The 229,011-nt window shown below is 71.1% G+C and carries 188 protein-coding genes (1 of these 188 running past the window's edge); 108 read left to right on the plus strand and 80 right to left on the minus strand.

Going from position 1 to position 229,011, the window contains the following annotated elements; translation table 11 throughout:
- From VZL07_RS19360 to VZL07_RS19385, 6 genes are all read left to right on the plus strand, one after another.
- Window positions 1-3,007 carry the 3' portion of a DEAD/DEAH box helicase gene (locus VZL07_RS19360; RefSeq protein WP_426757074.1) on the plus strand. It extends 1,337 nt beyond the left edge of the window, so 3,007 of the gene's 4,344 nt are visible here — the last part of the coding sequence; the start codon falls outside the window, past its left edge; its stop codon occupies window positions 3,005-3,007.
- Window positions 3,008-3,072: 65 nt separating this feature from the next.
- Window positions 3,073-5,643, plus strand: a complete 2,571-nt coding sequence (locus VZL07_RS19365) for a S8 family peptidase (protein WP_426757075.1) — start codon at window positions 3,073-3,075, stop codon at window positions 5,641-5,643.
- 113 nt (window positions 5,644-5,756) lie between these two features.
- Complete coding sequence (locus VZL07_RS19370; RefSeq protein WP_426757076.1) at window positions 5,757-6,356, plus strand: biliverdin-producing heme oxygenase; 600 nt, start codon at window positions 5,757-5,759, stop codon at window positions 6,354-6,356.
- Window positions 6,337-8,586, plus strand: coding sequence for an ATP-binding protein (locus VZL07_RS19375; protein ID WP_426757077.1), 2,250 nt, complete (start codon window positions 6,337-6,339; stop codon window positions 8,584-8,586). Before VZL07_RS19370 ends, VZL07_RS19375 begins: the two co-directional genes overlap by 20 nt.
- Window positions 8,583-9,029, plus strand: a complete 447-nt coding sequence (locus VZL07_RS19380) for a response regulator (protein ID WP_426757078.1) — start codon at window positions 8,583-8,585, stop codon at window positions 9,027-9,029. The genes VZL07_RS19375 and VZL07_RS19380 overlap by 4 nt, the downstream gene beginning before the upstream one ends.
- Window positions 9,026-10,231 carry an ATP-binding protein gene (locus VZL07_RS19385; RefSeq protein WP_426757079.1) on the plus strand — a complete coding sequence of 402 codons (1,206 nt, stop codon included), beginning with the start codon at window positions 9,026-9,028 and terminating at the stop codon, window positions 10,229-10,231. The genes VZL07_RS19380 and VZL07_RS19385 overlap by 4 nt, the downstream gene beginning before the upstream one ends.
- Window positions 10,232-10,240: 9 nt before the next feature.
- Here VZL07_RS19385 and VZL07_RS19390 read toward each other — a convergent pair whose 3' ends face one another.
- Complete coding sequence (locus tag VZL07_RS19390; RefSeq protein WP_426757081.1) at window positions 10,241-10,804, minus strand: DUF420 domain-containing protein; 564 nt, start codon at window positions 10,802-10,804, stop codon at window positions 10,241-10,243.
- 174 nt (window positions 10,805-10,978) lie between these two features.
- Between VZL07_RS19390 and VZL07_RS19395 the strand changes: the two genes are divergently transcribed.
- The 12 genes from VZL07_RS19395 to argE all read left to right on the plus strand — a co-directional run bounded on the left by VZL07_RS19395 (window position 10,979) and on the right by argE (window position 27,800).
- The gene (locus VZL07_RS19395; protein WP_426757082.1) at window positions 10,979-13,000 is read left to right on the plus strand and encodes a DUF1585 domain-containing protein; all 2,022 of its coding nucleotides are present in this window, start codon (window positions 10,979-10,981) and stop codon (window positions 12,998-13,000) included.
- Entirely contained in the window at window positions 13,000-13,659 is a 660-nt protein-coding gene (locus VZL07_RS19400) for a hypothetical protein (protein WP_426757083.1), read from the plus strand. Before VZL07_RS19395 ends, VZL07_RS19400 begins: the two co-directional genes overlap by 1 nt.
- Before the next feature lie 17 nt (window positions 13,660-13,676).
- Window positions 13,677-15,107 carry a DUF1501 domain-containing protein gene (locus VZL07_RS19405; RefSeq protein ID WP_426757084.1) on the plus strand — a complete coding sequence of 477 codons (1,431 nt, stop codon included), beginning with the start codon at window positions 13,677-13,679 and terminating at the stop codon, window positions 15,105-15,107.
- Window positions 15,108-15,120: 13 nt separating this feature from the next.
- Entirely contained in the window at window positions 15,121-16,650 is a 1,530-nt protein-coding gene (locus VZL07_RS19410; RefSeq protein ID WP_426757085.1) for a hypothetical protein, read from the plus strand.
- Between the two features lie 33 nt (window positions 16,651-16,683).
- Window positions 16,684-20,421, plus strand: coding sequence for an FG-GAP-like repeat-containing protein (locus VZL07_RS19415; protein WP_426757086.1), 3,738 nt, complete (start codon window positions 16,684-16,686; stop codon window positions 20,419-20,421).
- A 78-nt stretch (window positions 20,422-20,499) separates the two neighbouring features.
- Window positions 20,500-20,907 (plus strand): hypothetical protein, encoded by a 408-nt coding sequence (locus VZL07_RS19420; protein WP_426757087.1) that lies wholly within the window; start codon window positions 20,500-20,502, stop codon window positions 20,905-20,907.
- Window positions 20,908-21,017: 110 nt separating this feature from the next.
- Entirely contained in the window at window positions 21,018-21,329 is a 312-nt protein-coding gene (locus VZL07_RS19425) for a hypothetical protein (RefSeq protein WP_426757088.1), read from the plus strand.
- 121 nt (window positions 21,330-21,450) lie between these two features.
- A complete protein-coding gene (locus tag VZL07_RS19430) occupies window positions 21,451-21,936 on the plus strand; it encodes a ferritin (protein ID WP_426757089.1) in 486 nt (161 codons plus the stop codon).
- 78 nt (window positions 21,937-22,014) lie between these two features.
- Complete coding sequence (locus VZL07_RS19435) at window positions 22,015-23,505, plus strand: hypothetical protein (protein WP_426757090.1); 1,491 nt, start codon at window positions 22,015-22,017, stop codon at window positions 23,503-23,505.
- 68 nt (window positions 23,506-23,573) lie between these two features.
- Entirely contained in the window at window positions 23,574-24,962 is a 1,389-nt protein-coding gene (gene hutF, locus VZL07_RS19440; RefSeq protein WP_426757091.1) for a formimidoylglutamate deiminase, read from the plus strand.
- A 73-nt stretch (window positions 24,963-25,035) separates the two neighbouring features.
- Window positions 25,036-26,583: a hypothetical protein gene (locus tag VZL07_RS19445; RefSeq protein ID WP_426757092.1), complete on the plus strand. Its 1,548-nt coding sequence runs from the start codon at window positions 25,036-25,038 to the stop codon at window positions 26,581-26,583.
- A gap of 74 nt (window positions 26,584-26,657) precedes the next feature.
- Window positions 26,658-27,800 (plus strand): acetylornithine deacetylase, encoded by a 1,143-nt coding sequence (gene argE / locus VZL07_RS19450; protein ID WP_426757093.1) that lies wholly within the window; start codon window positions 26,658-26,660, stop codon window positions 27,798-27,800.
- Window positions 27,801-27,954: 154 nt separating this feature from the next.
- On the opposite strand, the gene mfd is transcribed toward argE, so the two are convergent.
- Complete coding sequence (gene mfd, locus VZL07_RS19455; RefSeq protein ID WP_426757094.1) at window positions 27,955-31,521, minus strand: transcription-repair coupling factor; 3,567 nt, start codon at window positions 31,519-31,521, stop codon at window positions 27,955-27,957.
- Window positions 31,522-31,792: 271 nt separating this feature from the next.
- On the opposite strand from mfd, the gene VZL07_RS19460 reads away from it, so the two are divergent.
- Entirely contained in the window at window positions 31,793-33,232 is a 1,440-nt protein-coding gene (locus VZL07_RS19460; protein WP_426757096.1) for a PAS domain-containing sensor histidine kinase, read from the plus strand.
- 18 nt (window positions 33,233-33,250) lie between these two features.
- On the opposite strand, the gene VZL07_RS19465 is transcribed toward VZL07_RS19460, so the two are convergent.
- The 9 genes from VZL07_RS19465 to VZL07_RS19505 form a co-directional block, all read right to left on the minus strand.
- A complete protein-coding gene (locus VZL07_RS19465; protein ID WP_426757098.1) occupies window positions 33,251-33,568 on the minus strand; it encodes a hypothetical protein in 318 nt (105 codons plus the stop codon).
- A gap of 49 nt (window positions 33,569-33,617) precedes the next feature.
- Entirely contained in the window at window positions 33,618-33,947 is a 330-nt protein-coding gene (locus VZL07_RS19470) for a c-type cytochrome (protein ID WP_426757100.1), read from the minus strand.
- A gap of 104 nt (window positions 33,948-34,051) precedes the next feature.
- The gene (locus VZL07_RS19475) at window positions 34,052-34,699 is read right to left on the minus strand and encodes a pilus assembly FimT family protein (RefSeq protein ID WP_426757102.1); all 648 of its coding nucleotides are present in this window, start codon (window positions 34,697-34,699) and stop codon (window positions 34,052-34,054) included.
- A 1-nt stretch (window position 34,700) separates the two neighbouring features.
- Window positions 34,701-35,885, minus strand: coding sequence for a PilW family protein (locus VZL07_RS19480; RefSeq protein WP_426757103.1), 1,185 nt, complete (start codon window positions 35,883-35,885; stop codon window positions 34,701-34,703).
- Entirely contained in the window at window positions 35,882-36,415 is a 534-nt protein-coding gene (locus VZL07_RS19485; protein ID WP_426757104.1) for a type IV pilus modification PilV family protein, read from the minus strand. The genes VZL07_RS19480 and VZL07_RS19485 overlap by 4 nt, the downstream gene beginning before the upstream one ends.
- Window positions 36,412-40,785 carry a pilus assembly protein PilY gene (locus VZL07_RS19490; RefSeq protein WP_426757106.1) on the minus strand — a complete coding sequence of 1,458 codons (4,374 nt, stop codon included), beginning with the start codon at window positions 40,783-40,785 and terminating at the stop codon, window positions 36,412-36,414. Before VZL07_RS19490 ends, VZL07_RS19485 begins: the two co-directional genes overlap by 4 nt.
- A gap of 57 nt (window positions 40,786-40,842) precedes the next feature.
- Window positions 40,843-41,562, minus strand: a complete 720-nt coding sequence (locus VZL07_RS19495) for a hypothetical protein (RefSeq protein ID WP_426757107.1) — start codon at window positions 41,560-41,562, stop codon at window positions 40,843-40,845.
- Between the two features lie 262 nt (window positions 41,563-41,824).
- Window positions 41,825-43,531, minus strand: coding sequence for a hypothetical protein (locus tag VZL07_RS19500; protein WP_426757108.1), 1,707 nt, complete (start codon window positions 43,529-43,531; stop codon window positions 41,825-41,827).
- A 222-nt stretch (window positions 43,532-43,753) separates the two neighbouring features.
- On the minus strand, window positions 43,754-45,097 hold the full coding sequence (locus VZL07_RS19505) for a methyltransferase domain-containing protein (protein ID WP_426757109.1): 1,344 nt from the start codon (window positions 45,095-45,097) through the stop codon (window positions 43,754-43,756).
- A gap of 204 nt (window positions 45,098-45,301) precedes the next feature.
- Between VZL07_RS19505 and VZL07_RS19510 the strand changes: the two genes are divergently transcribed.
- From VZL07_RS19510 to VZL07_RS19530, 5 genes are read left to right on the plus strand one after another with little or no spacing between them, the layout of a single operon-like run.
- Window positions 45,302-47,488 (plus strand): GumC family protein, encoded by a 2,187-nt coding sequence (locus VZL07_RS19510; RefSeq protein WP_426757110.1) that lies wholly within the window; start codon window positions 45,302-45,304, stop codon window positions 47,486-47,488.
- The gene (locus VZL07_RS19515; protein ID WP_426757112.1) at window positions 47,485-48,735 is read left to right on the plus strand and encodes a glycosyltransferase; all 1,251 of its coding nucleotides are present in this window, start codon (window positions 47,485-47,487) and stop codon (window positions 48,733-48,735) included. Before VZL07_RS19510 ends, VZL07_RS19515 begins: the two co-directional genes overlap by 4 nt.
- A complete protein-coding gene (locus VZL07_RS19520; RefSeq protein ID WP_426757114.1) occupies window positions 48,732-49,871 on the plus strand; it encodes a glycosyltransferase in 1,140 nt (379 codons plus the stop codon). The genes VZL07_RS19515 and VZL07_RS19520 overlap by 4 nt, the downstream gene beginning before the upstream one ends.
- Window positions 49,868-51,343 carry an O-antigen ligase family protein gene (locus VZL07_RS19525; RefSeq protein WP_426757115.1) on the plus strand — a complete coding sequence of 492 codons (1,476 nt, stop codon included), beginning with the start codon at window positions 49,868-49,870 and terminating at the stop codon, window positions 51,341-51,343. The genes VZL07_RS19520 and VZL07_RS19525 overlap by 4 nt, the downstream gene beginning before the upstream one ends.
- Window positions 51,312-52,454 carry a glycosyltransferase family 4 protein gene (locus VZL07_RS19530; protein ID WP_426757116.1) on the plus strand — a complete coding sequence of 381 codons (1,143 nt, stop codon included), beginning with the start codon at window positions 51,312-51,314 and terminating at the stop codon, window positions 52,452-52,454. Before VZL07_RS19525 ends, VZL07_RS19530 begins: the two co-directional genes overlap by 32 nt.
- On the opposite strand, the gene VZL07_RS19535 is transcribed toward VZL07_RS19530, so the two are convergent.
- The 5 genes from VZL07_RS19535 to VZL07_RS19555 all read right to left on the minus strand — a co-directional run bounded on the left by VZL07_RS19535 (window position 52,435) and on the right by VZL07_RS19555 (window position 58,167).
- Window positions 52,435-53,616, minus strand: coding sequence for a glycosyltransferase family 4 protein (locus VZL07_RS19535; protein WP_426757117.1), 1,182 nt, complete (start codon window positions 53,614-53,616; stop codon window positions 52,435-52,437). The two genes, VZL07_RS19530 and VZL07_RS19535, sit on opposite strands and share 20 nt — an antisense overlap.
- Window positions 53,617-53,729: 113 nt before the next feature.
- A complete protein-coding gene (locus VZL07_RS19540) occupies window positions 53,730-54,956 on the minus strand; it encodes a glycosyltransferase family 4 protein (RefSeq protein ID WP_426757118.1) in 1,227 nt (408 codons plus the stop codon).
- A gap of 188 nt (window positions 54,957-55,144) precedes the next feature.
- Window positions 55,145-56,323, minus strand: a complete 1,179-nt coding sequence (locus VZL07_RS19545; RefSeq protein WP_426757120.1) for a glycosyltransferase family 4 protein — start codon at window positions 56,321-56,323, stop codon at window positions 55,145-55,147.
- Window positions 56,320-57,468, minus strand: coding sequence for a glycosyltransferase (locus VZL07_RS19550; RefSeq protein ID WP_426757121.1), 1,149 nt, complete (start codon window positions 57,466-57,468; stop codon window positions 56,320-56,322). Before VZL07_RS19550 ends, VZL07_RS19545 begins: the two co-directional genes overlap by 4 nt.
- A 30-nt stretch (window positions 57,469-57,498) precedes the next feature.
- On the minus strand, window positions 57,499-58,167 hold the full coding sequence (locus tag VZL07_RS19555) for a class I SAM-dependent methyltransferase (RefSeq protein ID WP_426757123.1): 669 nt from the start codon (window positions 58,165-58,167) through the stop codon (window positions 57,499-57,501).
- A 191-nt stretch (window positions 58,168-58,358) separates the two neighbouring features.
- On the opposite strand from VZL07_RS19555, the gene VZL07_RS19560 reads away from it, so the two are divergent.
- From VZL07_RS19560 to VZL07_RS19570, 3 genes are read left to right on the plus strand one after another with little or no spacing between them, the layout of a single operon-like run.
- Entirely contained in the window at window positions 58,359-59,879 is a 1,521-nt protein-coding gene (locus VZL07_RS19560) for an oligosaccharide flippase family protein (RefSeq protein ID WP_426757125.1), read from the plus strand.
- A gap of 19 nt (window positions 59,880-59,898) precedes the next feature.
- A complete protein-coding gene (locus VZL07_RS19565) occupies window positions 59,899-60,849 on the plus strand; it encodes a glycosyltransferase family 2 protein (RefSeq protein ID WP_426757126.1) in 951 nt (316 codons plus the stop codon).
- Between the two features lie 11 nt (window positions 60,850-60,860).
- Complete coding sequence (locus VZL07_RS19570) at window positions 60,861-61,775, plus strand: glycosyltransferase family 2 protein (RefSeq protein ID WP_426757128.1); 915 nt, start codon at window positions 60,861-60,863, stop codon at window positions 61,773-61,775.
- 10 nt (window positions 61,776-61,785) lie between these two features.
- Here VZL07_RS19570 and VZL07_RS19575 read toward each other — a convergent pair whose 3' ends face one another.
- Entirely contained in the window at window positions 61,786-62,319 is a 534-nt protein-coding gene (locus VZL07_RS19575; RefSeq protein ID WP_426757129.1) for a DUF2780 domain-containing protein, read from the minus strand.
- Between the two features lie 153 nt (window positions 62,320-62,472).
- On the opposite strand from VZL07_RS19575, the gene VZL07_RS19580 reads away from it, so the two are divergent.
- Both VZL07_RS19580 and VZL07_RS19585 read left to right on the plus strand, forming a co-directional pair.
- Entirely contained in the window at window positions 62,473-63,498 is a 1,026-nt protein-coding gene (locus VZL07_RS19580) for an ROK family protein (protein ID WP_426757130.1), read from the plus strand.
- Window positions 63,499-63,653: 155 nt separating this feature from the next.
- Window positions 63,654-65,555, plus strand: a complete 1,902-nt coding sequence (locus VZL07_RS19585) for an LTA synthase family protein (RefSeq protein ID WP_426757131.1) — start codon at window positions 63,654-63,656, stop codon at window positions 65,553-65,555.
- On the opposite strand, the gene VZL07_RS19590 is transcribed toward VZL07_RS19585, so the two are convergent.
- The gene (locus tag VZL07_RS19590; RefSeq protein ID WP_426757132.1) at window positions 65,509-66,618 is read right to left on the minus strand and encodes an acyltransferase family protein; all 1,110 of its coding nucleotides are present in this window, start codon (window positions 66,616-66,618) and stop codon (window positions 65,509-65,511) included. The two genes, VZL07_RS19585 and VZL07_RS19590, sit on opposite strands and share 47 nt — an antisense overlap.
- 346 nt (window positions 66,619-66,964) lie before the next feature.
- On the opposite strand from VZL07_RS19590, the gene VZL07_RS19595 reads away from it, so the two are divergent.
- The 4 genes from VZL07_RS19595 to VZL07_RS19610 all read left to right on the plus strand — a co-directional run bounded on the left by VZL07_RS19595 (window position 66,965) and on the right by VZL07_RS19610 (window position 70,477).
- Window positions 66,965-67,231 (plus strand): glycosyltransferase, encoded by a 267-nt coding sequence (locus tag VZL07_RS19595; RefSeq protein ID WP_426757133.1) that lies wholly within the window; start codon window positions 66,965-66,967, stop codon window positions 67,229-67,231.
- Window positions 67,232-67,364: 133 nt separating this feature from the next.
- Window positions 67,365-68,852, plus strand: coding sequence for an MraY family glycosyltransferase (locus VZL07_RS19600; protein ID WP_426757134.1), 1,488 nt, complete (start codon window positions 67,365-67,367; stop codon window positions 68,850-68,852).
- Window positions 68,852-69,916 carry a nucleotidyltransferase family protein gene (locus VZL07_RS19605; RefSeq protein ID WP_426757135.1) on the plus strand — a complete coding sequence of 355 codons (1,065 nt, stop codon included), beginning with the start codon at window positions 68,852-68,854 and terminating at the stop codon, window positions 69,914-69,916. The genes VZL07_RS19600 and VZL07_RS19605 overlap by 1 nt, the downstream gene beginning before the upstream one ends.
- Window positions 69,917-70,042: 126 nt before the next feature.
- Window positions 70,043-70,477 carry a YciI family protein gene (locus VZL07_RS19610; protein WP_426757136.1) on the plus strand — a complete coding sequence of 145 codons (435 nt, stop codon included), beginning with the start codon at window positions 70,043-70,045 and terminating at the stop codon, window positions 70,475-70,477.
- Window positions 70,478-70,553: 76 nt separating this feature from the next.
- Here the strand turns inward: VZL07_RS19610 and VZL07_RS19615 are convergent, their stop codons facing one another.
- Window positions 70,554-73,316, minus strand: coding sequence for an FG-GAP-like repeat-containing protein (locus VZL07_RS19615; protein ID WP_426757138.1), 2,763 nt, complete (start codon window positions 73,314-73,316; stop codon window positions 70,554-70,556).
- A 203-nt stretch (window positions 73,317-73,519) separates the two neighbouring features.
- Between VZL07_RS19615 and VZL07_RS19620 the strand changes: the two genes are divergently transcribed.
- The 3 genes from VZL07_RS19620 (at window position 73,520) to VZL07_RS19630 (ending at window position 77,086) form a co-directional block, all read left to right on the plus strand.
- On the plus strand, window positions 73,520-74,494 hold the full coding sequence (locus VZL07_RS19620) for a nucleotidyltransferase family protein (protein WP_426757139.1): 975 nt from the start codon (window positions 73,520-73,522) through the stop codon (window positions 74,492-74,494).
- Window positions 74,495-74,597: 103 nt separating this feature from the next.
- Window positions 74,598-75,896 carry a UDP-glucose dehydrogenase family protein gene (locus tag VZL07_RS19625; RefSeq protein ID WP_426757140.1) on the plus strand — a complete coding sequence of 433 codons (1,299 nt, stop codon included), beginning with the start codon at window positions 74,598-74,600 and terminating at the stop codon, window positions 75,894-75,896.
- Between the two features lie 2 nt (window positions 75,897-75,898).
- A complete protein-coding gene (locus VZL07_RS19630) occupies window positions 75,899-77,086 on the plus strand; it encodes an acyltransferase family protein (RefSeq protein WP_426757141.1) in 1,188 nt (395 codons plus the stop codon).
- Window positions 77,087-77,123: 37 nt separating this feature from the next.
- On the opposite strand, the gene VZL07_RS19635 is transcribed toward VZL07_RS19630, so the two are convergent.
- A complete protein-coding gene (locus VZL07_RS19635) occupies window positions 77,124-77,414 on the minus strand; it encodes a hypothetical protein (protein WP_426757142.1) in 291 nt (96 codons plus the stop codon).
- A gap of 99 nt (window positions 77,415-77,513) precedes the next feature.
- On the opposite strand from VZL07_RS19635, the gene VZL07_RS19640 reads away from it, so the two are divergent.
- Window positions 77,514-78,140, plus strand: a complete 627-nt coding sequence (locus VZL07_RS19640; RefSeq protein ID WP_426757143.1) for a hypothetical protein — start codon at window positions 77,514-77,516, stop codon at window positions 78,138-78,140.
- Between the two features lie 102 nt (window positions 78,141-78,242).
- Window positions 78,243-80,864 (plus strand): O-antigen ligase family protein, encoded by a 2,622-nt coding sequence (locus tag VZL07_RS19645; RefSeq protein WP_426757144.1) that lies wholly within the window; start codon window positions 78,243-78,245, stop codon window positions 80,862-80,864.
- Window positions 80,865-80,888: 24 nt separating this feature from the next.
- On the opposite strand, the gene VZL07_RS19650 is transcribed toward VZL07_RS19645, so the two are convergent.
- Window positions 80,889-81,425 carry an aminoacyl-tRNA deacylase gene (locus VZL07_RS19650; RefSeq protein ID WP_426757145.1) on the minus strand — a complete coding sequence of 179 codons (537 nt, stop codon included), beginning with the start codon at window positions 81,423-81,425 and terminating at the stop codon, window positions 80,889-80,891.
- A gap of 139 nt (window positions 81,426-81,564) precedes the next feature.
- Entirely contained in the window at window positions 81,565-82,887 is a 1,323-nt protein-coding gene (gene astB, locus VZL07_RS19655; RefSeq protein WP_426757146.1) for an N-succinylarginine dihydrolase, read from the minus strand.
- A 17-nt stretch (window positions 82,888-82,904) separates the two neighbouring features.
- On the opposite strand from astB, the gene VZL07_RS19660 reads away from it, so the two are divergent.
- The 11 genes from VZL07_RS19660 to VZL07_RS19710 all read left to right on the plus strand — a co-directional run bounded on the left by VZL07_RS19660 (window position 82,905) and on the right by VZL07_RS19710 (window position 93,038).
- The gene (locus VZL07_RS19660; RefSeq protein WP_426757147.1) at window positions 82,905-83,858 is read left to right on the plus strand and encodes a lysophospholipid acyltransferase family protein; all 954 of its coding nucleotides are present in this window, start codon (window positions 82,905-82,907) and stop codon (window positions 83,856-83,858) included.
- 12 nt (window positions 83,859-83,870) lie between these two features.
- Window positions 83,871-84,422 carry an LPS export ABC transporter periplasmic protein LptC gene (lptC, locus tag VZL07_RS19665; RefSeq protein WP_426757148.1) on the plus strand — a complete coding sequence of 184 codons (552 nt, stop codon included), beginning with the start codon at window positions 83,871-83,873 and terminating at the stop codon, window positions 84,420-84,422.
- Window positions 84,419-85,024 (plus strand): LptA/OstA family protein, encoded by a 606-nt coding sequence (locus VZL07_RS19670; protein ID WP_426757149.1) that lies wholly within the window; start codon window positions 84,419-84,421, stop codon window positions 85,022-85,024. Before lptC ends, VZL07_RS19670 begins: the two co-directional genes overlap by 4 nt.
- Window positions 85,021-85,761, plus strand: coding sequence for an LPS export ABC transporter ATP-binding protein (gene lptB / locus VZL07_RS19675; protein WP_426757150.1), 741 nt, complete (start codon window positions 85,021-85,023; stop codon window positions 85,759-85,761). The genes VZL07_RS19670 and lptB overlap by 4 nt, the downstream gene beginning before the upstream one ends.
- Before the next feature lie 246 nt (window positions 85,762-86,007).
- Window positions 86,008-87,525 (plus strand): RNA polymerase factor sigma-54, encoded by a 1,518-nt coding sequence (gene rpoN, locus VZL07_RS19680; RefSeq protein ID WP_426757151.1) that lies wholly within the window; start codon window positions 86,008-86,010, stop codon window positions 87,523-87,525.
- A gap of 144 nt (window positions 87,526-87,669) precedes the next feature.
- Window positions 87,670-88,320, plus strand: coding sequence for a GNAT family N-acetyltransferase (locus VZL07_RS19685; RefSeq protein ID WP_426757152.1), 651 nt, complete (start codon window positions 87,670-87,672; stop codon window positions 88,318-88,320).
- A gap of 13 nt (window positions 88,321-88,333) precedes the next feature.
- Window positions 88,334-89,119, plus strand: a complete 786-nt coding sequence (locus VZL07_RS19690; RefSeq protein WP_426757154.1) for a hypothetical protein — start codon at window positions 88,334-88,336, stop codon at window positions 89,117-89,119.
- Between the two features lie 111 nt (window positions 89,120-89,230).
- Complete coding sequence (locus VZL07_RS19695) at window positions 89,231-90,115, plus strand: SDR family oxidoreductase (protein ID WP_426757155.1); 885 nt, start codon at window positions 89,231-89,233, stop codon at window positions 90,113-90,115.
- Window positions 90,116-90,337: 222 nt separating this feature from the next.
- Window positions 90,338-91,006 (plus strand): ribosome hibernation-promoting factor, HPF/YfiA family, encoded by a 669-nt coding sequence (gene hpf, locus VZL07_RS19700; protein ID WP_426757156.1) that lies wholly within the window; start codon window positions 90,338-90,340, stop codon window positions 91,004-91,006.
- Window positions 91,007-91,696: 690 nt separating this feature from the next.
- Entirely contained in the window at window positions 91,697-92,158 is a 462-nt protein-coding gene (locus tag VZL07_RS19705; protein ID WP_426757157.1) for a PTS sugar transporter subunit IIA, read from the plus strand.
- Window positions 92,159-92,192: 34 nt separating this feature from the next.
- A complete protein-coding gene (locus tag VZL07_RS19710; RefSeq protein WP_426757158.1) occupies window positions 92,193-93,038 on the plus strand; it encodes a hypothetical protein in 846 nt (281 codons plus the stop codon).
- On the opposite strand, the gene dtd is transcribed toward VZL07_RS19710, so the two are convergent.
- On the minus strand, window positions 93,035-93,496 hold the full coding sequence (gene dtd / locus VZL07_RS19715) for a D-aminoacyl-tRNA deacylase (protein ID WP_426757159.1): 462 nt from the start codon (window positions 93,494-93,496) through the stop codon (window positions 93,035-93,037). The genes VZL07_RS19710 and dtd overlap by 4 nt on opposite strands.
- 184 nt (window positions 93,497-93,680) lie before the next feature.
- Here dtd and dacB point away from each other — a divergent pair, with 184 nt between their 5' ends.
- Together dacB and VZL07_RS19725 are read left to right on the plus strand one after the other, a co-directional pair.
- The gene (gene dacB, locus VZL07_RS19720; RefSeq protein ID WP_426757161.1) at window positions 93,681-95,927 is read left to right on the plus strand and encodes a D-alanyl-D-alanine carboxypeptidase/D-alanyl-D-alanine endopeptidase; all 2,247 of its coding nucleotides are present in this window, start codon (window positions 93,681-93,683) and stop codon (window positions 95,925-95,927) included.
- Window positions 95,928-96,141: 214 nt separating this feature from the next.
- The gene (locus VZL07_RS19725; RefSeq protein ID WP_426757162.1) at window positions 96,142-96,633 is read left to right on the plus strand and encodes a single-stranded DNA-binding protein; all 492 of its coding nucleotides are present in this window, start codon (window positions 96,142-96,144) and stop codon (window positions 96,631-96,633) included.
- Window positions 96,634-96,756: 123 nt separating this feature from the next.
- On the opposite strand, the gene VZL07_RS19730 is transcribed toward VZL07_RS19725, so the two are convergent.
- A complete protein-coding gene (locus VZL07_RS19730; RefSeq protein ID WP_426757164.1) occupies window positions 96,757-97,437 on the minus strand; it encodes a succinate dehydrogenase in 681 nt (226 codons plus the stop codon).
- A 262-nt stretch (window positions 97,438-97,699) separates the two neighbouring features.
- Here VZL07_RS19730 and VZL07_RS19735 point away from each other — a divergent pair, with 262 nt between their 5' ends.
- From VZL07_RS19735 to VZL07_RS19765, 7 genes are all read left to right on the plus strand, one after another.
- The gene (locus VZL07_RS19735; RefSeq protein ID WP_426757165.1) at window positions 97,700-98,584 is read left to right on the plus strand and encodes an Hsp33 family molecular chaperone HslO; all 885 of its coding nucleotides are present in this window, start codon (window positions 97,700-97,702) and stop codon (window positions 98,582-98,584) included.
- Between the two features lie 34 nt (window positions 98,585-98,618).
- Window positions 98,619-99,650 (plus strand): Leu/Phe/Val dehydrogenase, encoded by a 1,032-nt coding sequence (locus VZL07_RS19740; RefSeq protein ID WP_426757166.1) that lies wholly within the window; start codon window positions 98,619-98,621, stop codon window positions 99,648-99,650.
- 62 nt (window positions 99,651-99,712) lie between these two features.
- Window positions 99,713-100,498 (plus strand): phosphoribosyltransferase, encoded by a 786-nt coding sequence (locus VZL07_RS19745; protein ID WP_426757168.1) that lies wholly within the window; start codon window positions 99,713-99,715, stop codon window positions 100,496-100,498.
- A 27-nt stretch (window positions 100,499-100,525) separates the two neighbouring features.
- Window positions 100,526-102,442: a selenocysteine-specific translation elongation factor gene (gene selB, locus VZL07_RS19750; RefSeq protein ID WP_426757170.1), complete on the plus strand. Its 1,917-nt coding sequence runs from the start codon at window positions 100,526-100,528 to the stop codon at window positions 102,440-102,442.
- Entirely contained in the window at window positions 102,439-104,931 is a 2,493-nt protein-coding gene (locus VZL07_RS19755; RefSeq protein ID WP_426757171.1) for an ATP-binding protein, read from the plus strand. The genes selB and VZL07_RS19755 overlap by 4 nt, the downstream gene beginning before the upstream one ends.
- Complete coding sequence (locus VZL07_RS19760) at window positions 104,928-106,376, plus strand: sigma-54-dependent transcriptional regulator (protein WP_426757172.1); 1,449 nt, start codon at window positions 104,928-104,930, stop codon at window positions 106,374-106,376. The genes VZL07_RS19755 and VZL07_RS19760 overlap by 4 nt, the downstream gene beginning before the upstream one ends.
- A gap of 501 nt (window positions 106,377-106,877) precedes the next feature.
- Window positions 106,878-107,633 carry a GNAT family N-acetyltransferase gene (locus VZL07_RS19765; RefSeq protein ID WP_426757173.1) on the plus strand — a complete coding sequence of 252 codons (756 nt, stop codon included), beginning with the start codon at window positions 106,878-106,880 and terminating at the stop codon, window positions 107,631-107,633.
- Window positions 107,634-107,838: 205 nt separating this feature from the next.
- On the opposite strand, the gene VZL07_RS19770 is transcribed toward VZL07_RS19765, so the two are convergent.
- The 7 genes from VZL07_RS19770 to nuoE all read right to left on the minus strand — a co-directional run bounded on the left by VZL07_RS19770 (window position 107,839) and on the right by nuoE (window position 116,138).
- Window positions 107,839-109,398 (minus strand): NADH-quinone oxidoreductase subunit N, encoded by a 1,560-nt coding sequence (locus VZL07_RS19770; protein WP_426757174.1) that lies wholly within the window; start codon window positions 109,396-109,398, stop codon window positions 107,839-107,841.
- Between the two features lie 18 nt (window positions 109,399-109,416).
- Window positions 109,417-111,144 (minus strand): complex I subunit 4 family protein, encoded by a 1,728-nt coding sequence (locus tag VZL07_RS19775; protein ID WP_426757175.1) that lies wholly within the window; start codon window positions 111,142-111,144, stop codon window positions 109,417-109,419.
- Window positions 111,141-113,369: an NADH-quinone oxidoreductase subunit L gene (nuoL, locus tag VZL07_RS19780; RefSeq protein WP_426757176.1), complete on the minus strand. Its 2,229-nt coding sequence runs from the start codon at window positions 113,367-113,369 to the stop codon at window positions 111,141-111,143. Before nuoL ends, VZL07_RS19775 begins: the two co-directional genes overlap by 4 nt.
- Before the next feature lie 22 nt (window positions 113,370-113,391).
- On the minus strand, window positions 113,392-113,694 hold the full coding sequence (gene nuoK / locus VZL07_RS19785; protein ID WP_002638444.1) for an NADH-quinone oxidoreductase subunit NuoK: 303 nt from the start codon (window positions 113,692-113,694) through the stop codon (window positions 113,392-113,394).
- Window positions 113,695-113,768: 74 nt separating this feature from the next.
- Window positions 113,769-114,275: an NADH-quinone oxidoreductase subunit J family protein gene (locus VZL07_RS19790; RefSeq protein WP_426757177.1), complete on the minus strand. Its 507-nt coding sequence runs from the start codon at window positions 114,273-114,275 to the stop codon at window positions 113,769-113,771.
- Entirely contained in the window at window positions 114,272-115,612 is a 1,341-nt protein-coding gene (gene nuoF / locus VZL07_RS19795) for an NADH-quinone oxidoreductase subunit NuoF (protein WP_426757178.1), read from the minus strand. Before nuoF ends, VZL07_RS19790 begins: the two co-directional genes overlap by 4 nt.
- Window positions 115,613-115,649: 37 nt before the next feature.
- Complete coding sequence (gene nuoE / locus VZL07_RS19800) at window positions 115,650-116,138, minus strand: NADH-quinone oxidoreductase subunit NuoE (protein ID WP_426757179.1); 489 nt, start codon at window positions 116,136-116,138, stop codon at window positions 115,650-115,652.
- A 105-nt stretch (window positions 116,139-116,243) separates the two neighbouring features.
- Here nuoE and VZL07_RS19805 point away from each other — a divergent pair, with 105 nt between their 5' ends.
- From VZL07_RS19805 to serB, 3 genes are all read left to right on the plus strand, one after another.
- Window positions 116,244-116,993 (plus strand): TIGR02266 family protein, encoded by a 750-nt coding sequence (locus VZL07_RS19805; RefSeq protein WP_426757180.1) that lies wholly within the window; start codon window positions 116,244-116,246, stop codon window positions 116,991-116,993.
- Window positions 116,994-117,058: 65 nt separating this feature from the next.
- A complete protein-coding gene (locus VZL07_RS19810; RefSeq protein ID WP_426757181.1) occupies window positions 117,059-118,639 on the plus strand; it encodes a serine/threonine-protein kinase in 1,581 nt (526 codons plus the stop codon).
- 73 nt (window positions 118,640-118,712) lie between these two features.
- On the plus strand, window positions 118,713-119,900 hold the full coding sequence (gene serB, locus VZL07_RS19815) for a phosphoserine phosphatase SerB (RefSeq protein WP_426757182.1): 1,188 nt from the start codon (window positions 118,713-118,715) through the stop codon (window positions 119,898-119,900).
- A 9-nt stretch (window positions 119,901-119,909) separates the two neighbouring features.
- Here the strand turns inward: serB and VZL07_RS19820 are convergent, their stop codons facing one another.
- A complete protein-coding gene (locus VZL07_RS19820; protein WP_426757184.1) occupies window positions 119,910-120,755 on the minus strand; it encodes a hypothetical protein in 846 nt (281 codons plus the stop codon).
- Window positions 120,756-120,815: 60 nt separating this feature from the next.
- On the opposite strand from VZL07_RS19820, the gene VZL07_RS19825 reads away from it, so the two are divergent.
- Both VZL07_RS19825 and VZL07_RS19830 read left to right on the plus strand, forming a co-directional pair.
- The gene (locus VZL07_RS19825; protein ID WP_426757185.1) at window positions 120,816-121,010 is read left to right on the plus strand and encodes a CPXCG motif-containing cysteine-rich protein; all 195 of its coding nucleotides are present in this window, start codon (window positions 120,816-120,818) and stop codon (window positions 121,008-121,010) included.
- A gap of 210 nt (window positions 121,011-121,220) precedes the next feature.
- Window positions 121,221-121,664 carry an Hsp20/alpha crystallin family protein gene (locus VZL07_RS19830; RefSeq protein ID WP_426757186.1) on the plus strand — a complete coding sequence of 148 codons (444 nt, stop codon included), beginning with the start codon at window positions 121,221-121,223 and terminating at the stop codon, window positions 121,662-121,664.
- 96 nt (window positions 121,665-121,760) lie between these two features.
- Here VZL07_RS19830 and VZL07_RS19835 read toward each other — a convergent pair whose 3' ends face one another.
- The 6 genes from VZL07_RS19835 to VZL07_RS19860 form a co-directional block, all read right to left on the minus strand.
- Window positions 121,761-122,381, minus strand: coding sequence for a response regulator (locus tag VZL07_RS19835; protein WP_426757187.1), 621 nt, complete (start codon window positions 122,379-122,381; stop codon window positions 121,761-121,763).
- A 40-nt stretch (window positions 122,382-122,421) separates the two neighbouring features.
- Window positions 122,422-122,997, minus strand: coding sequence for a KdsC family phosphatase (locus VZL07_RS19840; RefSeq protein ID WP_426757188.1), 576 nt, complete (start codon window positions 122,995-122,997; stop codon window positions 122,422-122,424).
- Window positions 122,998-123,028: 31 nt separating this feature from the next.
- Window positions 123,029-123,865 (minus strand): 3-deoxy-8-phosphooctulonate synthase, encoded by an 837-nt coding sequence (gene kdsA / locus VZL07_RS19845; RefSeq protein WP_426757189.1) that lies wholly within the window; start codon window positions 123,863-123,865, stop codon window positions 123,029-123,031.
- Window positions 123,862-125,502 (minus strand): CTP synthase, encoded by a 1,641-nt coding sequence (locus VZL07_RS19850; RefSeq protein ID WP_426757190.1) that lies wholly within the window; start codon window positions 125,500-125,502, stop codon window positions 123,862-123,864. The genes kdsA and VZL07_RS19850 overlap by 4 nt, the downstream gene beginning before the upstream one ends.
- 85 nt (window positions 125,503-125,587) lie before the next feature.
- On the minus strand, window positions 125,588-125,821 hold the full coding sequence (locus VZL07_RS19855) for a hypothetical protein (RefSeq protein WP_426757192.1): 234 nt from the start codon (window positions 125,819-125,821) through the stop codon (window positions 125,588-125,590).
- A 306-nt stretch (window positions 125,822-126,127) separates the two neighbouring features.
- Window positions 126,128-127,894 (minus strand): ABC transporter ATP-binding protein, encoded by a 1,767-nt coding sequence (locus tag VZL07_RS19860; protein ID WP_426757193.1) that lies wholly within the window; start codon window positions 127,892-127,894, stop codon window positions 126,128-126,130.
- Window positions 127,895-128,003: 109 nt separating this feature from the next.
- Here VZL07_RS19860 and VZL07_RS19865 point away from each other — a divergent pair, with 109 nt between their 5' ends.
- A complete protein-coding gene (locus tag VZL07_RS19865) occupies window positions 128,004-128,852 on the plus strand; it encodes an aldo/keto reductase (protein WP_426757195.1) in 849 nt (282 codons plus the stop codon).
- On the opposite strand, the gene VZL07_RS19870 is transcribed toward VZL07_RS19865, so the two are convergent.
- Together VZL07_RS19870 and kdsB are read right to left on the minus strand one after the other, a co-directional pair.
- Entirely contained in the window at window positions 128,845-129,783 is a 939-nt protein-coding gene (locus VZL07_RS19870; protein WP_426757196.1) for a hypothetical protein, read from the minus strand. The two genes, VZL07_RS19865 and VZL07_RS19870, sit on opposite strands and share 8 nt — an antisense overlap.
- A gap of 2 nt (window positions 129,784-129,785) precedes the next feature.
- Window positions 129,786-130,526, minus strand: coding sequence for a 3-deoxy-manno-octulosonate cytidylyltransferase (gene kdsB / locus VZL07_RS19875; RefSeq protein WP_426757197.1), 741 nt, complete (start codon window positions 130,524-130,526; stop codon window positions 129,786-129,788).
- A 107-nt stretch (window positions 130,527-130,633) separates the two neighbouring features.
- Here kdsB and wecB point away from each other — a divergent pair, with 107 nt between their 5' ends.
- Complete coding sequence (gene wecB / locus VZL07_RS19880) at window positions 130,634-131,764, plus strand: non-hydrolyzing UDP-N-acetylglucosamine 2-epimerase (RefSeq protein ID WP_426757199.1); 1,131 nt, start codon at window positions 130,634-130,636, stop codon at window positions 131,762-131,764.
- A gap of 157 nt (window positions 131,765-131,921) precedes the next feature.
- A complete protein-coding gene (locus VZL07_RS19885; RefSeq protein ID WP_426757200.1) occupies window positions 131,922-132,899 on the plus strand; it encodes an RluA family pseudouridine synthase in 978 nt (325 codons plus the stop codon).
- Between the two features lie 62 nt (window positions 132,900-132,961).
- On the opposite strand, the gene purF is transcribed toward VZL07_RS19885, so the two are convergent.
- A complete protein-coding gene (gene purF, locus VZL07_RS19890; RefSeq protein WP_426757201.1) occupies window positions 132,962-134,350 on the minus strand; it encodes an amidophosphoribosyltransferase in 1,389 nt (462 codons plus the stop codon).
- Between the two features lie 144 nt (window positions 134,351-134,494).
- Here purF and VZL07_RS19895 point away from each other — a divergent pair, with 144 nt between their 5' ends.
- Window positions 134,495-135,805, plus strand: coding sequence for a neutral/alkaline non-lysosomal ceramidase N-terminal domain-containing protein (locus tag VZL07_RS19895; protein ID WP_426757202.1), 1,311 nt, complete (start codon window positions 134,495-134,497; stop codon window positions 135,803-135,805).
- Window positions 135,806-135,851: 46 nt separating this feature from the next.
- Here the strand turns inward: VZL07_RS19895 and yhbY are convergent, their stop codons facing one another.
- The 3 genes from yhbY to VZL07_RS19910 all read right to left on the minus strand — a co-directional run bounded on the left by yhbY (window position 135,852) and on the right by VZL07_RS19910 (window position 139,783).
- A complete protein-coding gene (yhbY, locus tag VZL07_RS19900; protein WP_426757203.1) occupies window positions 135,852-136,142 on the minus strand; it encodes a ribosome assembly RNA-binding protein YhbY in 291 nt (96 codons plus the stop codon).
- 62 nt (window positions 136,143-136,204) lie between these two features.
- Window positions 136,205-138,871, minus strand: a complete 2,667-nt coding sequence (locus VZL07_RS19905) for a tetratricopeptide repeat protein (RefSeq protein ID WP_426749113.1) — start codon at window positions 138,869-138,871, stop codon at window positions 136,205-136,207.
- A 99-nt stretch (window positions 138,872-138,970) separates the two neighbouring features.
- The gene (locus VZL07_RS19910; protein ID WP_426749114.1) at window positions 138,971-139,783 is read right to left on the minus strand and encodes a hypothetical protein; all 813 of its coding nucleotides are present in this window, start codon (window positions 139,781-139,783) and stop codon (window positions 138,971-138,973) included.
- A gap of 135 nt (window positions 139,784-139,918) precedes the next feature.
- Between VZL07_RS19910 and VZL07_RS19915 the strand changes: the two genes are divergently transcribed.
- Complete coding sequence (locus tag VZL07_RS19915) at window positions 139,919-140,695, plus strand: TSUP family transporter (RefSeq protein WP_426749115.1); 777 nt, start codon at window positions 139,919-139,921, stop codon at window positions 140,693-140,695.
- 24 nt (window positions 140,696-140,719) lie between these two features.
- Here VZL07_RS19915 and VZL07_RS19920 read toward each other — a convergent pair whose 3' ends face one another.
- From VZL07_RS19920 to VZL07_RS19955, 8 genes are all read right to left on the minus strand, one after another.
- Window positions 140,720-141,235 carry a YfbM family protein gene (locus VZL07_RS19920; protein ID WP_426749116.1) on the minus strand — a complete coding sequence of 172 codons (516 nt, stop codon included), beginning with the start codon at window positions 141,233-141,235 and terminating at the stop codon, window positions 140,720-140,722.
- Between the two features lie 137 nt (window positions 141,236-141,372).
- Window positions 141,373-141,825 (minus strand): hypothetical protein, encoded by a 453-nt coding sequence (locus VZL07_RS19925; RefSeq protein ID WP_426749117.1) that lies wholly within the window; start codon window positions 141,823-141,825, stop codon window positions 141,373-141,375.
- An 11-nt stretch (window positions 141,826-141,836) separates the two neighbouring features.
- On the minus strand, window positions 141,837-142,988 hold the full coding sequence (locus VZL07_RS19930; protein WP_426749119.1) for a zinc-dependent alcohol dehydrogenase: 1,152 nt from the start codon (window positions 142,986-142,988) through the stop codon (window positions 141,837-141,839).
- Window positions 142,989-143,105: 117 nt separating this feature from the next.
- Window positions 143,106-143,615, minus strand: a complete 510-nt coding sequence (locus tag VZL07_RS19935; RefSeq protein ID WP_426749120.1) for a biotin/lipoyl-containing protein — start codon at window positions 143,613-143,615, stop codon at window positions 143,106-143,108.
- 23 nt (window positions 143,616-143,638) lie between these two features.
- Window positions 143,639-145,156: an acetyl-CoA carboxylase biotin carboxylase subunit gene (gene accC, locus VZL07_RS19940; protein ID WP_426749121.1), complete on the minus strand. Its 1,518-nt coding sequence runs from the start codon at window positions 145,154-145,156 to the stop codon at window positions 143,639-143,641.
- A gap of 38 nt (window positions 145,157-145,194) precedes the next feature.
- Window positions 145,195-145,809, minus strand: a complete 615-nt coding sequence (locus tag VZL07_RS19945) for a hypothetical protein (protein WP_426749122.1) — start codon at window positions 145,807-145,809, stop codon at window positions 145,195-145,197.
- Window positions 145,810-145,927: 118 nt separating this feature from the next.
- Window positions 145,928-147,490: an acyl-CoA carboxylase subunit beta gene (locus VZL07_RS19950; RefSeq protein WP_426749123.1), complete on the minus strand. Its 1,563-nt coding sequence runs from the start codon at window positions 147,488-147,490 to the stop codon at window positions 145,928-145,930.
- Window positions 147,491-147,500: 10 nt separating this feature from the next.
- A complete protein-coding gene (locus tag VZL07_RS19955; protein WP_426749124.1) occupies window positions 147,501-148,226 on the minus strand; it encodes a Coq4 family protein in 726 nt (241 codons plus the stop codon).
- 211 nt (window positions 148,227-148,437) lie between these two features.
- Between VZL07_RS19955 and VZL07_RS19960 the strand changes: the two genes are divergently transcribed.
- The 3 genes from VZL07_RS19960 (at window position 148,438) to VZL07_RS19970 (ending at window position 150,752) form a co-directional block, all read left to right on the plus strand.
- Entirely contained in the window at window positions 148,438-149,595 is a 1,158-nt protein-coding gene (locus tag VZL07_RS19960) for a site-2 protease family protein (protein ID WP_426749125.1), read from the plus strand.
- Window positions 149,596-150,046: 451 nt separating this feature from the next.
- Entirely contained in the window at window positions 150,047-150,379 is a 333-nt protein-coding gene (locus tag VZL07_RS19965; protein WP_426749126.1) for a hypothetical protein, read from the plus strand.
- 4 nt (window positions 150,380-150,383) lie between these two features.
- A complete protein-coding gene (locus VZL07_RS19970; RefSeq protein ID WP_426749127.1) occupies window positions 150,384-150,752 on the plus strand; it encodes a DUSAM domain-containing protein in 369 nt (122 codons plus the stop codon).
- A gap of 83 nt (window positions 150,753-150,835) precedes the next feature.
- On the opposite strand, the gene VZL07_RS19975 is transcribed toward VZL07_RS19970, so the two are convergent.
- Window positions 150,836-152,806: a rhomboid family intramembrane serine protease gene (locus tag VZL07_RS19975; protein WP_426749128.1), complete on the minus strand. Its 1,971-nt coding sequence runs from the start codon at window positions 152,804-152,806 to the stop codon at window positions 150,836-150,838.
- 624 nt (window positions 152,807-153,430) lie between these two features.
- On the opposite strand from VZL07_RS19975, the gene VZL07_RS19980 reads away from it, so the two are divergent.
- Together VZL07_RS19980 and VZL07_RS19985 are read left to right on the plus strand one after the other, a co-directional pair.
- On the plus strand, window positions 153,431-154,195 hold the full coding sequence (locus tag VZL07_RS19980; protein WP_426749129.1) for an SGNH/GDSL hydrolase family protein: 765 nt from the start codon (window positions 153,431-153,433) through the stop codon (window positions 154,193-154,195).
- Window positions 154,196-154,398: 203 nt separating this feature from the next.
- A complete protein-coding gene (locus tag VZL07_RS19985) occupies window positions 154,399-154,938 on the plus strand; it encodes a hypothetical protein (protein WP_426749130.1) in 540 nt (179 codons plus the stop codon).
- A gap of 49 nt (window positions 154,939-154,987) precedes the next feature.
- Here VZL07_RS19985 and VZL07_RS19990 read toward each other — a convergent pair whose 3' ends face one another.
- Window positions 154,988-156,373 (minus strand): hypothetical protein, encoded by a 1,386-nt coding sequence (locus VZL07_RS19990; protein WP_426749131.1) that lies wholly within the window; start codon window positions 156,371-156,373, stop codon window positions 154,988-154,990.
- A 269-nt stretch (window positions 156,374-156,642) separates the two neighbouring features.
- Here VZL07_RS19990 and VZL07_RS19995 point away from each other — a divergent pair, with 269 nt between their 5' ends.
- The gene (locus VZL07_RS19995) at window positions 156,643-157,995 is read left to right on the plus strand and encodes a hypothetical protein (RefSeq protein WP_426749132.1); all 1,353 of its coding nucleotides are present in this window, start codon (window positions 156,643-156,645) and stop codon (window positions 157,993-157,995) included.
- Window positions 157,995-158,345 (plus strand): DUF2019 domain-containing protein, encoded by a 351-nt coding sequence (locus VZL07_RS20000; protein ID WP_426749133.1) that lies wholly within the window; start codon window positions 157,995-157,997, stop codon window positions 158,343-158,345. Before VZL07_RS19995 ends, VZL07_RS20000 begins: the two co-directional genes overlap by 1 nt.
- A gap of 103 nt (window positions 158,346-158,448) precedes the next feature.
- On the opposite strand, the gene VZL07_RS20005 is transcribed toward VZL07_RS20000, so the two are convergent.
- Window positions 158,449-158,862: a hypothetical protein gene (locus tag VZL07_RS20005; protein WP_426749134.1), complete on the minus strand. Its 414-nt coding sequence runs from the start codon at window positions 158,860-158,862 to the stop codon at window positions 158,449-158,451.
- Window positions 158,863-159,103: 241 nt separating this feature from the next.
- Between VZL07_RS20005 and VZL07_RS20010 the strand changes: the two genes are divergently transcribed.
- From VZL07_RS20010 to VZL07_RS20030, 5 genes are all read left to right on the plus strand, one after another.
- Window positions 159,104-162,196, plus strand: a complete 3,093-nt coding sequence (locus VZL07_RS20010) for an aminotransferase class I/II-fold pyridoxal phosphate-dependent enzyme (protein WP_426749135.1) — start codon at window positions 159,104-159,106, stop codon at window positions 162,194-162,196.
- A gap of 146 nt (window positions 162,197-162,342) precedes the next feature.
- The gene (locus VZL07_RS20015) at window positions 162,343-163,137 is read left to right on the plus strand and encodes an ABC transporter ATP-binding protein (protein WP_426749136.1); all 795 of its coding nucleotides are present in this window, start codon (window positions 162,343-162,345) and stop codon (window positions 163,135-163,137) included.
- A gap of 139 nt (window positions 163,138-163,276) precedes the next feature.
- Window positions 163,277-164,272 (plus strand): class I SAM-dependent methyltransferase, encoded by a 996-nt coding sequence (locus tag VZL07_RS20020; RefSeq protein ID WP_426749137.1) that lies wholly within the window; start codon window positions 163,277-163,279, stop codon window positions 164,270-164,272.
- 96 nt (window positions 164,273-164,368) lie between these two features.
- On the plus strand, window positions 164,369-165,181 hold the full coding sequence (locus tag VZL07_RS20025) for a hypothetical protein (protein ID WP_426749139.1): 813 nt from the start codon (window positions 164,369-164,371) through the stop codon (window positions 165,179-165,181).
- Between the two features lie 28 nt (window positions 165,182-165,209).
- Window positions 165,210-166,583 carry a WS/DGAT/MGAT family O-acyltransferase gene (locus VZL07_RS20030; protein WP_426749140.1) on the plus strand — a complete coding sequence of 458 codons (1,374 nt, stop codon included), beginning with the start codon at window positions 165,210-165,212 and terminating at the stop codon, window positions 166,581-166,583.
- A gap of 4 nt (window positions 166,584-166,587) precedes the next feature.
- Here VZL07_RS20030 and VZL07_RS20035 read toward each other — a convergent pair whose 3' ends face one another.
- The 7 genes from VZL07_RS20035 to VZL07_RS20065 form a co-directional block, all read right to left on the minus strand.
- Complete coding sequence (locus VZL07_RS20035) at window positions 166,588-168,000, minus strand: sigma-54-dependent transcriptional regulator (protein WP_426749141.1); 1,413 nt, start codon at window positions 167,998-168,000, stop codon at window positions 166,588-166,590.
- A complete protein-coding gene (locus tag VZL07_RS20040; protein WP_426749142.1) occupies window positions 167,997-169,529 on the minus strand; it encodes an ATP-binding protein in 1,533 nt (510 codons plus the stop codon). Before VZL07_RS20040 ends, VZL07_RS20035 begins: the two co-directional genes overlap by 4 nt.
- A 9-nt stretch (window positions 169,530-169,538) precedes the next feature.
- Entirely contained in the window at window positions 169,539-172,427 is a 2,889-nt protein-coding gene (locus VZL07_RS20045; RefSeq protein ID WP_426749143.1) for a FrgA protein, read from the minus strand.
- A gap of 52 nt (window positions 172,428-172,479) precedes the next feature.
- Window positions 172,480-173,988, minus strand: coding sequence for an RDD family protein (locus VZL07_RS20050; RefSeq protein ID WP_426749144.1), 1,509 nt, complete (start codon window positions 173,986-173,988; stop codon window positions 172,480-172,482).
- 190 nt (window positions 173,989-174,178) lie between these two features.
- Entirely contained in the window at window positions 174,179-174,445 is a 267-nt protein-coding gene (locus VZL07_RS20055; protein WP_090484944.1) for a GlsB/YeaQ/YmgE family stress response membrane protein, read from the minus strand.
- Between the two features lie 110 nt (window positions 174,446-174,555).
- Window positions 174,556-175,290, minus strand: a complete 735-nt coding sequence (locus VZL07_RS20060) for a 16S rRNA (uracil(1498)-N(3))-methyltransferase (protein ID WP_426749145.1) — start codon at window positions 175,288-175,290, stop codon at window positions 174,556-174,558.
- 121 nt (window positions 175,291-175,411) lie between these two features.
- A complete protein-coding gene (locus VZL07_RS20065) occupies window positions 175,412-175,660 on the minus strand; it encodes a hypothetical protein (protein ID WP_426749146.1) in 249 nt (82 codons plus the stop codon).
- A gap of 200 nt (window positions 175,661-175,860) precedes the next feature.
- On the opposite strand from VZL07_RS20065, the gene VZL07_RS20070 reads away from it, so the two are divergent.
- Window positions 175,861-177,150, plus strand: coding sequence for an adenylate/guanylate cyclase domain-containing protein (locus tag VZL07_RS20070; RefSeq protein WP_426749147.1), 1,290 nt, complete (start codon window positions 175,861-175,863; stop codon window positions 177,148-177,150).
- 63 nt (window positions 177,151-177,213) lie between these two features.
- Here VZL07_RS20070 and VZL07_RS20075 read toward each other — a convergent pair whose 3' ends face one another.
- The 3 genes from VZL07_RS20075 to VZL07_RS20085 all read right to left on the minus strand — a co-directional run bounded on the left by VZL07_RS20075 (window position 177,214) and on the right by VZL07_RS20085 (window position 179,394).
- The gene (locus VZL07_RS20075; RefSeq protein WP_426749148.1) at window positions 177,214-177,729 is read right to left on the minus strand and encodes an Mpo1-like protein; all 516 of its coding nucleotides are present in this window, start codon (window positions 177,727-177,729) and stop codon (window positions 177,214-177,216) included.
- A gap of 7 nt (window positions 177,730-177,736) precedes the next feature.
- The gene (locus VZL07_RS20080; RefSeq protein WP_426749150.1) at window positions 177,737-178,228 is read right to left on the minus strand and encodes a DUF962 domain-containing protein; all 492 of its coding nucleotides are present in this window, start codon (window positions 178,226-178,228) and stop codon (window positions 177,737-177,739) included.
- Between the two features lie 119 nt (window positions 178,229-178,347).
- The gene (locus VZL07_RS20085; protein ID WP_426749152.1) at window positions 178,348-179,394 is read right to left on the minus strand and encodes an AraC family transcriptional regulator; all 1,047 of its coding nucleotides are present in this window, start codon (window positions 179,392-179,394) and stop codon (window positions 178,348-178,350) included.
- Window positions 179,395-179,477: 83 nt separating this feature from the next.
- On the opposite strand from VZL07_RS20085, the gene VZL07_RS20090 reads away from it, so the two are divergent.
- Window positions 179,478-180,599, plus strand: a complete 1,122-nt coding sequence (locus tag VZL07_RS20090) for a metal-dependent hydrolase (RefSeq protein WP_426749153.1) — start codon at window positions 179,478-179,480, stop codon at window positions 180,597-180,599.
- Window positions 180,600-180,816: 217 nt separating this feature from the next.
- Here VZL07_RS20090 and VZL07_RS20095 read toward each other — a convergent pair whose 3' ends face one another.
- Window positions 180,817-181,683, minus strand: a complete 867-nt coding sequence (locus VZL07_RS20095; protein WP_426749154.1) for a 50S ribosomal protein L11 methyltransferase — start codon at window positions 181,681-181,683, stop codon at window positions 180,817-180,819.
- Between the two features lie 40 nt (window positions 181,684-181,723).
- On the opposite strand from VZL07_RS20095, the gene VZL07_RS20100 reads away from it, so the two are divergent.
- The 3 genes from VZL07_RS20100 to VZL07_RS20110 all read left to right on the plus strand — a co-directional run bounded on the left by VZL07_RS20100 (window position 181,724) and on the right by VZL07_RS20110 (window position 183,936).
- Window positions 181,724-182,089, plus strand: coding sequence for a hypothetical protein (locus VZL07_RS20100; RefSeq protein ID WP_426749156.1), 366 nt, complete (start codon window positions 181,724-181,726; stop codon window positions 182,087-182,089).
- Window positions 182,086-182,997: a hypothetical protein gene (locus VZL07_RS20105; protein ID WP_426749157.1), complete on the plus strand. Its 912-nt coding sequence runs from the start codon at window positions 182,086-182,088 to the stop codon at window positions 182,995-182,997. Before VZL07_RS20100 ends, VZL07_RS20105 begins: the two co-directional genes overlap by 4 nt.
- A 306-nt stretch (window positions 182,998-183,303) precedes the next feature.
- The gene (locus VZL07_RS20110; protein ID WP_426749158.1) at window positions 183,304-183,936 is read left to right on the plus strand and encodes a hypothetical protein; all 633 of its coding nucleotides are present in this window, start codon (window positions 183,304-183,306) and stop codon (window positions 183,934-183,936) included.
- 89 nt (window positions 183,937-184,025) lie between these two features.
- Here VZL07_RS20110 and VZL07_RS20115 read toward each other — a convergent pair whose 3' ends face one another.
- Window positions 184,026-186,629, minus strand: a complete 2,604-nt coding sequence (locus VZL07_RS20115) for a M16 family metallopeptidase (protein ID WP_426749159.1) — start codon at window positions 186,627-186,629, stop codon at window positions 184,026-184,028.
- 200 nt (window positions 186,630-186,829) lie between these two features.
- Here VZL07_RS20115 and VZL07_RS20120 point away from each other — a divergent pair, with 200 nt between their 5' ends.
- From VZL07_RS20120 to VZL07_RS20160, 9 genes are all read left to right on the plus strand, one after another.
- On the plus strand, window positions 186,830-189,031 hold the full coding sequence (locus VZL07_RS20120) for a plectin 1 isoform 8 (protein WP_426749160.1): 2,202 nt from the start codon (window positions 186,830-186,832) through the stop codon (window positions 189,029-189,031).
- Window positions 189,032-189,044: 13 nt separating this feature from the next.
- The gene (gene hemW / locus VZL07_RS20125) at window positions 189,045-190,250 is read left to right on the plus strand and encodes a radical SAM family heme chaperone HemW (protein WP_426749161.1); all 1,206 of its coding nucleotides are present in this window, start codon (window positions 189,045-189,047) and stop codon (window positions 190,248-190,250) included.
- A gap of 33 nt (window positions 190,251-190,283) precedes the next feature.
- Window positions 190,284-191,111, plus strand: a complete 828-nt coding sequence (locus VZL07_RS20130; protein WP_426749162.1) for a tetratricopeptide repeat protein — start codon at window positions 190,284-190,286, stop codon at window positions 191,109-191,111.
- Window positions 191,112-191,128: 17 nt separating this feature from the next.
- Window positions 191,129-192,685 (plus strand): DUF4388 domain-containing protein, encoded by a 1,557-nt coding sequence (locus tag VZL07_RS20135; protein WP_426749163.1) that lies wholly within the window; start codon window positions 191,129-191,131, stop codon window positions 192,683-192,685.
- A gap of 176 nt (window positions 192,686-192,861) precedes the next feature.
- Window positions 192,862-193,635 (plus strand): TadE/TadG family type IV pilus assembly protein, encoded by a 774-nt coding sequence (locus tag VZL07_RS20140; RefSeq protein WP_426749164.1) that lies wholly within the window; start codon window positions 192,862-192,864, stop codon window positions 193,633-193,635.
- On the plus strand, window positions 193,611-195,182 hold the full coding sequence (locus VZL07_RS20145; protein WP_426749166.1) for a TadE/TadG family type IV pilus assembly protein: 1,572 nt from the start codon (window positions 193,611-193,613) through the stop codon (window positions 195,180-195,182). Before VZL07_RS20140 ends, VZL07_RS20145 begins: the two co-directional genes overlap by 25 nt.
- Complete coding sequence (locus VZL07_RS20150; RefSeq protein ID WP_426749167.1) at window positions 195,182-196,285, plus strand: hypothetical protein; 1,104 nt, start codon at window positions 195,182-195,184, stop codon at window positions 196,283-196,285. The genes VZL07_RS20145 and VZL07_RS20150 overlap by 1 nt, the downstream gene beginning before the upstream one ends.
- Window positions 196,279-197,145: a hypothetical protein gene (locus tag VZL07_RS20155; RefSeq protein ID WP_426749168.1), complete on the plus strand. Its 867-nt coding sequence runs from the start codon at window positions 196,279-196,281 to the stop codon at window positions 197,143-197,145. The genes VZL07_RS20150 and VZL07_RS20155 overlap by 7 nt, the downstream gene beginning before the upstream one ends.
- Complete coding sequence (locus VZL07_RS20160; protein WP_426749169.1) at window positions 197,142-197,321, plus strand: hypothetical protein; 180 nt, start codon at window positions 197,142-197,144, stop codon at window positions 197,319-197,321. Before VZL07_RS20155 ends, VZL07_RS20160 begins: the two co-directional genes overlap by 4 nt.
- Before the next feature lie 24 nt (window positions 197,322-197,345).
- Here the strand turns inward: VZL07_RS20160 and VZL07_RS20165 are convergent, their stop codons facing one another.
- Window positions 197,346-198,536, minus strand: coding sequence for an ABC transporter substrate-binding protein (locus VZL07_RS20165; RefSeq protein ID WP_426749170.1), 1,191 nt, complete (start codon window positions 198,534-198,536; stop codon window positions 197,346-197,348).
- A gap of 185 nt (window positions 198,537-198,721) precedes the next feature.
- On the opposite strand from VZL07_RS20165, the gene VZL07_RS20170 reads away from it, so the two are divergent.
- Genes VZL07_RS20170 through sufT form a run of 7 tightly spaced genes read left to right on the plus strand, consistent with a single transcriptional unit; the run spans window position 198,722 to window position 205,027 of the window.
- The gene (locus VZL07_RS20170) at window positions 198,722-199,240 is read left to right on the plus strand and encodes an SUF system Fe-S cluster assembly regulator (protein ID WP_426749171.1); all 519 of its coding nucleotides are present in this window, start codon (window positions 198,722-198,724) and stop codon (window positions 199,238-199,240) included.
- A complete protein-coding gene (gene sufB, locus VZL07_RS20175) occupies window positions 199,237-200,673 on the plus strand; it encodes a Fe-S cluster assembly protein SufB (protein ID WP_426749172.1) in 1,437 nt (478 codons plus the stop codon). Before VZL07_RS20170 ends, sufB begins: the two co-directional genes overlap by 4 nt.
- 2 nt (window positions 200,674-200,675) lie before the next feature.
- Complete coding sequence (gene sufC, locus VZL07_RS20180; RefSeq protein ID WP_426749173.1) at window positions 200,676-201,461, plus strand: Fe-S cluster assembly ATPase SufC; 786 nt, start codon at window positions 200,676-200,678, stop codon at window positions 201,459-201,461.
- Window positions 201,458-202,798 (plus strand): Fe-S cluster assembly protein SufD, encoded by a 1,341-nt coding sequence (gene sufD, locus VZL07_RS20185; protein ID WP_426749174.1) that lies wholly within the window; start codon window positions 201,458-201,460, stop codon window positions 202,796-202,798. The genes sufC and sufD overlap by 4 nt, the downstream gene beginning before the upstream one ends.
- Window positions 202,795-204,018 (plus strand): SufS family cysteine desulfurase, encoded by a 1,224-nt coding sequence (locus VZL07_RS20190; RefSeq protein ID WP_426749175.1) that lies wholly within the window; start codon window positions 202,795-202,797, stop codon window positions 204,016-204,018. The genes sufD and VZL07_RS20190 overlap by 4 nt, the downstream gene beginning before the upstream one ends.
- Entirely contained in the window at window positions 204,015-204,470 is a 456-nt protein-coding gene (gene sufU / locus VZL07_RS20195; protein ID WP_426749176.1) for a Fe-S cluster assembly sulfur transfer protein SufU, read from the plus strand. Before VZL07_RS20190 ends, sufU begins: the two co-directional genes overlap by 4 nt.
- A gap of 14 nt (window positions 204,471-204,484) precedes the next feature.
- Window positions 204,485-205,027: a putative Fe-S cluster assembly protein SufT gene (gene sufT / locus VZL07_RS20200; RefSeq protein WP_426749177.1), complete on the plus strand. Its 543-nt coding sequence runs from the start codon at window positions 204,485-204,487 to the stop codon at window positions 205,025-205,027.
- A gap of 40 nt (window positions 205,028-205,067) precedes the next feature.
- Here sufT and VZL07_RS20205 read toward each other — a convergent pair whose 3' ends face one another.
- Window positions 205,068-205,745, minus strand: coding sequence for a type 1 glutamine amidotransferase domain-containing protein (locus tag VZL07_RS20205; RefSeq protein WP_426749178.1), 678 nt, complete (start codon window positions 205,743-205,745; stop codon window positions 205,068-205,070).
- Between the two features lie 192 nt (window positions 205,746-205,937).
- Between VZL07_RS20205 and VZL07_RS20210 the strand changes: the two genes are divergently transcribed.
- Complete coding sequence (locus VZL07_RS20210) at window positions 205,938-207,053, plus strand: isoaspartyl peptidase/L-asparaginase family protein (protein ID WP_426749179.1); 1,116 nt, start codon at window positions 205,938-205,940, stop codon at window positions 207,051-207,053.
- A gap of 15 nt (window positions 207,054-207,068) precedes the next feature.
- Here the strand turns inward: VZL07_RS20210 and VZL07_RS20215 are convergent, their stop codons facing one another.
- From VZL07_RS20215 to VZL07_RS20235, 5 genes are all read right to left on the minus strand, one after another.
- Complete coding sequence (locus tag VZL07_RS20215; protein WP_426749180.1) at window positions 207,069-207,971, minus strand: YXWGXW repeat-containing protein; 903 nt, start codon at window positions 207,969-207,971, stop codon at window positions 207,069-207,071.
- 143 nt (window positions 207,972-208,114) lie between these two features.
- Window positions 208,115-211,894, minus strand: a complete 3,780-nt coding sequence (locus VZL07_RS20220) for a tetratricopeptide repeat protein (protein ID WP_426749182.1) — start codon at window positions 211,892-211,894, stop codon at window positions 208,115-208,117.
- Window positions 211,895-211,978: 84 nt separating this feature from the next.
- Window positions 211,979-213,823 (minus strand): serine/threonine-protein kinase, encoded by a 1,845-nt coding sequence (locus VZL07_RS20225; RefSeq protein WP_426749183.1) that lies wholly within the window; start codon window positions 213,821-213,823, stop codon window positions 211,979-211,981.
- Between the two features lie 115 nt (window positions 213,824-213,938).
- Complete coding sequence (locus VZL07_RS20230) at window positions 213,939-214,529, minus strand: GAF domain-containing protein (protein ID WP_426749184.1); 591 nt, start codon at window positions 214,527-214,529, stop codon at window positions 213,939-213,941.
- A gap of 287 nt (window positions 214,530-214,816) precedes the next feature.
- A complete protein-coding gene (locus tag VZL07_RS20235; RefSeq protein ID WP_426749185.1) occupies window positions 214,817-215,065 on the minus strand; it encodes a hypothetical protein in 249 nt (82 codons plus the stop codon).
- Between the two features lie 298 nt (window positions 215,066-215,363).
- Here VZL07_RS20235 and VZL07_RS20240 point away from each other — a divergent pair, with 298 nt between their 5' ends.
- The 3 genes from VZL07_RS20240 to VZL07_RS20250 are packed head-to-tail and all read left to right on the plus strand — an operon-like array spanning window position 215,364 to window position 218,646.
- A complete protein-coding gene (locus VZL07_RS20240; protein WP_426749186.1) occupies window positions 215,364-215,831 on the plus strand; it encodes a hypothetical protein in 468 nt (155 codons plus the stop codon).
- A 47-nt stretch (window positions 215,832-215,878) separates the two neighbouring features.
- On the plus strand, window positions 215,879-217,306 hold the full coding sequence (locus VZL07_RS20245) for a sensor histidine kinase (RefSeq protein ID WP_426749187.1): 1,428 nt from the start codon (window positions 215,879-215,881) through the stop codon (window positions 217,304-217,306).
- On the plus strand, window positions 217,303-218,646 hold the full coding sequence (locus tag VZL07_RS20250; RefSeq protein WP_426749188.1) for a sigma-54-dependent transcriptional regulator: 1,344 nt from the start codon (window positions 217,303-217,305) through the stop codon (window positions 218,644-218,646). The genes VZL07_RS20245 and VZL07_RS20250 overlap by 4 nt, the downstream gene beginning before the upstream one ends.
- A gap of 9 nt (window positions 218,647-218,655) precedes the next feature.
- On the opposite strand, the gene VZL07_RS20255 is transcribed toward VZL07_RS20250, so the two are convergent.
- Together VZL07_RS20255 and VZL07_RS20260 are read right to left on the minus strand one after the other, a co-directional pair.
- The gene (locus VZL07_RS20255; RefSeq protein WP_426749189.1) at window positions 218,656-218,985 is read right to left on the minus strand and encodes a TerB family tellurite resistance protein; all 330 of its coding nucleotides are present in this window, start codon (window positions 218,983-218,985) and stop codon (window positions 218,656-218,658) included.
- A 3-nt stretch (window positions 218,986-218,988) separates the two neighbouring features.
- On the minus strand, window positions 218,989-220,569 hold the full coding sequence (locus tag VZL07_RS20260) for an SDR family NAD(P)-dependent oxidoreductase (RefSeq protein WP_426749191.1): 1,581 nt from the start codon (window positions 220,567-220,569) through the stop codon (window positions 218,989-218,991).
- A gap of 1,389 nt (window positions 220,570-221,958) precedes the next feature.
- Here VZL07_RS20260 and VZL07_RS20265 point away from each other — a divergent pair.
- Window positions 221,959-223,653, plus strand: a complete 1,695-nt coding sequence (locus VZL07_RS20265) for a L,D-transpeptidase family protein (protein ID WP_426749192.1) — start codon at window positions 221,959-221,961, stop codon at window positions 223,651-223,653.
- On the opposite strand, the gene VZL07_RS20270 is transcribed toward VZL07_RS20265, so the two are convergent.
- Genes VZL07_RS20270 through VZL07_RS20280 form a run of 3 tightly spaced genes read right to left on the minus strand, consistent with a single transcriptional unit; the run spans window position 223,631 to window position 225,531 of the window.
- Window positions 223,631-224,044 (minus strand): secondary thiamine-phosphate synthase enzyme YjbQ, encoded by a 414-nt coding sequence (locus VZL07_RS20270; RefSeq protein WP_426749193.1) that lies wholly within the window; start codon window positions 224,042-224,044, stop codon window positions 223,631-223,633. The genes VZL07_RS20265 and VZL07_RS20270 overlap by 23 nt on opposite strands.
- Before the next feature lie 3 nt (window positions 224,045-224,047).
- The gene (locus tag VZL07_RS20275) at window positions 224,048-224,782 is read right to left on the minus strand and encodes an alpha/beta hydrolase (RefSeq protein ID WP_426757332.1); all 735 of its coding nucleotides are present in this window, start codon (window positions 224,780-224,782) and stop codon (window positions 224,048-224,050) included.
- A 2-nt stretch (window positions 224,783-224,784) separates the two neighbouring features.
- Complete coding sequence (locus VZL07_RS20280) at window positions 224,785-225,531, minus strand: peptidylprolyl isomerase (protein WP_426749194.1); 747 nt, start codon at window positions 225,529-225,531, stop codon at window positions 224,785-224,787.
- A gap of 186 nt (window positions 225,532-225,717) precedes the next feature.
- Between VZL07_RS20280 and VZL07_RS20285 the strand changes: the two genes are divergently transcribed.
- Together VZL07_RS20285 and VZL07_RS20290 are read left to right on the plus strand one after the other, a co-directional pair.
- The gene (locus tag VZL07_RS20285) at window positions 225,718-226,704 is read left to right on the plus strand and encodes a hypothetical protein (RefSeq protein ID WP_426749195.1); all 987 of its coding nucleotides are present in this window, start codon (window positions 225,718-225,720) and stop codon (window positions 226,702-226,704) included.
- An 89-nt stretch (window positions 226,705-226,793) separates the two neighbouring features.
- Window positions 226,794-227,891 carry a peptidylprolyl isomerase gene (locus tag VZL07_RS20290; protein ID WP_426749196.1) on the plus strand — a complete coding sequence of 366 codons (1,098 nt, stop codon included), beginning with the start codon at window positions 226,794-226,796 and terminating at the stop codon, window positions 227,889-227,891.
- A 3-nt stretch (window positions 227,892-227,894) separates the two neighbouring features.
- Here the strand turns inward: VZL07_RS20290 and VZL07_RS20295 are convergent, their stop codons facing one another.
- Window positions 227,895-228,743, minus strand: a complete 849-nt coding sequence (locus tag VZL07_RS20295) for a lipase (protein ID WP_426749197.1) — start codon at window positions 228,741-228,743, stop codon at window positions 227,895-227,897.
- Between the last annotated feature and the right edge of the window lie 268 nt (window positions 228,744-229,011).

Below are 229,011 nucleotides of genomic sequence, written 5' to 3' on the forward strand. Positions count from 1 at the left end.
CTTCCAGCGCGCGTACCCGTACCGGAACCTTACCTGGGAGGAGTACCAGGGCGTGCTGGAGCTCCTGTCGGAGGGCGTGGCGGCGCGCCGGGGCCGCGCGGGCATCCACCTCCACCGGGACAGGGTGAACCAGCGCCTGAAGGGCCGGCGCGGCGTGCGCATCACCGCGCTCACCAACGGCGGCGCCATCCCGGACACCTTCACCTTCAACGTCACCGCCGAGCCGGAGGGCAAGGTGGTGGGCACGCTGGACGAGGACTTCGCCGTGGAGTCCTCGCCCGGGGACATCTTCCTGCTGGGCAGCACCGCGTGGCGCATCCAGCGGGTGTCGGGCAGCACGGTGCAGGTGGAGGACGCGCGCGGCGCGCCGCCCAACGTGCCCTTCTGGCGCGGCGAGGCCCCGGGCCGCACGGACGAGCTGTCGCTCCAGGTGGGCCGGCTGCGCGAGGAGCTGCTGGCGCGCGAGGACGGCCCCGCGTTCCTCCAGAAGGAGCTGCGCATGCCGCCGCCCGCGGTGGACGCGCTGATGGGCTACCTGCGCACGGGGCAGAAGATGCTCGACGCGGTGCCCAGCCACACGACGGTGGTGGCCGAGCGCTTCTTCGACGAGGCGGGCGGGATGCAGCTCATCATCCACGCGCCCTTCGGCAGCCGCATCAACCGCGCGTGGGGCCTGGCGCTGCGCAAGCGCTTCTGCCGCTCCTTCGACTTCGAGCTCCAGGCGGCGGCCACGGAGGACGGCATCCTCCTGTCGCTGGGCGAGCAGCACTCCTTCCCGCTGGCGGAGATTTTCGACTTCCTCCACCCGGACCACGTGGAGGAGGTGCTGGTGCAGGCGGTGCTCCAGGCGCCGATTTTCGGCACGCGCTTCCGCTGGGTGGCCACGCGGGCGCTGGCGCTGAACCGGATGATGGGCGGCAAGCGCGTGGCGCCCAACCTCCAGCGCGCCCGCAGCGAGGACTTGCTGGCGGCGGTGTTCCCGGAGCAGGTGGGCTGCCAGGACAACCACGGCGGCGGTGACCTGGAGGTGCCGGACCATCCGCTGGTGAAGCAGACCATGGATGACTGCCTGCGCGAGGCCATGGACGTGGACGGCCTGCGCGAGGTGCTGCGCGGCATGCGCGAGGGCCGCATCCGTCTGCTGGCGCGCGACGTGCCGGAGCCCAGCCTCTTCGCGCACGCGATGATTCACAGCCAGCCCTACACCTTCCTGGACGACGCGCCCGCCGAGGAGCGGCGCGTGCGCAACGTGGCCCTGCGCCGCGCGATGCCCGTGGAGGACGTGACGGCCTTCGGCGCGCTGGACGCCACCGCCATCGCCACGGTGGTGGCGGACGCCGCCCCGCCGATGCGCGACGAGGACGAGCTGCACGACGCGCTGCTGCAGCTCATCCTGCTGCCCGCCGCGGAGGTGCCGCGCGGCCTGGCGACGCCCCTGTTCGAGCAGGGCCGGGTGGCGTGGATGGACCTGCCCGCCGGGCGTTTCCTGGTGTCCGCGGAGCGGGGCAGCGCGCTGCGGGTGCTCTTCCCCGATGCGCCCATGCAGCCGCCCTTGCCGGTGCTGGCGCATGACCGGCCCGTGGAGCGGGACGCGGCCGTGCTCCAGGTGGTGCGCGGCCGGATGGAGATGCTGGGGCCCACCACGGTGGCGGAGCTGGCGCGGCTCGTCGTGCTGGACGAGGACTCCGTCAACGCGGCCCTGCACCAGCTGGAGTCCCAGGGCAACGTGCTGCGTGGCCGCTTCCGCCCGCTGGAGGCGCCCCTGTCGGATGGCGCGAGCCCGCCGCTGGAGTGGTGCGACCGGCGCCTGCTCCAGCGCATCCACCGGCTGACGGTGGGGCGGCTGCGCAAGGAAATCGAGCCGCTGAGCGCGCAGGACTTCATGCGCTTCCTCTTCCGGTGGCACCACCTGGAGGAGCTGGACGCGCTGCGTGGCTCCACCGGCCTGCTCAAGGCCGTGCGGCTGCTGCAGGGCTACGAGGCGCCCGCCTCCGCGTGGGAGCGCTTCCTGCTGCCCGCGCGCATGCGCGGATACACGCCGGACCTGCTGGAGCGGGCCTGCTACGCGGGCGAGGTGGCCTGGGGGCGGCTGTCGACGAAGGAGGCGAAGCCCGCGCCGGGGCCTCGCAGGGGCGCGCCGGTGACGCCGCCGGAGCCCGCGCCCACGCGCTCCCGGGCGTCGCCCACGCGCAACGCGCCGCTGACCTTCACCCTGCGCGAGGACCTGGAGTGGATGCTCACCGCCGCGCGGCCCCACGCGGTGCTGGCGGATGGAGACGTCTGGACGCCGCCGGACCTGAGCGTGGCCGCCAGGGACGTGGTGGCGGTGCTGGAGCGGCGGGGCGCCTGCTTCTTCCAGGACCTGGTGTCGCGGGCGCGCCGGCTGCCCGCCGAAATCGAGGACGCGCTGTGGGAGCTGGTGGCGCGGGGCCTGGTGACGGCGGACGCGGTGCAGAACCTGCGGGTGCTCCAGAGCCCCGCGCACCGCAAGCGGCAGAAGCTGCTCCAGCGGGGCGGCCCGGGCCGCTGGAGCCTGCTGGCGCCCGCGGAGCCGAAGTCGCAGGACGAGGTGCTGGACTCGCTGGCGCGCCTCTTCCTCCAGCGCTACGGCATCGTCTGGCGGGACCTGGTGATGCGCGAGGCGCTGGCGCCCACGTGGCGTGAGCTGCTCTTCGTGTACCGCCGCATGGAGGCGCGCGGCGAGGTGCGCGGCGGCCGCTTCGTGGCGGGCTTCGTGGGAGAGCAGTTCGCGCTGCCGGAGGCGGTGGACATGGCGCGCTCGGTGCGCCGCCAGCCGCCGTCGGGCGTGCGGGTGCAGCTGTCCGGTGTCGACCCGCTCAACCTCACGGGCGTGGTGACGCCGGGGCCTCGCGTGCCGGCCTTGCCCGGCAACGTCGTGACCTACGTGGATGGCGTGCCGCGAGATGTCGGCGCACTGGACGATACCGCCGACGGCAACGTTGGAGAGGACACGGAAGACGGCGGCGGCGAAGCGATGGCGAGCTGAACGGCGGCGAGCCCGCGCGGTGCTGCTAGGGTATGCCCCTCGGTTCATCGCGAGGGGTCGTCCGCATGCGTCGCCTGTTGTTGATGGGACTGTTGCTGCTCACCGCCACTTCCTGTTCTGGCGACGAGGACGAGCCACCGCCGTCGGAGGAGCCGACTTCGAAGGGGCGCGTCCGGGGGCAGCTGACGCCCTTCCGGAGCAGTGAGCGGTCCGCGGGCGGCGTCGGCCCGGAGACGGTGCGCTCGCCGTTTCGTGCCGGCGAGCTGGAGACGCTGAAGCAGACGTTGCGAGCGCTCCACGCCCGCCGCGTGCGTGAGGAGCGGCAAGGCGCGAAGGCGCCGGGGCTCGCCATCGTCCCGTCCGAGCTGGGGCGCGTGCCGCATGAGCGTGCCTCCCGGGAGGACCCCACGATTCCTGGAGACGTCATCCTCCGCGTCGAGGAAGCGGACCTGCCGCCAGAGCGCGTGCTGGCGCTGGCGAAGCGCCCGGGGTTCCGCGCGGTCCACAAGGGCTACGCCAACGCGTACACGCACCTGGTGGGCTACGTCGCTTTGGACGGCAAGGCCGTGACGGCCGCGAAGACGCAGGCGTGGGCGGCGGAGCTCGCGCGGGTGCCCGGCGTGCGCTTCGCGGTCCGCAACGAGCGGATGCACGGCATGGCCGCGCCGAATGACCGGGGCTACAGCCTCCAGTGGCACTACCCCACGTTGAACCTGCCGGCCGCGTGGGACCTGGTGCCGGATGCGTCGGGCGTGGTGGTGGCGGTCCTCGACAGCGGCATCGTCGCCCACCCGGACCTGAACGCGAACGTGCTGCCGGGCTACGACATGATTTCGGACCCGGAGAACGCGGGGGACGGCGACGGCCGGGACGACAATCCTCGGGACGAAGGCGGCGACACGCCCAGCGGCGGCTCGTCGTGGCACGGCTCGCACGTGGCGGGCACCATCTCCGCGGACACGAACAACCTGGTGGGCGTCGCGGGCGTGGCGTGGAACGCGAAGCTGCTTCCGGTACGCGTGCTGGGCCGGGACGGCGGCACCGCCTTCGACATCGCGGCGGCCATCACCTGGGCCACGGGCGGCACCGTGCCGGGCGTGCCGCCCAACCCGAACCCCGCGAAGGTGGTGAACATGAGCCTGGGCGGCAGCGCGCCGCCGCAGGAACTCTACCAGGAGGCCATCGACGCGGCCTTGGACCGCGGGGCCATCATCGTCGTCGCGGCGGGCAACGAGGACGTGGACGCCCGCAACAGCACGCCGTGCAACCAGGACAACGTCATCTGCGTGGGCTCCACCAGCCTGGCGGGCCAGCGCAGCAGCTTCTCCAACTTCGGTGAGGACGTGGACGTGGTGGCCTCCGGCGGTGAGATGCGCGAGGACCTGAACGGCGACGGCTACCCGGACGGCGTGCTGTCCACGGTGCTGGATGAGAACGGGTTGCCGGCCTATGCCTTCTCGCAGGGCACCAGCATGGCCGCGCCCCACGTCGCGGGCGTGGTGGCGCTGATGGCGGCGGCGCGGCCGGAGCTGACGGCCGCGGTGGCGGAGGAGACGCTCAAGGCAACCGCCACGCCGCTGACCCACGCGCAGTGCCCGGAGGGCTGCGGCGCGGGGCTCGTCAACGCGCGCGCCGCGCTGGCCCGTATCGCCAACGTGGACCCGGGCACGCTGGACCCCCAGCTCAGCGTGACGACGTCCACGCTGTTCTTCGAGGGCAGCGGGACGCAGCTGCTCCCGCTCAGCAACGTGGGGGGCAATCGCGGGGGAGACCTGACGGTGACGGCCAGCGTCAGCGGCCCCGGCGCCTCGGCGGTGTCCTTCCCGCAGGGCAACACGGTCCGCGTCCCCGCCTTCGGCTCGGCCTCGCTGGCCGTGGCGGTGGACGCCTCCGGCCTGCCGGTGGGAGACACCGTGGTGACGATGAGCCTGGTGGGCTCGGGGACGGCGGGCTCGGCGACGGTGGCGGTGAAGATTGGCGTGGCGGGCGCCTCCCGGGACCTGGATGCCGTGGTCGCGTTCGTGTGGCAGGACGCACGCGGCGAGTGGCAGGCCTCACAGGACGCCATCGCCCTGGCGCGCGCCACCGCTGCCTACGTGTACAGCATCGACCTGGAGCCCCGGACGTACTTCGCGCTGGCCACCATCGACGATGACCAGGACGGGAACTTCTTCGAGGACGGCGAGCGCACCGGCTACTGGCGGAACGTGGATGCCTTCGAGCCCCTGGAGGTGCAAGCCGGCGTCACCCTCACGGACGTGAGCTTCGACCTGATTCCGCTGGCGCCCATTGACGACGACCCGGCGCTGGTGGTGGGCAGCGCCTGCGGCTCGGACGCGGACTGCCCGGGAGGCGTCTGCGTGACGGGCTATCCCGGTGGGTACTGCTCGATGAACTGCACCCAGGCGGCCTGTCCGGCGGGCTCGCGTTGCTACATCGTGGACTCGTCCACGGGCACCAAGGCGTGTCTGGCCACCTGCACGCGCGAGGTGGGGACGGGACAGGGAGACTGCCGCGCGGACTACGTCTGCTACAGCGACAGCACCGGCTCGGGCGCCTGCCAGCCGAACTGCTGGACCTCGGGCTTGTCGTGTGGGCTGGGGAGCACGTGTCTGCCCAGCGGCTTCTGTCTGTGATGCTCGGGCGCCCGCGTCCAGGGCGCGCGAGGGGTAGGGCGGTGGACAGTTGGCGGCAGTTCCAGGTTCCCTCCCGGGACTGACGGCGGCATCTTGCCGTCACCGTGTCCTTGATGCTGCGACTGAAGAGTGAGACGCGCCCGCACCACGAGCGCACCGAGGCACTGGTGCGCTTGCTGGACGCGGACCTGACGCCCTCGGCGTACGGCCATCACCTGGAAGCGCTCCTCGGCTTCTACGCGCCGCTGGAGGCGAAGCTCGCGTCCCTTGGACTGGACTCGGTGGCGGGGCTGTCCATCCAGACGCGGTGGAAGGCGCATCTGCTGGAAGCGGACCTGCGCGCGTTCGGCCACGACGCCCGCTCGCTCGCGCGACTGCCCCGCTGCGAGGACCTGCCCGCGCTTCCCGGCGTGCCCGAGGCGCTGGGCTGCCTCTACGTGCTGGAGGGCTCCACGCTGGGAGGCCAGCTCATCCTCCGGCACCTGCGCCGGCACTTCGAGGGCAAGCCGTCCGGCGCGTTCGCCTTCTTCACCGCCTACGGGGACGAGGTGGGCCCCCGATGGCGCGCTTTCGGGGAAGCCATCAACCAGGCCTCCGAGCTCGCGGCGGACGAAGCCTTCGATGCCCGCGTGGTGAGCGGCGCCCAGGAGACCTTCGACGCCTACGCTGCCTGGTTGCGACAGGAGCAGGCGCATGCCGTCCTCTCCGCCTGACATCGACCTGGGGCAGTGCGACCGGGAGCCCATCCACCTGCTCGGTGGCATCCAGCCCCATGGCGTGCTCCTCGCCTTCCATCCCGAGTCGGGCCGCATCGAGGTGGTGAGCGGCAACGCGGGGGCGCTGCTGGGACAGCCGCCCGCCTCGCTTCGAGGGCAGCCCATCACCACCGTGCTCGACTCCGAGGCCTTGCAGCGGGTGCGGGCGGGCACCAGCACGGGCCCCGTGTCCGTCCGGGCCGGAGGACGTGCCTGCTCCGCGCTGCTGCACGTCAGTGACGGGCTGTGCGTCCTGGAGCTGGAGCCGCTCACGGAAGCGGCGTCGCGCGCGGACGAGGCCGCCCTGTCCGCCATCCACACGGTGGTGTCGCCCCTGGGCCAGGGCCGTGGCACGTCCGCGCTGCTGCAGGCCGCCGCGGAGGGCGTGCGCGCGCTCACCGGCTTCGACCGCGTCATGGTGTACCGCTTCCACGCGGACTGGCACGGCGAGGTGGTGGCGGAGAGCCGGGCCGACGGAGTGGACGGCTACATGGGGCTGCACTTCCCCGCCAGTGACATTCCCGTCCAGGCGCGGGCCCTCTACCGGCGCAACCCGCTGCGCCTCATCGCGGACGTCCAGGCGCGGCCCGTGGGGTTGGTACCGCCCACGTTGCCGGAGACGGGCCAGCCGCTGGACCTGTCCGGCGCCGCGCTGCGCAGCGTGTCCGAGGTCCACCTCGAGTACCTGCGCAACATGGGCGTGGGCGCGTCCTTCTCCGTGTCGTTGCTGAAGGACGGCGAGCTGTGGGGGCTCATCGCCTGCCACCACCGCTCTCCTCGGCATGTGTCCGCCGCGCGGCGCCAGGCGTGTGAGGTGCTGGCGCGGCTGCTGGCGCTCCAGCTGGACGCGGAGGAGCGGGGCGCGGATGCGGGCACGCGTGCGCACCGGGCGACGCTCCTGGGCCGGCTCGTCGCGGGGTTGGAAGAGGGCGCGTCGCTGTCCGCCGCGCTGGAAGCGCATGGCGCGCTGTTGATGGCGCTCACGGGGGCCACGGGCGTGGCGCTCCTGCTGGGGGAGCCGCCCATCCTCCTGGGCCAGACACCTTCTGGCGACGAGGTGCTGGCCCTGGCCGAGCAGCTCGCGGGCGCGCCGGGGGCGAACGCCACCGTGCACACCGAGCGCCTGGGGACGTTGCACGCGCCGCTGGCCGCCCGCGCGGACGTGGCCGCGGGCCTGCTGGCGGTCCGGCTGGACCCGAAGGCGCCCCGCTTCGTCTTCTGGTTCCGCCCAGAGGTGGCGCGCACCGTCACCTGGGCGGGAGACCCGAACAAGCCCGTGCGGCTCGAGGACGGTCAGGCGCGGCTGCACCCGCGCGCTTCGTTCGATGCATGGCGGGAGGACGTGCGCGGCGCGAGCCTTCCCTGGACGCCCGCGGACGTGGAGGCGGCGGAGTCCTTCCGCGGCGCGCTGGTGGGCGTGGTGCTGCGCCACGCGGAGGAGCTGTCCCGGCTGTCACGCGCCCTGGCCCGCTCCAACGCGGAGCTGGAGTCCTTCAGTGGCTCGGTGGGGCACGACCTGCGCGAGCCGCTGCGGGGCATCCAGCAGTACACCTCCTTCTTCCTGGAGGACCATGGCGCGTCGCTCCCCCAGGACAGCCGTGAGCAGCTCCAGTCGGTGGTCTGGCTCGCCCGGCGGGCGCAGGCGATGCTGGAGGACCTGTTCGAGTACAGCCGGCTGGGGCGTACCGAGCTGGCCTGGCGCGAGGTGGACATGCAGGCGCTGGTGCAGGAGGCGCTCCTGGTCGTGTCCACCCGGTTCGAAGCAGGGCGGGTGGAGGTGCGCCTGCCTCGCCGCCTGCCCCGCGTCGCCTGCGACGAGGTCCGCATCCGCCAGGTCTGGGAGAACCTCCTGGCGAACGCGGCCAAGTACCAGGCCGCGCCCCCTCACTGGGTGGAGGTGGGCTACCTCGGGCCAGGAGAGGCGCGGCCCGAGGCGGCGGCGCGGCACGACGCGCCCTACGTTTTCTTCGTGAAGGACCCTGGCATCGGCATCGCCTCGCGGTTCCACGAGGCCATCTTCGAGATGTTCCGCCGGTTGCACCCCGTGCAGGCATACGGCGGAGGGACGGGCGCGGGCCTGGCCATCGCGCGCCGGCTGGTGCGGCTGCATGGGGGCGAGCTCTGGGTGGACTCCTCACCCGGGCAGGGCGCCACGTTCTATTTCACCCTGGGACGAGGCCCGGCATGACGATGCGCCGCCCCTTGCTCCTGGTGGAGGACAGCGACGCGGACGCGGCGGCCCCGGAGCGCATCGCGAGCCGACTGCCCATGCCTGCCTCGGTGGTCCGGGTGCGTGACGGTGAGCGCGCGCTGGACTCCCTGCACCGCCGGGGCGTGCACACCCAGGCGCCTCGGCCGGCCCTGGTGCTGCTGGACCTGCACATGCCCGGCATGAGCGGCCGCGAGGTCCTGGCCCACCTCAAGTGGGACCCGGACCTGCGCTGCATTCCGGTCATCAGCTTCTCGTCCTCGAAGAACCCGCTGGATGTCGACGGCGCCTATGCGGGCGGCGCCAACAGCTCCCTGTTCAAGCCGGAGGCCGGCGAGCAGCTCGAGGCCGCGGCCCGGGCGCTTCAGGCCTTCTGGCTCACCGCCGCGAGGCTGCCGGAGGAGACAGGGGCGGTGACATGAGCCCGGCCCTGCGAGTCCTGATGGTGGACGACAGCCCCTCGGACCGGTTCGCCGTGCGCCGGGCGCTGGATCGGGATGAGGAGCAGGCCTGGGCGCTGGACTCGGTGTCCTCGGCGGAGGAGGCCCTCACGGTGATCGCCGCGCAGCCGCCGGACGTGGTGCTCATCGACTTCCACCTGCCTGGCATGTCGGGGCTGGAGCTGTTGCGGCAGCTGCGTGCCCAGCCGCACGCCGCGCTTCCCGCGATGGTGATGCTCACCGGCAGCGGCAACGAGCGGGTCGCGGTGGAGGCGATGAAGTCCGGCGCCCAGGACTACCTCGTGAAGGATGCGTACAGCGCCGAGCGGCTCCGCCGGTGTCTCAAGGCGTCGGTGGAGACGGTGCGCATGATGCGCGAGCTGGAGGAGCGCCGGGCACAGACGGAGCGCGCGGAGCGGGAGGCACGCGAGGCGCTGGCCGTGCGCGACGAGCTCTTCGCTCTGGCCACGCACGACCTCAAGGGGCCGCTGCAAATCATGACGCTCAACGCCCAGTTGCTGCAGCGCCAGCTCTCGAAGAGCGCGCCCGGCGCCGCCCAGGCGTCACGGCTGGAGCACATCGTCCGCGCCGCGCACCGCATGGGGGAGCTCATCGACCAGTTCCTGGAGGCGACGCGCAACCAGGAGCGGCCCCTGAACCGCGAGCCCCTGGACCTGCTGGAGTTGGTGCGCTCCAAGGTGCACGCGCTGGAAGCCTCGGGCCGTCACCGCTTCGTGCTGCGCTCGGAGGGGGCGGCCTTCACCGGCCACTGGGACTCGCGCGCCCTGGAGCGCATCCTGGACAACCTGCTGGGCAACGCGGTGAAGTACAGCGCCGAGGGCACCACCGTCACCGTCGCGCTGGCGTCCGAGCCGGGCAGTCCGTCCGGCGGCGTGCGGCTCCAGGTGTCGGACGAGGGCATGGGCATTCCCACCGAGGACCTGCCCTTCGTGTTCGATCGCTTCCGGCGCGGACGGAACGTGGCGTCGGGCATCGGGGGCAGCGGGGTGGGGCTGGCCAGCGCCCGCCGCCTGGTGATGCTGCACGGCGGCACCATCCACGTGGAGAGCGAGGAGGGCCGCGGCGCCACCTTCATCGTGCGGCTCCCACGCACCGCGTCCCGGTTGGAAGCGCCGGAGGAAGCGGCGCTTCCCGAGGCCGAGTCCGTCTCCTCCACGCCGTGACGGCGGACGTCAGAGAACGGCGGGGGCGCTGCCGCGCAGCATGAAGTACACGACGACGCCCGTCACCGACACGTAGACCCAGATGGGCGCCAGCCACCGCGTCACCTTGCGGTGCCGGACGAAGTCCTGGCGCCACGTGAAGTAGAAGGCCACCAGCGCCATGGGCACCACGGGGATGGACAGCAGCACGTGGCTGGCCAGGATGCACAGGTACAGCGCGCGCCAGTCGCCCACGTAGCGCGTGTCGCCATGCACGAAGTGGTAGGCCAGGTAGCACACCAGGAACAGCGCGGACATGGTGAAGGCCGACACCATCAGATACTGATGGACCTGCCGCGCCCCGCGCTTCACCGCCACCCAACCGCCGATGAGCAGCGCGGCGGCCGTGGCGTTGAGACCGGCGTTCACCGCCGGGAGGAAGCGCAGGTTGACGCCCTCCACCGGGCCCCCGCTCCTCACCAGCAGAATCCAGCCGATGAAGGCCAGCGCCACGGCGGAAACGACCGCGGTGAAGATGAAGAAGGCCCGGTCACTCACCCGGGGCTGGAGCGCGGCAGGGGCGGCGTTCGACATGGTGGTCCCCTATCTCGCGCGGGCCGGGGCCGGTTGCAACTCCGTCGGAAGGAGTGGTGCGATTAGGGGGCATATGTCGGATGGAATGTTTCATTAGCTGTCACTGGATCTTGAAACTGTAATTCCTGCATACTGGGACTGGTCTTCCCCGACCCCCCATCCGGAGGTCCCCCCGTGCTCCGTGTGCGCTACCTCGCCCACCTGGCGAGTGCCGCCCTGCTGCTGGCCTTGCCAGCCTCTGCTCAAGAGGCTGTCTGTTCACCAGTTGTCGCCAAGGTGCCCCTGGAGCGGCATCTGAGGCAGCTGTCGCTGGACCTGCTGGGCCGCCCTCCCACCTATGAGGAGTACCAGGCCATCCAGGCCAAGGGGTCCATCGGCGTGGAAGACATCCGCGCGATGATGACGAAGGACGAGTTCAACGCGCGCATCCGCAGCTATCACCGGGCGTTGCTGCGTTCGAACCTCTCCAGCAGCCTCAACAACAACCAGAACTCGCGGGTGACCGGTAACGGCAGCACCAGCGCGTATGGCATCGCGGGCAACCCCGCTGCGACGCTGCGCGGCGCCAACGGCGCCACGTGCAACTCCGACATCGCACAGGACGCGTGCCTCACGGCGGAGCAGCCGGACGCACACGCGGCGCCGCTCACCGCGCAGCCGCGCACCAGCTGCTACGACGACTATGGCGTGCCGCTGGCGGTCAGCTACGACTACGACACGAACTACTATGCCTGCACGCCGCTCCAGCCGACCACGGCGGGCGCCACGGCGAAGTGCTCGGACCTGCTGAGCACCAGCCACCCGCAGCACAAGTATCTCTACTTCTGCGACCAGCGCGGCTCGGGCAGCAGCGCGGGCGCCTTCATCTGCAAGCCGGACCCGGAGAAGGCCACCACGTCCGCGCTGACGGTGGAGGAGATGGACGGCACCAAGGTCCGGGCGTTCCGCCACCCCAACCCGGACTCCAACCCGGCGCTCACCGAGCTGAAGCGCTGCACGCTGGACCTGGAGCTGCGCAACGGCCTCCGGGGCAACTACGGGGTGCAGCGCGGCTGCGTCCTGCGCGAGGGCTATGTGATGAAGCCCGCGCCCTACTGGTCCACGGACAAGTCGCCGGAGAGCGTCAAGGTGTGCGCCATCGACGCGCAGGAGCGCAACCACAACCCGTGGACGATGGCGTCCTGTGAGACGTCGCGCTTCTCCTCGGACCGCAGCTGCGGCTGTGGCGAGGGGATGCGCCGCTGCGAGGTGGCCGCCATCGCCGCCCAGGACATCAAGGCGGTGCACACCCAGCGCGTGGATGCCTTCAACGAGGAGCCCCTGCGCATCGCCGAGTCCGTGGTGCAGCGCGACGAGCCCTACTTCAACATCCTCACCACCCGCCGCTCGTTCGTGAACGGCACCCTCTCCGAGTACTTCCGCAACAACCAGGGCGTGGGCGTCTTCAACGTGACGGCGCCCGCCTCTCCGGGCGCGATACCGGCGGTGCCCTACAACAACGCGGACACCTGGGCGGAGTACACGCGGAGCGAGGGGCACTCGGGCGTGCTCACCACGCCGTCCTACCTCTACCGCTTCCCCACGCAGCGCGCGCGCGTGAATCACTTCTACGAGGCCTTCCTCTGCAAGACATTCGCGCCGCCGACGGGCGCCTCGTCCCCCGCGCCCGATGATGCCTGCAACCGCGAGAACAACCTGGCGGTGCGCTGCGGCTGCAACTACTGCCACGCCACCATCGAGCCCACGGGCGCCCACTGGGGCCGCTACGCGGAGCGCTCCGCGCAGTTCCTGGCGCCCGACCAGTTCCCCCGCTTCGACCCGAAGTGCCGTGACTGCGCCCTCAACGGCGACACCAACTGCGGCGGCGAGTGCAGCCAGTACGTCATGCAGGCGTACGACGGCGACGGCGCCAGCAGCCTGGGCATGCTCAAGACGTACCTCTACCGCACGCCGGACGAGGAGCAGAACATCGAGGCCGGCCCCGCGCTGCTGGTGCAGAAGATGCTCCAGTCCGGGGACCTCGAGCGCTGCACGGTGCGCCGCATCTGGACCGAGTTCCTCGGCCGCCCGATGACGGCGGAGGAGCAGCGCATGTACCTGGCGCCGCTCGCCCAGGACTTCGCTCGCAGTGGTCACCGCCTCAAGGCGCTCATCGAGCGCGTGGTGACGTCCGACGCCTACCGGAGGATTGACTGATGCGCCGCCTCGTCTTGACCGCCGCGCTCCTCGCGCTGGCCACCGGCTGCTCGAAGGATGACGCGCAGTCCACCGACGGGCTCATCGAGCCCATCCCCAACCCGCACCAGCCCGGGGACTTCACGCCCCTGCCGGACCCCGAGGCCCAGGAGGGCAGCGTGGGCCGCGCGCCGCGCCGGCTCACCGTGGCCCAACTGGACGCCGCCATCCTCGGGGCGGTGGGGCAGCGCTGGACCGACCTCGACTCGCGTGCCACCTCCATGGGGCGCGCGGACTACGCCCTGGTGGTGAGCGAGAACACCGAGCCCAACCTCGTGTTCGCCAAGTTCCTGGAGGACGGCGCGCGCAAGGTGTGCATCAACCAGGCGTCCGCCGAGATGCGCATGACGGACCCGGCGGCCCGCACCATGGGCCGGATGCTGCCGGAGAAGTGGGATGACCTGACGAAGCTGACGGACGCCGAGGTGCGCGCACAGCTCGTCTACATGTCCACCCGCTTCTGGGGCGCGCCGCTGGCCGGCGAGGAGCTGACGAAGTGGACGTCCTTCTTCACCCAGGCCGCGGCCCGGGTGCAGACCCTCTCCTCTTCCAAGCGCCATGAGACGTTGGCCGTGGTGTGTATCGCCATGCTGACGGACCCGCGCTTCATCACCTACTGACGCTCGGAGTGCCTGCGATGAAGAAGAACCGCCACGACGAGAATTGCGCGCAGGGCTGCGCCCACGGGCGCCGCACCTTCCTGAAGGCCGCCGCGGGTTTCATGGGCTCCACGCTGCTGGGTGGCGTGCCGTTCCGCGCCTTCGCCCAGGCCGCGGAGCTGGCGCCGCCGGACCGCTGCTTCGTCTTCGTCTACTTCAACGGGGGCTGGGACCAGCTGCTGGCCTTCGACCCCCGGGACCCCACCGAGTTCACCGCGGAGCGGGCCTCGGAGACGAAGATCCTCCCGGGCTACGACCAGATAAGGGACTCGCGCTTCGAGTCCCGACCGCTCATCCCCGCCGAGCGCGCGGGGGCGGGCCGGCCGAACATCGACTTCGGGCCCGCGGTGGGGACGCGGCTGGCCGCCCACTATGACCTGATGACCGTGGTGCGCGGCATCAACATGAACACGCTGGGCCACGAGGTGGGCTACCGCTACTTCCTCACCGGGAAGATGCCCATTGGCAGCGCGGCCCGTGGGTCCTCCACCGCGACGGAAATCGTGGGGCAGATGAAGCCGCGCGTGCCCATCGCGTCCATCTCCTACAACGTGGAGTCGTACAACGACCGGTACGGCGGCTATGCCAACGCGCTGCGCGTCAGCCGCCGGGACGACCTGCTCCTGACGCTGAAGGGCAGCTCGGACAAGCTGGACAGCGAGCTGGAGAACCAGCTGCTCGACTTCCGAGGCCAGCCCATCAACTGCGAGCAGGCGGCCTATGGCGCGCGCGGGCTGGGCGCCACCTACGCCAACAGCCAGGACCAGATGCGGCTCATCCAGTCCCAGGGCCTGGACAAGGCCTTCGACTTCCTCGCGGCGGCCAGCCAGCCGCACGGCCCGGAGATGGCGGCCATTCGCCAGCACTACAACCTGAACAACACCAACGACGTGAACGGGGAGCGCGGCCGCGCCGCCACGGTGGCCACCGCGCTGAAGAAGGGCATCGCCCAGTGCGTCACCGTCAACCTGATTGGCGGCCTGGACACGCACTTCGGCACCCAGCTCACGCACGCCAACAACCAGCGGCGCGGCTTCGACGCGCTGGCCATGCTGGTGGAGGACCTGCGCGCCAGCCCGCATCCGTCGGGCGGCACCTTCATGGACCACACCACCATCATGGTGTTCTCCGAGTTCTCCCGCACGCCGCTCATCAACAGCTCCGGTGGCCGTGACCACCACCTGAGCAACTCCGCGCTGCTGATGGGCGCCGGCGTGAAGCACAACTTCGTGTTCGGCCGCAGCGGCGACATCGGCATGGCGCCCGGGACCTTCGACCTGCGCACCGGCGCGTCGGACCCGAACGGTGAGAACATCCTGCCCGAGCACGTCATCGCCACCGTGCTGGCGTCCGCCGGGCTGGACTACAGCATCACCCGCGTCGAACCCCTGCGTCCCATCCTCGCCTGAGCCGTCCATCCGCATGCGCATGCTTCCGAGGGCTTCCGCCTCCGCCGTTCTCTCCCTGCTCTCGCTCGTCGTCCTCGGGGCCTGTGCGGAGGAAGGTTCACTCCCGCTCGACACCCCCGAGCTGACGCCCTTCCAGCCGGCCCAGGTCCAGGCCGTGACGGCCCTGGCCCCGCTGTCCGGCTTCGCGGACCAGGCAGGGGGCGGCGTCTTCGCCAGCGCGTCGCGCGAGCTCGTGCGGCTGCGGCTGGACGGCTCGCTCGGCGCGATGGAGCCCCACCCGGGGAACACCGCGGCGGCTGGCGCCATCCAGGGCGTCTTCCGCCTGGGGCCCCACAGCGCCCTGGTGGAGACGCAGAACGGCCTCTTCCTGGCGGAGTCGGGGTGGCTCATCGAGCCGCCCTGGCGGCAGGCGCTGGGGCCGGGCGTCATCGCCACGGCGCAGTCCGCGGACGGCGCGGTGTGGATGGCGCATGCCCGCGGCCTCTTCCGGCTGCAGGAGGGCACGCTGGCGGAGCTGAAGGTGGATGGCGCGTCGGTGACGGGCATCACCTCGCTGGCGGCTGCGCCGTCCCCGGAGAACATGCCCGGGGTGTGGTTCCTGCGGGACGGCATCCTCGGCGTGGCGGTGGCCGTCAGCACCACCCAGTACCGGGTGCACGCCCCGGGCGCGCCCCTGGCGGCGGGTGAGACGCTCCTGTCGCTGGCGGGCATCGGGCCCGCGGTGGGCACCAACGGCGAGCTGTGGGCGCTCACCACCCAGGGCCTGCTGCGCCGGACCCGCGACGGCTGGCGCCGCGTGGAGCTGGCGCACAAGCCGGAGCAGCTGGTGGGGTCGGGCCGCTTCCTGTGGGCCCGCGCCGGCGGCGCGCTGCTCCACTACGACGCGGACGCCAACGCCTGGGGCGTGGCCGAGGCCGCCGCCGCGGGTGACTTCCAGTTCCTCGCGGCGGACGAGAGCGGCAGCGTCTGGGTGCACCGGGCCGGCACGTCCGTCGCGCTGAGCCGCGTGCTGGTGCCCCGCCTGCTGGGGCTCTACCAGGGCCTGCGGCTGGTGGAGGACGGGCTGGTGGTGCGCGCGGTGATGCCGCCGGGCCCGGCGCCCACGAGCGTCGTCTACAAGCTGGGCGCCACGGAGATTCCCACCGAAGGGCCGGACTACAGCCTGGGGGGCCTGGAGGCGGATGGCACGCACCGGGCCTACTCCTTCGCGACGCTCGAGGCCGGCCGCTACGTGCTGGCGGTGGTGGCGCGTTACGAGGACGGCTCGGAGGCGCAGCGCTCGGTGCCGTTCGACTTCGCCCCCTTGAACGCGGGGCCGCTGAGCTGGGACAAGGACATCCGTCCCATCCACGAGGCGCGGTGCCGCAACTGCCACAACAACGCCAGCGCGGCCCGTTCGCTCGACAGCTACGAGCTGTGGCGGGCGAACGCGCCCATCATCACCGCGGCCGTGCGGGACCAGCGGATGCCCGCCGATGGGCCCATGGACCCCGAGCTCATCTCCCGCATCCAGCGTTGGGCCGCCTCCGGCGCCCGGCCCTGAAGCAACGCGCAGTCTCCCCCCGAGGTACCTGACATGACCCGACTGTCCCGCGCGGCCCCCCTCCTCGCGCTCCTCGCCGCGGCTTGCTCGGATGAGCCAGCGCCCGCGCGCGTGGAGGAGCCCCCGCAGACGGACCAGTGTGTCGGCCTGGATGCGCTGACGCTCAGCGCGGAGCCCCCGCGCGTGCGCGTCTCGGGGCTGGTGAACCTGGTCGCCACCGGGGGCAGCGGCAACTACCGCTTCATGCTGGAGCCGGGTGGTTCTTCCGGCGAGCTGGTGGCCAACCGCTTCGTGGCGGGCCGCACGCCCGGCACCGACACGTTGGTGGTGGAGGACGCGCGCTGCCCCGGCGTGAGCGCCACCACGCAGGTCAGCGTGATGGCCCACTTCCACGTCGCGCCGGTGCGCGCCGAGCTGCGCCCGGGCACGTCCTTCCAGGTCGTCACGGATGGCTTGCTGGGCTCGGCCACGTACCTGCTGTCGGCCAACGGCTCCGGGGGCACCGTCACCCCGGACGGCGTCTACACGGCCGGCACGCGCGAGGGCCTGGACGTCATCACCGTGCGCGACAGCCAGTCGGGCGATGAGCTGATGCTCCAGTACGAGGTGCGTGAGAATGCCCGGCTGACGGGCGCGCCGGCGTACCTGGCGGTGCCCTCGGGCTCGTCCGTGCCGCTGGCCACGCGCGGTGGCAGCGACCAGGTGAACTGGACGAAGGAGTCCGGTCCCGGAACGCTCGCCAACGGGCGGTTGATGCTCGAGCCGGGCGCCACCGGCGTGGCGGTGCTGAGCGCGGCGGACCCCTTCACCGGTGACACGGCCCGGGTGTCGGTGCGGGTGCTGGACGAGCTGATGCGGCCGGGGCTGGCGCACGGCCGGCTGACGGACGTCGCCACCATGGTGACGGCGGACTTCGACGGCGACGGCCATCCGGACCTGGCGGTGGGGCAGCGCGAGAGCGACCTCAACCAGCCGTCGGGCGGCGCGGTGTTCATCTTCAAGGGGGGCAGCGGCGGCCTGCCGTCGGAGCCCACCTGGGTGCTCACCGGCGCCACGGAGACGGCCCAGTTCGGTGACGCGCTGGCCGCCGGCGACCTGGACGGCGATGGGCGCGCGGAGCTGCTGGTGTCCTCGCCGGGCGCGGACGTGGCCGTCACCAACGCCGGCGCGGTGTACCTCTACACGTTCCGCAGCGGGGCCCCCGAGCCGCTGCGCCAGCAGCTCACCGGCCTGCTGCGCAACGCGGCGTTCGGCTCGGGCATGGTCATCGCGGACTTCGAGGGCGACGGCGACCTGGACGTCGTGGTGGGCTCGCCCCTGGGCGACCTGGCGCCCACCAACGCCATCCGCAACCGCGGCACGGTGGACATCTTCGCGTCCAGCCGGGGCTCGCCGGTGCCGGACGTCCCGGCGGTGCGGCTGGGCGGCTGGGACCTGGCGCAGGACGGCACGCTGGTGTCGCGCAGCAACTCGGAGCTGGGACGGGCGCTGGTGACGGGTGACCTCAACGGCGACGGCCGGGTGGACCTGGCGGCGCTGAGCCGGGTGTCCCGCTACAACAGCTCGGGGGCCGTGTCGGGCTCGCAGGTGGCCATCTCCGTCTTCCTGGCGCGCGGCGAGGGCTCGCGCTTCCGGGCGTCTCCGGACGTGTACGTGCTGCCGGCGAACACGGCGGACACCAACGAGGGCACGTGGCGGCTGGACGTCATCCCCGGGGAAGGTGAGCGGCCGCCGCTGCTGCTGGCCGTGGCGGACCGGGCGGACTCGCCGGACCTTCGCACCAGCGGCGGCCTCCAGTCGGGCAACGACTCCGGTGGCGCGCTGCTGTTCGACCTGACGGGCTACACCGCCACGGGCGACCCCGCCAACAAGCCGCCGCAGGTGAAGCGCGAGGACGCCTTCGCTCGCATCTACGGCGAGGCCAGCGGCATCCAGGCGGGGCGCAGCTGGGCCTTCCTGGACGTCGATGGCGAGCCGGGCATGGAGCTGCTGCTGGGCGCGCCGTACGCGTCCGCGCCGTCGGGCCAGGGCAACGGCACGCTGCGCTACAGCGGGAAGATTCTCATCTATCCGCTGGTGACGTTGCAGAAGGGCGCCGTCATCAACCGGCCCCAGACGGTCATCAACGGGACGGCCGTGTCGGACACGCTGGGCGCGGGGCTGTCGACGTGGGGCCCGCCGGGCAGCCTCTCGCTGGTGGCCTTCGCGGGCCGGGCGTCCTCGGAGCAGGGCGCCTTCACCGGGAGCGTGGAGCTGTTCCAGCGTCAGGGCGAGTCGGTGGCGGAGTGGACGCGCACCAGCGTCCGGGTGCCGGCCAGGCCGAGCGTGGAGCGCTTCGGCGAGGCGGTGGCGATCACGCAGGGGCCGCAGGGCCGGGCGCTGGTGCTGACCGGCGCTCCGGGCTGGTCCGGCCCCGGCACCAGCAATGACGGTAACGCCCTGGCCATTGGCCGCGCCTACGTGCACGACGTGAGCGCCCCCGCGGCGGCGACGGTGGTGGAGGAGGGCGTGCCCTCGCCGCACCGAGCCGGCCGCAACGTGGGCGTGGACGTGGCCTTCACCGACTTCAACGGCGACGGCCGCCCGGACCTGGTGGTGGGCGCGTCCAACTTCTACGTGCCGGGCACGGGGACGACGAGCTCGAACAACGAGCTCAACAACACGTACACCTCGGTGAAGGCCGCGTGCGTCACCAGCGGCACCCAGTCCACGGGCGGTGCGCTGGTCTCCCTGGGGCAGGCGGACGGCAGCTTCACGCCGGCGTACCGGCTCTTCGCCACCTACCAGATTGAGGGGTGCACGCCGGAGACGGAAGCCAGGTGCCGGCGCACGGGCATGGGGCGCGGCGTGGTGGGCGGCTTCGACCTCAACGGCGATGGCAAGGACGACGTGGGGCTGCTGCGCAACGACGGCATGGACGTGTTCCTGGGCCGCGCGCCCGAGGACGCGTCGCTGGCGAAGCTGACCATGGCGTGCGACGCCGTCTACACGTGGCCGTCCATGGACATCCAGACGTCCGCGCCGGCCTCACTGGGCGACCTCAACGGCGACGGCTGTGACGAAGTGGCCTGGCGCTACGCGGAAGGCTCGCGCTCCGGCGTGGCCATCCTGCTGGGCTTCGACGCGGGCGGGACACGCTGCGGCGGGCGCCGGACGGCCACCGTGTGGCGCATCGCGGGCGACAGCGAGGTGCAGCTCTCCAACATGGGACTGGGCGTGAGCATGGTCCGCGCCGGGCGCTTCCTCGGCGACACGCGCGACTTCCTGGCCATCAGCGCCACCAGCGTTCAGTTCAACGGCGTGACGCAGCCGGTGGTCCTGCTCTTCGACAAGGCGGTGCTGCAGCGGAAGATGGCGGACCTCCAGGCCGCGGGACAGCCGCTGGTCGCCGGAGCGCTGGGCGACGGGCTCGACCCCGTGGTCCTGGTCCACCGGCACCGCGCGGTGAACTTCGGCACGCGGCTGGAGGGCGGCTTCGACCTGACGGGCGACAACATCCCCGACCTGCTGGTGTCGGCGCCAGGTGCGTCCGAGGCCTCCGACGGTGGCGGCGCCGTGTTCCTCTATGCCGGCGGGGTAGGCCAGGAAGGCGCGCTTTCGCCGTTCCTCATGGTGGTGGGAGATGGCTCGGAGCGCGGGGCGCTGGGACAGGACATGGCGGTGATGCCAGGCAGTGGCAGCACGCCGCCCATGCTCGTCGTCGGCGCGCCGCGCAGCTACCGGACGGGGACGCAGAACGGCACGGCCTTCGTGTTGCCGCTCGGCTTCTGACAGAAGCCGCACCCGGAGGCTGTTGGGTCCCCGCTGGGGCTGGGTCTATCCTGGGCCCGGACTCAGCGTGGGAGCCCCATGGGCCTGAATCGGGAGTGGCGTCACGGCGAGCAGCACGCGTGGCTCGAGCCGCCAGACATCCTCTGGGCGCGCTTCCGGGGCGCCCTCTCCCTGGAGACGTCGGTCTGGTCGTGCGGCGTCTACCGGGAGCTGGCCAGCACCCAGCGCTTCTACCTGGCCGCGGACATCGCCGGCTCCCACCTCAGCCCGGAGTCGCGCCGGTACCTGGTGGAGCACACGAAGGCCGGCTGGTTTCGCGGCGTCGTCTACATCGGCGCGGGGCTGGAGCAGAAGGCCACCACCAAGAGCCTCATGGTGGGCGCCATGCTGAACGGCGGGCGGCTGGACATGACGTACGTGGACACGGCCGACGAGGCGCGTGCCTGGATTGCCCGGCACCGTGAGGCGGCGGCGCTCACCGGCTGACGGTGCGCGGCACGGGCGGCACACGCGGCCTCCGCAGGGTTCCCAGGCGAGGCGACAGGCGGGCTGCCAACGGTCCGGCGCGTGTGCATCGTCTGTGGCCAGGAGGATGCATGGGTCCGGAAGCCCTTGGCTGGTTCAGTTCGTTCGTCCTGCTGCTGACCATTGGCAAGCAGGTCCATCGGCAGTGGAAGTCTGGCTCGAGCGAGGGCGTGTCCAAGTGGCTCTTCGTCGGGCAGATGACGGCGTCCGTGGGCTTCACCCTCTACAGCTGGATGGTCGGCAACTGGGTCTTCGTGGTGACGAACGCGCTGATGTTGCTGAGCGCCATCGTGGGAATCGTGATTGTCATGAAGCATCGGCGGGCCGCGCGTCAGGGGCGGGCCTCCCAGACGCGGGCCCCTTCCGGTGCCGCGCACGCCTGAGTCCCTGGGTCCTGGCTGTTCGCCTGCCCCAGGAACGAGCGGACGGTGAGGCCCGGAGGTGGGTTGGTTTGCGGGAACAGCCTTCTCACATTGCCCGAGCCCCTTAGCGCTGGAGTTCGACATGGCCGACAAATCCGAAGTGGCCCGGCTGCGCAGCCTGGCCCAGCTCGATGCGGATGCCGTGGGTGCGTACGACGCGGCCCTGGCGCGCATCCCCGAGCCGCTCGTCCGGGAGCGGCTCAACGGGTTCCGAATCGACCACGTGCGCCACGTGCAGGACCTGAACGCCCTCATCCACGAGGCGGGCGGGGCGCCGCTGGAGCTGCGCCTGGACCTCAAGGGCACGGCGATGAAGGGCCTGACGGCGATGTCGAGCCTGATGGGCACCGAGGCCGCGCTGGTGGCCATGCTCGGCAACGAGGAGTTCTCCAACCGGGCCTATGACGTCGCCCTGCGCTTCGACTGGCGCCCCGAGGTCCGGGCGCTCATCGAGAAGCACCGCGAGGACGAGCGGCGCCACGTGATGTGGATTCGCGAGGCGGTCCGGACTCGCCCGTGGGAGCGTGCCGCCGCCTCCGCCGCGGAGGGCTCCGAGGCGCCTGCCTGAGGCGCTCTCAGGGGCCGATATGACCGGGCCACATCCTCGTTTACGCTTCCGCTGGGGTTTTGCGAGGAGACGAGACGAATGCGCTCGGCGGTCTACGCGGCGGTAGTGATTGCGGGCCTGATGACGGGCTGCGCCACCCAACAGGGGAGCACCTTCAGTGACCTCTTCATCCCGGATGGAGAGGCCATCTACGAGCGGCCGCTCGAGGAGATGTGGCCGGAGGTGCGGCAGTACTTCACGGAGAACAACCTGCCTTTCCGCGAAGACCGGGGAAGCATGGTGCTGGAGACGGAGTGGCGCCAGGAGTTCGGCGGCTCGAAGATCTCCGGCTTCTTCCACCGCTACATGGTGCTGGGCAAGCGAGAGTCGCCCACCCAGAGCAAGCTGTGGATCATCCGCATCACCAAGAGCCGCAACAAGGCGCTGGCGCCCCCGGGCCGCGAGCTGGACTGGGGCGTTGCCCGGGTTGTCGGAGACCGGGGGGGAGGCGATACGGCTGTTCCCGGGCTCTCCCCGGAGGACTTCGAGGACTACCTGGACGCGCCGATCGGAGAGAACTCCTTCTTCGCGGAGTCGGGTCAGGGCTCTCGGGACCTCGTCATGGAGTGGCGGGTGTTCCGCACCATCTCGCCCAAGCTGATGAAGGAGGAGAACGCGCCCAAGCCGGTGAAGGTGGCCATGGCGCCCAACGCGAAGGGGGACGTGGCGGCGATGGACTTCGAGTGCGGGCTGCCCATTCTGGGGCTGGGCAAGCACGTGAAGCCGGGCGGGGTGCTGCTGCTGGGGGAGATGCACGGCACGCAGGAGGTGCCGCGCTTCGTGGCGCAGACGTCCTGCCAGACGGCGGTGGCGGGCACACCGGTGACCGTCGGTCTGGAGCTGCCGCTGGAGAGCCAGACGCGAATCGACACCTTCCTGGACAGCGCCGGCGAGGAGCACGACTGGCTGAAGCTGATGGAGGCGCCGTTCTGGCGCAGCCCGTACCCGGATGGGCGCAGCAGCGAGGCGGTGGCGAACATGCTGGAGCAGCTGCGCCAGCTGCGCTCACGTGGCCTGGACGTGGACGTCTTCGTCTTCGACCACCCGACGGCGCACGGTCAGAAGCGTGAGGACGCGATGGCCGCGACGGTGCGGCACCAGGTGGAGTCGGGCCCCAAGCGCTTCCACGTCATCCTGTCGGGCAACATCCACACGCGCACGAAGAAGGGGCTGCCGTGGGACAAGTCCTTCAAGCCGATGGGGATGCTGCTGAAGGACGAGCTGGACAGCGTGGTGGCGCTGGACATGGCGTACAACAGCGGCTCGGCATGGATTTGCGCGGTAGATAGCAAGGGAGTGAAGGACAAGCTGGACTGCGGAATCCGCGAGGCGAAGGGGCGGGACAACGGCGACCGCTTCTTCGTGCACACCTGGGGCGGGACGAATGGGGACGGGTACCACGGTGTCTTCTACGTGGGGCCGGTGAACGCGTCGGCCCCGGCGGTGCACAAGGGGCTGGGGCGTCCGGGCGCGGGGGACAACTCCGCGTCTCCGGTGGAGGACCCGAGCCCGAAGCTCGCGTCGCACTGACGTCTGGCATTCCACGGGGTGCGGCTGCGGCTGCTGCGCGCCCCGTGGCGCTGACGTAAGTTGTCCGCGTGAGCGACATCACTGTCTATCAGCCGGACCTCCTCTACTCGGGTGGCCGGTTCCTCGAAGGGCGCGTCCTCGCGGTGGACGCCGACGGCCGCATCCTGGAGCCGGCCTTGGTGCCCGCGGGCGCACGGACCGTGGCACTGCCGGGCAGGGCCCTGCTGCCAGGGCTCGTCAACGGACACTCCCACGCGTTCCAGCGGCTCATCCGTGGGCGCACGGAGTACGTGGCGTCGGGTCGCGAGGCGGACGACTTCTGGAGCTGGCGCGAGGCGATGTACCGCGCCGCCGAGTCGCTGAGCCCCGAGGACCTCTACGTCGCCTCCCGGCAGGCCTTCGTGGAGATGGCCCTGGCGGGCATCACCACGGTGGGCGAGTTCCACTACGTCCATCATCAGCCAGACGGGACGCCCTACGCGGACCGCAACACGCTGGCGCACGCGGTGATTCGGGCGGCGCGGGATGTGGGCCTGCGCATCTGCCTGCTCCGAGTGGGTTACGCACGCGCGGGCTTTCGCGTGGCGGAGAACCCGCGCCAGCGCCGCTTCATCGACCCTGACGCCGACACGTTCCTGGCCTCGGTGGAGGCACTGGCCCGCGACGTGCGAGGCGACGCGGCGGTCAGCGTGGGGCTTGCGCCGCACAGCGTACGCGCGGTGTCGAGAGAGTGGCTGTCCACGCTGGCGAGCTCGACCGTCAGGCGCCTGCCCATCCACATGCACGTCGCCGAGCAGCCGAAGGAGATCGAGGCCTGTCTCGCGGAGCACGGGCGGAGGCCGGTGGAGCTGCTGGCGGACCTGGGCCTCCTGGGGCCGGGCTTCACGGCGGTGCACGGGGTGCACCTGACGGACGAGGAGGTGGCGCTGCTGGGCGAGTCCTCGACCACGGTGTGCGCGTGTCCTTCCACCGAGCGGAACCTGGGAGATGGCATCGTCCCCGCGGATGCTCTGGTGAAGGCGGGGGCTCGCATCAGCCTGGGCTCGGACAGCCAGGCCACGGTGGACCTGCTGGACGAGGCGCGGCAACTCGAGGGGCATCTGCGGCTGGCCCGCTTACGGCGTGCCGTGCTGGACCCGGGCGGCGGTGCCATGGGTAGCCTGGCCGGGCGGCTGCTGGGCATGGCCACGGTGGATGGGGCGCGCAGTCTGGGGCTGGCCGGTGGTGCCCTGGAGTCCGCGGCACCTGCGGACTTCTTCACGGTGGACCTGAACCATCCATCGCTCGTGGGAGCGCGGCCCGAGTCGCTGCTGTCGGCCATCGTCTTCGGCGCGGAGAAGTCAGCGGTGCGCGAAGTGGTGGTGGGCGGACGCGAGGTGGTTCGCGAGGGCCGCCATGCGCTCGCGGAGGAGAGCGGCCGCGCATTCCAGGCGCTGTCATACGCATTGTACGGCTGAGCAGTACGGCTCCGGCGATATGGCATTGAGGCGCCGATCGTTTCCGCACGGGGTTTGCATCCCGGAGGGGCCGATGCGCTCGATGGTGTACGCGGTGACGATGTCGATGTGCTTGCTGGCGGGCTGCGCGGCCCGTCAGGGAAGCACCTTCAGTGACCTCTTCATCCCGGATGGAGAGGCCATCTACGAGCGGCCCCTGGAAGAAGTCTGGCCAGAGGTGCGGCAGTTCTTCTCGGAGAACAAGCTGCCCTTCAAGGAAGACCGCAGGAGCATGGTGCTGGAGACGGACTGGCGCCAGGAGTTCGGGGGCTCAAAGATTTCGAGCTTCTGGCACCGGTACATGGTGCTGGGCAAGCGGGAGACGCCCACGAAGAGCAAGCTGTGGATCATCCGCATCACCAAGAGCTCCAGCACCGCCCTGAGCCCGCCGGGTCGGGAGATTGACTGGGGGCCCAGCCGTGTCCTCGGAATGGGATTGAGCCCACTCGAGCGAGCAGACGACCAGCTGGCGAGCCAGTTGCAGTCATCGGCAGGGGCAAATGCACTGGATCCGCAGCTTAGCGTCGAGGACTGGGCGGCCCGGTTCGACGAGCCCCGGGGAGAGAACTCCTTCTTCGCGGGCTCCGGTCAGGGCTCTCGGGACCTCGTCATGGAGTGGCGGGTGTTCCGCACCATCTCGCCCAAGCTGATGAAGGAGGAGAACGCGCCCAAGCCGGTGAAGGTGGCCATGGCGCCCAACGCGAAGGGGGACGTGGCGGCGATGGACTTCGAGTGCGGGCTGCCCATTCTGGGGCTGGGCAAGCACGTGAAGCCGGGCGGGGTGCTGCTGCTGGGGGAGATGCACGGCACGCAGGAGGTGCCGCGCTTCGTGGCGCAGACGTCCTGCCAAGTGGCGGTGGCGGGCACGCCGGTGACGGTGGGCCTGGAGCTGCCACTGGAGAGCCAGACGCGAATCGACACCTTCCTGGGCAGCGCCGGCGAGGAGCACGACTGGCTGAAGCTGATGGAGGCGCCGTTCTGGCGCAGCCCGTACCCGGATGGGCGTAGCAGTGAGGCGGTGGCGAACATGCTGGAGCAGCTGCGCCAGCTGCGCTCACGTGGCCTGGACGTGGACGTCTTCGTCTTCGACCACCCGACGGCGCACGGTCAGAAGCGTGAGGACGCGATGGCCGCGACGGTGCGGCACCAGGTGGAGTCGGGCCCCAAGCGCTTCCACGTCATCCTGTCGGGCAACATCCACACGCGCACGAAGAAGGGGCTGCCGTGGGACAAGTCCTTCAAGCCGATGGGGATGCTGCTGAAGGACGAGCTGGACAGCGTGGTGTCGCTGGACATGGCGTACAACAGCGGCTCGGCGTGGATTTGCGCCGTGGACAGCCAGGGGCGGAAGGACAAGCTGGACTGCGGAATCCGCGAGGCGAAGGGGCGAGACAACGGCGACCGCTTCTTCGTGCACACCTGGGGCGGGACGAATGGCGACGGGTACCACGGCGTCTTCTACGTGGGAGCGGTGAACGCCGCGGCCCCGGCGGTGCACAAGGGGCTGGGACGTCCGGGCGCGGGGGACAACTCCGCGTCTCCGCTGGAGGAGGCCGGGCCCCAGCTGGCGTCCGGTCGCTGAGTGCACAAGGGGGAGGGTAGGGCCTTCCGGGGGCTGGCGTGCCGTGGCATGACCGGTCCCTGGAGGTCTTACCCATGAGTGACACGCTGCCCGCGCTGCGGGCCACCCTGACGGAGCTGGTGGCGATGGACACCACGTCCTCGCGCCCCAACGCTCCGCTCATCGACTACGCGCAGGCGCGCCTGGAGGCCGCGGGCTTCAGCGCGGAGCGCCAGAAGTTCACGGACGACGCGGGCGTGGAGAAGGTGAACCTCGTCGCGGTGAAGGGGGGCTCCGGCTCCGACCGTGCCGCGTTGGCCCTGGTGGGCCACTCCGACTGTGTTCCCTTCGACGCCGCATGGACAGACGCGCTGCGGCTCACGGAGAAGGACGGCCGGCTCTATGCGCGAGGCGCGTGTGACACCAAGGGCTTCATCGCCTGCGCGCTGCATGCGGCGCTGAACGCGGAGCAGGTGAAGGCGCCGTTGATGGTGGTGCTGACCGCGGACGAGGAAGTCGGTCTGACGGGGGCCAAGAAGCTGGTGGAGGCGGGGCTGGGCCGTGCGCGGCACGCGATTGTCGGCGAGCCCACGCGCCTCATCCCGGTGCGCGCCAACAAGGGCTACTGCCTGGCGGAGGTGGAGGTGGTGGGGAAGGAGGGGCACAGCGCATACCCGGACTCGGGCGCGTCGGCCATCTTCCGCGCGGGCCGGTTCCTCCAGCGCCTGGAGCACCTGGCGCTGACGGTGCTGCGCGAGGACCGCGACGAGGGCTTCCAGCCGCCCTTCACCACCGTCAACGTGGGCGTCATCCAGGGCGGCAAGGCGAAGAACGTCATCCCCGGCGCCTGCCGCTTCGTCGTGGAGTGGCGGCCCATCCCCGGGCAGCCGCCGGAGCGGGTGTCGCAGTTGCTGGAGACCATCCGCCAGGAGTTGGTGCGCGACGAGCCCGCCTATGAGGCCCACATTCGCGTGGTGCGCACGGACCGTGGGGTGAACACCCGGGCGGACGCGGAGGTGGTGCGCTTCCTCGCGGAGGCCAGCGGCAACGCGCCCGAGACGGTGTCCTTCGGCACGGAGGCGCCGCAGATGACGGAGCTGGGCGCGGAGGCGGTGGTGTTCGGCCCCGGCGACATCCGCGTGGCCCACCAGACGGGGGAGTACGTCCCGGTGGAGGACCTCGTGCGCTGTGAGGCCATCCTGTCGCGCGCCGTCACTCACTTCTGCGGAGGGCGCTGAACCCGCGGTCAATCGACCGGCCTGCGTCGGGCTCCACGGAGCCGCGGCTCGGGCCGCGGCATGGTGCCGTGGCCCTGACTGCCGCGCAGGTGCGGCAGCGCGCTCCGCGGCTGAAGGGCTTCGGCCGCGGAGAGGCCGCCGAGGTATCGGGGAACTACGCCTGCGGCAGCGCGCAGTGGCTCAAGTCCCTCAGCACCTTCTTGGCCTCGGCGATGAGGTCGTGGCCGCTGGCGCCCTGGGGCGCGCGGGCGATGAGCTTCATGTCCGGCGTGAGGCGGTAGACGCCCTGGGAGCGCTGCACCAGGGCCGCCACCTTCGGGCCGTCCAGCAGGGCGTCCGCGCCCAGCGTCACCACCAGCCGGCTGGTGCCCACCTCCAGGCCGCGCAGCCGCAGGTCGCGCATGTCGATTTTCAGCAGCGTTAGCTCGGACAGGTGGTCCACCTCGTCCGGGGCCTCGCCGTAGCGGTCCACCAGCTCCGCGCGCAGGTCCGTCACCTCGTCCGGGTGGCTGGCCTGGCTGAAGCGCTTGTAGAAGACGAGCCGCTGGTGGACGTCGCTGACGTAGTCGTCCGGGATGAGGGCCGGCATGGGCAGCGTGACGTCCGGCTCGATCTGCACCTTGGGCGGCTGGCCCTGCATCTCCGCGACGGCCTCCTCCAGCAGCTGCGCGTACATGTCGAAGCCAATCTCGGCGATGGCGCCCGACTGCTTGTCGCCCAGCAGGTTGCCCGCGCCGCGAATCTCCAGGTCGTGGCTGGCGATGGAGAAGCCCGCGCCCAGCTCGGTGAAGTTCTGCAGCACCTCCAGGCGCCGCTGCGCGTCCTTCGTCACCGCGCGCCGTGAGGGCACCAGCAGGTACGCGTACGCGCGCTCCTTGGAGCGGCCCACGCGCCCGCGGAGCTGGTAGAGCTGCGCCAGGCCGAACTGGTCCGCCCGGTTCACGATCATCGTGTTGGCGCTGGAGATGTCGATGCCGCTCTCGATGATGCTGGTGCACAGCAGCACCTGGTACTTCTTCTCCGTGAAGGCGAGCATCACCTTCTCGAGCTGCCCCTCGCCCATCTGCCCGTGCGCCACGCCGATGGTGACGTGGGGGACGAGCGCCCGCAGCTGCGTCTCGATGGAGGGCAGCGACTCCACGCGGTTGTGGACGAAGAACACCTGCCCGCCGCGCGCCACCTCGCGCTCAATCGCCTCCTTCACCACCTGCTCGTCGTACTTCATCACGAAGGTGCGGATGGCACGGCGGTCCTGCGGCGGCGTGGCGATGATGCTCATGTCGCGCACGCCGGACATGCTCATGTGCAGCGTGCGGGGAATGGGCGTGGCCGTCAGCGTGAGCACGTCAATCTGGGAGCGCCACTTCTTCAGCGACTCCTTCTGCTTCACGCCGAAGCGCTGCTCCTCGTCGACAATCATCAGGCCCAGGTCCTTGAAGGCCACCTCGCCGCCGAGCAGCTTGTGGGTGCCGATGAGGATGTCGACCTTGCCCTCCTTGGCCCGCTTGAGGATTTCCCGCACCTCCGGCGCCTTCTTCAGCCCGGAGATGACCTCCACCGTGACGGGGTAGTCCTTGAAGCGCCTCTTGAAGGACAGGTAGTGCTGCTGCGCCAGCACCGTGGTGGGCACCAGCACCGCCACCTGCTTGCGGTCCAGCGCGGCCTTGAAGGCGGCGCGCATGGCCACCTCCGTCTTGCCGTAGCCCACGTCACCGCAGACGAGCCGGTCCATCGGCTCGGGCTTCTGCATGTCCGCCAGGACGTCTTCAATCGCCTTGGCCTGGTCCGGCGTCTCCTCGAACTCGAAGTCCGCCTCGAACTGGGCGAAGTACCGGTCCGGCGGGCTGAAGGCGTGGCCAGGGTGCGCCTTGCGCGCGGCGGCAATCTGGAGGAGCTCCGCCGCCATCTTGAGCAGCTGTTCCTTGACGCGCTTCTTCGTCTTCTCCCAGCTGGTGGTGCCCAGCTTGTCGAGCTGCACCTGGGAGGGGTCGCCGCCGGAGAACTTCTGGATGAGCCGCATGCGGCCCACCGGCAGGTAGATTTTGTCCCGGCCCGCGTACTCCAGGACGAGGAAGTCCCCGGGCACGCCGTTGACCTCCATCTTCGTCAGGCCCGCGTAGCGGCCGATGCCGAAGTCCGTGTGGACGATGAGGTCGCCTTCCTTCAGGTCCCCGAAGCCGGCGCCGAACGCGTCCAGCTTCTTGCTGCGCCGGGGGCGCCGCCGCGCGCGGACGCCGAAGATTTCCTCGTCCGCCAGCACCGCGAGCCCGCCCGGCCCGTCCACGAAGCCGTGGCTGACCTCGCCCGTGAAGAGGTGCGCGCGGATGGACGGCTCGTAGAGCGACAGGGCGTCCACCAGCGGCTCGGTGTGCACCTTCACCACCACGTTGCGGTCCATCAGCAGCCGCTTCAGCCGGTCCGCCTGGCTCAGCGTGCCGCACGCCACCACGCAGGCCACGCGCAGCTCGCGCCAGCGCTCCAGCCGCTCCACCAGCGGGGACAGCGCGCCCTCCTCGCCATGGTGCGCGAGGATGGCCTCGCGCAGGTCCTGGGTGCTGCCGAAGTTGAAGTGCACCGGCGGGCGCTCGGTCTGCGCCAGCGACAGGCCTCCACCCTCCACCACCCGGAAGGCCCGCATCCGCTGGCCCACGTCCTCGCGGGAGAGGAAGTGCTCCGGCGGCGGGCAGGTCAGCTCCTGCCGCGCCTCGGCGGCGGCATACGCGCGCTCCAGCTCCTCCCACAGCGCGTCCACCGCGCGCTCCTGCCCCAGCGGGTCATCCAGGTAGAAGACGGGCGCCTCGAGGCTCCAGTCGCGCAGGAAGTCGAACACCGTGGACAGCCCACCCTCGAAGAAGCCGGGCAGCAGCCCCTCCAGGCCGAAGCCGGGCAGGCCCTCGCGCAGCGCCTCCAACTGCTCGCGCAGTTTGGTGGTGGGCAGGTTGATGCGGTCGGCCACCGCGCGGGCGGCGGCCTCGGCGCGGGGGCGCGTCTCGTCGGTGAGGAGCACCTCGCGCGCGGGCACCAGGTGCACGTCTTTCAACGCGTCCACCGTGCGCTGGGACTGCGGATCGAAGGCGCGGATGGACTCGATGGTGTCGCCGAAGAACTCCAGGCGGACGGGCTTGTCGTAGAGGGGGCTGAAGACGTCCAGCAGGTCGCCGCGCACGCTGAAGGTGCCCACGTCCTCCACCAGCGGGCTGTTCTGGTAGCCCATGTGCACCAGCCGGCGCGCCAGCGAGTCGCGGTCGAAGTCCTGGCCCACGGCCACTCGCGCGGCCAGCGTGCGCATCACCTCCAGCGGCAGCACGCGGCGGTACAGCGCGCGCACGGACAGCACCAGCGCCGGGAAGCGCGAGCCCTGGCCCAGGTGGAAGAGGGCGCCCAGCCGCTCCGTCACGGCGGCCGCGTCGGGGGACACCTCGTCGTAGGGCAGGACCTCGTCGGCGGGCAGCCGCAGCACACGCGGCTCCAGCAGGCTGCCGTGGCCTCCCAGGAAGAAGGACAGGTCGGCGGCGAGCGCGTCCGCGGCCTCCTCGTCCACCGCGACGCAGACCAGCGGCGCCTTCAGCGTGGCATGCAGGCGAGCGAGCACATGCCCACGTGCCGCCCCCTTGAGCCCTTGCGTGCGGACACGCTGCCCCGCCTCGAGACTGTCGACCACCTGGGCGAATGGGTCGCCCGCCGCACCGCCGTCCTGCGTCTGTGTGAAGGGAGTGTCCATGAGTGGACCTTGAGGGCCCCGGGGTAATTAGGAGCCTCCCCCTGCCAGGTCAACGACGGACCGCGACAGGCGTCTAGATAAACAGGAGAAATCGGAAGCTCTGGTTAGCTCGGTCACTGTTCAGCCACCCCGGGGACCGGTTGGCCGCGCCCCCAGCTGCGGGGTTAGGGTGGTTCACAACGGCAGCATCGGGGGCCACGCCGACATGTCATCTGGCCGTGGAATCAACAGGTGCCTGAGCACGGGGGAAGCGGAAGCCCCGTCGGAGGCGGTGGTCGTCTTGCGGAGCGTCCGCTCCGAGGCCGGCGGCATCGCTGACTTCGAGTGTGTCTCCGCCAACGCACACGCGGAGCGCTGGCTCGGAGGGGAGCCGGGCCGCCTGGTCCATCACCGGCTGCTGGTCGAGGCACCGTGGGCGATTGAAGGCGGCCTGTTCGGCGCATGTGTTCGCGCGGTGACGCGCCGGGTGCCCGAGGTGACGCGCGTGTCGCGGCAGTCGCCCATGGGCACCGTGTGGTTGCAGGCGCGCGTGTCGCCCTGCGACGACGGCGTGGTGCTCTTCCTGGAGGACCTCACCGAGCGCATGGCCGCCGAGGAAGCCCTGCGCAGGGACCATGACCTGTTGAACGCCGTCATCGAGAGCGCCACCGACGCCATCTACGTGAAGGACGTGTCGGGGCGATACATCCTCATCAACCCCGCCACCGCGGAGGCCTTCCACCGGGCGCCTCGCGACATCCTCGGCCGCACGGACGCGGAGTTGCTGGGGGCCGACCGGGCCGCGCCGACCCTGGCGCATGACCGCGAGGTGTTGCGCTCCGGACAGACGGCCACCTACGAGGACGCGGAGGGCGGGCCCGGGACGGACCGCATCTGGCACACCACCAAGGGCGTGCTGCGCCGGGGCGACGGCACCGTGTACGGCCTCTTCGCCATCTGCCGTGACGTCACCGCCCGGCGCCGCCAGGAGCAGGAGCGCGAGGAGGAGGCGCGCTTCCAGGAGCGCTTCATCGGCGTGCTGGGACACGACCTGGGCAACCCGCTGGCGGCGGTGCGGCTGTCCTCCGCGGCGCTGCTGGCCCGGGACTCGCTGCCCCCGGAGGTGCGGCGCGTGGTGGCGCGCATCGACGGGAGCGCCGAGCGGATGGCGCGGCTGGTGAAACAGTTGCTCGACTTCACCCGGGCCCGGATGGCGGGTGGCATCCCCCTGCGCCCCCACGAGGTGTGCATGGAGGACGTGTGCCGCCGCATCATCGCCGAGCTGGAGCCCGCGCATCCGGCGTGCAGCGTCTGTCTGGAGGTGGACGGCGAGTCACGCGGCATCTGGGACGAGGAGCGCCTGGGACAGGTGCTGTCCAACCTGCTGGGCAACGCCCTTCAACACAGCCCGGAGGGCGGCGCGGTGCGGGTGCGGCTGGCCGCGAAGGACCCGTTCTTCCAGCGCGTGGAGGTCCATAACGGCGGGCCGCCCATCCCCGAGTCGCTGCGCCCCCGCCTCTTCTCGCCGTTCCACGGGGTGCCGCCCGAGCCCGGACAGCCGAAGCCGAAGCACCAGGGGCTGGGGTTGGGGCTCTACATCGTGTCGCAAATCGTGACGGCCCACGGAGGCTGGCTGGACGTGGCGTCGTCGGCGGACACGGGGACCTGCTTCTCGGTGACGCTGCCTCGCGTCACCCGGCCGCTCGGAGGGCCGCCGGGCAAGAGCGCGTGAGGCGGGCGCGGCGGACCGCTAGCGCTGCCCGAACTTCACGGCGGCCTGGAGGCGGATGACGTCGGTCAGCGCGCCCGGGTCCACCAGCTCCAGCGCGGCCTGCTGGGACAGGCCCGCATACCGGCGCTTGCGGTACTCCTCCTCGTCCTCCTCACCGCCGCCCTTGTCGCCCTTGTCGTCGCCGCCCTTCCCATCATCCTGGGGGCGGAGGGCCAGCGGCTGTGCTGGAGACAGGCCCTTCTCGATGGACACCGACGAGAGGGCGTCCGCGCGCAGGGAGGTGAACAGGCTGGCCATGGAGAGGCAGAAGACGACGGCGACGGTGAGGTTCTTCATGGGGGGCTCCGTTTCTCTGAGGGGGGGACGCGCGGCTACGAGCGGAAATTCATGGGGCGGACGGCGCCTTCAGGGTGCGGATGAGTCCCACCAGTGCGTCAATCTGCGCCGGGGTGAGCTTGTCCTTGAAGGGCTTCATCTTGCTGTTCCGGGGATCACCGTCGGCAATCACCTTCCGGATGTCGGCGTCCGTCCGGGCCTGCTGCCAGTCCGGGCGGCTCATGTCGCCGATGGACTCCTTCTGCCCCATCTTCGTCTGCGCCTTGCCGTCGATGCCATGGCACGAGGCACACTTCGCCTTCCACACGTCGGCGGTGGTCTCCGCCAGGGCGCTCGGGGAGAGGACCAGGGACAGCAGCAGGACGCACTGCTTCATCATCGACAAGGGCTCCTCGTGGACGGCACACCGGGCCTGGAGGCCCGGGGCCGAGCATACGCCGAAGCCATGGGTTCGCACGCGTGACGGCCGCGGTGGCGCCGCGTCTACTGGCAGCCGTCCGTGGAGGCGTGCTTGTCACAATCCACGGGGCGTACGGCCGCCGTCAGCCGGTCCGCCTCGAACACCAGCGCGGGCTTCCAGTTCGGGGCCTCGGGCGTCCCGTGGTCGCGCAGCAGCACCAGCCGCCTCGTCGAAGGCGGGGTGTCCGCCGGCACGCAGGTCCGCTCGCCCGGCGCCGCGGGCGCGACGACGGGGGAGGCGTCGCCGGTGGCCGGCATCCAGCACAGGCCCACCAGCAGGTTCACGTCGAGCCTGGGGGGAATGACCAGCTCCGGCCCCACCTCCGGGCAGACGCAGCCGCCGACGTCGCAGGCGTTGTCCTGGCACGCCTCCGTGGGGCAGCGGGTGCCCCAGTTGTCCTCGCAGGCCAGCGCCTCCCAGCGCATGCGCGTCACCTGCAGGCCGCCGTCATTCACGACGCGGACGTTCAGCCGTACGGGCTGGTGGGTGGCGCGCGCCTTCTGGCGGGCCTCCTGCATCATCATCACCAGCTCCCGCTGCGCGCCGCTGAGGCGCTGGCGCTCCGTCATGCCCTGGAAGCTGGCGACGGAGAGCGTGGCGAAGATGCCGACCAGGGCCACCACCACCATGACCTCCAGCAGCGTCATGCCGCTGTTTCCTCGAGGATGCATGTCAGTCCTCCGCTCCCACGAAGGCGAAGTTGCGTGGCGCCAGCCGGACGACGGTGTGCCGGCGCTTGTAGCCATCCCGGAGGTTGCCGTCGTCGTCCGTCGCTCCGGGCGCCTCATTCCCCGTCAGCTCGGCGCGCTGCGAGCGCGCGGTGATGGACAGCTCCACCACCCGCACGTGCCGCATCAGCTCGTCGCCCGCGCTGCCCACGCCGCGGTCGGGCGGCGTGGGGACGCCGGCGTCCCAGGTCCAGGTGACGTGCGTGCCGCAGCTCCCTTGCGTGCAGGTGTCCAGCGCGGGCCGCCCCGTGACAGTGTCCGGGAAGAAGCGCGCGGCGTCCGTGGGCGGCGCGGCGGGAGGCACCACGCCCAGGCGGACCCGGAGCAGCTCGACGTCGTGGGACACGGCTTCGTAGGGCTCGGGGCCCGCGGGGCCATCCGCATCCATCTCCAGCACCGGCCTGCCCTCCGGCCAGTTCACCCGGTAGCCGCGGCTGAAGAGGGGGAGGAGGTACATGCCGCCTTCATCCAGCCGCGGCGTGCCGCTCCAGGGCGAGGCGCCCGTCGCGGCGGAGGGGTGGCAGTTGCCCGACGTGGGCGCGGGCCTGTCCGGAAGCCCGGGCGTCCACTCCACGCCGTCAGCCACGAGGTTCGTCACCTTGCCCACGCAGGCCCAGCCCCGGGTGTTGGCCGTGCCCGGGAACACCGCGGCCACGAAGGCGTTGTCCAGGAAGGCGGGCGGCGGACCTCCCAGGCACAGCCTGCCTTCGTACCAGGCCGCGGTCGCGGGAAGGTCGCACTGGACCAGCTTCACCATGCGCGCCGGGTCCGTCTCCCAGACCTCCAGCGCGTCCGACAGCAGCGCGGGGTCGGTCGGCGGAACGAACGAGGGGTCATCCGCGAAGGTCGCCTGGTTGCGGCTCCACACGGCGTAGAACACGTCCGTGTCTCCGCCGGTGAGGGACACGCTGCCAATGCCCGCCCCCGCCCGCTGCACGCCGAACGCCATCAGGTCGCGCGCGGCGCGGCCCGTGTTCTGCGTCTCCATGATGCGCTCCTCCAGCAGGCCCCGCCGCTGGAGGTGGACGCTCACGCCAATGGCGGCGGCCAGGACGACCATGGACAGCGTGGCGGCCACCATCAGCTCGATGAGCGTGAAGCCACGCGGCGTGGAGTGGAGTCGTCTCATGGCGCCATCCGGGTCTGCAGGGCCACCGCGCGGCGGGGCGCATCGGGCTCCTCCCGCCAGCTCACGGTGATTCGGACGTTGACGACCTGGTGCAGGGGAATCGTGCCCCCATGGGGCAGCGCGATGGCGCGGGTGAGCGCGGGCGCGCCCGTCTCACCGCCCTCGAAGGGCGGGTCCACGTCCACGCTCAGGCGGTAGGCCACCTGCGGCGGCGCGTCCGGCAGGGGCGGCGTCTCCGACATGCGGCCGTTGGCGGACCACCACACGTCGCGCCAGGTGTCGTCCAGCTGCTTGATGTTGATGCAGGGGTCGGCCACGGGCTCGCCCACGCAGCGGAGGTTGACCACGCGCTCCAGCTCCTGCTCGGCGATGAGGGTCGCCTGGTTCAGGTTGTTGTTGCGGCGGTTGTGGCGTGACGCGGTGAGCAGCGTGAGCAGGATGCCCAGGATGCCCAGCATGAGCACCGCGGCGGTGGCGGCGGTCTCCAGCAGGCTGAGGCCGCGGGCGTGGCGGCGCCGGTGTGGACTCATGGCACCACCTCCTGGACGCGCGAGCCGGACTGCACGTCCCAGAGGAGGACGCGGGAGCTGCTGCGCGGAGACTCGGAGGTGGGGTTGTTGTACGTGCCGTTGCCCAGCGCGTGCACCTGCCCGTTCTTCACGATGAGCAGGTGGTTGTCATACAGCACCGGCGCGTGCGTGCCGTGTCCGTCCAGCGGCGTGCCGTTGCCGGCGAGCGGCGCGCCCGCGGTGCTGTAGGCGTAGATGTTGCCGCTGGTGGTGCTGTCCAGGTCGCAGGCGCTGGCGGCCCTGCCCACCGCGCTGGTGGTGAAGACGCCGTCCTGCGTGGTGGACACGCCACCCCAGACGACCTGGCCCTCGCCGAGCTCACGCACCCACTCGAGGTGCGCGGGGCAGCTGGCACCGGGACGCGCGGCGGGCACCGGGTCCCGGTCCTCGAAGGCCATCAGGTGGTAGCGGGGGCGGGGGCTGGCCACGTCGTCGGGCTCGTTGGCGATGTCCGGGTTGTTGGCGGTGCCGAAGTACAGCCGCACCCGGCGGTTGCCCCCGTCGGAGACCACCGAGGCGGAGATGCTGGAGAAGATGCGCTGGCTGCGGGGGTTGCTGATGTCGGGAACCTCCTGGGCGTCCGCGACGACACAGGACGCCAGCACCTTGCCCAGCGCCGTGTTCGAGCCGGTGGCCGAGTAGGTGGGGTTGATGCGATAGATCTTCCCCGACGTGGAGGGGACGTAGATGACGTCGACGTTGCCGTCGCCGTTCACGTCCAAGGGGATGGGCTCTCCGCCGACGCCCTCGTTCACGTCCGCGGCGGTGCCCAGCGTGACGACGCCCGCCAGCCGGGCCCTCGCGTTCGAGCCCTGCACCCGCGCGGGCAGGCCCGTCTTGAGGTCCATCAGGTAGACGGTGCCCACCGTGCCGGGCGCGGGGATGTAGTCCGTGGCGAACACGGACACCCACTTCTTGCCGCCGCCCTGTCCGAAGTCCATGCGCACCACGGAAGGCGCGTGCCGTGAGCCATTCGTGTCGGGCCTCGGCGCGGCGCCGGTGAAGTGCCCCACCAGCGGGCTGCAGGCGCCCGCGGTGCTGGTGCAGGGCAGGCCCGTGCTCGTGTGGAAGCGGTCGCGCTTCATGTCGAACTCCCACAGGGGCGCGGGGTAGTTGGAGGCCTCGGGGTTGGTGATGTCGAGCGCGAAGAAGATGCTCTGCTTGGGGCCGGTGGCGCTGGCCAGCACCGTCTTGGCGCCCTCGTTCCAGGTGGTGCTGGGGCGCCAGGCGTCGTCGGTGTCCCGCGGGTCGTGGCCGGTGTCCTCTTCGTAGTCACTGCCCCGCAGGTCGACGTCGGCCACGGACGGCGAGGCGTCCATCGTCGCGCGCTCGGTGGAGTAGTCGTCGTTGGCGCGGCGGTAGTTCTCCACGTAGTAGGGCAGCATCTTGTAGGGCAGGTAGGCGAACAGCTCGCGGCCCTGGCCGTAGTCGTTGCCGCAGCCGCTGGTCCGTCCGAAGTAGCCCTGGTACTCCATGCGGCCGGGGGTGCAGGGGTCATCCCCTGTCTGGAAGAGGCCCGTGCCCAATGCGTGGAGGTAGCCCTGCGTGGTGCCCACGTAGGTCACCGTGCGGCGCCCCGCGATGGCCTCGCTGAAGTTCTGGGTGAACTTCAAGCGCTCCGCTTGCAGGTCGCGCCCCTCGAGCAGCCACGCGGGCACGCTGGGGGGCCCGATGACGGCCGCCGTGGAGAGGTTGACGCCGCCCAGCGGCCAGGTCCGCATCCGGTTGCGCACGGTGGCGGACTGGCGGTCCTCCCAGCCGTAGAGCCAGTCGCGCAGCGCCACCCGGTCATCCGCGGTGCAGCCGTTGCGACCATCCAAATCGTAGAGATAGACGCTGCCGTTGCGGCGCGCGCAGTAGGTGTCGGGGAAGGCCGGGCTGGTGGTGTTGTTGCGCGCCATCAGGTCCTTCACCTCGACGGCCTGGCGCGTCGTGGGGTCGAGGGTGACGAGCCTGCGCTGGTTGAGCGGCTCGCCGGCGCGCGTCTCCAGGTCGGCCATGAGGTCGCGCAGCCACTTGCCGGAGTCCCAGACCTCCGCGGCGGGCGCGTACGGCGCCAGCGTGGCGGGCTCGTAGAGCTTCTTCAGGTAGATGTGGCCGCGGTCGATGGTGTCCGGGCGGTTGTCGTACGTGCGGACGGAGACCTGGTCCACGCCGCCGTCGGCCACCCAGGTGCGTCCGGGCGTCTCGTACACGCCGTGGACCACGGCGTTGGCCATGGGGATGAGCGACGCACGGCCGTACTCGCCGCTGCGCTGCGCCTTGTAGGAGACGTTGATGTTGTGGATGGTGGGCTGGCAGGCCTCGCCGGGGCTCTCCATCACCGCGCGCCAGCACAGCTGCGTTCCCACGCGGCCCTGCTCCAGGAAGTCCTGGAGGACGGCCGTCTCGTTGCGCACGCCGCCGTCGCTGTCCGGGATGGGGACCCGGAGCCAGTTCGGATTCTCGTTGGTGACGTAGGTGGGGTTGGTGGTGTTGCAGGGCTCCTGGCAGACCTTGCAGTCCAGCGCCACCTCGTAGGTGATGTCCGGGTTGAGCCGGCCCGTGCCGCCGTCCGGCAGGGGGACGGGGCGCGAGCACGGCGCGAGGCTGCCGCCGTCCGCCACGTAGTAGGGCTGGTCCTCCACGGTGAACGTCACCTCGGTGATGGTGAAGTCCAGGGAGATGTCCGGGGAGATGTCCGACACCACGTCGGAGCGGTACGAGCCGTTGTTCTGCTTGTTGATGAGGATGACGATGTCGCTGTACGTGCGGTCTCCACCGGCGTTCTGGTCCTCCCAGCCCAGAATCCAGACCAGGGGGTTGTCACGCGGCGCGCCGACCAGCGTGTGCGCCGCGCGGCGGTTGATGGAGTGGACGTCCTGCGTCTGGTCACCCGGGAAGATGACGCGGCCGTAGGCGGGGTCGTTCTCCAGGCGGTTGTAGGCCAGCCCGCCGAGCCAGTCGTAGCGCAGGTTCTTCCCGTCCACCACGAGCGGGTCGGTGCTCTGGTGCAGGTCCAGGTTCAGCGGCGTCTTGGTGAAGAAGACGTTGATGTCGCCATGCATCCACAGGTCGCACTGCACCTGGCGCCCGTCGGTGGTGGGCCGGGTGATGAGGCACGAGTCGGTGGCGGGGCCGTAGACCTGCTCCACGTAGGTCACCAGGAAGAAGACGATTTCGCGCTGGCCCTGGAGCCGGCCCATCTGGACAATCTGGTCCTCTGCCTTGGTGATGGCGGCGGTCGAGCTCTTGCCGGTGATGAGGCGGCCCGCGCTGTCGAAGGCGCTGGCCTTGTAGTCGGGGATGCCGTCCGCGTCGTCCGACGTGTCCCAGGCGGTGCCCGTTCGCGTGAACTGCCCGTTGGAATCCAGCGTCCAGCCCTGCCTCGGCGCGAAGCACTCCGAGGATTCGGACTCATGGCACCTGCTGGAGTCGTCGTCCGTGGAGAGGAAGATGAGGTTGCCGATGCCCTTGTGGCCGTTGAGCGCGTGGCGGGGCTCCAGCAGGTTCGGGATGTGCGGGAACAGGCCCTGGTCGCTGAAGTAGGTGTCGACGCGGCCGCTGGTGACCGCGTACTGCGTCAGGTTGTCCTGCCCGTGATAGGGGTTCCAGGCGAGCAGGTCTCCCGCGAAGTCGCGCACCGCCCGGCCCACCACGCCTCCCGTGCCAGGGCGGTTGGGATAACCGGCGCCGCCCTGCCAGCGTCGCGGCCCATGGTTGGCGGTGTAGCTCCTGCTCGAGTTGCACGGGCCCGTCAGCAGGTCGGGCTCCCTCAGCGTCACCGTCCCCGCGTCGCCCCAGCGCTGGTGGGTGAACGTCCGCCCCGGGCAGCGAGGCTGCTCGCCGACGTAGGGACGGTTGGTGGAGACGTTGTAGAGGTCCTCGTGGAAGTCGAGCACGCCGTTGTTGTTGGTATCGAGCAGGCGGTCGTCGTCCGAGTTGTCGGGCGTGTCGTTGTCATCGATGTACCCGGCGTCGATGAGTTCGTCGTAGTAGAACCAGCCCAGCGTGCTGGAGGCGCCATTGCCCGCGCGGTCATCGACGATGAGCGCGGTGAGCTCCTGCTCGAAGGGCAGGATGATTTTCTCCGGGTTCAGGACGTTGAGGTTGGTGTTGAGGCGCAGCTTGGGCGGGTCGTCGTCCGTGACGATGATGGCGCTGGGAACGCCCGCGTCCTTGCTGAAGTCCGGTTGCTTGTCCTGGTCCGTGGTGTCGATGCAGAGCGCGAGGCTGCTGACGCCGCCATCCGTGCCGCTGCCTCCGCCCGTGCCGCCGTCGGGCCCTTGAGCCAGCACGGCTCCAGCCGCGGCCACCGCCACCGCGGCCACCCAGGTTCGAGTCCAACGCATGATGTCCCCCCTGGCGCCCCGTGCTCCGGGTGCGCCCGATTCATTCCGGTGAAGAAGTCAGAACGTGGGCAGGCCGCTGCCGGAGGTGCCGTTGCCGCGGCACCCCATCTTCGTGCCGTAGCTGCACGAGAGCCCGCCCGGAGTGCTTCCGTGCTCCACGAGTGAGCGGATGATGGTGCGGTACGGCAGGCCAGCGCCCGCTGGCTGGACCTCGCCCACCGATACCAGCCAGATGCGGTTGTTGAGGTCGGTGTTCCGGTCGGCGTCATCGTCATCCTCCACGACGAAGACGCGGAACGAGACGTTGGCCGCCTCCGGATAGGTGCCGATGGCGACGCCCTCCGCGTCGTTGAGCTCGAGCGAGGGCGCCGTCACGGTGTCGTCGATGGCCGTGCCACGCGCCAGCGTGTACGGCGTCTGGGGAATGAGCTCCCGCCAGGGGACGCCGCCCGCGGCGACGTCCGGCAGGCCCGGCTCGTTCACCACCTGCAGCCGTCCCAGGACCTCCTGGGAGTAGTTGCCCGTGGCGCCGGCCACGGGGTTGTTCAGCAGGGCCAGGACGACGGCGCGCCCCTCGGCCATGCCAGCCTCCGCGGCGAAGAGGGCTTCGCGCGAGCGACGTTCATGGGCCTGGAGCGCGCTCTCCGTGCTCACCGCGCGGAGGGACACGAGCACGCCCGCGGTGACGAGGGCGATGAGGCCCAGCGCCAGCAGCAGCGTGAAGCCTCGTCGCGCATGCGGGGCACGCAATGGCTTGCGGGTCGGAGGACAGCGCACCGGGGACTCCTTGCCCTGGAGGGCAGCAGGGAAGCGCAGGTGTCTGTCTCAGCAATCCCCAGGCCCGGCTTCGCGGCGCGCCGGCGCCAATGCATCCGGCCGCTTGGCAATGGCCCCGGGTAAAGCCTGACACGCATGCATGCGACACGGATTGCGGACCTCGCAAAAGTTGCGAGTCAGCGACAAAGTGCGACGCAGTGTGAAGCTCGCCCTGGAGGGCAGGGTGGCGCTGCTTGCGTGACAATCACACGGAGTGTGTTCCTCAGCCCGGCCTGTGAGGCCAGAAGGCGACGTCGCGCCCGGGGGCGTTCAACCAGACGGATTTGAGGAAGCGCACGGCGTTGCCGTCGTCGGTGTCATGCCGGGTGGTGAAGGCATGCGCCGCGCCGAGGAGCAGCAGCGCCACCAGGGCCGCTCCCAGGGCGGGCGGTGCGGGCCACGGCTGGCCGGGCTTCCGCGCGAGGCTCACGTAGGCCCATGCGGCCACGCCCAGCAGCAGGGCCAGCAGCACCGTGCCCGCCACACCGGTGGGCAGGCCGATGAAGGTCAGCGGGCCGGGGGGGAAGTAGCCCGCGCGCAGCAATGGCAGCGCCAGGGCGCCCACGGCGTTGGAGACATCGTCCGGGATGTAGTTGATGAAGGTGGCCACGCCCGTGGCGGTGATGGACACCGCGCACAGCAGCGCGGCGACCCCCAGGGCCCAGGTGCCCCGGTGGGCGGCGCGCAGCCGCTCCAGGCTCAGGCCCGCGGGCAGCAGCAGGAAGGGCACCAGTCCGGTGAGGTGGCGTGGCCCCGTCGTCCAGCCCCACGAGTCGTAGGAGAACGACGAGGTGAAGTACGTGTAGCCGGCCACCAGCGCCAGGCTCAGCCACGCCAGCGCGCGCGCCTCGGAGGACTGGCCGCGGCGGCGCCAGACGAACACCAGCCCGGGCAGCGCGAGCAGCAGGAACGGCGCCAGGGTGAACAGCCCCCGCAGGGGGGAGAAGAAGGACAGCGCGAAGGCTCGCGGGTCCGGGGTGCGGATGCCGAGGAAGCCGCCCAGGTGCCAGGGCTGATAGCCCGCGTCGTTGAGGTACTTGTAGCCACTGGTCAGCGGGTGCCCGAAGGTCACCTGGTGGTACGCCATCAGCGCCACCAGGAAGGGCAGCGCGCCCAGCGTGGCCAGGCCCGCGGCGCGGCCCAGGCGCGCCCAGCGCTCGCGGGCGGGGACGTCCTGGAAGGCGAAGGTGAGCACCGCGTAGAGGACCAGGCCGAGCACGCCGAGCGCGCCGGTGTACTCGGCGGCCACCGTGGCGCCCGCGCAGGCGCCCGCCACCAGATAGCCGCGCTCGCGCCACTCGCCGCGCGCGCAGCGCCACAGCGCGTAGAAGCTCCCGAAGAGCAGCACCGCCGTCGTCTGGTGGCTCATGAAGAGCAGCGAATAGCTGAAGGCCAGCGAGCCCAGCCCGTACGTCACCGTGAGGGCATCCGCGACGAGCGGCTCCAGGTACGTTCGCAGGTAGCGGCGCACGAGCCAGAGCAGGCCCAGCGTGGGCAGCACGGTGAGCAGCAGGCGCGAGAAGAAGACCAGCGGCACCTCCGGCACGGCGTGGCGGTGGCCACCCCCCAGGGCGCGCAGCGTGGCGTAGATGGGCACCGCGGCGAGCGACAGCAGCGGCGCCTTGCTGGGGTAGTACTTGCCGTCCTTCACCGACAGGTCGCCGACCTTGCCGTAGTCCCGCAGCGCGTCGTTGATGTGCAGGGTGCCGTACTCCACCAGCGCGCGCGTCTGCCACAGGCGGCACAGCTCGTTGGGCGAGCGCAGGCCCGGGTGGTAGGGGAACAGCAGCACGTACAGCGCCACCAGGACGGCCCAGACCGCGCGGGGCGCGCCCGCGGTCGAGGGGGCGGGGCGCTCGGACCGGCGCACGGGAGCGGCGTCCGTGGAAGGCGCTGGTTGCGGCTGGGAAGGCGCGGGCGTGCTGTTCATGGGCGGGCCCTGAAGGCGGACAGTGTCGCATCGAGGTGCGGCTGCGACGCAGTGGAGGGGCGGCGGGGCCGGCCCGTGGCATGGCGCCGCGCCGGAGCCACCTGCCCGCCGGTCGACGGCCGCGATGCGCTCGCGAGCCGACGCGTCACGCGCATGGTTCCGCCTCGTGCGGGCGCCATGCGCGCACCGGGTGGGGGCCGCGGCTGGCTCGGCGCCGGTGCCTCACGCGTCGCCACCGGTCGCGCGGGCCACGGCGAAGAGGCTCATGCCCACCGGCAGCTTCACGCGCGACTCCGCCCGCGCAATCAGGGGCGCCAGCGTGTCATAGAGCTTGAGCTGGAGCTTGGGCACCGAGCGGCGCCGCAGCAGGCGGCTGTTGATGAACCAGCCCGGCAGGCCCGCCAGGTTCATCCACTCCAGCGTCTCCACCTGGAAGCCGTTCTCCTCCAGCACCGCGCGCAGCGTGGCGGGCGTGTAGCGGCGGTGGTGGCCCACGGCCTCGTCGATGGCGCCGAAGAGCTGCTGCAGCGCGGGGACGAGGATGACCACCCGGCCGCCCGGCGTCAGAATCTGCCGGAACCGGCGCACGGCGGACGCATCGTCCGGGATGTGCTCCAGCACGTTGGACAGGACGATGGTGTCCAGTCGCTCCGACTTGAGCGACTCCCAGTCCGCCAGGGCCACGTCGGACAGGTAGGGGCGGATGTGCGGCTTGCCGCGGAAGAGGTTCTTCAGCCGGTCCACGTAGAAGCGGTCCACCTCGAGCGCGATGAGCAGCTCCAGGCCGGACTCCAGCTCCCGCGTAATCGTGCCGATGCCGGCGCCAATCTCCAGCACCCGGCGGCCCAGGTGCTCGCGGAAGCGGCGGCCCAGCCACTGGTTGTAGTGGACGGCGCCGTCCATGCGCTCCAGGGTGGTGTAGCCCTCGTGCTGGTTGTCCGCGTCGTCGCGCACGGTGGCATAGCGGACCAGGGTGCGCAGCCGGGACAGGTGCGCCGCGGGCGTCCGGCGGGGCACCGCGCCGGGGGGCAGCGTCACCTCGGTGAGGCGGTACAGCTGCGCGGCCAGCTTCACCACCAGCTCCGCGTCCACCGCGTCGTCGTCGCTGGTGAGCGTGACGGAGCGCAGCGCCTCGGTGCGGAAGGCGCGCAGGCCGGTGAGGGGGTCCGTCAGCGCCACGTCGGTGACGAAGCGGGTGACGTGTCCCAGGGCCCGGTCCGCCAGCAGCTCCGGCGCCAGCCCCTGCGCCGTGCGCAGGCCGAACACGGCGTCCGCGGTGTCCGCCTGGATGGGGGCCACCAGCGCCTCATAGACGTCCTGTGGATACGCGGTGTCCGGGTCCTGGAGCACCGTCACCGCGCCCTTCACCTGGGCCAGCGCGGCGCGGATGGCTGCTCCCTTGCCACCGGGCGCGTGGAGCACGTGCACGTTGGGGGCAGCGGCGTTGACGGAGCCCTCGCCGGCGAGGACAGCCTCGGCGCCGGGGGGCAGCGCCTGGGCGAAGCGCGAGACGGCGTCCGCGGTGTCGGGCGAGAAGGGGAGGACGAAGGAAAGCGGTGGCGTCACGCCGGGCTGAGTAGCACAGGCTGCGCACGCATGCGCGTGGCGCGTCCCCTGAGCGTGGATGGAGGGCATCCAGGCGACCGCGGAACGATGGACAACCCCGATGGGACGCGGCACGCTCGTCGCGCTTCCCAATGGTGTGGGTGAAGGTCGGCCGGTGGCCGCCAGGCCTGAGGCGCCGCACCGGGAACGGCAGGGAGACGTCACGTGGATGGAACCGGTTTCGACCCGGCCAGTGGTGGCCTGACGCCCGCGGGCCTCATGCAGCACCTGCGCGCGGTGTGGCGCCGCAAATGGGTCGTCCTGGGGGTGTCGCTGGTGGTGGTGGCGCTCATGGCCGCCCACACGCTGCGCCAACCGAAGGTGTACTCCTCCAGCGCCTCGCTCATCATCGACGTGACGGCGCCTCGCTTCCTGGATGGGGAAGTGAAGGAGGTCATGGGCGAGGAGCGAAGCAACTACTGGTTCAACAAGGAGTACTACGCCACGCAGAGTCAAATCATCACCTCGCGCGCGGTGGCGGGGCGGGTGGTGGACAAGCTGGGCCTGTCCACGGACGCGGGCTTCCTGGGCGTGGCGAACGTGGCGGACGAGAAGGCGCGCCTGCAGGCGATGCAGGGCATGGACGCGGTGGCGCTGCTCCAGTCGCGCATCCGGGTGATTCCCGCGAAGGACTCGCGGGTGATGAACATCGCGGTGGATGACTTCGACGCCCAGCGCGCGGCGCTGCTGGCCAACGAGGTGGCCGCCGCGTACATGGCGGAGAACCTGGCCCTCAAGCTGCGGACGACGGAGGACGCGCGCGACTGGCTGGAGGGCCGGCTGGCCGAGCTGGAGGCCCAGTCGCGCTCCAGCGAGCTGGCCGTCTACGACTTCAAGAAGGACGCGGACATGCTGTCCACGTCGCTCGAGTCGCGGATGAGCATCGTCAGCGAGCGCATCAACAGCTTCAACCTGAAGCTGACCGAGGTGCGCATCCAGATTGCCGCCCAGCAGGCGCGCGTGGAGGCCATCCACCGGCTGCGCAAGGCGTCTCCGGAGGACGAGACGTGGGCGGAGGCCTTGTCGGGCGCCAGCGAGGGCCCCATCCAGGACCTGCGGCGCAGCTACACCGAGCTGCGCATGTCGTGCGCGGAGCTGGAGGAGCGCTACCTGCCCGAGCACCCGAAGCTCCTGGAGTGCCACCGCAAGCTGGCGGTGGTGCGCGAGGACTTCCTCAAGAGCCTGGCCAACGTCGTGCGCGGCGCGGAGACGGCGCTGGCGGAGGCGGTGGCGCAGGAGAAGAACCTGGTGCGCCTGCTGGAGGCGGAGAAGGCGGAGGCCTTCCTGGTGAACAAGAAGGCCATCGAGTTCGACCGGCTCAAGCGCGACTCGGACAACAACCAGCGCCTCTACGAGCTGGTGGCCAAGCGGCTGAAGGACATCGAGCTGTCGGGCATGCTGCGCACCAGCAACGTGCGCGTGCTGGACCCGGCGCGGCCCAACCTGGTGCCGGTGAAGCCGCACGTGCGCCGCAACCTGGCGGTGGGCCTGGTGATGGGGCTCCTGGCCGGCCTGGGCGTGGTGCTGCTGCTGGAGCTGCTGGAGAACAGCGTGGCCACGCAGGCGGACGTGGAGGAGCGGCTGGGGCTGGCCTTCCTGGGCCTCATGCCGCGGCTCGACGGGAGCAAGGCGCCACGCGACAGGGATTTGCACGTCCACCGCGAGCCCAAGTCGACGGCGGCGGAGTGCTGCCGCGCCATCCGCACCAACCTGCTGTTCATGTCGCCGGACAACCCCTTCAAGACGCTGGTGGTGACGTCCAGCGGCCCGCAGGAGGGCAAGTCCACCACCTGCGTCAGCCTGGGCGTGGCCATGGCCCAGAGCGGCAACCGGGTGTTGCTGCTGGACACGGACATGCGCCGGCCGCGCCTGCACCGCGCCTTCGGGGTGCCCAACGAGCTGGGCATCTCCTCGCTGGTGGTGGGGGAGGGCACGCTCGAGGCGGCGGTGAAGAGCACCGAGGTGCCCGGCCTCTTCGTGCTGCCGTGTGGCCCGCTGCCGCCCAACCCGGCGGAGCTGCTGCACACCCAGGCCTTCACGGACCTGCTCAAGGCCGCCTCCGAGCGCTTCGACCGCGTCATCCTGGACAGCCCGCCCATCAACGCGGTGGCGGACGCGGCGGTGCTGGCCACCAAGTGTGACGGCGTGGTGCTGGTGCTGAAGGCGGCCAAGACGAACCGCGAGTCGGCGCGGCGCGCGCTGCGCTCGCTGGCGGACGTGCAGGCGCGGATGTATGGCGCCATCCTCAATGACGTGGACCTCTCGGCGCCGCGGTATGGCGACTCGTACCTGGCCTACCAGGGCTATGGCCAGTACGGAGAGGAGCCCAAGGACGGGGTGGCCCAATCGTGAGCCTGCCGCTTGCGGGGGCGGGCCTGCGGGTGCTGCACCTGGGCAAGTTCTATCCCCCCGCGTCGGGCGGCATGGAGGCCCACGTGCGGACGCTGGCGCGCGCGCAGGCGGCGCTGGGCGCGCAGGTGGAGGTGCTGTGCGCCAACCACGCCGCGGAGGGCCAGGGCACCAGCCACGAGTTCCACGGCCGCAGCCCCACGCGTGAGGAATGGGACGGCCCGGTGCGGGTGACGCGCCTGGGCCGGCTGGCGTCGGTGGCGCGCATGGACGTGCTGCCGGACCTGCCTCGCATGCTATCGCGCGCGCTGGACCGGGGCGTGGACGTGCTGCACCTGCACACCCCCAACCCGACGCTGGTGCTGGCGCTGGACGTGGTGCGCCGGCTGCCGCCCCTCTTCATCACCCACCACAGCGACGTCATCCGGCAGAAGGTGGCCGGCGCGCTCTTCAAGCCGTTCGAGGCGCTGCTCTACGCGCGCGCCCGGCGGGTGCTGGCCACCAGCGAGGCCTATGTGCCGGGCTCGCCGCTGCTGCGTGCCTTCCGCGGCAAGGTGCGGGCGCTGCCGCTGGGGCTGGACCTGGCGCCCTACCTCCACCCCTCCGCCGCCGCGTGCGACGCGGAGGCGCGCTGGCGGGCGGAGGCCGCGGGGGGCCCGCTGTGGCTCATGGTGGGGCGGCTCGTCTACTACAAGGGGCTGTTCACCGCGCTGGAGGCCCTGGCCCGGGTGCCAGGCCGGCTGGTGGTGGTGGGGGAGGGGCCGCTGGAGGCCGAGGCCCGACGCCGGGCGCGTTCGCTGGGCGTGGAGGGGCGGGTGACGTGGGCGGGCTACCTGCCTCCGGACGCGCTGGTGGGCGCGCTCCGGGCGGCCACCGCGCTCTGGTTCTGCGGCAACGCGCGCAGCGAGGCCTATGGCCTGTCGCAGGTGGAGGCCATGGCCAGCGGACGGCCCGTGCTGAACACGGCGATTCCCCACTCGGGCGTCGCCTGGGTGAGCCTGCACGAGCAGACCGGCCTGACGGTGCCCGTCGGAGATGCGCCCGCCCTGGCGGCCGCGGCGCGGCGGCTGCTGGACGAGCCGGACCTGGCGCGGCGGCTGGGGCGCGCGGCCCGGGAGCGCGCGGTGGCCGAGTTCCGGCATGACGTCATGGCCTGGCGCAGCCTGGTGCTGTACGCGGAGGCGCTCGGCCGGCCCGCGCCCGCGGTGGCGTCCACGCTCCTCCCGAAGGCATTGGCGGAGACCGCATGAGCCACCCGATGCGCGTGCTGCATGTCTACAGCGGCAACCTCTACGGCGGTATCGAGGCCTTCCTCCACACCGTTGCGCGGACGCAGGGGCTTCACGCCGGAGTCCAGCACGAGTTCGCGCTCTGCTTCGAGGGCCGGTTGGCGCGGGAGTTGCGCGAGGCCGGGGCGGAGCTGCATTCGCTGGGCGCCACGCGGGTGGGCCGGCCCGGGTCCGTGTGGCGCGCTCGGAGCGCGCTGAGGGCGCTGCTGCGCGGCGGGGGCTACGGCGCGGTCATCTGCCACGCCATCTGGTCGCAGGCGCTGTTCGGTCCGGTGGTGCGCGCCCTGGGTGTGCCGCTCGTCTTCTACCAACACGACGCGCTGAACGGGCGGCACTGGCTGGAGCGGTGGGCGCGTGCCACGGAGCCGGACCTGGTCATCACCAACAGCCGCTACTCCGCGGGCACGCTGGCCCGCGTCTATCCCCACGCGCCCTGGACGCTGGCGTATTCTCCCGTCCTCGCACCGGCGCCGGAAGGCGCGCGGGACGAGATGCGCGCCCGGCTTCGCGCGGGGCTGGGGGCGCACGAGCAGGACGTCGTCATCGTCCAGACCAGCCGCATGGAGGCGTGGAAGGGGCAGCGACTGCTGCTGGAAGCACTCGGTCGGCTGCGTGAAGTGGCGGGCTGGCGGGCGTGGGTGGCGGGCGGGGCGCAGCGGCCGGAAGAGGAGGCCTACCTCGAGGGGCTGCGGGCGCAGGTTCACAGCCTTGGCCTGACCGAGCGGGTGCACTTCCTCGGGCAGCGCTCCGACGTGCCGTGCCTGCTGCGAGCCGCGGACATCCACTGCCAGCCCAACCTGGGCCCGGAGCCCTTCGGCATCGCCTTCGTGGAGGCCCTCCAGGCTGGCTTGCCTGTGGTAACCACGGCGATGGGGGGGCCGCTGGAAATCGTGGACGCCTCCTGCGGCATGCTCGTCCCGCCGGAGCCCGGGGCGCTGGCCGCGGCCCTGCGGCGCCTTATCGAGGACCCGGCACTGCGGAGCAGGCTGGGCCAGGGAGGGCCGGTGCGCGCGGCGGCGCTGAGTGATTCCCGTGCTTACCTTCGCGGCCTGGAGGAGGCGCTGCGCGCGCTCACCGGCGAGCGGGCGCGCGCATGAGGGGGCCACCGCCGCCTCGCGCGGAGCGGCCCCAGCTCCAGGGGCCTGGGGTGCTGCGGCGCCGATACGTCCGCCGCGCGCCTGGCTCGCCGCTGGAGGTAGGGCCCGCAGGCGTGGCCGTCCCGGCTCGAGGCATGGGTGCCGGGAGCAACCTCCTGGCATCCGGCAGGCTGGTGCCGCTCTTCGTGGGCCTGCTGCTGCTCTTGCAGCTCGCGCTGCTGGTGGAGGCCATCGCGCCGCTGCGGGTGGTGGTGCGCGTCCTCGCCTTTGGCATCAGCCTGCTCCTGCTCGTGCTGGTGCGGGGCCGGAGCCTGAAACACCCGGCACTGCCGTTTGTCCTGGGGGCGCTGGGAGTCACCGCGCTCCAGTTCTTCAACCCGGGCACTGGCACGCCGCTGGCGTCGGTGGCGCAATTGGGCATCCAACTGGCCATCGCCGCGCCGCTGCTCTGGGTGACGCGGCTGTCCATTGACCCTCGGACGTTCCACCGCACGCTCGCGCTGCTCTTCCTCTTCAACGCGGCAAGCGCGGGCGTGGGCGTGCTCCAGGTCTACTTCCCAGGGCGCTTCGAGCCGGCGCTTTCGTCGGCGGTGGCGAGCCACGGCCAGGGCTACGTGAGCAGCCTCCAGTTCGAGACGACGGACGGTGTGCGGGTGTTCCGGCCCATGGGCCTGACGGACACACCGGGCGGCGCGGCCACGGGGGGCTTCTACGCCGTGCTGCTGGGGGCCGGCTTCCTCCTGTCGTCCCGGCGGAGGCTGTTTCGCGTGCTGAGCATGGGCGGCATCCTGGTAGGGCTCTTCAGCCTCTACCTCTCCCAGGTGCGCGCCACCGCGGTCATGCTGGCGGTGTGCCTGGTGGCGCTGGCGGGCGTGCTCGTGCTGAGCGGGCGGCTGGGGCGGCTCGTGGCAATGCTGGCGGTGGTAGGGACCGCCGGCGTGGCGACCTTTGGCTGGGCCGTGGCGGTGGGGGGAGACGCGGTGCTGGCGCGGTGGTCGGCCCTCTTCGCGGCAAGTCCCGAGGAGGTGTACCACCGCAACCGGGGCTACTTCCTGACGGGCACCTTTGACAGGGTCCTGCCCGAGTATCCGCTGGGCGCGGGCCTGGGCCGCTACGGCATGGTGAATGCCTATTTCGGCGACCCCCGTGACGTGGAGCGCCCGTCGCTCTGGGCGGAGATCCAGTGGACCGCCTGGGTCTACGACGGGGGCATCCTGGTGCTGTTCCTGTATCCCATGGGCATTCTGGCCTCGCTGTGGTGGGCCTTCCAGGTCGCCCGCATCCGAGCCGGTCCGGAGGACGAGTTCTGGCTTTGGGGGGGCGTCCTCTTCGCCTACAACCTGGGCGCGCTGGCGTTCACCTTCAGCTACCCCTTCTTCATGAGCCAGACGGGGATGGAGTTCTGGCTGCTCAACGCGGCGCTCTTCAGCGCCTTGTCCCATGCGAAGACCCTACACGCTCATCGCCGGTGACTTCGTGGACACGGGTGGCATGGACCGGGCCAACCTGGCGCTGGCGCACTGGCTGGCGATGCAGGGAGGCCCCGTGCGTCTGGTGGCGCATCGGGTGGCGGACGTGCTGCTCGGCTACCCCAACGTGCGCTTCGTGCGCGTGCCCAAGCCGGGCAACGCCTACCTCCTGGGCGAGCCACTTCTGGATGCCGTGGGCCGCGCGTGGGCGCTGCGCACCCGCGCCGAGGGCGGCCGGGTGCTGGCCAATGGCGGCAACTGTCCGGTGTCCGGGGCCAACTGGGTCCACTACGTTCATGGGGCCTATGTGTCCCAGCCGGCGGGCGACGCCCTGCGCCGGCTCAAGGGCCGGGTGAGCCACCGCGTCTACCTTCGAGGCGAGCGCCAGGCGTTGCGGCGCGCGCGAGTCATCATCGCCAACTCGGCGCGCACGCGTGAGGACCTGGTGGCGGCCACCGGTGTGCCCGCGTCCCGGGTCCACGTCGTCTATTACGGTTGCGACGCGGAGCGCTTCCGGCCGGCGTCCGCCGAGGCGCGACGCAAGGCCCGGGAGGCGCTGGGCTGGCCCGAGGCGCGGCGCGTGGCGCTCTTCGTGGGGGCGCTCGGGGACAGGCGCAAGGGCTTCGACACGCTCTTCCAGGCATGGGCCCGGCTGTGCGCGCGCGGTGACTGGGGAATGGACCTCAAGGTGGTGGGCGTGGGGACGCAGCGCGAGGCGTGGGCGCGTGAGGCGACGGCGAGAGGGCTCGGGGAGCACATCCAGTTCCTCGGCTTCCGCAAGGACGTGCCGCTGCTGATGTCGGCGGCGGATCTGCTGGTGGCGCCCACGCGGTACGAGGCCTACGGGCTGGGCGTCCACGAAGCCCTGTGCGCGGGGCTGCCAGCGCTGGTGAGCCGCTCGGCCGGCGTCGCGGAGCGCTATCCAGCCGAACTGGACGGGCTGCTGCTCGATGACCCGGACGACGTGGACGGGCTGGTGCGGCGCCTGCAAGTCTGGCGCGAGCACGAGGCGGCATGGGCGCCGCGGGTAGCCGCGCTGTCAGCGTCGTTGCGGGCGCAGCGCTGGGAGGGGATGGCGTCCGCCATCGTGGACATCATGGAGCGGGAGGGTTGAGGTCTCCGTCCAGGCGTCTCCCGGCCAGCACTTCGTCGAAGAAGTCCAGGTGGGCCCGGGCCACCACGGGCCAGGCGAACCGCGTGACGGCGCGCTCGCGCCCGTGCGCGGCCAGCTCCCGCCGCCGTTCGGGGCTCTCCAGCAGGGTCGCGAGCGCGTCCGCCCAGGCGGACACCGAGGATTCCGGCAGCACCAGCCCTGCGCCTCCTATGGTGTGCGGCACCTCGCCGGAGTCGCTGCCGAGCACGGGCACGCCACACGCGAAGCCCTCCGCCAACATTCGGCCGAACTGCTCCTTCCATCGAGGCGTCGTCTGGCTCGGCGCGCACAGCACGTCCATGGCGTTGAGCACGCGAGGCACGCCCGCGTGCGGGACGCCGGTGAGGAGGCGCACCCGGTCCCCGTGCCGGGAGGCCCAACCACGCAGCGTGGACTCCTGGGGGCCACCGCCCACGAAGAGCGCGCGCCAGGGCGTGCCGAGCTGGTCCAGCGCCGCCATCAGCAGGCCAATGCCCTTCTCTGGCACGAAGCGCCCCAGGTATCCCACCACGGGTGGACCCGCATCCTGCCACCCGAGCTCGCGGCGCAGCGACGCACCGGCAGCCCGGTCCGGGCGGAACGACTCCACGTCAACGCCCATGGGGATGGTGCGTGCGGGCCGCTCCGCGTAGCCCGGGCGGGCGACGAGGTTGTCCCGCACGGTCTCCCCCCACGCCACCCAGCCGGAGGCTCGCTGGACGACGAGGCGCTCCATCTGGGCGAAGGGCGGCGGGTAGCGCTTGGGGAGGTTCTGCGCGCTGCAGAAGACGAGCGGCACGCCGCGGGGCGTGAGCAGCGCCACCTCCAGGCCGGCCATGACGTAGGGTTCCTCCCAGGCATGCACCAGGTCCGCGCCCCGCGCCAGGTGGCCCCGCAACGCCGGTGCGTAGACGAAGCCGTGGAGCGAGCGGCTGAAGAGGGCGCGCACGCTCTCGGTCCGTGCTGGCTCGTCCGGCTCGAGCTTCAGGGTGAGGGGGCTCAGGTCGCCGTGGAAGAAGCGGGGGGCGACGGCCGTGACGTCCCAGGTGCCCGCGCCCTCGCGCGCCAGCTCATTGGCGAGGCGCCGGTTGAGCCCGACGACATACGAGTGGGAGATGGTGATGAGTCGGCGCGCGCGCTTCAAGGGAGCAGGGCTCCATGGCCCGCGACAGGGCGCGGAGCGCGGCGAGCCGCCAGGAGAAGGGGACAGACGGGACGGGGCATGGCCTCGTGGACTCTACTTCAAGCGCGGGCGCGTCAGCCGCCGGGCACGAGCGAGCGGTACAGGGCCAGCAGTTCGCGCGCGTACCGTTCGCGCGAGAACCGCGATGCCGCTGTGCGCCGCGCGGCGGTGCCCAGCCGTTCACGAAGCGCCGCGTCTTCCAATAGCGTGCGCAGCGCGTCGACCAGCGCGTGAACGTCTCCTGGCTGTGTCATGAGGGCGTCCACGCCGTCGGTCAGCGCCTCCGCCGCGCCGCTCGCACGCGAGACGATGGCGGGCCGTCCGCAGGCGAGCGCCTCCGCGATGGTGAGGCCAAACGGCTCCCTGCGCGTGCTGGCATGGACGAAGACGTCCAAGGCCCGGTACACGGCGGCGGGATGCGACTGGAAGGGCACCAGCCCCACGCGGCCCGACAGCCCCCGGGCGGCGATGAGCTTGCGCAGCTCACCCTCCGAGAACTGCGAGCCGGGCGTCCGGTAAAGCGGTGCCCCCACGAGGAAGAAGCGCACGGGCAGGGTGGGGTGCAGCCGCGCCAGTGACGCCGCTGCCTCGATGAAGACGTCCTGCCCCTTCCAGCGGGCGTAGGTGGCCACCAGCCCCACGCGGAGCGTGCCTTCGGGGGCGACGGGCAGCTCTGCGAGCCGGTCCAGCCGCGTTCCTTCGGAGGGGCCTGGCGAGAAGTGCTTGGTGTCCACGCCGTTGTAGACGACATGCACGGGGACGCGGAACAGCACCTCTCTCGCGTCGTCCCCGACGGCCCGGGAGTTGGCGATGGCCGCGGACGCGAGCGGAGACAGGGCGCGCAGGGCGCGGCGCACCAGGGGCCGCTCGCCCAGGAAGTCGTGGATGTGCCACACCCGCTTCACCGGAAGGCCCGCGGTGGCCGCGCTGAGCAGGTGCGTCTTGATTCCGTTCGAGTGCACCAGGTCCGGGGCCAGCCCGGCCACATCGCGGCGTAGCGCGCGCCCATGGTCCGCGAGGAGCCCGGGCGCGGGTGCGAGGCGGCGGGCGAAGCGCAGTGCTTCCAGGGGACCTCGCCCACGCAGGGCGCTGTCGCCCAGCGAGGATAAGTGCTCCGGAAGAGGGAGCAGCCGCGCATCCACGCCCAGCGCGCGCGCCTCATCGAGCAATGGGCCCGCGGTCCCCGCCAGCAGGTGGAGCGACAGCGTGGCGTCCTGCTGCTTCAAACACGCCATCAAATCCAGCAGCGCACGCTCGGCGCCGCCCAGGATTCCCACTGGATTGAGGAAGAGGATGCGCACGGCGAGCGGACCGAATCAAACACGTCGTGCCGGGTCAAGGCATGCCGCCCGCTGATGGTTGGCAGCGGACGAGGCGCTCACCTGGGTGGCCAGGACGTCGCGTGCCCACGCCGGGCTCGCGGGGCTCGAGCCAGGTGTTCTCCCGATATGGGCAAAGCGCCGTGCTCCCCGCGCCGGGACGATGCGGCTCACGTCGTGCGTTCGTCCAGCAATCGGAGGTAGGCCTCCAGCACCGTATTCGTGTGTGACGCCCACGAGAAGCGAGCGGCACGGGCCAGCCGCTGCTCGCGGGAGGGGCGCTCGCCGTGCCCATCCAACAAGGAGGTCAGCGCCTCCACCCACACCGGGACATCGCCCACGGGGCAGTAGGTGCACGCGTCGGCTCCCACCTCTCGAAGCACGGGGAGAGCACTGGCCACCACGGGCGCGCCACAGGCGAGCGCCTCGATGACAGGGAGACCGAAACCTTCCGCCTCGCTCGTCACCAGTACGGCCGCCGCGCGCCGGTACAGGCCCGCCAGCGTGGACCGCTCCTGGCGTGGAGGCTGGAGCAGCGCATCGCCGATACCCAAGGACTCCACCTGCGCGCGCAGTCCTGTCGTCAGCACGCCGCCCAGCTGCACCAGCCGCAGCGCCGGGTGGCGGGCTCGCAGCGCGGCGAAGACGGCGAAGAGCACGTCCAGGCGCTTGCGCGGAATCGCGCTGCCGACGTGCAAGAGATAGGGCCGGCCACCCAGGGGCGCGAGCACGGCATCGCTCATATCGGCATGCTCTGGCCCTGGCTCTGGGCGGTACTCGGGGGACACGCCCAGGGGGGCCCAGACGAGCCGGGACTCGGGCACCACGCCGTGTGCCAGCAGCTCCGCCTTCACCGCCTGGGTGCTGTGGAACACGACGGCCGCGCGCTCCAGCCCCGTGAGCTGGGCGCGAGCCATGGCGCGGAACCATGCCGGGCGCGGCTCACGGTGGGGCTCCAGCACGGAGCGGAAGGCATCCAGGTCATGACAGTAGACGCCGGTGCGCGCCGCGGGCAGCGCATGGATGAGCTGCGCATAGGTATGGTCCACGATGTGGAAGACGTGGTGCAGGCCGCGCTCGAGCAGGGCCCGGCCCGGGTAGAGCCCGAAGCGGGTGATGAGACGGTCTGCGTTGAAGGCCGCGTGGTGCGCGCCCATGATTGGAAGCCGCCGCAGCACGGCGGGCATGGTCGGGCGGATGGCCGCCACGTGGACCCGGGAGGCATGCGCGGCCAGCCCTTCCAGGAGGGCGTCGCCCGCCAGGTCCATGCTGGGCCAGCCCTCCTCGCGCGGGTCCATCAGCAGCGCCAGCCGGAGCGTGCCGCGCGATGTCGCGCCATGTGTCCTCATGCGGGGCCGGGATGCAGCAGCGCCTCGACGGTGTGCTCGAGCGAGAAGCGCTCTCGGTAGACGCGGGCGGCGCGCTGGCCCAGCTCCCGCCGTGTGCCCGCGAGCGACAGCAGCGACTCCACGCGCTCCGCCAGGGCCGCGGGGGCCGTGCCCTCCGCCAGGGAGACCGCGTCGAGCTCTCGCCAGAGCGGCTCGGTGAGGTGCCCGCTGTTGGTGGCCACCGGGACGCCCAGCGCCAGCCCCGCCATGACGGTGGTGCGTCGCGTGCTCACCCCATCCGGATACGGTTGCAGGAGGACGTCACAGGTCGCCAGGTGCACCGCCAGGTCCTCCAGGGGCAGGGAGTCCCGGGCCTCCAGCCGGCCCCGAAGCGCGGGGTGCCGTGCCTCCAGTCCCGCGAGGAACGCGCGGCTGCCACGTCCCAGCAGCAGGGCGTGTCGCGACGCATCGCCCTGGAGCAGGGGAACGAGCGCGGCCTCCAGCGGCGCGGCGGTGAGGTGTCCGTAGGTGCCGAAGTGCCCCAGCCGGGGGCCGGTGCCGAGCCGGGTGCGCAGCGCCGCCACGGCGTCGGGGTCGACCTCGACGGGCAGGTTGCTGGGCACCGGAAGCCATCGCGTCCGCGGGCGCACGCTCGCCGGCAGGTGTTCGGCCCAGCGTGGGATGGAGAGGAAGACGCGGTCCGCGGCGCTCGCCACCAGGCGCACCATCAGCCGCGTGGTGCCGGCGAGGAGGTGGTGGCGCAAGGGGGCGCGGGGGCTCCACGGGTGCACCGCCTCGTGGATGTACACCCAGCGCGCGTCGCGCCGGCGCGTGGCGAACCAGGCACAGAAGGGGACGTTCATCGCCTTCAGGCCCAGGGCGTGGGGCACGTACTGGAGCAGCAACCTCCGGGGGCCCGGGCACGCATCCAGACCTCGCGACAGCGCGGGCAGCCCCGCGGGCGTCAGGAGGCCCGGCACGTGGTGGACGGTGACGCCATCTTCCTCGCGCACGTCCCTTTCACCGGGCGTCCAGACGTGGACCTCCTGCCCGGCGCGGGCGAGCGCGCGGCTCACCTGCCGCGTGTGGTCGCCGACGCCACCCAGGCGGGGCGGGTACTCACCCGTGAGGATGTGCCACGCGGGAGCGGTGGATAAGGGAGGCATGTCGCCACGACACCTTTCTTCCGCGCGGGCTCAGGACGCTCCCATGTCGCGGATGGCGAGGAGCTGGAAGGCGTGACGGGGAAAGCGCGTCGCGAAGGGCTCGGTGAGGATGGACAGGCGGCTGCCCAGACGGTGGGGACGGATGCGCGGAATCGCGTAGTCGCCGCGCAGGGGCTTCCAGCCGCTCATGCCGGTGACGTGGTAGCCGCGCAGCTCGAAGTCGTAGACCTCCCAGCCGGAGCGGTGCACCTGGTGGATGTTGCTGTCCCACTCGTCCTGAGGGAGGAAGCCGTTGGGCGTGAAGACGATGACGCGCTTGCGGGCCAGCGACTCCATCATCTCCAGCAGCCGGAAGCCGTCCTGCTTCTCGAAGTGCTCGATGACGTCCAGCGCGACGACGGCGTCGAAGCTCTTGGGGCCGAAGCGCTGGCCCACCTCCAGCAGATCCATGCAATGGTATTCGCGGTGGATGCCCGCGGCCCGGCTGCGCTCGATGCTGGTGGGGTGACCGTCCACCCCCACGGTGTGCGGCAGCAGGTGGGAGAAGCTGTGCAGCGGCGAACGCGAGCCACAGCCGATGTCCAGCACGCTGTCACACGTGCCGACCAGCGCCTCCTTCAGCGTGCGGTGGAACACCTCGTGCTCGCCCACGAGGACTTCGCGCTTCAGGAACTGGAGGACTCTTCCGCCGGAAAGCATGCGGCCGGACCGTAGCCCCGGGGATTCGGGCAGGGCAACTCCGGCGCGGCGTCCAGGCAGGCGAGCGCAGCATCCTCCCGTGCGGGCTACTCGCGTTGCTTGTGGGCCCGGAGCGCTGTCGCTAGCATTTCCGCTCCCGCGCGTGCCCGCGCGCTGGCCCCCATGACGCCCGGAGCGGGCCGCCCAGGACCATGAACGCGACCGCCGCTCCCGAAGCCACCGCCGTCGAAGTCAAGGCGCGTGCCCTGAAGGGCATGTTCGTCCTGGCGCTCCGCACGGTGGCGTCCCAGGGCCTGCGCGTGGTGAGCGCGCTGTTCCTGTCCCGGCTGCTCTTCCCGTCCGACTACGGTCTGTTCGGCATCGTGTCCTACGCGGCCTCGCTGGGCGTGTTCCTGGGGGACCTGGGCCTGAGCGCGGCGCTGGTGCGCCAGCCGCACGAGCCGACGCGAGACGAGACGTTCACCATCTTCTGGTGCCATCAGGCGCTCACCGCCGTGGTGGTGGCCACGGTCTGCCTGCTGGCCCCCCACCTCACACGCGGCTACGCGCTGGGAGACGGCGCGGTGCCCATGGTGTGGGCGCTGGCGCTGGGGCTGTTCCTGTCCTCGCTGCGCGTGATTCCGTTGATGGCGCTGGAGCGCCAGCTGGCCTTCCCCGTCATCGCCCGGGCCGAGCTGGTCGAGAACGTGGCGCAGGTCATCACCACCATCTCCCTGGCGGCGCTCGGCCTTGGCGCGTGGGCGCTGGCGCTGGGCGGGCTGGTGCGCGGCGGGGTGGGGCTGGCGTGCATCGCGTGGGCGTCGCCCTGGCGCCCCCGGGGCCGCTTCCGGGTGGACGTGCTCAAGCGGCTCCTGGGCTTCGGGCTGGCGTTCCAGCTCCCGCCGCTGGTGGCGGCGCTGGTGGCGGGATGGGTGCCGCTGGTGGTGGGGCACGTGCTGGGCAAGGAGGCGGTGGGCCTGGTCAACTGGGCCTGGGCGCTGGCCTCCACGCCGATGATGCTGAGCGTGGTGCTCAACCGCGTGGCGTTCCCCGCCTACTGCCGCCTCCAGGACGACCCGCTGGGCTTCGCCGAGTACCTGCGCACCTCGCTGCGCCGGCTGTCCGCGGTGCTGCTGCTCGCCATTCCCCTGGCCGTCCTCGCGGTGCCGGTGGCGGTGCCCCTCTTCTTCGGCGCGCGCTGGCTGCCCGCCGTGGTGCTGGTGCAGTGGTTCAGCATGGAGTGCATCCTCACGACGCTGGTGGGGCTGCTCGCCACGGCGCAGAACGCGGGCGGCAGGCCCTGGGAGCGGCTGGCGGTCGTCATTGGCGTGGGCGTGGCGAAGTGGGGGCTGGGCACGTGGGCGATTCAGCGCTTCGGCCTCGTGGGAATCGGGCCCGCGGGCGTGCTGGTGGGGCTGGGCGAGGTGTGGGTGACGGCCTGGCTGGTGGAGCGGCTCAACCCGGCGATGCGGGGGCTGGCGCGGCAGGTGGTGGAGCCCTTCGTCACCCTGGGGCTGGTGCTGCTGGGCGCGTGTGTGGCCGCGCAGCGCCTGGTGCCGGAGGGCGCGGGGGTCCAGGCGCTGGTGGGCGCGGGGGTGTTCATCGGCCTGGTGTCCGTGCGCGAGCGGCTCCCGGGAACGCTGCCACTCCTGGGCGAGCTGAGGCACATTCTCGAGTTCATCCGGGCACGGAGGGCCGGAAGGCCCGCTCCGGCGAGCCCGGCATCGACGTGAGCGGAACGCGGAGGCCCCGATGAAGAAGCCCGACCTGGTCATCTCCATCGTCAATCACAGCAACCCGGAGTTGCTGCACGACTGCCTGCGCACGCTGCACGCGACGACGCGCGACATCACCTTCGAGGTGTGGATTGTCGACAACGCCACCGGCGGCCGCGGCGTGGACGCCATGCGGCGCGACTTCCCGCAGGTGCGCTGGCTCTTCAACACGGAGCGCAAGGGCTTCTCCGCCAACCACAACCAGGTGCTGCGCCAGGCCCGCGGCCGGCACTTCTGCATCTTCAACGACGACACCATCGTCCACGAGGGCGCGTTCGACGCGCTGGTCCGCTTCATGGACGAGAACCCGCGCGTGGGCATGGCGGGCGCGCGGCTGCTGAACGCGGACGGCACCATCCAGAACTGCACCTTCCGGTCCATGTCGCTGGCCGGCCAGCTCTTCGACCTCGTGTTCCTGCCGCGCCCCCTGCACTTCCTCAAGGAGAGGGCCATCGACCCGGCGCAGTACGGCCACGAGGAGGCCCGGGTGAGCTGGGTGCTGGGGGCCTGCATCGTGGTGCGCGAGGAGGCGCTCGCGGAGGTGGGGCTCCTGGACGAGCAGATGTCCCCGCTGGGCAACACGGAGGACACCGACTGGTGCGAGCGGGCCTGGAAGGCGGGCTGGGAGGTGGCCTTCTGCCCGGAGGCGGTGATTACGCACCTGACGAGCCGCTCGTTCCGCCCCTCCGACAGGGGGCCGGACAAGGTGCGCATCGAGCTGTGGCGCACGCGGCTGGCGTACTTCCGCAAGCACCATGGCCGGCTGCACGAGGCCGCCATGCGGGCCATCCTGGTGGGCACGCTGCCTTACAACTCGGCGGTGCTGACGCAGACGCTGCTGCGCGGGCGCATGAGTCTGGCGGAGTACCGCAGGCAGCTGTCCACCTTCTTGGGCATCTCGCAGATGGGCCTGAGCGCCCGCGTGTGAGGACGCCGCGCATGCCTTTCTTCTCCGTCGTCATTCCCACGTACAACCGGGCGCGGCTGCTGGAGGCGGCGCTCGACTCCGTGTTCGCGCAGGAGGAGCGGGACTTCGAGGTGCTCGTGGTGGATGACGGCTCCACCGACGACACGCTGGAGAGGTTGGGCCGCCTTGGCGACAGGGTGCGGGTGTTGAAGCAGCGCAACGCGGGGCCGGGCGTGGCTCGCAACCTGGGCATCCAGGAGGCACGGGGCGAGTACGTGGCCTTCCTCGATAGCGACGACCTGTGGTTCCCGTGGACGCTCGCCACGTACCGACAGGTGCTCCAGGAGGCGGAAACATCGGTGGTGATGGGCGCGTCGGTGCGCTTCTCGCGGCTTCAGTCGCTGGTGGAGCTGGCGCGCGAGCCACTCCACGTGCTGCGCTTCGCGGACTACCTGGCGAGCGCGGGGGACCGGACGCCTCGCACCGCGTGTGTGCTCGCGGTGCGCACGGAGGCGCTGCGGCGCGTGGGCGGCTTCACCTCTCAGCGAATCAGTGGCGAGGACTACGACCTGCTGTACCGGCTGGGCACGGAGCCGGGCTTCGCCTGGGTCCGCGCGCCCGTGGTGGTGGGCTACCGGCTGCAGCCAGGGTCGGAGTCCACGGGGCTGGAGGCGAACTACCGGGGCACGGTGTACCAATTGGAGCAGGAGCGCCAGGGGCGCTACCCCGGTGGCGCCGCCCGCAGGCATGAGCGGTTGGACCTGCTGCTCTACAGCCTGCGTCACGTGTCGCGGTGGCTGCTGTCGCAGCGCCGGGAAGACCTGGCGCTGGACCTGTTCCTGCGTGGGTTGCCGCTCCACTTCGAGGTGCCGCGCTGGCGCTACGTGCTGGGCTTCCCTCCGTGGGCGCTCGCCACCACGCTGCGCCAGCGCGTCCTGGGGCGCTGACGGCGCGCGCTCAGCGCCCGCCGCCCATCAGTCCACCCAGCAGGCCTCCCAGGCCCCCGCTGCCGGGCGTATGGCCACCGCCGCCCGCGCCGCTCAGCAGCGGCACCGCGGAGAGGATGCGGCCCACGAGCGCCGGGTCCAGACGCGACTTGAGGAAGTTGAGCAGGAGGGGCGCCACCAGGGAGGCCTTGCTCGCGTCGATGTTGAAGCGGCCCAGCAGGGACACGACGGCGGCCACGTCACCGGCCTGTCCCAGCGCGCTCATCATGCCGCCGGTGCCGCCCTCCTGGCCGGACATGAGGCCGCCCAGGGCGCCCATCAGTCCGCCTCCCGCGTCCGGCGCCGTCTGGGGCGCGGACGTCGTGCTGGGCGCCCGCTGCCAGCCGTCCATCTCCGGAATCGCCTGTCCCATCTGGCTGGCGGCGTCGGGCCCCAGCTTCTCCTTCACGGTGCCCTGCACCAGCTTCAGCAGCGAGCCCGCCAGTCCCTGCGCCTGCGTCCCATCCACTCCGAGCTGCTGAGACAGCTGTCCGATGAGGTCCATCCCTTGCTCCTTTCGTGTCCGGCGTCCAAGCGTTGCACACGGACAGGCCGGCCGCTCCCTTGCCCTGCCGTCGTGCTCGCCCCCCCAGGTACGGACTGCGCATCTTCGCCCGGAGGCTCGGAAGACATGCCCACTCACGGCCGGAGGCGCCAGATGCGGGAGTCGAACGCGGCGGAAGCGGGACGCAGGAGGCCGGCGGACCGTGTCGCCCTGGAGTGCTGGGGCGGTGTCGACCTGGGCGGCACGAAGATCGAGGCCGTGGTGGTGGACCGGGCCGGCGAGGTCCTGGGGAAGATGCGTCAGCCCACCCCCGCCGAGGGCGGGCCCGACGAGGTGGTCCAGGCGATTCACGAGACGCTGGAGGGGGCGGCGAGTGCCGCGGGGCTGACGCCGCGCCAGCTCGCGGGCGTGGGCGTGGGGGCTCCTGGCGCGGTGAACGTCAACGAAGGCACCCTGGGCCATGTCAGCAACGTGGGCCGGGGCTGGACGACGCCGTACCCGGTGGCGGGGGACCTGGGCGCGCGCGTGGGGCGTCCGGTGGTGCTGGGCAATGACGTCCAGGTCGCGGTGGCCGCGGAGTACCGGCTCGGCGCGGGGCGTCCCTACCGCTCGCTGCTGGGCGTCTGGTGGGGAACGGGCGTGGGCGGCGGCCTGGTCCTGGACGGCGTGCCCTGGCGGGGCCGTGGCGCGGCGGGCGAGGTGGGCCACATGGTGGTGAAGCCGGGCGGCGCCCGGTGTGGCTGCGGCCGGCGCGGCTGCCTGGAGGCCTACGCGGGCCGCGCGTCGATGGAGCGCAGGGCGCACAAGGCGGCGCGCAAGGGCGAGGAGACGGTCCTCTTCGAGTTGATGCGGAAGAAGGGACGCTCCCGGCTGACGAGCAGCATCTGGGCCCGGGCCCTGTCGCTGGAGGACGCGCTGGCCACGTGGCTCATCGACCGCGCGGTGCGGATGATGGGCGCGGGCCTGGCTTCGGCCATCAACCTGCTGGACGTGGAGGCCGTGGTGCTCGGCGGGGGACTGGGGACGCGCTTGGGGCCCGGGTTCGCGAGCCGCATCCACGCGGCCATGCGCCCACACATCTTCGTCCCCGAGCGCCAGCCGCCCGTGCACGTGGCGGAATTGGGAGAACTTTCCGGTGCCATTGGCGCCGCGCTGCTGGCCCAGCCCCGGATGACGTGAGACGGTGCGGGAGCAGGAGGCGCTCCCCCGCGCGCTCGCCCGCACACAGGGTGGCAGCCGCCGCGACTCCGACCGCAGCCGCATGGAATGCCAAGGGGCCTGTCAGGTAGTCTGCCAGCCTTCACCGTCCACGGGTCGATTGGAGGGACCTGTCGTTGGCACGCCGTTCAAGGATTCCCGAAACCCTCTTCTACCAGCAGCCACGCTCCAAGCTGTGGCCGCTGGCGGGCGTCATCCTGGTGTCGGCGCTGCTCGTCGGGGCCATGGAGCTGACCATCGCGGCCTTCTCTTCCGTGGGGCTCGAGGGCATCAGCCAGCGCAACATCTACTCCATGCTCATCAGCGTGGGCGTCATCACGACGGTGTCGAGCCTGCTGTGGGCGGCCACCAACCGGCTGGGCATCTCGCTGGCCCTGGTGGCGTCGGCGATGCTCTTCACCCTGACGCTGCACATCCGGAAGGTGCAGCTCATCGACCGGCCGCTGATGCCCTGGGACTTCCTGGAGTGGCGGCACGTGACGTCGCTGGCGCCCACGTTGCTGCCCGGCGGCGGCGCGGTCGCGGCCATCGGCTCCTGCCTGCTGCTGGTGGCCATGCTCGTCGTCATGGCGCGCGCGGTGGCGCGCGGAGAGCCCCGTCACCCGCTGCCCCGGGCCGGCCGCCGCTACCTGGCGCTGGCGTCGCTGGCGTACCTGCTGGTCATCATCTTCCAGCAGCACCTGCCCGTCCGGCGCGTCTTCAACCGCTTCGGCATCTACCACCAGGTGTGGGACCAGCGTTCCAACTACCAGGTGAACGGGCTGACGCTGATGATGCTCTGGAACTGGGAGGGGCTGCGACTGACACCGGGCAGTGAGTACTCCCAGAAGCAGGTCCATGCGGCCCTGGGCGGCAGCCCGGGCGTGGCGCCGACCGCGCCCGAGGAGCCCGTCGACATCGTCGTCTTCATGGCCGAGTCCCTGTGGGACCCGACGCAGCTGGGCGTGCCGCTCAGCGCGGACCCGCTGCCCTTCGTGCGGTCGCTCATGCAGCGCCACACCTCGGGCCACCTCATCAGCCCTGCCTTCGGGGGGGGCACGGCCAACGCCGAGTTCGAGCTGTTGACGGGCATGTCCTCGGCCTTCGCGCCAGAGGGCTCGTTCCCCTACCAGCACTACGTGCTGCGTCCCCTGGACGCGCTGCCGTCGCTGTTCCGGCGCGCCGGCTACCGCACGGTGGCCATGCACCCGTTCCACGCCTTCTACTGGAGCCGGGACGTCGTGTACCCGCTGCTGGGCTTCGACGCGTTCCAGTCGCTCACCGACTTCCCGTCGCCCCGGCTCGAAGGGCCCTGGGTGTCGGACGAGGAGGTCGTGGACCACATCCTCCAGGAGCTCGCTGACGAGCGGCAGCCGCGCTTCATCATGGCCGTGACGATGTCCACCCACGGGCCCTACAACCTGCCGCTCACGGGCGACGAGCAGATTGACGTGCTGGGCGAGAAGCTCTCGCCCGACAACCGGCTGCTCCTGAAGAGCTACGTGCACAAGCTCCGGCAGATGGACAAGGCGGTGGAGCGGCTGGTGCGCCAGCTGGAGACGCGCAAGCGCAAGACGCTGCTGGTGCTCTTCGGCGACCACCTGCCGATGCTGGGGCCGGACTACTCGACCTACCGGGAGGCGGGCTTCTTCAAGGAGCCATGGACGGACGCGCAGCGCGAGCGCATGGCCGAGGTCCCCGTCGTGCTCTGGACGAACTTCCCCGTGCCCCGGCAGGACCTCCACATGAGCATCAGCATGCTCGCCCCGCGCATCCTCGAGACGGCCGGGCTGCGGCCTCCGGGCTTCTTCGCCTTCGTCTCCGAGATGTCCAAGGTGCTGCCCGTGGTGCGCAACGACCTGGTGCGCAACGCCGAGGGCGCGTACCTGCCCGTGGACTCGCAGACCTCCGGAGAGCCCGCGCCGGGCTCCTGGGAGGACTGGATGCGGCGCTACCGGCTGCTCACGTATGACCGGCTCGCGGGCGACAACTTCAGCGCGGTCCAGGCGGCGGGGGCGGTGTCTGTGGATGCGCCGTGATGGCGGGGCGTGGAGGCCGCGCCCAGGCGGGGAGCCTGTCTTTGCGCCGCAAGGCTGGTTGTTCCACCCATCGCCATGACAGCGCGGAGAGCAGCAGTACGCAGGGGAAGGCCACCGCGGCGTTCACCCACCACGCGGTGGGGCCACCCAGCAGCGCGGTGACGGCCTGCTGCACGGGGAAGGCATAGAGGTAGAGGCCATAGGAGAGGTCCCCCCGGCGTCCGAAGTCTGCTAGCGCGCCCAGGGGCTGGAAGGCGAGGTACAGCACGACGTAGCCGCCTAGGAGGCCGGTGGCGATGCGGCAGCCCTGGCCGAGCCTCGCCGTGACGAGCCAGCCCACCACGCAGACCGCCGCGACCCAGGGACTCATCCGCACGCGCTCGCGCCAGAGGTACAGCGCCGCGCCGCCGCCGAAGTACAGGTACAGCTCCGGCCAGTAGCCCAGCCGACCAGTGACGAAGGTGGCCGTCGCCGCGCCCACGAGGCCGAGGGCCACCGTCCCCTTGCGCAGCAGGCCCGTCAGGCCCAGCGCCAGCGTCAGCAGGTAGAAGCCGACCTCGTATTTCAGCGTCCACAGCGAGCCATTGACTGTGTGGGGATAGGGATTGGCGTCGAAGACGCCGGGAAGTTGCCACTGCGGCCAGTGCAGCGTGAAGTTGCGCAGCAGGTACAGCGCGGTGTCCGGCGACGTGAAGTAATCCCGCAGAGGCAGGTGGGTGAACGCCGGCCCAAGTGCCAGCGTCGTCAGCACCAGCATCACTCCGAGCCCGGGGAAGATTCGCAGCATGCGGGCCCACGTGAAGCGCGCTGCGTCGGGCACCCGTTCCCAGCTCCGGGTGATGAGCACTCCGCTGATGACCAGGAACACCGCCACACACAGCCGGCCCAGGGACAGCTGTCCCCGGGTGAAGGACTCCAGGGGCTCCACGGTGCCCTGGCCCACGCCCAACGGAAAGGCATGGCTGAACAGCACGCCCGCCGCCGCGGCAAAGCGCAAGGCGTCCAGGTTGTTTCGGCGCGCGTCCAGGCACGCCTGTAATGTGAGGGAGGAAGCGAAAGGCATGGGCGGAGCGACCGCCGCATTCTCTCTCACTCTTCCCCCCCGAGGAAGAGCAGGGGGAAGGACGGAGTGCATGGAAGGAGTCGCTTCGCCGGCCCGGGGTTGTTTCACCGTTGCGTTGAGCCCGTATTCGCGTCCTGCTTGGCGTCCACCATCGCTGGCCCCTGGCATGGGAGCACAGAGGGCCGGCGCTCCTCCTCGACAGACGCTGGCCGCTTCAGTCATCACGACGCCTGCCCGGTGCGCCATCATCCGGCCGTGCATGGGCACTGGTATCCCTGGACGCTGACCGTACTCCTGCCGCGGGCCGTAGGATGGTCTGGCGTGGTGGCCGTCGCCACCGGGACGCGTGGGCCGCTGTGGCCTGGCGCCGGTGGCCACGCCGGTGGGCGTGGCGCCCCAGGTCATTCGTGACGGCGAGACGGGTGCGTTGGTACCCGTGGGAGACGTCGATGCACAGGTGGCGGCGCTGCGCCGGCTCGCCCAGGACCGCGCCCACCTGCTCGGATTGCGCGAGGCGGCCCAGGCGGCGGTGCGGGACATGACGTGGCAGGACGTCGCCGCGCGCACCCGGAGCCTCTACGAGAGGCTTCTCCATTCGCGGCAGCACGTCTAGAAGGCAGCCTGCCTGCTCTGGCTGGAAGTCGGGGCGGACCCAAGGGCCCATTGCTGCACAAATCTATCGCACTCCGGCGTGCATTGACGCGTGGAGCCAGCAGCCTTCACGATGGCGGAACGGTGCGCGGCTCATGATTACGCTCTTCGTCGCCTTCTTCGTCTCGCTGACGGTGGCCCTGGTGCTCACGTTGCTCGTGCGCAACCGGGCACAGGCGTGGGGGTGGCTGGACCAGGCGAACTCCAGCCGGAAGGTGCACGTGCGGCCCATTCCCCGTCTGGGCGGAGTGGGCATCGTCGGAGGCTTCTTCGCGCCGCTGTGCGCACTGTTCCTGGTGGACTCCGGGGTGGGCCACCATTTCCGCTCGCATACGGACCTGGTCGCGGGCCTGTTCCTGGGCGGCGCGGTGATTGCGGTGCTGGGCCTCTATGACGACCTGCGGGGCGCGGGGGCCCGGCTGAAGTTCGCGGTCCAGTTCGCGGTGGCGATCGGGCTGTATGCCTTGGGTTTCCGCATCGACGTCATCGCCAACCCCTTCGGACCGGAGCTGGTGCTGGGCGCGTTGAGCCTGCCCTTCACCGTGCTGTGGGTGGTGGGCGTCATCAACGCGCTCAACCTCATCGACGGGTTGGATGGGCTCGCGGGCGGCGTGGCCTTCTTCGGTGTCAGCACCAACTTCATCCTCGCGCTCTCACGCGGAGACGTCCTGCTGGCGCTGCTGATGGCCGCGCTGGCGGGAGCCATCCTCGGGTTCCTGGTGTTCAACTTCAACCCGGCCTCCATCTTCATGGGCGACACCGGCAGCATGTTCCTGGGCTTCGTGCTGGCGGCGGTGTCCATCAAGACGAGCACCAAGAGCGGCACGGCGGTGGCCATGCTGGTGCCGGTGATGGCGCTGGGCCTGCCCATCATGGACACGCTGCTGGCCATGGTGCGGCGCTCGCTGCTGGGCCGGCCCATGTTCAGCGCGGACCGGGAGCACATCCACCACCGGCTGATGAGCCAGCTGGTGCTCAGCCACCGCGCGACGGTGCTGGTGCTGTATGGCCTGTGCGGCCTCTTCACGCTGGTGGCGCTGGCGCTGAACTTCGCCAGCAGCGCGCAGAGCGCCATGCTCCTGTGCGGCATGGCGGTGCTCATCGGGCTGCTGATGCGCCGGCTGGGCTACCTGGACCTGGGCCGCGCGAAGGGAATGCAGCAGCTGCGTCAGCGCAACCTCTGGCTCCGGACGATGTCGAAGGACGTCACCCGCGCGGTGCGCGCCGCCGCGTCGCTGGAGGGCGTGTGGAGCGCGGTGCGCCCCCTGGCGGATGCCCTGGGCCTGTCGCGACAGGAGCTGCGCTTCCAGCGCACCTTCCTCGAGGGCCACTCCGACGGCATCGTCTTCGAGGCCCAGCGGCTCGCGGGCTCGGGGAGCCCGTTCGAGGTCAGCATCGCCATCCGGGATGGCGGGGAGATTTTCGGCTCGCTGCTGCTGGTGTGGCGCGATGGCCGGTCCGCCATCAACCGCGACGAGGAGCTGGCGCTGGAGCAGGTCGCGGATGCGGTGGCGGAGCGCGCGGCGCGTCTGCGGCCGCGTGCACACGCGGAGCCGGGCCGCCTGGTCGCGTTGAGGAAGTGATGCCCGACGGTGGCCCGGTCCCCGAGGGCGCGAGCGCGCTCCACGCGCTGCTGCGGGCCTGGCCGGATGCACCCGCGCGAGCGGCACCGGAAGGCGCGGAGGCGGACGGGCTGGTGCGCACGGCGGTGCGTCACGGACTGGTGGGCTTCGTGGAGCACGCGGTGTCCCGAGCCGGCTGGGCGCTGCCGGACGCGGCGCAAACGTCGCTGCGCCGGGAGTCGCTGGGGAACGCGGCGCGGGTGTTGCGAGTGAAGGCGCTGCTGCTGCGAAGCCTGGACGCGCTGGGGCCGGTGGGACAGGTGCCGGTGTTGCTCAAGGGGTACGGGCTGGCGCTGCGGCTGTACCCGGACCCGCTGCTGCGCGCCACCACGGACGTGGACCTGCTGGTGGCGCGCGCGGACGTGGGGGCCGCGGCCCAGGCCCTCTCGCGCGTGGGGCTCTCGGCGCGCCGGGACGACGGTGCCCGGCACGGCGAAGAGGACGCGCACCACCTGGAGCTCGCGGGGACCGCGGGGCTGGTGGAGCTGCATTTCCGTGCGCTCGCGGGGTGGGGCGAGGCGCTGGAAGGGGACGCGCTGCTCGCACGCGCGGAGGCGGGGTCGGTGGACGGCCGGGCCGTGCGCTGGCTGCGCCCGGAGGACGAAGCCGTGTACCTGGCGCTGCATGCGAGCAACCACGCGCTGCAGCGGCTGGCGTGGCTCTTCGACCTGAAGCTGCTGGCGCAGTCGGGCACAGGGCTGGACTGGCGGGCCGTGGTCGAGCAGGCACGGAGCACGGCCTTCCCACACGCGGCCTGGTACGCCTGGGAAGCGGCACGGCGGCTCCTGGACGCGCCGGTGCCTGACGCGGTGCTGGCGGCGTTGGCGCCGCCCCGCTGGCAGCAGGCGCTCGCTCGGCGCTTCTTCTCCGACGCGCGGCTGCTGAGGGCGTCGCTGCTGGACAGCCGGCCCGGGTGGCTGGCCGCGAAGCTGATGCTGGCGCCGCGCATGGGCTCCGTGGCGCGGTACGGCGCCCGCCGGGTGCGCAATGCCGTGCGTGCCGGGTTTCGTGAGTCAAGTCGCTGAAATAATTCGACTTTGGGGCCCCCGGGTGGACGTGTCGATTTTTCTCGGGGGCGTGTCGATCCGCGCCGGGCTGATTCGTCGCCCCTTCAAGACCGGGGAATTTCCCCCCGCCGAAAGGACGATGCGATGCGAGTCATGGTGCTTGTGAAGGCGACGAAGAACTCCGAGGCCGGGGTGATGCCCAGCGAGAAGCTGTTCGCGGACATGGGCAAGTACAACGAGGAGCTGGTGAAGGCCGGGGTCATGCTCGACGGGGACGGCCTCAAGCCCAGCAGCAGTGGCAAGCGCGTGCGGTTCTCGGGCGGCACCACGACCGTCATCGACGGTCCCTTCACCGAGACGAAGGAGCTCGTCGCCGGTTACTGGATCTGGCAGGTGAAGTCGATGGAGGAGGCCGTGGCGTGGGCGCGCCGCTGCCCGCCCCCCATGCCCGGTGAGGAGTCGGACCTGGAGATTCGTCCCTTCTTCGAGGCCGAGGACTTCGGCGCTGAGTTCACGCCGGAGCTGCGCGCGAAGGAGGACCAGCTCCGCGCCGAGCTGGAGCAGCGTCGCGGCTCCTGACACGCCGCGTGTCGAGGTGATGGGGAGGAAGCAGGGCCGTGGAGCGGGTAGCACCTCACGGCCCCTTCCTCTCACCTCATGGGCACAGCGGACTTCCCCCGAGGCCCGGGGCGCAGCCCTGGCCCACGCAGTACCTGGGCCCGCTGTCGACGGCGGGTTGCCCGGCCGAGCCGCGCGGCACCTCCACGGTGCAGCGCCCCTCGGCCTGGTTGCCGGAAGGGTCCGCGACCACGTAGTGCACCGTGTAGACGCGGCCATCCCCGGTGTCGTCACGCTCCGCGCGGAGCTGGACGGACGTGGCATTCACCCGCACGTCGATGTCGTCGCAGGTGGCGCCGTCGCAGCTGCCCGCGACGTCCTCGGACTCGTCCGACGTCACCCGGACGATGCGGCCGTACTGCTGAAGCGGGAGGTCTCCCAGGCACGCGTCCTGCGCCGGTGCCGCGCACTCCGCCAGCGTCACCGTGCGGTACTGGTGGTCCACGGGCCACAGCTGTTTGCCCAGGGACGCGCCAGGCACGGGCGCGCGGGTGTCCTTCACCGTCACGGAGAAGGCGCAGCCGCACGCGTTGCCGGAGCCGTCCACCGCGTTGCAGTCCACCACGGTCCGGCCCAGCGGGAACCGGGACCCGGTCGGCGGCGTGCAGTCCACCGTCACCGGGCCGCAGTTGTCCTCCGCCCGGGCCGTGTAGGTGGCCTGCGCTCCGCCCGCCACGCACTCCAGCACCTGCGGCGCCGGGCAGACGATGGAGGGCAGCGTCGTGTCCACCACCGTCACCTTGGCCGTGCACACCGCGCTGTCCTCGCCGTCGAAGGCCGTCAGCGTCACGGCGTGGCGCCCCAGCCCGAAGGGCCCCGGCGCCGCCTGTGTCACCGTGAAGGGCCCGGGCTGGCCGTCCGGGTCATGGCTGCCGTCATCCACGCTGGCCTGCGCCCGGCACTGCGCGTCCGCTTCCACGGTGACGTCGCGGCACTGCGCCACCGGCGGCACGTTGGCCGTGCACTCCAGCTTCAGCTGCGCGTTGCCGGCGTTGTTGTCCTCGCGGCACTCCAGCTCGCGCCCGGTGCCGGTGCCATCGTCATCCACCACCGCGAACACCAGCACCCAGCCCCCCGGAGGCGCATCGAGCGCCAGCTCCACGGCGGCCTCCGCGCCCGCCTCCAGCGCGTGCGCCACGGTGGCCACGCCCAGCAGGGGGCCGCCCTCGCCCACCGCGTCCTGGTAGAAGGCCACCTTCACGCCCGCGGAGGCCGGCGCGTCTCCCTGGTTGCGCACGCGCGCGTGCAGCCTCACCGCGTCCTCGCCCGCGCAGGTGGCCTTCACCTGGCCGACGACGAGGTCGGGTGCCGCGAAGGGCCGCACGGTGCCCGTCCCCTGGCTGTTGGTGCGGAAGGTGTTGAGCCCCGGCGCCAGCCAGTTGCTCACGGGCCGCGCGGGCAGGGTGCCGTCGTCATTCACGTTGGTGACGGAGTAGGCGTGCTGGTTCCAGATGCGGCGCGTGTTCACCCAGCCGTCCTTGCGGTCCCGGTACACGCGAACGCCGTGGAAGCCGCCGTAGCCGCAGGCCGTGTTCTGCGCGACGACGATTTCGGCGTTGCCGTCGCCGTCCACGTCCACGACCACCGGGTTCTCATAGGCGGTGCAGGAGCTGTGTGGCGTCTCGAAGCGGACCGCGCCGGTGACGCCGTCGTAGATGCGCAGCGCCGTCTCGTCGGCGTAGACGACCTCGGCGCGGCCGTCGCCCTCGAAGTCGAAGGTGGATGAACCCGTGCGGTTGGAGCTGTGGTCCTGCGTGGGGCTCAGCCACTTCACGGCGCCGTCCGCCTCGAAGACGGCGTAGTGGGACGCGCCCGCCACGCCAATCTCCGGCTTCCCGTCACCGTCGAAGTCCGCGATGTTGGGCGGCCCACCCACGCCGCCGCCCAGGTGTGGCACCGTCCACTTCACCCGGCAGTCCGCGTCCATCAACGAGACGTGGCCGTTCCAGACCACCACCACCTCCCCCTCGGGGTCGGCGTCGAGGTTGCCCACGCCCGACAGGCCGTGGCCCAGCTCCTCGGCCTTGCACTGGAGCGTGCCGTCATGCCGATAGATGGCGCGGCCGTTCACCACCTCCTGGAGCCCGTCGCCATCCAGGTCCACGGCGAAGGCAATGGGACCGGAGTCATTGGGCGGGCTCCCGACGCCGTCGCTCCCCACCCAGCGGAGCGTGCCGGTGCTGTCGTAGACGTGGTTGCCGGCGATGATTTCCACCGCGCCGTCCCCGTCCAGGTCGGCCAGGGACACGCCGCCCCAGTCGAGCGGGGGGCCGTCCGCGCGGAACTTGAAGACGCCGGTGTGCTCGAAGCAGAGGATGCCCCGGGCGCTCTCGGGCACGGTACACAGCTCCACCTTCCCGTCGCCGTCGAGGTCTCCGGCCGCCACGGTCGCCGAGCCGCGCGTGCGGTAGGCGGGGTCCGTCACCGCCCACAGGTCCGAGCCGTCCGCGCCGCTGATGGCGCGCAGCACGCCGCCTGTCTTGAAGTTCCAGCCCTCGAAGCTGTTGAAGACGACGTCGGGGGTGCCGTCTCCGTTGACGTCCACCACCACGGGCGTCGTCTGCACGTTGGTGTGCGTGGGCATCAGGGGGCTGGCCGTCCACGCCCACTCCACCTCGGGCTCGAAGTGGGGCTCGAAGGGCGGGCGCACCTCGCACCGCGCCTCTGAGCCGACGGCGGTGCTGTTGTCATGTGCCGGGGGTTCCTCGGGTGCCGTCGTGCTGGTGCACGCGGCCCACCCGAGCGCTCCGAGCGTGAGCCACCGGGCCGGACGCCCGTCCGACCATCCTCGCTGCGCCATGCCGCCTCCTGGAATGCCTGCCCGGCCCGCGACGTGCCGGGCGGCCCAGGTATTCACTCGGTCCAGTTCGGCGACCCACCCCGCGAGGCCGGCCAGTGTCACCTGGTCATCCCTGGCGCCCGGGAATGACGGGTGCTCCACACATGGCGTGACGTCATGCGGGCGTTGCAGGCCATGCGCCTGGACCGTTAAAGGGGGGCACCATGTCCGCCGCCAGTCTGCTCGACACCTTCCGCGTGCTCTCCTCGTTCGACCCGCCGCGAGGCGCGCTGCGAGGAGCGCCCTGGGAGGCGTACGTGGACTGGGCCGTCGTCCAGGGCCTGGCGCCGCTGGCGGCCTACAACCTGGAGTACCGGCTGGGCGCGGGCAACGCGCCGGAGTGGGCGCGGGACAGGCTGCTGAGCATCTATCAGGGCTCCGTCAACGACAACGTGATGAAGCTCGTCAACTTCAAGCGCATCGTGGGCGCGCTGGAGGGACGCAGGCTGGTGCTCATGGGGGCCGCGGCCTTCGCGGACTCGCTCTATCCCCACGTGGGCTTCCGGCCCGTGCCGGAGCTCCAGATGCTGATGAAGCGCCTGGACGTGGAGGGCTTCGCCGGCTTCCTCTCCAACCACGAGTTCGCCCCGGAGCCCGACACCGAGAGCAGCGGCGCCACGAAGGTGGTGTCCGACGGGCGCACCGTCATCCTGCTCTATTCGGACGTGCTGGGGCCCCAGCGCCGCGAGCAGGCGGCGGGCATCCTCGAGCGCGCGAAGCCGATGCGTGTCTACGGCCCCTCCGTCTTCCGCCCGGACCTGGAGGACGCGGTGCTGCTGGCGGCGCTGGAGCACGCGCGCCACGGGTACGCGGTGCCGTGGGTGTCCTTCATCGACCTGCGCGAGCTCGTCACCGGCGCGAAGTGGATGGGCGGCGTGTACTCGCGTCCGCTGGACGTGCCGGCGCTGCTGGCCCGGGCCGCGGACTGGCGGCTGGAGCGGGCCCTCTACACGTCCCTGTCGATTGTCACGCGGCTGTTTCCGGAAGCCGCCGCGGAGGCCACCGCCGCGATGCCGCCGCTGCGCCGGGCGACGCGGGAGCTGCTGGAGCGCACGGTGGTGGGTCCTGTGTGCACCCCTGGAAGGACCTCGGCCCTCAAGGGCATGGAGCGGGTGCGCCGCCTGCTCACGGGTCAGTAAGGCTGGCTGCTCGCCGGCCGTGTCCGGTGGCGGGGACGGGCTTCCTTTCGGACTCCCTCCCGGCGTATGAGTCCCGTACGAGACATTCACTGGGACTCCTTCAATGCGTATTGCCATCATCGGAACCGGCTACGTCGGCCTTGTCGCGGGCACCTGCTTCGCGGACTCGGGCAACGACGTCACGTGCGTGGACATCGACGAGCGGAAGATCCGCATGCTCCAGGCGGGCGAGGTCCCCATCTACGAGCCGGGGCTGGAGGAGCTCATCAAGAAGAACGTGCGCGAGAAGCGCCTGTTCTTCACCCGCGACCTGCCGGAGGCCGTGACGAACGCGCAGGTCGTCTTCATCGCCGTGGGGACGCCCGAAGGCGAGAGCGGCGACGCCGACCTCCAGTACGTGCTGGCCGCCGCCGAGCAGATTGGCAAGGCGATGAAGCAGTACACGGTGGTGGTGGACAAGAGCACCGTGCCGGTGGGCACCGCGGACAAGGTGCGCGAGGCCATCCGCAAGGTGACGGACGTGGAGTTCGACGTCGTCTCCAACCCGGAGTTCCTCAAGGAAGGCGCGGCGCTGGACGACTTCCTCAAGCCCGACCGCGTCGTCATCGGCGTGGACTCCGAGCGGGCCCGGAAGGTGATGGCGGACCTGTACTCGCCCTTCGTGCGCACCGAGAACCCGGTGCTGTTCATGGACACGCGCTCGGCGGAGCTGACCAAGTACGCGGCCAACGCGATGCTGGCCACGCGCATCTCCTTCATGAACGACATCGCCGCGCTCTGCGAGAAGGTGGGCGCGGACGTGGACTTCGTGCGCAAGGGCCTGGGCTCGGACAAGCGCATCGGCTACCCGTTCCTCTTCCCGGGCGTGGGCTACGGCGGCTCCTGCTTCCCCAAGGACGTGAAGGCGCTGGTGGCCACCGGCCGTGAGTTCGGCCTGGAGCTGGACCTGCTGCGCGCGGTGGAGCGCACCAACGAGCGTCAGAAGAAGCTGCTGGTGAACAAGGCCGCCAGGCACTACGGCTCGCTGGAGGGCCGCAAGTTCGGCGTGTGGGGCCTGGCCTTCAAGCCGAAGACGGACGACATGCGCGAGGCGCCGTCCATCGAGGTCATCGAGGGCCTCATCGGCAAGGGCGCCCAGGTGATTGCGCACGACCCGGTGGCGCCGCACACCGCCAAGCGCGTCTTCGGTGAGCGCATCCGCTACGCCTCGGTGCCCTACGAGGCGCTGGAGGGCGTGGATGGCCTCTTCGTGGTGACGGAGTGGAACGAGTTCCGTCACCCGGACTTCGAGCGCATGAAGTCGCTGATGAAGTCGCCCGTCGTGTTCGACGGCCGCAACGTGTACGACCCGGCGCGCATGCGTGAGCTGGGCTTCACGTACTACGGCATCGGCCGGCGGTAGCGGTGAGCGGCAGCCGGGCTCTCGACGCGCTCACGGGGCTGCGCTTCGTCGCGGCCCTGCACGTCGTGCTGTTCCACTTCGCGGCGCCGTGCCTGGGCCCGGCGCCGGAAGCTGTGCGCAACTGGGTGGGCTCCGGCTACGCCGCGGTGGGGGTCTTCTTCGTCCTGTCGGGCTTCGTCCTCGCGTGGAATTACCTGGACGCGGACGGGCGCATGGAGACGTCGCCGCGGGCCTTCTGGGCCGCGCGTGTCGCCCGGGTGTACCCCGTCTACGTCCTGGCGTTCCTCCTGTCCGCGCCCACCACCATCGCCGCATCGGTGGCGGCCAATGGCTGGACGTTGGCCTCCGCGAAGCTGGCGGTGGGCGGCCTGGCCGCGCTGAGCCTGCTCCAGGCGTGGGTGCCCAGGCTGGCCCTCTACTGGAATCCGCCGGGCTGGTCCGTGGCGGTGGAGGCCTTCTTCTACGCCCTCTTCCCCTGGCTGGCGCGAGCGCTGCCCCGGCTCCGGTCCTCGTGGCTTCCCCTGGCCCTGTGCGGCACCTGGGCGCTGGGGCTGGCGCCGTCGCTGCTGTACCTGGGGCTGCTGCCGGACGGGCCCGGGCCCGTGGACGTGGCCTCGGCGGGGATGTGGCTGATGGTGCTCAAGTTCAGCCCGCTGACGCGGCTGCCCGAGTTCCTCTTCGGGGTGCTGCTCGGCGTGTGCTTCGTGCGCGAGCGCCAGGCGGGGAGGGGCCGGGGCTCGGGCGCGGTGCTGGCGGCGCTGGGCACGCTGCTGCTGGTGGCGGCGGGCGCCGCGGGCGAGCGGATTTCGTACCCGTTGATGCACAACGCGCTGCTGGCGCCGGCGTCGGGGCTGCTGGTGTATGGCCTCGCGCGAGGCGGCGGCGCCCTGGGCTGGCTGCTGTCGCGCCCCGTCCTGGTCCGGCTGGGCGGCGCCAGCTACGCGCTCTACCTGCTCCAGTACCCGGTGTCGGAGGCCGCCAAGGGACTGGGTGAGGTGCTATCGCCCTGGGTGGAGCTGCGCACGCCCGAAGGGGGGCTGGCCCTGGTGCTGCTGCTGGGCGTGTCCGCGTCGCTGTGGGTGCACCGCTCCGTGGAGACGCCCCTGCGCACGCGCGTGCGTGACGCGCTGAAGGCCTGGGTGGAGGCGCGTCACCCGGCGGGCGCGGGGACGGTGACGTCCGGTTCCTGAGCGCCGGACATGCCGCGGAAGCGGGGGCGGGGACGCCTCAGCGGGACAGGCCGCAGGCGCGCTTGCCTTCGTCGGTCTCGATGGCGCGGCAGTCGCAGCTCTCCACCAGCTCCTCGCACACGGCCTCGTCCTCCGCCGTGGGCTCCACGCGGTTCTCTTCCTGGGACGCGCGCCGCAGGCACAGCTCCTTCTCCACCGAGTTGATGGCGCAGTCGCACAGCTTCTCGGACAGCTCGCGGCAGGCGCCCTTGCAGCCAGCGAGGCCGGAGAGGGCGGAACAGAGGAGGGCGGCGGTGACGATGAAACGGCGCATGGATGCGGCGAACATGCCAGAAGGTCCCCTGGATGCAAGCTGGCTTCGAGGCCTTCGTGTCGGGGCAGGTGCTAGGGTTGGCCGCCTGCTTCGCCCCAGGGGGAAACACCACACATGCTGTCACTCATCGCCGTCGCACTGCTGGCCACCGCGCCCGGGCCGACCTCACCCTCGTTGCTGCAGCCGCAGGCGGGGCGCTCCGTGGCCGCCCGGCTGCTGGTGGCCCAGGCGCCAGCCCAGGGGGAGGACCTGGACGCGGCCCCGCCCTCCGACGCGCCCGCGCTCCCGCACGAGGACCTCGACGCCCGCGTCCGCGAGCTGACGCGGCAGATTTCGCGGCTCCAGAGCGAGATTCGCACCGTCGACACCAACTGGCCGACGGGCTCGCTCATCATGGCGTACTCGGGCTACGTGCTCTCGCCGCTGCTGCTGCTGGGGGTTCCCCTCATCATCCTCGGGCTGAACACGTCCAACGATGACGACAAGGGTGTGCTGGTGGCCCTGGGCGCGGGCCTGACGGTGGGCGGCGCCGCGGGCGTGGGATTGCTCATCGCCGGCGTCGCCACGGGGAGCAAGCGTGCGGCGGTCAACCGGGCGTACCGTGAGAGCCTGGTCAACCAGCGCATCGAGCTGGAGGACGAGCTGCGGGAAGTGAAGGCCCGGCGGGATGCACGCGGCGCGTTGCGGACGCGGACCTGGACGCCGCGGCCCAGCCTGCCGCTGGTCGCATTCGCCTTCTGATGTCGTGTTTCGAGCACGCCAGGCTTCCTGGTGGCTCGTACTGGAGGCGGGGGGGCGGGCAGGGGAAAGAGGTCCTGTGATACTTCCCGCCTCGTTCCCCGCATGCCCCGCTCCTCCCGCAGCGCCTCCCGTTACACCCTGTTCGCCGAGGCGGCGCTGACGTCGCTCGTCGTGCTGTGTCCGTTGGCGCTGGGAGGCGCGGCGCGCTGGCTGCTCTGGCCGCTGGTGACGCTGTCCGGCGCGGCGGCGGTGCTGGCGGCCATTGGCGCGAAGCGGCAGGGGCAGTCGCTCCGCGTTCCACTGCTGGCGGTGCCCCTGGCCGTGGGCGCGGGGCTCTGCGCGGTGCAGCTGGTGCCACTGCCCTCAGGCGTCCTGACGCTCGTCAGTCCAGAGGCGGCGGCGCTGCGCGAGTTCGCGTTGGTGCCCCTAGGGCTCGAAGGGGCACGACCCGTGTCGCTGGACCCTCCGGCCACGTGGCGCGAGCTGGCGAAGCACCTGGCGTACCTGCTGGCCTTCCTCGCGGCGGTGCAGGTGTGCCGCTCTCGCACGAGCCGGGAGCGGCTGCTCTCGGCGGTGGTGTTCACCGGCGCGGGCCTCGCGGTGGTGGGGCTGGGGCACGCGCTGCTGGGCATGAAGTCCCTCTTCGGCGTCTGGCCCTGGGTGCATGCGCAGCCGACGCTGGTGACGCCGTTTGGCAATCCGAACCACCTGGCCGGCTTCCTCGGGCTGGCGTCGACGGTGGGCGTGGGGCTGGCGCTCACGCGCAGGCAGCGGGCCCGGGCGTGGCTCCCGGCCCTGGCCGCGGGGGTGTCGGGGCTGGGCGTGGTGCTGTCGCTGTCGCGTGGAGGCATTGCCTTCTACGTCTTCGGACAGGCGCTGCTGGCGGTGCTGCTGCTGCGCCAGCGCCGCGCTTCGAGCGAGGGGGCCACGCCGGCCTGGGCGCGGAGCACCGCGGCGTTGATGGGCCTGCTGGCCGTGCTGATGGTGGGCGCGTACACGGCGGCGGATGGCTTGTGGGCGGAGGCGCGCACCACGGACAGCGTGGAGAAGCTGCGGCACTCCAAGGTGTCGCTGTGGCCGATGATGGCGGAGGCCGCGCGGGCGTTCCCGCTGCTGGGCATGGGACGGGGCGCCTTCGAGGTGGCGTTTCCCCGCTACCAGTCGGAGCCCAACCCCAACACCCTCACGCACCCGGAGAACGCGGTGTTGCAGGCCGCCGCGGAGCTGGGGGCGCCCGGGCTGGTGCTGCTGGCGGTGGCCGTCTGGGGCTTCCTGCGCCTGCTGCGGCGCGGGGGGCTGGAGACGCTGGACCTCGCGGCGCTCTCGGGCGTCGCGGCGCTGGCGCTGCACGACCTCTTCGACTTCAGCCTGGAGCTGCCCGCGTGCGCGGTGGCGGCGCTGGTGGTGCTGGGCGCGGTGGCGCGTCCCCGCGAGCGCGCGTCCGAGGACCCGGCGTGGTGCGTGAAGCCCTCCGCACGGGTGCTGGTGACGGGCCCGGCGCTCGCGCTGGTGGCGCTGGTGGCGCTGGTGCCCGGCCGCCATCGCCTGGAGGACGCGGAGGCGGAGCTGGTGAAGCTCGTCACCTCGGGGGCGTCCGCCGGGGAGGCCCACGCGCGCGGACTGACTCTGGTGGACCGGCACCCGGCGGACTACCTGCTGTACCGGTTGATGGCCTCGGCGCACGCGGCGCGGGGGCGCGAGGGGGCGGGAGAGGCGCTGGCCCTCGTCAACCGGGCGCTGTACCTGTCGCCGCTGGATGCCAGCTCGCACCGCGTGGCCGCGCGGGCGCTGCTGTCGCTGGGCCGGAGCGCCCAGGGCTTCCTGGAGTACCGGCTGGCGCACGAGGCGGGTGATGCCTCCGTGCTGCTCGGCGAGGCCCTGCCCCAGGCACAGTCTCTGGCGTCCCTCACGGTGCTGACGCCGCGGGCGCCGGCCACGGCGGTGCGGATCGTGGACTCGCTGGCCAACACGCCCGGGCGCATGGCGCTGGCGCTGGAGTACGCGCACTGGGCGCGGGAGCACTTCGCCGGCGAGCCGGAGGTCGCGGCGCTGTGGGCGCGCGAGGCCCGGCTGCGAATCATTCGCGGGGAGCTGGAGGCGGCGGAGGCGGCGCGCGCAGAGGTGGAGCGGCTGGCGCCGGACGCCCTGGACACGCACCTGCTGCGAGCGGAGGTGCTGCGGGCGCAGGGCCGGCGAGAGGAAGCGCTGCATTCGTTGGAGCGGCTGCTGGCACGCTTCCCGGGCAACGTGGCGTTGTCGTTCCAGCTGGCGGCGCAGCAGCTGGACGCGGGCCTGACGCGGCGGGCGAAGGAGACGTTGCAGGCGCTGGCGCCCTTCATCACCGACTACGCGCAGCGCGCGCGGCTGCTGTCCATGGAGGCCGCGTGCCTGGAGCGCGAGGGGCTGCTCTCTCGCGCGCTCGAGCGGCGGCAGACGGCGGCCCGCCTGGCGCCCAGCGCGGACGCGTTCTTCGCCGTGGCCCGGACGCAGGAGGCGCTGCGCCGATATGACGCGGCGGCGCGTTCGGTCCATGAGGGCATGCGGCACCTGCCTCCGAGCGCGCGCGCGGAGGCGCGGGCGTGGGCGGAGCGGCTGGAGGGCGCCGAGCGCGAGCGCGTGGAGTCGCGGCGCAAGGCGCTGTCGGACGACCCTCGCGCCGAGGAGCTGGAGTACCTGCTGCGCAACCCACCGGACGCCGACGGGGAGGCGCGGGACACGCACTAGGCGGTCCGGGCGCCTCGCTCCGAATCAGGCGTGCGCGTGGGCCTCTTCGAGAGACCGCACGGGCGCGCCAGTGCCGCTCGCCGCCTGACGTTGCTGTTCCTGCTCGATGAAGGAGGCCACCAGGGGCCACTCCAGGGTGGCGAAGTCCTGGAAGCGCATCTCGAGCGCCTCCTCGTGCGAGCCGGCGCGGAAGAGCAGCCGCTCGGCCAGGCTGAGGGACTCGTCCACGGCGACGGGCAGGCCGTAGAGCTCGCCGAAGGGGGGCTCGGCGCCTACCTCGCAGTCGGGGAAGTGGCCGGAGAACTCCTCCTCGGTGGCGAGTCGGACGTGCCTGGCACCCAGCATGGCGCGGACCTGGTCCAGGTCCACCGAGCTCGCCGCGGGAACGACGACAATCCATGGCTGCCGGTCCGCCATCACGATGACGGACTTGGCCACGCGCCAGCCAGAGACGTGCAGCGCCTCGGCCACCTCCTGGGCGCTGACGGCACGCGGGTGCCAGTACCGCTCGAAACGCACCCCGTTGCGGCGCAGGTAGTGCTGTATCGCTTCGGGAATCATGGAAATCTCACCTCCTCTGTAAGAGAAAGGTGATGACCCGGAGCGGGTCCGACCACGGACGCCTGCCACATTCGGGCTCACGGCCTGCCGCCGGGCCCCCGGACGCCCGCCCCTGGGGCGGCCGGGCGTCCCGTGACACTCACTGCTGGAAGTCGTAGACGCTGCCGAGCCGGAGGATGCGCGTCAGCTCGTCCAGCGCCGTCATCGTCTCGCGCGCCAGCTGCGGGTCCTGCAGGTCCTTGGGCCGCAGCACCTCGCGGTAGTGCCGCCGCACCCAGCCGGCCAGCGAGTCATGCAGCGCGGGCGTGTAGAACACATCCGCCTTGATGGCCCCGCGCTCCTCGTCCGTCAGCCACACCCGCTGACGCAGGCAGGCCGGCCCGCCGCCGTTGTTCATCGACTGGCGCACGTCCAGGTAGTGCACGGCCTTCACCGGCGTGTCCTCGGCCACCACGCGCTCCAGGAACTGCCGCGCCGCGGGCGTCTCCCGGCTCTCCACCGGGGCCACGATCGCCATGGTGCCATCCGGCAGCGTCAGCACCTGCGAGTTGAACGGGTACGCCTTCACCGCGTCCTTCACCGGTAGCTCCGCCTGGGTGGCCACCACCGCGCGGAAGTCCTGCCCCAGCTTCTCGCGCAGCACCGCCAGCAGCCCCGCGTGGTCCACGAAGGCCAGCTCGTGCAGCATCAGGAACCGCTCGTTGCCCACCGCCAGCACGTCCGTGTGGAAGGCCCCCGCGTCGATGCCCTCTGGGTGCTGCTGCGGGAAGAGCACCGACCTGGCGTCCAGCTGGTGCAGCCGCGCCAGCGCCTGGCTCGCCTCCAGCGTCTGCCGGGCCGGGAAGCGGCTGGGCCCCTGCACGTCCTGCCACGCGCTGCGGCCCCAGGCCAGCAGGTGGACGCCCGCGTGCCCCGGTGTGGACAGCCGGGTGTGGTTGGCCGCGCCTTCGTCCGCGAAGTGGCTGCTGCCCGGCAGCGGCGGGTGGACCGCGAAGTGCTTCTCGTTCGAGAAGATGGCGCGCAGCACCGCGTGCGTCGTCTCCGCCTCGATGGCCCGGTGGTACATCTGCGACAGGTTGGCCGGCGTCAGGTGCACGCGGCCGTCCGCGGTGTCCGCGCTGGGGGCCACCGTGGCCGCGTTGGCCGTCCACATGGAGGAGGCGCTGGACGTCAACCGCAGCAGGTGCTCCGCCTCGCGCGCGGCCCGGGTGATGACCTCCTCGTCCGTGCCCGTGAAGCCCACCGCCCGCAGGGCCCTCAGGGACGGCCGGGGCTGGGGCGGCAGCACCGCCTGTCCCACACCCAGCGCGGAGACGAAGCGCATCTTCTCCAGCCCCTGGAGGGCCGCGTCCCGGGGGTGGCTGGGCTCACCGCCGTGGCTCTGCGACGCCAGGTTGCCGGGCGAGAGGCCGCCGTAATTGTGGGTGGGCCCAACGAGCCCGTCGAAGTTGTATTCGCGCATGGGATATTGAACGCCTCGTGGAGCGTCCACCCTTAGCAAAGCGCCTCAAGCGTTTCCTCCGCTACGTGCTCATCCGTGGCGTCCTGTTGCTCCTTCAACCTCTGCCGCTGGGGGTGGCCCGGAGCCTGGGCGCGCGCCTGGGCGCGCTCGCCTACCACCTCGCCGGTGGGGAGCGGCGCAAGGCGCTGAAGTCCCTTTCCGTGGCCTTCCCGGAAAAGTCGGAGGCAGAGCGGCAGGCCCTGGCCCGGGAGGCCTTCCGCCACCTGGCGGCCGCCGCCCTGGAGGTGGCCTGTACGGGGGCCCTGGACGAGGCCCTGGAGCGCCTGGTGGTCTGGCCGGAGGCCGACCGGCGGGTGCTGGAGACCGCCCTGGCCCGGGGGCGCGGCGTCGTCTTCGTGTCCGGACACGTGGGGAACTGGGAGCTGCTCGCCCGGCGGGTGGCGCGCGCGGGCTACCCCAGCCAGAGCATCGCCAAGGAGACCACCGACCCGCGGCTGACGGAGCTGGTGGGCCGGTTCCGGGCCCGGGGCGGCGTGCGGAGCATCTGGCGCGGCCAGGACGGGGCGGCCCGGGCCATGCTGCGCGCCCTGCGCAACGGCGAAATCCTCGGCATCCTCATCGACCAGGACACGCGGGTGCAGTCCCTCTTCGTGCCCTTCTTCGGGCAGCTGGCCGCCACGCCCCGCGCCGCCGCCGACCTGGCCCTGCGCACCGGCGCGGCGGTGGTGACGGGCTTCTGCCACCGGGACGGGGAGGGCTACCGCCTGTCCATGGAGGAGGTGCCGGTGCCGCAGGACGCGGACCGCGAGGCGGCCGCCCTGGCCCTCACCGCCGCCCTGTCCGGTCGCATCGAGGCGGCCATCCGCCGGGCGCCGGAACAGTGGGTCTGGATGCACCAGCGCTGGAAGACGCGTCCACCGGTGGGCGCGGCCGTCCCACTTCCGGAGGCGGCGCCCGCCTCGTCCGGGTGATAAGGAAGCCCCGTGTCACGCCTGCTCGCCGCCAGCCTCCTCGCCCTGGTGCTCGCCCCCGGCTGCAAGCCTGGGTCCGGCGAGGGTGCGTCCGCCGCCCAGCCGCCCCCCGAGGTGGTGCTTCACGGCGCGCGCCTGGAGTCCTTCGAGGGCGAGCGGCTGACCCGGTCCGGCACCGCCGAGCAGCTCACCTACCAGCGCACCACTGGTGACGTGTGGGCCTCCAACGCCACGCTGCGGATTCCCCCCGGCCAGGCTGGTGCGGGGGCTCCGCCGGGGACGGAGGGCGGGGTGGAGGTGAGCGCCCCGAATATGGAGGGCAGCCTCGCGTCCAAGCAGGTGGTGGCCTCGGGCGGCGTCATCATCCGCACCGGAAAGGGCATGGAAGCCCGCACTCCCCGGTTGACGTACGACGTCACCACGGAGCGGGCGCATGGAAACGAGGGCGTACAGGTGAAGGGGCCTGACTACCAGCTGCGGGCGGACCGCTTCGAGCTGTTCTTCCCGGATGAGACATTCACCTTCGCGGGCTCCGTGGAGACCGTGGTGGGAGCGCCAGAGTGATTGAGTTCCTCGTGATGGCCTTCTTCGTCGCGCAGCCCGCGCCCGCGGTCGCCGCCACGCCTTCCTCGGGCGCTCCGCCGGCCGCCACGGGCGCGCCCGCCGCGGGGGGAGGGGGCACCCGGGCCCCGAGCCCCCTGGGGGGCAAGGCGCTGAAGGAGCCCGTTCAAATCAAGGGTGACAACGTCGTCTTCCAGAAGTCCCAGGCCACGCTCACCGGCAACGTGAAGGTGAAGCATCTCACGCTCGACCTGACGTGCGACCGGATGACGGCCAACTACACCGCCCAGCGCGAGGTGACGCGCGTGGTGTGCACCGGCGGGGTGGAGGCCGTGGACGGGGACCGCATGGCCCGCGGCGAGCGCGCCGAGTACGACGTGCCCAGCGGCGTGCTGGTGGTGACGGGCTCGCCCGAGGCCCGCCAGGGCACCACGCACATGCGCGGGACGAAGGTCCGGCTGACGCTGGGCAACGAGCGGCTGGAGGTGGAGAACGCCGTCATCGTCTTCGAGTCGCTCCCCTCCAACCCCGCGCCCGCCAAACGCAAGGGCCGCGCGTCGCCGTCGGCGCCAGCCTCCTCCGCCCAGGGAGGCACGCCGCGATGAGCGCGCAGTTGCTCGCAGAAGGCCTGGAGAAGACCTTCCGTGGCCGCAAGGTGGTGCGGGGCGTGTCCTTCAACGTGGCGCCCGGCGAGGTGGTGGGCCTGCTGGGCCCCAATGGCGCGGGCAAGACGACCAGCTTCAACATGGTCGTGGGGCTGGTGTCTCCGGACGCGGGGCGCGTGCGCATTGGCGACGAGGACCTCACGCACCTGCCCATGCACCGCCGCGCCCGCCGGGGCGTGGGCTACCTGCCCCAGGAAGCGTCCGTCTTCCGCAAGCTCACGGTGCGCGACAACTTCCTGTCCGTGCTGGAGCTCCAGAAGGGCCTGGACGCGAAGGCCCGCGTGCAGCGCGCCGACACCCTCCTGGAGGAGTTCGGCCTCACGCACGTCGCGGAGTCCCTGGGGGAGACGCTCTCCGGTGGCGAGCGCCGCCGCGCCGAGATTGCCCGCAGCCTCATCCCCCAGCCCCGCTTCATCCTCTTCGACGAGCCCTTCGCCGGCGTGGACCCCATCAACGTGGGCGACCTCCAGCGGCAAATCTTCCTCCTCCGCGAGCGGGGCCTGGGCGTCCTCATCACCGACCACAACGTCCAGGACACCCTGGGCATCTGTGACCGCGCATACATCATCGCACAGGGGCAGATTCTCGAGGAGGGCACCCCGGCGGAGATCGCCGCGTCTCCCAAGGCGCGGGCCGTCTACCTGGGGGAACGGTTTCGCCTCCAACAAGCGCTCTAAGCACGGCTGGCCACCTGTCAGAGGCATGCTTAGAATGGGTTGGCCCCGCTTTTGCGCCGACCTATCGGCGCCCTATTGACACCCTGAGTGGGTCCAAGCTCTTGGATTCCTTGTAGAATTCTGAGCATGCAAGCAAGGGACCCCCGTTTCAGGGCTGGACGAAGTCAGGGCACCTTGTTACGTTGGCACGGTCTTTGATTGTGGTCCTCTGTCGAGGGACCGAATCAACCCTGGAGACCCCGTCTCATGGCGATGGAACTGAAGCAAAGCCTGAAGCTTGCCCAGCAGCTGGTGATGACGCCGCAGCTGCAGCAGGCCATCAAGCTCCTCCAACTGTCTCGCATGGAACTGCTCGAGCAGGTCCGCGAGGAGATGGAGCAGAACCCGCTGCTGGAACAGCCAGACGAGCAAGCTCCGGGAGATGTGGCAGACAAGGAACCCGGTGAAGCCTCCCTGGAGGCGGACAACGTCGAGATTCCGCGGGACGTGGAGCTGCCCTCCGCCTCCAGCGACACCACCACCGAGTTCAAGGGCGACGGCGAGGGCCCGCCGGAAATCGACTGGGAGCAGTACCTCAACAGCTACCAGTTCAACGAGCCCACCACGGCCTCCAACAAGGGCAACGTGGCCACGGACGACCTGCCGTCGTTCGAGGCCAACCTCGTCAAGAAGGAGGACCTGGTCGACCACATCCAGGAGCAGCTGGGCACGCTGCGCCTGAACGACGCCGAGCGCCGCATCGCGATGCTCATCCTGGGCAACCTGGATGATGACGGCTACCTCAAGCTGCCGGAAGTGGACGGAGACCCGCTCATCCGCCTGGCCAACGAGGCGGACGTGCCCATGCACGTGGCGGAGCGCACGCTGCGCCGCATCCAGATGTTGGATCCGCGCGGCTGCGGCGCGCGGGACTTGCAGGAGTGCCTGCTCATCCAGCTCCAGGGCATGAGGGAGCCGCACGCGCCGCTGCTGGGCCTCATCATCAAGCGGCACATGAAGTACCTGGAGAGCAAGAACCTGCCGGCCATCGCCAAGGACCTGAAGGTGTCCCTGGAAGAGGTGGTGGAGGCGGTGCGGCTGCTCCCGAAGCTGGACCCGAAGCCGGGCCGCAACTTCAGCGGGGACGACGCGCAGTACATCACCCCCGACGTATTCGTCTACAAGATGGGGGACGACTACACGGTGGTGCTGAACGACGACGGCCTGTCCAAGCTCCGCATCTCCGGCACCTACCGCAACGCGCTGAAGACGGGCGCGGTGGGGCCCGGCCAGACGAAGGACTTCATCCAGGACAAGCTGCGCAGCGCCATGTGGCTCATCCGCTCCATCCACCAGCGGCAGCGGACCATCTACAAGGTCACCGAGAGCATCGTGAAGTTCCAGCGGGACTTCCTGGACAAGGGCATTGCCCACCTCAAGCCGCTCATCCTCCGGGACGTGGCCGAGGACATCGGCATGCACGAGTCCACGGTGAGCCGCGTCACCACCAGCAAGTACGTGCACACGCCGCAGGGCATCTTCGAGCTGAAGTACTTCTTCAACTCGTCCATCGCCCGCGTCTCCGGTGAGGACACCGCGAGCGAGGCGGTGAAGCACCACATCAAGCAGCTGGTGGCGCAGGAGGACCCGCGCAACCCGTACTCGGACCAGAAAATCGTGGAGCTCTTGCGCGCGCAGGGCACCGAGATTGCCCGCCGCACGGTGGCCAAGTACCGCGAGGTGCTGGGCATCCTCCCCAGCAGCAAGCGCAAGCGGTACTACTGAGCCGGGCTTGTCCCAGCGCGCCGCGTGCCCGCGGCGTGATGATGTGGTGGTGGAGCAGGTCCGCAACGGCCATGGCCGGGGCCCGGAGCCGCGGAGGGCGCGCCGCTTGTCCGCGGCGCGTCGGCGTGGCCAGACTGGCGCCGCATGAGCGCCACCCCACCTCCCGATTCCGGCACGCCCCGCCGTGAGTGTGTGCCCCTCGTCGTCCCGCCCATCACCCTCGAAGGGCGGGACGTCCGCCTGGAGCCGCTGCGCTCCGAGCACGCGCCGGCCCTGGCCGCGCTGTGCGAGGACGACCTCTTCACCTGGTTCTCACGGGTGATGCGGACCGAGGCGGACGTGGCGGCCTTCATCGACAGCGCCTGCCAGGCGGCCGAGCGGGGGAGCGAGCGCCCCTTCGTCATCATCGAGCGGCGGACGGGCGCGCCAGTGGGCAGCACCCGCTACCTCGACATCCAGCGCGACCACCGCACGCTGGAGATTGGCTACACGTGGCTGGGGCGCCGCGTGTGGCGCACGCGCGTCAACACCGAGTGCAAGTACCTGCTGCTGCGGCACGCCTTCGAGTCGCTCGGCGTCATGCGGGTGCAGTTGAAGACGGACCGGAACAACGCGCGCTCCCGCGCGGCCATCGAGCGGCTGGGCGCTCGCTTCGAGGGCGTGCTCCGCAACCACATGCTGGTGCGCGGCGGCGTGGTGCGTGACAGCGCGTACTACAGCGTCATCGACACGGAGTGGCCGGAAGTGAAGGTTCGGCTGGAAGGGCTGCTCGCCGCGGACGGGCCGCGGGTATAGGGTGCGGCGCCGCATGAACCGCATTCTTCGTCGCAACCTTCTTCGCGCTCCGGCAGGCGCCTTCGTCGCGGTGGGCCTGCTGTCGGGCTGTGGCAGCAGTCTCACCTCGGAAGTCGTCGACCTGGCGTCGCTGGCGGACCGGACGCTCACGCTCGCCCAGTCGGATGTGGACGTCTACGAGGGGCTGGACGAGCCGGGCTCCCACCGCGTCACCGTCACCTTCTCGCCGGCGGTGGAGGAGGACCGCTGCACCGAGCTGCGCGAGGGCGTCACGGCCACCTTCAACGGCCTGCCCATGACGCTGGAGCGGGGCGGGGTGGATGGCACCGCGGGCCGCGACGTGTGCGTGCCCACGCGGGCCTACTACGACTTCGACCCCAACGTCTGGGTGCAGCAGCCCGCGGAGAACGGCCGCGTCGTCCTCCAGGATGGCACGCACACCATCACCCTCGTCCTGGAGCGCGGCAAGGCCAAGCGCCTCTTCTCCTTCCAGGGCCCGGGGGCCGAGGACCGGCTCACGCGCGGCCAGGAGTACTCGTTCCGGTGGCTGCCCGAGGGCGAGGTCCCCGGCCCCATCTCCGCCACCCTGCTGCGCGAGGGCGGGACCGCCACGGCCACCATCCCCACCACGCAGGAGGAAGCGGTCGTCAGCTTCACCCTGCTGCAGACCACGCCTGTCGCCGCCCACCTGCTGACGCTGAGCGCGACCGCGCCCGGCAACGTGCTGGAGTGCACGGGCGTCGCCGCCTGCGCGGCGACGGTGTTCCACTCCGAGGAGCGGGTCGTCAACGTGCAGTGAGCGGCCGGGGAGCGGGCGGGGGAGCGGGCCCTGGGCTTTCCGGGCTCGATTGCCGCGGCGTGCCGCCACGCCCACCGTGCCTGGGTACTTCCTTTCGGAAAGGACCCAGTCATGGCCCAGAAGAATCCCGACCCGCGCAGCGCCGGCCCCCAGCCGCCCTTTCCCCAGCAGTCCCAGCCGCACCCCGGACATGAGGGGCGGATGACCCCGGAGCCCGACTACGGCGAGCAGTCCTACAAGGGGCTGGGCCGGCTCAAGGACCGGGTGGCGCTCGTCACCGGCGGGGACAGCGGCATTGGCCGCGCGGTGTGCCTGGCCTTCGCGCGCGAGGGCGCGGACATCGCGGTGTCCTTCCTCAGCGAGGGCGACGACGCCCAGCAGGTGAAGCGCGTGGTGGAGGAGGCGGGGCGCAAGGCGCTGCTGCTGCCCGGAGACCTCTCCGTGGAGGCCCACTGCCGCAAGCTGGTGGAGGACACCGTGAAGCGCTTCGGGCGCATCGACATCCTCGTCAACAACGCCGCCTACCAGGGCGAGGCGGTGGAGCGCTTCGAGGACCTGGACCCCGAGCGCCTGGAGCGCGCCTTCCGCACCAACATCCTCGCGATGTTCCACCTGGTGCGCTACGCGCTGCCGCACATGAAGGAGGGGGGCACCATCATCAACACCACCTCCATCCAGGCGTACGACCCCTCGCCCGCCATCCTGGACTACGCCGTCACCAAGGGCGCCATCGTCAACTTCACCAAGGGACTGGCGCGGCAGCTCATCGAGCGAGGCATCCGGGTCAACGCCGTGGCGCCCGGCCCCGTGTGGACGCCGCTCATCCCCCAGTCCTTCGACGCGGAGAAGACGTCGAAGTTCGGCAAGGACTCCCCCATGGGCCGCCCCGCGCAGCCCGCGGAGCTGGCGCCGTCCTACGTGTTCCTCGCCTCGGACGAGTCCCGCTACGTCAACGCGGAGGTGCTGGGCGTGACGGGCGGGCGGCTGCTCGCGTGAGCTGACGCGACGCGTGACTTCACTGGGAGCAGTGCTGGCATGGCCCCATGGTGGGGCCATTGCCAGTGATTGCCAGTGACGGGTGGTGCAGGCGGGATGTCCTCCCTCGGACTGGCGGTGTGTCCGGGAACAGGCAACCTGTTGGGGCGGGTTGCTTTCCAGGGCTCGGAAAGTTTCAGATCCGTCACGGAGCCCACCTCTCACCCTAGGAGGCAGCCACGCATGCAGTTCAACATCACCTTCCGTCAGTTCGGGGCGTCGGATTCCCTCAAGGAGTACGCACGCGAGAAGGTCGAAAGGGTGAACCGGCTGCTGGACCGTGCCGGCGAGGCCCATGTGGTCCTGTCGTTGGAGCGGCACCTGCACCATGCGGACATCACCATCCACTCCGGCGCCTGGGTGCTCCGAGGGCGTGACAAGAGCGATGACATGTACGCGTCCATCGACCTGGCGATGGACAAGATTGAACGCCAGCTGCGCCGCTACCGTGACAAGCTGAAGACGCACCATGGCCGTGAGCGCGTCCACCACCGGCAGGATCTGGTGGAGCAGCTCCGGGTCCGCCACGCCGTGTTCGAGCTCCCGGACGTGGAGGCGCTGGAGTCCCTCGCGGAGGCCTCGACGAGCGAGGCGGCGCCGAAGCCCGCCGTCGCCGTGCCCGTCCAGCCCGCGGCGCAGCCGCCGTCGGCGCGCGAGGTGCGGGCCACCCACCTCACCGTCAAGCCGCTCACGGTGGATGATGCGGTGATGCAGATGAATCTGATGAACAACGACTTCTACGTCTTCCACAACGTGGCGTCGGAGTCGCTGTGCATCGTCTACCGGCGCAAGGATGGCCAGTACGGCCTCATCGAGCCGCACGCCCCGGCGGTCGCCGCCACGGGGACCTGAGCCTGAAGACATGCGCCGTCACCCGGCCTCAGGGGTGACGGCGTGTGACAGCTGGAAGGCCGCTGCGTGCCAGGCGCGTCACGCGCCAGGCCTCAGTGGCCGCGGCAGTCGAAGCGCTGGCGTGGCCACTGAGGCCGCGGGAGCTCGAGGGCCGGGCGGGCGTTGACGGGCGCCGGCGTCATCGAGGCGGCGCGTTCACTCAGGGACCGCGACAGCAGCTCTCGCGGGAACGCGACGCGTCCACGTCGCGCCCCCGCGTGCCGCGGTCCCGCATGCCCCCAAAGCCCGCTTCCGAGTGGTCGAGGGCCTGGGGGCGCGCACCGGCGTGGCCCTGGAGCCACGTCCCGTCCTCGGAGAAGGCCGCCGAAGCGGCCCTGGGCCCGGGTGTGGGCCGCCCTGGCCAGCACCAGCCCCTCCCTCTTCATGGCGAGGGGCTGGGCGCGGTAGCGGCCACGCAGTCCCTCCGAGTCCACGGCGAGGGTGGGAAGTCCCTTCGTGCCCCGGGTGGGGGGCGTAGCCACCTTGAAAGCGCGGGCACCCGAAGCCCCTATCGCCCTGGAGGACGGGCTTCCCTTCCGCGTCATGATGCGCAGTGTGCGCGGCGTGCGTGCATCATGACAGGCCACCCTTGCGCTAAAGAGGGGTGAGGAGTAATTGCCGCCCACCAGGAGCGCCAGCGCGGGAGCGTCAGTGAGAATCGCCGAGTTCCTCAGCCCCCAAGCCGTCATCGCCGACATGCAGTCGCGGACGAAGCCCGAAGTGTTGCGTGAGCTGAGCGCCACGCTGGTGCGCGCGCATCCGCAGCTCTCCGCGGAGCGGCTGGTGGAGGTGCTGCGCGAGCGCGAGAAGCTGGGCAGCACCGGCATCGGCGAGGGCGTGGCCATCCCCCACGGCAAGCTGCCGGGCATGGCCCAGCTCCAGGCCGCCTTCGGCGTGTCGCGCGCCGGGGTGGACTTCGAGGCCATCGACGGCAAGTCCACCCACCTGTTCTTCGCGCTGGTGGCGCCGGAGAACAGCGCTGGCGTCCACCTGAAGGCGCTGGCTCGTATCTCCCGGTTGTTCAAGAATCCGCGCTTCCGGGCCGCCATCCTCGAGGCACCGACGGCCGCGGACATCCACGCGCTCATCGTCCAGGAAGACGCGCGGCCTTGAGTCGGGCGGCGTTCCGGGGGGAACATCCGCAACCATGGACGTCGTCCTGAGGCCCATCAGCGACCGCTTCTTTCACGACCACCTGCTGCCCTTCTTCCGGCGAGCCATGGGCGATGCCTCCGGGGCGCTCGAGTCACTCCAGGAGCACCTGGGGGATGGCCAGGCGCGCATGCTCTGCGAGCGGATGCTCGCCACGGCGCTCCCAGGCGGCGTGGGCTCCGTGGACGCGGACCCCTGGGCGGACCTGGTGGACCGGCTCGTCTTCCTTCCCTGGATGGAAGGCCCGTCGGGCTGGGAGGTGGGGGACGCGGAGGTGGGCTACGCGGACGGCTGGGACGAGGCCCTGCACCTGTCGCTGATGGTGGAGGAGGCGGACTACCCCTACTGGGACGCGCGCGCGGCGCGCGAGGTGAGGGACCGCTTCCGCTTCCGGCCGCGAGAGGACGTGGGTCTGGCCTCGCTGCTGGCGGGGCAGTGGGAGCCCTTCCCGGAGTTCCCACCGGACCAGGTGTTCGTCACGCAGGGCCGGGGCGAGTACTCCCCGTCCGAGCGCTATGCCTTCGCGGACTGGGCGTGGCGTCCGGCGCGCAAGGTGGCGCACTGGCAGGTGAACCTGCCGCGCAAGCTGGAGCGGCTCCTGACGCGTGAGCAGGAGCGGATGCGCCTGCCGTCGCTGCCGGAGAAGGACGAGGTGCTGGCGTACTGGATGGGCAAGCAGGCCCAGCCGCCGCCGCTCACGGTGGCCTTCTCCGGGCTGGGGCCTCGCGCGGCCAACTGGATTCGCGAGCTGGGCGCGCTCACCGCGCACCTGCGCGGCGCGGCGCTGGCGAAGCAGGGACTGGCGGCGCTCGTCACGAAGGGCTCCGGCGTTCGCATCTAGCCCTTCGGCGCGGACGGCCCGGGGCTCTCCAGCAGCAGGGTGACGGGGCCGTCATTGACGAGCGCCACCTTCATGTCCGCGGCGAAGATGCCGGTGCCCACGCTCAAGCCACGCTGGCGCAGCAGCTCGCAGGTGCGCTCGTAGAGGGCCTTGGCGCCCACCGGCTCCATGGCGTCGATGAAGCTGGGCCTGCGGCCCTTGCGCGCGTCGCCGTAGAGCGTGAACTGGCTGACGACGATGAGCTGACGGGACGTGTCCTCCAGCGACAGGTTCATCTTCCCCGCGGTGTCCTCGAAGATGCGCAGTGTGGCCAGCTTCTCCGCCATCCACGCCACGTCCGCCTCGGTGTCGCCCTTGCCCACGCCCAGCAGCACCAGCAGGCCCGGGCCGATTTCGCTCACGCGCTGGCCCTCCACCGTCACCGACGCCTCCAGCACCCGCTGCACCACCGCTCTCATCGAAGTCTCCTCCTGGACAGGACGTGTTTCACAGTCCCCACGTCAGTCACGTCGTTACAGTTGGAATGTCAGGTTTCTGCCTGCTGGTAGAGCGAGCGCCCAGACGTGGACTCACGCTGTCTCTCACCCTTGCTCGTTTTTTGCCCCGTTCCGCATAATGGCACCTGACTTCCCCGGAGAGAGTGTGCAGGTCCATCGAGCCAGCTCCATCTTGGCCGCATCGGCCATCCTTTTCCTGTCGCTTTCTCACGTCGCGCACGCCGCGCCAGCTCCGGCGGAGAAGCGCGCGGACCGCGAGGCGCTGAAGGCCGCGCTGCTGGAGGTGCTCCAGCGCGCGCCGCTGAAGGCGAGCCGCATGGGCGTGCTGATGCAGAGCCTGGACGACGGAGACGTCGTCTTCAGCCACAACGCCGACGAGCTGCTCAACCCGGCCTCCAACGTGAAGCTGGTGACGTCCGCCGCCGCGCTGGCGTCGCTGGGGCCCGAGTTCCGCTACGACACCGAGTTCCTGGTGGAGCCGGAGCTGGGCGCGGACGGCAAGGTGAAGACGCTCTACGTGCGCGGCAAGGGCGACCCGTCCATGACGACGGAGCGCCTGTGGGGCATCGTCGCCGAGCTGTGGCACGTGGGCATCCGCGAGGTGGGCGAAATCGTCGTGGACGACTCCTGGTTCGACGCCGAGCGCACGCCGCCGGGCTATGACCAGGAGGACACGGACCGGGCCTACATGGCGCCCACCGGCGCGGTGAGCCTCAACTGGAACGCGGTGGCCATCTACCTGCGGCCCGGCAACGCGCCGGGCGCCAAGGGCGTGGTGGAGGTGGAGCCGCCCAGCGACTTCTTCGTGGTGGAGAACCAGCTCACCACCGGGTCGCGCCGCGCCCGCCGCGTGTTCGTCAAGTCGGACGCCGCGGGCTCGCAGCAGAAGATTGTCGTGCGCGGCCAGCTCCCGGCGGAGCGCAGTGGCGCCGTCAGCGTCTGGAAGAAAATCGACAACCCGCCCATGTACTTCGGCCAGTCGCTCAAGCAGATGCTGGTGACGCGCGGCGTGAAGATGCGGGGCAAGGTGAAGCTGGGCAAGACGTCCACCAAGGCCCGCATGCTGCACGTGTCGCAGTCGGACACCTTCGACGTGCTGCTCAAGCGCCTCAACAAGCTCTCCAGCAACTTCGTCGCCGAGCAGCTCTTGAAGACCATGGGCGCGGAGCTGCGGGGCGCGCCGGGCTCGTTCGCCAAGGGCGTGGAGGTGGTGGAGCAGTTCCTGGAGCGCGACGTGGGCATCCCCCGCGGCACCTACGTGATGAAGAACGGCAGCGGCCTCAACGACGCCAACCGCTTCTCCGCCACGCAGCTCAACCGCCTGCTGCGGCACATGGTCCAGCGCTTCCCCTTCGCGCCGGAGTACCTGTCGTCGGTGCCCATCGCGGGCAAGGACGGCACGCTGAAGTACCGCTTCGAGGGCAGCGACGCCGTGGGCCGGCTGCGCGCCAAGACGGGCACGCTGGAGAGCGTGTCCGCGCTGAGCGGCTATGTGACGAGCGCGGGCGGCGAGCGCTTCACCTTCTCCATCATGGCCAACGACTTCGCGGGCCGCGCCGGCCCCATCGTCGCGGGCCTGGACGCGCTGGGCGCGGCGGTGGCCGCCACCGGCTCCAGCCTGGGGCCGTCCACGGCGGTGGCCGCGCTGGCGGACGGCAGCCGTCCCGCCGGGGGCCTCAACGACGTGGCCGCGCGCATCAAGACGTACCTGGAGCTGGGCGCGCAGCGCGACCAGCGCAACATCGGGTTCCTGCGCACCGCGTGGCGCAGCGAGCGCGACCCGGCCGTGCGCGCGGTGCTGGCGGAGGGCCTCTACCAGTCCAACCCGCACGACTACCTGGGCGCGCGCACGCTGCTGGACAGCTACGCGGCCACCTCCGAGGTCTACGGCCGGCTGCGCGAGGTGGCACGGCTCCTGTCGGTGGACGTGCCGGGCGTGAGCAGCATGGTGGAGCTGGCCGCGGGCGGCAACGCGGAGGCGCTGGCGCGCGTGCTGGAATTGGCCGGCGCCGCGGGCACGGACGCCCAGGCCCAGGCGGAGATGGCCGAGGCCCTGGGCGAGGTGGCGCGCACCGCGCCGGAGGAGCTGGTGGTGGCGCTGCGGGCCGCCAGCGCCGGGGACCGGGACGCGTGCACCACGCTGCTGGCGCGCGCGCTGGTTCAGGCGGGGCAGGCGGACCACCCCTTCTGGAAGTCCCTGCGCCGCACGCTGGGCGCGTCGGACCCGCGGCTGGCGTCCTTCGCCAAGGGGCTGGACGCCACGCTGTCGCAGAAGGTGGCCGAGGCCAAGGCACCCGCCAGGACGCCGGACGGGCTCACCCCGGTGGAGGTGGTGGCGCCCGCGGGCAACGCGCCCGAGTCGCCCACCGCCGACACCCGCCCGGGCGGGTAGCCCGCGCCCACCCCGTTCCTCCCGAATCCCTCCGGCCGGGCGCAGCCTCCTCGCCCGGGTGGCAGGCAGGCGTACGGCCCCCGGGAAGAAGTCCGCTTTCTGGCTGGGTGTCAGTACCCACTGCTATAGGTGGGAATCAAACCCGGCGGGTGCGTCCTTGCCGGGCTGTAACCGGTCCTTGGTGGACCGGTTCTCGGGAGAAAGGAACGCAGTCATGGCTGGAGGCGTGAACAAGGTCATTCTCATCGGCAACCTGGGGGCGGACCCGGAGGTCCGGTTCACTCCCGGAGGGCAGGCGGTGGCGAACTTCCGCATCGCCACCAGCGAGAGCTGGGTCGACAAGAATGGCCAGAAGCAGGAGCGGACCGAGTGGCACCGCATCGTCGTCTGGGGAAAGCTCGCGGAGCTCTGCGGCGAGTACCTGAAGAAGGGGCGGCAGTGCTACGTCGAGGGCCGCCTGCAGACGCGCGAGTGGACGGACAAGGAGAACCGGAAAAACTACACCACCGAGGTGGTGGCCAACGCCGTGACGTTCCTCGGCGGTGGCGGGCGTGACGCCGGGGACGGCATGGGCGGTGGCGGTGGCGGTGGACGCCGGCAGTTCTCTCCGCAGCGCGGCGGAGGCATGGACAGCGACTACGGCCAGCCCCCGCCGGACGACATGGGCGGTGGCCATGGCGGCAACGACGACGACATCCCGTTCTAGGCCCGGCTGACGCCGCCGGTGTCCTGGAAATGAAACCGGCCGCTCCCCGGAAGACTCGGGGGCGGCCGGTGTGCTTTCCAGCGGGTGGGGCGGCCCCGGCGCGCGTGGCACCGGGGCATGGCGTCACGGAGGGGTGGCGCCCACGGGGCTGAAGGCGGCGCCCGCGTTGTAGAGCGCGTAGATGACCGCCCAGCTCATGGCCGTCAGCACCAGGAACAGGATGATGACCACCGGCTCGAACCGGCGCATGGAGCGCTCGCTGGCGAGCAGGCCCCAGCCCATGGCGAAGCCCTGGAGGCCGTTGGCCAGGTGGTACGAGGTGCCCAGCGTGCCCAGCAGGTAGACGATGAGGGTGGGCGTGTGGTGGTGCATTTCCCGGGCGATGTCCGCGAAGGCCTCCGGGTGACCCAGCATCAGCCGGGGCTGGAGGAAGGCCAGCCAGATGTGGGCGCCCAGGAAGAGGAGCACGCCCACCGCGCTCAGGCGCTGGAGGAGGTACTTGAGGTTGCCGTAGTTGTTGTAGCGGACGTTGTTCGGCTTGAAGCTGAACAGCCGCACGAGCCCCCAGCCGGTGTGCATCAGCAGGGGCAGCAGGACGATGATGAATGTGAAGACCTGGGAGAACGGGTTGGCGTAGCCCGTCACCGCGTTCTGCCAGGCGTCCGCGCCGTTGAACGCGGAGAGGTTGTCCCACAGGTGGTTGACGACCCAGATGGAAAGGGGCACCACCGCGAGGAACGAGCCCAGGCGGGACTTGAGGAGCGGTGTCTTCGTTTCTACAGCGGCAGCGGCTTGGGTGCTCATCGAATCTCCAGCGGCGGCGCGCGGGCGTCTTGCCGCGTCCACGGTCGAGGGCAGGTGACAGTCGGACGGCGGGTTATAGCCGTTCCAGTGCCAGGGCTGGATTTCTTCCGCATCCCGGCATGCCAGCACACCCACACGGAGGCATAAGGCTGACCTTATGCGTCACCCCGGGCCCCACTGCTGCCCGCCCGGCGGGCGGTGGGGCTCCCGCCTTCTGCCGTTGGCGCGCAATGCGGCCTCGGGCACGCTAGTTGCCACCGATATGTCCGACGAGCTTGTCAGTGGATTGTTGAAGAAGACGGACCTGCGCGTGGTGCTCGCCTCCACCACGGAGCTGTCGCGCCAGGCGCGGGCCACCCATGGCACCGCGCCCGCCGCCGCCGTGCTCCTGTCGCAGGCCCTCACCGCCGCGGCCCTGCTGGGGGTCCTGCAGAAGAACGACTCGCGCATCAACATCCAGTTGGAGTGCGACGGGCCGCTGCGCGGCCTCTTCGTGGACGGGGACACCTCCGGGCTCGTCCGCGGGTACGTGAAGAACACCCACGTGGAGTACGCCGGCGCCGACGGCCAGTATCACTGGCGCCCCGTGCTGGGGAACAAGGGCTTCCTGTCCGTGCTGCGGGATTTGGGCGGCGGTGAGTACTACCGCTCCGCGGTGGAGCTGGAGGCCTTCGACCTGGCGGCGGACCTGGAGCGCTACTTCCGCCAGTCCGACCAGGTGCCGTCCCACGTGCTGCTGGCGCAGCTGCCGGAAGGCGGAGCCGCCGAGCCCCTGGGCCGCGTCGCCGGCCTGCTCGTGCAGCCGCTGCCGGGCGGTGACATGGACGCCTTCGCGGCGCTGGGCGAGCGGCTCCGCCGGGACTTCGCGCCCGCGCTCCAGGCGCATGGCGCGGCCGGTGCGTCAGCGGTGCTGCGCGCGCTGATGCCGGAGCCCGACTTCGAGGTGATGTCGCGGTACCCGCTGCGCTTTGGTTGTTCGTGCAGCAAGGACCGGGTGCTGCGCGCGCTGCTCGCCATGGGCCGTGAGGAGCTGACGGACCTGCTGGAGAAGGAAGGGCAGGCGGAGGCGACGTGCCAGTTCTGCACGACGCGGTATGTCATTCCTGGCGATGAAATCCGCGGGATGCTGGAGCGCGGCGCTATTTGACTTGGCCGGGGCGCGACGATACTTGCCGCGCGCCATGAGCTACTTCACGCAACTGCTGGAGGGCGGCTACGAGGCCGTCCACCTTTTGAGCGACTCCAAGACGGGCCTGCGTGCCATCGTGGGCATGCACAACACGCGGCTCGGCCCCGGGCTGGGCGGCACCCGCGCGCTGGCGACCTATACGAGCGAGGAGGAGGCCGTCGCGGACGCGCTCCGTCTGGCGCGCGGAATGACATACAAGGCCGCGCTCGCCGGGCTGCCGCACGGAGGCGGCAAGGCCGTCATCATGCTGCCGCGCGGCGATTTCGACCGTGCAAAGCTTTTCGAGTCCTTTGGCCGCGCGGTGGAGTCGCTCGGTGGGCGCTACATCACCACCGAGGACAGCGGCACCAGCCCCGACGACATGGAGCACGTGCGCCAGCACACGAAGTATGTCGTTGGCCTGAAGGAGCGCAGCGGGGACCCGTCGCCGGTGACGGCGTATGGTGTTGCCCGGGCCATGGAGGCCACCGCGAAGCACCTGTTCGGCAGCCCGGACCTGAAGGGCCTGCGCGTCACCGTGCTGGGCGTGGGCCACGTGGGCATGTATCTGGTGAAGGAGCTGCACCAGCGCGGCGCCCGCGTGTGGGTCAGTGACATCAATCCCGCCAGCGTGCAGCACGCCGTGACGCAGTACGGCGCCACCGCGGTGGACGCCGACGCACTGCATCGGATGGAGGCGGACATCTTCGCGCCGTGCGCGCTGGGCGGCGCCATCAACGACGCCACCCTGCCGCTGCTGAACGTCAAGGCGGTGTGTGGCGCGGCCAACAACCAGCTCCTCACCACGCGTCACGGCGAGCAGCTGGCCCGGCGCGGCATCCTCTACGTGCCCGACTACGCGGCCAACGCCGGCGGCCTCATCAACGTGGCCCAGGAGTGGGCGGGGTATGACCGGGAGAAGGCGTACGCGCGGGCGTCCCACATCTTCGACACCATCGACACGGTGCTGACGCGGGCGAAGGAGTCCGGGCTCCGTCCCGAGCAGGTGGCGGACCGGATGGTCGAGGAGCGGCTGTCCGCCTGAGCGTCCCGGCGCGCCGTGCGTGTGTCGCCACGTGACAGTGTCACCTGAATGGGTGTGGCCGGATGTGGCCACCGTGCGGCCCTCGGAGTATGACGGGGCCGCACACACCCCAGCCGGAGTTCACCGCCGTGGCGACCAAGCGGGCAGCGCCCGGGCCCAAGGCCCCGGGCCAGAGCAAGCCCACCGAGAAGGCCTCCTCGAAGAAGTCCCCCGCGCCGACGTCGTCTCGGATGCGGGCGGAGAAGCTCGTCTCCATCCCCGATGACCTGGTGCTGGCGCCGCAGGTGGAAGCGCCGCGGCAGCCGACAGGCAAGGACCAGTCGAAGGGCCGCGCCTCGTCCGCGGGCGTGAAGGAGCTGTCCTGGAAGGAGTTCGACCGGGCCGTGCAGCAGCTGGCCGGCTCCATCCAGGAGACCTTCGAGCCGCAGGTGGTGGTGGGCGTGGCCCACGGCGGCGTCTTCGTGGGCGGCGCGCTGGCGGGGGCGCTCGGCTGTCAGTTCTTCCCCGTGCGCATCAGCCGCAGAAGCCGGGACCGGGGCAGCGCGGCGCCGCGCACGTCGAAGTCGCCGCAGCTCAGCGGGGAGATGCCCGCCGAGCTGAAGGGCCGCCGCGTGTTGATTGTGGACGACGTGGCGTCCAGCGGCGACACGCTGGAGCTGGCCACCGCGCTGGCGCGCGAGGTGGGCGCGAAGAAGGTGGCCACCGCGTGCCTCGTGACGAAGCCCGGGGGCTTCTCGCCGGACTACTCCGCGCTCTCCACCGCCGCGCTCATCGTCTTCCCCTGGGATTACGAGCCCTCCACGGGCGACGCGCGCTTCGACGAGGACCCGGACAAGGCAGGCGCATAGGCGCATGGGCCTTGGCGCGATGACGCCATGATTATCGGGACGGCGGGCCACATCGACCATGGCAAGACGTCCCTGGTGAAGGTGCTCACCGGCATCGACACCGACCGGCTGAAGGAGGAGAAGCGCCGCGGCATCACCCTGGAGCTGGGCTTCGCCCACCTGACGCTGGATGACGGCAGCGTGGCGGGGGTGGTGGACGTGCCGGGGCACGAGCGCTTCGTGAAGGCCATGGCCGCCGGCGCGGGCGGCGTGGACCTGGCGGTGCTGGTGGTGGCCGCGGACGAGGGCGTGATGCCCCAGACGCGCGAGCACCTGGACATCTGCCGGCTGCTGGGCGTGAGGGCGGGCGTGATTGCCCTCACCAAGTCGGACACGCTGGCGGAGCTGGGGCCGGAGTGGCGCGCGCTGGTGGAGGCGGACCTGGCCGCGCTCACGGCGGGCACCTTCCTGGAGCAGGCGCCGGTGGTGGCGTGCTCCGCCCGGTCGGGGGAGGGCCTGGACGCGCTGCGCGCCGCGCTCACCCGGGCCGCCGCGGCGCTGCCCGAGCGCCCGTCGGAGGGGCCGACCTTCCTCCCCGTGGATCGCGTCTTCACCATCAAGGGCTTTGGCACGGTGGTGACGGGCACGCTGCTGTCGGGTGCGCTGGCGGTGGATGACGCGGTGTCCCTCCTGCCAGGGCTGCCGGGGCCGCTGCGGGTGCGAGGCGTGCAGCGCCACGGGGCGGCCGTGTCCAGCGTGGCGGCGGGGCAGCGCGCGGCGGTGAACCTCACCGGCGTGGAGCCGGAGGCGCTGCACCGGGGCATGGTGCTGGTGCGCGCGGGCGAGCTGCCGGAGACGCGGATGCTGGATGTCGCGCTGACGCTGCTGCCCGCGGCGCCCGCTGCGCTGCCGCGCCGCTCGAAGCTGCTGCTGCACCTGGGCACCGCGCAGGTGGAGGCCACGGTGGCGCTGCTGGACGTGGAGCGCCTGGAGCCCGGTGAGACGACGCTGGCGCAGTTGCGGCTGGCCTCGCCCGTGGGCGCGCTGGTGGGCCAGCGCTTCATCCTGCGCGGGGCGCGGGCGTTGCCGGGACGCGGTGCCACGGTGGCGGGGGGCCGCATCCTCTCCATCGCGCCACCGCGGCGACGCAAGGGCGGCGCGGCGGTGGTGGCGCCCTTGCTGGAGGCGGACCCGGTAGGGCAGGTGGCCTGGCTGCTGCGGCAGGCCGGTTATCGCGGGCTGACGCAGCCGGAGTTGTTCGGCCGCTCGGCGCTGGCACCCCGGGGGCTCACCCGTGCGCTGGAGCTTCTGGGGGCGCGAGGCGGCGCGCTGCTCATCGACCGGGAGCGGCGGCTGTACGTCTCTGGAGACGTCTTCGAGGGCTTGCAGGGCCGGGCGCTGTCGTTGCTGGCCACGTTCCACGAGCGCGAGCCCCTGCGTGACGGCCTGTCCCGCGAGGAGCTGCGCCAGCGGTTGTCGCCGGCGCTGGATGCGCGGACCTTCCAGCGCGTGTTGCAGGCCCTGGTGGAAGGAGGCCGGGTGGAGCTGGAGCGGGACGTGGTCCGCCTCAAGGGACGGGGCCGCACGCTGACCCTGGGGGAGAACGCCGCCCGCACGCGGCTAGCGGCGGAGCTGTCCGCCGCGGGTCTGGCGCCCCCCACGCTCACCGAGCTGGAGCAGCGGCTCCAACTGCCCGGCGCCCGGCTGCGCGAGCTGCTGGGCGTCCTGGTGGCGGAAGGCGCGGTGGTGCGCGTCGCGGAGGGCCTCTGGTTCGAGGCCCGGGCGCTGGCGGCCCTGCGCGAGCGCCTGGTTGCCCACCTGCGTGAGAAGAAGGAGATTACCACCCAGGACTTCAAGGAGATGGTGGGGCAAAGCCGCAAGTTCGTCATCCCTCTGTCCGAATACTTCGACCGGGAGAAGGTGACGCTCCGGGTGGGAGAGAAGCGGGTGCTGCGTCGCGGATGAGTACGAAGCGCTACAGCGAGGCGGACCTTCGCGTCCTCATCGAGCCGTTCCGCAACCCCGTGCTGGTGGTGGCGGACGAACGCGTGCTCGTCGCCAACGACGCATATGTCGCGCTGCTCGGCCTGTCGCGGGCGCAGGTGGAGGGCCGCTCCGTCATGGACTTCGTCCAGCCGGAGGACCGCAGCCGCCTGGTCGAGCGCTACCGGCGCGTGGCGGCCGGAGCGCCGCTCGACGCGAGCTCGCAGCTGTTCCAGGTGCCGTGCTCGGATGGCGTCACGCGCGAGGTGGCCGTCTTCACCTCCCGCCTCGAGCTGGAGCACGGCGGCTCCGCGCTGCTGCTCAACTGCCTGCCCGTGGAGGGCCGTCCCCCGGAGATGTCGGTGGCCGAGCGGCTCGTGGAGACGTCCGCGGGGCTCGTCGCCGCGCACTCCGAGGACGCGGTGCGCCGCGTCGCCCTGAAGGGGCTGGAGGCCGCGGGCTTCCGGGCCCGGCTGCTGCGCTGGGAGGGCGAGGGCCTGCTGGCCCGGGACGGTGCGCCGCTGCCCGCGGACGCGCACCTGGGCCTGGAGTCGCTCGCGGACGGGCGCCCCGTGTTCGGGGGGGCCGAGCAGTCCGCGCCCAGCCATGTCTACCTGCCGGTGGGCGGCCCGCAGGCCGAGGTGCTGTGGGTGGAGGGACAGTGGGTGGCGTCGCGGCACGGCTCGGTGCTGATGCTCTTCGCCAAGGTCGTGGGGGCCGCGCTGACGGACGCGCGTGTGCAGGCGGACAGCGCGCGCAGCCGCTGGGAGCTGGAGGCGGTGTCTCGGATGGCGCGCTTCGTCGCGCAGCCCTCGCCGCCCTCGCAGGAGGACTTCCTGGAGCGCGTCGCGACCCTGCTCCAGGCGGACGCCGCGGCCCTGCATGTCTCAGTGCCCCCGGACGGCTCGCTGATGCTGTCCTCCCACGTGGGCCTGAAGGACGTCGCGGACGCCCGGTGCCTCACGGCCGTGCTGGTGGGCGGCACGGAGGGGACGTTGTCCTCGCCCGCGCAGGACGCGGCCCTGGCGGAGCTGTCCGGTGGCCGGCTGGGGGCGGGCGCGGCGGTGTGCCTGACGCGCGGTGGAGAGGTGTGCGGCGCGCTCCAGGTGCTTCGCGCGCCGGGGCGGCCCTTCGCCGAGAGGGACTTGCGGCTGCTGGGCACGCTGTCCGAGCTGCTGGTGGCGCTGCTGGAGCAGCGCCGCCTGCGCACCGAGTCCGCCCGGCAGCTCACGGAGACGCGCCTGCTGCTGGACCTGGCGCGCACCACGTCGGGTGTGCTGGAGACGTCGAGCATCCTGGACGTGGCCGCGGACTTCCTCGTCCGCCTGCTGGACGTGTCCAACTGCTACATCCTCCTCTACGACGAGAGCGCCCGGCTGCTCCGGGGCGCCGCGGCGTCCATCGCGCACCGCGATTTCTTCCGCACGGTGGTGCTGCCCCTTCACGGGGACGGGCTGTCGGCGCGGGTGGCTCGCGAGCGCCGGCCCATCGCCGTGGAGGACGTGGGCGCGGTGGAGGGGGGACTCACGCCGGAGCTCGTGCGCCGCTTCGACGAGAAGGCGCTGCTCGCGCTGCCGCTGACGTCGCGCGAGGAGCTCATCGGCGTGGTGGTCGTGGATGACACGCGGGGGCCGCGCACCTTCGGGCCCGAGTTGATTGAGCTCGCGGAGGCCACGTGTGGCCAGCTCGCGCTGTCCATCGCCAACGCGCGCCTGTACGAGTCGCTGTGGGCCAGCTACGCGGAGCTGGCCGCCACCCGCGCGGAGATGGTGAAGCGCGAGCGCCTGGCCGCATTGGGCGAGCTGTCCGCGATTGTGGCCCACGAGGTGCGCAACCCGCTGGGCGTCATCTTCAACGCGGTGGCCTCGCTGCGCCGGCTGCTGGCGCCGGGCGGGGACGCGGCCATGCTGCTGGACATCCTGGGCGAGGAGAGCGACCGCCTCAACCGCATCGTCGGCGACCTGCTGGACTACACGCGGCCCAGGGACCCGGTGCTCCAGCAGGAGGATTTGGGGCGCGTGCTCCAGGACTCGCTGGAGGCGGCGCGGATGCAGGGCGGCGGGGCGGACCGGTCCATTCTCATCGAGTCCGACGTGGAGCCCGGGCTGCCGCCGGTGCCCATGGACCGCCGCCTCATCCGGCAGGCGCTGGTCAACGTGGCCGTCAACGCCATCCAGTCCATGCCGCAGGGCGGGCGGGTGCAGGTGCGCGCGCGCCGTGAGGCCCATGCGGGACGCGAGCAGCTCCGCATCGACGTGGTGGACCAGGGGCCGGGCATTCCCGCCGAGCTGCTCCACCGCGTCTTCGAACCCTTCTTCACCACCAAGGCCCAGGGGACCGGCCTGGGCCTCGCCGTCGTCAGACGCATCCTCGAGGAGCACCGGGGCGAAATCGCCGTGGACAGCATCCCCGGTCGCGGTACCACCTTCACCTTCCGGCTGCCGCTCTCGCAGCCTCCGTCCTTCCCATGACCGAAGCGAACACTCCGCCGAGCCGAGGTCGGCTCCTCGTCGTGGACGATCAGTGCAACATGCGCGCCACCACCGCCCTGCTGCTGCGGACGGAGAACTACACCGTCTTCGAGGCCGCCACGGGCGAGGAGGCCCTGGCCCAGCTGGCGAGCGGCAGCATCGACCTGCTGCTGACGGACCTGAAGATGGAGCCCATGGACGGGCTCACGCTGCTGCGGCGCGCGCTGGAGGTGGCGCCCCGGCTCCAGGTCATCATGATGACGGCCTTCGGCTCCATCGAGAGCGCGGTGGAGGCCATGCGGCTGGGCGCCTACGACTACGTCACCAAGCCCTTCAAGGAGAGCGAGCTGCGCTATCGCGTGGAGCGCGCCCTGGAGCGCGCGCGCCTGCTGCGCGACGTGGACAACCTCACCACCGACTTCAACCAGCGCCATGGCCTGTCCGCGCTGGTGGGCCGCAGCGCCGCCATGCGTGAGCTCACCTCGCGGCTGATGCGCGTGGCGCAGAGCGATGCCACCGTCCTCATCCAGGGGGAGAGCGGCACCGGCAAGGAGCTGGTGGCCCGCGCGCTCCACGCCCACAGCCGCCGCAAGGCGCGCTCCTTCGTCCCCGTCAACTGCGCGGCCATCAGTGAATCGCTGCTGGAGAGCGAGCTGTTCGGCCACGCCAAGGGCGCCTTCACGGGCGCGGTGAAGGCCCGCCGTGGCCTCTTCGAGGAGGCGGACGGCGGCACGCTCTTCATCGACGAGGTGACCGAGACGAGCCCCACCTTCCAGTCCAAGCTGCTGCGCGCGCTCCAGGAAGGCGAGGTCCGTCGCGTGGGCGAGTCCACCGCGCTGCGCGTGGACGTGCGCATCGTCGCCGCCACCAACCGCGACATCGAGCTGGAGGTCCGCGACAAGCGCTTCCGCCAGGACCTCTACTACCGCCTCAACGTCGTGGCCCTGCGCGTGCCGCCGCTGCGCGAGCGCCTGGAGGACGTGCCCGCCCTGGCGGAGCACTTCCTGGAGCGGGCAAACGCCCGCAGTCCCAACCCCAAGCGCCTGTCCGCCGCCGCCGTGACGCACCTGATGGGCTACAGCTTCCCGGGCAACGTGCGCGAGCTGGAGAACCTGGTGGAGCAGGCCGCCGCGCTCGCCGAGGGCGACGAGCTGCTCCCCGAGGACTTCCCGCTGCGGCAGGGCCGCCTCACGCCCGTCCATGGCACCCCCAGTGTGGCCGTCCCGGACGGGCAGGGTGGGGGGGCGGGGCGCACGCCCCAGGCCGGGCCCACCCTGGCCCAGGTGGTGGAAGAGGCGGAGCGTCACGCGATTACCCAGGCCCTGGAGCGCCACGGCGTGGACCTCGCGCGCGTCGCGGATGAGCTGGGCGTGTCCTCCACCACGCTGTGGCGGAAGATGAAGCGCCTCAACCTCCGCCCCCCCAGCGAAATGGCGCGGGAGTAGCCCTCCGGTAGGAGCCAGACTCACCTATGTAACTTTCTCGCGGCCGTGGATTCAGATCCGAAATGGGCGGGTTCATAGGTGAAAAAGAAAACCAGCCGAAATCATTGGCCTTTTTCACTTATGAAACGCCATTGCAGCCCTGAAATGGAGCCGCGGGGCAAGGCAATCGTCAGCTAGTCCTTCAAGTGCTTGAGAAAACTAGAGTTTCTCCCTGAGAGGCGACTGGCACGGCGACTGCTAAAGGAACACGCGGGACACATCGAAGCGAGGCTGAAGGCGGTTCCCCCCCACCCCTTCAGCACTTCCGGTGAGTCACCTTGAGAAGACCCGCGGCCCGGCACCTCTTTGGGGTGTCGGGCCGCCTTCTTTTCCGCGTCTGATGGCTTCGCCAGCACGCGACGAAAGGAAGCCACGGTGGGTCCGCAGCGGAATCAATGGGTGGTGAGGCCTGGGCGCCCGGAGGACCATGCGGTCTTCTCGCGCCTCTTTCTGGAGCTAGGGGTGGATGACCCTCCACCCCCCGAGTCCGTGTGGGCCGGTGAGTTCGCCCGGCACTCCCTGTTCGCGGAAGCCGCGGACGATGTGGGGGCTTACGCCGTGGCGGAGCCCATGGGCGACCTCGGGTACGTGGGCCAGCTGGTGGTGGCGCCGGCCGCACGAGGGCAGGGGCTGGGGCGGCGGATGATGACGCACGTGGCCGAGCACCTGCGCGCACAGGGTTGCACACGGTGGACGCTCAACGTGAAGCGGGACAACGTACCCGCGCTCGCGCTCTACACGTCGCTGGGCATGCAGCGTGTCCGTGAGGCCGCGACTCTTCGCGTGACGCGCGAGCAGGTGGCGGCGCTTCCCAGCTCGCCGACCGAGGTGTCGGTGGTGTCATTGTTGCTGGAAGACTGCGCTGCGCTGACAGCGGCCTTCGGAATGATGCCCGGCAAGCTGGAGCGCTTCGCCACCCGCGCTTCGCATCAGTTGCTGGGGCTCGTCGATGCCGGCATGCCGTCACGGCCCTGGCTGGGGATGATGGACCTACGTGCCTCGGGGCCGGTGCTGTTTCCCTTCTTCGCGAAGTCTCCCGCGTATGCCCGGACGTTGCTGGAGGACGCCTTCCTGCGAGTGGGGGACGGCGTGTCCTCGATGAACGTCGTGGTGACGGACGACGCGTTGCTGGCACGCCTGCTGCGCGAGGCTGGAGCGGAGACGCGACTCGAGACGCTGGAGCTTCGCGGCCCGTTGCCGCCAGCCGCGGCTCGCTGACATGCGGTGAGGCGCAGGCGCGTCGGCAGCCGCCGCCACCAGGCGTGACGTGCTGACATGTCGTGAGACGCAGGTGCTCCGGCGTTCGCTGCCACCGTATGCGGCCCGCTGACGTGCCTCGTACCGAAGGCGAAGCCCCTGAAAACACGACGCCCGCCCGGGCGCGGAGCCGGGGCGGGCGTGGGGTGCCGGCAGGACCGGGGCGTTACTGGCCGAAGATGCTGCTGGCCTGCTCCAGCCACGCCATGACGGGGCCGGGGATGATGCCCAGCACCACCACGCCGGCGGTGGACAGCACCAGCGCCAGCTCGGTGGACCAACTCCGCTCGAGCGTCTGCGCGCCCTCGGGCACCGGCCGCATGAACATGTAGACCACCACGCGCAGGTAGTAATAGACGCCCGCCGCGCTGGACAGCACGCCGACGATGGCGAGGCCGATGAGGCCCGCGTCCACGGCGGCCTGGAAGATGAGCAGCTTGCTCATGAAGCCGATGGTCGGCGGGATGCCACCCAGCGACAGCATGAAGGCCGCCATCGCGAAGGCCCAGCCCGGCTTGCGCTGCGCCAGCCCGCTGAAGCGCTCCAAGTCCCACGCGGTGCCCTTCTCCTCGTCCTCGCGGCGCTCCAGGACGGAGACGATGGCGAAGGCACCCACCGCGCTGAACGTGTAGGCCAGCAGGTAGTAGAGGATGCCGCGCAGCGCCTCCGCGCGGGCCAGGTCCAGCGGGGTGCCACCCGTCAGGGCGGAGGGCCCCAGCAGGCGGAACTGCTCGCCCGGCCCGGTGACGAAGAGGGCGGCCACGCCCACCAGCAGGTAGCCGGCGTGGGCAATGGACGAGTACGCCAGCATGCGCTTCACGTTGCGCTGCGGAATCGCCAGCAGGTTGCCCGCCACCATGGTGAGGAAGGCCAGCACCGAGAAGAGGCCCAGCAGCATCTGCGGGTCCACGCCCTTGCCCACCATGAAGAACACGCGGACCATCGCCGCGAAGGCGGCCGCCTTCACGCCCGCGCTCATCAGCGCGGTGACGGGCGTCGGCGCGCCCTCGTAGACGTCCGGCGTCCACATGTGGAAGGGCACCGCGGCCACCTTGAAGGCGAAGCCCGCGCCCACCAGGATGATGCCCGCGTACACCAGGCCCGGCTGCGACGACAGGGCCGTGGACAGCGGGCCCGCCATGGCCGTCAGGTTGGTGGTGCCGGTGGCACCGTACAGCAGCGCCGCGCCGTACAGCAGCACCGCGGACGAGAAGGCGCCCAGGATGAAGTACTTGAAGCCCGCCTCGCTCGGCCGCGTGCCGCGCCGCAGGTACGACGTCAGCGCGTAGGTGGCGATGGAGAGGACCTCGATGTTGACGAAGAGGGTGATGAGCTCGTTGGACATCGCCAGCAGGCTCATGCCCGCCGCGGCGAACAGCATCAGCGCGTAGAACTCACCGCGCTCCGCGCCGCGCTTGCGCAGGAAGCTCACCGCGCTCAGGGCCGCCAGCGCCAGGCCCACGCACACCACGAAGGTGAGGAAGCTGGAGAAGGGGTCCATCACGCCGAAGCCGAGCATCACCTCCTGGGGCGGCTCGAACATCACCGACAGCGCCATGGCGCCGGCCGCCACCGCCGTCACCACGGTGAGCACCGCCTGGTACGCGCGCGACGCCGTCGAGGAGAGGAACACCTCCGACAGCAGCAGGATGGAGGCACCCACCACCATGATGATGGCGGGCAGCAGCGGGAGGAAGTCTGCCAGGCTGAGATTGGGCAGGGTCATGTCGAAAGCTCAGGCGGCTTACTGCCGCGGCGAGGGAACGGCCGGCGCGGCGGCCAGCGGAACGGGCGCGGACGGCGCGGCGGCGACTTGGCCGGACGGCAGGGGCATCACCTCCACCCGGAGATGGTTCTCCTGCAACTGCGCGCCCGGCGTGCCCACGCGGGCTCGGGCCAGGAAGCGGTCCGTGGACGGCGCCAGCCGGTCCAGGAAGGGCTGCGGCTGCAGGCCCATCACCGCCACCAGCACGATGAAGGGCAGCACGGACAGGCCCTCGCGCAGGTTCAGGTCCGTCAGGTGCTGGTTCTCCCGGTGCGTGAGGCTGCCGAAGAACACCTTCTGCACCATCCACAGCATGTAGGCCGCGCCCAGGATGACACCCAGCGTGGCGAAGGCGCCGAACACCGCCGTCAGGTGCGCGTTGCCCGCGGCCTCGCCGAGGTCGCTCTTGAAGGTGCCCAGGAGGACGAGGAACTCACCGATGAAGCCGTTGGTGCCCGGCACCGCGATGGACGAGAAGGTGATGATGACGAAGGCCGCGGTGAACACCGGCATCACCTTCGCGATGCCGCCGTAGTCCGCCATCAGGCGCGAGTGGCGCCGCTCGTACAGGTAGCCGAACAGGAGGAACAGCGCGCCCGTGGACACGCCGTGGTTGAGCATCTGGTACGCGCTGCCCGTGGCGCCCTCGGCGGTAATCGCCAGGATGCCCAGCATGCAGTAGCCCAGGTGGCTGACGGACGAGTACGCAATCAGCTTCTTGATGTCCCGCTGCGCCAGGCACATCAGCGCGCCGTACACGATGCCGATGACGGCCAGCGTGGCCAGGAAGGGCCGCGCCTGCTGCGTGGCCACCGGGAAGAAGGGAATCGCGTAGCGCCAGAAGCCGAAGGTGCCCATCTTCAGCGTCACGCCGGCCAGAATCATGGAGCCCGCCACCGGCGCCTGCACGTGCGCGTCCGGCAACCAGGTGTGCAGCGGCCACATGGGGACCTTGACGGCGAACGCGATGGCGAACGCCGCGAACAGCCACGGGCCCCAGGTGTGCAGCGTTGCGGCCAGCCCGGTGAGCGAGTCACACGAGCCCGCCGCGGTGCACGCGCTGAGCTGACGGTTGGCATCCAGCAGGCCGTTGTAGATGCTCGCGTAGTCGAAGGAGCGGGCACCCACCGGCGCGCTGATGAAGTACACGGCGATGATGGCCACCAGCATCAGCAGCGAGCCGGCCAGCGTGTAGAGGAAGAACTTCACCGCCGCCATCTGGCGGTCCTCGGCGCCCCACACACCCACCAGGAGGTACATGGGGATGAGCATGGCCTCGAAGAAGATGTAGAAGAGCAGCACGTCCAGCGACACCAGCGCGCCCAGCATCGTCGTCTGGAGCACCAGCAGCGCGAGGTGGAACTCCTTGATGCGGTGCTTGATGTACGTGGTGGAGGCCAGCACCACCAGGGGGCCCAGGAACACGGTGAGCAGCAGCAGGCTCACGGCCAGGCCGTCCACGCCCACGTGGTAGCTGGTGCCGAACAGGTCGAACCAGCGCGCCCGGTACTCGAGCTGGAACTCCGGCCCGCCCGGCACGTACGCCATGTAGGCCCAGACGCCGAAGACCAGGTCCACGGCCATGCCGATGAACGTGATGGTGCGGATCTGGCCGTTCTCGCCGGCCGGCAGCAGCGCCACCAGCGCCGCGAACACGAGCGGCAGGAAGACGACGAGGTTGAGCAGGTGGGTGTCGAGGAAGCTCATTGCATCACCTGGATGAGGGCGTAGACCACACCGCCCAGCAGGGCGATGGCCATCACGGCGGCGTAGGCCTGGGCGTCGCCCGACTGCACGTAGCGGAGCGCGCTGCCAACGCGGGCCGTCACCCACGCCGTGCCGCGGACCGCCACGGTGTCGATGACGAGCGCGTCCACCACGCGGAAGAGGAGGAAGCTCATGAACTTCACGGGACGGATGACAATCAGCTCATAGAGCTCGTCCACGTAGAACTTGTTCTGAGCCGTGCGGCGCACCGCCCGGGCGAAGGCCGGCACCGGCTGGCCCACCCGCGCGGGGAAGAAGACGCGGTACAGGTAGAAGGCCAGCCCACCACCCGCCAGGGCCACGGCCCAGGCCTTGAGGTAGTCCGGGACGACCTGCGGACGGCTGGTGTCGAGCTGCACGAGCGTGCTGGCGTCGGTGATGCGCTTGGTCGCGCTGAACACCGGGCTCAGGAAGTTGTCCAGCACCGGCTGCGCCGTCATGTCGAAGAAGTTGATGCCGAACGCGTACCGCGCGGCGACGACGCTCAGCACCGCCAGCACCACCAGCGGCAGGGTCATCTGCCAGGCGCTCTCGTGGGCGTGGGCCACGCGGGCCTCCTTCGAGCGGGGACCCTCGAAGGTGAGCAGGTACACGCGCGTCATGTAGAAGGCCGTGGACGCGGCGATGAGCAGGCCCAGGTAGTAGACGAGGCTGGACACCCACTCCAGGCCCTGGAGGTGGTTGTGGTGCACGCCGTGGAGGATGGCGTCCTTCGAGAAGAAGCCGGACAGCGGGATGATGCCCGTGATGGCCAGGGTGGCGACCAGGAAGGTGGCCCACGTCCAGGGCATCTCCTTGCGCAGGCCGCCCAGCTTCTTGATGTCCGTCTCGTCGCCGTTGCCGTGCATCACGCTGCCGGCGCCGAGGAAGAGGCAGGCCTTGAAGAAGGCGTGCGTCATCAGGTGGAACACGGCCGCCCAGAAGATGCCCATGCCCACGCCCATGAACATGATGCCCAGCTGGGACACCGTGGAGTAGGCGAGCACCTTCTTGATGTCGTCCTGCGCGAAGGCGATGAGCGCCGCCAGCAGCGAGGTGAGCGCGCCGATGATGGCGATGGTCGCCATGGCGGTGGGGCTCAGCACCAGCAGCGCGGACATGCGGCTGAAGAGGTAGACGCCGGCGGTGACCATCGTCGCGGCGTGGATGAGGGCGGAGACCGGCGTCGGGCCCGCCATGGCGTCCGGCAGCCAGACGTACAGCGGCAGCTGGGCGCTCTTGCCCGCGGCGCCCAGGAGGAACAGCAGCATGGCCGCCGTCATCACCCCGCCGAAGGTGTAGCCCGCCAGCGGGCCCGCCTCGATGGGCGTGCTCAGGTCGACCTTGTCGATGTTCGAGTCCATCAGCCCCAGGGCCATCTTCTCCAGGCCCTTGAAGGTGACGGGGCCCTTCTCCGCGAGGCCCGTCTTGTAGTGCTGCGTGCTGCTGTTGGCGCCGTTGTAGTCCGCCGCGTTCGCCTGCTGCGTGTAGGCCGAGACCATCAGCACCAGCAGGAAGGTGGCGATGAGGAACGCGAAGTCACCGATGCGGTTGGTGACGAAGGCCTTGCGACCGGCCCACGCCTTGGCCGGGTCGTCGTACCAGAAGCCGATCAGCAGGTAGCTGGCCATACCGACGCCCTCCCAGCCCACGAAGAGCAGGATGAGGTTGTCGGCCAGGACCAGCGTCAGCATCGCCGCGACGAACAGGTTCAGGTACGCGAAGAACCGCCAGTACGCGGCGTCGTGCTCCATGTAGCTGGTGGAGTACAGGTGGATGAGGAAGCCGACGCCGGTGATGATGAGCAGCAGGATGCCGGACAGGTGGTCCACCATCAGGCCGAAGTTCACCCGGAAGTCACCCACCGAGAACCAGGTGCCGTAGTCGTGGGCCAGCGCGTAGCGCACGCCATCGCCCGGGAGCCCGAACGGGTTGGCGAAGACGGCCGCCAGGCGGTTCGTCTCCGGGTCGTAGTGGCTGGTGGCCCAGAAGGCCAGCACGCTGAGGACGAAGGAGCCGGCCACCGCCGCGCACGCGACGAGCTGGACGTTGGCCCGGCCCATCATCTTGCCGAACACGCCGCAGATGAACGCGCCGAGCAGGGGCAGGGCGATGATGAGCCAGAGGGAGGGCGCCAGGATGTCCGGCGCCACGGGTGCCGCCCGGAAGAATTCGACGAGAGTCATGAAAGTGGCTCCTGGGGAGGCATCAGTGCTTCATCGTCCGGATGTCTTCCACCAGGACGCTGCCCCGGCTCCGGAAGACGGCGATGACGATGGCCAGGCCGATGGCGGCTTCTGCCGCCGCCACCGCGATGACGAAGAAGGCGGACACGTGGCCGAGGTCGTCACCGCGCATGCGCGCGAAGGCCACGAACGTGAGGTTCGCCGCGTTGAGCATCAGCTCCACGCACATGAAGATGACCAGTGCGTTGCGGCGAACGAGCACGCCGAACATGCCCATGCAGAACAGGGCGGCGGCAAGCAGGAGGTAGTAGGTGATGGGAACCATGGGCCGATTCGGGGCCTCGCGAGCGGCTACCTGCGCCGCCATCTAGCACAGAAAAGTTGTCCGGAAGCGGGCGATCAGATTCGCGACTTGGCCACCACCACCGCGCCCACCATGGCCACCAGCAGCAGCAGGCTCACCGCCTCGAAGGGGAGCAGCCAGCGGGTGAAGATGACCTGACCCATGGTGGCGATGGTGCCGAAGCTCGCCTGCGCACCCGTGCTGAGCGTCGCCGGCTCGGCGGGCAGCTTCAGCAGGATGATGGCCAGCACCGCGAACAGGCCCACCGTGGCCGCTCCGCCCGCGATGCGCGCCAACGTGGGCTTGCCGCGCGTGGGCGACTCTCCCAGGTTGAGGAGCATGATGACGAAGAGGAAGAGCACCATGATGGCGCCCGCGTACACGAGCACCTGCATCACCGCGATGGTGTGCGCCCACAGCAGCACGTAGATGCCGGCCAGGAAGAAGAACGTGGACACCAGCGCCATGGCCGAGTTGATGGGGCTGCGCGCGAAGATGACCGTTCCAGCCGACAGCAGCGTCAGGAGCGAGAACGCTCCGAAAAGGATGAGCTCGATGTTCAAGACCAGTCTCCGAACGAACCCCAGGGCTTGTCGCCGAACGGGCAGCGGTGCTCACGGATGTGGGCCTCGAACTCGTCCCGGAACCGCATGAGGAACGAGTGCGTCGGCAGCGCCGCCGCGTCACCGAGCGCGCAGATGGTGTTGCCCAGACCGATGGGCGGGTAGGGGGCGATCGACGAAGCGACGTTGGACAGCATGTCGATGTCGCCCGGCTCGCCGCGGCCCTCTTCGATCTTGCGGAGCAGGCGCGTCTGCCAGGGCGTGCCCTCGCGGCACGGCGTGCACTGGCCGCACGACTCCTCCGCGTAGAAGCGGGCCACGCGCCACAGGCTGCGCACCATGCAGGTGGCGTCGTCCATGACGATGACGCCGCCGGAGCCTGCCATGGTCTGCTTCACCTTGAGGGCCTCGAACTCCATGGCCACGTCCAACTCGTCCGCGCCCAGCACCGGCGCCGAGGAGCCGCCCGGAATCACGGCCTTCACCTTGCGGCCCGCGGGCATGCCCCGGCCGTACTTGTCGTCGTAGATGAGCTCGGCGATGGTCGTGAACATCGACACTTCGTACACGCCCGGCCGGTTCACGGAGCCAGAGAGGCAGACGAGCCGCGTGCCGCCCGACTTGTCGGTGCCCAGCTTCGCGTACGCCTCCGCGCCCTTCTGGAAGATGGCGGGCACGCTGGCGAGCGTCTCCACGTTGTTCACCACCGTGGGGCAGCCGAAGAGGCCCACCACCGCGGGGAAGGGCGGCTTCAGGCGCGGCCAGCCCTTCTTGCCCTCCAGGCTCTCCAGCAGCGCCGTCTCCTCGCCGCAGATGTACGCGCCGGCGCCGCGCACCAGGTAGCAGTTCAGCTCGTAGTCCTTGCCCAGGACCTTCTTGCCGAAGATGCCGGCCGCGTAGGCCTCGTCGATGGCCGCCTGCGCCCGCTGCGCCGGGAACTTGAACTCACCGCGCAGGTACACGTAGCAGGTGTGCACGCCCAGCGCGTAGGACGCGATGGCGATGCCCTCCAGCATCATGTGCGGGTCGTCCTCGAGGATGTAGCGGTCCTTGAAGGTGCCGGGCTCGGACTCGTCGCCGTTGACCGCCAGGTACTTGGGCTTGGGGCTGTCCTTGGGGACGAAGCTCCACTTGAGGCCCGTGGGGAAGCCGGCGCCGCCGCGGCCGCGGAGGTTCGACTTCTTCACCTCGTCGATGATGGCGGCGGGCTCCATCTCGAGCGCCTTCTTCAGCGCCTCGTAGCCCCCCCGCTTGCGGTAGCTGTCCAGGGTCCAGGACTGAGGCTTACCCCAGGCCGCCGAGATGATCGGTTCGATCGCCTTTGCCGTAGAGGCCATGTCGATGACGTCCTAAGCCTAAGAAGGGTGGGGAGGTTCAGCTCAACTTGGCGAGGATGGCATCCAGCTTCGCCTTCGTCAGGCTCTCGTGATGATCCTCGTTGATCTGCAGGCAGGGCGCAGTACCGCACGAGGCCAGGCACTCGGTCTCGCGCAAGGTGAACTTCTCGTTCGCTTCACCTGCCTTGAGGCCCAGCTTCTCTTCCAGGTAGGCGAGCATCTTCTCCGCGCCCCACAGCGAGCAGGAGAGGTTCGTGCAGACGTCGATGACGTACTTGCCCGGCTTCTTCAGGTGGTACATCACGTAGAAGCTGGCCACTTCCATGGCCCGCTCGGGAGTGACCTCCAGATGCTTCGCCACCAGCCGCAACCCTTCCGGGGGCAGCCACCCCTTGATTTCCTGGAGCAGGCGAAGCGCCGGGAGCATGCCCGCGCTTTTGCGATCCGGAGGGTAGTGGGAGATGATCTCCGCGATTCCCGCGTCGAACTTCTTCTGCTCTTCAGAGGTGAACAGGGGCTCCGCCATGGCGGGCCGGTACGTATTGCCCCAATGGCTCCGTTGTCAACATAAACCCTCGAAGCTACACTGGGTTGCCATCAGGAAATTGCCGAGCGATTTCAAGCCCTTGTTATGAACCCGGGTCCAGAGGACAAGCGCCAGCACCCCCGCGTCCCGGCCGTGCTGAGAGTGGACTACACGGACGGGCGCCAGGCCCGCGACGTGACGGAGAACCTGTCCCACGAGGGGCTGTTCGTCCAGACGGACCAGGCGTTCCGCATGGGGGACGAGGTCCGGCTCGCACTTTCTTTCCCGGGCCTCTTGGATCCGGTAGAAGTCAGCGGAACCGTGGCCTGGACGCGGCCGGCGGGCCCCGATCAGCCCGGCGGCGTCGGCGTTCGCGTGGAGCGCGAGCAGGACCGGCGGAAACTGGGTGACATCTTGAGTGCGGCAGGAGCAGACAGCCACGCGTCCCACGTCGAGCACGAGGGGTACCGTGTGCTCATCGTCGAGGACAACCCGCACATCATCGAGATGTACAGCTACGTGCTGAAGAAGCTGGCCAGCGGCGAGCTGCACGGGAAGGTCCCCCTGGAGGTCCACTTCGCGCCGGACGGGCACCACGCGCTGCTGATGCTGCGCGACGCCCGCTTCAACCTGGTGATGACGGACCTCTACATGCCGGTGATGGACGGCTTCGCCCTGGTGGAGCGCATGCGCGAGGAGGAAGCGCTGCGCACCATCCCCATCATCGCCATCTCCGCCGGCGGCAAGGAGGCCCAGGATCGGGCCATGCAGCTGGGCGTGGACATCTACCTGCGCAAACCGGTGCGCTTCGTGGAGGTCCTGGAGACGGTGAAGCAGCTCTTGCGCATCAAGTAGCTGCGCGTTTTACCGCCAGTCATCCGTTGAGCGTCGGCGCGGGGACGGCATAGAGTCGCCTCCCCATGCAGAAGCCCGCCCTCAATCGCGACACCGTCAGTGGCGAGGCGCTGTTCATCCTCCGCAACCTGAGGGAGAACGGCCGTCTTGGACGCTCGAACAAGCTGGCAGACGTGAAGGCCGCGCTCGAGCCGTCCGTGTCGCTCGAGTTCGACAACTACTTCTTCTTCCTGCGCAAGTTCCACTACATCGCCATGGACCGCGAGGCCCAGCTCAAGCTCACCGAGCAGGGCGAGCAGGTGGCCGGGGGCGAGCTGACCGAGCGCTTCTCGCTGGAGGTGGGCGAGTTCTTCGCCGATCAGCTCGCCGCCGTGGTGGGCACCCCGGAGGAGTCCGCGGGAGGCGACGAGCCCCTGGTGATGCCGCCGCCGCCGCCCGAGCTGCTGCTGGACGAGACGGAGGTGGAGGCGCCGCCCGTGCCGTCCGGTCCGCCCGTGCCGCCGCCGCCCATGCCACCGGTGCGCAGCTCGCGCTCGGCCATGCCCGCGCTGGACCTGGGCACGCCCTCCGCGGCCATCCCCATGCCACCGCCCTCGGCCCCGGCGCCCCGCCCGGAGGCGCCCGTGGCCGCCGAGCCCCGCCGTGAGCCCACGGTCATCGTCCAGGGCCCGTTCTCCCAGCCGCCCGCCGCCGCGCCGTCCCCCACCCCTCCCGCGCCTGCCGCCGCTCCCATGCCCGCTCCCGCCGCCCCCACCCCCGCCGCCGCGCCCGCCGCCTCCGCTCCGAAGGGCTCGGAGCTGGACCTGCGCTACCAGAAGTTCGACCCCATCGGCACCGGGCCGCTGGGCACCGTCTTCAAGGGCCGCGTCACCGCGCTCGGGCTGGACATCTGCCTCAAGGAGCTGAAGGACATCTTCGGCTACTTCTCCTTCCTGCAGCGGGGCGAGGTGCTCAAGCGGCTGAAGAAGGAGCTGTGCGCCCAGGCGCAGGTGCGCCACCCCGGCGTGGTCCAGGTGGTGGACCAGAACGTGGACGCCGCCCGGCCGTACTTCGTGCTGGAGCTGATGCAGGGCAGCCTGCGCGAGCGGCTGGACGCGGGCGGTGGCAACGGCGTGCCCGTGCCCTTCGCGCTGCGCGCCTTCCTGCAGATGGCCTACGGCCTGCGGGCCGCCCACGCCGCGGGCCTCACGCACCACAACATCAAGCCGGAGAACGTGCTCTTCGACGGCTACGGTAACGCGAAGCTGGCCGACTTCGGCCTGGGCCGCGTGGTGGAGGTGGACGCCACCAAGGGCATGCCCCAGGTCTTCGTGGGCACGGGCGGCATGTCCTATATGGCCCCCGAGCTGATGAACCGGGGCGGCAAGGAGCCGGGCGCCTCCGCGGACGTGTACGCGCTGGGCATCCTCCTCTACGAGATGCTCACCGGGCAGATTCCGGGCCGTCGCTCGCCGCTGCCCTCCGAGGTCAACCCGGAGGCCCCCAGCGGGTTGGATCAGCTCTTCGACAAGGCCACCCAGGACAAGCGCGAGCAGCGCTACCCGGACGTCGACGCCATGCTGGAGGACTTCTACAAGGCGTTCCCGGACAAGGAGTTCCTCGCCAAGGGCGACCTCATCATCTCCTCGGACGCGCCGAAGGAGTGACGGCCGGGCGGCCGGGCCTCGGGGCACTCGGGGCTCGCCGCGCACGCGCGGGGCTGCCACACTCGGTGGCGTCATGACCTCGTCCCCGTCCGAAAGCGTGCTCATCACCGTCACCGGGAAGGACCAGCCCGGCATCACCTCGCGCCTCACCGGCCTGCTGGCGGAGGCTGGCGCCGAGCTGCTCGACGTGGAGCAGGTGGTGGTGCAGGGGCGCCTCACCCTCTGTCTGCTGGTGCGGCCGTCCGGCGCGAGCGACGCGCTGGAGCCGCTGCTGTCCGCCGCGAAGGCGCTGGGCGTGACGCTGGACGTCGAGGCGGTGGACGCGCCCGCCGCGAACCGCCGGGGCGCGCGCTTCGTCGTCACCGCGGTGGGGCGCGCGCTGGGCGCCCGGCAGCTGCACGCGCTGACGCAGGTGCTGGCCTCGCATGGTGCCCACGTGGAGCGCATCGCCCGCCTCAGTGAGCCGCACCTCGGCTCGGTGGACCTCCACCTGCGCCTGCCGGCCGGACAGCCGCCGGACGCGCTCAAGCAGGCGCTGCTGGCGCTGTCCATGCAGTCGGGCGACTTCGACGTGGCGCTGCAGCGCGAGAGCCTGTTCCGGCGCGGCAAGCGGATGGTCGTCATGGACATGGACTCCACGCTCATCCGCATCGAGGTCATCGACGAGCTGGCGCGCGCGTTTGGCGTGGGCGAGCAGGTGGCGCGGATCACCGAGCGCGCCATGCACGGGGAGATGGACTACGACGAGTCGCTGCGCCAGCGCGTGGCGCTGCTCGAGGGCCTGGACGTGGCCGTGGTCCACCAGCTCGCGGCGAACCTGCCGCTGACGGAGGGCGCGGAGACGCTGGTGCGCGTGCTCAAGCGGCTGGGCTACCGCACCGCCGTCATCAGCGGCGGCTTCTCCGTGGCGGCCGAGGCGCTGAAGGCGCGGCTGGGCATCGACTTCGCTTACTCCAACGTGCTGGAGGTGCGCGACGGCAAGCTCACCGGCCGCACCGTGGGGCCCATCGTCAACGCGCAGCGCAAGGCGGAGCTCCTGGAGTCGCTGGCCCAGGCGGAGGGCATCCTCCTGGACCAGGTGGTCGCCGTGGGCGACGGCGCCAATGACCTGCTGATGCTGGAGCGCGCCGGGCTGGGCATCGCCTTCCGGGCAAAGCCCAGGCTGCGCGCCGCGGCCGACACGTCCATCTCCGCGGGGGGCCTGGACAGCATCCTCTACCTGCTGGGGCTCTCAGGTCGCGAGCTGCTGGAGCTGGGCTGAGGGCGCGCTCTACAACCGCATCCGCGCCGCCAGCTCGCGCTGCTGGAGCTGGCCCTTCTCCAGCAGCAGCTCGAGCAGCGCGCGCAGAATCTTGGAGCTCTTCTCCTGGTTCTGCTGCACCGTCTGCAGCCGCTTCAGGTCCTCGTCCGTCCACTCCGACGACGGCGCGCCACCCGCGAGAATCTCGTCGAGGATGTCCGCGGCGCTCGCGCTGCTGCTCGGCGCGGGCGCGGGTGCCGCGGCGGCGCGAGGCGCGGGAGCGGGTGCCGCGGCCGGAGCGGGCGGGGTGATGTCGGCGATGCGCTTCACCACCGTGTTGCCGCTCATGTCGACGACCTTGAACTCGTCCTCGTCGTCCGGCGTGTCCGACGGCCGCTTGTTGCCGCCGAAGCGCGTGCTCACCACCGGCTCCTGGCCCCGGTAGTGGCGCAGGATGGCGTGCTCGATTTCACGCTCGCCCGCCACCATGACGACCACGCGGGCCCGGCTCTTCGCCGCCACCTGGTCCAGCGTGGCGAGGTCCGTGGGGTCCGCCATGGCGAGCACCAGCGTCTTGCCGTTGTCCTTGAGGGACACCGGGAAGATGGCCTTCTGCTCGGCGAGGCTCACGTCCACGCGCGCGAGCGCGCCCGCATCCCGTGTCACGTTGCCCAGCTGGATGCGCTGCATTCCCAGGCCCTGGCAGATGGCTTCGGTGATGACGTCATCGGTGGCGAGGCCCAGGTCCGCGATGATGCGCGACAGCCGGCCTCCCCACTGGTCATGGGTCGCCAGCGCGCTGCGCAGCTGCAATTCATCGATGACACGTGCCTTGACGAGGATGTCGCCAATGCGATTCCGGGAAGGAGAGGCCATGGCCCGGCATTCTACCGTCTAGATGCGCGGACGCTGAGTCCGCGATGAGGAGGCCCTGCCATGCAACCCTTCGCGGAAGCCGCCGCCCAGGTCTGTCCCTACTGCGGTGAGGAAGTGGAGGTCCCGGTGGACCCCATTGGCGTGGCCTCTGAGACGTACATCGAGGACTGCCCGGTGTGCTGCCGGCCGTGGACGGTGCAGGTGTCCCGCGGCGAGGAGGGCTTCTCCGTGCAGCTCGGACGGGACGACGACTGAGGCGGCCTGGCGGGCGAGCAGGCGGGCGCGGAATACGGTGGTGCCGAGGGCTTCGGGGCGTTGCTTGACACGTCCGGAAGCATGGTTCTCTTGAGTCTTGTGAGGCGGCGCTGGAGCCCCGGAAGGGGGCACCGCGGCGACCGCGATTCTGGACAACCCCAATCGATGCACGCCGTGCGTCCGCGAGGACGTCACGGACAGGAGACGACCATGCAGACTCGCAACCCTTTCAACTCCGCCGTCGTGGTGAACCCGCTCATGCGCGATGTCGACGCGCTGTTCCGTGAGCTGACCCAGCCCATGTGGCGTCAGGCGCCGCGCGAGCGCACGCCGGCGGCGGACATCATCGAGTCCGAGAGCGGGCTCACCCTCCACCTGGACATGCCCGGGCTGGACGCGAAGGCCATCCAGGTGACGGTGGAGAAGGACATCCTCACCGTGCAGGCCGAGCGCAAGGCCGAGCCACGCGCGGAGGGTGTCAACGTGCGCCGCCAGGAGCGCGCCTTCGGGACCTTCGCGCGCTCCTTCGCGCTGCCGGACACGGTGGACGCCAGCAAGGTGGAGGCGCGTTACGAGCAGGGCGTGCTGACGCTGACCCTGCCTCGGCGCGAGGAGACCAAGCCCCGCGTCATCGAAGTCAAGGTCCAGGGCTGACGCGTCGGGCGCACACCACTGGCTGGGAGGTCACCTGCCTCCCACTGCAATCCCTGCCCAGGGCTTCCGCGAGCGGAGGCGGAAGCCCTGTCTGTCCTACCGCTTGGCGCTGAGCGCGAGCGGAACGCGGAACAGCTCGAGCACCTGCTGCACATCCAGCGGCTTGGCCAGGCACGCCAGCGCGCCGGCCTGCTTGGACTGCTCCACCACCTCGGGCGTGTGCGCGGACGTCATGGTGATGAGCCGCACGCCCTCCATCTGCTTGCGCGCGCGGATGCGGCGGCAGACTTCCAGACCGTCGATGTCCGGCATGTTGAGGTCGATGATCATGCCGTGCGGCTTCTGCTCGGACACGAGCAGCAGGGCCTCCACGCCGCTCGTCGTCGTCTGCAGCTCCACCTGGGCCGCGAACGGCTTGAACGCGCGCTTGATGGCGTCCAGCACCGGGCGCTCGTCATCCACCGCGAGCAGGCGCACCGTGCCGCTCCCGAGCTCCTCGGGCACCGGCATCTGGTGGGTGATGAGGAACGTGCGCAGGTCCGCCGACCGCACGCGGCGGTGGCCGCCCGGCGTCCTGAACGCCATCAGGATGCCCCGGTCAATCCACTTGCTCACCGTGGACGGATCCACCTGAAGCAAACGACTGATGTCGTGCGTGGTGTAGAGCTGGTCCGTCATCGCCGTACTCCCCTCTTGCTGCATCAATCCGCTGCCCATGGAACTATTCACCTACCTTGAACACGGGTTTTCTTCAACCTCACAGAGTACCGCGCCTATCAGTCCCTCTCATCAGACCCACTGCGTCGTCCCAGCGGCCACTGGCCTTGAGGCACAACTCCACGAGCTCGCGGGCGGCCCCTCGGCCGCCAGGGCTCTGGGTAACGAAGTGGACCTCATGGCGCACCTCGGGGACCGCATCCGCAGGACAAGCGGAAAGAGCCACCATTGAAAGTGGTCCCAGGTCGTTGTGGTCGTCACCCATGTAGGCGCAGGCGTCCAGGGGCACGTCCAGCTGGGCGACCAGCTCTTTGAGCGCGGCCGACTTGTCACGGCGGCCCTGAAACACCGCCGCCAGCCCCAGCTCCCGTCCCCGTGTCTCCACGATGCCGGAGCTGCGCGCGGTGAGGATGGCGGCAGGAAGGCCCGACAGGCGGGCCATGACGAGCGCATGGCCATCCTTGACGTCGAAGCGCTTCATCAGCTCGCCGTCCTGGCCGTAATACAGGCCGCCGTCCGTGAGCACGCCGTCCACGTCGAAGACGAGCAGGCGCACGCGCGCAGCGCGGGACGTGAGCTCTTCCTTCGTCAGTCTGGAAGGGGCTTCCGTCACCATGGCTTGCTCGACTCCTCTGTTTGCTGACACATCAACCTGGCTCGTGTCCCAAGACCCGGCGGATGCTCAGCACGTTTCGTACCACGTCCTCGAACATCTGTGGATTCAGCGAACACGGACCGTCACACAGGGCACGATCCGGATCTTCGTGGACTTCCGTGAACAACGCGTCAATCCCGGCAGCTGCGGCGGAGCGCGCGAGCAATGACACGAAGCGGCGTTCGCCCGCCGTCTCGCCGTTGCCGGCGCTGGGGAGCTGGACGGAGTGGGTGGCGTCGAAGCACACCGCGAGGCCCGCGTCGCGCATCTGCGCGAAGCCGCGCATGTCCACCACGAGGTTGTTGTAGCCGAAGGTGGAGCCGCGCTCGGTGACGAGCACGTTGGGGTTGCCCGCCTCGAAGGCCTTGCGCGCCGAGTGGACGATGTCCTTGGGCGCCACGAATTGCCCCTTCTTCAGGTTCACGCCCTTGCCAGTACGCGCCACGGCTTCCACCAGATCCGTCTGCCGGCACAGGAACGCCGGTATCTGGATGATATCCACAACTTCCGAGGCTGGCCCGACGTGGCTCGTTTCATGGACGTCCGTGAGCACGGGAACGCCCACCTCGTCCCGGATTCTCTTCAGGATTCTCAGGCCTTCCTTGAGACCCGGGCCTCTGAAGGACTTGCCGCTGGTGCGGTTGGCCTTGTCGTAGGAGCACTTGAAGGCATACGGCACGCCGAGCCGGCCGGTGATTTCCTTGAGCAGCCAGGCATGGCGCAGGGCCATGTCCTCGGACTCGATGCTGTCGGGGCCGGCGATGACGAACAGCTTCTGACCGGGACCGACCTTGAAGCCACACAGCTCGATGGGGTTGGGGGCGCTCATGCGGACACCTGGCCGGCCGCCGCGTTCGCGTCCCGCTGGGCGAGCGCCGCGCGGATGAAGCCGGAGAAGAGGGGGTGGGGTGCGAAGGGCTTGCTCTTGAACTCGGGGTGGAACTGGCAGCCGACGAAGTAGGGATGGTCGGCCAGCTCAATCATCTCCACCAGGTTGAGCTCGGGGTTGGAGCCGGAGATGACGAGCCCCGCCTCCTGCAGCTTGCCACGATACGCGTTGTTCACTTCGTAGCGGTGGCGGTGGCGCTCCTGGATGGTGTCCTGCCCGTAGAGCTGGTGGGCGAGCGAGCCGGGCTTGAGCGCGCAGGCGTAGCTGCCCAGGCGCATGGTGCCGCCCTTGTCCTGCACCTTCACCTGGCTCTCCATGAGCGTCACCACCGGGTGCGGCGTGTGCTCGTTGAACTCCAGGCTGTTGGCGCTGGCTAGGCCCAGCACGCCGCGGCTGAACTCCACCACGGCCATCTGCAGGCCCAGGCAGATGCCGAAGAAGGGGACCTTCTTCTCGCGCGCGTAGCGCACGGCGGCGATCTTGCCCTCGGTGCCGCGCACGCCGAAGCCACCGGGGACGAGGATGGCGTCCACGCCGGCCAGCATCTTCTCCGCGCCCTGCTCCTCGACCTCCTGGCTGTCGACGAAGTGCAGGTTCACCTTCACGTCGTTGGCGATGCCGCCGTGCAGCAGCGCCTCGTTGAGGCTCTTGTAGCTCTCCGTGAGGTTGACGTACTTGCCCACAATCGCGATGCGGACCTGGCCGCGCGCCGGCTCGTACACCTTGCGGATGATGTTCTCCCAGCGCTCCAGGTGCGGCGCCCGGCTCCAGATGTTGAGGACCTCCGCGAGCCGCTCGTCCAGGCCCTGACGGTGCAGCTCCAGCGGCAGCTCGTAGATGCTGCGCACGTCCGGCGACGTGAAGACGCTGCGCGTGTCCACGTTGCAGAACATCGCGATCTTGTCCTTCAGCTCGCGGGACACCTCGCGGTCGGTGCGGCACACGAGGAAGTCGGGTTGGATGCCAATCTCGCGCAGCTTCATCACCGAGTGCTGCGTGGGCTTGGTCTTCACCTCGCCGGCCGCGCCGATGTACGGCAGGAGCGTGAGGTGGACGTAGACGACGTTCTCACTGCCCACGTCGTAGCGCATCTGCCGGATGGCCTCGAGGAAGGGCAGCGACTCGATGTCGCCCACGGTGCCGCCGATCTCGACGATGACCACGTCCGCGTCCTGCGCCGCCTGGCGGATGCTGGACTTGATCTCGTCGGTGACGTGCGGAATCACCTGGACCGTCTTGCCCAGGTACTCGCCCCGCCGCTCCTTCATGATGACGGCGTGGTAGATGCGGCCGGAGGTGAAGTTGTTGAGCCGGCTCATCCGCGCGTTGGTGAACCGCTCGTAGTGGCCGAGGTCCATGTCCGTCTCACCGCCGTCCTCGGTGACGAACACCTCGCCATGCTGGAACGGGCTCATGGTGCCCGGATCCACGTTGATGTAGGGGTCCAGCTTGATGAGGGTGACGGCCAGCCCACGGTTCTCCAGCAGGGCGCCCATCGATGCGGAGGCGAGGCCCTTGCCGAGGGAGCTGACCACTCCGCCCGTCACGAAGATGAACTTGGTTTTCTTGGAGCGCATGTCCCGTTCTGCCAACTGAGGCAGGGATGCGTCAATTATTCTGTTTCCGATGGACGGCCGCCCGCTGGGGCCGGAGGGGGCGGCGTCAGTTGCCGTCCCAACCACCGGGGCGGGCGACCGCGAACTCCTGGGCGGTCGGCTGCCCGACGCGGAACTTGCGCAAGTCGCAGTTCCGGCAGCTCCACCCCTCCCAGCCGCGCTTCACCACCAGGTGCAGGCAGGCGTCGTAGTTCGGGCAGAAGAGGTTGCGTTGCGAGTCCACGGCCTCTTCGTCGCGAAGGGCGGTGGGCAGCGGGCTGGGGCATGGGGTGATGGACACGGCAAGGACTCCCGGAAGAAACGTGTTGGGTCGGCCACTCCCCCCGGCGCGCTCCGAACAGGAGGGGCGCGCCGTCATTCCCGAGACGTCGTAAAAAGGCCCGCTCCCCTCGCGGGAAACGGGCCCGGAACTGCTAGCGTCTGCCGCCGCTTCGGCGCCTTCTCAGGCCACCGACGCGGAGGTGGACGCCTTGGAGTTGCTGTCGTTCAAGGCATCACCTCCTTTCGGAGTCCCAGGTTAATCGGGCGGGGTGAGGCGCGCCACTGTCGTTGGGGGCATGGCGGAAGCCGTGTGGGCACCAGACGTTCAAGCTGCGACAAACTGCCGCTCCACCAGCCGCCGGTAGAGGCCCTCCTGTGCCATCAGGGAGGCGTGGGTGCCGCTCTGGATGATGACGCCGCCGTCGAGCACCAGCACCCGGTCCGCGTTGGCCACGGTGGACAGGCGGTGGGCGATGATGAGCGTGGTGCGGCCCTTCATCAGGCGCTCCAGCGCATCCTTGACCAGGTGCTCGCTCTCCGCGTCCAGGGCGCTGGTGGCCTCGTCGAGGATGAGCAGGCGAGGGTCCTTCAGCACCGCGCGGGCAATGGCGACGCGCTGCTTCTGGCCGCCGGACAGCTGCACCCCTCGCTCGCCCACCTGGGTGCGGTAGCCGTCCGGGAAGCGCTCGATGTAGGCGTGGGCGTTGGCGGCCCGGGCGGCCTCCTCCACCTGCGCGTCGGTGGCGTCCGGGCGGCCGTAGCGGATGTTGTCCGCGATGGAGCAGGAGAAGAGCTGGGGCTCCTGCGCCACCATGCCGATGTTGCGGCGCAGCCACTCCGGCTCCAGGGCGGTGAGCGGGTGGCCGTCCAGCAGCACCTCGCCGCCCTGCGGGTCGTAGAAGCGCGACAGCAGCGAGGCGAGCGTGGACTTGCCCGCGCCGGAAGGGCCCACCACCGCCACCACCTCGCCCGGCCGCAGCTCCAGGCTGAGGCCCTGGAGCACCGGCACGTCGGGGCGGGTGGGGTAGGCGAAGCGCACGTCGCGGAACTCCACGTGCCCGCGCAGGGCCGTCAGCTGCTCGCCGCCGGCGCCGATGGCGGGCTTGCGGTCCAGCAGCTCGAAGACGCGCTCGGCGGCGCCGCTGGCGCGCATGAAGTCCGCCCACAGCTCCGCGATGCCGCTGAAGGAGAAGGCCACCAGCATGGTGTAGATGAGGAACGAGGTGAGCGCGCCCACCGAGAGGCTGCCGTCCACCACCAGCCGGCCGCCGTACCACAGCACCGCGGCGATGGAGCCATAGCCCGCGATGGAGGCCGCGCCCATGAACACCGACGACTGGAGCGCGCGCGCCCGGGCCAGCGTGTAGGAGCGCTCCACGGCGGTGCTGTAGCGCTCCACCTCATGTCGCTCCGCGGCGAAGGAACGCACGGTGCGGATGCCGGACAGGTCCTCCTCGGCCACCTCACCGCTGGCGGCGAGCGCGTCCTGCACCTGGCGGGAGATGGCGCGGACGCGGCGGCCATACAGCACCCCGCCAATGGCCACTGGCGGGATGACGGCCAGCATCACCAGCGTGAGCTTCACGGAGGTGAAGAACAGCAGCGCCACGCCGCCCAGCGCCGTGACGGCGTAGCGCAGCATCATGGACACGTTGGCGGTGACGGTGTTCTGCAGCACCGTGGTGTCCGAGGAGAGGCGGCTGGTGAGCTCGCCCGTGCGGCGCGAGTCGAAGAAGCCCACCTCCTGGGACAGCAGGGCGCGGAAGAGGTCCTTGCGCAGCCGCGCCACCACGCGCTCGCCGGCGTTGTTGAAGAGGTAGGCGCGCAGCGCCATGGCGACGCCCTGCACCACGAACACGGCCAGCATCACCAGCGCGAGCCCGTCCACGACGGCCCTGTCCCGGGCGGTGAGGGCCTGGTCCACCAGGTCGCCGATGGCGCGGGGATAGGCCAGCGTGGCGCCGCTGCTGACGAGGAGGAAGAAGGTGGCCGCGGCCAGGGGCACCACCTCCGGACGCGCCAGCGTCAGCAGGCGACGGAAGGTGACGCCCTTCGGCGGTCGGGCATTCGGAACTTTCTCGGGGGAAGACACCGGCGGAGACTATCGCGAGCCTGCGGGCGGTGCACCGGGCACCTGCGTGTGCGCTGAAGCGGTATTAATCCTCACGGAGCGGGTCATCCGCCGGGCCAAGGGGAGTGCCATGGAGAAGCGTGAGTTCGGCAGCACGCGAGTGTCGGTGCCCGTCCTGGGGCAGGGGACGTGGCAGATGGAAGCGGACGACCGGGCAAGCGCCATCCGGGCCCTGCGCGCCGGATTGGATTCAGGCATGACGCATGTGGACACCGCCGAGCTGTACGGACACGGCAAGGTGGAGGAGTCCATCGTCTCCGAGGCGATTGCGGGCCGGCGCGACGAGGTCTTCCTCGTGTCCAAGGTGATGCCCTCCAACGCCACCTACGCGGGTACGCTCGCCGCGTGTGAGCGGAGCCTGAAGCGGCTGCGCACCGACCACCTCGATTGCTACCTGCTGCACTGGCCGGGCTCGCACCCGCTGGAGGAGACGGTGCGCGCCTTCGAGAAGCTGGTGGCGGACGGGAAGATTCGCGCCTGGGGCGTGAGCAACTTCGACGTGGAGGACCTGGAGGAGGCGCTCGCGCTCGCGGGGCCGGGGCGCATCGCCTGCAACCAGGTGCTCTACCACCTGGAGGAGCGCGCCATCGAGCACGCCGTCCTGCCCTGGTGCGAGTCCCATGGCGTGGCGGTGGTGGGCTACAGCCCCTTCGGCAACGGCAACTTCCCCCGGCCCGACAGCCGGGGCGGGAAGGTGCTGGGCGCCATCGCCCGCGCGCACGGCGTCACGCCGTATCAGGTGGCGCTGCGGTTCCTGGTGCGCCGGCCGTCGCTGTTCGCCATCCCCAAGGCGAGCCGGGAAGCGCACGCGCGCGACAACGCCGCCGCCGCGTCACTGAAGCTGTCCGCCGACGACCTGGCCCGGCTCGACGCGGCCTTCCCGCTGGGGGCCGAGCCGGGCGCGTTGCCCGTCATTTGATGCCGGCGGCGAAGGCCTTCCGGAAGGTGGACACCGTGGGCTCGCCCGAGCCCACCGTCACCGTGCCCGTCTCGCCCTCCACGGCGGCGCGCGTGTCGCGGCCCTTGATGAAGCGCACGGTGGTGATGCGTCGAAGCACCTCGCGTCCCTGCTCCTGCGCCAGGGCCCGGAGCGCGTGGCCGGTGACGTTCACCGCCGACTCCAGCGCGCGGCGACCGGGCTCGTCGTCCAGGCCCACCCAGTCCACCTCGAAGCGCAGCGGCTTGCCACCCAGCGAGGCCTCGCCCGGCCAGAACTGCTCGGTGAGCGCGTGCGGCAGCTTCTCCAGCAGGGAGAGCAGGTCCTGCCGCGTGGGGTTGGGCCGCACCAGCTGCGACAGCTCCAGCAGCTTCTCGGCATTGCCCACCGACACCGCCACCACCGTGGACAGGTCCACGTACGCCACCGACTCCGAGCGGCGCAGCCCCTCCTTGCCCAGGGCCAGCAGCACCGACTCGCGCGGGACGTAGTCGAGCACCTCTCCCGTCAGCGAATGGCCGTGCGCCAGGTGCAGGGTGGCGGTGATGGTGGGCAGCTCCTCACCCGTGCGAGCTCGCGTGGCGACCGTCCCGAGCTGCTCGAGCACCCGCTCCACCTTGCGCGACACCAGCCGTTGAACGCCCTCCATGTCCTCGTCCTCCTGCTGTGGCCTGCGGGTCTCTTTCGGGCGCTCCGGCTTCGCGGGCGCGGGTGGCTTCGGGACGGCGGGGGGCTGGGGTGGCTCCGAGGGAGCGGGGCCCCGGGCCCCGGTCCCCGGTGGCGTGCCTGGCGTGACGTCGGAGGCCTCGGCCGTGGGCGCGGCGCCGGTCGCCGCGCCTGCTTCCACGGCAGGCGAGGCCTCCTCACCGGCCTTCGCCTTGCCCCCTCCAAAGAGGTCCCTGAAGAAGCCCATGGTCAGCCCCCTCGCGCGCGGATGAGGGCCTCCACCTTCTCCACGTCACCGGGCACGTCCACCGCCACCGTGTGCGAGGCGACCTTCGCGCAGCGGATGGCGATGCCGTGCTCCAGCGCGCGGAGCTGCTCCAGCTTCTCCGCCTCCTCCAGCGGCGTGGGCGCCAGCTTCGCCAGCGAGAGCAGCACCTCGCGCCGGTAGCCGTAGAGGCCGATGTGCCCCCAGCGGGGCACGGACGCGCCGGGCTCGCGGACGTGGGGCACCAGGCTGCGGCTGAAGTAGAGCGCGTCCCCGTTGAGCGCGAGCACCGCCTTCACCACGTGGGGGCTGCTGGCCTCCTCGGCCTCGAGCGGCCGGACCAGGGTGCCCATGCGCACGGCCGGGTCCGTGAAGAGGCCCGCGAGCAGCCGGAGCGCGGCGGGGTCCACCAGGGGCTCGTCTCCCTGCACGTTCACCCAGATGTCGACGTCTGGACGCCCGAGCGCCACCTCGGCGACCCGATCCGTCCCGGTGGCGCAGGCGGGGCTGGTCATCACCGCCCGGCCGCCGAAGCCCTCCACCGTGGCGCGGATCCGCTCGTCATCCGTGGCGACCCACACCTCATCGAAGGCCTGGGCCTCCTGACAGCGGCGCCAGACGTGCTCGATCATTGTCCGGCCGGCGATGATCGTGAGCGGCTTGCCCGGGAAGCGGGTGCTGGCATGTCGGGCGGGAATGACTGCAACGGTCCGGCAAGATTGCATGGTGCCTCCGTCTATCAGGTTCGCGACGAACTCCTGCCCCCGGGATTGGACATTCGCATCATCGGACACTGGCCAGCGCGGCTCCAGTGCCTAGGTTTGGTCGCAACATGAAGAAGGTCATCCATATCGTCGGAGCGCGTCCGAACTTCATGAAGGTCGCGCCCATCTACCGTGCCATCGCGGAGCGTACGCCCCTGGAGCAAATCCTGGTCCACACGGGGCAACACTACGACGCCAAGATGAGCGACGTGTTCTTCGCCGACCTCGGTCTGCCCGCGCCAGATGTCCACCTGGGCATCGGGTCGGGCAGCCACGCGCAGCAGACCGCGCGGATGATGGTGGAGCTGGAGAAGGTCTTCCTGGCGCATCCACCGGCGCTCGTCTCCGTGGTCGGGGACGTCAACAGCACCATCGCCGCCGCGCTGGTGACGTCGAAGCTGGGGATTCCCCTGGCGCACGTCGAGGCGGGCCTGCGGAGCTACTCGCCGCACCAGCCGGAGGAAATCAACCGCATCGTCACCGACCGGCTGTCGGACCTGCTGCTGACGCCCTCGCGCGACGCGGACGCCAACCTGCTCAAGGAAGGCACCGACCCGGCCCGCATCCACTTCGTGGGCAACGTGATGATCGACTCGCTCTTCGCCTCGCGCGAGAAGGCCGACAAGCTGCCCGTGCTGAAGGACCTGGGGCTCATGCCTCACGGCTACGCGGTGTGCACGCTGCACCGGCCCTCCAACGTGGATGACCCGAAGGTGCTGGGCGGGCTGCTGTCCGCCGTGGCCCACGTCTCCACGCGCCTGCCCGTCATCTTCCCGGTGCACCCGCGCACGCGGAAGGTGATTTCGGAGCAGGGGCTGAGCTCGTGGTTCGAGAAGAGCCCGAACCTGCGGCCCGTGGAGCCCATGGGCTACCTGGAGTTCCTGGCGCTCACCTCGAAGGCGCGCCTGGTGCTCACCGACTCGGGCGGGCTCCAGGAGGAGACGACCGCCATGGGCATCCCCTGCCTCACCCTGCGCGAGCAGACCGAGCGCCCCATCACCGTGGAGGAGGGCTCCAACGAGGTGGTGGGCACCGACCCGGTCCACATCCGCACGGCGGCCGACCGCGTGCTCGACGGTCAGGGGAAGCAGGGCCGCGTGCCGGAGTTCTGGGATGGCCGCGCCGCCGAACGCATCGCGGACCTGTTCGCCAGCTTCCTGGGCGTCGAGGACGCTCCGATTCAGGCGGCCTCGGCCTGAGCTCGCTGGGGACGGCCGGGGGCGTGGGCGGGCCCGGTGCTTCGTGGGCTCGCCCGCATGACCGCCCCAGCCTGTGCAAGCGGGCCCGCCGTGTTAGAGCGCTGGCTGGCCCATGCACCGTGCGCAGCAGACAACAGCAGGCGACGCCGCCCCCGGAATGGAAGAAGCCCCCGAGGGCTACGTCGACATCCGCTACGTCGTCGAGCCGAACTATGCCGGCTGGCGGCTCGATGACTATCTGGCGCAGAAGATTCGCCGCATGACGCGCGAGCGGCTCCAGGGCGTCATCCTGCGGGGCCTCATCTGCGAGGAGCGGCGCCTGAAGCCCTCCACGCCGGTGTACCCGGGGCTGAGCTTCCGCATCCGCCGCCGCGCCAGCGAGGAGCCGCGGACGCCCACGGACCTGCCCGTGGTGTTCCAGGACGACTGGCTGCTGGTGCTGGACAAGCCCGCGGGCCTGCCCATCCACCCGTCCGCGCGCTACCACAAGGGCACGCTCGTCACGTTGTTGCGGGAGCGCTTCGGTGAGCGCTTCGCCGAGCCCGCGCACCGGCTGGACCGGGAGACGAGCGGCCTGGTGGTCTGCGGGCGCACGACGGAGGCGTGCCGGGTGCTGGGGCGGCTCTTCGTCTCGCGCGACGTGCACAAGGAGTACCTCGCGCTCTGCGAGGGCCACCCGCCCGAGGACACCTTCACGGTGGAGGCGCCCATCGCCGAGGGCACCGAGCTCATCCGCATCGCCGTGCGCATCGACCCGGTGGAAGGGAAGGAGAGCCGCACGCGCTTCCAGGTGCTCCAGCGCTTCACCCGCGACGGGGCGCCCTTCGCGCTGCTGCGCTGCTTCCCGGAGACGGGGCGCCAGCACCAGATTCGCATCCACCTGCACCACGCGGGGTTTCCCCTGGTGGGCGACAAGATGTACGGGCCGGACCCCGGCTACTTCGACCGCTTCAGCAAGCGCTCCCTGGAGCCCGAGGCGTGGGAGCGCCTGCGCCTGCCGCGGCACGCGCTGCACGCCGCGCGCATCGTCTTCCCGCACCCGGGCTCGGGCGAGGAGGTGGTGTTCGAGGCGCCCCTGCCCGAGGACCTGACGGACTTCATCGAAGGTCGGCCCGTGGCCTCGCCCGCCGCCTGAAACGCGAAGGCCCCCGGCCCGGACGAAGCGGGCAGGGGGCCCGATGCGCGGCGCCGGTGACGTCAGGCCGTGAGCTTGCTGGGCTCGGGCCGCTCCGCGCCGAAGTCGCCGATGAGGTACTTGCCGGAGAAGCACGCGGTGCAGAAGCTGCCGCGCTCCGGGTCGCCCACGGCGCGGCCCAGGCCCTCCAGGGAGATGTAGCCGAGCGAGTCCGCCGTCACGTACGTGGCAATCTCCTCCAGCGTGTGCGTCGCGGCGATGAGCTCCTGGCGGCTCGGCGTGTCGATGCCGTAGTAGCAGGGCCACTTCGTGGGCGGCGAGGAGATGCGCAGGTGCACCTCCACCGCGCCCGCGGCCTTGATCATCTTCACGATTTTGCGGCTCGTGGTGCCGCGGACAATGGAGTCGTCCACCACCACCACGCGCTTGCCCTTGAGCACCTGGCGCACCGCGGACAGCTTCAGCTTCACGCCGAAGTGGCGGATGGACTGCTGCGGCTCGATGAAGGTGCGGCCCACGTAGTGGCTGCGGATGAGGCCCACGTCGTAGGGAATGCCGCTCGCCTGCGCGAAGCCGATGGCCGCCGGCACGCCCGAGTCCGGCACCGCGATGACCAGGTCCGCGTTGGGCGCGGGCTGCTCACGGGCCAGCTGCCGGCCCAGCTCCTTGCGCACTTCATAGACGTTGCTGCCGAACAGCGTGGAGTCCGGCCGGGCGAAGTACACGTGCTCGAAGATGCAGCGCGCCTGCCGCGGGGGCTCCGCGAAGGGCTTGCTGGTGCGCAGCAGCCCGTTCTCGATGACGAGCAGCTCGCCCGGCTCCAGCTCGCGGACGATTTCCGCCTCGATGAGGTCCAGCGCGGTGGACTCGCTGGCCAGCACGTAGGCGCCTTCCTTCATCCGCCCCAGCACCAGCGGCCGGATGCCGTGCGGGTCCCTCACCGCGACGAGCTTGTCCTCCGTGAGCACCAGCAGGCTGTAGGCGCCCGTCACCTTGCGCAGCGCCTCCACGATTTTCTGCTCGAAGGTCGGCTGCTTGGAGCGGGCCAGCAGGTGCAGGATGACTTCCGTGTCCGCGTCCGACTGGAAGATGGCGCCGTCGGCCTCGAGCTGCTGCTTCAGCTCGGCCGCGTTCACCAGGTTGCCGTTGTGCGCGATGGCGCACTGCCCGCCCGCGTACTGCACGAAGAGCGGCTGAGCGTTCTTGAGCGCGCTGCCTCCCGCGGTGGAGTAGCGCACGTGGCCGATGGCCGCCTGCCCGGGCAGGCCGGCGAGCACCGGCGCGTCGAAGATGTCGGCGACGAGTCCCATCTGCCGGTGGGCACGCAGCCCCATCCCGTCAGAGGCGACGATGCCCGCGGACTCCTGTCCCCGGTGCTGGAGGGCATGCAGCCCCAGGTACGTCAGGTTGGAGGCCTCGGCGTGCCCCACGATTCCGAAGATGCCGCACATGGCGCGCTGCCTTACTCCTTTCGAGCGGTGAGCGGAACAGGAACGCATGCCCCTCTGGTGGGTATTCCACCCGACGCCAGAGTCGTTTCATGTGGGCAGTCAGGCGTCCCAAAGCCCCGGCCCTGCGGTTAGTCTGGCTCGCGCATGGCTTCTTCGCGACTGGCCCGCTGGCGTTCCCTGTTTCCCCTGGTGTTGCTCACCGTGGGCGCCGCGTATGCGCTGGCGTCCTGGAACTGGTGTGGCAGCTGGGCGGAGCGCGCGCCCGTGTTGGTGTCGCAGGTGCGCGGTGAAGGGCCCCTGCGCGCGGGAGCGGCGAAGGTGCTGCTCGCACCGCCCTTCCCGGTGGTGGTGGCCGGCTACAACCCGCCCCGGCCCGAGGCGAGCCAGGCAGTCGTACCGCTCCATGCGCGCGCGGTGGTGCTGGAGACCGGTGGGACGCGCGTGGGGCTGGTGTCGCTGGACCTGCTGCTCGTCCCCGACGTGCTGGCCGCGCGCGTGCGCGAGCGGGCGAAGGCGTCGGGGCTGGGCGACGTGTTGGTGCTGGCCACCCATACGCACTCGTCGCTGGGGGGCTATGACTCGCGGCTGGTGGCCCAGCTGTCGGGCACGGGGCGCTACCGCGAGGACGTGGTGGAGGTCATCACCGCCGCCGCGAGTGACGCGCTGGCCCAGGCGGCCGCCGCGCTGACGCCGGTGTCGCTGGAGGTGGGGGAGGCCCGGAAGCCGGGCTTCGTCACCTCCCGCAGCGGCGGCGCGGTGCCGGATGGGACGCTGACGCGCGCGGTGCTGCGTGGGCCGGAGGCCGCGGTGGCGGAGCTGCTGTTCTTCGCCGCGCATCCGACATTGGTGCCGCGCCGCAGGGCCTTCGTGGACCCGGACTACCCCGGCCGGCTCAGCGCGCTGCGCGAGGAGGAGGGCAGCGGCGTGACGCTGGTGTTGCAGGGCGCGCTGGGCAACGCATCGGTGGCGTACGCGAAGGGGCAGGGGCTGGAGCGCGTGTCGGGGTTCGCGCAGGCGATGGCGAAGCTCGCGGGCAGCGCGACCCTGTCGCCGGTGGGGGAGACGGTGCGCCTGGCCCTGGCGCGGGCCGACGCCGCGATGCCTCGCCCGGACGCGTCGCGGCTGGTGCCGTCGTTGACGCGGGCCGCGGGGGACAACCTGCTGTGTGGCTCCGCGCCGCGGGTGGCGGAGGTGGGCGCGCTGGTGCTGGGGCCGCTGGAGCTGGTGGCGGTGCCGGGCGAGCCCAGCGTGGCCGCGGGCCTGGAGTTGCTGCGGCGCACGGGCGCCACAGGGGTGCTCGGGCTGGCGGACGGCTACGTGGGCTACGTGGAGACGGCGGCGAACGTGGAGGCCGGCCGGGGGGAGTCCCGGATGCAGTACTTCGGGCCCGCGTTGCTGGAGCGGCTGAGCGTGGCGGCCGAGCTCGTGGCGGGAGCGGCCGGCTTCACGCCGTGAGGCGACGGGCGCCGCGGGCATCGCTGTCCCGCGGCGCGGAGGCTGGCTAGAGCTTCTCGAACTTGGAGTCCTTCTTGCGCTTCTTGAACAGGAGCGCGGTGCGGCCCAGGAGCTGCGCGAGGTCGGACTGGGTGCCCTCGGCGATGCGCTGGGCGGCCTCCTGGCGCGTCTCCGGGCCCTCGTTGATTTTCACCTTGATGAGCTCGTGGTCATGCAGCGCCTGTTCGACGGCGGCGATGACACCTTCGGTGACGCCGGCCTGGCCGACGATGACCACCGGCTCCAGGTGGTGTCCTAGCGCGCGCAGGTGGCGGCGTTGCTTCCCAGTGAGCGGCACGGTGCTTCTCTCCTTCGTGGTTTCGGGCGGGGCCTCCAGGGCCCCACGGTGGGGGGCGCACCCTACTTCTTCTGCGACGCCATGCGGATCTCCCGCTGCGCGTCGATGTGGTCCGGCTGGAGCTCCACGGTGCGCTTGAAGTGCTTGAGCGCCCCGGTCGCATCACCGCTCAGCTTGGCGATGACCCCGAGGAAGTAGTGCGCGGGCGCGCAGCGCTCGTTGCGTTTGATGGCGTTCTGGATTTCCCGGAAGGCTTCGGGCTGGGCGGCCTTCTTGTCCGCCGCCGTGAAGAAGCGGGCGTAGCCGCGCCACGCGTAGAACTCCGCTTCGTCCGGGTTCAGCTTGATGGCCTCGTCCAGCATCTTCACGGCGTCGGCGAACTTGCGCGCCTTGACCAGGATGCAGGCCTTCTGGAACAGCTCCTCCGCCATGAGGATGCCGTTGACGTCCACGCCGTCGCCGCTGCCGCCGCTCTTGAGCTCCTCGAGGTAGCTCGCGCGGCTGTTGTCGTCGGAGAGCGTGCGGTAGGCGTCGCCGATGTACCCGAAGACCTCGGCCTTCAGCTTCTCCAGCTCCGGCGGCGCGCCGGGCGGCAGGGTGTCCGGGTGGTACAGCTTGGCCAGCCGGAAGTACGCGACCTTCACCGCGCTGGAGTTCGTCTGCTCCGTCAGCCCGAGCCGCTGGAAGTGGTTCTGCTGCTTCATCGCCACCGTGAGCTGGCGCAGGGCGGGAATCTCGTCCGCGCCCGGCGCATTCGCGGGGGTCGCCGCGGCGCCTTGCGTGGACAGGGCAGGCGGCGGGCGAGGCTGCGCCGCGCCAGGGGGGCGGGCTCCGGGGCCGGCGGCAGGAGCGGGCCCCGCGGGGCGTCCAGCGGTGGCGCCCGGGCCGGCGACAGGCGCCGCGGGCTGCTGCGCGCCTGGGGCGGCGCCCACGACAGGGACGGGGTGGGGCGCTCCGGGACCCGCGTTCGGGGCGGCGGCCGTCGGGGGACGCTGCGCCGCCGCGGATGGGCCACCCGCGACGCCAGGGCCCGCGACAGGCTGTCCCGGGGTGACCGGACCTCCCGCGGGGCGTTGGGCTCCCGCCGCGCCACCGGGGCCTGGAGGAGGCGGTCCCCCCGCGACGGGCCCGGTACCCGCCGAGGGCTGGGGGCCTGCTCCCACGGGACGTGGCGCTCCCGGGCCACCCGCGGGCTGTGCGCCCCTGGCGACGTTCGGGCCCGCGACAGGCGTGGCACCCGCGACGTTGGCACCGGCCGCCGATGCCGCGGGGCGTGGCGCGGCTCCTGGCTGTGGGCCACCGGTGCCCGCGGCGCGGGCCGTGGCCTGCCCCGCGAACGACACCGCATCCAGCTCCTTGAGCAGGAAGGCGAGCCGCAGCAGGTGGTCGGTGTCCTGCGGGAAGTCCGTGAGCAACTGCGCGACCGACCGCACGCCGTCGATGACCGTGAGCGCGCGCACCTCATGCGGCGTGAGGCGCAGCTCGCTCGCGGCCACGACGCCGCCGGACTTCATGATGGGAAGCTGGAGCACCGGCGCCAGCCTGCGCTTGAGGTCCGCCGAGGGCGTGCGGCGCACCGTGTCGCTCAGCACCGCCCACCGGTTGCCCAGCGGCATCGCCTTGTGGGAGGGCAGGTCCTTCAGCTCGAAGGTGAAGGTGCCCGCCTCGGCCTTGAGGCCGCGGGAGAGGATGCTCCCCGCGCGCTGCGCCAGGAACGTGAAGGCCGTGGCTGGCTGCAGCAGGCCCAGTCCGAAGAGCGCGGAGAGCAGGTCCCCACCGAAGCGCTCCAGCGTGGGCGTGGCCTGCTGGAGTTGTTCGGGCGTGAGCAGCTTGCCCGCCACGAGGGACGGACCGAGCGCCTCCTCCGGATGGGTGGAGTCGACGAACTCCGGGTTGCCCTTGCGGAAGTGAATCTGGATGGTGCGGTCCGCCAGCGTCAGCGTGAGCAGACCCGTCTGCTCACGCGCGGCGATGCGGCCATACAGGCGGAAGGGGGAGTACTGCTCCAGCGGACCCCGGGCCGGAATCTCCGGTGCGCTGTCATCGCCTTCCACGGCGGGGACCGCCACTGGCACAGGCGCTGGTGCCGCGGCGGCGGGGCTCGGGGCGGTGGTGGGGGCCTGGGGCGTTTGCGCGGGGCCCGCCCCGGGCGGCCGTTGAGCGGCGCCAGCAGGAGGCCGTGCCGCCTGCGCCGGGGCCATGGGGCGCCGTGCGGGGTCCATGCTGGCTCGGGCACCCGGACCGGCCATGGGGGCTGCACCCGGGCCCGCCATGGGTCTGGCACCCGGGCCGGCCATGGGCGCTGCGCCCGGGCCCGCCATGGGCCTGACGCCGGGGCCCGCCGTGGGCACTGCACCCGGACCGGCCATGGGGGCCGCGCCTGGACCCGCGACGGGCCTGGCACCCGGGCCGGCCATGGGGGCCGCGCCTGGACCCGCGGCAGGCATGGTGCCGGGCATCGGTGCCGCACCGGGGGCGGCGGAAACCTGGCCGCCGGGCGAGGCAGCGGGCGGCGGCGCACCGGGGCCCCACAGCTCACGGGGGATGACCTCCCGGGCTTCCTCGAAGCGCCATGGGAAGGCGAAGTTGAGCCCGTCCACGGACATCTGGAGCCGGCCCTGGATGGCACCGCTCTCGATGAGCAGCTCGATGGTCGGCAGGGTGAGCGGCCCCCACATGGTGCCCCTGTCGTTGCGGACCCAGTACTGCCGGACCTCACCCTCCGCCATGCGCGGCCTTGCTCCTTCGTCCTGCGAGAAAAGAGAACCCTACCCCTGTCCTCCGGCACATCAAAGCAGACGGCCGGAGCGCGAGCCCCTTACTTCGAGTCAGGGCGCCGCGCCATCCAGTGCCGCCAGTCCGAGCGCTGCCAGACATGCCGCGTCCGCCTTCTGTTCAGCCGGCGGGTCGAAGCAGTAGACCTCGCTGTCGAAGACCTTGCACAGCCCGTCCGGGGTGGCGGCGCATGCCGACTTGGAGAACGCGGTGGTGCAGCCGTACCCACACACCGGGCCCAGCTCGCTGTTCTTGCACTGTGGCGCGGGCAGGTTGCGCTTCCATGCGCACAGGGCCGCGGGGGACGGGTCGAAGCAGGTGATGCGGCCACTGGCCAGCTTGCAGACGCCCGCCGGCGTCCGGGCGCAGCGCACGCCCTCCGAGGCGTTGACGCAGCCGTAGCCACACGTCAGCTCCACGCTATTGCTGTGGCACTCCGCGCGGGGCGTGTCCTTGCCGTACACGGCGAAGACGACGGCGGGCGGGTCGAAGCACTGCACCGCGCCACCGTGGCCCCGACAGACGCCCGCGGGCGACTTCGCGCACTTCACGCTGCCCGGCTGGGTCGCGCAGTTGTAGCCACACGCCACCACCCCATCGATGCTCTTGCACTCGGGCTCCGGCAGCGCCGCGCCATAGGCCTTCTGCACGTAGGCCGGCGGGTCGAAGCAGACCGACTGTCCGTCAATGACCTGGCAGTGGCCCTGGGGCGTCTGCGCGCACTGCACCCGCTGTCCGTCCGACTTGCACTTGTAGCCGCAGGACACCTTGCCATCGATGGCGCGGCACGTGGGGGCGGACGGGTCCTGCGGAATCGGAACCGAGCCCAGGGTGAGCGCCAGCACGGTGATGAGGGGAGCGAGCACGGGGACCTCGGCGGGGGGAGCGGAGACTTCCCTGCATTGACGCCCAAGGCACGCGATGACGCAAGAAGCGGGCGGTCATGGGCGGCGGACCGTGCTCGTGGTAGCCAGTCGCCGCCCGCGAGGAGGTTCATCCCGGTGGACGTAGATGTTGGCGCGCTGCAACTCATCCTGCTGTGCCTCGCCGCGCTGACCGCCGGCATGGTGGATGCCATCGCGGGTGGGGGCGGGCTCATCTCCCTGCCCGCGCTCCTGGCCGTCGGTCTGCCACCGCACGTGGCGCTGGGGACCAACAAGGGACAGTCCGTCTTCGGCTCCTTCGCCGCGCTGGTGCGCTTCTCCCGCGCGGGCCTGGTCGATGGGACGCTGGCGCGCGTGACGTTCCCCTTCGGCCTGGGCGGCGCCTTCGCGGGGGCCGCGCTGGTGCTGCTGGTGAAGCCGGAGGTGCTCAAGCCGCTGGTGCTGGTGCTCCTCATCGCGGTGGCGGTGTTCCTCGCGTTCCGCAAGGCGCCGCGTCCCGGGGACAGGCCGGAGCCCGGTCCGCCGCCGCGCGCCCGGGCGATTGGCGCGCTCATCGCGCTGGTCATCGGCGCCTATGACGGCTTCTTCGGGCCGGGGACGGGCACCTTCCTCATCGTGGCCTTCTCGTCCCTGCTGGGCCATGGCCTGGCCCGCGCGTCCGCGGATGCGAAGGTGGTGAACTTCGCCTCCAACCTCGCCTCCGTGGCGCTGTTCGCCCTCAAGGGCGTGGTGCTGTGGAAGGTCGCGCTGCCCATGGCCGGCGCGCAGTTCGCCGGCGCGTACCTGGGCGCGCACCTGGCGGTGAAGGGCGGCGACAGGCTGGTGCGCAAGGTGGTGCTGGGCGTGGTGCTGGCCCTGGTGCTCAAGCTGGGACACGACGTGGTGACGGGCTGAGCGGCCCACCCACGCGCCGTCGTCTCAGCCGATGTGCACCAGCAGGGCCTCGCGGCGCTTCGCCACCTGGGCCACGAACTTCTGGAGCTCCTCGAAGTAGGAGAGCAGCTCCTCGAGCGGATCGACCTCCGTCTCGGGCTCGTCCCAGGTGCCGGGGTAGATGTCCTGGGCCTGCATGGCGGCCGTGTCGTAGCGCGCGCGCAGCGTCTTCTCCGTCACCTGCTGGAGCGCGGTGGCCAGTGCCTGCACCTGCGCGGGCGTGAAGATGCGCGCGGTGCCCTCGTCGGAGGGGATGTCGCCCACGTCCTCGCCGCCGCGCACCAGGAAGTCCAGCGGCGCGGCGCCCTCCCAGGGCGTCCCCGTCAGCAGGTACTGGAGGCCGTGCCAGGCCTCGCCGATGTCCAGCTCCAGGAACGCCGAGCCCTTCGGGTCACCGAAGTCCTCCTCGTCGTCGAGGAACGCCTCCAGCGACTCGGGAGCCTGGAGGAGGGCGGCGCGCTGGGCCTCGGTGGCGCTGCGCAGGGTGCAGAGCATCTCCATTCGGTGTGACCTCGGCGGACCCGGCATGGGCAGGGTGAAGGCGCGGCGGACCTTACCAGTCCGCCGCGCGCCTGCGGAACCCACGACGACGGAACGTCCCGCCGTGGGTGCCCGGTCCTCCGCTTGCGCACCGGGGCTCAGGCGCGCAAGCGGCGGCCGAGGACGCCGAGCACCACCAGCGGCACCGCGAAGGGGAGGATGCGCCGCGCCCGGGTGCTCCAGGAGTCGACGCGGTCCCCGAGCATCATCAGCACCCAGTGGCGCGGGTAGTGGTCCGGGTAGCTGTAGGCGAGCTTGCGAATCGCGCCCGACAGTCCCCGCAGGGGCACGGCCGTGCTGAACACGGGAGGCATCTGCTTGTTGGAGCGGCCGTGCTTGAGCGCGGCGGGCTCCCCCGGCTGGCGCTCGGGCGGGAAGCGCGTGTTGGGCCAGGGCTCGGGCTTGCGCATCATCGGGACGCCCGGGCGGCGCGAGGGGTCCAGGTCGACGCCCCAGTAGCTGGGACGCTTCACGGGCTGGAGGGACTGGTACGCCGAGCGCCGCAGAATCTGCTCCTGCGTGGCCACCTGGGGCATGGGTCGTTCCATCATCGCGGGCTCCATCAGTGAAGGGTTCCGTTGAGCGTGACGGCCACCTTGATGCAGCCGTCCCGCTTCCGAGCGAACATGTGGTAGGCGTGCGGCGCCTGGTCGAGCGGCACCCGGTGCGTGAAGACGTGCGAGGGGTGGATGCGCCCGGCGCGCACGTGCTCGAGCAGGTGCGGCATGTAGCGCTTCACGTTGGCCTGCCCGGTGCGCATCGTCTGCGCCTTGTTCATGTACGTGCCGATGTCGACCCCGCTGGCCGGCGGGCCGTAGGCGCCGATGAGGGAGATGGTGCCTCCCTTGCGCGTCGCGTGGATGGCGAAGTTGATGGCCTGCGGCGAGCCGGCCTCCAGCTTCATGTAGATGCCAAGCGCCCGGTGAACCGGTGAGCCCGCGGCCTCGCAGCCCACGGCGTCGATGGTCGCGTCCGCGCCGCGGCCCTCCGTCATGCCCTTCACCACGGTGACGAGGTCCATGTCCCGGAAGTTGAGCGTCTCGACGCCCAGCCAGTTCCGCGCGAACTCGAGCCGGTAGTCCAGGTGGTCGACGGCGATGACGCGCCCGGCGCCCATGGCCCAGGCGGACCACATGGCGAACAGACCCACCGGGCCGCAGCCGAGCACGAGGACGGTCTCGCCGCCTTGCAGGTTGCACATCTCCGCGGCCTGGTAGCCGGTGGAGAAGGCGTCGGTGAGGGGCAGGGCATCGAGGTCCTCGACGTCGTCGGGAATCTTCTCCGCGTCCACGCCGATGAAGGGGACGCGGACATACTCGGCCTGGCCGCCTTCGTAGCCGCCCATCGTGTGCGAGTAGCCGTAGATGCCAGCCGCCACGTCGGTCGCCGGGTTGGTGCTGTCGCAGCAGCCGGTGAGGCCTCGCGAACAGAAGTAGCAACCGCCACAGAAAATCTGGAAGGGCAGCATCACCCGGTCGCCCTTCTGGACGCCTCGGGCGTTGGGGCCCAGCTCCTCGACGACCCCGACGAACTCGTGGCCGAACGTGGACCCGATGCGGGTGTCCGGGATGAGTCCATGGAGGAGGTGGAGGTCGGACCCGCAGATGGCCGCGCTCGTCACGCGGACGATGCCATCCTGCGGGTGCTCGATTTTCGGCTCGGGCTTGTTCCGCACCTTGACCCGGTACGGTCCGTCATAGGTCAGCGCTCTCATGCCCAGAGCGTGCGCACCGCCCGGACAGATGCCACCGCCTTGCGAGGTGGGACAGGAGGGCGGTGGGCAAGCTGCCCGCCTCTTCACGCGAGCAGCCCCCCGAACCGTCTCGCCCGGTTACTCGACCACCACCAGCTTGGCGTTGTTCTCCACGGCGGTGCCTTCCTTGGCGAACAGCTCCGTCACCTTGCCGGCCTTCGGGCTCTTGAGCTCGTTCTCCATCTTCATGGCCTCCACCACGACGAGGCCCTGACCTTCCTTCACCTCGTCGCCCACGCTCACCAGCACCTTCACCACCTTGCCCGGCATGGGGGCGGTGACGAGCTGCTTGCCCTCGACGGAGAAGGCGGCGTTGGCCGCGCGCAGCCGCAGCCGGCGCTCATCCGCCACGTCGAAGCGGTTCACCTGCCCGCGCAGGAGCACGCCAACCTCGTCGCCGTTCTCCTCGAACTCGACGTTGTACGACTGGCCGTCCACCAGCATGGACAGCGTGCCGTGCTCCAGCGCCAGCGCGTCCACCTGGTACGTGGTGCCGCCCACGGTGATTCGGTACTGGTCGTTCCCCAGGGGCTCCAGGTCCACCGGAGCCGCTTCCTTCTGGCCCTGCTGCTTCGCGAAGTAACGCATGGAAGTCCTTCCGAGCTTGGGGGTTAGCGGCGCGAGCGCAGCGCCAGCTTCCACGGGGAGACGCCGCCGTTGCCGCCGCCCTGGCCCGTGCCTGCGCCGGGCAGCGTCTTCGCGCGCTTCTGGTCCCGCTGGTACGCGTGCACCACGCTGGCCAGCAGCGCCATCTCGCTCAGCTTCGGGTCCTCCGCGCCCAGCAGTCTGTCGTGCTCGCGGGTGAGGAAGCTGGTGTCGTAGTCGCCCTCGATGAACTCGGGGTGCGCCAGGATGGCCTTCAGGTAGCGGATGTTGGTGGTGATGCCCTTCACCACGTACTCGGACAGCGCGCGCTGCGTGCGGGCAATCGCCTCGCGCCGCGTGGGGGCCCACACGGACAGCTTGGAGATCATCGGGTCGTAGACGTTGGGCACCGTGTAGCCGGGGAACACGCCCGAGTCGTCGCGCACGTTCGGGCCGCCCGGTACGCGCAGGTAGGTAATCTTGCCCGGGCTGGGCATGAAGTTGCGGCTCGGGTCCTCGGCGTACACGCGGACCTCGATGGAGTGACCGCGCGGCGCCGGCGCCTCGGTGAGGCCGAGCTTCTCGCCCTCGGCGGCCTTGATCTGCATGGCCACCAGGTCCAGGCCCGTCACCCACTCCGTCACCGGGTGCTCCACCTGGAGGCGGGTGTTCATCTCCAGGAAGTAGAAGTTGCGGTGGACGTCGACCAGGAACTCCACCGTCCCGGCGCCCACGTAGTTGACGGCCTTGGCCGCCTTCACCGCCACCTCGCCCATCTTCGCGCGCAGCTCCGGCGTGAGGATGGGGCTGGGGGTCTCCTCCACCACCTTCTGATGCCGGCGCTGCGCCGAGCACTCGCGCTCGTTCAGGTGGATGGTGTTGCCGTACTGGTCGGCGAAGACCTGGATCTCCACGTGGTGTGGCTTCTCCAGGTACTTCTCGATGTAGACGGCGTCGTTGCCGAAGGCGTTGAGGGCCTCGCTCTTGGCGGCGCGCCACGAGGACTCGAAGTCCTCGATGCGCTCCACCTTGCGCATGCCCTTGCCGCCGCCGCCGCCCGCGGCCTTGAGCATGACGGGGAAGCCAATCTTCTCCACGTAGGCGCGCGCCTCTTCCAGAGTGGCGATGGGCTCGGTGGTGCCGGGCACCACGGGCACGCCGGCCTTGATCATGTTCGCGCGGGCGCGGGTCTTCTCGCCCATGGCGTCCATGGCGGAGGCCGGCGGACCGATGAAGGTCAGCCCGGCGGCCTCGCAGGCGCGGACGAAGGAGGCGTTCTCGGAGAGGAAGCCGTAGCCGGGGTGGATGGCGTCCGCGCCGGTCTGCTTCGCGGCGTCGAGGATGCGCTGCTGCACCAGGTAGCTCTCACGCGAGGGCGGGGGCCCCACGAAGATGGCCTGGTCGGCCGTGCGCACATGAAGGGCGGAGCGGTCCGCCTCCGAGTACACCGCCACCGTGGCGATGCCGAGCTCCTTGCACGTGCGCATCACCCGGATGGCGATCTCGCCGCGATTGGCGACGAGCACTTTGCGGATCTTGGGCATGACGCCCGTCTAGCACGGGGCGCCCGGGTTTGCCGCCTCTACTTCCGGGTGCTCAGGTACTGCTCCATGTAAGCCCGCGCCTGCGTCAGCTTGGCCTCCACGAAGCGGTCGTCCTCGTCCGGCTCCGGCGGCGCGGGCGGAGCCGACCGGGCAGGTTCGTTCCCGAAGTCGACCGCGGCGGCCAGCAGGTTGCGCGCCGTGTTACCGCCGCCGAAGAGCCGGGCCAGCATGCCCGTCTCCACGTCCAGCCAGCGCGCCGCCTGGCGCAGAACGTCCAGCACTTCACCTTCCACGGCCTTGGACGGGCGGCCCGGGCCGCTGACGCACGCGCGCGCGTAGCTGTGCTCGCGGTCCACGAAGAGGCCCAGCGCGCGGTCCCGGAAGTCCTGGGCCAGCGCCTGGCTCATGGCGTCCAGCTGCTCCTCCAGGAAGGGCTGCTCGGACTTGCGCGCCTTGCGGCCAGGAGCGGGGGGGAGCTCCAGCTCGACGGCGTGCCAGCCCGCGTCGGCCAGCCCCTCGGGCGGAGGCTCCACCCACTTCACCTCGGGCGTGGCCAGGTCCACCGCTTCGCAGACGCGCTTGAGCGTCTGGCGCAGGGCGGTGAGGTTTCCTTCGACGTCGGAGAGAAAGAGGAGGAGGCGGCGGTGGGACAAAATGAGATTCCTTTCCTGGCCCCTGAAAGCCCGTTCGGCACCTCCAAATTTCCCCCGTCGTGCGTGCCTGCCTGCCCCCCGGACGGGGGAGGGCGGGCAGGCGGGGCCGGGAAGCGGCCTACAGCGGGATGTTCCCGTGCTTGCGCGGGAGGTTCTCCTGGCGCTTGTCCTTCAGCAGCTCCAGGGCGCGGATGAGCTTGGCGCGCGTCTCCTCGGGGCGGATGATCTCGTCGATGTAGCCCAGCTCGGCCGCCTTGAAGGGCGTGGCGAACTTCTCGCGGTAGTCGGCGGTCAGCCGCGTGCGCTCGGCGGCGGGGTCGGCCGCCTTCTGGAGCTCGTTGCGGAAGATGATGTTGACCGCGCCCTCGGGGCCCATGACGGCGATTTCGGCGGTGGGCCACGCGAAGTTCATGTCCGCGCGGATGTGCTTGGACGCCATGACGTCATACGCGCCGCCATAGGCCTTGCGGGTGATGACGGTGACCTTGGGCACGGTGGCCTCGGCGTAGGCGTACAGCAGCTTGGCGCCGTGGGTGATGATGCCGCCCCACTCCTGGTCGGTGCCGGGCAGGAAGCCGGGGACGTCCACCAGCGTGACGAGCGGGATGTTGAAGCAGTCGCAGAAGCGCACGAAGCGCGCGGCCTTGATGCTGGCGTCGATGTCCAGCACGCCGGCGAGCACCGCGGGCTGGTTGGCGACGACGCCCACGCTGCGGCCGTTCATGCGCGCGAAGCCGATGACGATGTTCTTCGCGAAGTGCTCCTGCACCTCGAAGAAGTGCTTGTCGTCGACGATGGCCTTGATGACTTCCTTGATGTCGTACGGCTTGTTGGGGTTGCTCGGGACAATCGTCTTGAGCGACTCCTCGGCCCGGAACGGGTCGTCCTCGCACGGCTGGACGGGCGCCTCTTCCTGATTGTTGGAGGGCAGGAAGGAGAGCAGCTCGCGCGTCATCACGATGGCGGCCTGCTCGTTCTCCGCGGCGAAGTGGGCCACGCCGGACTTCTGGTTGTGCGTGACGGCGCCGCCCAGCGCTTCCTTGGACACCTCCTCGTGCGTCACCGTCTTGATGACGTCCGGGCCGGTGATGAACATGTACGAGGTGTCCTTCACCATCATGATGAAGTCGGTGATGGCCGGCGAGTACACCGCGCCGCCCGCGCACGGACCCATGATGAGCGAAATCTGGGGCACCACGCCGGAGGCCAGCGTGTTGCGCACGAAGATTTCCGCGTAGCCGGCGAGGCTCTCCACGCCTTCCTGGATGCGCGCGCCGCCCGAGTCGTTCAGGCCGATGACGGGCGCGCCCACGCGGGTGGCCAGGTCCATGATCTTGCAGATCTTCTGCGCGTAGGCGCCCGACAGCGAGCCGCCGAAGACGGTGAAGTCCTGGGCGAAGACGAAGACCTTGCGGCCCTCCACCGTGCCGTAGCCGGTGACCACGCCGTCGCCGGGAATCTTCTTGTCGCCCATGCCGAACTCGTTCGAGCGGTGGGTGACGAACTTGTCCAGCTCGCAGAAGGAGCCGGGGTCGAGGAGCAGGTCGATGCGCTCGCGGGCCGTGAGCTTGCCGGCCTCGTGCTGCTTGGCGATGCGGTCGGCACCGCCACCCAGCTCGGCCTGCTTCTCCATCTTCTCGAGCCGTGCGCGGAGGGGGTCCTTCTCGGGGGTCTGGTCCATGGGGGCGCGTCTAGCATGATTGGGGCGGGGACGCGCCCCCTGGATGCCGGGCTTCCGTGGCTGGACGCATGGCGTCGTCAAGCACGGCTTCCACCGCGGCCAGCTCCAGGCCGTAGCGCCTCCGCACTTCCGCCAGGGGAACGTCCCACATCTGACACCACGGGGCACCGAAGAGGAGCTGGGCCCGCTGCCCCAGGAGCCATCCCCGGACGATGGCGCGCATGCGCGCCTCCCGCTGGGAGAACGCATAGAGGAGGGTGTTCGTCAGGCCCCCCGCGAGCACCCCCAGCGCGAAGGGGCTGCCCACCTGGGCCAGGCTGAAGGCCTGGAGGCCCAGCTCCCCCGCCACGTCCGTCGAGAAGCCGGTGAGGACGTGCCAGACGTCATGGGACTCCAGCAGGTGCGCGCGCACGTACTCCTCGTCGGTACGGGCCTCCAGGGAGGGCAGGGCGTCCAGGTCCAGCCGGTTCGCCTCCAGGTGGTCCGCGAAGGCGCGCCCCAGGGTGTCCGGAGGCAGCGCGCGCAGCGCGGGCAGGGAGCGCAGGCCCAGGCGCGGGCGCTCGACGAAGGCCCGGGCGGCGCTGGCGTGCTGCGTCAAACGCTCCACCAGCCGCCGCATCGCCATGGGGGGCGCAATCACCGGGGCCAGACCCAGGACGTCCTGGAGTTTCTCCGGGTCCCGGATGGCCCGAGTCAAACGCCAGGCCGCCTGTGCGTACGCGACAGGATTCCACATGACGCCTCCCAAGCGGGGGATGGAGCCGCCAGGTGGTCAGCGTAGGCGGGGGGCGGTGGGACGCGGGCGAAGGGGGCGCGGCCGTGCTCGCGGGCGAACATCTCCAGGGCCGAGGAGTGGACACTCAGGAGGCGGGCGGGCGACCGGGCTGTCCCCAGGCCCGTGCGTGGCGCGGGAGTGGGACGGAGGTTGAGACGACGAGGAGGGCGCCATGCGTGCCGCGCGAGGTTCCTTTCAGATTGGCTCATTCCGCGGCATTCCCGTCCGCGTCCACGTCTCGCTGCTGCTGGTCCTGCCGCTATTGGCCTTCCTGTTCGGTGGGGCCTTCCGGCGCGCGGCGGAGGTGGCCGAGGTGCCTCCGGAGCGCCTGGGTGGCTCACCCGCGCTGTGGGGCCTGGCGGTGGCCGTGGGGCTGTTCGCGTCCGTGTTCGTCCACGAGCTGGCGCACACCGTGTACGCGCTGCGCCGGGGCGGGACGGTGCGCTCGATTACGCTGATGATGGTGGGGGGCGTGTCCGAGCTGACGGAGGCGCCGCCGCGTCCCCGGGACGAGGCGTTGATGGCGGCGGTGGGGCCGCTGACGAGCATCCTGCTGGCGGTGCTGTTTGGTGGCGCGACGTGGCTGCTCCAGGAGGCGCGCTCGTTCAACATCCAGTTCGCCTGCTTCTACATGGGCATCCTCAACCTGTTCCTGGGCCTCTTCAACCTGCTGCCGGCCTTCCCCATGGATGGTGGGCGCATCGTCCGCGCGTCGCTGACGGGGCGGCTGGGGCCCGTGCGCGCGACGCGGGTGGCGTCCCTGCTGGGACGCGGGTTCGCGGTGCTCTTCGCCGTGTGGGCGGTGCTGTCGTTCAACCCGTTCCTGGCCATCATCGCGTTCTTCATCTTCATGGGCGCGCAGGGCGAGGCGCAGCAGGTGCGGATGAAGACGACGCTGGAGCGGGTGCCCGTGGCCGACCTGATGACGCCGCGCCGGGTGGGCGTGGACGCGGGGGCCTCGCTGGAGGAGACGCTGTGGGAGCTGCGGCGTGAGCGACTCTTGCTGTTGCCGGTGACCGAGGACGGGCGGCCCGTGGGGCAGGTGGCGCTGGAGACGGTGCGGGGCGTGCCGGAGCCGGAGCGGATGTCGCGCACGGCGCGCGAGGTGATGCGGCCCGCGGTGGTGGTGCGCTTGGACGAGGACGGCTGGACGGCCCTGCGGCGCATGGCGGAGGAAGAAGTCCCGCAGCTCGTCGTGGTGGAGCCGGATGGGACGCTCGCTGGCACGCTGGATGTGAATGACGTGCAGCGGGGCATGGCGCTGTATCAAGCGCGCGAAGAGCGGAACGGACCGCAGGCGCGGCGCTGGCGGCAGGAGCGGCCGGCGTGACGGGCAGCCGCGCGGAGTGACGTCCCGATTCGGTGGCGCCCTCCACCGCCTGGGCGCGTGTGTCGGCCCTGGTCCAGGGAGGCGCTCCGCGCGACCGACTGACACCTGCACGCCGGCACTGTCGGCGGCGCGTCGTCATCCGCCACCGTCAGCACGCGGCGGGAAGCGGGCCGCTCCCAAAGGCCGGTCGCGACGGTGGGCTACGTCGCGGTTTGCCTCGCTGCTCGCACAGGTGAGGATGGGTTGAGTCCCCTCTTGCGAAGCCTACCTGGTGCGTTGCATATGGAGGGCGCACGGCGGGTGACTCGAAAGGAGGGTTGTCCATGGCTAAAGCCTGTGTAGGCTGATATTCATGGAAAACGAGCCATCCTGGCGTTGTCGCGCGATGTGGGGCTCGCTGGCAGCCGCTGTCGTCTCGGCGCTGGGGTGCGGCGGGAGCGCTCACTCCACCGTGGCCCGTCAGCCCGTGTACCTGGCGCAGGCGCAGTGTGGCCCCATGGACTCGACGGTGAGCTGCTGCGTGAAGACGCACCCGGCCACGCCTGAGCGCTGCGGGCTGACGGCCTCGGAGGCGAGCAAGTACCTGGTGCCGATGAAGGCCGCCGAGTCCGCGGCCGAGGCCAGCGGAGAAGCGGTCCCCGAGTGGAAGCAGGTGTGCATCGACACCTATGCCCTGTGCCAGGAGCAGGCCTGGTCAGGCTCTTGTTACGACTGTTTCCGGTACTGCGAAGGGCAACACGAGTGGCCGGTGGACAAGTGCCGCCGTCGCAAGAAGGGCGAGTAGGCACATGGCCGAGGATATTGACTGGGATCCGGTGCGTGAGCTGGCGCGGCGCGTGGAAGAGGGTGAGCCGCTGTCGCTGACGTCCGAGGTGCGCGCCTTGCTTCTCCGCTCCGCACGGGAGGTGGGCATTTCGGAGGAGGAGGCGCAGGCCGCCGTGACAGGTGTTGCTCCGGCGACGGCCCTGCTCCTGGAGATGCGCCGTCGCATTCGTGACGGTTCGCAACGTCTCATGCGCGCGCTGACGGGAGCCCGGCGCCTCCGGGAGGCGGGCGATAAGGCTGGAGCGCGCGCACTGCTGGAAGACGTGCTCGCGGTGGAGCAGGTGCCGCTCTACCGCGAGCAGGCCGAGCTGGCCCTGAATGACCTGGAGTGAGTCGGGCTCTCGCGGCGGTCAGGGTGTCCCGCCTGAGGGCTGGTACCCCATTTCGAGGCGCCACCGATGCCGATATGCCGCGCTCAGGCCGCCGCGGCACCCATGCCATAGTAGTGCTGGCTCAGCTCCGCCTCGCTGTTGAAGCGAGGGTACCGGGCCTGCTTGAGAGAAGACGCATCCGGAAGCGCGTTGGCGCCGGAGCGCTCCAGCAGATCCGCCAGGAACCGCGCATATGCCTCGCGCGGTGGGGCGCCCGGATAGAAGTGGTGCAGCGCGAGCCCGGCGACGTTGACCCGCAGCACCGTCGGGCCTTCTCCCTCGCCCCCCCATGAGACGACCAGGTCGGTGAGCACCGTCTGCCGCGGCGGGGTTCCCGGAGGCCCCGCCATGGGCAGCAGGCCCACGGCCACCGCCAGCACCTCGGTCATGGCCAGCGTCCGTCGTTGGCCGTTGGCGGCCTCCACGCTGAGGGCCATCTCCGTCAGCCCCACGATGCGGCAGGGGATGATGCGGGGCGGGACGGGCGGAGCCTCCATGGCGGGCATCGATGCCGCGTCGGTTCTCCTCCAGGCGGTCTCCTCCAGCGCGCGAGCGACCTCCGCGTCGAGCGCCTGGACCCGGCCCGCCAGCGTGGCGGCTTCTCCGGTCAGCAACTGCTTCGCCCGCGCCAGGTACTCCGCCGCCTGCTCACGCTTCTTGTGGTGAGTCAGCCGGAGCTCCGTGGCGCGGATGAGCGCGCGCACCGCGATGACGCCCGCGCCCGCGCCCGCCACGCCGTACAGGGCCTCCGTCGTCTCCACCGCGCCCGGTGGCGCGTCCTCCGTGTCCAGCGCTTGTGCCAGCCGCCAGGCGGAGGCTGGTCGCAGCTTCTCGACGGGGAAGAGCGTGCCCAGCGGCTCCATGGCGAACCACAGCGCATCCGCGGACGCGCGCCCCGCGAGCAATTGAAGGGCACGCTCCACTCGCGCCATGCCCGCGTGTGTCTCGCCGTCCTCCAGCTCCATGCGCCCCAGGGCCAGCAGCGCGTCCACCTGGTCCGGCTGGCTCTTCAGCAGACGCGTGAAGCCGTCGCGCGCCGCGGCGCGGTCATCCCGGTCGAGCGCCGCCTGCGCCTCCGCCAGCCGCGGGTCGGCCACCCAGCCGCCCTGCTTCGCCGCCAGCGAGGGCGCGACCACGCGCTCCTCGAGCTGGGTGACACGCAGCAGCGCCGCGCCCGCGAAGCCGAACACGAAGCCGCCGATATGGGCCATCACCGCCACGCCCGTGTTGGTGCCCAGAGCCCAGTAGTTGAGCACCTCATTGCCGAACCACAGGCCTCCCCAGAGCCAGCCGGGGATGGGGAAGGTGCCGCGGAAAATCTTGATGAGCCAGATGAAGTAGCCCATGCGGACCCGGCGCTGGGCGAAGCGCAGGCAGAACGCGCCCATGCATGCGGCCACGGCGCCAGAGGCGCCCACCATCAGCGCCTGGGACGAAGGGTCGAGCGCGTAGTGCGCCAGTCCCGCGGCCCAGCCGCCCACGACGTAGAAGGCGGCGAAGAGCGGCCGTCCCCAGGCATCCTCGAGCAGCAGGCTCGCGACGTAGAAGAACAGCAGGTTCCCTAGCAGGTGCATCCACCCGAAGTGCAGGAACATGTACGTCAGCCACCCGGGCTGGACGAGCCCACGCGACGGGACGAGGGCGAAGCGCGACAGCAGGCTCGACTCCTGGCTGGCGAGCAGCTCCTCGCAGCGCTCGTTCAGGGCCTGCTGGTGGTTGGCGACGTTGATGGGCTCGATGGGGGCTTCGACACGCCCGCGCAGCGTGGCGACCAGGCGCCGCCCTTCATCGGACAGGAGCCGCTCGGCACAGTCGGGAGGGAACTCCAGGTCCGGATGCGCGAGTGTCTGCTCCAGCATCGACTGCAGGTCGCTCTCGCCGACGCCCAGTGGCTCGGATGGAATCACCCAGGTGATGAAGAAGGCGACTGCACAGATCGCCGCGATGGTGATGGACACCCGAGGCAACCGCTCCAGCTCGGTCTCGTCCACCCCCAGGGGCAGGAACATCATCATGTCGGGCTTTCCCCCTCAAATCGCGCGCCAACGCCGTCACGCGATGTGGCCCTGTCATATTACGAAGACGTCACACCCGGAGACATGCCACGGCGCGTCTCAGCGCCCCTCGGCTGCCAGTATGGCTGCGGTCCGCGTCTGGCTACGGCTGGGGCGGCGCCCAGGCCATCGAGACGCGATGGGGTTCGCTGGGGACGGTGTCCAGCCACCCGATGATGCGCTCACCTGGCGCCAGCAGCGGGCCTCGCTCAGTGCTGACGGCGGGCCCCAATCGAAGTCCACCGCGCGCTGCTGCTTCGCGCCCGACTCGGGCAGCGCCGCCAGCGTGGCCTGGGGCACCGTCTCGTCGTTGCCCAGGACAGTCTGGTAGCGCGCCCTCCACGGGCTCGCTGTGGAGCACATGGGTCCGCCGACGTCGTCTCTTCGCCTCGCAGCTCTCTTTGGTATTTCAGATTGAGTCGAGTTGACCGGTTTGACTTTTAAATCAAGGCTGTGTGCTGATTAGGACGTCATCCGGATAGTCCGGATGGCGGAGCAGTCATCACGGGGGAGCTTCTCCTCCTCCCCTCGGAGGGCTCCTCCAATTCACGCTGGTGGGCCGGCTCCGCCGGCAGGAGGACACGTATGGGAAAGAACCCAGTCTCTGGTCGCGCGCGGCTGCTCCGGTGGACGCGCGCTCTCGCAGTCTCGGCTCCCGCGCTCCTCGCTGGCTGTGGCCTCGGTCAGCTCATGAGCGCCCCGTGGATTCCCGACGCGGACAACAACGACGTCGTTTTCCTGGGCGACTCGATCTTCGCGCTCTCGGGGGAGATTCAGAGCGCGATCCACGCAGAGGCGGGCAATACGTTCCGCAACTACACGACCTCCGGCGCGGAGATTGAGGGCGGGCTCATCAACCCCTCGGTTCGCGGGCAGTTCGACCTCGCCGAGAGCGACAATCCGAACAGCCGCATCGTGGTGATGGACGGCGGAGGAAACGACATCCTCATCCCCACCATCGCGCTCGCCGACCCCTACGACTGCAAGACGCAGTGGTATGAGTTTGGCCGCCTCTCGCAGAGCTGCCGGGAGTACATCGATGACATCTACGTCGACGTGGCGAACCTGCTGAACGACATGTCGACCAGTGGCGTCACCGACGTCGTCTACCTCGGCTACTACTACACGAAGGCTGGACTCCTCGGCGCCAGTGACCTCGACGAGGCCGTCGACTACGGAGACCAGATCCTGGCGGCGGCGTGTTCGAACGCGGTCGTCGACTGCGGGTTCGTCGACCCACGGCAGGTGATGACCAACGCCGACATCAAGGCCGACGGTGTCCACCCGTCGACCTCGGGCTCGAACAAGATCGCCGGACTCATCTGGTCCGAGCTGGAGCCTCGACTCTGATGCGCGGTCGGCGCGGGAGAATCATCGTCCTCCTCGCGTCCGGCGCACTCCTCACGGCTGGCGCGAACCTCCTCTTTCGAGGCGGGGCCGCGCCGGCCGTGCGGAGCGGTGAGTCGCGGCCCGCTGCGGCGAGTCCCAGGGAACCGCAACGACAGCTCCGTAGCGAGGCCCCCCGACCGTCGGAGAAGGACCGGGCCGGGGCGGTGGTCGCGCAAGTGATGCAGGCGGCGTCCGCCCACGAGCACGAGGAGGAGGCGAGACGGCGAGCGCTCCTCGGCGTGGACCCGACGCTCTCGCTCGAGGAGCAGCAGCGCGATTTTCTCGACCGACTGTCCGCGGTCGCCGGCGTGGACCCCCGAAAGCCGGAGGCCCGGCTGGTGCGCTCGCAGGCGACCGAGCTGTTCCTGCGGCTCGAGCCGGTGCAGGCACGCCTCGCCGCGATGCCGGTCGAGGAGCGACGGGCCGCCCTCGCCGACATCCGGCGGCGCATGGGCTTCTCCGAGGAGATGATCGCCCAGAAAGCGGCGGACGATGCGCACCGGGACGCGCGCTGGGAGAACGGGCATTCGTACATGAAGGCGCGAGCGGAGCTGTTCTCCCGGCTCGGGCAGGGGGAGGCCCTCGAGGCCGAGCTGCGTTCCTTGCGCGAGCAGTACTTCGGACACGAGGCGCCGACCATCGCTCGCGAGGAGGAGTCAGGGTTCTTCCGCTACCAGCGGCGCCGCGTCTACGGTCGGAACTGAGCGCCGCCCTTCCTTCGAAGGCTCACGTCCGTCGCCGTCCTCCTTCCGCCTACTGCGGGGGCAGCGTCCACGTCAGCGAGACGCGGTGGGTGCCGCCGGGGACGGTGTCCACCCAGCCGGTGATGCGCTCACTGCGCGCCAGCAGCGGGCCCAGCTCGGTGCTGGCGGCGAAGAGCCCGGCCAGCAGCTCGTCCGTCAGGATGTCCGACAGCGATATCTGCGACAGCCCCCGCGCCAGGCGCTTGGGGTCCACAGCGAAGTCCACCGCGCGCTGTTGCTTCACACTGGACTCGGGCAGCGCCGCCAGCGTGGCCTGGGTCACCGTCTCGTCGTTGCCCAGGACGAGGTGCTTGTCCTTGAGCCGCACGAGCACGTTGCCACCCTTGAGCGGGAGCAGCCAGCCGTCCTGCAGCGCCTTCACGTCGGGGAGCTGGCCCAGGGGCGCCAGCGCGGACTTCACCGCGTCGGCATCCTTCACCTCGGCGGCCACGGCCTGCCGCACCGCGAAGAAGCGTGACGACATCGCGCGCAGCGAGCCGCGCACCTGCACGTGGTCCATGTTCACCAGCAGGTTGCCAGTGAGCTGCTTCGTCACGGCCTTCGCCATCGACTGGAGCTGCTCCCTCGGGCACGCGGGGCACAGGGACTGGAGCGTGCCGCGCATCGTGTCCACCGACTGCATCACTCCCTTGGGGGTGACCGAGGCGCGCGAGACGAGCAGGCCCTCCAGCTTCATCGCCGCGTAGGGGCTGGTGCCCTTCGCCTGGAACGTGGGCAGGGGCAGCTTCGTCGTGAGGCCCTCGGCCTGGAGCGAGGTGGCCGTGCCGTCCAGGCCCACCACCGTGTTGCCGGACACGACGTAGGCCACGCCCGGCAGCTTGCCCAGCCGAGCATCCGGCGCGGGCGTCTTGCCCACCAGCCGGACGGACTCCTTGAGCAGGGCCGCACCGCCTTGCTCCGCGGCGCCGAAGGCGCAGACCTCCTTGCCCTTCAGCGCGTAGCCCATGCTGCCGCCCATATCGCGCTCGGCATGCACGGTCGTCACGCCACCGCGGGTGGTGGGCTTCGCGTCCGCGCCGCCCGCGGCGGCGATGGCCTCCGCGGCCTTCTCCTGGAACACCTTGGCGTCGGCCACGCGCATGCACGACACGCGGCCGTCCTCGCGCATGGACACCGTGGCGGGGCCGGACGGGTCCAGGCCGAGCTCGGACAGGGACTGGGGCCGCGTGGGGTCGATGGCGAGGAAGGGATGCAGCTCCGAGCGCCACGCCGCGGGGCGCATCAGCGCGGCGTACTGGCCCGCGCGCTCCAGGAACGCGGCCAGGCCCGTCAGCGCATCCACTTTCGGGACGTGGACCAGCGTCTGTGCCGACGCGGCGGTACGGGGAGCGGGGGCCGCGGCCAGGGTGGCGGCCAGGACGAGCGAGGAGAGCATGTCCCCCGTGAGAACAGCCGGGCTCCTACGCTGTCAAGGCGGACGGGCTGGCATCGCGGCCCCTTCTCGGCGGAGGCGTCGTACCGCGTGCTGCCGCTCGGGTGTGCGCCTCTTCGCTCGCAACACACGGCAACGACGCGCCGCCAGTCTCCCGCGCTCGACTCAGCATCGACTCCACTCGGAGTGCATGTCGGCTCTGTCTGGTATTGCATGACCTGGCGCTGACGAGGAACTCCCAAAGAACGGGGCCAGCGCCAAGAGGGCTCCGCATGCTGCCGCGATGGTTGGTTCCCCTGCTGGGCGTGATGCTGGCCGGATGCAGCGGCACCACGAAGTCCGTGCGTCTGTACACGGGCCACGGCGAGCCCCTGGTCCTGACTCCAAGCGGTGGTGGCGCGCCGGTGGAACTGGACGAAGACGACTTTGTTGAAACCGTCGAGGCGCTGGCCCAGCGAGTGCGGCCTGCCTCGCGTCCCCAGGAAATGGCCCGGCGGTTGTTCGAAGTGGACTCGCGCAGCGGCTCGTATCTGTACGAAGCACGCAGTCACCGAGTCATTCCGCTGGGACCGGGTGAACACCTGGAAGGTGAGCCGCCAGCGACAGAGGTGGCGTTGACGCGCGCCTACCTGCGCTGGTGTGAGCGTACGAACAAGCCGGGGGACTGCCTGCGCCTCCTGGTGGAGCGTCCCACTGTCACCGGGGATGGCCGTTACGCGTTGGCCATGGCCCTGGCCCAGGGCGTCGTGTGGGACGAGATGCGGGACGCCTTCAGGGACATGGCCGACCCCCAGGCCATGATGTCCGCGGTTCTCTGGACGTGGACCACGTACTGCATCCTGCTCACGGTGCCCGAGCCTTTCTCGAAGGGCGTGGCCGCCGTGATGACCGCCTCGCTCATTGCCTACGTGGGCGTCGATACGTTCTGGAGCCTCATCGCGGGCTTCAAACGGTTGGTGGAGGAGGCGGAACGGGCGACCACCTTCGAGGCGCTCCGTGAGGCGGGCGCGCGCTACGGCCAGGTCATGGGCCGCAACGCGGCGCGCGCATTCGTCATGTTGGCCACGGCCGCCATCGGGAACACGCCGGCGGGGCTGGGGGCAAAGGTCCCAAGCCTCCCTGGCGCCGCGAGGGCGACGGCACAGGCCGAAGCGCAAGTCGGCATCCGGCTCGCGGCGGTCGCGCAGGTGGAAACGGTGGCCGTGAGCGCGACGGCCGTCACCATCGCCCTCTCGCCCGGCGCGGTGGCCATGGTGGCCAGAGGCACGGGCGGCGGCACTCCCGCCAAGGCGCGTCCTATTGGCTATCGGGCCTGGGGTTCCTTCAGCGGCTTCAAGAAAGCCATGGGCCCGGCGGGCAAGGACAAGCAGTGGCACCACATCGTCGAGCAGACGCCGGGCAACGTGGAGCGATTTGGCCCCAATGCTCTTCACAACACCGACAACGTCATTCCGCTGGACAAAGCCCTGCACACTGACGTCAGCGCCCTCTACTCGTCCATCCGGCGTAGTATCACCGGCTCGAGCACCTTGACCGTGCGGCAATGGTTGAGCACGCAGTCCTACGAGGCGCAGCGCGAGTTCGGGCTGCTGGCCGTTGAGAACGTGGCGAAGGGGTTCTGGTGATGAAGTTGGAGGAGTTGGTCGAACAGTTTGCGCTGAACGTTGCAGCGCAGACCGAGGCCATTTTTCGGGGAGATGCCAAGACCGGGAACAAGCACGCCAGGAAGTACGGTGCTGCCGTCGATACGCTTCTGGCACATGGAAACCCAGGGCGTGATGCCCTCCTTGTCCTGCTCAAGCATGAGCGCATGGACGTGCGGGTCATGGCTGCTGCCCACTTGCTTCGCTACCGGACGGCCGAGGCCAAGGCGGTTCTGGAGGAGGCCGCCAAGGGAAAGGGGCTCGTGCCCTTTGAAGCGCAGCAGGCATTGAAGCGCTGGGAAGAAGGAACCTGGGCGCTCGATCCGGAGTAACCGCTGCCGGTACCAGAGCCGGCGCGACGCCAGCCACAGGGCCTCCGGCGAGCGACGCTATGGCACTTTCCGCCTGCCCGTGTCCGGTGTGACCACGCCAGGCCTACAGCCGGCCGGCGTTGGCCCACTCAATCATCCGCTCCGCCAGGTCCTCGGCGTTGCGGCGCAGGTGCGCGAGCTGGAGCACGTGGTCATCCGTGCACGCCAGCGCCATGCGCAGCGCGAGCGAGTCGGCGAAGCGCAGCACCTGCGCGATGCTGATGCAGTCGCGGTCCTCGCTGGTGCCCGCGAAACGCGCGGCGTCCGCGTCCATGGTCAGCCCTTCGGCCATCAGCGCCTGCACCAGCGCGTCGCGCGCCACCGGGCGCTCGTACTCCGCCGCGTCGCGCAGCTGCCGGCGCCACGGCTGCGACTCCCAGCGCGTCAGCGACGCGTCGCGGCGAGGCTGCGCCGGCGTCCGCTTCGTCTTCTTCCAGAAACTCCCACCAATCACCGGCCTCGAAACATTCAGCTCCATCACTGCCCCCTCTCCACTACGGGGTCCATCCACTGGCATGAGCGACATGGACGCTGCTCCGTCGGTACCGCGCGTGCACCTTCCGGGGCCGCCCTGCGCGGTGGCGGGTGGCCTCGTCCCCACGCGCTTTATTACGGCCAGTCCGCATTTCCTTGACTCACCCCAGGGCGCCAAAGGGTTTCATCCAAGCGCCATCGCTGACGTTGACAGGCCCCGGTGCGCTCGGGACAGTCCGCGCGTCATGCCGACCTCCCCCTCCACACCCCGAGAGGCGTTTCACCTGCTGCGCGCGCTGTCCGAGGACCTGTCCCACGCGGACCGGCGTCCTCGTGCCCTGGCCGAGCTCCGTGAGCTGGCGGAGCTGGCGCGCCACCAACCCGAGACGGCGCCGCTGCGGCTGGTGACGGTGACGGTGGCGGTGGGCGCCTCGCAGGAGCGGCTGGAGCTGCTCCTCCTCCCGTCCATCTTCGCGCCCGAGGCGTGGGCCTACACCTTCCTGGAGGGACTGCTGAGCGTCCCGCTCGACGAGTATGCGGGCAAGCGGCTCGTCGAGGTGGGCGCGGGCTCGGGCTGGATTTGCATCGCGCTGGCGAAGTTCTCCCGGCTGGCCCACGTGCATGGCGCGGACCTCAATCCGCACTCGCCCGTGGTGGCGCGCTGTAATGCGTGGCTCAACGGTGACGAGGCGCTGGCCTCCCGCCTCTCCTTCGGAGAGAGCGACCTGCTGCGTGGGGTCCCCTCGGAGGCTCCGTGGGACTTCGTGGTGGGCTGCATCCCTCAAGTGCTGAGAGGCGAGGAGCTGCCGTCGGAGCTGTCCCAGGCCGACGAGCAGGCCCTCTACGACCTCTCCAACTACTGCACGCTGCAGAACGTCTACGAGGACCACTTCGGCCTCGGGCTCATCGCGCGGCTCCTGGATGAGGCGCCGGAGCGGCTGTCGCCCACCGGACGGCTGCTGCTGAACCTCGCCGGCCGGCCGGGCCGTGTCATCATCGAGCGCATGTTCACCCGCCGCGGCTTCGACACGCGGGTGCGCGTGGCGCGCCGGGTGATGCAGGCGGCGGACACGGACATCCGTCCGCTGGTGGCGCTGGAGCAGCGCACCGGCCGCGAGTTCGAGTTCTTCATGGAGGCGCGCAGCCCCGAGCCGCTGCGGGCCTCCACCGCGCTCGGGTGGCTCCAGGCCGGGCACCCGGTGTGGCACGAGGTGGCGGTGTGGGAGGCGCGCCTGGCGCTGCCACGTGAGACGCTGGCACTGCGGGCCGCGCTGCGCGAGCTGGGAGCGTCCGCGTTGCAGGAGGAGCTGGACCTGGGCGCGGCGTCGGCGGAGCAGCTGGGCTTCGTGGCGGAGCTGGCGGCGCGGCTGGCGCGTGGTCCGCTGATGCCCTACGCACACGAGGCGGGCGACCTGTCCTTCCGCAGGCAGCTGGTGCGCTACCTGGACCGCTACTTCGGCCTGCGGCTGGCCGAGGACGAGGTCTTCGTCGCGCCCGAGCGCGAGCAGGCGGTGTACTCGCTGCTGATGGCCACGTGCGACGTGGGAGACGAGGTGCTGGTGTCGCGCAACCTCCACCCGCTGTACGCGCGGGCGCTGGAGAAGGCGGGGGTGCGTGCCACGGTGACGCACACCTCGCTGGCGGAGATTCGCCGGCTGCTGTCCGCGTTCGACGTGAAGATGGTGCTGCTGACGGTGGAGAAGGGCGAGCGCACCAACCTGTCCGTGCTGCGCGACATCCTCGCGGAGGCGGCGCGGCGGGGCATCTGGGTGGTGCTGGACGAAAGCGCGTTCTTCAACATCACCGGCGGCGTGGAGCCCCACACGCTCTTCGAGTTCCTGGCGCGCGAGCCCTACGCCCCCAACCTGGTGGTGCTCTACGGCCTCATCAAGAACGCGGTGTGGCCGGACCTGGAGCTGACGCTGCTCATGCCCGTGCCCGCGCCGCTGCGGGGCGACTTGGAGGCCGCGGCGGAGGTCACCTACTCGCGCATCAGCACGCTGGCGCAGTGGTTCTACGAGCGCACCTTCGCGGACCTGCTCTCCTTCCGCATCTCCTTCACCGAGTCGGAGGCCCCCGCCGTCCGGAAGGCGCCGACGGTGCCGCTGCCCCGCTCGCGGCGGATGGCGCGGCTGATGACCTTCCCGGCCTTCGCACCCAGGGTGTTCCGCGACGACGACCCGGAGCTGGTGCGCCTGGACTACGGTGAGAACGAGGGACCGCTGCCGCCGCCGCTGGTGGAAGGGCTCATCGCCGCGGGCGTCGCGCCGCGTGAGCCCGCACCGCAGACGGGGTTGGCGGAGGCGGTGGCCGCCTTCCTGCTGGAGTCGCGCGCGGCGCGGTACTCGCCCGATGAACTGGCGGTGGCGCCGGGCGTCTGGCCGCTCATCCACCACCTGGGCGTGGCGCTGCGCCAGCGGCTGGGCCGCGCGCCCCGCGTCTACCTGGCGACGCCGTGCTACGGCGTGCTGCCGCCCACCTTCGTCTCCGCGGGCTGTGACGTGGAGCTGGGGCCGCTGTCGGGCCTGCTGGCGCGGCGAGGGCAGGGCGGTGGCATTCCGGATGCCATCGTCGTCTCGCAGCCGTCGAACCCCTCCGGTGTCTACCTGGCGCACGAGGAGCTGGTGGCGCTGGCCACCTATGTGGTGGAGCAGCGCTGCCTGCTGGTGTCGGACGAAATCTTCGGCCTCGTGAATCTCACCAGCCCCACGGCGGAGACGGTGCCCAGCCCGGTGACGTTGGAGGGCGCGGTGCCGGGCATCGGCGCCCGCACGGTGCTGCTGGGAGGCCTGTCCAAGGAGTTCGCGGCCGGCGGGCTGCGCGTCGGGTGGCTGGCGACCAAGGACCGGGCGCTGGCCGCGGCCGTGCGCGACAGCGGGCCCGGCGTGCTCCACCTGATGACGGCGCGCGCGGCGGCATACCTGTACGCGGCCTACGCCCGCAGCCCGGACGGGCAGCTGCTCTACCCCGCACGGCACAAGGCCCTGCGGTCCTTCCTGGTGAAGATGCGGCGCGACCTGGCGGAGAAGCGGGAGCTGCTGGCCGCGGCGCTGCCCGGGGACGGGCGCTCGGACGCGGGGGATGCGGGAGGGCTCTTCCTGTCGCCGCGCGTGACGGCGTGGCTGGGGCATGAGGTCGACGGGGTGCGCCTCACGCCGGAGAACCTGCCTCGCGTGGTGTACGAGCACACGCACGTGGTGCTGAACGGGGGCGCCTGGTGTGGGGACCCGGAGCGGGTGCGCGCGGTGTTCTCCATTCGCCGGGAGGCCTTGCTCCAGGCGCGCGAGCGGCTCCTCCGCTTCGGCGCGAAGCTGCGGGGCGGGCCGGGCGAGGCCTGACGCCGCACGAGCCCGCAGGGCCAGTGTCCAGGGCCGTGCGCTCACCCGCGACTGGAAGGCGGGTCGCGAGCGGCGGGCGGTGGCCGCCACAATCCCAGCCCAGCCACCGCTCCCACGGCGCGGTGGCAGCACCTGGGGGGCGTGGGATGGCCGAGCTGGCGCAGGGCAATGCCATCGAGCTGGTGAACGTCTACAAGTCGTTCGGCGCCCAGCAGGTGCTGAGAGGCGTGGACCTGGCGGTCCCCACCGGCACCACCTGCGTGCTGCTGGGCGTGTCGGGCTCCGGGAAGACGGTGCTGATGAAGCACATCGACGGCCTGCTGCGCCCGGACCGCGGCACGGTGCGCGTGGATGGCGAGGACCTGGCCTGGCTGGACGCCGCGGGGCTGGAGCGCGTGCGCCGCAAGCTGGGCATCCTCTTCCAGGGCGGCGCCCTCTTCGACTCGCTCACCGTGGAGGACAACGTCGCCTTCCCGCTGCGCGAGCGGCTCCACCTGGTGGAGCACGAGGTGCGCGAGCGCGTCCAGCGGGTGCTGGCCCTGGTGGGGCTGGAGGACGCGGCGAAGCAGCGCCCGGGCGAGCTGTCCGGCGGCATGCTCAAGCGCGCCGCCTTCGCCCGCGCGGTGGTGCTGGAGCCGAAAATCCTCCTCTATGACGACCCCACCGCGGGGCTGGACCCGCTGAGGACGCAGACGGTGGTGGACGTCATCCTCACGGGCAAGTACCGGCTCCACGCCTCGGCGCTCGTCATCACCCCGGACGTGGCCTCCGCCTTCCAGGTGGCGGACAGCCTGGCGCTGCTCCACGAGGGACGCATCATCGAGCACGCCCCACCCGAGGCCTTCCGCCAGTCACAGCACCCCGCGGTGCAGGCCTTCCTCCATGACTGGCTGTCGCGCCGCGCACGGGCCACCGGGCTCACGCCGCCGCTCCCCTCGTGAGCTGTTCATCCACGGACATTCGTCCCGTCCCGCCGCTGGATGGCGCCGAACCTGTAAGTCCAGCATCTTAAGGAATCCCGGTGATTTGTTCGCGCCGGGAAGGCCGACCGAAGGACCCACGCATCCGGGGGGATGCCACATGCCCAATCTGCTCGACATGCCTCGCCAGGCATTGATGGACCTGCGTTCACGGCTGAGCCATTCGCCGCTGGTGTCTCAGTTGCCGCGCAACGTCGTGCCGGACAGCCTCTCGCTGTCCAGTCCCGCGCCTCAGGACTTCGCGCTCGCGGACCCGGAGCGGGTGGAGGCGTGGCGCAGGGCCTGCGAGCGTTATGTGCGGCCGGGGCAGGTGGTGATGGACGCGTGCACTGGCACGGGCCTGCGGACCTTCCTGGCCGCCGGCCGGCGCCCGAAGAAGCTGTACGCGGTGGACGGCTCGCGGCTGCTGGACACGGCGCAGTGGGTGGCGCGGCGCAACGGGCTGGACAACATCGACTTCGTGCGCGCGCAGCCGTGGCAGTTCCAGGTGCCGGAGAAGGTGGACGTGCTGCTGCACGAGCTGCTGGGCGACGCGCTCTTCGACGTGGGGCTGGTGCCGCGCATCCTGGACCTGCGCAACCGCGCGCTGAAGCCCGGGGGCCGCATCCTCCCCAACCGCTTCGAGGTGTTCGTGGAGCCGGTGCAGCTGCGGGACGAGGCGTGCATCCCCTTCATCTGGAGCCAGCGCTTCCCCAGCGTGGACTACAGCTGCTTGCAGACGCTGCGCGAGGCGATGAACCCGTCCTACTTCACGCGCGTCATCCGCTCCTATGAGGTGGACCACCTGCTGTGCGACCCGGAGCCCGCCTTCGCCTTCGACCTGGAGACCATGGTCGCCGATGGCCTGCCGCACCGCGTGCGCTACTCGCGGCCGGTGGTGGAGGAGGGCCGCGTGGACGGCTTCTGCCTCTTCTACAAGGTGGCCTTCGACGCGGAGCTGTCCTTCAACGTGTCGCCGCTGCGGGGGCAGAACCACGCGGGGATGATGCTGCTGCGCGTGGACCCGCGCGAGTTCGAGCGCTTCGACACGCTGTCCTTCGAGCTCGAGCTGGTGGAGCCCTCGGACGTGCGCACCTGGCGCTGGCAGTTCACCTGAGAGCAGTGCTCCCGGCCGCAGTGCTGGCGGGTGGACAGCGTCGGCGGCGGGGTGGGTCCCCGCGCCCGGGGGGCCGTGGCTAGCTTGCGCCGCGGCATGTCCTCTTCCCGACTCGTCCCCGTCCTCCTGCTCCTCCTGCTGGGCGCCGTGCCGCTCGCCGCCGCCCAGACATCCTCGCCGCAGCGTCCGCGCACCGTGGCCGGGGTGTGCGGCGCCACCAACTGGGCCTGCGTGGCCGAGTGCATCGACGCCGAGTGCGTCGACACGTGCATGCGCAACGACTGCGAGCAGGCACTGGAGCGGCTCAAGGCGTGTACCCGCAACGCGGGCTGCGAACCGAACGACGGCGCATGCGCGGCCCGCTTCTGCCAGCCCATCTGCGAGCGCTCCTTCGAGCCCGCTCCGCCGAGCCCCGAGAAGGAAGTCCCGGCCCCGTGCGAGGGCGCGAAGGCGCAGGGCCGGGCACCGCCCAGGGAGCTGGTGGGGACGTGGACGCTGGTGGCCGCGAGCCTCCCGGAAGAGGAGGAGGTCCGGGAGGAGCGCATCGAGCCCCAGCCGCGCTCGGACTACGCGCGCTCGTTGCAGGTGACGCCCTTGGGGTGCTTCGTGCTGCGCACCGCGCTGGAGTCCGCGACGCTGGGGCAGGGCAACTCGCTGGTGGTCCGCGCGTGGGGCACGCTGGAGGCGTCCGGCAAGGACCAGGTGCGGCTGCGCACGAAGGACGGCCAGGCCGTGGGCCCGGTGTGCGGCGACAAGCGCGTCATCCCCCTGACAGGGCCGAAGCTGCGGTTCCGCGGCGGCAGCTACGTCTGGGATTTGGAGGAAGGCGTCCTGACCCTCATGGTGGATGACGCGTCGAAGCAGACCTTCCAGTTCGAACGCGCCACGCCGGAGGACGGAAAGAAGTAGAACGGCCTGCACCGGGAGGTCGTGAGTCATGGCGGCGCAGGAGCGGATGTCGAGCGTGGATGCGCTGTGGTTCCACATGGAGGAACCCGCCAACCTGATGATGATTACCGCCGTGCTCTGGTTCGAGGGCCGGCTGGACTTCGAGCGGCTGAAGGCCGTGGTGCGCGAGCGGCTGGTGGAGCGCTACCCCCGCTTCCGGCAGCGCGCGGTGCCCGGGTTGCTGGGCATGCCCCACTGGGAGGACGTGGCGGAGCTCGACCTGGACGCGCACCTGTCGCGGCTGGAGGTGCCGCCGCCGGGGGACCGCGCGTCGCTGGAGGCGCTGGTGGGGCAGTGGATGAGCACGCCCCTGGAGCGCTCCCGGCCGTTGTGGCAGCTCCACGTGGTGTCGGGGGCGGACGGGCGGGACGTGCTGCTGGCGCGCCTGCACCACTGCCTCGCGGATGGCATCGCGCTGGCGCGGGTGCTGCTGACGCTCACGGATGGCGCGGAGGCGGGGCGGGCCTCCGAGGCGCCGGAGCCGCCGCCCCGGCCGGAGCGTGGTGGGCTCGCCGGCTGGGTGCGGGGGGCTCGGGCGGTGGCGGGCACGGCGCGGGCCGTGTTGCGCAAGGGCGCGGAGCTGGCGGCGGAGCCGATTCTCGCCGGCGACCTGCTGGTCCAGGGGGCGCGGGGCGCGGCGGCCATGGGGAAGCTGCTGGTGATTCCGCCCGACCCGCGCACGTCGCTGCGGGGCCCGCTGGGGACGCAGAAGCGCGCCGCCTGGTCAGACCCGGTGCCGCTGGAGCGGGTGAAGGCGCTGGGCCGCGCGCTGGGTGGCACCGTGAATGACGTGCTGCTGGCGGCGGTGACGGGCGCGCTGCGGCGCTACCTGGAGTCGCTGGGCGAGCCGCCGGAGGACGTGCATGCGCTGGTGCCCGTCAACCTGCGGCCCCTGGATGCGCCCGTGCCTCGCGAGCTGGGCAATCACTTCGGCGTGGTGTTCCTGCGGCTGCCCGTCCACCTGGGCACGCCCCTTCGGCGGCTGCAGGAGCTGACCCGGCGGATGGAGCGGCTGAAGCGCTCACCCGAGGCGGTGCTCACCTTCGGGGCGCTGGAGCTGCTGGGCTACACGCCCGCGGCCCTGGAGCGGTGGGCGGTGGACACCTTCGGCTCCAAGGCGTCGCTGGTCGCCACCAACGTGCCGGGCCCGCGCGAGCCGGTGTCCCTGGCGGGGACCCGGCTGGAGGGCCTGACATTCTGGGTGCCGCAGACGGGGCACCTGAGCCTGGGCGTGAGCCTCTTCAGCTACGCCGGGCAGGTGACGGTGGGCGTGGCGGCGGACGCGGGCCGGGTGCCGGACCCGCATGCGCTCATCGAGGCCTTCCACGCGGAGCTGGACGCGCTCGCGACCGAGCCCGACTGAGGCCCTACAGCAGGCCGTACTCCTCCAGCTTGTTGTAGAGCGTGCGCCGGCTGATGCCGAGCAGCCGCGCCGCCAGGGTCCGGTTGTCCCCCGCGCGCCTCAGCGCGTCCGCCATGGCCTGGCGCTCCATCTCCTTGCGCTGGGACTCCAGCGTCCGGGCGGAGTCCGCGGCGGGCGCGGCCAGGGGCTCGGAGACGCTCGGCGCGCTGGCGGGAGGTGTCGCGGCCGGCGCCGGCACAGGGGCCAGTCCGGGCTGGCGCGCCAGCTCCTGGAGGACCTCCGCTCCGCCCAGCACCTGCGTGTCCGACAGCACCACCAGCCGCTCCAGGAAGTTCTGGAGCTGGCGTACGTTGCCCGGCCACGGCTGGGCCTTCAGCGCCGCGAGCCCGTCGGGCTTGAGCGTGAAGGGGGGGCGCCCGTTCGTCTTCGCGTGGACCTCCAGGAAGTGGTGGGCCAGCGGCTCGATGTCGTCCGGGCGCTCGCGCAGTGGCGGCAGCCACACCGGTACCACGTTGAGCCGGTAGAAGAGGTCCTCGCGGAAGCGGCCCTCCTTCACCCGCTCCTCCAGGGGCTGGTGCGTGGCCGCGACGAAGCGGACGTCCACCTTCACCGTCTGCGTGCCGCCCAGCCGCTCCAGCTCGCGCTCCTGGAGGACGCGCAGCAGCTTCACCTGCACGGCGGGGGAGATGTCTCCCACCTCGTCGAGGAACAGCGTGCCGCCGTGGGCCAGCTCCACGCGCCCGGGCTTGCGCGTGGCGGCGCCGGTGAAGGCGCCCTTCTCGTAGCCGAACAGCTCGCTCTCCAGCAGCGTGTCCGGCAGCGCCGCGCAGTGCAGCTTCACGAAGGGGCCGTCGCGCCGGGGGCTGGCGTCGTGGACGGCCTTGGCCGCCAGCTCCTTGCCCGTGCCGGACTCGCCGCGCAGCAGCACGGTGGCGGTGCCGGTGGCCGCCTTCGCGAGGACGGCCTGCACGTCCGCCATGGCCCGGCTCTGGCCGATGAAGCCGCCGGTGGCCCGCGCCTGCTGGCGCCCGTCGTCGCGGTGCGCGCGCAGCAGCGCCTTGCGGACGGTGAAGAGAATCTCCTCCCGGTCGAAGGGCTTGAGCACGAAGTCCGCGGCGCCCGCCTTCATCGCCTCCACGGCCAGGGGCACCGTGCCGTGCGCGGTGAGCAGGATGACGGGGACGTCCGGCCAGCCGCGCGACACCTCCGCGAGCAGCTGCATGCCATCCATGCCGGGCATCCGCACGTCGCTCACCACCACGTCCACCGGCTTGCTCGCCAGCAGGGCCAGGGCCTCCTGCCCATCGCGCGCCGGATACGTCGTCAGGCCCGCCTGGGTGAGCAGGGCGCCCAGCACCTTGGCCACGGCCGGGTCGTCGTCGACCAGCAGCACCGTGCCTTTCAATGACTCGTTCACGCGGCTTCTCCAGCGTCTTCGCGCACCAGGCTTCCGTCGGCGGCGGGCAGGCGCATGCGGACCACCGTACCGCGCCCCTCCCGGCTTGTCAGGAGCACCTCGCCGCCGTGCGCCTCCACCACGCGCCGCACGAAGGCGAGCCCCAGGCCGCTACCGGTGGCCTTGGTGGTGAAGAAGTCGTCGAAGGCGCGCTCGCGGGTGCGCGCGTCCATGCCCTGGCCGGTATCCTCTACCTCCAGGGCCACACCCTCCGCGTCCGGCAGCGCGCGCACGGTGAGGGTGCCGCCGTCCGGCATGGCCTCGCAGGCGTTGCGCACCAGGTTCTCCAGCGCGTTGGCCAGCAGGTCCTGGTCGCCCGCGCACGGCGGCAGGCTCGGGGCCAGCTCGCGGACGATGGACACCTTGCCCGGGCTGGCGAAGGCCTGGAGCGACAGCACGCCCTCCACCAGCCGGTGCAGGTCCACCGGCTGCGGCAGGGGCTCCACGCGCGCCAGCCGCTGGTACGTGTCCACCACGCGGTCCAGCCGCTCCACCTGCTCCAGCAGCAGGTCCAGGAACTCGCCATGCGTGTCCCAGGGCCGGCCTCGGGCGTGCTCCTCCTTGAGGTACTGCGCGGCGCCCTTCATCGCGGCGATGGGGTTCTTCAGGTCGTGCGCCATCTGCGCGGAGAAGCGGCCCAGCGTGGCCAGCCGCTCCAGTCGCTCGCTGCGGCTGACGTAGGCGATGACGCCCCGCCGGGTCGCCGCCACCAGGGCGAAGGTCACCGCCGTGGTGCAGATGATGAGCGTGCCGGCCTGCGCGACGAAGAGCCGGACGACGGCGAGATAGGCCAGCACGCCCAGCCCCGCGATGCCCGCCGCGTGCAGCGCGAGCCGCGGCGCGCCCGGGTCGTCACCGAAGAGGCCGAAGCGCAGGGTCGCGGTGACCATCACCGGCAGGCCCAGCAGCGTGCCCACGTGGCCCAGCCGCAGCACCTCCAGGCCCAGCTCCGCCGCCAGCTCCGTCATCAGCAGGGCCACCACCAGCGTCAGCCCCAGCAGCACCAGGGCCGCGCGGGCCCGCTCGTCCGGGTGCCGCGAGCGCAGCACGTGAAGGGCCAGGAGCGCGAAGCCCCAGCCCAGCACGGGGATGGCCAGCCCGGAGACGACCAGCCCGAAGCGCAGCGTGAGCAGGTGCGCCTCCAGGGACGAAGCCCCCAGCGCCACCAGCATGGCGATGGCCAGCACGCCGAAGACGGCATAGGCGCCGTACATGGCCCAGGCCAGACGGCGGCGCCGGCCCACGAAGGACAGGATGAAGTGCAGCGCGCACGGCACCGTCATCAGGCCCGCGCTGAAGCCCACCAGGCGCCAGCCTTCCTCGTCGGCGCGGACCAGCGCGAAGCCGGAGAAGTTCCACGTCGACAGGGCGATGCACAGCACCGACAGCGGCAGGGCCAGCGGGCTCTTGCCCACGCGCGCCAGCGCCAGCCCCGCCAGGGCGAGCTGGCCCGCGCAGGCCACCAGGCTGATCCACATCCCACCCGTCATGGGCCGAGACTAGAGCATGCCCAGCCGGCGCGCGTTGGCCGGCTCCACCGCCGCGGCCTCCCAGCGGCGCACCGCCTGCTCGCGCTCGGCTTCCGGCGCATCCGCGTAGTAGCCCAGCGTGTCGTGCAGCGCGCGGCTGAGCTCCTCGATGGCCGCCAGCCGCACATCCAGCTCCCGGTGGCGCAGCGCCGACACGAGCCAGTCCGCGCGGCGGCGGCTGCGGTTCTCCGTCCACCACACCGACCACAGGCGCGGGTCGAGGCCCAGGGTGGCGCGCGTCACCTCGCGCAGCGCCTCCGCCGCGGCCTGGGCGCACATCTCGTCGTCGCCGCCCGTGAGGCGGATGAGGCCTTCAATCGCGTCGCGGTCGTGCAGCGTGCCCAGGGCGCGCGCGGCCAGCGAGCGGCGCAGCGGGTCGCGGCTGTTCAGCTCCTGGCGCAGGTCGCGCAGGGCGGCGTCCAGGCGGGGCAGCTGCTTGAGCGCGGCGGCGGCCACGCGCGCGGCGCTGGAGATGTCCGGCTCCAGGTCGAAGAGGCCACGCAGCACGCCGTCCACCAGCTCCACGTAGGGCAGGTTGCCGGCGGTGAGCAGCGCGAAGTAGCGCGTGTCTGCGTCCTGCGAGTCCAGCAGCGGTGACACGGCCTGCGCGGCGGGGCGGCCCAGGCGCGACAGCGCGCCGGGGATGGGCCCCAGCTCGTCCGCCTCGGGCAGCTCCACCACGGGCAGCCGGCTCCAGGCGGTGGGGCCGGGGAAGTGCTGCGCCAGCACGCGGGCGCTGGCCTCGGGCGAGCGCGCCAGCTCCGCCATGGCGTTGGCGCGCTGCGCGGCGTCCGGGCCGGTGAGGCGGCGCAGCAGCGGCGCGAAGTCCGGGGGCGGGCGCTCCTCCTGCGACTGCGGGCGCGGCGGCAGCGCGGCGGCGCGGCCCATGTTTCCGGTGGCGCCACGGCCGAAGAAGGGGCTCCAGCCCAGGCCGGCGACCACCGCGGGCGCGGGGGCGGGCGTGCTGGCCACGGGCAGGTCCACGTCGATGCTGAAGTCCTCCTCGTCCGGCGAGCGCAGCTCCGACACGCGCTGCTTGCGGAAGAGGATGAGCTCCTGGAAGGCCGCCGGCAGGTCCTGGCAGAACAGGATGTAGTCGGACAGGCGGCGCTGGCTGATGGGCCGCTGGCCGCAGTCACCGTAGAGGATGGCCACCAGCCGGCCCTTCACCTCCACCGGGTACAGGAAGACGGTGCGCGGCGTCTGGCGGCCGAACTGCTCCAGGTAGTGCCGCGTGAGCGCGTCCGGGGGCAGCGGGCCCGCGTAGCTGCCGCGGGTGACGGCCACCGTGCGGAAGACGCTGCTGGCGTCGAGCGGCACGGAGACCTGGGTGAGCGGCTCGCCCACCATGCCGTCGCCGCGAGCCTCCAGGCCCGTGGCGCTGCCTCGCAGCACGGCGAACGCGGCGACGTAGTCGAAGGTCCGCCGGCCGAAGCGCAGCGCGACGTCGATGAGGCGGTCGCGGTCCTTGGTGGCGTCCTTCAGCGCGGCGCGCGCCTGGGCCAGCGTCCAGTCGGGAACGTCCTGGCTCGCGGCGGGCGCCGAGGGACGGCTCTCCGCTGCCGCGGGCGGCTTGGGGCGCGCCGGGGACGCCGGAGCCTGCGCGGCGCCACCCGGATTGGGGAAGACGAGGAACGCGGGCTCGCTGCGCGGAGGCGCCGCGGGCTTGGGCGGTGGCGCCACCGGCGTGGCGAAGTTCAGCGTGGGCGGCGCAGCGGGCTGGGCCGGGGCGGGCGGCCAGACCTGCGGCGTCCCCGTGGCGGCGGGCGGCGCGGGAGGCCAGACCTGCGGCGGGCCCACTGGAGACAGCACCGGGGGCTGCGGCGCGGCGTCAGCCGCCTGCGGCGTGTGGCCACGGGCGCCCTGCGGCGAGGTGGCCGGAATGGCTGACGCACCGCCCGGAGCCCCGGCGTTGGCGCTCGGGGATGGGGTGGCGCCATGCGAGGCCCCCACCTGTCCAGCGGACGTGGAGGGCGTGAGGACGGGCGGACCACCGGCCGTCCCTGCACGGGCGGAGGCCCCATGGGACGGGGCCGTGGACGCCGCGGGCGTGGAGGTCAGCACCGGAATCTGCGCGGCCTGCGCGTTGGGGCGCTGCGCGGGACGCGCGGTCGACTCGGCCGACGGCATGTTCAGGCGCAGCGGAGCCCGGACGAACGCGGGAGGCCCCGGCGGCGGGGGCAGCGGCTCGGGCGTGGCCGCGAGGGCCTCGGCAGGCGGCGGGGGCGGGCGCTGGGCGCTGGCCCCGGGGCGGGATGCCGGCGCGGTGACGGCCTCCACCGGAAGGGGCTCCTCCGCGACGGAGCGGGCCAGGCGCTCCACCATGTCCACGCTGAGGGCTTCTTCCTCGGCGGCGGGGGGCGGGGGCGGCGGCTGTGCCGCCTGGGCCTCCGGGTCCAGCGCCGCCGCGAGCCGGGCGAAGCGCGGGGCCAGGGGCTGGCGGTAGATGGCGGCGACCCACTCGCGGATGCGGACCTCGGTGGCCACCCACAGCTCGAGCGGCTTCCCCAGCAGGAAGCCGACCTCATCGAGCTCCTTCTTCGGCACCGGGTAGCCGCTGGCGACGTGCAGCGTGTTGCCGTCGAGCGACAGGGGCACCACGCACAGCCGCTCGGCGATTTTGGGCGGGATGAAGGATGCGACTTCGGGGTTGGGCTCGAAGTCCATCAGGTTCACCGGCATGAAGCCGGAGACCTCTCCGAGCATCGCGAGCACTTCCGGCTCGGTGGCGACCCCTTGCTCCAGCAGCACGGAGTCCAATTGCCCGCCCAGGGACTGGTGCTGGCGCAGCACCTCCCCCGCCTTCTCCTGCGTGAGAAGCATGCGTGAGACAAGGAGCTGGGCGAGACGGGCGGGCATGTAGGACGCGGCATCTTACGGCCGCGGCCGCAAGGCACAATGAGCCGGTGGTTCAGCTCGGTTGAACGACGAAGGTGGACGTCAGCTTGTCATGAAGCGTCTGCCCGCGCCGGTCGAAAAGCGCCATCCAGAAGCCACCGAGGAAGAAGGCGAAGGACACGCTGGCCAGCAGGGCGCGCACGATGGCACGGCCCGGCGCGGGGGCCAGGCCATGTGTGTCCACCAGCCGAAGCCCCAGGAGCAGCCGGCCGAGCGTCCGGCCATTCCAGAGGAAGGCGGCGACGGCGCAGTACACGAGCCCCAGGACCAGGACCAGGAAGAAGCCGGGGACGAGGATGGTGTGGAGGGCACGCAGCCAGGCCACGAAGGCATCGAGCCCCGTGAGCCCCGCCGCGGGCGCCTTGGCCCCCGTCACCGACGAAGCGAGGGTGATGTAGAGCGCGGCGACCCCGGCGATGGCCGCCGCGTCGATGGAGAAGGACAGCAGCCGCCGCCACAGCGCGGCCGGGCGGGCGTGGACCTCCGTGGTGTCCGACGCGGCCTTCGCCCGGGACGAGGGCGTCCGGATGGCCTCGGAGCGCGCCACACCCACCGACACCCCTGGGAGGAGGGGCTCCAGGTGGGGCAGGCCGGTGGGTGCCTGTTCCAGCGGGGGCAAGCCGGCGGGGCCCGCTGCCGCGTGCTCCATCCGGGGAAGGCCCGCGGAGGACGCCACGGGCGCCTCGGCCGGAGGCGCTGGCGGCTCCATTCGGGGCAGTCCCGGGGAGGCCGGGGCCGGCGCGGCCTGGGGAAGGCTGACCGGGGCAATGGCCGGTGCCGCCATCTGCGCCGGAGCCTGGGGCCGCGGCGCCGGGGCCACCGGGGGCGTGCCGTAGGCGGGCGTCATGGGCGAGCCGGTCGCCGGAGCGACGCGGGGGTGCGCGGCGTGAGGAGCGCCCGTTCCAGGCGGTGCAACGCGGGGCGCGGCGGCGCCAGGCTGAGCGGCATGCGGAGCCCCCGCTCCAGGCGGTGCGGCGCGAGGCGCGGCCTGCTGCGCGGCGGCGCCAGGCTGAGCGGCATGCGGGGCACCCACCCCAGGCGGTGCGGCGCGGGGCGCGGCGGCGCCGGGCTGAGCGGTGTGCGGGGCACCCACTCCAGGCGGTGCGGCGCGGGGCGCGGCCTGCGGTGCGCCGGCTCCGGGCTGCGCGGGGTGCGGCGCTCCCGCCACGGGCGGTGCGGCGCGGGGCGCGGCCTGTTGCGCCACCGGGCGCGGCGACACCTCGGAAGGCTGCGCGGCGCGAAGGGCCTCGGCGCCGGGCTGCTGCAAGGGGCGGGGCTGCGCGGTGCGCGGCGCGGCGGCTCCGGGCAGGGGCGTGGAGAGCGGGGCCACCGAAGGAGGAGGCGGCGGTGCGTGCTGCGCCAGGTCGGCGAAGGTCGGCAGGCCCGGGAGCGTGGACACCTCTTCCGCGCGCTGCTCCGCGCGGCGGTCGATGCGGATGTCGCGATCGAGGAGGCTGGGCACTCCGGGGGCGCGGGGCGTGACGGCGTCGCAGGCGGAGCACTCACCCACGGGTGGAAGCACGGCACCGCATTTCAAGCACTTGGACAACGAAACTCCTCCGGCTGGACGACTGCTACATGAAAAGACAGCCATGAGCCGGGGGCAAGAAAAGTGCGAGCCCCCGAGGCCCCTCGCTCGAGGAACCGTCAGGGGCTCGTCACCACGTCATGCCCACGCCGTCTGGGGACGTGGCGTGGAGAGGCCTTCACTCTCAGGCGTGTACGCGTCGTCGTCCCGCTGCGCCCACCAGCAGGAGCACGACGATGGCACCAATCACCGACATGATGATGCCCGAGGGCCTCAGGTCGAAGAGCCGCCCATCGCGCTGGAACAGCGAGCCGACGAGGCCACCCACGAGCGAGCCGACCATGCCCAGCAACGTGGTTGCGATCAGCCCCATGCTCTGTTTCCCGGGAAGGATGGCGCGGGCGATGAGACCCGCGATGAGGCCGATGACGATGAATGCGATGATCCCCATGAGCGTCTCTCCTGTGTTGAGGGACCACACGAGGTCCCCTTCGGCAGAAACGTAGGAATCATCTTTGGACAGTGTGAACCGCGCACGCCGGGCGCCCGGCTGCCCCCCTACTACCCGAGTTCTCCGTCGAGGTGCATCATCACCGCGAGCGCCGCGAGCGCCGCCGTTTCGGTGCGGAGGATGCGCTTGCCCAGGGTGACAGGCCGCGCCCCCAGTCCCTTCAAGGCATCCACTTCTTCACGGGCAAGCCCCCCTTCGGGGCCAATCACCAGCGCCACCGGCGTGCCAGCGCCCGCCGCCCGGAACGCCTCGCCCAGCGGCACCGCGGACTCCTCCTCGTCGAGCACGAGCAGCACGGTGCCCGCGGCCAGCGAGCGGGCCGCATCCACCAGTGGAGCGGGCGTGGCCACGCGCGGCACGTCGTTCCTGCGGCACTGACGGGCGGCCTCCTCGACAATCTTCATCCACCGCGAGGTGCGCTCCTCCGCGCGCTTGGGCTCGAGCTTCACGACACTCCGCGCGGTGGCCACCGGATGGAACGCGGTGGCGCCCAGCTCGGTGCCCTTCTGGAGCACCAGCTCCAGCTTGTCTCCCTTGGGCAACCCCTGGAGCACGCTCACCTCGCGGCGAGGCGGCGCCACGCGCGCCGTGCCCAGGCTCACGCGCACCGATTCCGCCGTGACGTGCGCCACCCGCGCCTCGAAGGCCCGGCCCTGGCCGTCGAAGACCTCCAGCGCGTCACCTTCCTCCAGGCGAAGGACATGGAGGAGGTAATGACGGCGCTCGCCAGTCAGCTCCACCTCGGTGGGCGCGGGGTCGGGCAGCGGTGCGAACAGGCGAACCAAGGCAGTCTCCAGCAGCGCGGGGCGCGTGGACTCTGGACCTGATGGGTCGCCGACTTCAAGGTGCGACGGAGCCGGGCCGCGTTCCTCGGCCATCTCGGTGGCCGAGGAGCGGACATGTGCATCAACCGACGTAGTCGCACAGCCACTTGTTGAAGGGCGGGTCCTGGCAATAGCAGTAACCCTCGGCGCCATCGCTCCAGTAGCAGGGGCGCTCGAGTGGCCTCGGGCTGCAGAACGTGCCGCTCAGCGACTCGCAGGTACCGGTGAGCTCCGAGGACTCCGACTGGATGGCAGCAGCGTTCTCCAGCCCCGCAGCGTTCTCTTCGGCGCCGGGCTCCATCCCCCCGCAGGCGGCGAGTCCCAAGGCCAACACACAACCCCAAACCGCCCGCATGACGACCTCCTTTGAAATTCGAAGAATGCCTGAAATGCTATTTTGAGTCGGTGCCGATCGTTTGTCCAGAATGGGTGGCCGTGGCATCCACCCGGCGCGTCGTTTCCAAGGTCCCCACGCTTCCGAGGTTGGCGCGTGTGGGCGCCGCCGCTGCGGTGTCATAAGTGCACATCACCATGCGCCGACGCGACACTCCTCACTACTCCAACGAAGCGTTGGTGCTGGCGACCAGCTCGCTCCAGGGCGAGCGCCGCGTGGCGGTGATTCGCCTCGTGGTGGTGCTGCTGATGGCGGTCAGCCAGGTCTTCATCGCCTGGGGTGGTGGGGAGACGTACTCGCCGCCGCTGGATGGCGTGCGCCTGCAAGCCATCGGGGCCTACGTCTTCTTCTCCGTCGTCGCCATCGTCGTGCTGCTCCGCCAGAAGCCGCACCCGAACCGCGCGCGCTGGCTGCCGGTGCCCACGACGCTGGCGGACACCAGCTTCTTCTCCTTCATGGCGTGGCACACCTGGCGGCTCTCCGGCCTGTTCGACGCGGGCATGCTGTGCGCCAGCCTGGGCATGGTGCTGGCGTTCTCCGTGGTGCGCTACTCGTGGTGGCACGTGCTGCTGTCCACGGTGCTGTCCGGGGCCGCCTACGCGCTGCTCTCGTGGGTGACGGGGCACGGCTCGGTGGGGCGCATCAGCTTCGTCCTCATCTGCTACGCCGCGCTGGGCGCGCTCATCGCGCTGACGAACTCGGACGTGGGCGGCATGTTCCTCAACCTGCGGCGCCGTGACGGGCTCTCCCGCTTCCTGCCGAAGCAGGTGGTGGATCGGGTGATGCAACTGGGGGACGCCTCGCTCCAGCCGGTGCAGCGTGATGTCACCATCCTCTTCAGCGACATCCGGGACTTCACCACGCTGAGCGAGACGCTGGACCCGGGCCAGGTGCTGGAGTTCCTGGACGACTACTTCGGGCACATGGCCCACATCGTCATGGCCCGCCAGGGCATCGTGAACAAGTTCCTGGGGGACGGGATGCTCGCGTGCTGGGGCGTGCCGGATGCCCGCGAGGACCACGCCGAGCTCGCCATGCGGGCGGCGCTCGACATGCGCGCCAAGCTGGAGGACATCAACGCCCAGCGCGTGCAGCGTGGGCTGCCCCCGCTGCGCATCGGCATCGGCCTGCACACCGGCGTGGTGGCGGCGGGAATGCTCGGAGGCGCCGAGCAGCACGAGTACACCGTCATCGGTGACGCGGTGAACCTGGCCTCGCGCGTGGAGGGCCTCACCAAGTCCCACAACGTGGACATCCTGGTGAGCGAGCGGACCTGGCTGATGGGGGGCGGGCACTTCGTGGGCGAGCGCCTGGGCGAGGCCCAGGTGAAGGGTCGGCGGGAAGCGGTGGTCGTCTATTCCCTCCAGGGCCTGCGCACCGCCACCGACGCGCCGGCGCCCCTGCTCCGGGCCGCGAGCGGCACGTAGCCCGCGCGCGGCCGAACCTCGCGAGCCCCTTCACGGGCCCGCGGTTCCGCTCGGCGCGAGGGCTCAGGCCGCCAGCGTCGCGCCGGGGCCCGCTTCCACCTGGGCCCGCAGCGCCTGCTTCATCCCGAGGGAGAACAGGGCCACGGTGAGCAGGTAGACGGGCTCGATGAAGAAGAGCAGGGGCCCGCCCAGGGACAGGCCGTGGGTCTTCTTCTCGAAGACGACGTGGGCGCCGACGACGAGCGCGAAGCGCACGGCCATGACGCCCAGCGCCACCGCGGCCGCCGCGCCCGCGGGGAGCCGGGAGACGACAGCCTCCGCGGCGAACAGGGTGGGCGCCAGGGGCAGCGCCATCAGCAGCCCCGCCGTCCACTCCAGGGAGACGGCGTAGAGGACCACGGCCGCCAGCAGCGCGTGGGCCGCCGTGAGCGTCACGCCACCCACGGGCAGCCGGAGGAAGCCGAGCGGCACGAGCAGCGCGAAGATGAACAGGTAGGCCCCCACGAAGTGCACGGCGCGGCTGACGCCGTTCTCGTGCAGGGGGAGCCAGACGCGCAGCTTGTCGGCGAAGCTCGTCACGGACGGGCTACGCGCGGACCGGCGTGGACGACGTGGCGGGCAGCGGCTTGAGGACGTAGTCGCCGAGGAGCACCGCCACGAAGAAGAGCGGGCCGACCAGCGCGTGCACGAGGTTGGTGAGGAAGGAGGGCGACTTCTTCTCCCAGACGCTGTGCCCGGCCAGCTGCACCAGCCACCCGAACACGGCCATCACCACCACGCTCCACGTGGGCATCATCCGGCCCACCGGGAAGCACGCGGCCATGAAGAGCACCACGATGAGGCCCAGCTTCACGTCGGCGCGGAAGTACCAGACCGCGGCCAGCGCCCACGCCACCATGCCCAGCGTCAGCGAGCCGCCGGGAATCGCGGGCACCGCGAGCAGGTGCACCCAGTCCAGCATGGCGACGATGTGCAGGACGATGAGCGGGATGGCGATTTTGTGCGTCAGCCGGTTCGTCGGGTGCTGATGCGAGGAGTAGTACTCGTCGAACAGGGCGACCACCTGGGGCTTGAGCATGCGTCCTCCGGAAGCGAAGGGGTGTGGATGCTCCGCAGCGTAGGGGATGTGGGGCCGGGTTTCCTGGCCGCGGACGCCAATCTCCTGGCCGGGGGCGCCACGGCAGTGCGGGGGAGCGCTCAGCCCGCCTCGGTTCGCTCGCGCCAGACGCGGGGCGTCAAACCCGTCCACCGCTTGAAGGCGCGGTCGAAGGTGCTCAGCTCCGAATACCCCAGCAGGAAGGCCACCTGGCTGACGCCCAGGTGCGCGTTGCGCAGGTACTCGAAGGCCAGCTCACGGCGCACTGCGTCGACCTCGTCTTGAAAGGAGGTGCCGGCCTCCGTGAGCCGGCGCTGGAGGGTGCGCGGGCTGACGTGGAGGTGCTTCGCCACGTGCCCCATCTGCGGCGCCCCGTCACTCAGCGCGGCCCGGACGGCGTCTCGCACCTCTCGCACGAAGGGGGGCACGGAGGGCTCGGCGGGCGGTGCTGGGGCGGGCACGCCCGCGGCGCGCTCCAGGACGGAGAGGAGCACGGGGTCGGCGTCCACGACGCGCAGGGCCAGTGTGGCGGCATCCAGGGTCAGGGCGTTGCGGCCCGTGCCGAAGGTGGGGGTGACGCCGAAGTGCTCCACCAGGGGGCGGAGGTCCGCGGGAGCGGGGTGCGCGAAGGAGACGTCGCGAGGGCTCCAGGGGCTCGCGGTGAGCTGTCGCCCGACGTGGACGAAGAGGGCCAGCCCGAACTCGCTGGCGTGGCGGCCGTAGGCCAGCGGTTCGCCGGGGATGCCGTAGACGAAGGTGCCGCTGCCGTCGGGAGTCTCCTGGAAGGACGCCTGCCACGCGGGCTCCAGCAGGGCCATGTAGCGGGCCAGGGCGCGGAAGGTGTCCCGCACGGTGGGGGAGGCCCGGGCGATGTACTCCACCAGGCCGTAGTTGCCCCGGGGCACGCGCTGCGCGACGTGGAGGCCGAGGAAGGCGTCTCCGGACAGGGCCTCGGCCGCGTCGAGGAAGGCGTGGAGCGTGGCCAGGGGCAGACTGACCTCGGGCAGGGCGCCGGCGTTGGCGGGCAGCCCGAAGCGCTCCACCAGCGGCGCCGGGTCGTGCCCCGTCGCGCGCAGGTACGCGAGCAACGGCCCCACGAGCTGGGAGCGGACCTCGTTCGGTGGCCGGGATGGGGGCGGCGTCTCCACGAGCGCGTGACGCTAGCGTGTCTTGGCCCTCGGGCCCACCGCGGCGAGGCGCCAGGCGGCCCGGCCGTGCCTAGAGTGCGGGCATGGACAATCTGGCTCACTCGCTCGTCGGCGCATGGATGGCGGAGGCGGGGCTGAAGCGCACCACGCCGCTGGCCACGGCGACGCTCGTCATCGGCGCCAACCTGCCGGATGTCGATGGCCTCGTCAGCTTCGCTGGCTCGGATGCCTCCCTCTACTGGCGGCGGGGATGGACGCACGGGGTGCTGGCCCTGGGCCTGTGGCCCTTCGTGCTCACGGGGTTGATGCTGCTGTGGGACCGGTACGTGCGCAGGCGCAAGCATCCGGACCTGCCGCCCGCTCGCGTCGGGCCGCTGCTGCTGCTGTCCACGCTGTCCGTGCTGAGCCATCCCGCGCTGGACTGGCTCAACACCTACGGCGTCCGCCTGCTGATGCCCTTCGATGGGACGTGGTTCTACGGCGACGCGCTCTTCATCATCGACCCCTGGGTGTGGCTGCTCGCGGGCGCCGCCGTCATCATGGCGGATGCGCGCACGCGCAAGTCCGCGGCGGGGTGGTGCGTCCTGGGCGCCGCCACCACCGCGCTCGTGATGATTCCCGCGTTCGTGCCGTGGCCGGCGAAGGTGCTGTGGGGCGTGGGCGTGGGCGCCATCCTCTGGCTGCGGCTGCGCGGCACCCACGTCCTCTCCGCGCAGCGCGTGGCCACGGTGTGCGGCGTGGGCTTGTTGCTCTACCTGGGGGCCATCTTCGCGGGCTCGCAGGTGGCGGCGCCGCGCGCGATGGAGTGGCTGCGTTCGCAGGGCCTCCCCGTGGAGCGCACCATCGCCGGACCGCTGCCTGCCAATCCCTTCGTGCGAGACATCATCGCGCTGGGGCCAGACCGCTACCACTTCGTCCGCGCGGACTTCCTGGCGGATGGGGAGCGCCGCTTCCGCATCAGCGACCCCAGTGTTCCGCGTACGCCGCAGCCCGGACCCATCGTCGAGGCCGCGCTGTCAGCGCCCGAGATTCGAGGCCTGGCCAACTGGCTGCGTCTGCCCACGTATCAGGTGGAGGAGCGGCCCGACGGCTGGCGCGTCACCATCCGCGATGTGCGCTACTCCCGCATGAGGAGCGGGGGACTGGGGACCGCCGTCGTGGAGCTGGATGCCGCGCTGCGCCCCGTGCGCGCCGAGCTGCCGTAGACGCTGCGGCGCTGAATCCGCTGCCGGCGTGCGCGTGAAGTGGGCACCCGAAGGTGCCGCCCTATCTCGTTCATCCGGGAACCCCGCCGAGCGGCTTGTCGTCGCACGCGGGTGCTCACCTGCTCTTCCCTGGAGAGGCCGGGCCAGCTGTCGTCGGGTGCCCGGCACCGCAGTGCGCCGTCCCCGCCTCGTCCAGGCGGGGACGAAGCCCTGTTCCTCAACGCTTCAAATCGATGCGCACCCATTCGCCCTGGGTGGCGCCGGGGAGCACGGTGAGGCCCAGGTTGCGGTAGGCCGCCTCCACATCCGCGCGCTGGTGCGAGAGCACGCCCGCGAGGACGAGTCGGTCCTTCACCTTCTCCACAATCAGGGGCGCCAGCTCGATGAGCGTGTTGGCCAGGATGTTGGCGAGCACCAGGTCGAAGGTGCCCTCCACCTGGGTGAGCTCCTTGCCGGACACCTCGATGTCCGGCGTGCCGTTCTCCGCCTGGTTCTCCTGCGCCAGCTCCACGGAGACAGGGTCATTGTCCGTGGCGACCGTCCGGCCCGCGCCGAGCTTCTTCGCGGCGATGGCCAGCACGCCCGTGCCGGTGCCCACGTCCAGGACGGTGGCCCCCGGGTGCTCCGCCATGTACGCGTCCACGGCGGCGAGGCACAGGGACGTCGTCGGGTGGTCACCGGTGCCGAAGGCCATCTTCGGCTCAATCACGAGCTGCACGGTGCCCTCGGGGGCGTTGGCCTTGTCCCAGGGAGGACCGACCCACAACCTGCCCACATGCACGGACTTGATGAGCGACTTCCACTCGTTGCTCCAGTCCTGCTGGGGCTGCTCGTCCAGCGCGAGCCTCGCGTCGGGGAAGGACTCCTTCACCTCGTCGCGGGCGGACTCGGCCGCCTCGCGCTCCTCGAAGTAGGCGATGACGATGGCCTCGCCAGGATTCGGTCCGCGCACGCCCGGCATGGTGGGCGCTTCGCGGTCCCGCACCTCGAGGCCCAGCGCGCCCGACTCGTGGAGGAGGTCCTGTACGGCCTCCGACGCTTCCTCGGGCAACTCCACTGTGAGTGACAGATAGGTCTGGGACATGCGGGCCCTTTAATCCCGGCGTGGCTAGCGTGGAAGCGCCGTGAGACACCTCATTCGCTGGTGGCCCTGGATCTGCCTGACTGCCTGCTCCGGTCCGGACGCGCCGGATGCCGCGGTCTGCCGGGATGTCGTCGTCCGGCTGTGCCAGACGGCGGCCTGTCCCGGTGTGGCGGCGCAGCTCACCCCTGGGATGCCGTGTGAGGCCACGCTCCTCCAACGCACCGGCTGTGAGGACGAGGCCTTCTCCTTCGCGTCACCGTCCCGGGAGCGGGTCCTGGACTGCCGGGAGGCCCTGCTCAGTCGAGGCCCCTCCACGGCGAATCCCCCGGCTTGCGAGGACACACGGCGGTTTCTCACCGAGTGCCCGGATGTGGCGGACTTCTTCCGGGAGGGGCGGGTGCCATGAAGCGACTGGGGGCGGCGGTGCTGGTGACGGCGGTGGGGTGTACGCCCCTGGACGTGGAGCGGCGCACGGAGCGCGGGCCGCTCCTGCGGACCTACTCGCAGGAGAAGGCGCTGAACGAGCGCATCCCCTTCGCCACGACGCAGGTGCAGTGGCCGCGGCTCACCCTGGCCTTCACCTCCGCGGACATCTGCCGTACCGAGCAGCATGGTGAGTACGCGGAGGACGTCGTGTCCACGCATTACTCCCGGGGGGCGGCGGCGGCCGTGAGCACCGGCGGCATCTTCACGGTGCTGGGCGGGGCCCTGCTGGCGGGCCGCACGCTGTTCTCGGACACGCCGAACCGCTCCGCCATCGATGCGGAAGGCCGCTACGGCGTCTCCAGCCGGGACGTCGCCACGGGCTGGGGCGTGGGGCTGCTCATCGTCGGTGTGCCGGCGGTGGTGGCTGGCATCGTCCAGTTGGCCCGCGGCGGCGAGACGCGAGAGACGCGCAAGACGGATGAGCTGCTGACGCTGCGTGAGGTGCCCTGCCAGTCGAAGCCCGTGGATGGCGTGGTGGAGCTGGCCGGAGGGCCGGGGCCGCAGCCTCCACCCCGGCTCACCATCAATGGCGCGCTGGTGCTGACCGCTGATGAGATTCGGGAGCTCTCCTTCATCGGCCTCGCCCTGGACGGGACGCCCGTCACACTGGAGGAAGAGGACCTCGACCGGCTGGAGACGTTCCGAACCTGCGCCACGCTGCTGGCCTCGCCGGTGGACCCCCAGGCGCTGGCCGGAGAGGCCCGGACGCAGCCGGACCGGTTGCGCGTGAAGCGCGAGCTGGCGCGGGGCTGCGCCCAGCTTCCAGGCGCTCCGGCGCAGCCACTGCTCGACGCCATCGAAAGCGCCCTCGGGAGCACCGAGCTCTAACCCGTTCCAGGAAGGGTCGAAGCCAGCGCGCACGTCATGGTGACGGCGCTGGCGCACGAGTCGCGACGGGTTGTGCACCGGGCCGGCGCCCTGGAACGAGGCTGGGGTGTCCTTACGTGTCTGGCTTTCTGCTGCGGGTGGCTATTTATTGGCGGGCGGAACAGGGATACGCCAATTTGGGAGGGGCTTGTCTTCTGGTGGGCACATGGGCTCAGGCGTCCAGAGCGTGTCTTGGATTGCATCTAGAGTGTGAGTCATTGCCGGTCGAACGAACGACCGGGCTCTTCCCACCCCAACGAGGACCCTGTGAGCCCATCAGACCCTGCGCAGATGAACAGACGATGGTTCCTGAGAGCTGGCACATTGCTGGGGCTCGGTGCCGGCGGTGTTTTGACCGCGAGGACCGCCGAGGCCGGTGTGTCTTCGAAGGGCTCCATCCTGACGCCCCCTCCCGCTGGAACCTTTGATGAGCGTTGGGGCGCGGTCTCCGAAATCAGGGGCGTGCGCAAAGTCTTGAGTCCTGACGAGGCGCTCTGGGCCGCCGAGCGCCCGCCGATGTCCCCGGAGCCGGTCTATGTTTCGGAGGCGGGGCTCGCCTCGTTCCAGGTACACTTCTACAACAATTTCAACGCTCGAATCTGGATCTGCATTTCATTCGAGGATCCGGCCAACTGCAGTGCCTGGGGCGGGTGGGGGACTCGCGGTTGGTGGAGTGTCGACCCGGGGCAGTCGGTGTACGTCCTCAACACGACATACCCGGAGGTATGCTTCTACGCTGAGACTGGCACGGGCTGGGTCTGGACTGCCGAAGACCACCACATCTTTGCGCCACAGACGGCATTCAGTTCCTGTCTGTGGAACCAACGCATTGGTGACCGCTATCTGGGGATGCGCCGGCGGGGCCTGGTCGAGGGGCCCAACACATTCACTCTCCAATGAGCGGCTTCTAACGCAAGGTCGTCGAAGGCGCCCTCGGGAGCACCGCCCTTTGAGGGCGGCGCGTCGTCCCGAGGGCCGTCACTGCATCGCTACGGCCCGACGATGGCCAGCGCGCTCCGGTCGAAGTCGATGACCTTGCGCGCCACCTCGCGCACGTCCTCCGCCGTCACCGCCGCGACGTGCTCCGCGTAGTGGAGGAAGTTATCCTGGCCCAGGCCGTAGCAGGCGTCCAGCGCCAGCAGCGCCGCGCGGGCGCTGTTGCGCTGCAAGCCAATCTCGTGCGTGCCGATGAGGTGCTGCTTGGCGCGGGCCAGCTCCTCGGCGGGGATGGGCTCGTCGCGCACGCGCGCCAGCTCCGCGCGGATGCCCTCCAGCGCCGCGTCCACCTTCTCCGGGCTGGTGCCCATGTACGTGGCGAAGAAGCCCGGGTCCACGCCCTCCGATGCGAACGAGCTGACGCTGTAGGCCATGGAGCGCTTGTCGCGCAGCTCCACGAACAGCCGCCCGCCCTGGCCGGACAGCACCGTGGAGAGCACCTCCAGCGGGTGGCGCCATGGGTCGCTCACGCGCGCGCCCGGGAAGCCGAGCACCAGGTGCGCCTGTGCGCGCGCCAGCACCTTCTTCTCCTGGCGAGGGCCGTCCAGCGGCGGCTCCACCGGGACGGCGGGCGGCGGGGCCGCCTTGCCGCGCGACGCGCCGAAGTACTCGCGCGCCAGCGCCATGACCTCGTCCACCTTCACGTCGCCCACCACGCTGAGCGTGAGCTGCGACGGGTCCATGTACGCCGCGTGCCATGCGCGCAATTGCTCCGACGCCAGCTTCTCCACCGAAGCGTGCTCGCCGGTGGTAGGCATGCGGTAGGGGTGCGTGCGGTACAGCGTCTTGCCGAACAGGTCGAAGGCGACGCTGGACGGCTTGTCCTCGCGGGTGAGGATGTCCTGGAGCAGCAGCGTGCGCTCGCGGGCGACCTCGGCCTCGGGGAAGGACGCGTTCAGCAGGCAGTCGGCGAAGAGGCGGAAGGCCGACTCGAAGTGGCGCGAGAGGAACTCGCCCCGCAGGCCCACCGAGTTGCGCCCGCCCTGGCCTCCCATGCTGCCCGCATACGCGTCGATGAGGTCGGAGATGTCCTCCGCGTCATGTGTCGGCGTGCCGCGCGTGAGGCAGCGGGTGAGCAGGGTGGAGATGCCGTTGTCCGCGGGCGTCTCGTAGCGCAGGCCACCGGCGAAGGCGGCGCGCACGGCGAACAGCGGCACCGCCGGCTCCACGCGCACCACGATGGTCGCGCCCGAGGGCAGCTTCTCCGTGATGATGTCGCTGGGGCCGGCGCTCGCGCCCTTCAGGATGCGCACCGGCGAGTCGCTCACGGCCACCTTGCGCGGCTTGCGCTCGGGCGGCGCGGCGGCGGGCTCTCGGGCCACGCGGTCCAGCACCTCGTGGACCTGCGCCTCGCTGAGCGGCGTGCCCTCCGGCAGCAGGCCCGTGACGACGGCGCGGTCGAAGCGCAGGTAGCGCTCGGCGGCGGCGCGCAGGTGCTCGGGCGTGAGGTTGCGCACGGCCTCGTAGTAGCGGGCCTCCGCCTCCAGGCTGCCCATGCCGGACTGGTAGAAGCCCATCTTCCGGGCCATGCCCTGCACCGTCTCGCGCTGGTACACGGCCTCCGCCTCCACCAGCGCCTTGGCCGTGGCCAGCTCCTCCGCCGTCACCGGCATGGCGCGCAGCGTGGCCAGCCCCCGCGCCGTCTCCTCCAGCGCCCGCATGGCGTTGGCGGGCTGGAGCGTCAGCGACGCGGAGAAGATGCCAGGGTCCGTGGGCGTATAGGCGAAGGTGTGGATGTCGTTGACCAGGTTGTGGCGGCGCTTCACCTCGCGCACCAGCCGGGATGCGTCGCCCTGGCCGGCAATCATCGCCAGCACGTCCAGCGCGGGCACGTCCTCGTGGTCCGCCTGGGGAATCCCGAAGGCCAGGTGGAGGTAGGCCTCCTTCACCTCGTCGGGGCGCAGCAGGATGCGCCGGCCCGAGGCCACCGGCTCCTGGGCGCGCGCCACCCGGCCCTCGTAGGGCCGGCCCCAGTCGCCGCCGAAGATGTCGTCCACCCACTCGCGCAGCTCCGCCTCGCGCAGGTCGCCGGCCACCGACAGCACCAGGTTCTTCGGCGTGTAGTGGCGGTGGTAGAACTCCAGCACCTTCTCGCGCGTGAAGCTGCGCACGCTCGCGTCCGTGCCGATGACGGGCAGCCGGTAGGGGTGCACCTGGTACGCGGTGGAGAACAAGTCTCGCGAGGCGCGGCGGGACGGCGTGTCCTGGCTGCGCTTGATTTCCTCGCACACCACCTCGATTTCGCGCGCCAGCTCGCCCGCGTCGAACGCCGAGCGGCGGACCGCGTCGCCCAGGATGTCCAGGCCCATGCGCGCGAACTGGCTGGCGATGACGATGTGGTAGACGGTCTGGTCGAAGGAGGTCCAGGCGTTGATTTCGCCGCCGTGGGACTCCACGTCGCGGGCGACTTCACCGGGGCCCCGGCGCTCGGTGCCCTTGAAGAGCATGTGCTCATGCAGGTGGGCCAGGCCCGCCTGGTCTGGCCGCTCGTCGGCGCTCCCGGCCTTGACCCAGACCTGGAAGGCCGCGACCTTGGCGGCGTGCTGCTCCTCGAAGACGACGGTAAGCCCGTTGGATAGCGCGTAGCGGATGGCCATAGAGAACGTCCGAAGCTGTCACCGGCCCACCGGGAGGGCAAGGCAAGGTGTGATGTTTTCCCTCACTGGCTAACGCCCGGGAGCCCCGGCGTCGAGGAGACTGTACGGCTGCCGTCCGGTCGGATGGATGGACTTCGGACGCGCACCTGCCCACGCGTCTCTGGTGATGCGACCGTCCGGGGGGTAACCTGCGCTCGCCCATGCCGTCACCTCCGGAAGAGGTGGATCCGCTCGCGGACCTGCGCGACAGCCTGGACCTGGAAGAAACCGGTGCCTCGGCGGCCCCCGCTGCCCCCGCCCCGGTGGCCTCCAGGCCCTTGCCCAAGCCCCCGCCCTCGGCCCCACCGCCCGCCGCCCCGCCTCCATTGCCCCGCCGCCCGGCCGCTTCCCTGGCGGCCGTGCCCAAGGGGGCCGGTGTGCCCGCGACCCCGAAGGCGCCCGCGTCCGCCACCACGCCGGTCCCCGTGGCGCGGGCGGCCCGGACGCCGGGGAATGATCCATTCGGCGAGCCCCCCGAAATCCGCATGCCCATGGGGGGCTCCCCGGAGGACAAGCTGGAGTACTTCCGGGCCGTGGTCCGCCAGAAGACGGAGACGCTGGCCCGGGCCCGGACGCTGTACGCGGAGCGTGACGGCGAGCTCAACGGGGTGAAGCAGTCGCTGACACTGGTCCGCAAGGAGCTGGCGGAGTCCAAGGCGCGCGTCTCCGCCTTCCAGGAGGAGCTGGCCCGGGAAGCCGCGGAGTCCAAGGCGAAGCTGGCCGCGCTCCAGGAGGAGCTGACCGCGGTCGAGGCGGACCGCAAGGACCTGTCGCGCGCGCTCGCGGAGGTCGAGTCCGACGTGCCGCGCCTCACCGCGGAGCTCCAGGAGGAGCGCGAGGCCCGCGGCGCGGTGGCCGAGGAGCTGATTGGCGCCAAGGAGGCGCTGTCGCTGGCCCAGGACCGCGTGGCGGAGCTGGCCGCGGAGAAGTCCGAGGCCCAGGGCGCCCTGGAGGCCGTCCAGGAGCAGTACCAGCAGGCCATCGCCGACATCGAGCGGCTGACCTCCGAGAAGGAGGCCGCCTCGGCGGAGCAGGACGCGCTGAACCTGCGCATCGCGCAGCTGGAGGCCGCGCTGGCCGAGGCCCAGTCCGGGCTGAGCGCGCTGGAGAGCGAGAGCGACTGGTCCAAGAGCTCGCTGGAGGAGGCGCAGGGCCGCTCGGCCACGCTGGAGGCGGAGCGGGACGAGGCGCGCAAGCAGCTGGCGGTGGTGGAGGACGGGCTGCGCACCCTGCAGGAGCAGGTGGCGGAGCTGGAGCGCGCGCTGGCGCTGAAGGACGCCGAAATCGTGGGCCTGCGGGCGGCGCTGACCGCGCGCACCACCGAGGCCGCCGAGCTGCCCGTGCTGCGCCAGGCGCTGGAGGCACGCACCGCGGAGCTGGCGCAGCTCAAGGCGAAGCTGGAGGCGGAGGCCGCCAAGGCCGCGGAGCGCTCGCAGGCCCTGGAAGAGGGGCTGGCGCAGGCCAGCGAGCGGGCGCAGCTCGCGGAGGCGGAGGCCGCCGCGCTGAAGGAGGCGCTGGAGGCCGCCGAGGTGGAGCAGGTGTCGCTGCGCGACCGCATGGAGGCGGACGCGGCGGCGCTGGGCGAGGCGGTGCAGCAGGCCGAGACCAAGGTGACGGAGCTGACGGCGGCGGTGGAGGCCGCCCACGCCGGCCACGACGCCTTGAAGGAGCAGCTCGCCGCGGTGGAGCTGAAGGCGGCCACCAAGGACGCCGAGCGCGTTGGCCTGTCCGCCCGCGTGACGATGCTGGAGACGGCCTCGGCGCAGCGGGAGGCGGAGCTGGCCCGGCTGCAAGCGGAGCTGACCAAGGCCCAGGAGGCCCTGTCGCTGGAGCAGGCGCGGCGCGAGGCGGCGGAGGCCGAGCGCACCGACGCGCAGGTGCAGGCGGCCCAGGCCGAGGCGCAGGTGGAGTCGCTGACGGCGGGGCAGGGCGGCACCGAGGCGCAGGTGGCCTCGCTCACCGAGGAGCTGGAGGCCGCGCGCGCCGAGGCGGACAAGGTGGAGCGGCTCCAGGGCCGGCTGAAGATGATGGAGGGCGCCCTGGAGAGCGCGAAGGCCCAGGCCTCGGCGGCGTCCAAGGCGGAGGCGGCGCGGGCGGCGGCGGAGGCGAAGCTGGCGAAGGCGGAGGCCTCCCTGAAGGCGGAGCAGGAGGCGCGGCAGGCGCTCGAGGCCCGGCTCGCGGAGACACCCTCGGCAGCCGCGGCGGCGGCGCCCGCGGACTGGGAGGCGGAGCGCGAGCAGCTCAAGGCGGACGCGGCCAACCTCAAGCGCAAGCTGGTGGCGGCCGAGGCAGCGCTCGAGAGCGCGGCGGGTTACAAGGCGAAGATTGCCCGGCTGGAGGCGCAATTGAAGGGCAAGAAGTAGAGGTTTCGTCTTCATGCCCTTCAACGCACCAGTGGATGCCCTCACGGGGATGCAGGCGGCCCGCTTCGGGCTGTACCTGCACTTCCCGTACTGCCTGGCGAAGTGCCCGTACTGCGACTTCGCGGTGGCGGTGGCGCGGCAGGTGCCCGAGGAGCGCTACGCCCACGCGGTGTTGAAGGAGCTGGACGCCCGGCTGGCCGTCGAGCCCTCGCTGGCGAGGAGGCCGCTCGACTCCATCTTCCTGGGCGGCGGCACCCCGTCCCTGTGGCACCCCCGCTACGTGGCCCAGGTGCTGGACGGCATCGCCGCGAGGCTCGCGGTGGCGCCCAACGTGGAGGTGTCGCTGGAGGGCAACCCCGAGCGCGCGGACGCGGAGCGCTTCGCCGGCTACCAGGCGGCGGGGGTGAACCGGCTGTCGCTGGGCGTGCAGTCCTTCCAGCCGGAGACGCTGAAGGCGCTGGGGCGCGCGCACGACGCGGCCATGGTGGACGAGGCGGTGCGCGCGGCGCGGATGGCCGGCTTCCCGGTGGTGGCCCTGGACTTCATCTACGGCGTGCACGGGCAGACCGTGGCCCAGGTGGAGGCGGACGCGCGACGGGCGGTGGCGCTGGAGCCGGAGCACCTGTCCACCTACGCGCTGACGGTGGAGCGCGACGTGCTGGCGGAGGACACGCCCCTGTCAAAGCGCCTCAAGCGCGGCGAGCTGGAGCTCCCCGCCGACGACACCGTGGTGGACATGGCGCGGGTGGTGCGCGAGGTGTACGGCGCGGCGGGCCTGCACCGCTACGAGGTCTCCAACCACGCGCGGCCGGGGTACAGCTCGCGCCACAACGCGCTGTACTGGACGGGCGGGGAGTACCTGGCGCTCGGCGTGGGCGCCACGGGCATGCTGCTGTCGCCCGAGCCGCACCGGTACGTGAACCTGCGCAGCCCCGAGCGCTACCTCACGGAGGTGGAGGCGGGGCGGCTGCCGGAGGACGGGCGCGAGGCGCTGGGCCCGGAGGAGCTCTTCGCGGAGCGGCTGGCCATGGGGCTGCGCCTGGTGTCCGGCGTGGACTGGGAGGCTGTGTGCGAGCGATACGGTCAGCCGGTGGAACCCCGGCGGGCCGAGGTGGCGCGGCTGGTGGAGCACGGCTTCGCGACGCTGCGTGACGGGCGTCTGGCATTGACGGAGAAGGGGGCGGACGTCCATAGCGCCGTGTGCGCGCGGCTCATCTAGGACCGTCCCCGCCGGAGTCGATTCGAGAGGCGTATGAGCAAGTGGATACTGTGGGTTCTCCTCACGCTGCTGACGGGCAGCCCGTTCCTGTCGCTGGGGTTGATTGTCCTCATCATCTTCGTGGCGGACCGCTTCACGTGGCAGGTGCTGCCCAGCCCGGTGCGGCTGTTCAAGCGCTTCCAGCGCGCCGGGGAGCTGGCGGGCACCATCCTCACCAACCCGCATGAGCGGCGGGCCCGCCATGAGCTGGCGGACATCCGCGTGGAGCAGCGCCGGTACGCCGAGGCGGTGGACATCCTCAAGCCCAACCTGGAGGCGGGTGACGAGGACGTGGACACGCTGTACCTGCTCGGCGTGGCGTATCTGGGCGCCGGTGACGCCCAGCGCGGTGAGCTGCTCCTGGACGAGGCCGCGAAGCTGGACCCGGACCACAAGCTGGGCGGCATCGACCTGGAGCGGGGCCGCTTCCGGCTCAAGCGCGGTGACGTGGCGGGCGCGGTGGAGGCGCTGGAGCGCTACTGCCGGGTGCGCCACGGCACGGTGGAGGGCCGCTACCTGCTGGCCAAGGCCCTGTCCCAGGCGGGCCGGAGCGCCGAGGCGAAGCAGATGCGGGACCTGGCCTGGAACGAGTACGTGGCCGCTCCCCGCTTCCAGCGCCGCCGCGAGCGCAAGTGGGCGTGGCGCGCGCGGCCCAGTCGCCCGCTGATGTACGCCGCGGCCGTGGCCCTGGTGCTGGGCCTGCTGGCGTCCATGTTGCCCCGGTTCGGAATGACCCCGGATGCGTACGGCCCCGGCGGACGCTACGGCGCGTATGGCGAGCCGCCCTCCGCGTCCGGGATGGAGGAGTACCTGGGCGAGTAGCGCTAGGCTCGCGTCCCATGTTCTCCACGCCGTCGCAGGTCCTCCGCCAGCGGGAGGGATTGCTGGCCGACACGCCGTTCCCCTTGCTGCTGCACGCGTTGATGCGGGAGGAGCGCACCTGCACGCTGGAGCTGAAGGTCCGCCAGCGTGAGAAGCGCATCGTCTTCGAGGACGGCGCGCCGGTGGCGTGTCAGTCCAACCTCCTCCACGAGACGCTGGGCAAGTACCTGGTGGAGAAGGGGAAGCTGTCCGAGACGGACTACCAGAAGGCGCTGGCGGAGAGCATCTCCGCCGAGGTGCCGCTCAGCGGCCTGCTGGTGCAGAAGGGGCTCATCAGCCCCTTCGACCTGTACAAGCAATTGCAGGCGAACCTGGCGCACAAGCTGCTCGACTGCTTCCGCTGGGTGGACGCGAAGTACCGGCTCATCGCCGACGTGGAGCCCCCGGACGCCAGCGTGCGGACCAACACGGGGCAGCTCATCCTCACCGGCGTGGCCAGTGTGATGCCCTTCGACGCGGTGGCCACGCACTTCACCTTCACGGACGAGCGGCGCTTCGGGCAGATGCCGGGCATGGAGGCGGGGCTGAAGCTGTCGTCGAAGGACGCGCGGCTGTTCCAGGCCCTGCGGCAGCGCCCCACCTTCGCCGAGCTGATGGAGCGCACCGGCTTCGACACGGAGGTGGTGCTCCGGCGGCTGTACGCGCTGTGCCTGCTGGAGGTCGCGGGCTTCGTGGAGGACGTGGACGCGAAGGCGGCGTCGCTCAGCGCGGCGAAGGTGGCCTCGCCCGCCACCGTGCACGCACCCGAGCCGGCAGCGCCGCCCGGGGTCACGCCCGCGGCGCAGGCGTCGCCCCAGGGCACGCCGTTCTCCGACGAGGACGAGGCCGCGCGCAACGCGCTGGTGAGCGCCTTCATGTCCCACCGGAGCAAGGACCCCTTCGCGCTGCTCGAGGTGCCGGAGGACGTGCAGCCGGTGCCCCTGCGCAAGGCCTTCCTGGCCCGGGCGGACCGCTTCTCCCCCTTGCGCTTCCACACGGCGGAGCTGCGCGAGAAGGCGGAAGCGCTGCTGGCGGCCTATGCCAAGGCCTTCGGCGCGCTCTCGGACGCGGAGCAGAACCTGCTGTGGCGCAAGCGGCGCGCGGCGCAGCGGGAGAAGGACAAGGGAACGCGGCCCACCACGGCCGAGCAGTTCCGCATCCGCACCGACCTGCTGGACGCGACCACGCAGTTCGACGAGGCGAAGCGCCGGCTGGCCGCGCGCAACCACGCGGGGGCCTTCGAGTACTTCGAGTACGCCTGCGACATCGACCCGAAGCCGCTGTACCAGGCGTACCGGGCCTACGCGCGCTACCTGATGAAGCCGGAGGCGCACGGGCGGCTGGCGCAGCAGGAGCTGCAGGAAGTGCTGCGCCAGGAGCCGGCCCTGGAAGAGGGCTGGGCCTTCCTGGGTGAAGTGGCCCAGGGCGAGGGCCAGTGGACGCAGGCGGAGGACGCGTTCCGCAAGGCGTTCAAGCTGAACCCCAAGAACCGCCGCTACGTCGAGCTCATCCAGGAAATCGTCCGGCGAAGGTAGACGGGCGCCCGGCTGTCTGCCTGTCTTCGCGGCCATGTCTGGTGTCGGATTTGGCGCCATTCGTGGCCTTGCGGGGTGGTGTCTGTCTTGCGGGTGACAGTGGGTGCTTGTCATTGAATGTCAAACGTGGGTGGGGTTTTCCTTTTTGCGAGGGCTGCTGGGTAGTCTTTGACGCCATGAGCAGCCTTCGTGAGAGGAATCAGTCTGGCCAGGCGGCCGTCGAGGCTGCCATTGTCCTGCCGCTGTTCGTCTTCCTCATCCTGGGCATCCTCCAGCTGGGGCTGATGCACCAGGCGCGGCTGCTGACCAAGTACGCGGCCTACAAGGCCGTGCGGGCCGGGGCGCTCAACAGCGCGAAGGTGGAGGAGATGGAGAAGGCCGCGCTCGCGGTGCTGCTCCCGTTGCTGAGCGTGCCGAGCGGCGTGGAGAACCGCGCCCACATTCCTCCGGTTGGCAGCGCCGCGGAGTTCCAGCGGAAGTGGCAGGACCTGCGCGGCAACCGGATTCCCAGCACCTCGCTCAAGCACGCGGAGGTCACCATCTGCGGACCCACGCAGGGCGATGTCGGAGGCGGCGGCCCCGAGCTGGACTTCGATGACCCGAGAAACACCGCGCCCACCGGCTGGAGGGCGAGCCACCGCACCAAGCTGCGCGTCCAGGTGACCTTCAACTACCGGATGATCATTCCCTTCGCGGACTGGGTCATCTACCAGGCCTCGCGCAACCGCGATGTGCCGGCGCTGATGCGCATGCGGGGCAAGGATGCTCCCGTGGAGGAGAGCGCCGACCGGAGGGACCGCTCGGAGGCGCAGCTGGAGGAGGCCGCCGCCCAGCGCATCTACATCGCCCCTATCCGCGCGACCTACACCATGCGGATGCAGTCGAACTTCTTCCTCAACCGCGCAGCCCTCCCCCGGAGCAACGAATGCGTCTTCCCATTCGCCTACTGACCATCCAGGCCCGGAAGCGCGCGCAGCGTGGGCAGGCCATCGTCCTGGGCGCGTTGTCCTTCCTGGTGCTCGCGCTCATGGTGACGCTCAGCTTCAATCTCGGGCACGCGCTGCGGCAGAAGATGGGCTTGCAGCAGCACAGCGACGCAATGGCCTACTCCATGGCCGTCCTGGAGGCCCGCGCCCTCAATTACTATGCCGTCAGCAACCGGGCCATCGCGGCTTCCTACGTCGCGATGAACAGCATCCATGCCTACATGGCGGCGTCGAGCGTGACGGGCGAGATGATGCGGGCTTCGGCCAAGAACTTCAACGCCATCGCGCTGATGGAGCTCGCCAGGTGCTTCTCCTGCTACACGTGCGCGGAGCACTGCGCCCACGCCGTCGAGGCGAGGCAGATTGCCGGTGATTTCAACCAGGCAGGGGATGACTACGACCAGAAGGTCCGCTCGCTCGAGTCCAGCTTCAACGCCGCGGTGCAGGGCGTGGACCTGATGGTCGACAACCTCCACGCATCCCAGCGCCAGGCTCATGACCGGACCCTGCAAGCCGTCCGGGACGGGCGCAGTCATGGCTTGTCGCTGCTGACCGGGTACAGCGTGCCCGGGGCCAGTGACCTCTCGCAGGCCGTGGGAGGCCTCAATGCCAACGAGTTCAACTGCGCGGTGGATGGGATGGACTGCCGGGGCAGCGTCGGGAACTCGTCTCCGGAAGCGCTGGCGCGGGTGATGACGGAAATCGCCAACGCCACCCGCGCGGACTGGCCCGCGAACCGCGCCTACAAGTCGGACCGGCTCGGCGTCATGAAGCCCACCTACCTGCATCCGGACTTCTTCAACGAGCTGCGGGACATCCCGGACCGGGGCTCGTATCTGGTGCTCGAGCACGAGGGGACGTCCAAGACGGTCCAGGACAAGTCCGAGGTCAACAGCGGAGGGAAGCAGGGCGGCAACTCCGGGACGACGAGCGCCGCGCAGGAAGAGGGGCGCATCCTCCATACGTGGCGGCACGGCTTCTCCTGGATGAGCGACTACGAAGCGCGCGTCTGGAGTGACGCCGACGGCGGTGGCCATGAGCCGGACGGCGCGCACTCGGGCTCGCACCGCTTCGAGGGCGTCAACGCGAATGCCCTGTCGGGCTGCGCCCGCTCGGGCAACTGCTTCATGAAGTTCCGCGCCAACCCGAGCTCGGACCGTGACTGGGGTCAGCCACGCGTCTACAGCTACCTCACCCGGCCACTCCGCGTCGGAGACCCCAGGCGGGCGCCGTGGGAGCTGAATGCGTCGGCCCAGGTGCGGTTGGACCACGGGGCGCAGGGCTCGGGCTCACTCACGCTCGCGGCGCAGGAGGGCGTGGCCATCTCCAAGGCGCTCGTCTACTACCACCGCTTCGGCGCCAATGGCTGGCGGGAGGCTCCCAACCTCTTCAGCCCCTACTGGCGCGCCAAGCTGCACCCCATCCGCCCGGACGAGGCCGCGGAGGTGCTGGAGGCGGCGGGCAACACCGACGCGTCGCGGCTGGCGCAGGTCCCGGGGGTGTCGCTGTGATGCGCGCGGCTCGCCGAGGCGCCGCCGCCGTGGAGATGGCGGTGTGCATGCTCGTCATCATCCCGGTGTTTCTCTACTCGCTGTTCCTGTTCGACCTGCTGCGCCACATGCTGGACTCGCAGGAGACCTCGCTCACCACCGTGTGGGACTACACCACCCTCGACTACGAGAAGGAGCCCGAGCCGGTGGCGACGGAGGATGGCGGGACCACGACGGAGGCCTTCTCCGGCTTCGAGATGGCGCAGGCCTATTCGCGGTACATGTACTGCGACCACGAGTCGGGGCTCGACAGCTACGGCCCGGGCAAGGGGCCCGAGTGCCAGGACGACGAGTCCCACCATACCGACGTCGTCGCCCACGCCTGCTGGCTCAACCCTGGCGGGCAGCAGGTGTATTGCACGCTGGATGCGCAGGCCGTGGGGGCGTACGGCGTGTCGCTCCATCAGTCCTTCATGGACACCTTCGGGCGCGGCGGCCTCATCCGCTGCTCCGCGCGCCTGGGCGTGCAGAACTACCTGCTGCCGGAGACGTTCCTGCCGGAGTTCTCCCGCGTGAAGCTGGCCAAGGAGACGCAGGACCGCGCCAACGGCGTCCACAACAACGCGACGGGCAACGGCAACTCCGGGACGCACGGCCGGGGCGACAACGTCTACCTGCTTCCCTGGGAGCAGATCGCCATCCTCACCGACACCTGGGCGCTCACGGAGCACGCCAACGTCCGGCCAGGCACGCCCGGGGGCAGGGGCCTTCACGAGCGCGTCATCCAGCTCTACCAGAACGACGACAACCCGGCCTTCTCGCAGATGTCCTCGTCGGTGGAGGGGCTGGTGGGTCAGGCCATCGGCTCGGGCCTCCTCAGCCCGGGCTTGCGGCTGCAGCCCCGGGGCTACAAGACGCCAGGCGACGACCCCCGCAACCCCAGCCTCGCCATCAAACCGCATGAAGGTGGCGGGGGCGTGGAGGAGGAAATCTCCCAGCAGGGAGGCACCCGCCGGGGCTACTTCAGCAGCGAGTGGCAGGACTGGGAGAACAACAACAACGAGCGGACCTATCAGAGCCGCGGTAACTGGTACCTGGGCTGCCAGAGGGCGGAATCGTGCTGACGGCCAGCGCGGCCTCGCGCCCCGCCGTTCGGATTCCCGCGCTGCTCTTCTCGGTGGCGGTGGCGGGCTCCCTCATCGGCTTCACCTGGGAGCATGCCGTCTACCGCGGCAGCGGAGGCACCCAGGAGGAGTGGAGTCCCCCGGACCTGACCACGGAGGTCGCGGCGTCACCCCGGGGCTGGGTGCGCACGCCCGCCGAGGAGGCCATCCTCCAGCGGACGCTCGTCCACTTTCCGCCCTATCCGAAGGCCAGCCGCCCCGAGGCGCTGGCCGCGGACTACCTGGGGCCTGGCGCGCCCATGGCGGTGGCGTGGTTCTCCACGGAGGACTCGCCCAAGCAGGTGCTGGAGCACTACGCGCAGGCCCTGCTGGCCAAGGGCTTCCCCGTCCTGCGCCAGAGCCACGGTGAGAATGGCGGCTACGTGGGCTACTGGAGCCCCGCCACCGAAGAGGTCCGGCTGGTCTCCACGCTGGCCCAGGGCGGAGAGACGCTGGTGTTCGTCTCCGCGGGGCAGGTGGGGCCCATGCTGGAGCGCGCGGCGGCGGTGCCCGAATGGCTCCCCGTGCCTCCCGGTCTCCAGGAGACGCGCACCGTGAACTTCCACCTGGAGGGCGCCTCGCACCACGTGGTGACGGGCTGGCTCCAGGAGGGAGCGCCCGACGCGGCGGCGGAGCGCTACCTCGCGCAGCTCCGCGCGAAGGGCTGGACGGTGGGGACACCGGAGCCCGTGGCGCCATCCGGTGTCGCCTTCGAGGTCGTCCGGGACACGGTGAGCGGCCGCGCGCTCCTGCGCGAACGCGCCCCGGGCCCCGGTGTGGAGCTCCATCTCACGTTGCTTCGCCGGAGCGTTGCCCCATGAGGAAGTCCCTGCGTCCGTCGCGGTCCGCCCGCGGCCAGTCCATGGTGGAGTACGCCGTCGTCACCGCGGCGCTGCTGGGCTTCTCCACCATGGGGTGGCCCTTCCTGGTGCAGCTGCTCAATGCGCTGCACCGCTACTTCAACTCCATCTACTACGTCATCCAGGCCCCCATCTGAGGACAGGGGCGCCTGGACGCAGGACTACGGCGTCACCGTGGTGACGAACTCCGCCTTGCCACCGGCGACCTTGAGCACCACGGCCTCCTTCACCGCGTCGCGGTTGGCGTCCAGGGTGATTCTGCCCGCCACGCCCGGGAAGTCCTTCGTCGCGGCAATCGCGTCGCGCAGCGAGGGGCCGCTCAGGTCCGGCGCGCGCTTCATGGCCTCGATCGTCACCCGCGCCGCGTCGTAGGCCAGCGCCGCCACGCTGTCCGGCACGCTGCCGTACGTCGCCTTGTAGCGCGCCAGGAACTTCTGGAGCACCGGGTCCGGGTTGTCCGGCGAGTAGTGGTTGGAGAAGTAGCTGCCCTCCAGCGCGGAGCCGCCCAGCTCGTACAGCTTGTCGGAGTCCCAGCCGTCGCCGCCGAGCAGCGGCACCTTGAGCCCGACTTCCCGCGCCTGCCGCGCGATGATGCCCACGTCCGTGTAGTAGCCGGGCACGAAGACGGCGTCCGGCTTCAGCCGCTTGAGGGACGTCAGCTGCGCGCGGAAGTCCGTGTCGCCCTTGGAGTAGCTCTCGTCGCCCGGCACCTCGCCGCCGAACTCCTTGAACTTGGCGGTGAACACGTCCGCCAGGCCCATGGAGAACGCGCTCTTGTTGTCGCGCAGCACCGCGACGCGCGACAGCTTCAGGTTCTCCCGCGCGAACTTCGCCATGACGAGCCCCTGGAAGGGGTCGATGAAGCAGACGCGGAAGATGTAGTCGCCCTTCTGCGTCACCTCCGGCGCGGTGGACGTGGGCGTCACCATGGGCACCTTGGCCGCCTGCGCCTTCTCCGCCATGGCCATGGACACCGACGAGGCCGCCTCGCCGAGAATCGCCACTACCTTGTCCTGGGTGATGAGCCGCGTCACCGCCTGGGCGCCTTCCTCGGGCCGGCCCTGGCTGTCGTAGACGCGCACCTGGAGCCTCTTGCCCTTCACGCCGCCCGCCTCGTTGGCCTCGTTCAGCGCCAGCTCGATGCCGTTGCGCGCGGAGATACCGAAGGTCGCCTCACTGCCCGTGAGGCTGCCGACCTCGCCCAGCAGAATCACATCCGGATCCACCGGAGCGGCCGGTGCCCCGGCCGCCTGTCCCTCGGGCGAGGGCGCCGCGGGGGCGGGCGCGTTCTTCTTCTCGCAGGCCACCACGGCCAGGGCCAGGGTCGCGAGCAGCATCAGGGGACGGCGCATCGGCAGTGTTCCTCCAGGGACGGTGGGGTCACCCTATCCCTCTCCTCCCCGCCCTCCAACCAGCGGCCCTTCAGGGAGGGATTCGAAATGCAATGTGGACTGAAACGGTCCTGATTAATTAAGAGACTCTCGGCGGCCCGGAGCTTCTTCGGCGCCGGGAACCCAGAGAGGAGACACCCGCACCCATGCTCCGGATGAGCAAGATGACCGACTACGGCATCGTGCTGATGACCGAGCTGGCTCGCGCGGATGGTGACACGCGCACCACCCGTGAGCTGGCGGCGCGCACGCGCGTGCCACTTCCCTCGGCCAGCAAGGTGCTCAAGAGCCTGCTCCAGGCGGCGCTCGTGGTGTCTCACCGTGGCGCCAATGGTGGCTATGGCCTGGCGCGTCCCGCCAGCGAATTGTCCCTGGCGGAGCTCGTCTCGGCGCTCGAAGGGCCGGTGGCCCTCACCGAGTGTGGCGTTCACGCCACCGAGGGTGCGCCCTGTGAGCTCGAGTCCGTCTGCCAGGTGCGAGGCCACTGGCGCCTCATCAACAACGCCATCCAGGAGGCCCTGGGGCGGCTGACGCTGGCGGACCTCACCGCCCCCGCGCCCCGCGTGCCCGAGCGCCTCGTGGGCCTGGGGACACCTTCCCGCCCGGCGCCTTCCCCGGCCGCCGGCCATCCCACTTCCGCTTCCGCGACAGGAGTCCGCTCATGAGCACCGAAACCCTCCAGGAACTGACGCGCCGCCCGTATGCGGCGGGCTTCGTCACCCAGGTGGAATCGGACACGTTCCCCCCCGGGCTGGACGAGGACGTCATCCGCCAGCTCTCCGCGAAGAAGAACGAGCCGGAGTTCCTGCTCGACTGGCGCCTGAAGGCCTTCCGCCACTGGAAGACGATGAAGGAGCCCACGTGGCAGGCCGTCACCTACGCGCCCATCGACTACCAGGCCATCCGCTACTACTCGGCGCCGAAGCAGAAGCCGGTGAAGGCCAGCCTGGACGAGGTGGACCCGGAGATTCTGCGCACCTACGAGAAGCTCGGCATCCCGCTGCACGAGCAGAAGCTGCTGCAGAACGTCGCGGTGGACGCCGTCTTCGACTCGGTGTCGGTGGCCACCACGTTCAAGGACAAGCTGGCCAAGGCGGGCGTCATCTTCTGCTCGTTCTCCGAGGCCGTGCGCGAGCACCCGGAGCTGGTGAAGAAGTACCTGGGCTCGGTGGTGCCGTACTCGGACAACTTCTTCGCGGCGCTCAACTCGGCCGTCTTCAGCGACGGCTCGTTCGTCTACATCCCCAGGGGCGTGCGCTGCCCCATGGAGCTGTCCACCTACTTCCGCATCAACGCGGCGGAGACGGGCCAGTTCGAGCGCACGCTCATCGTCGCGGAGGAGGGCTCGTACGTGAGCTACCTCGAGGGCTGCACGGCCCCCATGCGCGACACCAACCAGCTGCACGCCGCGGTGGTGGAGCTGGTGGCCCTGGACAACGCCACCATCAAGTACTCCACGGTGCAGAACTGGTACCCGGGCGACGCGGAGGGGCGCGGCGGCATCTACAACTTCGTCACCAAGCGCGGCATCGCGCACCGGGCGGCGAGGATTTCGTGGACGCAGGTGGAGACCGGCTCGGCGATTACGTGGAAGTACCCGAGCGTCATCCTCAAGGGGGATGACTCGGTGGGCGAGTTCTACTCGGTGGCGCTCACCAACAACCTGCAGCAGGCGGACACGGGCACGAAGATGGTGCACATCGGGAAGAACTCCCGCAGCACCATCGTGTCCAAGGGCATCTCCGCCGGCCGCGGGCAGAACACGTACCGCGGGCTGGTGAAGGTGCTGAAGAGCGCGGAGAACGCGCGCAACTACACGCAGTGCGATTCGCTGCTGCTCGGTGACAGGTGCGGCGCCCACACGGTGCCGTACATCGAGGTGAAGAACGCGTCGGCGCAGGTGGAGCACGAGGCGTCCACGTCGAAGATTGGCGAGGACCAGCTCTTCTACTGCCGGCAGCGGGGCATCTCGCAGGAGGACGCGGTGTCGATGATCGTCAACGGCTTCTGCCGCCAGGTGTTCAAGGAGCTCCCCATGGAGTTCGCGGTGGAAGCGCAGAAGCTGCTCGGAGTGAGCCTGGAAGGGAGCGTGGGGTAGGCATGGCGCTTTTGACTGTTCGCAACCTGCACGCCCGCGTGGCGGGCAAGGACATCCTCAAGGGTATCGACCTGGAGGTCGCCCCCGGTGAGGTCCACGCCATCATGGGCCCCAACGGCTCCGGGAAGAGCACGCTGGCCGCGGTGCTCGCGGGCCGAGACGGCTACGAGGTGACGCAGGGCGAGGTGCTGTTCGACGGCAAGCCGCTGCTGGAGCTGTCCCCCGAGGACCGCGCCGCCGCCGGCGTCTTCCTCGCCTTCCAGTACCCGGTGGAGATTCCGGGCGTGGGCAACATCCACTTCCTGCGCACCGCGCTCAACGCGCAGCGCCGCGCGAAGGGGCTGGAGGAGCTGGACGCCATGGACTTCCTCCAGCTGGCCAAGGAGAAGTCGAAGCTGGTGCAGCTCGACGCGGCCTTCATGAACCGCTCGGTGAACGAGGGCTTCTCCGGCGGCGAGAAGAAGCGCAACGAGGTGTTCCAGATGGCGGTGCTGGAGCCGCGCCTGGCCATCCTCGACGAGACGGACTCCGGCCTGGACATCGACGCGCTGCGCACGGTGGCCGGCGGCGTCAACGCGCTGCGCTCGCCCGAGCGCGGCATGGTGCTGATCACCCACTACCAGCGGCTGCTGGACTACATCGTCCCGGACAAGGTGCACGTCATGGCCGCGGGCCGCATCGTCCGCTCCGGTGGGCGCGAGCTGGCGCTGGAGCTGGAGCAGAAGGGCTACGGCTGGCTGGGCCTGGAGGGTGGCAAGGCTGCTGCGGCGGCGGAGGCACGCCGATGACGGCCGGTCTGGCGCACTACCTGGACGTGGCCACGCGCTTCCAGGCGGCGCCCGAGCAGGCGTCCGCGCCCCAGTGGCTCAAGCGCCTCCGCGCGGAGGCCCTGGCCGACTTCGAGCGGCAGGGCCTGCCCACCTCGCGTGACGAGGCCTGGAAGTACTCGCGGCTGGCGCCCATCGTGGAAGGGACGTTCCTTCCCGCGGCGCCAGGCGCCCGCGACGCCGCGCAGCTGTCGTCGGTGGTGCAGCGGCTCGGCCTGCCGGGGCCCCGGCTGGTGTTCGTGGACGGGCGGCTGGCGCCGGAGCTGTCGTCCGTGGCGGGCCTGCCGCGTGGGCTGACGCTGAAGCCGCTGCGGGACGCGGTGCGCGAGGACGGCGAGCTGCTGGAGTCCCTGCTGGGGCAGCGGGCCGTGGCGGCCGAGCACGCCCTCACCGCGCTCAACGCGGCGCTGCTGGACGAGGGCGCGCTGCTCCAGCTGGCGCCGGGCGCGCTGAGCGAGGTGCCCGTACAGCTGCTGTTCCTCACGCGCGGCGACGCGCCGGTGCTGTCCAGCCCGCGCATCCTCGTGGTGGCGGGCGAGAGCAGCGAGGCGACGCTGGTGGAGACGTATGCCAACGCGGGCCCGGCGGGCGCGGCGGCGACGTTCACCAATGCGGTGACGGAGGTGACGCTGGGCGACAACGCCAGCCTCCACCACTACAAGCTCCAGGTGGAGGGGGACGCGGCGCTGCACGTCGGGGCCCTCCACGCGCGGCAGGGGCGCGACAGCCGCTTCGCCTCGCATGCCTTCGCCTTCGGCGGCGCCATGGCGCGCAACGAGGTGCACGCGGCCTTCGCGGGCGAGGGCGGCGACGCGACGCTGAATGGCCTCTACGTGGGACAGGGCGCGCAGCACCTGGACAACCGCACGGCGCTGGACCACGCGGTGCCCCGGTGCACCAGCCGCGAGCTGTACAAGGGCGTGCTGGACGGGCACTCGCGCGGCACCTTCCACGGGCTCATCCGCGTGCGGCAGGACGCGCAGCGCACGGACTCGCGGCAGCAGAACCGCAACCTCCTGCTGTCGGAGGCGGCGCAGGCGGACGCCCGGCCGCAGCTGGAAATCCTGGCGGACGACGTGAAGTGCGCGCACGGCGCGGCGGTGGGGCGGCTGGACGCGCAGGCGCTGTTCTACCTGCGCTCGCGCGGCGTGCCCCAGGCGGAGGCGGAGCGGCTGCTCACGTACGCCTTCGCCCGCGAGGTGGTGGAGGCGGTGCCCGCCGGCCCCGTGCGCGCGAACATCGAGTCGCTCCTGGCCCTCAAGCTGCCGGGCGCGGCACCGCGTGAGGTGACGGCATGAGCGGCTTCGACGTGAAGCAGGTCCGCGAGGACTTTCCCATCCTCCACCAGGAGGTGCGGGGCCGGCCCCTGGTGTACCTGGACAGCGCCGCCACGGCGCAGAAGCCGCGGGCCGTCATCGACGCGCTCGTGCGCTTCTACCAGCACGACAACGCCAACGTGCACCGGGGCGTCCACGTCCTCTCCGAGCGCGCCACCGAGGCGTACGAGGGCGCGCGGGAGACGGTGCGCCGCTTCATCAACGCCCGGGACGCGAAGGAAATCGTCTTCGTGCGCGGCACCACCGAGGCCATCAACCTGGTGGCGCAGACGTATGGGCGCAAGCACATCGGCGCCGGGGACGAGGTGCTCATCACCCAGATGGAGCACCACGCCAACATCGTCCCGTGGCGGATGCTCTGCGAGCAGACGGGCGCGGTGCTGAAGGTCATCCCGGTGGATGACCGCGGCGAGCTGGTGCTGGACGCGGTGGACGCGCTGCTCACCGAGCGCACGCGCCTCCTCGCGGTGACGCAGGTGTCCAACGCCCTGGGCACGGTGGCGCCGGTGAAGGAGCTCACGCGCCGGGCCCACGCGAAGGGCATCCCCGTGCTGGTGGACGGCGCGCAGGCGGTGACGCACTTCCCGGTGGACGTGCAGGACCTGGGCTGTGACTTCTACGCCTTCAGCGGGCACAAGATGTTCGGACCCACCGGCATTGGCGTGCTGTACGGCCGCAAGGAGTTGCTGGACGCGATGCCGCCCTACCAGGGCGGCGGCGACATGATTCTCTCCGTGACGATGGAGAAGGTGACGTACAACCGCGTGCCGTACCGCTTCGAGGCGGGCACGCCCAACCTCGAAGGCGCGGTGGGGCTGGCGGCGGCCATCCGCTACCTGGAGTCGCTGGGGATGGAGAACGTCGCCGCGCATGACCGGGAGCTGCTGGCCTACGCCACGCGGGCGCTGGAGTCGGTGCCGGGGCTGCGGCTGGTGGGCACGGCGCGCGAGAAGTCCGGCGTGCTGTCCTTCCTGCTGGGGGACATCCACCCCCACGACGTGGGCACCATCCTGGACCGCGAGGGCATCTGCATCCGCACGGGCCACCACTGCGCGCAGCCGGTGATGCAGCACTTCAAGGTGCCGGCCACGTCCCGGGCGTCGCTGGCGCTCTACAACACGCGCGAGGACGTGGACGCGCTCGTCCGCGGCCTGCACAAGGTCCTGGAGGTGTTCCAGTGAGCTCGGATGACTTGAAGGACCTCTACCAGGAGGTCGTGCTGGAGCACTCCAAGCGGCCGCGCAACTACCGCGTGGTGGACGGCGCCAACGCGGAGGCCGCGGGCCACAACCCGCTGTGCGGTGACCAGCTGGTGGTGACGCTGAAGGTGGAGGACGGCGTCATCCGCGACGTGGGCTTCCAGGGCCAGGGGTGCGCGATTTCCAAGGCGTCCGCGTCGCTGATGACGGGCGCGGTGAAGGACCGGACGCGCGCGGAGGCCGAGTCGCTCTTCGAGCAGGTCCACAAGCTGGTGACGGAAGGCCCGGAGTCGGTGGACGTGGACGCGCTGGGCAAGCTGGCGGTGCTGTCCGGCGTGAGTGAGTTTCCCGCGCGCGTGAAGTGCGCCAGCCTGGCGTGGCACACGCTGCGCGCGGCCTTGGAGGGACGCGGCGAGGCCGTGTCCACGGAGTAGGGGTGGAGGGCCACATGCGAGGAATGATGGCGGTGCTGGAGCGGGACGTCTCCGCGACAATCATCCCCAGCGGAGACCGGGTGGTGCTGCCCGCGGGCTCGGAGCTGCGGGTGACGCAGACGCTCGGCGGCAACATCACGGTGCAGGACCCCTACGGCCAGCTCTTCCGCATCGACGAGAAGGACGGCGGCGCGCTGGGCGAGGAGTACGCACCGAAGGAGAAGGCCGCCGGCGACCCCAGCGACTTCAACGAGGAGCAGGTCTGGGAGCAGCTCCGCACGGTGTATGACCCGGAGATTCCGGTGAACATCGTGGAGCTGGGGCTGGTCTACGCGTGCAAGGCCGAGCCCCATCCGGAGGGCGGGCAGCGGGTGGACATCCAGATGACGCTCACCGCGCCCGGCTGCGGCATGGGGCCGGTGCTCGTGGAGGACGTGCGCACCAAGGTGGGCTCGGTGCCCGGCGTGAAGGAGACGCGCGTCGAGCTCGTCTGGGACCCGCCCTGGGGGCAGGAGCGCATGTCGGACGTGGCGCGGCTCCAGCTCGGGTGGATGTAGGAAGGCCCTCGGCGTCCGGCCCCGCCAAGGGCCGGCGCCCTCAGCGCAGGGCCAGCCGCCGCGCGCCCACGCCGAGCGCCGCGGTGGCCAGTGTCCCCGCGAGCAGCTTGGGCCAGCGGGCGGGCGCCGCGTGCCGCGGAGGCGCCACCACCACCGGCGCGCGCGCCGCCACCTCCGGCATCTTCTCCGCGAAGAGCTCCACCATGCCCTTGAGGAACGCGAGCATGTGATGCGGGCCCGGGCTGGACACCCAGTTGCCGTCGCGAATCACCGGCTCGTCCACCCACCGTCCGCCCGCGTTCCGCACGTCGTCGCGGATGCCTGGCCAGGACGCCAGCGCGCGCCCTTCCACGAGGCCCGCCGAAATCAGCACCCAGGGCCCGTGACAGATGATGGCCATGGGCAGGTCCAGGGCGTCCGCGTCGCGCACGAAGTCCAGCGCGAGCGCGCTCTGCCTGAGGATGTCCGGGTTCATGAAGCCGCCCGGAATGACGACCGCGTCGAAGTCCGCCGCCTTCACCTCGCGCAGGGACGCATCCACGGCCACCTTCTTGCCCGGAAGCATGAGGTTCATCCCCCGGATGCGGCCCTTGTGGGGTGACACGATGGTCACCACCGCGCCCTGGCGCTCCAGCTTCTTCACCGGCGCCGTCAGCTCCACCTGCTCGAAGCCATCCGCCGCGAGTACCGCCACCCGCAGTCCCTTCAGCTTCTTCATCGCGCTCACCTCGCTGTGTGTCTGCACAATCGGTCGCCTCGACACTGTGCATTCCCGCGGTGCGCGGGCATGCCGGGGGAGGCAGGCAGGGAGGCCCTGGCCCACCTCCTCCGTGAGGACACTCGCCGAGGGCTCCGCGTTGTGCCTCCCGGGAGGGCGTGCTAGCGACCTGGCGGTCCGGAGGACCCTCGAATGTTCGCGTCGCCTGCTTCCCTTCGCCGTGCTCTCGTGGTGGGTACCGTGATGCTCCTTGCTCCCCTGAGCTGTACCAGTCCTGGCGCCGCGCGCACCGGCGGCGAGCGGCCCTCCACGGACGGCGCGCCCGCGCGCAAGGTGAAGTGGGGGCTCGTCATCCATGGCGGCGCGGGTGTCATCTCCCGGGAGAACCTGTCGCCGGAGCGCGAGGCCGAGGTCCGCGCCGCGCTGACGCAGTCCCTCCAGGCCGGGCACGCGGTGCTGGCGCAGGGCGGCTCGGCCCTGGACGCGGTGACCGCGGCGGTCCGCATCCTGGAGGACTCGCCGAACTTCAACGCGGGCAAGGGCGCCGTCTTCACGCACGACGGCGTCAACGAGCTGGACGCCGCCATCATGGAGGGCAAGACGCGCCGCGCGGGCGCCGTGGCGGGCCTGCGGCACGTGAAGAACCCCATCGAGCTGGCGCGGCTCGTCATGGAGAAGTCGCCGCACGTGATGATGGTGGGCGAGGGCGCCGAGGCCTTCGCGAAGACGCAGGGCGTGGCGCTGGTGGACCCGAAGTACTTCTACACGGAGGAGCGCTGGCAGTCGCTTCAGCGCGCGCTGGAGAAGGAGCGGGAGCAGCAGCCGTCCTCTTCGCTCCAGCCGGGGTATGACCCGGTGAGCGGGGACCACAAGTTCGGCACCGTGGGCGCGGTGGCGCTGGACATGTCCGGCGCGCTCGCCGCGGCCACGTCCACCGGCGGCATGACGAACAAGCGCTTCGGCCGGGTGGGGGACTCACCCATCATCGGCGCCGGCACCTACGCGGACCCGCGCTGCGCCGTCTCCGCCACCGGCCATGGTGAGTTCTTCATCCGCTACACCGTGGCGCGCGACATCTGCGCTCGCGTGGAGTACCAGTCGCTGCCCTTGCAGGAGGCCGCCCACGTCGTCGTCAACGACGTCCTGGTGCAGGCGGGCGGAGAGGGCGGCGTCATCGCCATGGACCGCGAGGGGAACGTGGCCATGCCCTTCAACTCCAGCGGCATGTATCGCGGCTACGTGGGCGAGGACGGCCAGCCCGTCGTGGCCATCTTCCGGGACGCGCTCGGGGTGAGGCTGACTCCCTGAGCGCGTCTGGAGACGTCAGTCCCGGCCGCCGCGGCGGCCACCGTCGTGGCGTCCACCGTCGTGGCGGCGCTGCCCGCCGGGGGATGCCCGGTGGGGGCCGTTGCCCCACCGGTTTCCGTGGGACGGGCCCGGCCGGTAGTGGTGGCGCACCGGGCTGGGGCCCCGGCGGTGGTTGCCGTAGTGGTAGACGTGGTGGCGGACCGCCGGGTAGCGGCGCCAGCTGTGCGCGAAGTAGTGCGGGTGCCGCCGCGCCACGGTGATGCTCGCGTGGCGGTAGACGGGCACCGTGATGTGCACGGAGCCCCGGGGGGCCCAGCCGCCAGCGGAGAAGTACCAGGACGGGCCGCGGCGCACCCAGCGGGACGACACGTAGACGAGGCCGGGACGGGGCGGGGCGGCCCAGACGCCGCCCACCCACACGTAGCTGGCGCCGGACCAGTACCAGTAGCCAGGCGTCCAGACGTAGTTGGGGGCCGGCGGCGACGGCGCGTGCTCGACGCGCAGCGGCGGCGGCGCCTGCTGCGTGGTCAGCTCCGCGCTCGTCACGGCGACGGGAATCTCCACCACCGTGGAGTCATACCGGGCCCAGCCACCGGACACCCACCGCCACATGCGGCCGTCGGGCTCCCAGTAGCCGTTGATGAAGCGGTAGCCCTCCATCGGCGCCAGCCAGGCCCCCTGGTTGAAGCGCCACTCGTTGCCGTCCCAGTACCAGTGGCCGGAGGCCCAGACGGCTCCGGGGTAGGGGCGGGCCGGAGGGTTCTCCGCGAGGAGCGCCGGAGGCGCGTAGGGCGCCAGGGGCGCGGTGTCCTCGTCCTCGAACTCCGTGTCGTCGTATGCGTACTCGGAATACCCGGGTTCCGACGCGGGGACCGGTGCGGTCTGCGCATGAACCAGGGGCGCTGCCAGCAGGGTCACCAGACAAGCCCACCATCGAGGAGTCATCGCGTCATCTCCGTGGGTTACCAGACAGATGCTACTCCCGGCCCCCCTGGAACCCCGCCGTGGGGGGGCCGGTGCAGAAAAAGACGCGGCGCCGTCGGCCTTTATTCATCCCCCGGCTAGGGCTTCACCAGGACCAGCTCCCGCGTCTGGATGAGGTCCACGTCGCCCGTGAAGCCGGCGAACACCTCGTACTGGTTCGGCGCGACGCGGTTGCGTGGCAGGCGCAGCGACTCGGTGACGCTGAGCGTGCTGCCGTCCTGCTTCTCCGAGCGGGTGAAGCGACCGAACGGGTTGTTCGCCTCGATACCCGCCTGCGGGTCCGCGAGCTTCCAGCCCTTGGGCATCGTCAGCGTCACCTGGGTGCGGCTGGCCTCGGTGGTGTCGATGTAGAGCGGCGTGCGGCGCGTGCTCAGCTGCACGAAGCGCCGGCCCAGCTGCGCCGGGAAGGTGAGGGGGCCCAGGGCCATGCGCTGGCTGCCCTCCATGCGGCCGAAGCGCGGCACGGTGAACTCGTAGCGCAGCACGAAGGGCGCACCCACCTTCTCCTGGCTCTCCAGCTTCACGCTCGACAGCGAGGCGCCACCGAAGTAGCGCGCCACCGCGCCCTGCAGGGCCTGGTCGCGGCTCTCCGCCGACAGCTGGCTGAACGCCTCGGAAATCTGCGCCGCCTCGAAGCCGGAGTACGTCTCCTCACCCTGGCCGCTGAGCGTGCCGTCCTCGGCGAGCGTCAGCGTCAGCTTCACGTCCTTGCCGGGGACCTCCTTCATGGGTGGCGTCTGCACCCGCTGGAGCGGACGGCCCGGCTCCGGCAGCAGCCACGCCTCCAGCCCGCCCATGGCCAGCTCCGGCAGCTCGCCGAAGGGGCCGTAGCGCACGGAGGTATCCACCCAGACGGGCTCGCTGCCGGGGAGCTCCACGCGCAGCGCCGCGTAGGGCAGCAGCGAGTCGAAGGGGAAGGTGTAGGGCGCCGGGTCGGTGTTGAAGGTGCGCACCGCCACCACCCGCGAGGGGATGCCCAGCGCCTCCAGGCCGGCCTTCATCACCGTCAGGCGGCTGCCCCGGTCCTGGGCCACGGTGGAGGCCGCCGTCTGGCTCAGGCTCGCGTCGCGCCCGGAGAAGCGGCTCATCACCGCGGCGTGCAGCGCCTTCACCGCGTCGAGGCCCGTCTTGCCCCCGGCCGCCTTGCGCGCGAAGGCGTCCACCTCCGCGGTGCGCTGCCAGCGGTCCTGGAAGACGTCGCCGTACACCTTCACGAGGCCCTCGTTGCCCGTGGCGCCCGCGCCCACGATGACGAAGGGCAGGTACTCGTTGGCGGAGGGCGGCGCGTCCGGCTCGGGGATGAAGGGCGGCACCCGGCGCGTCTCGAAGTGGAACACCTCCTGGTCCCCGTCCACCTTCGGCTCCGGCACCTTCATGCCGTGGGCGTCCACCTTCATGCCCATGCCCTTGGGGGCCACCACCGTGTACGTCACCCAGGCGTTCGGCTGGTTGGCAATCTGGAAGTAGAAGGCGGACGCGGTGAAGCCCGGCTGCGAGGGGCCTCGCGGCGGCTCGGCCAGCAGGTACTCCACCTCCACGTAGTCGCCCACGGCCACGCCCGGCAGGCTCACCGTGTCCTTGCCCTCGATGTTCTCCGGCTCCAGCACCCGGCCGTCCGCCTTCAGTGTGCGCAGCGCCAGCACCTGCGCCCCGCGCGGCACGGTCACCTCGGCGATTTCCTGCACGCCGGACTGCTCCAGCGCCTTCTGCACGGTGTGGATGCGGTTGACGATGCTGCCGTCGGGGTACACGCGCACCGCCGCCGCATCCAGCACGAAGGCCGCCGCGGCGCCGCCGCTGACGGGCTCCGCCTCGTAGGCGCGGATGGCCTCACGCCCATCCACGGCGTGCTCCTGGAGCAGCTCGCGGCCCGTCTTCGCGCGCTCCACCGCGCGGCGCAGCGCCAGGTCGTCACCGTCCAGGGCCAGGGCGCGCTCGCGCAGCGCCAGCGCCTCGGCCGGCTGGCCCGCGTACTCGCGCACGTCCGCCATCCGCTTCACCAGCTCCGCGTTGCGGGGCCACACGGTGGCCAGCTTCTGCAGCACGGCCGTCGCGTCATCGAAGCGGCGCTGCGTCACATAGAGGTTGGCCAGCGTGTTGCCCAGGCTGATGCTGCTCGGGTCGCGGCTCAGCAGCTCCGTGTACAGCCGCGTCGCCGCCTCCATGTCGCCGCGGGTGCGCGCGTGCTCGGCCTGGCGCACCACGGTGCCCGGGCAGCCCTCCAGCGTCGCCATCAGCTTGTCGCCGCGCTGGGCCGCGTCGCGGCGGCGCGCCAGGTTGTACTGGAGCGCCAGCGCCTCGCACAGGCCGGGCTGCGCCTCCAGCGCCGCGGTCAGCGACTCCTCCGCCAGGGCTTCCACCTCCAGGGCCAGCGCCGCGCGGGCGCGCAGCATGAACACCGGGTGGCCGGCGGGCTGGGCCACCTCGGACGCCGTCTTCAGCATCTCCATCGCCGAGGCGGGCTGCCCCTCGTCCAGGAACAGCTCCGCGCGCAGCAGCAGCGCCGCCACGTTGCCCGGGTCCTTCGCCAGCACGGCCTCCAGGTCGCGCGTGGCCCGGCCGCGGGCCACCTTGGAGGGCACCGTGCGGTCCGCGGACGCCACCTCGGCGCGCAGCCACAGCAGGGCGGGGGTGTTGGCCTCCACGGACGCCATCAACCGCCGCGCGCCGTCGGCGTCACGCTGCAGGCCGTCGCGCACCGCCAGCACCACGGCCAGCAGCTCGCCGGCCTCCTCGTGCAGGGCCGTCTTCAGGCTCTCCGCGGTGGGGAACACGCCGGGCGTCTCGTCGGAGGTCTGCGCCTTGCTCCCCCACGCCCGGGGCGCGGCGCCCGTGGCCGCGGTGAAGCGCACGGCGGAGGGACGTCCGTCCACGCGCAGCAGGGCGAAGGTGAGCAGTCCCGAGGTCGCGCCCTTGAGCTGGCGCACCACGAAGCGGTGCTTGCCCGCGGCCAGCTGGACGGCGCGCGCGGTGACGGTGGAGGTGGCGCGCTCCCAGGCGCGGCGCTCCATCAGCGGCGCCCCGTCCATCATCACCTGGTGCGAGGTGCCGCTCACCGTGCGCGCCACGTAGAGGCCCGGCTCCGAGACCTCCGCATCGAAGGCCTGCACGTAGTGGTCGCCCTGGCCGGGCTCGCCCGTCAGGTCCATGCGCCCGTCGGGCACGTGCAGCGTGCGCACCGGCAGCGGGCCGAAGGCGCTGGTGAAGGGGCCCGCCAGCGAGCCGTTCTGGTCCACTGGCGTGCGCTCGTCCCACGCCAGCACATGGAAGGGCGAGAAGGGGCCCACCAGCGAGACCTCGTTCACCCCGCCCAGCTCGTGGATGGCCGCGTCGCGCGCCTGCGCGTCGCCACGCACCACCGCCACGGACATCCGCGCGCCACGCAGCAGATAGGCGGCCTCGCCCGTCGCGCCCGCGGCCAGGGCCCGGTCCACGCCCTTGAGGATGTCGTCATCCAGCGCCCGCGACGTGCCCACCGAGTCCAGCACGTGCCGCGCCGCCATGACCGCCAGCGGGTGCTTGGGGGCGCGCGCCGCCAGCTCCAGCGACGCCGCCAGGGCGCGGTCGGGGCGGCCCGCGCGCCGCGCCATCAGCGCCTGGCCGGCCAGGGCATAGACGTCCCCCGAGTCGCGAGCGATGGCGTCGTCGAAGCGCTGCTGCGCCAGCGTGGCGTCGCCTGTGATGAGCAAGGCGTGGAAGCCCGCGAACGCGAGCGTGCGGGCCTCTTGCGTGCCCTTCTGCGCGCGCTCCGCGGCAATCTCGAGGACGCGGGGTGTCGCGGTGGAGGCGGTACGGGAGCAGCCGGTGAGGGCCGTGACGAGTGCGAGCGCGGCGAAGCCAAGTCGAATGGTGCGCATAGGGGGAGCCAGGGATAGTGCAATCCCTCGGCCGAGGCCATATTCCCCTGCGCGAGACTGTCCGGGCGCTTGCTGCCGGACGCTCTACCGCCGCCGGGTGGGGCTCTTCGCGGAGCCCTTGGCGGGCTGCTTCTTCGGGGGGGGCGGAGGGGCCCGCTTGGCGGGGGCCACCGCCTTGGCCGGCGCCGCGGCGACCACGGCCTTGGCGTCCGGCACCGGGGCCGTCGTGCCCGGAGGCGGCGCGCGCCGCACGGTATAGATGAAGCCCTCGGCGCGGCAGGTGCCCTCGATGCAGCCGAAGGCGGGCACGGGCGCGTCGCCGAAGTGCTCCATCCAGCCCGGCCCCAGGTTGAGCGGCTCGCCGATGGCCCGCTGGTCCTTGCCCTTGCCCACGTAGCCCTGCATGACGCCGTCGGCGTCCACGCGCAGCTCCAGCGCGGCCTCGCCCTCCGGAGAGGCCAGTCCGAGCATGGTGCCGCGCCGCTCGCCCAGCGCCCACTCCAGCCGCAGCGGCGCGCCCGCGCCGTCATGGATGAGCGCCACGTAGCGCCCCGTGCTGCCCTGGAGCAGCAGCGCCGCCGCGGGGGCCTGCTGCGAAGGTCCGTAGAGCATGTGGTAGGCGCGGCGCCTCCACGTGTCCGGCGGCGCGTCCGCGCGCACGCGGGCGCTGAGCACCGCGATGTCGCCGTCCAGCCCCACCACGTCGACGCGGGCGCGGCCCACGCGCGACTGCGAGCGCTCCTCCACCGGCGGGAAGATGATGGCCTTGTCCTCCGCCTCCACCGGCCGCCCGGCAACCAGCAGCGACGGCGCGTCCGGCCCGTCACCAATGGAGACCGTGCGCTTCTCGGAGCCGTTCTCCAGCCGCCCCGGCATCGAGCGGGGCGAGGGCGGCCCCAGGTCCGCGTTCAGCGCGGCGCCGGGCTGCGGGCGCGTGGGCTTGTCGCCGCTGCGCAGCCACTCCCGGCCCAGCACGGCCAGCGCCGCCAGCACCAGCAGCACCGCCGCGACCTGCATGGCCACGCGCACCGCCTTGCGCACGCCCTGACGGATGCGCTGGAGGGGCGTCAGCTTCACCGGCGCGAGCGACGGCAGGCTGCCGGGGACGAGCAGCTCCAAGTCCGCGATGAGCGTGGTGACGGAGGGGTAGCGGTCCTCCGGGTCCGGCTTGAGGCAGCGCGTGACGATGGTGTCCAGCCGCGGGTCCAGCCCGGGCTTGCGCCGCGACGGCGGGTCGAAGGTGCCCAGCGGCACCTCTCCCGTGAGCCACTCGTAGAGGATGACACCCAGCGAGAAGATGTCCGCGCGCGCATCCGCGCTCTTCGCGTCCACGCGCTGCTCGGGCGCCATGTACGACAGCGTGCCCATGGACACGTGCGTGGACGTGAGCGCGTAGCGCGATGAAGGGCTCGCGTCGTCGAGGAAGGAGGCGAGCCCGAAGTCCGACACCTTGGCGATGCCGCCGGCCTGCTGGTCCAGCAGGATGTTCTCCGGCTTCAGGTCACGGTGGATGACGCCGCGGCCGTGCGCGTACTCGATGGCGCGGCAAATCTGGAGCATCCGCCGCAGCGCGCCCATGACGTCCAGCTGCGGCGAGCGAATCAGCTCGCGCAGCGAGGGGCCGTCCACGAACTCCATCACCAGGTAGTACGTGCTGTCCGTCTTCCCCTTGTCGACGATGGAGACGATGTGGGGATGACTCAGGGCGGCGAGCGCGGCGGCTTCCTTCTGGAAGCGCGCGATGAAGGACGGGTCCTTCGCCAGCTCCGGGTTGAGCAGCTTCACGGCCACGGTGCGGCCAAGCGAGAGCTGGGTGGCCTTATGGACTTCCCCCATGCCTCCGCTACCGACCAGCTTGTCGAGGTGGTAGCCGCTGATGAGATCCGGGGAGCGCGGCCGGCTGATCGCGGTGGGGTCGAGTGAGGACATGGCAGTGAGCGAAGGGGCGGCCAGGGTAGCAGAAACCCGGCGCTGGATAGGTCCGCTCATGCACGGGTCGGCTTTGCCCCCCGGCAAGCCGCCAGGCGCCTTGCCTGCCCGCCGCTCAGATTCCGGACAGCGGGGTGCGGTTCACCGCCTGGCGCAGGCTGTTTCGCACCTGGTCCAGGGAGGAGCGCATCTGCCCGTGTCGGACGGAGGCCGCCACCGCGCGCGCCAGGGACTTGAGGAGGGTGACCTCCTCGGGCTTCCAGGCGCGGGGCCGGCGGCAGTCCTCGAAGGCCACCATGCCCCACCACTGCTGCCGGGAGGGGTTGATGGGGCACAGCAGCACCGACTGCGTTCCCTGGCGCTCCAGCAGGTCCTTCATCATCGGAGGGGCGTCGCGGGTGGGGCACGCGACCACCATGCCGGCCTCCAGCATGTCCACCCAGCCCGGCGCGAACTCACGGAAGGAGAAGGCCCGCATCACCGGGTTGGCCAGCGGTGACGGCGTGGGCGGCTCCGCCCAGGCGTAGCGCATGTCGGTGATGAAGCGGCCGTAGGTCCCCTGGACGCGGTTCTCCAGGATGTAGGCCCGGTCCACGCCCAGCGCATGCCCCACCATCCCCAGCACCTCCACGCCGGTGCTCGGGCTCAGACCCTTCTCCAGCAGCAGCTTCGAGGCTTCCGACACCTTCGTGAAGGCTTCGATCATCGGGGCATCCGTTCGAGTTCCGCCCCTGTCTGGGACGGTCAATGAATCGCTGAAGTCACATTAAGCAGGATTCTTCTGTTTCTGTCAAATCTCACGTTCACTGGACGGATTGACGACTATCCCCGAGTTGTGACCCAGATGGGTTTTAGCGGACCTCGAAACGTATTTCGAGGGGGAACTCTCAGGAATCAAGGTGGACCGGGGTTGTATGGACCCTCAAAAGCAACGGGGGTACCTCTCTTGGAGAGGCACCCCCGTGCATTGGCATCGAAAGCTGTTTAAGCTGACTACTTGGTGTCGGTGGCGGCGGTGGAAGCGGTCTTCTTCGCCTTCTTGCCCTTCTTTGCGGGCTTGGCCTCGGGAGCGGCCTCGGCCTTCGCCTCCTCGGCCTTGGGGGCCTCGGCGGCGTCCAGGGTCTCCGGCTTCGCCTCCGCGGCGACAGGCTGGGCTTCGGCAGCGGGCGCGGAAGCAGGAGCCGGGGTATTGGCGAACGCGGTGGCGGCGGCGAGGAGGGCAGCGGCGAACACGGTCTTCATGAAAAGCTCCGTTGTCGAAAAACGGCGCGAGATTGCGCCGTCCCAGCGAGCAGGGGCTTGAGCAGGCGGCGTGCCATCAGGGCTTTCAGAGGGAGCGCGGTTGTCACGCGCGCTGTTCGTGGGGAGAAACTCCGCAGTTGGGGCTCCGACAATGGGGGCCCGCTCCCCAGACAGGCAGTTGCTGCTTTGACGATGACGGGGCAGTTGAGCAAGCTGCACGCGTCATCCGGCTACAGGATGTCGGGCCCGGCGCCTTCGCCGCGCATGGCGCGCGGTCATGGTGTGGGAGAGATGGTTCATGCGGTTTTTCTGTGTCGCGACAGCATTGGCCGTCCTGGGTGCGGGTTGCGCGACGGGAATCCCGCTCGAGCGGCTGGAGGCCCAGGTCATCGAGGCCGACCGTTGGCGGCGGGAGTACGAGGCGGAGCGCGAGCGCGCCGAGGCGTTCGCGCTGCGCATGGCCCAGCTCGAGTCCGCGCTGGAGCGGCTGAAGCTGGAGCGCGCGGAGGCGGAGCAGGGGCGTGCGGCGCTGCTGGAGGAGCTGATTCGCACCGAGGCGGACCGACACGCGCTGGAGGAGCACAACACCCAGCTCCTGGCGCTGGAGCGCGAGGTCAACGAGCTCAAGGAGCTGAAGGAGATGCACGAGGAGCTGTCGGACGTCTGGTACGAGTCCGCGCTCGAGCGTGCCCGGCGGCGACTGAACAATCCGCCGCAGCCGGCTGCTCCCCCGGCTGCCGGGAACGTCGAGCCCACCGCGCCCTGACGTCCCGGCCGACGCGCGGCGCCGCATCCCCGTGATAGAGGAACGGCGTGGCGAGCTCCCGCATCTCCATTCGCGGCTACCGGACCGGCTTCCTGTTCGTGGTCGTCCTCCTGTCGGCCGTCACCGCCTTCACGCTGTGGACGGAGGTCCGCACCGGAAGGCAGGTGGACGGGCTGGTGCAGGAGGCGCTGGAGCGGGCTGGCTCCATTGGTCGCATCCGGGTGGACGCGCTGTCGCTCGAGTCCGCCATCGAGGCCCACATCCGCGCCACGGGCGACGCCGAGCGCCAGGCCGCGGACGCGGTGATGGAGCAGATCCTGGGCGACATCCGCGCCTCGTCGGAGGCGTACACGCGCAACCTCCCGCAGGGTGAGAAGGCGCTGTGGTACCGCTTCAACGCCGCCTGCCAGGGGCTGGCGGACCAGGTGCGCGCGGCGGCCGTGTTCTCCCAGCGCCGCGAGGCGGAGCGGGCGCGGCGCCACCTGGCCGAGCGCATCCGCCCGCTGGCCGCGGAGCTGGACGCGCTGGGCGGCGCGCTGGAAGAGGAGAACGCGGCCGAGGCCCGGCGCCTGGTGAACCGGCTGGAGGATTTGCGCGTGCGCAACACGGCGCTGGGCGCGGGCGCCACGCTGCTGGCCATCCTCCTGTCGCTGCTCGTCGGCTGGCGCGTCACGTCCCTGCTCAAGCGCCAGGAGGCCATCATCCAGGGGCAGCTGGAGGAGCTGGGCCGCCACAACCAGGAGCTGGACTCCTTCACCCGGCGCGTGGCGCACGACCTCATCTCCCCGCTGGCGCCGCTCAAGGGCTACCTGACGCTCATCCGGCGCACGGGCGCGGTGAAGGACGCGGGCGCGCTGGAGATGCTGGCGCAGTGCGAGTCCAGCGCGGTGCGCATGGGTGAGCTCATCGAGGCGCTGCTGCGCTTCTGCCGCGCCGGCACGCGCGGCGAGAGCACCGTGGGCGAGCTGGACACGGCCGTCACCACGGTGCTGCTGGAGGTGGCGCAGACGGCGGCGGCGCAGGGCGTGTCCCTGGAGCGCGAGCTGGAGCCCGGCGTCGCGGTGGACTGCCCGGGGCAGCTGCTGCAGGTGAGCGCGCGCAACCTGCTCACCAACGCGGTGAAGTACACGGCGGGCCGGCCCGACCCGCGCGTGAAGGTGCGGGTGGCCACCGAAGGCGGCATGGCGGTGCTGGAGGTGGAGGACAACGGCATCGGCATGGCGCCGAGCGTGCAGTCCTCGTTGTTCCAGCCCTTCTTCCGCGCGCCCGAGGTGAGGAACCTCCCGGGCCATGGACTGGGGCTGGCCACCACGAAGCGCGTGGTGGAGGCGCACGGCGGCACGCTGGTGGTGCGCTCGGAAGAAGGCAAGGGAACGCACGTGGTGGTGCGCTTCCCCCGCGTGGTGCGCTCGGCGGCGGGCACCGGCGGAGCCAAGGCTGCGACTGCCGCCGGAATGCGCAAGGTCGGCACATGAGCTCAGCCCACATCCTCGTCGTGGATGATGACCCGCAGGCCCGCGACCTGCTCCAGCGCCTGCTGGGGCCGCTCGGCTCGGTGACGCAGGCGCCGGACCCCCGCCGCGCCGCCGAGCGCATCGCGGAGGGCACCTTCGACCTGGTCCTCACCGACATGGCCATGCCCGAGCCGGGGGATGGCCTGAAGGTGCTCCACGAGGTGAAGGCGCAGCTGCCGGACACGCCGGTGGTGGTGGTGACGGCCTTCGGCAACATCGAGGGCGCGCTCGACAGCATCCAGCAGGGCGCCTTCGACTACCTGGCCAAGCCCTTCGACGTGGACGCCATCCTGCGCGTGGCGCGCCGGGCGTTGGAGCAGAAGCGGCTGGTGGAGGAGAACCGCTCGCTGCGGCAGCAGGTGGAGCGGGGCTCGCTGATGCTGGTGGGCCGCAGCCCGGCGCTGCTGGAGGTGTACAAGCAGGTGGCGCGCGCGGCGGCCAGCAACGTGCCGGTGCTGATTACGGGTGAGACGGGGACGGGCAAGGAGATGGTGGCGCGCGCGCTGCACAAGCGCTCGCCGCGCATGAACGGGCCCTTCATCCCCGTGGACTGCGGCGCGATTACCGAGTCGCTGATGGAGAGCGAGCTCTTCGGCCACGCGAAGGGCAGCTTCACGGGCGCGTCCGGCACGCGCCGGGGCGTCTTCGAGGAGGCCAGCGGCGGCACGCTCTTCCTGGACGAGATTGGCGACGTGGGGATGAAGGTGCAGTCGCAGCTGCTGCGCGTGCTCCAGGAGGGCGAAATCCGCCGCGTGGGCGAGAGCATCCCCGTCAAGGTGGACGTGCGCGTGGTGGCGGCGACGAACAAGGACCTCAAGGCGCGGGTGGCCGAAGGGCTCTTCCGCGAGGACCTGCTGTACCGCCTGGACGTGGTGCACCTGCACCTGCCGCCGCTGCGTGAGCGCAGCGAGGACATCCCCGCGCTGGTGGAGCACTTCGCCCAGCGGCATGCCCGGGGCGGCGTGCGGCCGGTGGTGACGCCGGAGGCCAACGCGCGCCTGGCGGCCTATGACTGGCCGGGCAACGTGCGGCAGCTGGAGAACGTGGTGGCGCGCGCGCTGGCGCTCAACGTGACGGGCGTCCTGGGGCCGCAGGACTTCCCGGAGCCCATCGGCGATGCGTCCACCACGAAGATGGCCGGGCTCGCGGGGGACATGCCGAGCCTGGCCGAGCTGTCCCGCCGCTACGCCGCGCAGGTGCTGCAGCACGTGGGCGGAAACAAGAGCGAGGCGGCCCGGCTGCTCGACGTGGACCGCAAGACGCTCTACAAGCTGCTGGAGGCCGCCGAGAGCGAGTCGTAGGCGAGGGCGTCAGTCGATGACGCCGAGCAGCTCCCGAATCTGCCGCAGCATCTCGATTTCCGCCGAGTGCACGCTGCCATCGCTGGCGATGAGCGCCTTCGCCTCCCGGATGACGGCGGCGGGGTTGGTGCGCAGGATGCCCATGTTGGGCGGCGGCAGGGGCTCGCCGTTCTGGAGGCAGCGGGACAGCGCGGCCAGCTCCGCCAGCGGCACGCTCATGCCGCGCGCGGTGTCCATGATGTGCTCGACCTCGGAGCGGGCGACGCGGCCATCGACGGTGGCGACCTGGAGCAGCAGCTTGAGGACTTCGACGTGGAACTGTTCGGGGCTCGTGCTCATGACTCACCAGTTGGTGTGCTTGTAGTCCTTGAAGAAGTTGCCCCAGACGTACTCGCCGGAGTTCTCCGAGGCGATGACCGGGTCCACCACCCGGGCCGCGCCGTCGACGATGTCCAGCGGCGGCTGGAAGTCCAGCTCCTGCACCTTGCGCTCCGCGTGCACCGCGGGGTCCTCGTCGGTGACCCAGCCAGTGTCCACGGCGTTCATGTAGATGCGGTCCTTCGCGTAGTCCGGCGCGGAGGTCAGCGTCATCATGTTGAGCGCGGCCTTCGCCATGTTCGTGTGCGGGTGCCTGTCCGTCTTCGTCCCGCGCGAGAAGCTGCCCTCCATCGCGGAGACATTGACCACGTGGCCGGGCGAAGAGCGGTCTCTCAGCATCAGCGGCTTCAGCTTCCCGCAGAGGATGAAGGGCGCCACTGCGTTGACCAGGTGGACCTCCAGCATCTCGGCCGTCTGGACCTCGGCGAGCTTCAGGCGCCACGAGTTCACGTTGCGCAGGTCCACCTGCTGGAGGTCCGCGTCCAGCCGGCCCTCTGGGAAGAGGGCCCGGACGTCGCCTTCCTGCTCCAGGGCATAGGGCAGCATGGAGAGCGCGGCGGAGGAGTGGATGCCCAGCGCCGGGTCGTTACTGCGCCAGGTGGTCGCGAGCTCCGACGCGCCCGCGCTTCCGGGGCCCAGCAGCGCGGTGGGCTGCAGCGTCGAGACGCAGGCCTCATGGCCGGCGAGGAGCGCTCGCGCCGCTGGCGGGAGCTCGTCGTTGCGGCGCATCTCGCCGGGCAGCAGGTGGCCGTAGAAGCCCGGGGGCCGGCGCACCGTCTGCGCGGCGTTGTTGATGAGGATGTCCAGCCGCTCGTGCGTCTGCTCGATGTATTTGGCGAACAGCTCCACGCTCGGCGCGTGCCGCAGGTCGAGCCCGTGGATGTGCAGCCGGTGCGACCAGTCCGAGAAGTCGGGCTCCTGGAGGTAGCGCTGCGCGGCGTCCTTGGGGAAGCGCGTGGTCGCGATGACGCGCGCGCCGGAGCGCAGCAGCATCAGCGAGGCCTGGTAGCCAATCTTCACGCGGGCGCCGGTGATGAGCGCGACCTTTCCCTTCAGGTCGGCGCGCTGGGTGCGCTTGGCGTAGTTGAAGTCCGCGCACTCGATGCACATCGCGTCGTAGAAGAAGTGCAGCTTACGGTACTCGGCCTTGCAGACGTAGCAGCGGCGGGGCTGCTCGAGGACGCGCTCCGGCCCGGCCTCCGTGGGAGGAGGGGGCGGCAGCGCCGGCACCGTGAAGATGGCGGAGCGGCGCAGGGTGCGAATCTCCGTCGACGCGCGGATGACGCGGTCGTGCTCGCGCTTGGTCTTCTTCTTCTCCCGGCGCAGCGCCTTCGCCATCCGGGACTTGGTGTCGCGGTCCGGATGCACCACGCGGCCGGCCGCCGCGAGGAACGCGATGCGATCCTCCTCGGGGAGGCTGGCCAGCAGGAAGCGGTCCGTGGCAATGGACTCGAGGAGCTGGGTGACGCGGCGCACTTCGTCCACGGACAGCGCGGCGGGCGGCGTTTCAGGGGGAGGGGGCGGAGCAGTCTCGGCGAGCTTCATCTCCCCGCTGCATATCTTCCAGAGGGGGAGGGTGGAAAGAGGGGCGGAAGGACAGGGCTCGGTGGGTGGGGAGGCGGCCACCCTGCCGCCCGGTGTCGCGCTGTGAGAACCGCTCTCTGGGTGGGGGCGGCTGGTGTCTGCCCGGGTTTCCAGCGAATCGTTGCGCCCCGGCACGTGCTCGCATGCGTGCTGTGCCTTGGTCGGTGCCCGCGTGAGTGCCGCACCCCGGTACGTACCCGCCTGGGCGTTGCGCCCCGGTAGCTGCCACCTGCCCGCGAGTCCGCCCGGGCGTTGCGCCTCGGCACCTGCTCACGAGTCCGCCTGGGCACCGCGCCTCGGTACCTGCCCGCGAGTCCGCTTGGGCGTTGCGCCCCGGCACCTGCTCGCGAGTCCGCTTGGGCGTTGCGCCCCGGCACCTGCTCGCGAGTCTGCCTGGGCGCTGCGCCTCGGTACCTGCCAGCGCGCCCGCCTGGGCGCTGCGCTGCATCCCAGCACGTGCCCGCGTGAGTGCCGCAATCCGGTACGTGCCCGCCTGGGCGTTGTGCCCCGGTAGCTGCCCGCGAGTCCGCCTGGGTGCTGCGCCCCGGTACCTGCCTGCGAGTTGCGCCCCGGTACCTCCCCGCGAGCCCGCCGGGGCGCTGCGCTGCGTCCCAGCACGTGCCCGCATGAGTGCTGCACCTCGGTTCGTGCCCGCGTGCCCGCCCGGGCGCTGCACCCCGCTCCGCCGCAGGCGGCGCGGCCCCACCCCGGTCTCGGCATTGGAGGGTGTGTGCGGGGCCCCGGGCCGTCGCATTCCGTTGCATGTGACAAGGGCCGCTGCGATGGCACGAATTGCCCACCCACACGGAGCCGCACCCAGGCGAGCGCACTGTGGACGACGTTGAGTGTGCGCGCGCTCCTCCGTAGCGTGTCAGGTCCATGCGACGTTGGCTTCCGCTCGCCCTGCTTCTGCCTGGAATCGCCTGCACGCCTCCTCCCGGCCCGGAGGACTCCTCGCCCGATGGTTCCGTGGCGCGAGCGCCCGTGCCCGTAGTCCCCATGGCGAACGGACGCGGCGACACGGCTCATGCGCCAGACACACGCGCCGGAGCGCCCATCACCGAGCGCACCATGGAGGCAAGGCCGGGCGCGGCCGAGCGCGGCCTGCCCACCGCGCCGAAGTCGGAGCCGTCTGAGCATGATGAGGCGTCGATGCCAGGAAGGACTGCGCATGCGGCCGAGCGCGGACTGCCGCGTGCGTCGGAGCTGTCCATGGGGGATGCCGCTTCAGTGCCAGGCACGACCGGGGATGATGCCGATGGACGCTTGGCGACCGTGTCGCGAGCGGGAGCGTCCGACGGAGGCGTCAGCGTCGTCACAGAGCCGGCCGCTCGTGGTGCCGACGGTGTTGTGAACACCACCTCGGAGACGCTGTTCGCCGCCTGGCAGCGCACGGGCGCTGACGGGGGCGCGGCGGCCTCGGTGGATGCTGCACAGGGGCCACTCGCCTCGACCTCTCCGTCCGGAAACAGCAGCACCCCGCGCGGCCCTGCCGCGGTGACACATGGCGAGGCGCTCGCGCTGTCCATCGACCCCGCGCTGGACGAGCCCGCGGCGCCCGAGGACGAAGACGCGCCCTCCAGCGACGAGGCCGCATCGCCACCCCCTGAGCAGCTCACCGTCATCCCGGATGCCCTGCACCCCGGCAAGGAGCTGGTGCTCGGCCCGGACGGCGAGCCGCTCGAGGACACCGGCTGGGTGCTGGGGCCAGATGGAGCGCCGCTCGAGGACACGGGCCTGGTGCTCGATGACGAACCCGAGCAGCAGGGCACGGACGCCGGAACGGACGTGGCGCCCCATGCCATTCCCTTCGCGCCGGATGCGGGCTCGCTGCGGGTCCGGCGGTCCATCGTCGTGCGCCAGGAGCCGCGCCAGGACGCTCCGTCGTTGGGCACGGTGGCCCAGGACATGCGGGTCCGCTGGCAAGGGGACACCGCGATACGCGGTCCGGACTGCGAGGCCTGGGTGCAGATAGAGCCGCGCGGCTGGGTCTGCGAGCGCTACCTGGAACCCAACTTCCGCGAGCCTCGGGTGCGCGAGCTCCCGAAGCTGCGCGAGGGCGAGCTGACCCCCGGCGTCTATGCGCGCGTGGTGGGCAAGCGCGTCCGCGCCTACCCGAGCCTCGCGCTGGCCCGCGCCCGGCGCAAAGGCGTGCTGCTGAAGGGCTCGGTGACGGTCCAGCTTCGCGGACAGGTCCGCGTCCGCCGGAAGACGTACTGGCGCACGACGGACGGGCAGTACCTGGAGGCACGGGTGCTGCGCGAGTACCGCCCCTCGTCATTCGTGGGGGTGGATGCGGAGGCCATCGCGGAGCTGCCGCCGACGTTCGCCTGGGCGCAGTCCCGCATCCGGCCCACCGCTCCCGTGGAGGTGAAGGTGGCCCCGGACGCGAAGGCCGCGCGGGAGACGGTGCTGCCGCCGCGCACCGTGGTGGCGGTGAAGGCGCTGTCCGAGGACGGCCACTGGGTGAGCATCGCGGAGGACCACTGGGTGGCCCGCGACGACCTGCACGTGGCCTGGTTCACGCACGCGCCGCCAGAGGTGGAGCCGGGAGCGCGCTGGCTCGACGTGGACCTGGATGCGCAGGTGCTGGTGGCCTACGAGGGCGAGCGGCCGGTGTACGCGACGCTCATCTCCTCGGGGAAGCAAGGCACGGACACACCGCGGGGGCTGTTCCGAATCTGGGTCAAGTTCGCCGAGGCCGACATGACGGGCCGAGGCACGACGGGCAACGACAGCTACCGCGTGGCCACCGTGCCCTGGACCATGTTCTTCCAGGACGACTACGCCCTGCACACGGCCTACTGGCACGACCGCTTCGGCGAGCCCATGAGCCATGGCTGCGTCAACCTGTCGCCCAGGGACGCGCGCACCCTCTACGCCTGGGCCGCGCCAGAGGTGCCCACCGGTTGGTCCATGGTCCACGCGACGGCGGACACCCCGGGCTCGTGGGTGCGCATCCGCGGCCAGGCCCGGCCGACGGGAAAGGCTCGGAAGGTGGCGGTCGCCGCAGGCGCGGCGCTCAGCCCACCACGGACACGGTGACGCGGCGCCGGTGCGGCGACGTCCGGTGCTCCCAGACGTAGATGCCCTGCCACGTCCCCAGGTCCGCCCGGCCGTCCTTCACGGGAATGTTCAGCGAGTTCTGCGTGAGCACCGTGCGCACGTGCGCGGGCATGTCGTCCGGGCCCTCCGCGTCGTGGACGAAGAGCGGGTCCCCGTCCTGCACCAGCCGCGAGAAGAAGGACTCCAGGTCCCGCCGCACGTCCGGGTCCGCGTTCTCACACAGCAGCAGGGACGCGCTGGTGTGGTGGAGGAACACGGTGCACAGCCCCTGCCGGGCACCGCTCTCCGCCACCGCGCGCTGGACGTCCGCGGTGATGTCGGTGAAGCCGCGGCCCCGGTTGGACACCGTGAGCTCCTTCGCGTGGAACATGGCTCAGCGGCCTCCCAGCCGCGCGGCGAGGAACGTGGCCAGGGCCTCCAGTTCCTCGGGGACGATGGCGTGCGGCATGTCGTAGGCGTGGAAGTCCACGGTGAGCCCCGACGACACGAACATGTCGCGCAGCCGCTCCGCGTTGGACAGGGGCAGCAGCGGGTCGTACCGCCCGTGCCCCTGGAAGACGGGCAGGCCCTTCCGGCTCTGGGCCCGGGGGCGCCACTCCGGCTCCGATGTCAGCGTGCCGGAGAGGATGCACAGGCCGGCGGGAGGCTCGTCCAGGCGCAGCGCCACGTCCGTCGACACCATGCCGCCCTGGCTGAAGCCCCCCAGCACCACGCGCCCGTAGGGCAGCTTCGTGGCGGTGCAGAGCGCGTCCACCACGCTCATCAGCGCCCGGCGCGCGGCGGGCATGCCCGGCGGCACGTCGCGCGCGAACTGCTCCCAGTCGCGCTGCTCCCCCCGCATCACCGCATCGGGCAGGGGGAACCAGGCGCGTCCGCCATACGCCCATGCCAGCGGCGCGCCGGGGAAGACGAAGCGCACGCGCTCCGCCAGCACCGGTTGGAGCGCCATCAGCTCCGGCCCCAGGGGCACCAGGTCGGTGGCGGGCGCGCCCAGCCCGTGGGAGAGGACGACGGCCAGCTCCGGCGACGCGCCCTCGGGGAGCGCGTCGATGACGTGGCAGTCCAGCTCTCCCAGCCGCGTGGCGACGTGGCGCAGGGCAGGGGCCATCATTACTTCCCGCTGCCCGCGGGGGCCTGGTCGCTCATCGCAATCTTCTGGATGACCACCGGCTCCAGCGGCTTGTCGCGCGCGTCGCGCTTCACGTTGGAGATCTTCTCCACCACGTCGTAGCCCGACACCACCTCACCGAAGATGGTGTGACGGTTGTTGAGGTAGTTCGGCGTGGAGGTGGTGATGAAGAACTGGCTGCCGTTGGTGCCAGGGCCGGCGTTGGCCATGGCCAGCAGGCCCGGCTTGTCGAACGTCCGGCCGCTCTGGAACTCGTCCTCGAAGCGGTAGCCCGGGTCGCCACGGCCGGTACCCGTCGGGTCGCCACCCTGAATCATGAAGCCCGGAATCACCCGGTGGAAGATGACGCCGTCGTACAGAGGCTTACCTTCCACGCGCTGGCCCGTCTTCGGGTCCGTCCAGGCCTTCTCGCCCGTGGCCAGGCCCACGAAGTTGGCCACCGTCTTCGGGGCATCCTTGGAGAAGAGGCGCACGACGATGGCGCCCTGGTTCGTCTCAAGCGTGGCGTAGACGTCCTGCCCGGCCTGGACCTTCTGGGTCCACTCACCCGAAGCCGCCTCCGCCGGAGGCGCCGCGGCCTGCGGGGCCTGGGGGGTGGAAGGCGCGACGGGCTTCGCCGGGGTCGTCGCGGAGGGCGGGGTACCGCCCGTGGACTCCTTCTTGTCGGAGTCCTTGCAGGCAGTGAGAGAAAGGCTGAGGAGGACAGTCGTCAGGATTCGGGTCCACATGGCGCGCGGACATTAGCTCATTTCTGATGGATTCCAGGGGCTTACGTCGATTGGCCTGAGAGACTGTCGGCTACTGGGAGTGAAGGTCGGCACGTTCTGCGAGTCTGGACGCAACAATTCGCACGCATTGCCGATGATCGGGATAGAGCCTCACGCAGCCATCCCAGATATCCTGGAGCACACCCCATGGCGCCTCCCATTCGCCGTAACGAGCCCCGGCCTCCCGTTGTCCCCCCGCAGGTGAACGCGCGCCCGGCGCCGCCGCCTCCTCCTCCTCCCCCGGCTCCCGAGGTGAAGAAGGAGAAGGAGAAGGACCGGTTCGAGGCCGCGCACAATGTCGCCAGCCAGGTGTCCAACGGGGTGAAGTCCATCTCCGACGGCGTGGCGGCCACCCAGGTGAATGACACCAACGGCCCGCGCCGCTTCGGCCCCTTCTCCCGCATCGGCCCCGTCTCGTTTGGCTCCGGCTCCACCGTGGAGGGCGCCAACACGCGCGCCTCGCGCGGCGCAGGCGCCGTGGGTCTGGCCGCCAGCGCGGCGCAGCTGCCCGGGGCGGGCTACCTCGCGGCTCGCGACGTGCGCGACGCGTTCCGCAACCCCAACGGTGAGACCATCAACAAGGCCGCGGGCTCGGTGGCGAGCTTCGCCTCCACCGGCCTGAACGTGGTGAAGGGTGGCCTGGAGCTGGCGGGCAACGTCAGCAACTTCCGCGCGGCCACCAACGCCGCCCGCACGGCCTTCACCAACGCCGCCCCCGAGGCGCTGCGGACGGGCGCGGGCGCCAACCGCGTCGTCAGCACCGCGACCGACGCCGCCCTGGCCGGTGGCTCGCGTCAGGTGGTGCGCCGCGCCGCCGCCGAGGTCGCCGAGGAGGGCGCCGAGCGCGCCGCTCGCCTCGCGGGCAACGCCGCCCGCGGTGCGCTGCGCAACGGTGGGACGGCGGTGGCTCGCGCCGCTGGCCGCTTCGCGCCGGGCCTCAACGTGGCCATCGCCGCGGCGGACACGGCCGCCGCCATCAGCACCATCCGCGACCCCGAGGCCTCCGCGGGCAAGAAGATCACCTCCGGCATCACGGCGCTGGGCTCCATCGCCGCCGCCACCAACATCCCGGTGGTGAGCCAGGCGGGCGCGGTGGTCTCCACGGTGTCCAGCTTCGTCGGCTCCTTCTTCTAGGAAGCGCCGCGTCGTCAGTCCCAACGCTCCGGGGGGCTTCGGTCCTCCCGGAGCGTTGTGCTATCCGAGGGGGAACGGAGCGAGAGACCATGACGACCCACGATGATTCGCAGGGCGGTCGCAAGAACGCGCGTTCACTGGCCGAGCTTCATGCGCTCGGCGTGATGAAGCGAATGCCGGCGGCGTTGCAGCTCGACCCCACGGAGCCCACGCAGCTTCCCTCGGTGGAGGCCCCTTCGCTGGAGGGGCTGTCGGTGGCCCGGGTGCCCCCCGCTCCGCTGACGGAGCAGGACCTCGTGGAGCGCTTCGACGCGCTCCGCCGCCAGCATGCCGATGCCCGTGAGCGCCAGCCGGGTGAGGCCGTGGCGCTGGAGGACGAGGTCCTGCTGGACGTGCTGGGCTTCGCCAACAACCGGCTGATGCCCTTCTCCGCCCGGGAGAACTGGTGGGTGCGCGTGTCGGAGGACCCGGTGCTGCCCGGCTTCTTCGAGGCCCTGGCGGGCGCGAAGGTGGGCCAGTCCTTCGGCATCGAGCTGACGCTGCCGGACACCTACCCCGTGGAGGCGCTGCGAGGCCAGCAGGCGCGCTTCCTCATCGAGGTGAAGGCGGCGCGCGAGCTGAAGCTCCTGGAGGACGACTCGCCGGAGCTGCTGTCGCGCCTGGGCCTGGGCTCCATCACCGACGTCATGCGCAAGCTGGGGGACGCGCTGGCCCAGGAGCGCGCCGAGGAGGCGGAGCGGCTCACCCGGGAGCGCGTCATGGACCTGCTGGTGGAGCGCACGCCGGTGGAGCTGCCCTCGGCCCTGGTGGACGAGGAGGTGCGCCGCCGCTGGGCGGAGGCCGAAAGGCCCATCCTCCAGCACAAGGACTTCCAGCCGGACGAGCTGCAGGAGGCGCTGGAGGGCTGGCTGAATGATCCGCTCACCCGCGCGGACGCCGTGTACCGGCTGACGCTGGCGCTGGCCCTGCGCGCCATCGCCGAGCGGGATGGCATCCAGCCGGACCGCGCGGCCACGGAGGCCATGCTGGAGGACCTCGCGGGCTTCACCGGCACGTCCCGGGAGGAGCTGGGGCGCGCGGTGAAGGAGGACGCCGCGCTGGCCCGCCGGCTGTATGAGATGGCGCTGCGCACCTCCGTCGTCGACCACGTGATGAAGAAGGTGACGCTGACGCCGGCCGCGGCGTGAGGGTCAGCGCGTCTCCAGCGCGAGCGCGACCATCACCTCGGTGACGTCACCGGGGTGGTAGCGCGCCAGTCCCGGAAGGCCGCGCAACGCGGCCTCCGCGTGGTCCATGTCATCCAGCCGCACCAGGCGCGCGCCGGGCACCTCCGCGTCCACCGCCGTCACCATGCCATCCGCCTGGTAGCCGTAGCGCTCGTGCAGGTAGCGCTGGAGCGGATACAGCGTGGAGAGGCGCGAGAGCCGCGACGTGGCCAGCGATACGGTGGGGATGCCGGCGGGGTAGGGGTGCTTGCGGATGAAGTCCTGCCGCTGGAAGTAGGACAGCTCCTCCACGGAGCGGGACACGCCGTGGAACAGCAGCGGGAAGGCGAAGTCGATGAGCCGCCGGAGCTCCGGCGTGGTGGCCAGGTCGTGCGCGATGGAAGAGCCGCCATACGGCGCCTGCAGCGTCACCACCGCCCGCACCACGCGGCGCAGCTCCGGGTAGCGCGCCAGCGTGGCCGTGCACTCCACGCCGCCCTTGCTGTGGCCCACCAGCACCACCGTGCGGCCGAAGTGCTCCGCGTCGAGCAGGGCTTCGCGCAGCACCGCCACGTTGTCCGCGAGCAGGCCCTCGGTGTCCACCGCCGCCTCGCGCACGTCCAGGCCCCGGCGCTCCAGGCGCTGCACGTTGTCCAGCAGGTAGCCGGGCAGCTCGTCTCCCAGCATGCCGCGCACCAGCAGGTACTGGTGGCGCTTCGCTTCATCCGGCAGCACGGGCTCGCCCTCGCGCACCTTCGCGAGCAGCGCGCGGAAGCGCGGCGTGACGTCCTCTTGCGGAAGCGGCACCGCCGCGCGCTTCAACCAGCCGGCCATGCCGGCGCAACCGGGGCCCCACCAGCGCTCGGCGGGAGGCAGGCCGCTCAGTGTGCGAGCGAGCCGCGATATGGCGCCGGGAGCCGGCGGCGTGGGCTGCGGAGGTGGAGGCTCCATCTGAAACGGCGTCATCTCTTAAGGCAGCGTAGCGGGAAGCGAAAGCGGGATACCAACGCGACGCGCGTTATTCGCGGGTGCGACTTGGAACCGTGCCTGAGGTTGAGCCCGTGATAAGAAGTCATCGGACGGGAGGATTCCGAAGCTGACC

The organism is Pseudomyxococcus flavus (assembly GCF_050038885.1).
GTDB classification, from domain to species: domain Bacteria; phylum Myxococcota; class Myxococcia; order Myxococcales; family Myxococcaceae; genus Myxococcus; species Myxococcus flavus.

Bases quoted from the DNA above. Each gene is read 5' to 3' on its own strand.
- VZL07_RS19850 (WP_426757190.1), bottom strand. From the start codon at position 125,502: ATGCGCTCCAAGAAAACCAAGTTCATCTTCGTGACGGGCGGAGTGGTC.
- VZL07_RS19835 (WP_426757187.1), bottom strand. From the start codon at position 122,381: ATGGGCAGCGGATTGATGCAGCAAGAGGGGAGTACGGCGATGACGGAC.
- VZL07_RS20150 (WP_426749167.1), top strand. From the start codon at position 195,182: ATGCGCGCGGCTCGCCGAGGCGCCGCCGCCGTGGAGATGGCGGTGTGC.
- VZL07_RS20010 (WP_426749135.1), top strand. From the start codon at position 159,104: ATGCCGACCTCCCCCTCCACACCCCGAGAGGCGTTTCACCTGCTGCGC.
- VZL07_RS19755 (WP_426757171.1), top strand. From the start codon at position 102,439: ATGAGTACGAAGCGCTACAGCGAGGCGGACCTTCGCGTCCTCATCGAG.
- VZL07_RS20055 (WP_090484944.1), bottom strand. From the start codon at position 174,445: ATGGGGATCATCGCATTCATCGTCATCGGCCTCATCGCGGGTCTCATC.
- VZL07_RS20070 (WP_426749147.1), top strand. From the start codon at position 175,861: ATGCGCCGACGCGACACTCCTCACTACTCCAACGAAGCGTTGGTGCTG.
- VZL07_RS19475 (WP_426757102.1), bottom strand. From the start codon at position 34,699: ATGCATCCTCGAGGAAACAGCGGCATGACGCTGCTGGAGGTCATGGTG.
- mfd (WP_426757094.1), bottom strand. From the start codon at position 31,521: ATGGACACTCCCTTCACACAGACGCAGGACGGCGGTGCGGCGGGCGAC.
- VZL07_RS19590 (WP_426757132.1), bottom strand. From the start codon at position 66,618: ATGCCTTTCGCTTCCTCCCTCACATTACAGGCGTGCCTGGACGCGCGC.
- VZL07_RS20220 (WP_426749182.1), bottom strand. From the start codon at position 211,894: ATGCGCACCATTCGACTTGGCTTCGCCGCGCTCGCACTCGTCACGGCC.
- VZL07_RS20000 (WP_426749133.1), top strand. From the start codon at position 157,995: ATGAAGTTGGAGGAGTTGGTCGAACAGTTTGCGCTGAACGTTGCAGCG.
- VZL07_RS20275 (WP_426757332.1), bottom strand. From the start codon at position 224,782: ATGGCCCCTGCCCTGCGCCACGTCGCCACGCGGCTGGGAGAGCTGGAC.
- VZL07_RS19840 (WP_426757188.1), bottom strand. From the start codon at position 122,997: ATGGTGACGGAAGCCCCTTCCAGACTGACGAAGGAAGAGCTCACGTCC.
- VZL07_RS19825 (WP_426757185.1), top strand. From the start codon at position 120,816: ATGCAACCCTTCGCGGAAGCCGCCGCCCAGGTCTGTCCCTACTGCGGT.
- VZL07_RS20005 (WP_426749134.1), bottom strand. From the start codon at position 158,862: ATGGAGCTGAATGTTTCGAGGCCGGTGATTGGTGGGAGTTTCTGGAAG.
- VZL07_RS19775 (WP_426757175.1), bottom strand. From the start codon at position 111,144: ATGAGCTTCCTCGACACCCACCTGCTCAACCTCGTCGTCTTCCTGCCG.
- VZL07_RS19895 (WP_426757202.1), top strand. From the start codon at position 134,495: ATGGCTTCTTCGCGACTGGCCCGCTGGCGTTCCCTGTTTCCCCTGGTG.
- selB (WP_426757170.1), top strand. From the start codon at position 100,526: ATGATTATCGGGACGGCGGGCCACATCGACCATGGCAAGACGTCCCTG.
- VZL07_RS20145 (WP_426749166.1), top strand. From the start codon at position 193,611: ATGCGTCTTCCCATTCGCCTACTGACCATCCAGGCCCGGAAGCGCGCG.
- VZL07_RS19430 (WP_426757089.1), top strand. From the start codon at position 21,451: ATGGCCGACAAATCCGAAGTGGCCCGGCTGCGCAGCCTGGCCCAGCTC.
- VZL07_RS19385 (WP_426757079.1), top strand. From the start codon at position 9,026: ATGAGCCCGGCCCTGCGAGTCCTGATGGTGGACGACAGCCCCTCGGAC.
- VZL07_RS19445 (WP_426757092.1), top strand. From the start codon at position 25,036: ATGCGCTCGATGGTGTACGCGGTGACGATGTCGATGTGCTTGCTGGCG.
- VZL07_RS19465 (WP_426757098.1), bottom strand. From the start codon at position 33,568: ATGAAGAACCTCACCGTCGCCGTCGTCTTCTGCCTCTCCATGGCCAGC.
- VZL07_RS19950 (WP_426749123.1), bottom strand. From the start codon at position 147,490: ATGGACCAGACCCCCGAGAAGGACCCCCTCCGCGCACGGCTCGAGAAG.
- sufT (WP_426749177.1), top strand. From the start codon at position 204,485: ATGCGAGGAATGATGGCGGTGCTGGAGCGGGACGTCTCCGCGACAATC.
- rpoN (WP_426757151.1), top strand. From the start codon at position 86,008: ATGGCGATGGAACTGAAGCAAAGCCTGAAGCTTGCCCAGCAGCTGGTG.
- VZL07_RS20235 (WP_426749185.1), bottom strand. From the start codon at position 215,065: ATGAAGACCGTGTTCGCCGCTGCCCTCCTCGCCGCCGCCACCGCGTTC.
- VZL07_RS20165 (WP_426749170.1), bottom strand. From the start codon at position 198,536: ATGCGCCGTCCCCTGATGCTGCTCGCGACCCTGGCCCTGGCCGTGGTG.
- VZL07_RS19870 (WP_426757196.1), bottom strand. From the start codon at position 129,783: ATGGGCTTCTTCAGGGACCTCTTTGGAGGGGGCAAGGCGAAGGCCGGT.
- VZL07_RS19975 (WP_426749128.1), bottom strand. From the start codon at position 152,806: ATGATGATGTTCCTGCCCCTGGGGGTGGACGAGACCGAGCTGGAGCGG.
- kdsA (WP_426757189.1), bottom strand. From the start codon at position 123,865: ATGAGCGCCCCCAACCCCATCGAGCTGTGTGGCTTCAAGGTCGGTCCC.
- VZL07_RS19990 (WP_426749131.1), bottom strand. From the start codon at position 156,373: ATGCTCTCCTCGCTCGTCCTGGCCGCCACCCTGGCCGCGGCCCCCGCT.
- VZL07_RS20015 (WP_426749136.1), top strand. From the start codon at position 162,343: ATGGCCGAGCTGGCGCAGGGCAATGCCATCGAGCTGGTGAACGTCTAC.
- VZL07_RS19745 (WP_426757168.1), top strand. From the start codon at position 99,713: ATGTGGCCACCGTGCGGCCCTCGGAGTATGACGGGGCCGCACACACCC.
- VZL07_RS19390 (WP_426757081.1), bottom strand. From the start codon at position 10,804: ATGTCGAACGCCGCCCCTGCCGCGCTCCAGCCCCGGGTGAGTGACCGG.
- VZL07_RS19725 (WP_426757162.1), top strand. From the start codon at position 96,142: ATGGCTGGAGGCGTGAACAAGGTCATTCTCATCGGCAACCTGGGGGCG.
- VZL07_RS19480 (WP_426757103.1), bottom strand. From the start codon at position 35,885: ATGAGACGACTCCACTCCACGCCGCGTGGCTTCACGCTCATCGAGCTG.
- VZL07_RS19425 (WP_426757088.1), top strand. From the start codon at position 21,018: ATGGGTCCGGAAGCCCTTGGCTGGTTCAGTTCGTTCGTCCTGCTGCTG.
- VZL07_RS20285 (WP_426749195.1), top strand. From the start codon at position 225,718: ATGGCGCCTCCCATTCGCCGTAACGAGCCCCGGCCTCCCGTTGTCCCC.
- wecB (WP_426757199.1), top strand. From the start codon at position 130,634: ATGAAGAAGGTCATCCATATCGTCGGAGCGCGTCCGAACTTCATGAAG.
- VZL07_RS19565 (WP_426757126.1), top strand. From the start codon at position 59,899: ATGAAGAAGCCCGACCTGGTCATCTCCATCGTCAATCACAGCAACCCG.
- VZL07_RS19490 (WP_426757106.1), bottom strand. From the start codon at position 40,785: ATGCGTTGGACTCGAACCTGGGTGGCCGCGGTGGCGGTGGCCGCGGCT.
- VZL07_RS20280 (WP_426749194.1), bottom strand. From the start codon at position 225,531: ATGTGGACCCGAATCCTGACGACTGTCCTCCTCAGCCTTTCTCTCACT.
- VZL07_RS19570 (WP_426757128.1), top strand. From the start codon at position 60,861: ATGCCTTTCTTCTCCGTCGTCATTCCCACGTACAACCGGGCGCGGCTG.
- VZL07_RS19920 (WP_426749116.1), bottom strand. From the start codon at position 141,235: ATGGAGATGCTCTGCACCCTGCGCAGCGCCACCGAGGCCCAGCGCGCC.
- VZL07_RS19575 (WP_426757129.1), bottom strand. From the start codon at position 62,319: ATGGACCTCATCGGACAGCTGTCTCAGCAGCTCGGAGTGGATGGGACG.
- VZL07_RS19730 (WP_426757164.1), bottom strand. From the start codon at position 97,437: ATGAGCACCCAAGCCGCTGCCGCTGTAGAAACGAAGACACCGCTCCTC.
- VZL07_RS20080 (WP_426749150.1), bottom strand. From the start codon at position 178,228: ATGCTCAAGCCCCAGGTGGTCGCCCTGTTCGACGAGTACTACTCCTCG.
- argE (WP_426757093.1), top strand. From the start codon at position 26,658: ATGAGTGACACGCTGCCCGCGCTGCGGGCCACCCTGACGGAGCTGGTG.
- VZL07_RS19760 (WP_426757172.1), top strand. From the start codon at position 104,928: ATGACCGAAGCGAACACTCCGCCGAGCCGAGGTCGGCTCCTCGTCGTG.
- VZL07_RS19485 (WP_426757104.1), bottom strand. From the start codon at position 36,415: ATGAGTCCACACCGGCGCCGCCACGCCCGCGGCCTCAGCCTGCTGGAG.
- VZL07_RS19420 (WP_426757087.1), top strand. From the start codon at position 20,500: ATGGGCCTGAATCGGGAGTGGCGTCACGGCGAGCAGCACGCGTGGCTC.
- VZL07_RS20020 (WP_426749137.1), top strand. From the start codon at position 163,277: ATGCCCAATCTGCTCGACATGCCTCGCCAGGCATTGATGGACCTGCGT.
- VZL07_RS19560 (WP_426757125.1), top strand. From the start codon at position 58,359: ATGAACGCGACCGCCGCTCCCGAAGCCACCGCCGTCGAAGTCAAGGCG.
- hpf (WP_426757156.1), top strand. From the start codon at position 90,338: ATGCAGTTCAACATCACCTTCCGTCAGTTCGGGGCGTCGGATTCCCTC.
- VZL07_RS20160 (WP_426749169.1), top strand. From the start codon at position 197,142: ATGAGGAAGTCCCTGCGTCCGTCGCGGTCCGCCCGCGGCCAGTCCATG.
- VZL07_RS20115 (WP_426749159.1), bottom strand. From the start codon at position 186,629: ATGGCCATCCGCTACGCGCTATCCAACGGGCTTACCGTCGTCTTCGAG.
- VZL07_RS19640 (WP_426757143.1), top strand. From the start codon at position 77,514: ATGCTGTCACTCATCGCCGTCGCACTGCTGGCCACCGCGCCCGGGCCG.
- serB (WP_426757182.1), top strand. From the start codon at position 118,713: ATGACCTCGTCCCCGTCCGAAAGCGTGCTCATCACCGTCACCGGGAAG.
- VZL07_RS20205 (WP_426749178.1), bottom strand. From the start codon at position 205,745: ATGAAGAAGCTGAAGGGACTGCGGGTGGCGGTACTCGCGGCGGATGGC.
- VZL07_RS19650 (WP_426757145.1), bottom strand. From the start codon at position 81,425: ATGATTCCCGAAGCGATACAGCACTACCTGCGCCGCAACGGGGTGCGT.
- VZL07_RS19740 (WP_426757166.1), top strand. From the start codon at position 98,619: ATGAGCTACTTCACGCAACTGCTGGAGGGCGGCTACGAGGCCGTCCAC.
- VZL07_RS20090 (WP_426749153.1), top strand. From the start codon at position 179,478: ATGGACAATCTGGCTCACTCGCTCGTCGGCGCATGGATGGCGGAGGCG.
- VZL07_RS19380 (WP_426757078.1), top strand. From the start codon at position 8,583: ATGACGATGCGCCGCCCCTTGCTCCTGGTGGAGGACAGCGACGCGGAC.
- VZL07_RS19435 (WP_426757090.1), top strand. From the start codon at position 22,015: ATGCGCTCGGCGGTCTACGCGGCGGTAGTGATTGCGGGCCTGATGACG.
- purF (WP_426757201.1), bottom strand. From the start codon at position 134,350: ATGTGCGGCATCTTCGGAATCGTGGGGCACGCCGAGGCCTCCAACCTG.
- VZL07_RS20210 (WP_426749179.1), top strand. From the start codon at position 205,938: ATGTTCGCGTCGCCTGCTTCCCTTCGCCGTGCTCTCGTGGTGGGTACC.
- VZL07_RS20135 (WP_426749163.1), top strand. From the start codon at position 191,129: ATGTTCTCCACGCCGTCGCAGGTCCTCCGCCAGCGGGAGGGATTGCTG.
- VZL07_RS19530 (WP_426757116.1), top strand. From the start codon at position 51,312: ATGCGAAGACCCTACACGCTCATCGCCGGTGACTTCGTGGACACGGGT.
- VZL07_RS19710 (WP_426757158.1), top strand. From the start codon at position 92,193: ATGGACGTCGTCCTGAGGCCCATCAGCGACCGCTTCTTTCACGACCAC.
- VZL07_RS19735 (WP_426757165.1), top strand. From the start codon at position 97,700: ATGTCCGACGAGCTTGTCAGTGGATTGTTGAAGAAGACGGACCTGCGC.
- VZL07_RS19500 (WP_426757108.1), bottom strand. From the start codon at position 43,531: ATGAACAGCACGCCCGCGCCTTCCCAGCCGCAACCAGCGCCTTCCACG.
- VZL07_RS20270 (WP_426749193.1), bottom strand. From the start codon at position 224,044: ATGTTCCACGCGAAGGAGCTCACGGTGTCCAACCGGGGCCGCGGCTTC.
- VZL07_RS19600 (WP_426757134.1), top strand. From the start codon at position 67,365: ATGATTACGCTCTTCGTCGCCTTCTTCGTCTCGCTGACGGTGGCCCTG.
- VZL07_RS19685 (WP_426757152.1), top strand. From the start codon at position 87,670: ATGAGCGCCACCCCACCTCCCGATTCCGGCACGCCCCGCCGTGAGTGT.
- nuoL (WP_426757176.1), bottom strand. From the start codon at position 113,369: ATGACTCTCGTCGAATTCTTCCGGGCGGCACCCGTGGCGCCGGACATC.
- VZL07_RS20295 (WP_426749197.1), bottom strand. From the start codon at position 228,743: ATGGCCGGCTGGTTGAAGCGCGCGGCGGTGCCGCTTCCGCAAGAGGAC.
- dtd (WP_426757159.1), bottom strand. From the start codon at position 93,496: ATGAGAGCGGTGGTGCAGCGGGTGCTGGAGGCGTCGGTGACGGTGGAG.
- VZL07_RS19690 (WP_426757154.1), top strand. From the start codon at position 88,334: ATGAACCGCATTCTTCGTCGCAACCTTCTTCGCGCTCCGGCAGGCGCC.
- VZL07_RS19820 (WP_426757184.1), bottom strand. From the start codon at position 120,755: ATGGCCTCTCCTTCCCGGAATCGCATTGGCGACATCCTCGTCAAGGCA.
- VZL07_RS20105 (WP_426749157.1), top strand. From the start codon at position 182,086: ATGAAGCGACTGGGGGCGGCGGTGCTGGTGACGGCGGTGGGGTGTACG.
- VZL07_RS19375 (WP_426757077.1), top strand. From the start codon at position 6,337: ATGCCGTCCTCTCCGCCTGACATCGACCTGGGGCAGTGCGACCGGGAG.
- sufB (WP_426749172.1), top strand. From the start codon at position 199,237: ATGAGCACCGAAACCCTCCAGGAACTGACGCGCCGCCCGTATGCGGCG.
- VZL07_RS20040 (WP_426749142.1), bottom strand. From the start codon at position 169,529: ATGACGGGTGGGATGTGGATCAGCCTGGTGGCCTGCGCGGGCCAGCTC.
- VZL07_RS19930 (WP_426749119.1), bottom strand. From the start codon at position 142,988: ATGAGAGCGCTGACCTATGACGGACCGTACCGGGTCAAGGTGCGGAAC.
- astB (WP_426757146.1), bottom strand. From the start codon at position 82,887: ATGCGCGAATACAACTTCGACGGGCTCGTTGGGCCCACCCACAATTAC.
- VZL07_RS19625 (WP_426757140.1), top strand. From the start codon at position 74,598: ATGCGTATTGCCATCATCGGAACCGGCTACGTCGGCCTTGTCGCGGGC.
- nuoF (WP_426757178.1), bottom strand. From the start codon at position 115,612: ATGGCCTCTACGGCAAAGGCGATCGAACCGATCATCTCGGCGGCCTGG.
- VZL07_RS20225 (WP_426749183.1), bottom strand. From the start codon at position 213,823: ATGTCCTCACTCGACCCCACCGCGATCAGCCGGCCGCGCTCCCCGGAT.
- VZL07_RS20170 (WP_426749171.1), top strand. From the start codon at position 198,722: ATGCTCCGGATGAGCAAGATGACCGACTACGGCATCGTGCTGATGACC.
- VZL07_RS20190 (WP_426749175.1), top strand. From the start codon at position 202,795: ATGAGCGGCTTCGACGTGAAGCAGGTCCGCGAGGACTTTCCCATCCTC.
- VZL07_RS20240 (WP_426749186.1), top strand. From the start codon at position 215,364: ATGCGGTTTTTCTGTGTCGCGACAGCATTGGCCGTCCTGGGTGCGGGT.
- VZL07_RS19415 (WP_426757086.1), top strand. From the start codon at position 16,684: ATGACCCGACTGTCCCGCGCGGCCCCCCTCCTCGCGCTCCTCGCCGCG.
- VZL07_RS19955 (WP_426749124.1), bottom strand. From the start codon at position 148,226: ATGTGGAATCCTGTCGCGTACGCACAGGCGGCCTGGCGTTTGACTCGG.
- sufD (WP_426749174.1), top strand. From the start codon at position 201,458: ATGACGGCCGGTCTGGCGCACTACCTGGACGTGGCCACGCGCTTCCAG.
- VZL07_RS19605 (WP_426757135.1), top strand. From the start codon at position 68,852: ATGCCCGACGGTGGCCCGGTCCCCGAGGGCGCGAGCGCGCTCCACGCG.
- VZL07_RS19770 (WP_426757174.1), bottom strand. From the start codon at position 109,398: ATGACCCTGCCCAATCTCAGCCTGGCAGACTTCCTCCCGCTGCTGCCC.
- VZL07_RS19980 (WP_426749129.1), top strand. From the start codon at position 153,431: ATGGGAAAGAACCCAGTCTCTGGTCGCGCGCGGCTGCTCCGGTGGACG.
- VZL07_RS19525 (WP_426757115.1), top strand. From the start codon at position 49,868: ATGAGGGGGCCACCGCCGCCTCGCGCGGAGCGGCCCCAGCTCCAGGGG.
- VZL07_RS19365 (WP_426757075.1), top strand. From the start codon at position 3,073: ATGCGTCGCCTGTTGTTGATGGGACTGTTGCTGCTCACCGCCACTTCC.
- VZL07_RS19555 (WP_426757123.1), bottom strand. From the start codon at position 58,167: ATGCTTTCCGGCGGAAGAGTCCTCCAGTTCCTGAAGCGCGAAGTCCTC.
- VZL07_RS19635 (WP_426757142.1), bottom strand. From the start codon at position 77,414: ATGTTCGCCGCATCCATGCGCCGTTTCATCGTCACCGCCGCCCTCCTC.
- VZL07_RS19935 (WP_426749120.1), bottom strand. From the start codon at position 143,615: ATGCGTTACTTCGCGAAGCAGCAGGGCCAGAAGGAAGCGGCTCCGGTG.
- VZL07_RS20120 (WP_426749160.1), top strand. From the start codon at position 186,830: ATGCCGTCACCTCCGGAAGAGGTGGATCCGCTCGCGGACCTGCGCGAC.
- VZL07_RS20045 (WP_426749143.1), bottom strand. From the start codon at position 172,427: ATGCCCGCCCGTCTCGCCCAGCTCCTTGTCTCACGCATGCTTCTCACG.
- VZL07_RS20030 (WP_426749140.1), top strand. From the start codon at position 165,210: ATGGCGGCGCAGGAGCGGATGTCGAGCGTGGATGCGCTGTGGTTCCAC.
- VZL07_RS19405 (WP_426757084.1), top strand. From the start codon at position 13,677: ATGAAGAAGAACCGCCACGACGAGAATTGCGCGCAGGGCTGCGCCCAC.
- VZL07_RS19810 (WP_426757181.1), top strand. From the start codon at position 117,059: ATGCAGAAGCCCGCCCTCAATCGCGACACCGTCAGTGGCGAGGCGCTG.
- VZL07_RS20260 (WP_426749191.1), bottom strand. From the start codon at position 220,569: ATGAAGCTCGCCGAGACTGCTCCGCCCCCTCCCCCTGAAACGCCGCCC.
- VZL07_RS20140 (WP_426749164.1), top strand. From the start codon at position 192,862: ATGAGCAGCCTTCGTGAGAGGAATCAGTCTGGCCAGGCGGCCGTCGAG.
- VZL07_RS20255 (WP_426749189.1), bottom strand. From the start codon at position 218,985: ATGAGCACGAGCCCCGAACAGTTCCACGTCGAAGTCCTCAAGCTGCTG.
- VZL07_RS19545 (WP_426757120.1), bottom strand. From the start codon at position 56,323: ATGAGGACACATGGCGCGACATCGCGCGGCACGCTCCGGCTGGCGCTG.
- VZL07_RS19550 (WP_426757121.1), bottom strand. From the start codon at position 57,468: ATGCCTCCCTTATCCACCGCTCCCGCGTGGCACATCCTCACGGGTGAG.
- VZL07_RS19995 (WP_426749132.1), top strand. From the start codon at position 156,643: ATGCTGCCGCGATGGTTGGTTCCCCTGCTGGGCGTGATGCTGGCCGGA.
- nuoK (WP_002638444.1), bottom strand. From the start codon at position 113,694: ATGGTTCCCATCACCTACTACCTCCTGCTTGCCGCCGCCCTGTTCTGC.
- VZL07_RS19695 (WP_426757155.1), top strand. From the start codon at position 89,231: ATGGCCCAGAAGAATCCCGACCCGCGCAGCGCCGGCCCCCAGCCGCCC.
- nuoE (WP_426757179.1), bottom strand. From the start codon at position 116,138: ATGGCGGAGCCCCTGTTCACCTCTGAAGAGCAGAAGAAGTTCGACGCG.
- VZL07_RS19805 (WP_426757180.1), top strand. From the start codon at position 116,244: ATGAACCCGGGTCCAGAGGACAAGCGCCAGCACCCCCGCGTCCCGGCC.
- VZL07_RS19905 (WP_426749113.1), bottom strand. From the start codon at position 138,871: ATGGCGGAGGGTGAGGTCCGGCAGTACTGGGTCCGCAACGACAGGGGC.
- VZL07_RS19645 (WP_426757144.1), top strand. From the start codon at position 78,243: ATGCCCCGCTCCTCCCGCAGCGCCTCCCGTTACACCCTGTTCGCCGAG.
- VZL07_RS19830 (WP_426757186.1), top strand. From the start codon at position 121,221: ATGCAGACTCGCAACCCTTTCAACTCCGCCGTCGTGGTGAACCCGCTC.
- VZL07_RS19620 (WP_426757139.1), top strand. From the start codon at position 73,520: ATGTCCGCCGCCAGTCTGCTCGACACCTTCCGCGTGCTCTCCTCGTTC.
- VZL07_RS20130 (WP_426749162.1), top strand. From the start codon at position 190,284: ATGAGCAAGTGGATACTGTGGGTTCTCCTCACGCTGCTGACGGGCAGC.
- accC (WP_426749121.1), bottom strand. From the start codon at position 145,156: ATGCCCAAGATCCGCAAAGTGCTCGTCGCCAATCGCGGCGAGATCGCC.
- VZL07_RS19520 (WP_426757114.1), top strand. From the start codon at position 48,732: ATGAGCCACCCGATGCGCGTGCTGCATGTCTACAGCGGCAACCTCTAC.
- VZL07_RS19865 (WP_426757195.1), top strand. From the start codon at position 128,004: ATGGAGAAGCGTGAGTTCGGCAGCACGCGAGTGTCGGTGCCCGTCCTG.
- VZL07_RS19580 (WP_426757130.1), top strand. From the start codon at position 62,473: ATGCGGGAGTCGAACGCGGCGGAAGCGGGACGCAGGAGGCCGGCGGAC.
- VZL07_RS20290 (WP_426749196.1), top strand. From the start codon at position 226,794: ATGACGACCCACGATGATTCGCAGGGCGGTCGCAAGAACGCGCGTTCA.
- VZL07_RS19960 (WP_426749125.1), top strand. From the start codon at position 148,438: ATGCGTGCCGCGCGAGGTTCCTTTCAGATTGGCTCATTCCGCGGCATT.
- VZL07_RS19370 (WP_426757076.1), top strand. From the start codon at position 5,757: ATGCTGCGACTGAAGAGTGAGACGCGCCCGCACCACGAGCGCACCGAG.
- VZL07_RS20230 (WP_426749184.1), bottom strand. From the start codon at position 214,529: ATGATCGAAGCCTTCACGAAGGTGTCGGAAGCCTCGAAGCTGCTGCTG.
- VZL07_RS20250 (WP_426749188.1), top strand. From the start codon at position 217,303: ATGAGCTCAGCCCACATCCTCGTCGTGGATGATGACCCGCAGGCCCGC.
- VZL07_RS19925 (WP_426749117.1), bottom strand. From the start codon at position 141,825: ATGATGGAACGACCCATGCCCCAGGTGGCCACGCAGGAGCAGATTCTG.
- kdsB (WP_426757197.1), bottom strand. From the start codon at position 130,526: ATGCAATCTTGCCGGACCGTTGCAGTCATTCCCGCCCGACATGCCAGC.
- VZL07_RS20025 (WP_426749139.1), top strand. From the start codon at position 164,369: ATGTCCTCTTCCCGACTCGTCCCCGTCCTCCTGCTCCTCCTGCTGGGC.
- VZL07_RS19885 (WP_426757200.1), top strand. From the start codon at position 131,922: ATGGAAGAAGCCCCCGAGGGCTACGTCGACATCCGCTACGTCGTCGAG.
- lptB (WP_426757150.1), top strand. From the start codon at position 85,021: ATGAGCGCGCAGTTGCTCGCAGAAGGCCTGGAGAAGACCTTCCGTGGC.
- sufC (WP_426749173.1), top strand. From the start codon at position 200,676: ATGGCGCTTTTGACTGTTCGCAACCTGCACGCCCGCGTGGCGGGCAAG.
- VZL07_RS19610 (WP_426757136.1), top strand. From the start codon at position 70,043: ATGCGAGTCATGGTGCTTGTGAAGGCGACGAAGAACTCCGAGGCCGGG.
- VZL07_RS19615 (WP_426757138.1), bottom strand. From the start codon at position 73,316: ATGGCGCAGCGAGGATGGTCGGACGGGCGTCCGGCCCGGTGGCTCACG.
- VZL07_RS19470 (WP_426757100.1), bottom strand. From the start codon at position 33,947: ATGATGAAGCAGTGCGTCCTGCTGCTGTCCCTGGTCCTCTCCCCGAGC.
- VZL07_RS19400 (WP_426757083.1), top strand. From the start codon at position 13,000: ATGCGCCGCCTCGTCTTGACCGCCGCGCTCCTCGCGCTGGCCACCGGC.
- VZL07_RS20095 (WP_426749154.1), bottom strand. From the start codon at position 181,683: ATGTCCCAGACCTATCTGTCACTCACAGTGGAGTTGCCCGAGGAAGCG.
- VZL07_RS19970 (WP_426749127.1), top strand. From the start codon at position 150,384: ATGGCCGAGGATATTGACTGGGATCCGGTGCGTGAGCTGGCGCGGCGC.
- VZL07_RS19410 (WP_426757085.1), top strand. From the start codon at position 15,121: ATGCGCATGCTTCCGAGGGCTTCCGCCTCCGCCGTTCTCTCCCTGCTC.
- hemW (WP_426749161.1), top strand. From the start codon at position 189,045: ATGCCCTTCAACGCACCAGTGGATGCCCTCACGGGGATGCAGGCGGCC.